Below are 210,944 nucleotides of genomic sequence, written 5' to 3'. Positions count from 1 at the left end.
CCGGCGACGTACTCCGGGCTGCTCGAACCGATCCGCAAGGCGTTCGCGAAGGCCAACGGCGTGAAGCCGGCGCTGTTCAGCGCCAACTCCGAGGGCGCCTGCCCCACCTGCAACGGCGCGGGCGTCGTCTACACCGACCTGGCGATGATGGCCGGTGTGGCCTCCCCCTGCGACGACTGCGAGGGCAAGCGGTTCCAGGCCTCGGTGCTGGAGTACCGCCTCGGCGGCCGCGACATCAGCGAGGTGCTCGCCATGTCGGTGGCGGAGGCCGAGGAGTTCTTCGGCACCGGCGAGGCCCGCACCCCGGCCGCGCATGCCGTCCTCGACCGGCTCGCGGACGTCGGGCTCGGCTACCTCACCCTCGGCCAGCCGCTCCCCACGCTGTCCGGCGGCGAGCGGCAGCGGCTCAAGCTGGCCACCCACATGGCCGACAAGGGCGGCGTGTACGTCCTGGACGAGCCGACCACCGGCCTCCACCTCGCCGACGTCGAGCAGATGCTCGGCCTCCTCGACCGGCTCGTCGACTCCGGCAAGTCGGTGATCGTCATCGAGCACCACCAGGCCGTCATGGCGCACGCCGACTGGATCATCGACCTCGGCCCCGGCGCCGGCCACGACGGCGGCCGGATCGTCTTCGAGGGCACACCCGCCGACCTCGTCGCCGCCCGCTCCACCCTCACCGGCGAGCACCTCGCGGCGTACGTCGGCGGCTGACCGCGCCGTCGCTCCCACCGGGCGGTGCGACACCCGCTGCCGCACCGCCCGGTGGCCACCCGCACGGGTCAGCCGTCGCCGAGCAGGGCGTCGAGGAACGCGTTGCGGAACTTCCCGGCCGGGTCGAGTTTCCGCGCCAGCCGTCCGAACTCGCCGGCCTGCTCGTAGCGCGCGGCCAGCTCGTCCGGGGCCAGGCCGGTGAGCTTGCCCCAGTGCGGCCGGCCGCCCAGCGGTATCAGCCGCTCCTCGACCGCCGCGATCACCGGTGCGACGGCGGCGGCGTCGCGGACCCACGTGAAGTGGAAGGTCGCCGTGGGCCGCCGGTACGCGGGGCTGAGCCACAGATCGTCGGCGGCGACCGTCCGGACCTCCGCGACGTGCAGCGCCGGCGCGACCAGGTCGCCGATGTCGCGCAGCGCCTCGAACGCGGCGGGCGCCGCCTCCCGCGGCAGGTAGTACTCCGACTGCAGCTCCTCCCCCGCGCCGGGCGTCAGCTCCGGGCGGAAGTGCGGAAGCCGCTCGAACCACGGCCCGGGCACGTCGAGTTGCTCGGTGCTGTGCTCCGGCGGCATGCCCGGCACGGGGTTGAGCGGGCGGTCCGCCGCCCGGCCGCCCTCCCAGCCGCTGCCGCTGTCACTGCTGCTATCACTGTGACTGCCGCTGCCGTCGGTACGCCGCTTGAGCCAGACCTGGGCCTCCGGGCCGCGCCAGTCCGTGAACACGCTGACGCTGTCGGCGGCGCCGAGGACTGCGTCGAAGCGGTCGGCGACCTCGGTGAGGGGTACCGCCACCCGGACGCGCTGCGCCATCGTGTACGCGGGTTCGACCTCCAGGGTGAGACGGGTGACGACGCCGAGCGCGCCGAGTGCGACGACCGACCCGGGGAAGGTGTCCGGTGCGGTGGCGCGGTCCAGCTCGACGAGGTCGCCCTCCGGGCCGACGAGTTGGAGGCCCGTCACGGCGGCGGCCAGACAGCGGCGGGCGTCGCCGGAACCGTGCGTGCCGGTCGCCACCGACCCGGCGACGGAGATGTGCGGCAGCGACGCGAGGTTGCCGAGGGCGAGGCCGGACCGGTGCAGGGCGACGGCGAGTTCGGCGTAGCGCAGGCCCGCCGGCACGCGGACCGTCGAGCGGTCGGTGTCCACGTCGACGGCGGCCGGCAGCCCGTCGAGCACGACGAGGTCGCCGGGCGCGGCGGCGACCCGGCTGAACGAGTGGCCGCTGCCGAGCGCTCTGATCCGGGCCGAGCCGGCGACGAGCCGGCGCAGCTCGTCGAGGTCGCGCGGCCGGTGGGTGCGCTCGGCGCCGAAGGCGACGTTGCCGGCCCAGTTCGTGGTCGGGAGGGACTCCATGGCGTGATCACTCCGATCGGTACGGGTACGGGCACGGGGGCAGATACGGGGGCAGATACGCGGGGCAGGTACGCGGGGCAGGCACGGGGGGCAGGTACGGGGCGGCGGACGGCCCGCGGCTGCACGTGCGGGGTTCCGGCAGCACGGGGCCGGGTGGGGGAGTGCCGCTCGTTCGGGCTCCCCCACCCGGCCCCGCCGCGTGCCGTGCGGGGCGCGGGTCAGCCGACCGGCGCCGTCACCATGTCGTCGACGAGGACGAAGCGGTAGTCGCGCTCCAGCAGGCCCTCGATGACGGCGGGCAGCGCCTCGACCGTCTGCGACCGGTCGCCGCCGCCGTCGTGCAGGAGCACCACCGACCCCGGGCGGGCCTCGGCGAGGACGGTGTCGGCGATGAAGTCCGCGCCGGGCATCGCCCAGTCGTCCGGGGCGACGTCCCAGAGCACGACGCGGGCGTCCTCCTCGGTGAGCCACCGCACCACCTCGGGGGTGCGTGCGCCGTACGGCGGCCGGAACAGCGTGGGCGCCGGGCCGTCCGACACCTCGGCGATCCGGTCGCGGGTGCGCGCGAGCTGCTCGACCAGCTCCGGGCGGGTGAGCTCCGGCAGGAACGGGTGCGACCAGGTGTGGTTCGCCAGCCCGTGGCCCTGTGCGCGGATCCGCCGGACCTCCTCCGGGTACGCGCCGGCGTTCATGCCCACGCAGAAGAAGGTCGCCGGCACGCCGTACCGCTCCAGCACGTCGAGGATCCGCCCGGTGTAGGGCGGCAGCGGGCCGTCGTCGAAGGTCAGCGCGATCTCCCGGCGCTCGCGGGGCCCGTGGTCGAGGCAGCGGCCCGCGGCGGACATCCGGGCCGTCGCGTCGGCGGCGGAGGCGATCCACCGCTCCAGCAGCGGCTCGCGCCCGGTCTGGGTGCCGCGGTTGCGGACCAGCCGGGTGAGCGCGGCCGGGGCGCGGGCCGCGGCGTGCGCGACGTCGACGGCCGGGACGGACCCGAACGACGGCCGTCGGGGCAGGGCGTCCTCGTCCGCCCGGAACACCTCCAGGCCGGCCGCCATCATGCGGCCGTCGAGGATCCCGTTGGTGCTCTCCACCACGGTGGCGTGCGGGCCCCGGATGCCGCGCAGGTACGCGATCATCTCATCGGCCCGGCCCGCGGCGAACTGCATCCGGGGCAGCACGCGTCCGCCGTCGGGGCCGACGGTGTCGACCTCGAAGCCGGTGGCGCCCCAGGAGACTCCTGAGTACAACATCCTGTACCTCCGTCGGGGCAGCGGCTCAGGCCGGCCGGGTGTACTCGGTGAAGTGGCGCTCGGCGAAGAGCTCGGGCCACCGGCCGTGGTCGAGGCCGAGGTCCTGCGCTCTGCGCAGCACGGAGCGCCAGTACGGCTTGACGGGCGGCCAGAGCCGGCCGGTCTCGCAGTAGGAGGCGTCGACGAAGTAGCGGTCCTTGCCCGCCGATCCGGGCCGGCGGCGCCGGGCGTGGAAGAGCGCCGAGTGCAGCACGACCGTCGACCCGGGCGGCAGCCGGTCGATGACCACCTCGCCCGGCAGCTCCCGGGTGCCGAGCCCGGCACGGGCGTCCTTGTCGGCCACCTCCCGGTGCGAGCCGGGCAGCACGGCCAGCGAGGACGTGCCGCGGTCGAGGCCGTCGAGGTAGTGCAGGGTGTGGATCATCGCGTACCGCCGGTCGGTCTGCGGCCGCTGCTCGTAGTCGTGGTGCCAGGCCTTGCCCGGGGTGTCCGGGGCCTGCCGGTCGCTGTGCAGGTGGTGGAAGGCGAACGACGGGCCCATCAGCCCGGCGAGCAGCTCCAGCAGGGGCGGGTGCCCGACGAGTTCGCCGTGGGCGGGCAGCTCCACCTCGACGACCGGCGGGGCGCCGTGCGCGTCGGGGTCGAGCACCGCGGCGATCGACCGGGCCCGCAGGCCGTCGTCGACCCAGTGGTCGGCCTCCCGCCGGAGCCGACCGGCCAGCTCGTCGGGGAGGAACCCGGGCAGGACGAGGTAGCCGTCCTCCGTGAACCGGTCGAGGTCGGTGGACCTGAGGGGCAGTAACGTCTGAGGGGTCATGGGCGTACTCCGCTCTGTTGCGTTCGGTGTCCCTCGGCGGGCGGCGCGGCCGCGGCGGGCCCGGTGCGCGGACGGGCCCTCGGCGGGCCCGGAGCGTCGCAGGCCGACCGCCGAGACGTCAGGGGCGGTGCCGTACGGGGGCGGGGCGGCCGGTGTCAGTGCCAGCCCCACCAGGTGAGGTCGCAGCCCTCCCAGTGGTGCACGGGGTCGGTCTCGTTCGACTCGAGGAGCCCCGTGGGCAGCACGACGGACCGCAGCCGCCGCTGCCCGTCGGGGGAGAGGACCACCAGGCGGCGGTCACCGGTGTCCGCCGCGTGGCCGACGAGGACGTACCCGAGGTCGCGGTCGTACCGCACCTCGACGGGGTCGCCCTCGGACAGCCCGGCCGCGGCGACGGCGACGGGGGAGTCCGCGGGGGCGCGCTCCTCCAGGCTCTCCACGTAGGGGAGTCCGGCGCGCTGGAGGTACGCCAGCTTGGCGATCAGACGGTGGTGCGCGTCGCCGTCCTCCAGGAAACGGCCGAGGATCTCCAGGTCGGTCGCGCCGATGTCGATGTTGCTGGACAGGTTGCCGCTGTGCATCTGGTAGACGTACGTCGGCTCGATCGGCAGCGACACGGGGATGCGGGCGGCCGCGAACCGCAGCCACAGGTCCCAGTCCTCCGCGTACCGGCACGGCCGGTAGCCGCCGACCGCCTCGTAGTCCTTGCGGCTGTAGAGGCAGCCGACGCCGAGGTAGTTGCGCACCAGCATGTAGGCGTACTGGTCGTCGGAGTCCGGCAGGCGCTCGGTGACCGGCCGCGGGATGTCCTCCGTCTCGTTCTCGACGAGCAGCAGCCGGCGGGGCGCGATCAGCCCGGGACGCTCGGCGTACGCCTTGGTCATGGCGGCGACGGCACCCGGCAGGAGCATGTCGTCCGCGTCGAGCTGGAGGACGAGTTCGGAGCCGGTCGCCGCGATGGCGGTCTGCCGGGCGTGCCAGGTGCCCCGGTGCTCGCCGCGGATGACGCGCAGCGGCAGCAGGTCGGTCCAGCGGCCGGCGCGCTCGTACGTGTCGTCGTCCGAACCGTCGTCGACGACGACGACCTCGGTCGGCGGGACGGTCTGGGTGACGAGGGAGGCCAGCGCGTGGTCGATGTGCGCGGCCCCGTTCAGGACGGGGATGATCACGGCGACGGTGGGCGTGCCCACCGGGTCGTGCGCGGTCAGGGGCATGGGTTCTCCTTCGAGGAGGGGTTGACGGCCGGCCGGGCGTGTTCTCGGCGGCTGCCGGCTCTGCGGGGTGTGCCGGTTCGGCGGCCTGACGGTCCGACCACCGGACCCCGACGGCTCGGCCACCGGTCCGACGGCTCGACCGACGCGCGGCGGTCGGCCTGACGCACGGTCGGACCAGGCGGTCCGCCGGGTCGGTACGGCCCCGCGGGGACGCCCGCGCAACGGTGTCGGAACGGGGCCGGGTCGGGGCCGGGTCGGGACTGGAACGGGGCTGGAACACGGGGCCGGGTCGGGACTGGAACGGGGCTGGAACACGGGGCCGGGTCGTGGCCGGACCGGGACGGAAGGCGGATGGGAAAGCGCTCTCTCGTTCGGGCATGGCCGGCCGCAGCGCCGCAGGTCCGAAATGGGTGCTTCCGTGGGCCTGATGGGGCCTGTGGGACGGTCGCCCGCGACGAGCCGGGCGGTCGGTTCGAGACCGCCGACGCGGTTTTTCGGTGCAGGGCAGAACACAGGCGTTGGCGGAAAGCTGGGAGAGCGTTCTCCCGATTGGCCGCGCTCACCCGGAGCCCGGAATGCCGCTATGGCAAATCGTTGACAAGTTTAGTCAAGATCCCTGCGGGAGTGCGGCGAGGAAAGGTGCCGATTCACCCGGGAGAAGTCCGCCGGCCGACCGTCACAGGTTCCGGGCGTCCGGGGTCCGAGGACCCGGGCCGACCGGGCGGCGCGGCGGACGGGAGGTGCGTGCGGGACGCGGCCCGCACGGCGCGGGGGTCGTGCGTGTCCGTCGTGTCACGGCCAGTCGATGTCGTCCAGGCCGTCGCCGGCGAGGACGACGGTCGAGGCGCCTCCCGGCGCCTGGATCGCCGCGCTCGACGGGGCGGCGACCAGGAGGGCCAGCAGGAGGGTGGCGAGGGCGGCGGCGGAGGCGGTTCCGATGTACTTGCGCATGACGGCTCCAGTCGAGGAGGGGCAGGGATCGGTGCATCCGTTGGTACGAGAAGAAAAACTAGTCGCGGGAAAAGATCGTTGGCAAGTCCTTGCCTGAAAGATGTCAAATTAGTGACAAGGTGTCACTCTGTGGTGAAGATCACTTGCCTAGCGTGTGCGGGCACAATTGCCAGAAACGGTGTCAGCCCATTACAGTTGCCTCTGGCACAGTGGTGAGGCTCCCGGCATGTCCCTGCAGGCCCCCCGCAGGGGGCTGACCGTCTGACCGAAACTGAATCCGTGTGGATTGTGGGATCAGCATGATGGAGCAGCCCTTTTTCGGCCGTCGCCTCAGGGAGTTGAGGCAGGAGCGCGGCCTCTCGCAGGCCGCCCTCGCGGGCGACGAAATCTCGACCGGATACCTGTCGCGACTGGAATCGGGAGCGCGGCAACCGACCGATCGCGTGGTGGCCTACCTCGCCGACCGGTTCGGCGTCGACCGGTCCGCCTTCGACGTGCCCGCCAGCGGCGGCTCACTGGCCCAGGCCCTCTCCATCGCGACGTCCACGGACAGCGACGAGGCGATCGAAGCCCTCATCACCGCACTGAACCGCGCCCCGGGAGCCGACCTCCTCTCGCGCTGGCAGGCCCTGTGGGTGGTCTTCCGCTACTGGCGGCGCCAGGGCCGGCACTCCGAGGAGCGCGCCTGCCTGGAGGAGCTCGCCCGGATCGCCGACGAACTCGGCCTGCCCGAGCTGCAGTGCCGCGCCTGGGCACAGCTCGCCCGGCTGCTCCGGTCGACCGGCGAGGTGGCCCGCGCCATCGGCGTGGCCTCCCGCGCCTACCAGCTCGCCTCCGAGGCGAAGCTCTCCGTCTCCGACACCGGAGCGGCGCTCCAGACCCTCGTCGCCGCCGAGGCCGAGGCCGGTCAGCTGCCCGACGCCCGGGCGCACGTCGACGAGCTCGTCCGGCTCACGGAACGCGGCGGGTCGGACGTGGCACGCACCGAGGCGCTGTGGTCCGCGGCCACCGTCCGCTCCCGGCAGGGCGACCACGACGGCGCCCGCGACTACCTGGAGCGCGCGATGCTCGGCCTGGAGAGCAGGGTCGACCTCACCCTGTGGGTGCGGCTGCGGCTCGCCGCCGCCTCCCTCTACCTCCAGACCAAGCCGCCCATGGTCGACCGCGGCCGGGACTGCCTGCAGGAGGCCGGGACGGCGCTCTCCCTCGTCGGCACGCCCGTCCTGCGGCAGGAACTGCTCACCCTGCAGGCCTACCTCGCCTTCCACGAGGGGCGGTTCGACGACGCCCGCCGGGCGCACGACGAACTCAGCCGGGACGAACTCCTCCTGGTCTACCGCGACCAGGTGCGCCTGGGCATCCTCGACAGCCGCCTGCTGCTCCTGGAGGGCAGGGAGGCCGAAGGGCTCGGCCGGCTGAAGGAGCTGGGCGAGGAGGCCCGTCAGAGCTCCAACATCGACCTCGCCGCGGACATCTGGCGCATCCTCGCGGAGGCCCTGGAGGAGCTCCACCAGGGCCGGCCCGTCCCCGCCCCCTGAGTCGGCGCCGCGCACCCGCGGCACCCACCCGCGGCATCACGGCATCACGGCATCACGGCATCACGGCATCACGGCACGACGGCAGGCCGACGGCGGTCCCCCACCCGGACGGGGGACCGCCGTCGGCCGTACGTCGTGCCGCCCGCGCGCTCAGAGCTCCAGGACCCGCCGCAGCCACGCCACCCGGGCGGCGTGCGCGCTCCGCGAGACCACCGCCGACGGCACCCATTCGTCGAAGCTGTGGAACGCCCCGGCCCAGACGTGGAGTTCAGCCTCGCAACCCGCCCGCCAGAGGCGCGAGGCGTAGGCGACGCCCTCGTCGCGCAGCGCCTCCACCGAGCCGACCTCCAGGAACGCCGGGGGCAGCCCCGCGAGATCGTGGGCCCGCGCGGGCGCGGCGTACGGCGTGACGGCGTCCGTACCCCGGCGGTCACCGAGCAGTGCCGTCCAGCCCGCGCGGTTGGAGAGGCCGTCCCAGAGACCGACCCGGGCCATCTGCCGGGCGGAGAAGCTGTCGGAACGGTCGTCGAGCATCGGGAACTGCAGCAGCTGCCCGGCCGGCCGGGGCCCGCCGCGGTCACGGCAGAGCAGGGCGAGGCCGGCGGCCAGCGCACCTCCCGCGCTGTTGCCGCTGAGCACGATCCGGTCGGCCGGCAGGCCCAGCCGTACGGCGTGGTCCGCCAGCCAGAGCAGCGCGGCGTAGCAGTCCTCCACCGGCACCGGGTCGGGGTGTTCGGGCGCGAGCCGGTAGTCGACGGACAGCACGGCCAGGCCGAGCTCCCCGGCCCGGTCGAGCTCCCCGGCGAGCTCGGTGCTGCGGTGGCTGCCGGCCACCATCCCGCCGCCGTGCGTGTGGTGGACGACGCCCCGCGGCACGTCGACGGCGGTCGGCCGGCACAGCAGCAGGGGGATCGCGGGCCTGCCGTGCGCGGCGGGTACCTCCAGGTGCTCCAGGGTGAAGGCGCCGCCGCGGAGGATCTGTGCGTCGGTGAGCCGGCCGGCCGCGCTGCGGCGGCGACGGTCCGGGATCAGCGCCGGAGTCAGCGGCATCGCGAGGTCGGCGAGGATCGCCGCGAGCGGCTGCGCCAGCTCGCGGTCGAACGGCGGCGGGGCGCCGCCGGCGGTGCGGGCCGCCGCCGTACGGGTGTCGGTGACGGTGTCGGTGGGGTCGCCGAGGGCGGGGTTGCCGCGGTCGGTCGCGGTGCCGGGGTCGGTGGAGGTGCTGTGCCCGGTGGGGGCGGCGAGGTCGGTCATGGCACTCCTGCCGTGGACGGTCGGGGACGCGGTGCGGTGGGCGGAAGCGGAAGCGGCATCGGCAGCGGCTGGGGGGTTGTGCCGCGGTTCAGGGCGCGTCGTCCGCGAGGATCGCCAACGCGTCGACCTCCAGAAGGAGTTCGGGCAGGAACAGCGCCGCCACCTGCATGACGGTGCTGGCCGGCGGGCGCTCGGTGTCGATGAACTCGTCGCGGACGGCGAGCACCTCGGTCAGGTGCGCCATGTCCGTGAGGTGGACGGTCAGTTTGACGACGTCGTCGAAGGTGCCCCCGGCCGCGGCCAGACAGGCCCGCATGTTGGTGAAGACCTGCCGGGCCTGGGCGGCGGGGTCGCCCTCGCCGACGAGGGAGCCCTTCTCGTCGAAGGGCAGCTGTCCGGCGACGGCGGCCAGCCGGCCAGGGCCGGTCACCACGTGCGTGTAGCCGTCGCTGGGCGCGACGCCCGCGGGTGCGGAGATGTGGGTGAGTCTGGTCATGCCGGTACTCCTGGGGAGAGAGGGGCCGCGTGCGGTGCGGGGGCCGTGAGACGGCCGGTGAAGCGGTCGGCGAGCTCCCGGGCGGTGGACTCCGCGACGGCGTCCGGACGGAAGGCCACCTCCAGGCGCATGCCGCCGTCGTCGTCGGGCCAGAGCTCGGTGTGGAGTTCGAGCGGCAGCTCCAGGTACGGCTGCCGGAGGAACGCCGTGTGCAGGCCGGGGAGTCCGAGCCGGGGTGCGGCGTTGTCCTGGAGGGCGAACAGCACCTGGTAGAGGGGTGGCCGACCGGTGCGTCGCGGCTCGGTGAGTCGCAGCACGTCGGCGAACGGCACGTCCTGGGCGGCGAGTGCGCGGGCCACCGTGCGGCCGGTCTCCCGTGCGCCGGTCGTGCCGCCGTCGAGCGCGGTGCCGCGCAGCCGCAGGCAGAGCATCTCGATGTGGCAGCCGACGGCACCGGCGAGGATCGGCGAGTCGCGCTGCGCCACGGGTACGCCGACCCCGAAGTCCCGCGCACCGGTGGTCTCGGCCAGGGCCGCGGCCCAGTGCGCGAGCAGGGCGCCGAACCGGGTCGTGCCCGCGTCCGTCGCCAGGGCGTCGACGCCGGCGAGCTGGGCCGCGGTGAGGCGGGCCTCCACCCGGCCCGGACCCGTGGCGTCGCGGGTCCCGTCGGCGGAGGGCCAGGGCAGGGCCGGGAGACCCTTCAACTCGTCGCGCAGGTACGACTCGTGGCGGTCGCGCGGCCCGGCGTGCCGGGCGTGGCGGAGGCGTTCGGCGTGGACCTCCGCCAGGCCGGGCGCAGGCCGGGGCGGCTCCGCATCGGCCTGCGGGCCATGGACGGTGGCGGCCGTGCGTTCGGCGTAGGCGTCGGCGAGGTGCCGGGCGAGGACGGACTCCGACCATCCGTCGAAGGCGATGTGGTGCACGACGCAGCCGAACACCGCGGTGCGCGGTCCGTCGGGCGCGCCTGCGGGCCTCACCGGCACCAGCGCCGTGCGCCACACCTCACCTTCGTCCAGGGCGAGTTCGTCGGCGAGTTCGGTGCGGAGCGCCCGGACGGCGGCGGCGGTGTCCGGTCGGTCGGGCAGGACGTCGAGCAGCGGTGGCGGGATGTCCGTCGGCCGTGCGTGCGGGGCCGGGTCGAGGAAGTACCCGCTGTGCAGCGGTTCGTGGCGGCGATGCACGTCGGCGACGGCGTCCTCCAGCGCGCCGTGGTCGAGGTCGCCGGTGATCGTCCAGGTGAGCAGGCAGTGTGCGGTCAGGTCGGCCGGTTCGAGCATCTGCCGGGTGAGGTAGACGGTCTGCAGCGGTGTCAGCGGTGTCAGCGGTGTCAGCGGTGTGTCGGTGGGGTCGGGGGAGGGACCGGAGCCGGTGGCCGCGTCCTGCGGGGGAGTGCCGGTGGCGCGCAGCCAGTCGGCGAGAGGTGACGGTCGGCAGCTCGTAGAGGCGGGAGACCGGCACGGGCCGGCCGAGGCGTGCGGCGAGGCGGGCGCAGACCCGTCCGGCGCCGAGGGAGCTGCCGCCGAGCTCGACGAAGGGGGTGTCGAGCGGTACGGCGTCCCGCCGGAGGACCTCGGCGAAGGCCTCGGCGACCACGCGGTCGGCGGGGTCGGTGAGGGTGGCGGGTGCGACGTCCGGGTCGGCACCGTCCCGTGGGCGGGCCGCGGGGGGTGCCGCGGCCAGGGCGAGGAGCGCGGCTTCGTCGAGCTTGCCCTGCGGGGTGCGGGGGAAGGCGCCGACGGCGACCACGGCGGCGGGCCGCTGGTAGGGGACGAGTGCGGTGTCCAGGATGCGTACGGCGTCCGGCAGTCGGTCGCCCGGTTCCTGCGGGGTGCAGAACGCCACGAGCTCCCGGCCGCCGTCCGCGGTCTGCCGTCCGAGCACCCGGCAGGCGGTGACGCCGGGCAGCAGGCGCTCGATCTGCCGTTCCACCTCGGCGGGTTCGACGCGGTGGCCGCGGATCTTGAGCTGGCGGTCCGCGCGGCCGCGGAAGTGCAGGAGGCCGTCGGTGTCCCACGTGCCGAGGTCGCCGGTGCGGTAGAGGCGCCGGGGGCGCCCGTCGATCACGACCGTGACGAAGGCCCGTGCGGTGAGGGCGGGTTCGCGGAGGTAGTGGAGGGCGAGGCCGTCGCCGCCGAGGCAGATCTCGCCGGTGCGGCCGGCGCCGCAGGGGCGGTCGCCGTCCAGCACGTGCACCTGGGTGCCGGGGACGGGACGCCCGAGCGGGATGCCGCCGGGGAGGTCGCAGTCGACCTCCGTGATGCGGTGGGTCGTGGCGAAGACGGTGTTCTCGACCGGGCCGTAGCCGTTGAGCAGCGCGGTGCCGGGGTGGCGGCGCAGGAACCGGCGGACGTGCGGGGCGGAGAGGCGTTCGCCGCCGGTCATCACCTGGGTGACGCCGCGGAAGGCGTCGAGGTCCTCGTCGACGACCAGGTTGAAGAGGCTGCTGGTGAGCCAGACGGTGTCCGCCCGGTGGGTGGTGACCGCGTCGCGCAGCGCGGCGGGGGAGAGGTAGGCGTCCTCCACGACGAGCGAGGTGCCGCCGTTGAGGAGGACGGACCAGAGCTCCAGGGAGAAGGCGTCCCACGGGGTGGGGGCGGCGAGCGGCACGACGGAGTGCGGGGTGAACCGGGCGAAGCCGTCGGTCGGGAAGAGTCGTGCGGTGGCGCGGTGCGGGGTGACGACGCCCTTGGGCCGGCCGGTCGTGCCGGAGGTGAAGAACACGCAGCAGGCGGCGTCGCCGCCGACGGGCACCGGACGGAAGCCGGCGGGCGGGTCGACCGGTTCGGCCGGCGGGGTCCACACGAGCGGTTCCCGGCCCGTGCCGGTCGGTGGCGTCGTGGCCTGGCCGGTGCCGGGCAGGCCAGGATGGCCGGGTGGGGCGATCAGCAGCGGCGGGTCCAGCAACTCCCGTACGCGGCCGAGGCGGTCGGCGGGCCAGGCCGGGTCGAGCAGGGCGTACGCCGCGCCGGTCTTGAGCACGGCGAGCAGGGCGGTGACGAGGTCGAGGCCCCGCGGCAGCAGGACGGGGACGAGGTCGCCCGGCACGACGCCGGCGGCGGTCAGGCGGCCCGCCCAGGCGTCGGCCGTGCGGTCGAGCTGCCGGTAGGTGAGGCGGCCGCCGGTTCCGACGAGGGCGGTCCGGTGCGGGTGGCGCCGCGCGGTGCGGGCGAACGTCTCGTGCAGTCCCTCGTCGGGCGCGGTGGAAGTGCGCCCCTCGGTCCATGCCGGGTCAGGTAGCACGCCGACCTCTCCCCTCGGGTCCGGTCGGCCTCGCAGTCCACCGCGGAGGCCACCAATGTTGCCAACTGGAAGGCAAGATATTGCCACAGGCTTGTCCGGTCTGGCAATGTTGGCCGGGCCGCGGCCGGGCACCCGCCGGCCGCGGAGGCCGTCCGACCCGCGCAGCGCCGCGGACGGCCCGGGCACCGCGCTAGCCGAAGGTGGTTCGATGGTCCGCGACCGTTCCCTGGATATCGCCGTCACCGGCATCTCCGGACGATTCCCGAACGCCCCCGACGTGGCGTCGCTCTGGGAGGCAGTGAAGGCCGGGCGGGTGCTCACCACCCGCCACGACCGGCAGGACCTCGCCGACGCAGGAGTTCCCCGCGTCCTGCTCGACGACCCCGGCTACGTGCCCGTGCGCGGCCACCTCGACGACGCCGACCGCTTCGACGCCGCGCTCTTCCGGATCAGCCCGCGCGAGGCCGAGCTGATGGACCCCCAGCACCGGCTCATCCTGGAGACCGCCTGGTCGGCCCTGGAGGACGCCGGCACCGACCCGCTCGGCGTCGCTCCCGTGACCGCCGTCTACGCCTCGGCCTCCGGCAGCGGCTACCTCCGCGCCATGGCCGCCGGCGGCCTGCTCGACCCCGTCACGCTGGAGGACGCCGTCCACGGCACGGAGCCCGACTTCCTGGCGAGCCTGGTCTCCTACCGCCTCGGGCTGACCGGCCCCGCCATGGCCGTGCAGACCGCCTGCTCCTCCTCCCTCGTCGCCGTGCACCTCGCCACCCAGGCCCTGCTCAACGGCGACTGCGACCAGGCCCTCGTCGTCGCCGCCGGCATCCCGTACCCGCAGGGCGGGCACCTCCACCTGCCCGGAGGGATCCACTCGCCGACCGGCCGCTGCCGACCGTTCGACGGCGAGGCCGACGGCGTCGTCGCCGGGTCGGGGGTCGCCTGCGTCGTGCTGCGCCGACTGCAGGACGCCCTCGACGAGGACCTCGACCCGTACGGCGTGGTGCTCGGCACCGCCATCAACAACGACGGCTCGGCGAAGGCCGGTTACTACGCGCCGTCGGTCGGCGGGCAGCAGGCGGTGATCCGCGCCGCCCTCCGCGCGGCGGACGTCGACGGCACGACCGTCGGCTACCTGGAGACCCACGGCACCGGCACCCGGGTCGGCGACCCCATCGAGTGGGCGGCGGCCTCCGCGGCGCTCGCCGCCGCGGGCGCCCGGCCCGGACAGGTGGCGGTCGGTGCGCTCAAGGCCAACACCGGCCACCTCGACAACGCCGCGGGCGTGGCCGCGCTGATCAAGGCACTGCTGGTCGTCCGGCACGGCGTCGTGCCCCCGGTGGCCGGCTTCACCACACCGAACCCGCTGCTGGAGTCCGAGGGATCGCCGCTGCACGTACCGCGCGAGGCCGCCGCCTGGACCGGCCCGGAGCCGCGGCGCGCCGGCGTCAGCGCGTTCGGCATCGGCGGCACCAACGCCCACGTCGTCGTGGAGCAGCCACCCCTGCGGCCCGTCACCCCGCCCGTCACCCCTGCCGCCACACCGACCCCCGCTGCCGTACCCGCCGCCGGGTCGTCCGCGGCCACCGCGGTCACCGCCACCGCGCCCACCGCGCCCACCGCGCCCGCCGAGGTGCCGCGGGAGCGGCTCGTGGTGCTGTCGGCCGCCGACCCGGAGGCACTGGCCCGGGCCGCCGACCGGACGGGCCGACACCTCGTCACCACCGGGGCCGACCTCGCGGACGTGGCGTCCACCCTGGCCACCGGACGGGCCGCACTGCCCTGGCGGCTCGCGGTCACCGGACGCGGCGGCGCGGAGGTCGCGGCCCGGCTGCGCAGCGGCGAAGGCGTCGTCACCGGTCGGCGCCCGGTCTCCGGCACGGTGCCCGCGGTGTTCCTCTTCCCCGGCCAGGGCACGCAGCACCCCGGCATGGCACGGCCGTTCGCGGAGGCGCTGCCCGGATTCCGGCAGGCCCTCGACGACTGCCTGGCGGCCCTCGACGACGGCCTCGGCGCCACCGGAGGCTCCGGCGCCACCGACGGCTCCGGGACGGTGCCGACGCCCGGCCTGCTGCGGACGCTGCTGCTCGACCGGGGCGCCCCCGCCGACGCGCTGGCGGACACCGTGCTCGCACAGCCGGCGCTGTTCGCGGTCGGGTACGCGGCCGCCACGGCGCTCGCGGACCTCGGGGTACGCCCCGCCGCGGTGGCCGGGCACAGCCTGGGCGAGATCACCGCGGCCTGCGTCGCCGGCGCGCTCGGCCTCGCGGACGCCGCGCGCCTCGTCATCGCCCGCGGACGGGCCATGCAGGCCTGCCCCGAAGGCGCCATGCTCGCCCTCGGCTGCACCGAGGACGAGGCCCTGGCCTGGATCGCCGCCGCAGGCGCCCTGGTAGGGGTCGCGGCGGTCAACACCCCCGACTCCTGCGTGGTCGCGGGCGCCCCCGGCGAGATCGACGCCTTCGAGGCCTGGCTGGCCGGGCGGACCTTCACCCGCCGGCTCGCCACCGCACGCGCCTTCCACTCGCCGCTCATCGAGCCGGCCCTCGCGGCGGTCGCCGAGGCAGCCGCCGGGTCGTCCCCGCAGGTCCTGCGGGTGCCGCTCGCCGCCAACGCCACCGGCCGCCTCCTGCCGGCCGGGGCCGTCCTCGCCCCCGGCCACTTCGCCGGACAGGCCCGCGGGGCGGTGCGGTTCGCCGACGGACTCGCGGCGGTCGCCGCCCAACTGCCGGGCGCCGTCGCCGTCGAGATCGGGCCCGGCCGGGTGCTGTCGGCGATGGCGGACGCCGCGGGCCTGCCGGCCGTACCGCTCTCGCCGGACCGTACGGCCGGGCCGGGCGCCGAGGTGCTCGCCGCACTGGGCGCCCTCTGGGTGGAGGGGCTGCCCCTCGCACCCGGCGGGCTGTGCGGCGGCGGGCGCACCGTCCACCTGCCGGGCTACGCCTTCGCCGGGCCGCGCTGGATCGCCCCGGAGGCACGCCCGCGCCCCGCCGCCGTTGCGCCGACCGCCGCCGTGACGACCGCCGCCGCACCGGGCGCGGTGACGGCGGCTGCGGTGACGGCGACGGCGGAGGCGGAGGCCGCAGTGGCGGTGGCGGCTGCCGTGACGGTGGCGGTGGGGCCTGCGGTGCCCGACCCATCGGCGGCCGCGGGCACCGCGACCGTCCCGGACGTCGACGTCGCCGTGCTGATGACCCGGTGCTGGCGGGAACTGCTCGGTCACGACGGGCTCACCGACGCGTCCGACTTCTTCGAGCTCGGCGGGGACTCGCTGCTGATCACCCGTCTGGCGCACCGGATCCGGCAGGAGCTCGGCATCCGGGTGCCGGTGCGCGACATGCTGCTCGGCCGCACCCTCGGCCGCCAGACGGAGCTGGCCCGCAGGCTGCTCCACGGGTCGACGGAGACGGTGCCCGCGGGAGTCTCCTGAGCCGCGCCCACCCCCGGGCCCGGCCCGGACGCGAGGCGCCGCCCGCACCCCGGTGGGCCCGGGGGGTGGGCGGCGCCTCGCGCGTCTCCGGCCGGAGTCAGCCCCGCGCGGCCCCGGCAGGTGCGGTGACCTTGCGGGCGACGCGCTCCGCCTCGCGGAGGATCGCGTCGCGGTAGCGCGCACCGAGGGCGGCGACCGGCGGCAGGACGCGGCACTCCTCGACGCTGCCGTCGGGGTGGGGCAGGCCGAACCCGGCGAGCGGGAGCACCGCGGGGAGGGCGCGCGTGTCGTCCAGGGCGTCGAGGTCGGGGGAGGGCAGGGGGATGCCGTCCGCGGTCACCACCCCGACGAGGAGGACGTCCGTGCCGTTGACGGTGCCGCGGACGGCTCCGAGCGCTCGGCCCTCGCCCCCGGCGGCCGCCGCGAGCTCGCGCTCGACCTCCTGGTAGATCCGGTCGGCTTCCAGCCAGCCGAAGGCGAGGGCGAGTTCGAGGTCGAGTCGTGGCCACTTGGCCAGGTAGTACTTGTTGTTGACCCCGGCGGTGGTGCCGTTGGCGGAGAGGTCGCGGGCGTGCGGCAGGTGCACGCCGTACACGTCCTGCGGCAGCAGCACGGGCGTGCCCGTGGCGGCGACGCGCAGCCCCCACTCCTGGTCCTCGGGGCCCCAGCCGTCGAAGCCCTCGTCGAAGTGCAGCCCGTGGCGGCGCAGGGTCGCGGCGGGAAGGGCGAGGAACCCGCCGCGCGCGTACACCCACGGGAAGCGGGCGATCGGCGAGCGGTACGCGGGCGACCAGCGCTCGTCCATGCCGCTGACGTCGGTCTGCTCCAACTGCGCCAGCACGGTGCGGTAGTGGCTGTACGGCAGGGCGGTGACGGTGTCGACGTCGCGTTCGGCCACGTCGTCGTAGCCGATCATCCCGCCGGCGATGCAGACGTTCTGCCGGTGGGCGTAGTGCCGGGTGTAGAGGTTCTCCAGGCAGCCGGGCGGCAGCATCATGTCGGCGTCGAGGAAGACCAGCACCTCGCCGGTGGCCTGGGCCACGGCCAGGTTGCGCGCGTGGCTGAGGTTCCACGGCACGTCGGCCGTCACGGTGACGATGCGGAGCCGGTCCGTGTACTCCCGGCAGAGGGCGGTGTACTCCGGCGCGTACTCCAGGGCGCCGACCACGACCTCGAAGTCCGAGCGGTCGAGGGTCTGGTCGGCGAGTGCGGCGAAGACCAGCCCGATGTTGTCCAGCCGCTGCTTGTAGGGGATCACGACGCTGAATTTCGGCGTGCCCATGTGTGTGCTCCTCACGAGGCCCGGCGGAGGGTGCGGGTCGGGGCCGACCCGGTCCAGCCCTCCGCAGGCCAGACGGTAACGGGCGGAGGCACATCGTGGCAAGGTGTTGCCAAATCTGTTGCCCGAAGGTCTGGAGCAATGCGAACGGGGGAAGAGCAACCCCTGGACGGCCGATCCGGCACCCGCCCGGCACCCGCCCGGCACCCGCCTGGCACCCGCCCGGCACTCGGTGGCCGAACACCGTCCGGGCCGTCCGTCCGCCGTCCCCACCAGGAGGAAACGATGCGCACCGCGCCGTACGGGACGTGGACGTCCCCGATCACCGCCGCCGAGGTCGCCGAGGGCGAATCCGCCCCCGACTGGCTCGACTTCGTGGGCGACGAACTCTGGTGGACGGAGGCCCGCCCCGCCGAGGCGGGCCGCAGTGCGCTCGTCGGCCGCACCCCGGACGGCGAGGTCCGCGAACTGCTCGGCCCGGCGTGGAACGTCCGCTCGCGCGTCATCGAGTACGGCGGCAGGCCGTGGCTGGCGCTCGGCGCCGACGCCACGGCCGGATTCGTCTTCGTGCACTGGGACGACCAGCGCGTCCACCGGGCGTCACCCGGCACACCTCCGGTCGCCATCAGCCCGCAGCCCGCTCGTCCGGCCGGCGCCCGCTACTGCGACTTCACCCGGGTCGGTGACGAGATCTGGTGCCTGCGCGAGGAGTTCACCGGGAACACCGGCACCGAGGTCCGGCGCGAGCTGGTCGCCCTCCCGCTCGACGGCAGTGCCGCGCACGCGCGCGGCGCCGTCCGGGTGCTCGCCGCCACCCACCACTTCATGACCGGGCCCAGGATCTCGCCGGACGGCCGGCACGCCGCCTGGATCGGCTGGGACCACCCGGCGATGCCCTGGGACGCCACCGAGCTGATGTGCGCGCCGGTCACCGCCGACGGCGGCCTCGGCACGCCCCGCAGGATCGCCGGGGGCGACGGCGTCTCGGTCGGCCAGGTCGAGTGGGACCCGGACCGTCCCGGCGTGCTCCACGTCGTGGCCGACCCCGACGGCTGGTGGAACCTCCACGAGGTGCGGCTGGACGGCACCTCGCGCGCCCTCTGCCCCCGCCCCGAGGAGTTCGGCGAGCCGCTGTGGCGGATCGGCACCCGCTGGTTCCTCCCTCTCGGCGGCGGGCGGCTGGCCGTCACCCACGGCACCGCGGACCGCAGGCTCGCCGTGCTCGGGGCGGACGGCTCGCTCAACGACGTCCCGTCCCCGTACACCGAGTGGGTCGGCATCGCCGTGCACGGCCGACGGGTGGCCGCCACCGCCGCCGGCCCGCGCGACCCGTGGGCCGTCGTCCTCGTGACGGTGGACGACCCGGATCCGTCCGATGCCGTGCCGTCCGCCGTGCCGTCCGCCGTGGCGCCGTCCGGTCGGGTGCAGGGCGTATCGGCGGCGGGTGCTTCGGCGCGGGATGCTCGGCGCCGGGACCGGCCGCGGACGGAGCGGACGGAGTGGACGGAGGTGGTCCGGGCCGAGCCGCTGCGCCACGCCGACCACCACCCGCACGGCCGCCACGAGGTCCTGCCCGGCCCGGACGGCGAGGAGGTCCACGCCTTCGTCCACCCGCCGCACCATCCCGGTGCCGCGGCGCCGGAGGGCGAGCTCCCGCCGTTCCTCGTGCAGGTGCACGGTGGTCCCACCACCCGCAGCCGGCTCGTCGCCCGTCCCGAGATCGCCTTCTTCACCAGCCGCGGCATCGGCGTCGTCGACGTGCAGTACGGCGGCTCGACCGGCTTCGGCCGGTCGTACCGCGAACGGCTGCGCGGGCACTGGGGCGTCACCGACGTCCGGGACTGCGCGGCGGTGGCCCGGGCCCTGATCGCCAGGGGCATCGCCGACCCGGCGCGCATCGGCATCCGCGGCGGCAGTGCCGGCGGCTGGACGGCCGCGGCCTCGCTGGCGGCGGAGCCCGGCCTCTACCGCGCGGCGGGCATCTACTACCCGCTGCTCGACCCCGAGCAGTGGCGGGTCAGCGGCACCCACGACTTCGAATCCCGGTACCTGGAGAGCCTGATCGGCCCGTGGCCGCAGGCGCGTTCCCGCTACGAGGAGGTCTCCCCGCTCCGGCGCGCGCACCACGTGCGCACCCCGTTCGTCATCCTGCAGGGCACCGACGACGCGGTCTGCCCGCCCGAACAGTCCGAACGCTTCCTGGACCGCCTGCGGGGCAGCGGCGTGCCGCAGGCCTACCTGACCTTCGAGGGCGAGCAGCACGGCTTCCGCACCGCCCGAACCGTCGAGCAGTGCCTCACGGCCGAACTCTCCCTCTACGCGCATGCGTTCGGCTTCACCACGGCGGACGCGCCGCCGTGGGCCCCCGGCACCCCGGCGCCGCTGCGGCGCGGGCTCCACGGTGCCGGGTGACCGTCCGGGCCGGGCACGGTTCGTCGACGCCCTGTCGGCGCCTTCGGGCCCGCGGGGTCGCTGACGGCTCACCCGGCGATGAGGGTGTCCGCGACGGAGGTGCGGGCGTAGAGCACGACCCGGCCGGCCCGGTGGGCGCTGACCAGGCGGGCGTCGCGCAGCGCGGTGAGGGCCTGGGAGACGCCGGCCGGCGAGAGCCCCGTGCGCTGGGCCAGCTCCGTGGTGGAGGCCGGCGAGTCGAGTTCGGTCAGCAGCCGCGTCCGGGTGCGGCCGAGCACGGCGGCGAGCGGAGTCGTCCCGGCGGCCGGACGGGCCGCCCACAGGTCGCCGATGCCCCGCGCCGGGTAGGCCAGCTGAGGAGGTTCGGGCGGCGTCACCCGGGTGAGCGGGCAAGGCCCGGTGAAGACGGACGGCAGGAGGACCATCCCCGCCCCGGCGGTCGGCCGGGACAGCGCCCGGGTGCGCCGGGCCAGCCGCAGGGCGTGGTCGTCCCAGCTCACCGTCGGGTGCAGCTCGTTGAACAACCGGCCGGCCCCCTGTTCGGCGACCTGCCGCGCCCGGTGGAACACGTCGGCGTCGAGGACGGCCCGGATCCTCGCCCAGTACGGGGCCAGTGCGAGATCCCAGTACGCGGCGATCTCCTCGGTGACCCGCTCCAGACGGGCCCGCGGCCGCGCGTACAGCGCGCTGGCCCGCGGTCCGAGGTGCCCCTGCTCCTCCGCCAGACGGTCGAGGTCCCGGCGCACCCGGTCGGCCGGCGTGGCGGCGATCTGCGCCAGTTCCCGGCCCAGCGTCGGCGCCGGCCCGTCGGGCGCGGGATTCAGGAAGTCCGGGACGTACCCCGCCCCCGGCACCAGATCGCCCAGCCAGCCGCGGTCCAGCCCGGCCGCCGCCCACCGCGGCCGCACCTGCGCCACCCACGTGTGGTGCACCGGATGCGCGATGCCCGACACCAGCAGCCGGAAGCTCGGCCCCACCTCCCACATCGGCGAGACGGCGAAGCGCAGTCGCGCGAGATCACGCGCGGAGAACGCCAGCTCAGCCGCCACCCGCACCCCCGACATTCGCGCATGCCCGAATCATTGGCGCGCCAGCCTACCCGGCCGCGACGATCCCCGGCATGACACCACGGACCATCACCGCAGCGGCGTCGGGCACCTGGCGGCTCGGCGACCTGACGATCAACCGGATCGGCTTCGGCGCCATGCGCCTGCCCCAGACGGGCGAGGCCCTCGTACCCGGCGCCCGCCCCCGCGACCGCGAGCAGGCCGTCGCCGTGCTGCGCCGCGCCCTCGACCTGGGCGTCGACCACATCGACACCGCGGCCTTCTACTTCTCGCCGCTGCGCTCCGCCAACGAACTCATCAACCGGGCCCTGGCCCCGTACCCCGACCACCTCGTCATCACCACCAAGGTCGGCCCCGGCCGCGACCCGTCCGGTCACTGGACGCCTCACGCCACCCCCGACCGCCTGCGTGGCCAGGTCGAGGAGAACCTGCGCCAGCTCGGCCGCGACCACCTCGACGTCGTGAACCTCCGCGTCCTCGGCACCGACTCCGTCGCCGAACGCTTCGGCGTCCTCGCCGAGCTGCGCGAGGCCGGGCTCGTCCGCCACCTGGGCCTCTCCAACGTGACCCCCGCCCAGCTCGCCGAGGCCCGCGCCATCGCTCCCGTGGTCTGCGTGCAGAACCGGTACGGCATCGGGGTGCGCCCGCAGGACGACGGCTTCGTGCGGCTCTGCGGCGAGCAGGGCATCGCGTTCGTCCCCTTCTACGCGATCGCGGGCACCGCGGGTCAGGCCGGCGCAGTCGACGCCGAGGCGGACGCCGTCCGTGCCGTCGCCCGGGCGCACGGCGCGAGCACCGCCCAGATACGCCTCGCGTGGACGCTCCACCGCGGCCCGCACGTCCTGGCGATCCCGGGCACCGGGGACCTCGACCACCTCGCGGCCAACGTCGCCGCCGGGGCGATCCGCCTCTCGGACACCGACCTCGCGGCCCTCGACGACCTCCACCACGGCGGCGGGGGAAGGGCGCTCTGACCTCGGCCGCCGCAGCAGGAGACCGCTGCGCGGGCCCGGCGCGAACCCGCAGGTCGATGTCCCGCCGTTCCGCTGTCGGGCCTGCTACAGTTCAGGGGAGTTGCAGTAGTGGTTCCCATGGACTTGGTGTGCGCCTGCTGATATATCGCAGGCGCATTTTGTTTTTTCCGGATCTTTTCTCCGGGTGGGTCATCATCGCGGCACTCGGGGCCCGCACCGTGCGGGTCTCGGACAGCCCCTTTGAAGGAGAATTTTTATGGCTAATGGCACTGTGAAGTGGTTCAACGCGGAAAAGGGCTTCGGCTTCATCGAGCAGGAGGGTGGCGGCCCGGACGTCTTCGCCCACTACTCGAACATCAACGCCAACGGCTTCCGCGAGCTGCTCGAGGGCCAGAAGGTCGAGTTCGACGTCACGCAGGGCCAGAAGGGCCCGCAGGCGGAGAACATTCGCCCGCTGTAATTTCGCCACGGCACCCGCCTGGTAGCAGGGGCCCGCACCGGATGTCACATCCGGTGCGGGCCTTTGCGTTTGTCGCCGCACGGCCGACCGGTCGGCGGCCCCCGCCGGGTGTGAGCGGATCCGGGGTCGGGGCGGGTTTCGGGGTCGGGGCAGGGTTTCGGGGTTGTCAGGGCAGGGTGAGGATGCGGGGGCCGTCCTCGGTGACGGCGATGGTGTGTTCGATGTGGGCGGCGCGGCTGCCGTCGGTCGTGCGCAGGGTCCATCCGTCGGGGTCGGTGTAGTAGGCGTTGCGTCCGCCGGCCATGAGCATGGGTTCGAGGGCGAGGGTGAGACCGTGGCGCAGGGGGAAGCCGCGACCGGGCCGTCCGTGGTTGGGGACGTGGGGGTCCTCGTGCATCCGGCGGCCGATGCCGTGGCCGCCGAAGTCGGTCGGCATGCCGCAGGCGGCCTTGCGGGCGACCGTGCTGATGGCGTGGGAGATGTCGCCGATGCGACGGCCGGTGGTGGCGGCGGCGATGCCGGCGTCCAGGGCCCGCCGGGTGGCGGCGATGAGTTCGAGGTCGGCGGGGCGAGGGGTGCCGACGGTGAAGCTGATCGCGGCGTCGCCGGTCCAGCCGTCGAGTTCGGCTCCGCAGTCGATGCTGACCAGGTCGCCGTCGCGCAGGCGGTGGTCGTCGGGGATGCCGTGTGCGACGGCGTCGTTGACGGAGGCGCAGATCACGGCGGGGAAGGGGACGGGGGCGAAGGAGGGCTGGTAGCCCAGGAACGGTGAGCGCGCTCCGGCCGCGGTGAGAACGGCGCGGGCGGCTTCGTCCAGCTCGCGCAGACGGACTCCCACGGCTGCCGCCTCACGGGCGGCCGCAAGTGCGTGGGCCACGACGCGTCCGGCTTCACGCATCGCTTCCAGTGCCGTGTCGGTCTTGATCTCCACCATGTGTCGTGGCTCCCTGCGGTGCGATGCTGCCCAATACTTATACCGGTATTAGTATCACGGGCATGGTGAGAGTTCCCTTGACCCCGGAAGAGCGGCACCGTGGAGAGCGCTTCGGGGCCCTGCTCCGCCGGGCCCGCGGTGACCGCAGCATGGTGGACGTGGCAGCGGCGGCCGGGGTGTCCGCGGAGACGCTCCGCAAGATCGAGACCGGTCGGGCCCCGACCCCGGCCTTCTTCACCGTGGCAGCCCTGGCCCACGCCCTGCACCTGTCACTCGACGACCTGGCCGCCGCCTGCGCGGACGAGTCGGACGACTCCGAAGGCGGCGAGCACGCCATGTCGGCGTGACCCGACACGCGCCGGCCGCCGGCGAGGGCAGGCGTTCCCGTCGTAGCGCGGCAGGGTCGCACCCGCACGGCATCTCGTCCCGATCGCCACGAAGCACGAAGAAGGGCAACGCCGATGGATCAGGTCGTAGCCGACGTCGGACACGCGGAGCCGGACGATGTCGACCGACGGCAGTCCGCCCTCCTCGACGCCGTCCGCCGGGGCCGGGCCGTCGGCGACCCGGACGGCGACCTGTGGCGGGTCGACTGGGCGACCGATATCGACCTGGACCTCCGGCTGATCTGGCAGGTGCGGGTCGGGCGGGTCGTGGCCAGCGCCTGGGGCGAGGTCGACGGCCGGCCCCAACTGGCCACCGCCGTCAGGGCCGACGAACGGCCACCGGCCGACCCGAAGCTCCGAAGGCACCGGCTGGAAGTCCGGGACGTCCGGTCGGGCCGGGTCCGCACCGTGGAGTGCGAGGTACCCGTTCGCGTCCTGGCCTTCGCGCCCGACGCCACCGAACCGCTGCTCATCTCCAGCCACGATGACCACACGGTGCGGATCTGGGCCCTCGCCGACCTCGCGCTCCGCCGGACGATCGACGTCGGCGAAAGCCCGCACGCCCTGGCGGTCCTCGGCAGCGGACCTGACACCCGGCTGCTGGTCAGCACCGCCTGGAGCGGCCTCGGGCTCTGGGACCTCGCGACCGGCGCGCGGCTCCGCCTTCCGCACCTGCCGCCCGTCATCGGGCTCAGTCCCGGCGCCCTCGCGGACGGGAGCGCGGTCGTGCTGCTCTCGGACGAAGGGGTCCTGCTGTGGAACCCGGACGACGACCAGGTGCGACAGCTCCCCGTCCCCGCCGGGCTACGCCCGATCAAGGGCGCCACCCTGTGGCGGTCGGACGGTCGGGAGCTGCTGACCGTCCGCGACGAGCAGGATGCCCACGCCACCATTGACCTGACGACGGGTCAGCACGAACTGCTCACGGCACACCTGTACCCCGTTCCGGACCGGCTGATGCAGTCCAGGCCGGGGCTGGGACCGCAGAGCAATCCGACCGTGACGGGGCCCGCCCTCGCCGTGTCCACCAGGTGGAACGTCCATCTCTGGGACGCCCGTACCATGCGGCCGCTCGGACCACCCCTCGCCGGATCCGTCGCACGGGCCGCCGTCGAGGCCGTCCGCTGGGAGGGGCGCGACCTCCTGCTGACCTCCTCCGAGCAGGACGGTGTGGTCGCACTCTGGGACCCGGCCGCCTCCGTGGACCGCAAGCCCGGCCACGGCCAGCGACTGGCGGACGTCACGGTCACCGAGCCGGACGGAGTGGTGGTCAGTGTCGACGAAGGCGGAACCCTGGTGGTCCGCCGCGCCGCCGACGGCACCCTGCTGGCCGCGCCCCTCGCCACCGAGGTCGTGGTGACCAGGGCCCTGGCCGCCTGGAGCGACGGCGGCCGTCCGTACGCCGCCACCGGCTCCGGATCCCCGCACGACCCCGATCCGCTCCTGTACCGCTGGGACCTGGCCGCGGGCGGCCCCTCCGGCGCACCGGCCCGCACCGACAGCAGCATCGTCCGCTGGGCCGTCCACCGGCGCCTGCGCACCGGCGACGCACTGGTCGTCTACGGGGACGGGGACATCACGCTCCGGAACCCCGCCGACGGGGCCGTTCTCGCCACGATCCCCGTGGACGCCGAAACGGGCACCACCGGATTCGCCGTCGGCGCGGTCGACGGGCGCGCGACCGTCGCTCTGACGTCCTACGAGGAACCGGCCCGGCTGTTCGACCTGGACGACCCGTCGTCCGCGCCGGAGATCGTGCCGGGAACCGAGGACCACCCCGTGCTGGCACTCCTCGACGGCCGACTCGTCACCGTCCGCTCCGAGGATGCGGCCGAGGGCGCCACCGCACTCCGCGCCTGGGACCGCACCGGTCGGCCGGCGGGCCCGGAGATCGACGGCCCGGCCGCCGTCACCGCCGTCGCGGGCCTCGGCTGGCCCGAGCTGTACGTGGCCCGCGCCGACCGCACCCTCACTCTGATCGACCTGCGCACCGGTGAACCGTCCACCCGGCCGCTGCTGCTGCCCGGTGCCGCCGTCTGCCTCGCGGCCACCGCGGACGGGGGAGTGGCGGTGGGGTTCGGCCAGGACATCGCACTCGTTCGTCCGCCGATCCGGGAAGGCGATTGAGAAAAAGGGCCGGGGTGCCCCCGAAAGGGCACCCCGGATTTTACTAGGTCTCCGGTCCGGTCCAATCGACCCAGACCGTGGGCTTGAAGAGTATGCCGTGCTCGGCGGACGCCTCCTCGGCAATCGATTTCATGCTGCAGAAACCTGGCAGAACGTCCCTGGTGTCCGGCATTCGGGGTCAGGCGCCGCCGGCGACGAGCGGCTTCATCGGGTTCAGTCGAGAAAGAGCGCCGCGAGCCGGGGGAGGTGGCGCCGCATCTCGTCGTCGTCCTCACTGTCCCAGTCGGCCCCGGTCGGCTCTTCGGGCCGCACCGTGGCGCGCAGAGCGGCGTCCACGGCCGTGTCGAACGAACCGGTCTCGCCCTGGGATTCCCGGTACGCCTGCTTGATCAGGTAGCTCAGCGACTCGAAGCCGATCCAGCCGTCCTCGTCGCGGCTCATCCGGACGACCACGGGCAGCTCGGCCAGGGAGTCGGGACGGGCGACGGCGCGGGTGAACGTCTCCCGTCCGAGCAGGATCAGCCCGTCGCGGAAGTCCATGAAGCCGTCGTCTCCGCAGCCACCCTCCACGAGGTAGGCGGCCTTCCACAGCGGACGCCGGTACGCGGAGTCGGTCACCTCGATCGCCTTCAGGTAGAAGTCGATGATTTCCGCCGGCTCCAGTGACGCGAGTATGCCCGTGAGGGCGCCGGGCAACGGGTCGTCGGGCAGGTTCCTGTCATCGGCACGGTCACCGACCACGCTGCGCGCTTGCTCGACGAGGCCCCACCAGTCGTTGATCTGCATGGCCGGGGAGCCTAGAGCAGGGCTGCGACAGCAGCCGTTGCACGAGGCCGGCCGCGACAGGGCGCGACAGGGCGGGCGGGGCGGGGCGGCCCCGGGCCGTGCCAGGGTCGGCCGGGGTGAAGGCCGTCCGCGCGGGATGCCGGTGAAGGGGGTTTGCCGGGCCGGTGGGCGGTGAGGCGGGGAGTCGGGCGGGGCACAGGCCCGGGCGGCCGTCACGCCTCTTCGGTCGCCCGGGCCGGCCCCGTCGCCGCTCAGACCCGGCCGCCGAGACGTCCCTCTCCGGCGGCCGGGGAGCGGGGGCTGCGGCGCTGCCGGAGCCCCCCGGTGCGGCCCGCCGTGCGGTCACCGTCCGGCGGTCGCCTCCGGCCGGACGAGCGGGAGGTCGGGGGTGTATCCGAGGATCCAGCCGAGGGCCTGGGCGACGCCGCGGGCGTAGCGGCGCTGCTGAGGGCTCTGCCGGGGGTCGTGCCGTACGGCGAGGGCGGTGCGTTCCTGCGCCATGAGCCGTAGGAGGGCGTCGGCGGGGGACGGCTCCATGGGGATGGGGGGCGACTTCCAGGGGTCGAGTGCCCACCCGAGGGCGGCCCGGGCGCCCTGCGGGCGCGGCTTGTCCCGGCGGGTGGGCAGGTGCTGCAGGGCGTCGTGGATCTCGTCGCCTGACCGGATCCCGACAGTGCGCTGCGGGAGTGTGCCGATGCTCATGCCTCCACCGTAGAGAGCCTGACGCGCCGCGTCATGCGTTCCGCGTCACAGGCCCCTCGCGGGTGCGGTGCGCGCGGCGGTGGTGCGGGGTTGGCGGGATCTCGCGGTCCCCGGGCGTTCCCGCCGCTGGTCGAAGGGGCTCCGGGACGGAAGGATCGAGTCGTCGACGAACGGCCCTGCCGTGGTCGCCGTCCCCGCGGACGGCCGCCCCGGACAGGCACGAGCGCCTTACGGCGGAAGAGGGACGGACATGATCACGATTCATCTGAAGTACGAGATCGACCCCGACAAGCTGGCGGACTTCGAGGAGTACGGCCGGCGCTGGGTGCGGCTCGTCCCGCGCTTCGGCGGCACGCACCTCGGTTACTTCCTGCCGAGCGAGGGCGACAGCGACATCGCGTACGCCCTCTTCACGTTCGGCAGCCTGGCCGAGTACGAGCGCTACCGCATCGCGGCCGCGGCCGACCCCGACTGTCAGGAGGCGTTCGAGCTGGCCCGCAGGACCAGGTGCATCAAGCGGTACGAGCGCCGGTTCCTGACACCGCTGGAGACCGACGCGTAGGCGTGCCCCCGGCCGTTCCCGGCCGCCCCCGCGCCTGCCCCCGCGCCTGCCCCCGCTCCCGTAACGGCGACCCGGTGGCGGACGCGTCGGCGCTCGGGCGGGTGGCAGGTGTGCGCCGCGGGGATCAGAGCGTCAGGACGATCTTGCCCCGGGTGCGGCGGGTCTCGACCAGGGCGTGCGCCGTGGCCGCGTCCTCCAGCGGGAGGACGTGCTCGACGTGCGGCCGCAGGAGGCCCGCCTCGACCAGCTCGGTCAGCGCCTCCAGCCCGACGTGGTCCGGCTCGACCACGACTCCGGCGTACCGCCTGCCGGCCGCCGCGGTACGGGCGGCGAGCTCCGGGTCGAAGTGCTCCGTGATCGTGGCCAGCACGCCGCCGTCGCGCAGGACGGGGAGCGAGCGGAGGCCGTTGCCGTTGCCGACCGTGTCGAACACGACGTCCAGCCCGCGCAGCCCGGTGGTGAAGTCGGCCGCGGTGTAGTCGATCGGGTGGTCGGCGCCGAGCTCGCGGAGGAAGTCGAGCTTGGCGGCGCTCGCCGTCGCGAAGACCTCGGCTCCGCGGGCCCTGGCGATCTGCACGGCGAGGTGTCCGACCCCGCCCGCCCCGCCGTGCACCAGCACCCGCTGTCCGGCCTGCAGCCCGGCCGCGTCGACCAGCGCCTGCCAGGCGGTCAGCCCGGCCATCGGCAGTGCGGCGGCCTGCGCGTGGTCCAGCCCCTTCGGCTTGCGGGCGAGCTGCCGGGCCGGCGCCGTGACGTACTCGGCGTAGCCCCCGGCCGGCCGCGGGAAGTGCGGCATGCCGTAGACCTCGTCGCCGACGGCGAAGCGGTTGACGCCCGGCGCGACCTGCTCGACCACGCCGGAGACGTCCCAGCCGAGCACGAACGGAGGCTCGCCCAGGAGCGGGAACGCCCCCGAACGGGTGTAGGCGTCGACGGGGTTGACCCCCGCGGCGCGGACCCGCACCAGGACCTCGGTGACCCGCGGTTCCGGCCGTTCCGCCTCGGTGATCCGGAGGACGCCGGGCTCTCCGTAGGACTGCTGGTCGATGGTGCGCACGGCGGGGTTCCTTCCGTCGGTGGCGCGGATCGTGGCGTCCGGGCCTGGCACCAAACCTAGGCGGCTGATGCGAGACGCTGAATAGCCGAAACTCTCTCTTTCCTGTCCGATCGTCTCGTCCGGCGGTCGTATCGGCGTAGGCTGTCCGCATGGACATCCTCACCGAGGCCGTCGCCTCCATGCGGTCCGAGAGCCCCCGGACGGCCCGCACCGAGTGCCGGGCGCCCTGGGGACTGCGCTTCCACGAGGCCACCGGCGCGGCCTTCCACGTCGTGCTGACCGGCTCCTGCTGGCTCGTCCGACCCGACGGCTCCGCCCTCGCCCTGGCCGCCGGTGACGTGATCTTCCTGCGCAGCGGCGCCGAGCACGCCCTGACCGACGACCCGCACTCCCCGGCCACCGACTTCCGCCCCGACCGGACCCAATGCCGCTTAGATAAGGACCAGTATCGCTAGGCTTGCTGTGTGGATGAGTTGCGGGGTGCGGATGGGCGCTTGACGGATCGTCTGGCGGTCGGGGTGCTGACGGACCTGCTGCATCAGGATCTTGTCGATGATGTGGTTGAGCAGGCTGGGCGTCGGGAGCGTCGGGTGCGCCTGCTGCCTGCCCGGGTGGTGTGTACTTCGTGCTGGCCATGTGCTTGTTCTTCGGCGACGGCTATGAGGAGGTGATGCGCAAGCTGGTGGGCGGTCTGCGGTTCCTCGGGGACTGGAGCGGGAACTGGAGGGTGCCGACCACCGGGGCGATCACACAGGCCAGGGCCCGGCTGGGCGAGGAGCCTTTGCGGTTGCTGTTCGAGCGTGTCGGGGCGCCACTGGCCGGTCCCGGTACCGAAGGTGCCTGGCTGCGGTCATGGCGGATGATGGCGGTCGACGGGGTGCAGCTCGAGCTCCCGGACACCCCGGGCAACACCGAGGCGTTCGGCAAGAACAGTCACCGTGAGCACCGTCCCGGCCCCTTCCCGCAGGCCCGGGTGGTCGGCCTCGGGGAGTGCGGGACCCGTGCGGTCATCGCGGCGCGCATCGGCCCGTTGGCTGTGGGCGAGAGGGAGCTGACCGAGCAGCTGCTGCAACGGTTCGAGCCGGGCATGCTGGTCATGGCCGATCGCGGGTTCTACAGCCTGGCGTTGTGGGTCAAAGCAGCCGAGACGGGCGCTGACCTGCTGTGGAGGGTGTCGGAGACCGTCGATCTGCCCGTGCTGGAAGTGTTCCCCGACGGTTCCTACCGTTCCGTGCTCGCCGACGTCATCGCGCGTCAGCGGTACCGACGACATGTGCGCTCCGGACGCGCGGACGCGCGGCTGGAAGGACTGGCCGTTCGTGTTGTGGATTACCGGGTGGACGGGCGTGCGGGCAACGGGGACCTGTACCGGCTGATCACCACCGTCCTGGATCCCGGCGAGGCTCCCGCACTGGAGCTGGCGGCGGCGTACCACCAGCGGTGGGAGTTCGAGGTCGCGCTTGCCGAGATCGAGACGTACCAGCGCGGACCTGCTCGCCCCCTGCGGTCCAAGTCGCCCGAGATGGTCCGCCAGGAGATCTGGGCCCTGCTGACCACGCACTACGCGATCCGGAACCTCATGCATCAAGCCGCGGGCGGTGCCGGCCTCGACCCGGACCGGATGTCCTTCATCCGCAGTCTCCGCGTCGTCCGCCGCCTGGTCACCGACCAGGCGGCGTTTTCCCCTGACGGCTTGGCCGCCGCCCTTACCGGGGCTCTCGCCGAGATAGCCGAACGGCCCAATCCCGCCCGGCGACAACGTACTTGCCCCCGCGCCGTCAAACGCCACCGCCTCAGCCCGCACCGCATCAAACGCCCCGACGACACCAACACCCGGCACTCCGGACCGCCCACCTTACAACTCAGAAACCCAGCTATCTAAGCGGCATTGCGACCGGACCGACCGCACCTCACCGATCGGCAGGTTCGCCGTCGACGGCCCCGGCGCCCGCACGGTGCTGCTCTGCGGCTCCTACCACCTCGACCGGGAACGCCCCCACCCCCTGGTCGCCGGCCTTCCCGAGCTGATCCACCTGCCCGCCCGGCGCGACCGCCACCACGCCCTGCGCGCCGCGATCGACATGCTCGGCGCCGAACTCGACGACCCCAGGCCCGGATCCGACGGCATCGTGGGCGAGCTGATCGACCTGCTGCTCCTCTACATCCTCCGCGCCTGGTTCGACGACCAGCCGGCCGATGCCACCGCCGGATGGGCCGCCGCACTGACCGACCCGGCCATCGCCCCGGCCCTGCGCGCCATCCACCGCGACCCCGGCCGCGCCTGGACGGTCGAGGCGCTCGCCGACAGCGCAGGCCTCTCGCGCGCCGCCTTCGCCCGCCGGTTCACCGGCCTGGTCGGCGAACCCCCGCTCACGTATCTCACCCGCTGGCGGATGACCACGGCCGCCCGGCTGCTGCGCCACTCCGACACCCCGATCGCCGTCGTCGGAGAACGGGTCGGCTACGGCTCCGAGTTCGCGTTCGCCAAGGCCTTCAAGCGCGCCCACAGCGTGCCGCCCGGCCAGTACCGGCGACGGGCCGGTGCGGCCTCCTGACCGGAGGCCGGTACCGGCGGAGCCCCTCGGGGAGGCAGAAGATCTTGCGGTGGGAGTGGCCCGAAGTGGCACCAGCCCACTGGCTGGTGACGCAAGATTTCCTGTGGCCAGGCGGTACAGGGTCTGCGTCGACGTACGGGGAATCCGCGTGACACGCACCGGGACGGCATGGCATCGTGCTGCCGTGACCACACGTCGAAAGGCCGATGCCGCGTAGACCGCCCCGCGCGCTGCGCGGAGACCACGTGACGCCCCGCCTCTGGGGACCCGCCCCGCCGCCCCGGATCCACGGCCTCTCCGCCGGAACAAGCCTGGCGGTGCACCGGGCCGAGAGGGTGAGCGCCGGCTGGTACCTCTACCCCGGAGCCACCGATCGGGCGCTGCGCCGGTACCGGGAGTTCCTCGCCCCACCGGGCAGACGCCCCCTGTACCCGCAGGCAGCGTTCTGCTCCTGCCCGGGCTGCTCCTTCGACGACGTCCGGCACGCACGTGACGTGCTGGACGGGATCCTGGGAGCGCTGCCGGTACGGGCCCGAGCCGAACTCCGGCGGGTCCTCCGCCCCTTGGACGCCGCTCTCCTGCACCGCACACTGCCCGACCCGTTCACCCGTCGACGGCAGTGGCGCACGGAGTTCTGGTGGTACCGCCGCCTCGCCTGCCCGTCGGAGGGAGGGTGAGGAGGCGTCGTACAGCCGTCGGCCCCCCGCTCTCCCGCTCTCCCGCTCTCCCGGTCTCCTGCTCTCCGGTCTCCTCTCCCGTGCCGCCCGCGGTGGCGGTGCCGCGGCAGGCCGCCGCAGAACGGGTCCAACGGCCCTTCGCAGGCACCGGCAGGCGGCGCACGCTGGAGGCAGCGGGGTGCTGCTCCCGTCCGGGGCGCACCGCCGAGGGCATGAGGGCAAGGAGTACTGATCATGATCGCGACACTGCCGACCCTCGCCGACCTGCGGCTGCTCGTGACAGCTGCGGGCGCGGCGCCGTCCCTGCACAACAGCCAGCCCTGGCGCTTCCGTCCGACGGTCGACCCGGACGGGGCCGGGCCGAACGGGGCCGAGCCGAACGGGGTGGACCCGGACGGGGTGGTGGAGGTGCACGGGGTCGAGGTGTACGCGGACCGCACCCGCGCCGTCCCCCTGACCGACCCGGTCGGCCGCGCCCTGCACATCTCCGTCGGCGCGGCGCTCCTCAACCTCCGCGTGGCCGCCGCCCATCTCGGCCGCACGCCGGTGGTCCGGCTGATGCCCGACCCGGCCCGGCCGGACCTGCTCGCGGTCGTCTCCCTGACCGGACCCCCGGCAACCGTCTACGCCGACCCCGAGTTGTACGCCGCCATCCCGCACCGCCACTCCGCCCGCCGGCCGTTCGCCGGCCGCGACGTGCCGGAGAGCGTGCTCGGGGAGCTGATCGGCGCCGCCCGGACCGAGGGCGTGCACCTCACGCCGCTGGAGGAGGCCGGCGTCCGACGGGTGCTGACCCTCACCGCGGAGGCCGAGGCCCGCACCGAGGCCGACGTGGCCCGCCAGGCGGAGACCCGGGGCTGGCTGCGCCCCGAGACACCGGCGACCGACGGGATCCCCGCGTCGGCGCTGGGCCCGCAGGACCACGAGGCCCGCGTGCCGATGCGGAGCTTCACCGGAGGCCCGCCGGCCCTCCCCACGGAACGCTTCGAGGCGCTCCCGCAGGTCTGCACCCTCACCACCCACGGCGACGGCCCCGCCGACTGGCTCCGGGCCGGCCAGGCGCTGGAGCGGGTCTGGCTGCTGGCCACGGCCCGAGGCGTCCGGCTGACCGTGCTGCACCAGGCCGTCGAGTGGCCGGACACCCGGGCCCTGCTGCGCGACCCGGAACAAGGGCCGGGCTTCGTCCAGCTCGTGGTCCGGATCGGCTACGGGCCACCCGGACCGGCCACACCGCGCCGCCCCGTCGCGGAGACCCTCGACCCGCCCGCGGCCGGAGCGGGCCGATGACACCCGCCCGCGGCTGGCGCGGGCCGGTGACACCCGCCCGCGGCCGGAGCGGGCCGGTGACACCCGCCCGGCCGTGCGGTGAGGCCCGGCAGGAGTGAGCCTGGAAGGACGGGGCACGCCGGACACCCGCCCGGAACGCCGCGCCCGGGCCCGACCGAGGAGCCGCAGATGCCCAGCCGCGACGACCCCCCGGCGACGGCCGAAGACCTCCTGACCGACGGCACCACCGCCGTCATCCGCCCGCTGCGCCCCGCCGACCACGACGCCGTCTACGAGCTGTACGCCGCCGGGCGGTCCGGGGACGGCCGCGGCCCACGGTTCCTCGGACCCGGCCGCCGAGCGCCGGCCCTCGCCGCCGACCGGCTCTGCGGACCACCCCGGCCCGGCCTGCTCACGCTCGGCGCCTGGGTCGCGGCGGACCTCGTCGGCGAGGTGGACTGCGAGACGACCGGCGGCCGGTCGGACACCGCCCGACTCGCCCTGGCGGTCGCGGACTCCTGGCGGCACCACGGTGTCGGCACGCTCCTCGTGAAACACCTCGTGGAGGCCGCCCGCGAGCGCGGGGTGCGGGAGTTCGAGGCCGACACCGTGGCCGGGAACCGCGCGGTGCACCGGCTCTTCTCCGACCTGGGCCTGCCCGTCCACCACCGGGGCGGGCAGGGCGGGGCCCGGCTGCGGGTGCCGCTCGACGAGCAGGACGAGCGCGACCGCGAGGCGGCGGACCGGCGCGGCCGGGCCGCCGACGTCGCCGGCCTCGCCGCGCTGCTCTGCCCCCGCTCCATCGCCGTCGTCGGTGCTTCGCGGCGGCCCGGCTCGGTGGGCCGGGCCGTCCTGCTGAAGATCCAGGAGGGGGCGTTCACCGGCGACCTCCGGGCCGTCAACCCGCACGCGGACGAGATCGCGGGCCTGCCCGCCCACCGGTCGGTCGCCGACCTCCCCGGCGCCCCCGACCTCGCCGTGCTCACCGTGCCGCCCGGCGCGGTGCCGGACGCCGCCGAGGCGTGCGGCCGCGCCGGGGCCCGCGCGCTCGTGGTCGTCACCGCGGGCCTCTCCCCGGACGAGGCCCGCGGACTCGTGCGTGCCTGCCGCCGTCACGGCATGCGGCTCGTCGGGCCGAACAGCCTCGGCGTCGCCCACACCGACCCCGCGGTGCGGCTCGACGCCGAGTTCGGCGGCGTGGTGCCCCTCCCCGGCACGGCCGGGATCGCCGTGCAGTCCGGCGGCATCGGGATCGCCCTCCTGGAACGGCTGGCCCGGCTCGGCATCGGCGTCTCCAGCTTCGTCTCGCTCGGCGACAAGTTCGACGTCAGCGGCGACGACCTGCTGCGATGGTGGGAGGAGGACGGCCGGACCGACCTCGCCGTGCTGCACCTCGACTCGTTCGGCAACCCCCGGGCGTTCGCCCGTACGGTCCGCCGGGTGACCCGGCGGCTGCCCGTCCTCACCGTCGACGCGGGCCGCTCCGCCGCAGGCCGCCGCGGCGCCGCCGCGCACACCGCGGCGTCGGCGACCCCGGCCGTGACCCGGGAGGAGCTCTTCCGGCAGGCCGGCATCACCGCCACCCACAGCATCGCCGAACTCGTCGAAGCCGCAGCGCTGTTGCACGCACAGCCGCTGCCCGGCCCGCGCGGCGCCGTCGCGGTGATCTCGAACGCCGGCGGGATCGGCATCCTCGCCGCCGACGCGTGCGCCGAGGCCGGCCTCCTCCTGCCCGAACTCCCCGCCGCGACGGCCGCCGCGCTGGCCGTCCTCCTGCCGGGCGGCGCGAGCACCGTCAACCCGGTGGACAGCACGGCCGCCGCCCACCCGGAGCAGATCCGCGCCTGCCTCGACCTGCTGGCCCGCGAGGAGACCGTCGACGCGCTGCTGGTCTGCCTCGTGCCGACCGCACTGACCACGGGCGACGGACCCGGAACCGTCCGTGCCCTGCTGGAGGGCCCGGCCCGGCGGCGCATCCCCGTCGCCGCCGTCCAGGTCGGCCAGGAACCACCCGTCCGGTACCTGGCCTGCCGAGGCGGCCTCCTGCCGTCCTACGCCGACCCGGCCGCCGCCGCCCGGGCCCTGGCCCACGCCAGGGACCGCGCCCGGCGACTGGCCGAACCGGTCGCCGAGGCGACGCCGCCGGTCGCCGACACCCCGGCGGCCCGCGCGCTCGCCGAAGCCTTCCTCCGCACCCGCCCCGAGGGCGGCCTGCTCGACCCGAACGACACCGCCGGCCTGCTCGCCTGCTACGGCATCCCCCACATCCCCTTCCGGTGGGCGCACGGCGAGCAGCAGGCCGTCCTCGCCTCCCGCGTCCTGCGCCAGTACGGCCACGGCGGCAGGACCGTCCTGAAGGCCTACTGGCCCGACCAGATCCACAAGGGCCGGGTCGGCGCCGTCCGGACCGGACTGGCCGACGACGCCGAAGTCGTCGCCGCACACCGGCAGTTCACAGCCCAGTTCGGGGACCGCATGGACGGCGTGGTCGTCCAGCCGATGGCCGCGCCCGGCCTCGAACTGCTCACCGGCATCGTCCGGGACCAGGTCTTCGGCTCCCTCGTCGTCCTCGGCCTCCGCGGCACCGCCACCGGCATCCCCGACGACCGCTCCGTCCGGCTCACCCCGCTGACCGAGCACGACCTCACCACCATGGTCGCCGACCTGCGCAACTCCTCCCTGCTCCTCGATCCCTCCGGCACACAGCAGGCCGACCTCGGCGCCGTCCAGCACGTCCTCGCCGGACTCTCCCGGATGGCGACCGACCTGCCCCAGGTCGTCGAGGTCGACCTCGACCCGCTGACCGCCCGCCCGGACTCCCTGACCGGCGTCGACGCGCGCATCCGCCTGGAGCCGCGGCACCCCTACGACCCCTACCGGCCCCGGCCCGGCCGTCCGGTGGCGCCCGGGAAGCACTGACCACAGCCGACGGGCCGCCCGCGCCGCCCCCGCCCTCGGCGGCGCACGTGTCGGAGGGTGCCGCCATGCGCTCGCTGCGGCCGGTCTGCCCGACGAGGAGCGGCCCGTGGGGGCGTGCGTGGCGGCGACGACCGGCACCGCTACGGGAAGGCACTCCTCCCCGGGCGCTCTTGACGGAACGTCAGGGATCTTCCACTCTCGAACTCCGAAACGACGTCCACGGGGGGACCGTTCACCGCGATGACCCGACACGTGCCGGTGCTGCTCGCCGTCCTGGCCTCGGCGGTCCTCCTCGCCGGATGCTCCGGCACGGGCGGGAGCCGGGCCGCACCGACGCCGACGCCGACGGCCGAACCGCCCGCGCCGAGCCCGACGGCGCACCGGCAACCGGACGTTCCGGAACTGCCTCCCACGGCGGGCGGAACGAGAACACTCGTCGCCGTACCGCTCCGTGAGGCGGGCTCCACCGTCGGGACCTTCTCCGCCCGGGCCGGCGAGATGGACGTCGCGATGTACTGCACCGGCGGCTCCCTGACCGTGCACATCGACCCCGTGTCGACCAGCACGGTGGTGTGCGGGACGGCAGACGTCACCCCGGTGCTCAACGTCCTCCACCTCCGAGCGGCGCAGGACGTGCAGGTGAGCGTCGACGCCCCGCCCGGCGTGCGATGGAACCTGCGGATCGAGCAGTAGCCGCACCCACCCGTGCGTGACGTCGGCGCGCCCGCCTTCCGGCTGTGCCCGAGGGCGTCGGACCTGGCAGGATCACCGGCACGGTACGGACGATTGCAGGGGTGCGAGACATGACGGTTCTGCTGCTGGGCGCGCTGGTGCTGGTTGTCGGCGGATGCGTGTGCGTCGTGTGGGCGGACCGGGGCGGCCCCCGTTGGGTCCGCGTCGTGGCGACCGTGACGCTCGTCGTGGGCGAGATGCTGCGCTGCGTCGACAAGGGTCGGCGCCGCGGCCTGAACCGGAGCACGAACGGCGGCGGCGACTGACCCGCACCCGCGACCACGGGGACCACGCCGAACGCCCGCTCCGTCACGACCCGTTGAGCGCCTCACCCGGTGCGGGACCGTGCGAGGCCCAGCAGACGATCGCAGTCGGGGGTTCGCGGCGGCTGTTTAGAACCGGAGACGGACGCGGGGTGCACCTCCGTCTCCCCCGGGAGGTCCGTCGAGGACGGTGCCGTCAGACGGGCTTGCGCGGGGTCCGGCGGCGGGCCCACTCCTGGAGGACGAGCCCGGCACCGACGAGGAGGGGCCCGACGGGCCAGACCGAGAGGCTCGAAGAGCCCGTGACGACGCCGAACGTGATGCCTGCCATGATGACGAGCTGGCCGGCGCCCCAGATGCGGGGCGCGCCGACCGGGCGCAACCAGCGCGGTACCCAGCCCCGGATCACGGCGGGGGCGCCGCCCGCGATCCCTAGCGCCCAGGCCACAGCCAGGCACGTCCATCGAAAAGTGGTCACGAGGGGGCTCCTTCGCCAGGGCGGTCCGTCCGACGGGCCGTGGGAGGTGTGATCATTCCACCGCCCTTCGCACGGTCGGTGACCGGGGGCGGCTGTACGGACGCGTGCAGGCTGCGCGAGCGCGGGTCGACGCCCACCCGGCGGTGACGATGCACGGAAGGGCCCGTCAGGGGTCACCGATCGGCCTCTCCGCGCCGGCCGGTGCCGGTGGCGCCCGATATCGTGCCGGGATGGAAAGGACTGTCACGTACCTGGAGATGACGGACCGCCGTGAGCTGAAGCCCGGTCGGGTCGTGCCTTCGCTGGAACTACGGCGCGAGGAGGGCCTGTCGGCCCTGGTGCGTTCGGTGCAGGCCCGGGTCGGAGCGGCGTACGGCTGGCGGAGTTCAACGCGATCCGACGAGGAGTGGCAGGAGTTGGCGCGAACGCAGCCGCACCGCCGGTACTGGCTGATCACGCTGGCCGGTGCGACCGCCGGGGTCGTGGCGCTGGCGCCGCAGCCCCCCGGGGAGGTGGAGATCGTCACCTTCGGACTCCTTCCCGAGTACGTCGGCCGGGGGCTGGGCGGGCACGCCCTCACGCTGGCGTTGCAAAAGGCATGGGCGACAGAGCCGTTGGAGGCGGACTCCGTTCGCAGGGTGTGGCTGCACACCAACTCGGACGACCACCCGAGCGCACTCGCCAACTACCGGCGCCGCGGTCTGCGCGTCTACCGCACCGAGGTCGAGGGGTAGCGCGAACATCCGGGCTGCGCCCGCTCGTCCAGGGCCGTGGCCCGTGGCCCGCGGGCCCTGCCCCGAAGCGGCGGCCGTCCGGCGGCCGTTCGGCGGCCGGACCCGGACGTCAGTAGGGGAGCCCCTCCGCCGCGGCGCGCAGCGCGGTGTGGAGGCTGGCGGCGAGTTCGTCGTCCGAGGCGGTGCCGTCCTCGGCGGAGCGCTGGGCGAAGTCCTCCGCCGCGGCGCGCAGGGCTCCGTTGACGGTGGCCGCGTGCACCTTCACGCGCAGGTCGCCCGGGTGCCGGCCCGACCTGCGGGCGAGGAGTTCGGCGAAGAGGGGCAGCGCGTCGTCGTGGGTCTGCAGCCAGACGGCGCGCAGAGCGGGTTCGGTGTGGGTCATCCGGATCAGGTCGAGGACGTCGGGATCGGCGCGCGGCAGAGTGCCCCGGCGGCACGACTCGGTGAGGAAGTCCAGCAGTCCGGTGCCCGGGGGCCAGTGGCGCAGTGCCTCGGCGGCGGCGTCCAGACTCGCCGTGAGCACGGGGCGGATGCAGCTCTCCTTGGTGGGGAAGTGACGCCACAGGGTGCGGGTCGAGACGCCCACGGCCTGGGCGATCTGATCCCCCGTGGTGCCCGTGACGCCCTGGGAGACGAACAGGCGGACCGCTGCCTGCGCGATCTCCAGGCGGAGGGCTGCGCGGCGTCGTTCGCCGAGCGGCGGCCTGGCGGCCGGCCCGTCGGTGTCCGCGCTGCGCTCGGGTGTCGTGTCAACCACCGTGTCCCACCACCCCTGTCTCGGCGATCCCGGGCAGCATAGCGAGCCGCACGGAAATGACACATGCAGACGCCTTGTCACTGAGTGACAGGCTCCCTTACGCTCCCGATGTAACCCACCAGTAACTAGTGGGTGAGGGACGGGAGTTCGACGTCATGCGGGGCGAACCCCCTCGCGGCCGGCACTGCCACGCGCCCACACGGCGGTGCGGCCGCGCGCCCGCACCGACGCACACCCGCACCCTTTCCGACTTTCCGACGAAGCAGGGAGTGAGCCGCATGCACCGTCCCACCGACCGGCCGGACCCGGTGTCCGCCGAACGTCCCCGCACCGGCCAGGCCGGGCCGTCCCCGGCCCGCAGATCCACCGCTGCGGGGCGAAGCCGTCTGATCGCCACCACGGTCGTGGCGCTGGCCTGCCTCGGGGTCCAGGCCGTCCCCGCGTCCGCGGCCGGGGCGGGCGGCGTGGTCTCCCGGGGCGTGACCGTCCCCGCCTTCTACCAGCCGCCGGCGGCCCTCCCCGCGGCCGACGGCGCGCTGGTCCGCACCGAGCCGTTGCCGCTGGCGCTGAGCCTGCCCGGCCTCGACGGGCGTCCGCTGCCGGGCACCGCCACCCGGCTGATGTACAAGTCGACGGATTCGCAGGGCGGTCCCGTGGCGGTGACCGGCGCCTACATCGAGCCGTCGGCGGCCTGGAAGGGCGGCGGTGCGCGGCCGCTGGTGGCCCTGGCCCCGGGCACGATGGGGCAGGGCGACCAGTGCGCGGCCTCCCTGGGCCTGCAGCACCCGATCGTCATCGGGGACGACACCGTGTCCGTCGGCTACGAGGACCTGGCGATCTACCGGCTGCTGTCCGCCGGGGCCGCGGTGGTCGTCACCGACTACGTCGGCCTGGGCGCGACCGACCGCCTGCACACCTACGTCAGCCGCCTCGACGGCGGGCACGCCCTGCTGGACGCCGTCCGGGCGGCGCGGGCGCTGCCGGGGTCATCGATCACCGCCGACTCGCGGATCGGACTGTTCGGCTACAGCCAGGGCGGCGGCGCCAGCGCGTCGGCCGCCGAACTCCAGCCCTCCTACGCGCCGGACGTCAAGCTGGCCGGCACCTACTCCGGCGCGCCCCCGGCCGACCTGACCGAGGTCGTCAAGGGCATCGACGGCAGCGCGCTCGCCGGTGCGCTGGGCTGGTCGCTCAACGGATTCCTCCAGGCGGATCCGGACCTGAGGGCCATCGCCGACGCCCGCCTGAACGCCGCCGGGAAGGCGGCGCTGAACGACCTGTCCACGATGTGCGTCGGCGACGCGATCTTCGGCTACGCGTTCACGAGGAGCAGCTCGTGGACGGTCGGCGGGGAGTCCGTCAGCGACATCGTCGCCGCGGAGCCGAGACTCCGGGCGGTGCTCGACTCCCAGCGCATCGGCACCCTGAAGCCGACCAGCCCGGTGCGCCTGGCCACCGGCGTCCAGGACGACATCGTGCCGCACGGCCAGGCCCGCCGGCTCGCCGTCGACTGGTGCCGCAAGGGCGCCAACGTCACCTACGACGCCGTGATCCTGCCGAACCTGGGCGACGGGCTGCTCACCAACCACCTGGTGCCGCTGCTCACCGACCAGGGCGACGCCGTCGCCTGGCTGACGGACCGTCTCTCCGGCAAGGCCGCCGCCTCCAACTGCTGGACGATGCCGCTGCAGCCCTGACGGCCTGCCCTGATCGCCTGCCCCGGGGCCCTGCCCGCGGCACCGCCCCTCGCGGGAGACGGCCCGGCACTCGATCACGCCGAGTGCCGGGCCGCCGTCCGGCCCCGGCCCCGGTCGCGTGGCCCGGGATCCGGGGTCCGGGGTCCGGCGCCGCCTGCTCGTCAGGCCGCCGGTCGGTCAGGCCCCGGCTGCGGACAGCAGTACGTCGACCAGCCGCTCCGCCGCGTCCGGCCGGCCCTGCTGCCGGGCCCGGTGCGCGGTGTCGGCGCGGCGCGCCGGGTCGGCGAGAAGCGGCGCGAGCGCCTCCCGCAGGGTGTCCGCCGTGACGTCGCCGAGCAGGGCGACGGCCGCCCCGGCCTGCTGGAGGTGCGAGGCGTTGTGCGCCTGCTCGTCGCCCGCCGAGGACGCGAGCGGGATCAGGACGGACGCCTTGCCCAGTGCGGTGAGTTCGGCGATCGTGCCGGCGCCGCTGCGCGAGACCACCACGTCGGCCAGCGCCAGCACGTCGGGCAGTTCGGGTCCCACGAACGGGGTGACGAGGTAGCGGGCGGCCAGGTGGGCCGGAAGCGCGGCGGCCCGGGCCCGCAGGCCGTCCGCGTGGGCCGCGCCGCACTGGTGCACCACGTTGGCCCCGGCGAGCAGCCACGGGAGGGCGGCCTCGACGACCGTGTTGATCTGCAGCGACCCCTGCGCGCCCCCGGTGACGTACACGGTGGGCAGCGTCCGGTCGAAGCCGTGCAGCGCCAGTGCCTCGACCGCCTTCTCCGCCTGCCCGGCGAACACCTCCGGGCGTACCGGATTGCCCGTCACCACCGCGCGGGACCGCGCCGACTCCGGCAGCAGCGGCACCGTCGACTCCGAGGAGACCGCGACCCGTGCCGCGGTCGGCGCCAGGAACCGGTTGGCCAGGCCGAGCCGGACGGTCTGCTCGTGGACGACCAGCGGGGCCCCGCAGCTGCGCGCGGCCCGGCCGACCGGGACCGCCACGTAGCCGCCGGTCGCCAGGACGACGTCCGGGGCGTACCGGGCGACGATCCGCCGGGCCTTCACGATGCCCTGCACCACCCGCACCATGTCCCGGATGTTGGCCGGGGAGGCCAGCTTCAACGGGTTGCCGGAGCGTCGGATCTTCCCGGTCGGGACGGCGGCGAACGCGATGCCCTCACCGGCGGCGACCCTGGACTCCAGGCTGTCCGCGGAGCCCACCCACAGCACGTCGAGCCCGCGGCCGCCGGCCGCGAGGCGCGCGCGGAGCGTCCGTACGGCCGTCAGCGCCGGGTAGGTGTGTCCGCCGGTGCCGCCGCCGGTGACGACCAGGCGCAGCGGCCTGCCGGGGGCGGACGGGGGGAGGGTTTCGCGGGTCACGGAAGCTCCTGATCTGAGCGGCACTCGGCCGCGGACCCGGCCGTGGACTCGGCCGCGCCGGAGGACAGTTGGACAATCCGGACGATAGCAGGGCAGGTGGCGCGCCGGCCGCGGACCGTCCGCCGGTCAGCGGGGTCGCCGGCAGGTGTCTCAGTGGTACACGCGCGCCTGCAGGTCGTACAGCTCCGCGTACAGCCCGTCGGCGGCGACCAGGTCGGCGTGGTTGCCGCTCTCGCGGATCCGGCCGTGTTCGAGGACGACGATCCGGTCGGCCATCCGGACGGTCGAGAACCGGTGCGAGACCAGCAGGGTGACGGCGCCGGACCCGGCGCGGGCCTCGGCGGCGAGGTCGGCGAAGCGTTCGAAGAGGGCGTGCTCGGCGGTGGCGTCCAGGGCGGAGGCCGGTTCGTCCAGGGCGACCAGCAGCGGGCGGCGGCGCAGCAGGGCGCGGGCCAGCCCGAGCTTCTGCCACTGGCCGCCGGAGAGTTCGGCGCCGTCGCCGTAGCTGCGGCCGAGGAGCCCGTCCAGGCCGCCGGGTACGAGTCCGGTGATGGGCCCGGCCTCCGCGGAGGCCAGTGCGGCGTGGATCGCCTCGTCGTCGCCGAGCCGGTCGAGGTCGCCGATGCCCACGTTGTCGCGCAGTCGCAGCTCCAGCCGGGCGAAGTCCTGGAACAGCGTGGCGGCCCGGCGCTGCCATGCGGGCCCGTACGCGGCGAGGTCGACGCCGTCGACGAGGATCCGGCCGGAGGTGGGCCGGTAGAGGCCGCAGAGGAGTTTGACCAGGGTGCTCTTGCCGGCGCCGTTCTCGCCGACCAGGGCGAGCGCGCTGCCCGCGGGGATGTCCAGGGTGATGTCGTCGAGGATCGGCCGGTCGCTGCCCGGGTAGCGGAAGGAGACGTTCTCCAGCCGGATGCCGTGGGTGAGCCCGGCCGGCGGCCCGGCCGCCCCGGTGTCGGCTTCGGCCCCGGTGTCTGCTTCGGCCCCAGTGGGCGCGGGCGGTGCGGCGTGCGCGGACGGCCCGGTGAGGTCGGCCAGCCGCTGGAGGGTGCGGCCCGCGCCCTGAAGGACGGTCAGCAGGCCGAGGGCGGTCGACACCTGGAGGCTGATCTGCGCCGCCAGGGCGATGACCAGGATGACGTCGCCCAGCCCCGCGCCGCCGTCGACGGCCTGCCGGGCCACCACGAAGATCGCCGCGCCGTAGCCTGCCGCGAAGACGAGCTGTCCGGCGGCCCGCAGCAGGGCCGCCGTGAGGTGGGCGCGGCGCAGGGCCGTGTCGGCCCGCCGCCAGGTCCGCCGGTGGCGCCCGATCAGGACGGCCTCGGCGCCGGCCAGCCGGATCTCCCGGGCGGACGCCTGGGTGGTGGCGGCCTCCAGCAGGTGGCGGCCGAGCCGGATGCCGGGAGCCGTCGCCTCCTTGGCGCGCTCGACGAGCCGCTGGGCCCGGTTGCCGGCGGCGACCGGTACGACGGCTGCTGCGGGCAGCAGCACCAGCCACGGGCTGAGCATCCCCAGCAGCACGGCGGTGACGCCGAGTTGGAGGGCCACGCCGCCGAGCTGCAGGACGGCCTCCAGCGAGCCGCGGGTGCGCGGCAGTTCCTCGCGGACGAGGGCCAGGGTGTCGGCCCACCCGGGCCGGTCGAGGTCCTCCAGCCCGGCGGTGCCGTGCGCGAGCCCGATGACCTCGTTCTGCAGGGCGAGCTCCTCCAGCTCGCCGAGCTCGAAGTAGGAGAGGTGCGCGAAGTGCGTCATCATCAGTTCGAGGACGAGCAGCAGCGCGGTGGTGAGCGCGAGCCAGGTGGCGGTGCTCGCGGAGCGGGCGACGGCCGCGGTGGTCAGCGACTTGAGGCAGACGGCGATGAGCGGGGTGGCGAGGTAGCCGATCGTCATCAGCGCGACGGCGCGGGTCAGCCGCCGGGCGTCGCAGAGCACGGCGAGGCGCAGCAGGCGGCGGACCGCCAGGAGCAGGGTGGTCATCGGGGGCCGCCCGCGGTCATGGTGAGGTCCTCCTGCTCGGTGAAGCGTTCCGCCTGGATCCGGAACAGCTCGGCGTAGCGGCCGTCGAGGGCCATCAGCTCGTCGTGGGTGCCCGACTCGGCGACCCGGCCGTCGGCGAGGACGACGATGCGGTCGGCCCGGCGGACGCTGGAGAAGCGGTGCGCGATGATCACGCTGGTCACGCCGCGCGTCGTGTCGAGGAAGCGGTCGAAGAACGCGGCCTCCGCCCGGACGTCGAGCTGGGCGGTGGGCTCGTCGAGGATCAGCAGGGAGGCGCCGGCGCCGACCGAGAGGAGGGCCCGGGCGAGGGCGATCCGCTGCCACTGGCCGCCGGAGAGGTCGGTGCCGTCCTCGTACTGGGCGCTGAGCACGGTCTCCAGTCCGCGGGGAGGCCCTCGACGAGTTCCCGGGCGCCCGCGCGCCCGGCGGCCGCGAGCAGTGCCTCCGGGTCGGCGAGGAGTTCGGGCCGGCCGATGCCGATGTTCTCCGCCGCGGTGAGCTGGTAGCGGGTGAAGTCCTGGAAGATCACCGCGATGCGGCGGTGCCAGGCGGCGGCCGGCAGGGCGGCGAGGTCGGTGCCGCCGGCGGTCAGCCGTCCCGAGGTGGGTTCGTGCAGTCGGGCGAGCAGTTTCACGAGGGTGGTCTTGCCGGCGCCGTTGAGTCCGACGATCGCGGTGGAGCGGCCGGGGGCCAGCTCCAGGTCGAGGCCGTCGATGATCGTCCGGCCGCCTCCCGGGTAGCGGAAGGAGACGTTCTCGAAGCGGATCGCGCCGTCCGGCACGGTGGTGGCGGTGGCGGCGGCCTCGTCGGCGGCCCGGTGTTCGGCGGCGCGCTCCTCCAGCCGGCCGATCGCCTCGAACGCGGCCAGCCCGTCGCGGGTCTGCACGTCGCTCTCGGGGAAGTACACGCCGAACCGCAGCGGGATCAGCACCGCCTGGAGCGCGACCGAGACCTGGAGGAGCGAGAGCGTGCCGTCGGTGCCGCCGCGGCCGATCAGCAGCAGGGTGGTGCCGCCGCCGAGCAGCCCGACCGCGGCGAGCCCGACGAACGGGCCGAACAGCAGGCGCCGTCGGCCCGCCCACAGCGGGTCGAGGTAGCCGCGGGCTTCGGCGCTGTGGCGCTCCCGCAGCCAGGGCAGCAGCCCGAGCATCCGGATCTCCTTGGCCATGCCGAGGCCGCCGGCCGTCCGGCGCAGGTAGGCGAGGCGGCGGCGCCGTCCGGCGAGCGACCCGCGCAGGGCGCCGAACCGGTCGAGCGAGCCCCGCTGGCCGAAGCGGATCACCAGCGCGGTGCCGGCCACCAGGGCGCCGGCCGCCGGGCCGAGCACGAGGCCGACCATCACGGACGCCCCGAGCAACTGCGCGTAACGGGCGGTCAGGGCGACCGCGCCCGCCGCGGCGTCGCCTGGGGTGGGGGTGGCACGCTCGAATCCGCCGCGGGCGTCGGAGAGCACGTCGAGGACGTCCTGGTGCTCCAGGTCGGCGATCGGCAGACCGGTCAGGGCACAGTCCATCAGCCGGGCGATGCAGGCGCCGTCGACCTGGCGGATGATCAGCTCGCCGAGCGCGGACTGGAACGGGGTGAGCAACTGCTGGACGACGAACGCGGCGACGGCCAGCAGCGGGGCGAGCCCGAGGACGGCCCAGCCGCCGCCGTCCAGGGCGGCCGGCACGCGGGCGATGAGCCGGCTCGTCCAGGCGATGAAGACGATCGGCAGCAGGCCGACCGCCGTGTGCAGCAGCAGGGCGGCGGCGAGCAGGCCGGGGTGGACGTGGCGCAGCAGCCGGGCGAAGTCCGCCCAGCGCCGGAGGCGGCGGCCGAGCGGCCCGGCGGCCGGGACGGGAGGTGCGGGTGGCACGCTGAAGCCCCCTGGGCTGGAGTGACGGGTGGGTGCGCAGCCCCGTGCGGTCCGGTGCCCGGGCGTGTGCGGGCCGCGGTGCGAGGACGGTCGTGGAGGGGTGGGCGCGGGGCCGGCGGCGGACGGCGCTGTCCCGGCCGGCGGCGGGCCGCCCCGAGTCTGGCCCAGACCAATTCGTGCGTCAAGGAATTCATCCCCCCGTCATCTCCTGTTTCCTGGACACTGCCTGAGAGTTCTGATCCACCCAGTGGATTGGTCTGGACAATTCAAGGGTCGAGTCGCTAGCGTCCTGCATCGGCCGAGGCGGTCGGTACGGGAATCACCCGTTCCCGCCACGGCCCGCGCCCCGCGGACCAGCGCGGACCAGGAGAGTGCCGGCATCGAGGCCGGCGCCCGTACCTGCCCGTCCGCGAACCCGGGGCGCCGTCCGATCCGTCGAGCGGCACCCCCGCCCGCGGTCCGGCACAGCCCCGGCTGCGGCGCCTGCGGGGAGGCCCGCCGCCCGCAGGCCCGCGTGTCCGCGGCCGCGCAGACTCCCTCCTTCTCCTTCCCCCGCGCCGACAGCGGCGACCCCGGCAGCGGCGACCCCGACTGCGGCCGCGCCGGCTCCCCGCCCACCCGACCGCCCGCCCGCACCGGCGCGGCGTCGCAGCGAGAGGAACGCATGGAAACCCGACCCGCCGGCTCGGCGGACTTCCACGGAGGCCGCGCCGGAAGTGCGCCCATGACGTGGGGCCAGCGAGCGATCTGGAAGTCCATCAAGTGGCTCGACGAGGGCGCCCACTACTTCAACATCAGCCGCACCCTCGACCTGCCCGACGGACTGACGTACGACCAGGTCACGGCGGCCGTGGGCCTGCTGGTGCTCCGCCACGAGGTGCTGCGCACCCGCTTCCACGACGACGACCGGGGACCCACCCAGGAGGTCGACGCCGAAGGCGCCCTGCCCGTGCCCGTGCTGGACACCTCGGCGGCGGACCCGGCGACCGTCGCCGCCGACCTCGCGCGGGAGCTCGCCGGCCGCGCCTTCCGGCACGACACCGAATGGCCGGTGCGCTGCAGCCTGGTCCTCGACCGGGGCCGCCCCGCCCACCTGGCACTCGTCTTCTCGCACCTCGGCGCCGACTTCTCGGGTGTCCGGGAGGCGCTCGCCGACCTCCGCGAACTGCTGGCCGGCCGCGTCGGCCCCGTGCCCGCGTGGCAGCCGCTCGACCAGGCGCGTCACGAGACCGAGGGCATCGGCGCGGCCCGCGGCGCGGCGTCGCTGGAGTACTGGCGCCGCACCCTGCGCAGTGTCCCGGCCGCGATGTTCCCGGCGGTCGTCGAAACCGAGGGCGAAACCGAAACCGGAACCGAGGCCGATCCCGGGTCAGCGGCCGGGGCCGGGGCCGGGACCACCGGCACCGCGGGTGCCGACGCCGAGCGGTTCGTCCGGCTGCGGCTCGACTCCCCGGCACTCGCCGTGGCGGCCACCCGCATCGCCGACCGCTGCCAGGTCAGCACCGGCACCGTCCTCCTCGCCGCGACCGCCGCCGTGCTCGGTGCCTGCACCGGCCACGGCATCGTCGCCCTGCAGCTGATCGCCGTCAACCGGCACGACGACCGCAGCCGCCACCTGGTCGCCGCCATGGCCGAGAACGCCCTCTTCGCCCTCGACGTCGGCAGCGGCACCTTCGACGACGCCGTGCGCCGCACCTTCCTCGCCGGCATGAACGCCTACCGCTTCGCCCAGTACGACCCGCTGGCCATGGACGACGTGCTCGCCGAGGCCCGCGAGGCCGCCGGCGGACGCCTCGAACTCGGCTCCTTCTTCAACGACAAGCGGATGCACGACCGCTGGTCCGACCTGCCCGACACCGGTGACTCCCCGGAGGCGCTGCGCGCCCTCGCCGGGAAGAGCGAGGTCACGTTCGTCGGCGCGTGGGAGCGCCAGGACGCGGTCTTCTTCGTGCACACCGCCTACGACCCCGGCAGCTGCCTGCTGCACCTGATGGCCGACACCCGGCTCGTCCCGCGGCCCGCGATCGAGCGCGTGCTGCTCGCCTTCGAACGCCTGCTCGTGGACGCCGCCCTCGGCCCGGTCGACCTCGACGGCTACGCGATCCCGACGGGCTGACCCGCCCGACGGACGCCCCGGCCCCGCCATCGCACGCGTCCCGCCGCCGCGTGCCCCGCCGCCATGCCCGACCCACCCTGCCGCCCTGCCCCGCACCGCCGCACGAGCCACGGAGGACCCATGACGACCGCCACCAACCCCCAGCCCGTGTGGGACGACGAGGTCGCCACCGCGGTGCAGCGCCTCACCGCCGCCGCCGAGAACGACTACTACAACCCGTACCAGACCTTCGACTGGCCCGACGCGATCCCCGAGGGCGCGCTCTGGATGAGCGAGGACCTGATGACGGTGCACGGCACCGCCGCCGCGGCCGACCTCACGCGCGAGCAGTACCTGGCGCTGGCCAAGTGGGAGAGCGTCAACTTCTACAGCCTCAACGTGCACGGCATCCGCGAGCTCCTCCAGGAGGTCGTGCAGCGCATCCACGCCCCCGGCTACGAGATCCCCACCCCGTTCTTCCACCACTTCCTCGGCGAGGAGAACGAACACATGTGGTTCTTCGCCGAGTTCTGCCTGCGCTACGGCGGCAAGCTCTACCCGAACCGGGCCATGGCCTTCTCCACCGAGAAGCACTCCGCGCTGCTCGACAACTTCATCGTCTTCAGCCGCATCCTGATCTTCGAGCAGATCGTCGACCACTTCAACAGCAGGATGGCCGCCGACACCGCGCTGCCCGAGACCATCCGCGCCATCAACCGCGTGCACCACCAGGACGAGTCCCGCCACATCGCGTTCGGCGCGCAGCTCGTCCGCGCGCTCTGGGCGCGCCTTCAGGAGGCCGGCGACGAGCGGGAGAACGGCCTCGCCCGGCAGTACGTCGAGAAGTACATCGCCACCTCGATCCAGCAGCTGTACAGCGTCGACGTGTACCGCGACGCCGGCATCGCCGACCCGTTCGCGTTCCGCACCCGGCTGCTCGCCGACCCCGCACGGACGGCCGTGCACGAGGCCATCGCCCAGCGCACCACCGCCTTCTACCGCCGCATCGGCCTCCTCGCCCCGACCGCCGGCTGACCCGCCGCACCGCACCGCACCGCACCGCACCCCGCGTTCCCGCCGACGCGCCCCTGCTCGCCCCACCGGACGAAGGTCACCCCATGGCACCGCGCACCGCCGCCCCCGCACTCCTCGACGGCTCCGTCACCCTCCGGAACCCCGGACCCGGCCTGGTCGTGCTCGAACCCGCCCGCGCCGCGCTGCTGCACGAGCTCGACGGCCTCTTCACCGGCCTCGCCGACCTGCTCGGCGCCCCCGGCGTCGTCGGCCCGCCGCTGCTCCCCGCCGACGGCCTCGCCTCGCTCGACTACTTCCGCAACTTCCCGCACCTGGGCGTCGCCGCCGCCCGCTTCCCCGAGGACGCCGTCGACGCGCTCGCGGCCGGCCGCGCCGTCGCCGACCAGCCCGTGCAGCCGACCGGCTACCTGCTGCCCTCCGCCACCTGCTACGGCCTGCTGCTCTCCCTCGCCGGGCAGGAGGTCGGCGACGACCTGCGGCTCACCGCGATCGGCCGGTGCTTCCGCAACGAGGACCACTACGACGGCCTGCGCCGCCTGTGGGGCTTCCACATGCGCGAGGTGCTGTACCTCGGCACCGCCGACGGCGCCCGCGACCACCTCGCCGCCTCCCGGACGTTCATCGACGACCTCGCCGAGCGGCTCGGCGTCCCGCTGACCTACCAGCCCGCCAACGACCCCTTCTACGACCGGACGGGCTCGCGCGCCAAGCTGATGGCGCTCGACCCGGTCAAGTACGAGTTCGTCGCCACCGACGGCACCGCCATCGCCTCCGTCAACCGGCACCGCAACTTCTTCGGCGAGCGGCTCGGCATCACCTCCGACGGGTCGGTCGCGCACAGCAGTTGCACCGCCTTCGGCGTGGAGCGCTGGGTGCACGCCATGGTGCTCGCGCACGGCACGCCGGAGCGCGCCCTGGAGCGGGTCCTCGATGTCCGCGGCTGACCCGGCTGACCCGACCCAGACCCAGATCCAGACCCCGGCTCCGGTTCTTGCCGCCGTTCCCGCTCCGGCCGAGGCCGCCGCCCGGGGCTGCCGGGCCCTCGGCACCGACCTGCCGCTCGTCCAGGCCGGCATGGGCGGGATCGCCTCCCCGGCCCTCGCCGCGGCCGTCAGCGACGCCGGCGCCCTCGGCACCGTCGCGCTGTACCGCAGCGACGGCCCGCAGAGCGCCGCCCTGATCGCCGACACCGCCCGCCGCACCGGCCGTGGCTTCGGGGTCAACGTCATCCCCGAGGTCGCCGGCCGGGTGCTCGCCGAGCAGGTGCGGGCCCTGATGGAGACCGCCGACCGGCCGCTGCTGCTCAACAGCTACGGCCTGCCGCCCGAGCAGCACGTCCGCGAGGTCCTGGCGGCCGGCCACCGGCTGCTCGTGCAGGTCGGCACCGCCGCCGACGCCGCGGCCGCCGCCGACCTCGGCGCCCACGCGATCGTGCTGCAGGGCGTCGAGGCGGGCGGCCACCACCTGGGCGGCGGCTCCACCGCCGACCTGCTCGCCGCCTACGACCTGGCACCCCCGGTGTTCGTCGCCGGCGCCGTCGCCACCGGCGCCGACCTGGTCGAGGCGCTGCGCGCCGGGGCGAACGGCGCGCTGTGCGGCACGGCGTTCGTCGCCACCGCCGAGTCCGCGGCGCACGACGCCTACAAGCGGGCACTGGTCGGGGCCGGCCCCGGCGACACCGTGGTCACCGAACGCTTCTCCATCGGCTGGCCCGGACGGTCGCACCGGGTGCTGCGCAGCCCCGTCACGGAGGCGGCCGAGCCGCCGCCCGCCACGTTCGTCGCCTGGACGACCGTGATGGGCGCCCGCCGTCCGGTGCCCCGGGGGTCGGCCGCCGCGCCGACCGTCGAGGCCGACGGCCGGGTCGACGAGATGGCCCGGTACGCGGGCCTGGGCTGCGGGCGGGTGACCGCGATCGAGCCCGCCGCCGTGGTGGTCGCCCGCTTCCGCGCCGAGTACCGGCAGGCGCTGGCCGCGTGCGCGTCCCCCGCCCGGTGACGGCGTCCTGGGACACCGTGCCCGCCGACCGGACGCTGCACGCGATGCTGGACCGCCTGGTCGGCCCGGGCGCGGTCACCCCGGGCGCGGTCGGCCGGGGTGCGAGGGCCGTCGCGCCCAGGGTCGGCGTCGACCTGGTGCACATCCCGCGGGTCCGCGCGCTCGCCGAGCGCCACGGCGCGCGCTGGCTGGCCGACCACTTCACCGAGCGCGAGCAGGCCGAGCTCGCCGTGGTCCGCGGAGGCCGGGCCGCCACCCTGGCCGGACGGATCGCCGCGAAGGAGGCGTTCATCAAGCTGCTGGCGCCGCGCAGTCGCCTCGTGCTCACCAGGGACATCGAGGTGCTGCGTGCCCCGGGCGGCGCACCGCTGGCCCGCCCCGCGGCCGGAGCGCTGGCCGAGCTCCGCAGCAGCGGCATCGACCACTGGTCGCTGAGCATCACCCACGAGGGGGAGTGGGCGCTGGCCGTCGCCGTCGGCAGCCGCCCGGTCCCGGCCCCCGATCCCCTCGCACCCCTGCCCGACCCCGACACCGACCCCCTGCCCGACCCCGACCCACGACCCGCACCGGAGGAGCCGTCATGCAGCAGATCGCCGAGTGGATCCTGAGCAAGAACCCCGAACTCGACCGCGAGATCACCCGCGACGAGGACCTCATCGAGGGCCGGCTGATCGACTCGCTGGACTTCCTGGAGTTCATCTACCTCCTGGAGAGCCTGTCCGGCGAGGTCATCGACCTGCAGGAGGTCAGCATCGACGACTTCCGCACCCTCACCCGCATCCAGGAGCGGTTCCTGGCCGGCACCGCAGCGGCAGCCGCATCCGCATCCGGCGTCACAGCCGGTGCCGGTGCCGGTGCCGCCGACGTGCCGCAGCCGGCGGGCCGGTGAGCGCCGCCGCCGTCCGGTTCGGCAGCTGCGACGCCGAGCGCCTCTGGCGGCCGACCGGGCAGGCGGCGCTGCCCGCCCTGCGCGACCCCCACGCCGAGCTGCTGCTCGGCGGCATGGACGAACTCCTCGCCGTGCTGTGCGGACCCGACGACGTGCTGGTGACCCGCCACCGCGCGCCCGCCGCCTTCGCCGAGGTCATGCGGGAGGCCGGGTTCGGCGCGCGCCACGTCACCGCCCCCGGCCCGGCGGACCTGCCCGTCGAACAGCGGCTCGCCGAGCACGGCCTGCCTGGCCTGGAGGGCGCTGCCGCGCAGCCGTACGCCGTGGTGCCCGGCACGCACGAGGCCGCCCGGCGGCTCGGCCTCGCCGGCACCCTGCCGGACCCGGACGCCGTGCGGCGGGTCAACTCCAAGACCTGGTCGACCCTGCTCGGCCTGCCCGGCTCCGGACGCGTCGTCACCACCCTGGCCGAACTCGACGAGGCGGCCACCGTGCCCTGCGTCCTCAAGGACCCGTACGGCGTCGCCGGGCAGGGCAACAGGGTGGTCGACTCGCCGGCCCGGCTCGCCCTCGTGCGGCGCGGCCTCGAACGCCTCCCGCAGGACGGCCTGGAACTCGTCGTGCAGCCGCTGTACGAGCGCGGCGACGACTTCGCCGCGCACCTGGTCGTCGCCCCGGACGGCGGCACACGGTGGCTGGGGGTGCGCCGGCTCGTCAACGAGGGGCACTCCTTCCGCGGCTCCGGGCCGGTCACCGCCGAGCTGATGCACCGCCTGGACCGCGCGGGCTACCGCGAGACCGTGGAGAAGGTCGCCGCGGCGGCCGCCGCCGAGGGCTACCACGGCCCGCTGACCGTCGACTCGATGACCACGGCCGACGGCACCCTGGTGCCCGTGCTGGAGGTCAACGCGCGGCTCTCCCCGGGCCTGATCGCCCTGCACCTCGGCGCGCCGCTGCGCATGGCCTTCGTCAAGGTCGGCGACGAGCGGTTCTTCGAACGGTTCGTCCAGGCGCTGGCGGAACGCGGCCGACTCGCCGTCGGCGGCCGCCCGGGCATCCTGCCGCTCGCCGCGTCGACGCTCGTCCCGCCGCGCGGCTGGCTGTTCTACGCCGTGCTCGGCGAGGACACCGCCGACGGCCGGGAGACTGCCGACGGCCGGGACACCGCCGGTGGCGCGACCGGCGCCGACCGGTGCGTCGCCGAGGTCCTGGCGGCGCTCACGTGACGGACCGGACCCGAACGGCCCTCGACACCACGGAGGATGACACATGGCAGCAGTTCCGCACGACACCCGCGCCGCCGAGGAGTACCGCCTCGCACGCGAGATCCCGCGCGACGGCCTGACGGCCTGGCGCACCGCGATCGGCGAGGCCGCCCGGCTCAAGCCCGGCATGACGGTGCTCGACGTCGGGGCCGGCACCGGCGCCTTCGCCACCGCGTTCCGCGACTGGTACGGCGTGCGGGTGCTGGCCGTCGAACCCGCCGAGGCGATGCGCGCCCTCATCCCGGTCGGCGGGGGCGTCGAGGTGTTCGACGGGCGCGGCGAGGCCCTGCCGGTGCCGGACGGCTGCGCCGACGCGGCCTGGCTCGGTTCGGTGGTGCACCACCTGTCGGACCTGGGGGCGACCGCCCGCGAACTCCGGCGCGCCCTGCGGCCCGGCGCGCCGGTGCTCGTCCGCAACGCCTTCCCGGGCCGGTACGGCCGCGACCTGCGGGTGCGCTTCTTCCCGGAGACCGCCGACGGGATCGACGACTACCCGACCGTCGACCGGCTCTGCGCGGCGTTCGCCGAGGCCGGCTTCGCCCGCGTGTCGCTGGACGCACTGCCGCAGCAGAACGCCCCCACGCTCGCCGAGTTCGCCCGGCGGATCCGCCGCGGCGCCGACTCCAAGCTCAAGGCGCTCGACGATGCGCAGTTCGAGGCGGGCATGGAGCGGTTGCGCGCCGCCGCCGCGGCGGACCCCGCCGAGCCGGCGACCAGCTGGATGGACCTGCTGGTCCTGGCCTGAGGCGGCCGCGGGCGGAGGCCGCCGGTGCGCCGTCCCGGCGTTGCAGCGGAGGGTGGTCGAGGATCTCGACGTACATGATCCGCCCGTGCACGACGTCGAGGTTCAGCATGCCGTGTTCGGGCAGCAGCGCGACGCACCGGTGGCCCTCCCCGTAGGGGTGGCCCGGCCGGTGCTCGGCGGTGCGGATGCTCTGGCAGAAGTCGTCGCCGCAGCCGCACGCATCGACCAGGCGGAGGTCCCACGCACAGACGGCCAGTTCGCGTTCGCCCTCCCGCTCCAGGAGGGTGGTCAGCTCCGCGACAAGGCCGGGGTACGTCTCACGGAGGAGGGGGTGGTCCGGCGGCATGAGGAGAGGTTAGCCGGACCAGGGCTCCGGAGCTACGGAGTTGTCGGCCCGTGAGGTCCGCGACCCTTCTCCGGACCGGCGGCAACCTTCCCGTCCCCGGCGGCGACCGAGGGGTGAACAGTACACCTCACCCCAAGGAGCACCCGGCATGCCCGCTTCCCCGCACCGCCGCCCCACCGGTCGCCGACGTCTCGCCCTGATCGGCGCCGCCGCCGTGGCCGCGGCCGGCCTCGGCGCCGTGCCGCTGGTCATGAACGCAGACGCCGCCGCCACCGACCTCGCCCACGCCGTGCTGCCGGCGAAGGACGGCTGGGCCGCGAGCGGCTCCGGCACCACCGGCGGCCGCGACGCCGACGCCGCGCACGTCTTCACCGTCTCCACCCGCGCGGAACTCGTGAAGGCGTTGAAGGCCGGCCCGGCCGACGCGCCGCGGATCATCCGGGTGAAGGGCGTCGTCGACGCCAACACCGACGACGCGGGCAAGCCGCTGACCTGCGCCGACTACGCGGCGGGCACCGGCTACTCGCTGACCGCTTACCTCAAGGCGTACGACCCCGCCGTGTGGGGCCGGTCCACGGTGCCCTCGGGCGGCCAGGAGAGCGCGCGCAGTGCCGCCCAGGCGAAGCAGGCGGCCCGGGTGGTGCTGAACGTGCCGTCGCGGACCACGATCGTCGGCGTGCCGGGCACGGGCGCGGGGATCACCGGCGGCAACCTGACCGTGAAGAACGCGGACAACGTGATCATCCGCAACCTGGCGTTCACCGACGTCCGCGACTGCTTCCCGCAGTGGGACCCGACCGACGGCTCCACCGGCAACTGGAACTCCGCCTACGACGCCGTCAGCCTCCGCGGCTCCACCCACGTCTGGGCCGACCACAACACGTTCTCCGACGCCCCGCACCACGATGCCGCCAACCCGTCGTACTTCGGCCGCGAGTACCAGGTGCACGACGGCGCGCTCGACATCACCAACGCCTCCGACCTCGTCACCGTCGAGTACAACACGTTCACCGACCACGACAAGACGATGCTGATCGGCAGTAGCGACAAGGACACCAAGCTGCGGGTCACCCTGCACCACAACGTGTTCCGGGGCATCGTCCAGCGCGCGCCGCTGGCCCGGGTCGGCCAGATCCACCTGTACGACAACTACTACGACACCACGCCGCTCGACGGCTACCAGCACTCCTACAGCATCAACTCCCGGGCCGGCGCCCAGATCGTGGCCGAGCACAACTACTGGAAGCTCGCCTCCGGCCGGAAGGCCTCGCAGCTGCTGAGCGGCGACGGCACGGGCGCGGTCGCAGGCAGCGGCAACCTCGTGAACGGCACCGCCACCGACCTGGTCGCCGCCTACAACGCCGTCAACTCCAAGAAGATCAAGACCTCCGTCGGCTGGACGCCGACGCTGACCGCCGGCCTGGAGCGCTCCGCCGCCGGACTGCCCGCCGCCCTCAGGGCCAAGGCCGGTGCCGGGGTGCTCACCGACACCGGCGCGATCGGCACCGCCACCCCGTCGGCGAGCGCCAGGGCCACCGTCGCCGCGTCCCCCTCGGTTGCCGTGGCCGCGGGCCGTACGCTCGCCGTCGCCGCGGACGGCTCGGCCGCGTACCGCACGGTGCAGTCGGCGGTGGACGCGGCCGTGTCCGGTGACACCGTGCTCATCGCCAAGGGCACCTACCGCGAGGTGGTGAACGTGCCGACGGCGAAGAAGGGTTTGACCCTGAAGGGCGCCACCGGCAACGCCGAGGACGTCGTCGTCACGTACGACAACGCGGCCGGCACGAAGAAGGCCGACGGGTCGACGTTCGGCACCGAGGGCAGCGCCACCGTCACCGTCACCGCGAACGACACCCTGCTGACCGGGGTCACCGTCCAGAACACCTTCGAGCGTTCCGCCCACCCCGAGATCACCGCCACCCAGGCGGTGGCCCTCGCCGCCCGCGGCGACCGCCAGCAGTACGTCAACTCCCGCTTCATCGGCCACCAGGACACCGTCCTGAACTGGGCGCCGTCCGCCACCGGCCAGTACCGGCAGTACTTCCGCAACTCCTTCGTCGCCGGCGACGTGGACTTCGTCTTCGGCAACGCCACCGCCGTCTACGACCGCGTGAACATCACCCTCCGCGACCGCGGTGCCGCCGCAGGCGGCAACAACGGATACCTGTCCGCGCCCAACACCGACGCCTCGAAGCCGTACGGGATCCTCGTCACGGACAGCACGATCAACAGCCCGGCCAAGGCGAACACCTTCTACCTCGGCCGCCCGTGGCACCCGTCCGCGAACGCCGTCGGCCAGCTCGTCATCCGCAACACCGCGCTGCCCGCCGCCGTGAAGACGGCGGGCCCCTGGACGGACATGAGCGGCTTCTCCTGGAAGTCCGCCCGCTTCGCCGAGTACGCCAACACCGGCGCCGGCGCTACCGTGAACGCCGACCGGCCGCAGCTCACCGCCGACCAGGCCGCCGTGTACACCGCCCGCCGCTACCTCGCCGGCACCGACGGCTGGAACCCGGTGGGCTGACGACCCCGACCCCGACCCCGACCCCGACCCCGACCCCGACCACGGGGCGCAGGGTCCGGCGCCGGTCCCCGCGCGCCCCTCCGCCGTCCGGCCTGGTCTGCCGCTGACGCTGAAGCGCTCCCGCCGCGTGGCGTCCGTCGGAAGAACCGGTACCAGGGACGTTTGACGGGCGGCAGCCGGGTCGCGAAGAACGGCTTCCAGCCGGGCGCCCCGACCTGTGTCAACCGCCTCTCCCCGGCCGCTCCGGCCGCACGGACCGTCCCTCGACGTCGCTCGCCTTCTGCGTCCATGGAGGCGGGCGACGTCGAGGGGCGGCTCAGGAACGGAAGCCGATGATGCCGAGGCCGGGGTGCTCCTGTGCGGCCCGCATCCAGTCGAGGCACTGCATGACCGCGTCGGCGACGGCGGGCTCCAGCGGCGGGGCGTGGTCCGCCCGCTTGGTGGCCTCGAACTGCTCCAGGGCCTTTTCGATCATGGTGGGGGTCCACTCGCCGCAGCCCGGTGTGAACGTGTAGGGCAGGGGGGACGGCGCGCAGCCGAGGCTGAAGTCCTCGACGGAGACGGCGGTGATGTGCAGGGCCTTCAGCCCCTGGTCGACCACCGACAGCCAGTCGCCCCGGTGCGGGGTGAACGAGGAGTTGTCCAGGAACGCGCCGGTGAGCGCGCACAGCCGCTTGTAGGCGTAGCCGTACTGGAAGGCGTGGTCCTCGCGGTCGGAGAAGGGGCCGCCGTGGACGACGGCGCGGAGTGCCTCGTAGGCGGTGGGGGCGCCCTCACCGATCTCGTGGCCGAAGTAGCTGTCGTCGCGGGCCAGGTCGCGGCCGAAGCCCGTGCGGACCGCTTCGAGCAGCTGCTCGTCGCCGGATCCGACCAGGGCGCGGGTGGCGGCCGTGTCCAGCAGATAGACACTCAGGGAGGAACTCATGCAACGACCCTAGAGGCGGCCACCGACAGCGCGAGGCGCGGCCCGAGGTACGGCTCGACACGGCCCGGTGTCCGACCCGACGTCCGGCCCGGCAGGGCGCGCCGCGGCGGGTACCCGACCGAAGCGGGCACGGTTGGTCGGGTCGGGCAGGGTGGACCCTCCCTACGGTGGACGAACAGAAGGAAGGAGACCGGGCTTGCTGGACCGACTCAACCAGGCGATGGCGTCGATCGAGGAGCACCTCGACGGGACGATCGACGTCGCCGACCTGGCCCGCACCGCGCTGACCTCGGAGTACCACCTGCGGCGGATGTTCTCCGCCCTGGCCGGGCTGCCGCTGTCGGAGTACGTCCGACGGCGCCGCATGACCGTCGCCGGGGCCGAGGTACTCGCCGGGGAACGGACGCTGCTGGAGATCGCGCTGCGCTACGGCTACACGTCGGCGGAGGCGTTCGGCCGTGCGTTCCGCGGAGTGCACGGCATCGGCCCGGGCGAGGCGCGCCGCACCGGCGCCGCCCTGCGGTCCCAGCCCCGGATGTCCTTCCGCCTCGTCGTCGAAGGGAGCACCACCATGCAGTACCGGATCGTGGAGAAGGCGGAGTTCAGGGTCGTCGGCCGGACGGCCCGGGTGCCGCTCGTGCACGAGGGGGCGAACCCGCACATCGCCGTCCTCATCAGAAGCATCGAGCCGGAGACCCTCGGGCGGATCGCCGCGCTCTCCGACCAGGACCCGGACGGGATCGTCTCGGCGGTCGTCCATCTCACCGGCAGCCGCGAGGAGGGAGCCGAACTCGACTACTACCACGCGGCGGTGACGTCCGGCGCCGCGACGGACGACGACCTGGAGGGCCTCGACGTGCTCAGCGTCCCGGCCGGCACCTGGGCCGTCTTCGAGAACCACGGCCCCTTCCCGGCCGCGCTGCAGTACCTGTGGCGCGACGTCTTCACCGAGTGGTTCCCGTCCAACCCGTACGTCACCCGGCCCGGGCCCGAGATCCTGCGGACCCGGCCCACCGAGGACTGGTCGGAGGCGGACGCGCAGCTGTGGATCCCCGTGGACCGGGCACCGGTCTGACGGACGCCCGCGGCGGAGGAGCGGAGGAGCGGAGGAGCGGAGGAGCGGAGGAGCGGGGTGCGGGCGGCGCGGGGGTGCGGGGGCGCTGGCGGCACGGGCGGAGTGGCGGAGGGCGGGGTGCGAGCCGCCGTGCGGAACGTGCAGGTGAGTTGCTGATCGTGCCGGGATTCCGTTCCGGACCTTAAGAGAACCCCAAGCCTTCGCCGGGCCCTTGACCCCCGTAGGTGGTCCAGTCCATTTTATGGAGCAGGCCGGTCCGCGTCCGGGCCGAAGTCCCGCACCGCGCTCCTGCGTTCGTCGTCATCCGTCCCCGGCTCCCGCTTTCGGGCGGCCCCGTACACCCATGCCCGGAGAGGTTCCCCCATGGAACGCACCCCGCTCCGCACCTCCGCACCCGGTCGGCACCGCCGGCGCCGCGGTGCCGTGGCCGTCGGCGTCACCGCCGCCCTCGGCCTGCTGGCCGGCGGCGTCGCCGCCCTGACCGCCGGCAACGACGCGCTCGCCGCAGTCGCCGCCACCGACGCCCTGGGCAGCAACTGGTACGCCTCGGCCCCGTACCTGATGCCCGAGGACAACAGTCCGCCGGACGCGGCCGCGGTGATGGACGCGACCGGCCAGAAGGCCTTCCAGCTGGCGTTCATCCTGGACTCGGGCGGCTGTAAGCCGGCCTGGGGCGGCACCTCCTCGATCGACACCGACACGGTCATGCCCGCCGTGATCCAGAAGATCCGCAGCAAGGGCGGCGACGTCTCGGTCTCCATCGGCGGCTACGGCGGCAACAAGCTCGGCCAGAGCTGCGGCAGCCCGGAGGCGACCGCGGCCGGCTACCAGAAGGTGATCACCAAGTACGCGCTCAAGGCGATCGACTTCGACCTGGAGGAGCCCGAGTACGAGAACACGGCGGCCATCCACAACGAGATCGGCGCCGCGAAGATCCTTCAGCGCGACAACCCCGGTCTGTACATCTCGATCACCACGGCCGGCACCAACGCGGGCACCGGCTGGTTCGGCACCCAGATGCTGAACGAGGCCAAGTCCCAGGGTTTCACCCCGAACAACTACTCGATCATGCCGTTCGACGGCGGGTTCAACGGCGCCGCCGCGCAGACCGACGCGCTGGTGAAGTTCAACCAGATCCTGCAGACCACCTTCGGCTGGAACGAGGCCACCGCGTACGCCCACGAGGGCGTCTCCCTGATGAACGGACGGACGGACGCCGCCGAGTACTTCCGGCAGGCCGACTTCCAGACCGTCCTCGACTTCGCCACCGCGCACAAGCTGGCGCGCTACACCTACTGGTCCGTCAACCGCGACCGCCAGTGCGCCGGCACGGTCGACCCCGGGCTCTCCGGCTCGTGCTCCAGCGTGGCCCAGAACGACTGGGACTTCACGAAGTTCACCGTCCGCTTCGCCGGGGCGACGCCGCCCACCACGCCGCCCACGACGCCGCCGACCAGCCCCCCGCCGGGCAGCCCGAGCCCCAGCCCGACCTCCGGCACCTGCACCCAGCCCGCGTGGAGCGCCACCACGACCTACACCAACGGCAACAAGGTCTCGTACCAGGGCCACAACTACCACGCCAAGTGGTGGACCCTGAACGAGGTTCCGACGGCCAGCGGCCAGTGGGGCGTCTGGGCCGACGACGGCCCCTGCTGACCCCGACACCCTGAGCGTGGACCGGCCCCCGGCAACCCCGGGGGCCGGTCCACGTCGTCATGACGGCGCCTCCCCGCGCCGGGGCGAGGGGGCGCACGACGGCGTCGAGGACGACCGCGGTGCGGGAGCGGTCCCCGAACGGCCGGGATCGCCGGCGGCCCGCGGCCGAGGTCATGGGCGGACACCGGTGTGCCCCTGCCCGTCCCACCGGGGGATGCGCACCGCCCACCGGACCTCGACGGGACCTGCCGCGGGCGGGCAGGTCACCGCGGGCGGGCTGGGGCCCGGACGACCCGGAGCGCGGGCGGCGGTGCACCGGAGGGCCGGCCGGGGCCGCCGTCACGGGCCCGGCGTTCCGGGGCGGAGGGCCGGCAGCCGGACGTGTCCGGAATCGGCCCGGGATGTGCAGGTATCGTGCATCCGGAAGGAGGTACTCATGATTGCTGGCCCGGGCTTCTGGGATCTTGAGATCGAGCGAGCCGGCTGGTCGCGTGTGCTGTCCCCCGGGACGGCCGGCTTCCCGGAGCTCGCGGGGCGCGGCAGTGTGTGGGGCCGCAACTGCTACGTACGCGGCAACGACCGCCTGGTCATCGAGTGGTCGGACCAGGTGTCGATATTCGCCGCCCTCCGCAACGGCAGGCTCTGCCCGGTGGGGTCCGCCGAAGACCTGTCGTCCGCCATAGGAGCAGGCGGCAGGGGTTAGGGCGGCGCGCCGCCGCTGCCCCGGATCGACCGCGGGAGCACCGTGAGGGCGGTGACGTGGCAGGGGTCGTCGATTGTCCTGACGGATGCGGTCACCGATGGGCGGCCCGGGCCCCGGCCCCCGACTCGGTGGTCCACGGCGGTCCCGCATCGTCTCGGGTGGGTGCCGCTGGGGGCGCCGGCGTGTGTGCCGCGGCACGGATGCCGGGGGCGCGGCCGCCGAAAGTATTGACATGCCCAGCGCTGATCGGGATGCTGCGAGAGCGCTCTTCCATCGATGTAAAAGCCGGCCGGAAGCGGCAGGCCGACGTCGGGCCGGGGCGCCTCCCCGCCCTCTGCGATGCGGTCCTGAGCAGACGTCGTCCCCGTGCCCGGGTTCCCCGGCGGCGCGGTCGGCCGGCGGCACGGCGGCGCGGAGCCGATGCCGAGGACCGACGAAGGATCGGGGACCATGAAGCTCTCCCGCCGTCTCTCCGGTGTCGCCGCCGCCGTGCTCTCGGGCGTGCTCGCCGCCGTGCTGTCCGTGTCGTTCGCCGAGCCCGCCGGGGCGGGCCAGACCGGCCTGCGGGCCGCGGACCCGAGCGTGCTCCGGGTCGGCGGCACGTACGTGTCGGTGCAGTCGGCCAACGGCGGGATCGCCGTGCGGCAGGCCTCGTCGACCGCCGGACTGGCCTCGGCGCCCGCCCGGCAGGTGTGGTCGGACACCGCCGGCCGCGGTGAGGTCTGGGCCCCGGAGATCGTGACGGACGGCGGTCGCTACTACATCTACTTCACGGCCGGACGCGGCGCGGCCCACCGGATGTACGTCATCAGCTCCGCCGCCCCCGACAGTGGCTACACCGCCGAGACGAAGCTGGCGCTGCCGGACGACCGGTGGGCCATCGACGGGAGCATGTTCACCTTCAACGGGCAGCGCTGGTTCGTGTGGTCGGGCTGGGCCGGCACCACCGACGTCGAGCAGAACCTCTACATCGCGCGGATGAACGGCCCGACCGCGCCGACCGGCGCGCGGTACGTCATCTCGCAGCCACGGGAGGGCTGGGAGCGCGTGGTCGGCAACCCGTTCATCAACGAAGGGCCCGAGCCCATCAGGGACCCGAACGGGCAACTGCACATCACCTACTCCGCGAACGGAAGTTGGAGCGACCAGTACTGCCTGGCCGACCTGAGGCTCCGGGCGGGCGGCGACCCGACGTACGTGTGGGACTGGTACAAGTCCAACGGCTGCCTCTTCGGCTCCAACCGCTCGACGATGATGGCCGGTTGGGATCCGACGCTGCACGTCGACGGTCCCGGCCACCACAGCTTCGTGCTGCTGAACGGCGACATCGGCACGAGCCCGCCCGCCGGCCCGGCGTTCCCGCTGATGTTCCACGCCGTCCCGAAGGGCACGCCCTACGCGTGGGCGAACCGGTACTGGTACACCGGCACCTTCGCCTGGTGGGGCAACACCACCTACAGCCGCGCCAACGTCCCCGGTCCGACCACGGACACCGGCTGGAGCCTGAAGTTCTTCGAGTAGGCGGCAGTGGTCCGTCCGGGCCCGACCGCGGCTGTGCGCGGCCGTCCCCGGGTGGGTGCGGTGCCGGGGCCGGCCCGGCCGGACACCCCGGCGCGGGCCGCGGACTGCCGCGGTTGCCGTTCCTGCGGCCCGCGGTCACCGTGGGGAGGTGGAAGTCCCACGCGGCCGGCGGATCGCCCCCGGCCCCCGGGATGCCGGATCGACGCGATGCCGCGGGGAGCGCCCGCCGATCGACGGCCGCCCGCGCGGCCCGGCGGCGGGCCTCCCGGCCGCGCCGCGCACGCGCATCCCGGACACCCGGCGACCGGTGCGGCTGCGTCCTCCCGGCCCGAGCGCAAGGGAGCAGGAGATGACCGACGCCCGACCCGGAACGGACCGGCACCCCGTCGGCGGAACGCCGGGGCTCCCGCCGCGGCGGGTGAACGACCGCGGCGACGCCGTCACCGACCTGCGACGCATCGGGATCGACCCGGACTTCTGGTATCCCGTGGCCGTCGCCCGGAAGGTCGCCAAGGGGCGCACCTTCGCCGCCGTCTTCGCCGGTGAGCGGATCGCGCTCTACCGCGGCCGGAGCGGCCGGGTCTACGCCCTGGAGGACCGCTGCGCCCACCGCCAGGTGCCGCTGAGCATGGGCGTCGTGGAGGGCGACGTGCTGCGCTGCTGCTACCACGCCTGGGCCTACCGCGGGAACGGCCACATCTCGCAGATCCCGTACCTGCCCAAGGGGTGCGAGCGGCCGCCGCGCGGCGTGCGGTCGTACCCGGTCCGTGAGGCATACGGCCTGGTGTTCGTCTTCCCCGGCGACCCGGCGAAGGCCGAGACGGCGCCGTTCCCCGTGCTGCCGCAGTACGACGCGGCCTCGCACCGGACGATGACCTTCTCCCGCACCGTGCGGTGCCACTACTCGTTCATGCACGAGAACCTGCTCGACATGAACCACCAGTTCCTGCACCGGGGCGTGCTGGGCAGGATCCAGCCCGAACTCCTCGGCTACGAGAGCGGTCCGCGGTCCGTCGAGGCCCGTTACCTCTTCGTCCCCGCCGGCGGCAGGAAGGACCGCGGAGCCGGCCTCCTGTCCGCCGAGGGGATCGGCGGACGGGAGAGGCCCGACGTCGTCACCATCCGCACCGAGTACCCGTACCAGACCCTCCAGGACGTTCCCGAGGGTGCCGACCTCCCGGCGTTCTCCCTCTGGGCGGCTTACGTGCCGGAGGACGCGGAGCAGCGCACCTGCCACGCCTACGGCCTGCTGATGATCGCGAAGCCGCCGGTGCCCGGCGTGATCCACCTGGCGTGGCCGCTGATCCGGCGCTTCACCGAGCGGGTCTTCGCCCAGGACCGGACGGCGGTCGAGGCCGAGCAGCGGGCCTGGGACGAGCAGGGCGAGGACCGCAACCACGAGGTGTTCCCGCTGATCCTCGACGTTCGCGACGTCCTGCGCTCCAACGGGGTGCCTCTCGGCCCCGAAGCCGTCCGCGCCGAGGCGTAGCCCCGCGGGCCGGGGCCGCCCGCGCGATCCGGCGCCTCCGCGCCCGGGGCCCGTCGGACGCACCGTGCGTCCGACGGGCCCCGGCCGAGACGGTGCGGGCTACGCGGGCACGGCGGCGGTCCGCATGCGGCGGTACAGGAGGACGCCGGATGCGCCCGCCGACACCAGCGCGATGCCCACCACGCCCAGCATGGCGGTGGAGGAGGCCGAGGCGGTGGTGAAGGAGGCCGACGCGGGGGCGGCGGCCTGCGCTCCGGCGGCGGTCACGCCGTGGTCGTGGCGGGCCGTGGACCGGCCGGCGTCGGCGGCGAGCTGCTGCTCGGTCGGGTTGCCCGGGGCGGCCGCCGCGAGGGCGGCGGCACCGGCGGTGCCGCCGAAGTCGACGTCGGCGCAGCCGTAGAACGCCTCCGGGCTGTCGGTCCGCTGCCACACCTGGTACACCAGTTGGCGCCCGGTGCGGCTGGGCAGGGTGCCGCTGAAGGTGTAGTAGCCGTTGGTGGCGGTCCGGCCGGTGGCGTACTCCGCCACGGGGTGGGCGAGGTCGAGGTCGGACCACTTGAGCGGCTGGGTGGGGTTGTAACCGCTGTTGGTGACGTAGAGCGTCATGACGCCCTGGTGGGGGGCGGTGACGCGGAAGTTGAAGGTGGTGACGCCCGCCTTGACGGTGGTGGCCGGCCAGTCCGTGCGGGCCATGTCGAGCGCCTTGTACTTGTCGCGGTTGGCCGAGCACAGCTTGCCGTCCGGGATGATCTGCCGGCTGCGGCCGTTGGCGTCCGCGATGTTGACCTCGTTCCAGTCGTAGAGCGGCTGGGTGCCGCTCATCGCGACGAGGTCCTTGCACACCTGGGACTGGGGGTGCTCCGGTCCCTCGGCGTAGCAGGCGGCGATCCGGCTGGTGGGGCCGTAGAGCGAACCGTGGGCGCCGGCGCTGCCGGCGGCCGTGACCACGACGCCGGCCGTCAGCGCGCCGACGGCCAGGAGTCTGCGGGTCCAGGACATGGTTCTCCTCGGGAGAGATCGGGTCGGTTGTGGGGGACGGCGCAAGCCCGGGGAGCGGCGGGCGGCACGGCGTGGACCCGACACGCCGTGACCGGAAGGGAGCTTAGATTGGCCTATACCAATTGACAAGGGGTCTGGTGTCCAACGGTTCTGACGGCTTGTCCGGCCGGAGGCCACCGGCCCGCGGTCGAGGGCGCGGTTCCTGTGCGGTTCCTGCGCGGGCGTGCACAGGTCGGCAGCCGGCAGCCGTGGGCAGCGGCCGGCGGCCGGTGGCCGGAGCTCAGGGGGTGTGGATTTCGCACGCCGGACCCGGATCGTGGTCGCAGCGGCTGACCGGCACGAGGGAGGCCAGGCCCCACAGGCCCAGGGCCAGGCCGCACAGGACGGGCACGACGACCGCGGCCCGCAGGGCGACGACCGCCTTGGTCCTGCCGTCCAGGCAGCGCACGGTCAGGTGCATCGCGGCCGGGATCCAGATCAGCATCACGGACATCGCCAGGAAGAACCACCCGTTGGTGCTCACCGCAGGATGATGCCCGCGGCGGGGCACCCCCATGCGCGAGCCGTGGCGCACCGTGTCGGCCGTGGGCCGGTGGCAGGAATTGGACGACAGCCTGCGCTTTCGGTGCTGTCGCGGCACGGGTGGGACGGCGGAGGATCGTCGGGGACACCTGTGCGGTGCCCGAGACCGCTCCGGAGGATCCACCGATGTCCCTGGCCGAACCAGCCCCGCCCGTCGACCGTGCGACCCCCGCCGCGGACCGGCACCGGACCGTGGCCGTCCGCCCTCCCGCCCCGCCCGCGGTCCCGGCTCCGGCCGTGGGGCGGGGCGCGGGCCGTCCGGCCGTGCCGCCCGTGCACCGGGCGGCGACCTTCACGTTCGAGTCGTCCGCGGAGTTCGCCGCCGTCATGGCGGACCACACCCTCGGCTACGTCTACAGCCGGATCGACAACCCGACCAGCGACACCTTCGCCGCGGCCGTCGCCGCGCTGGAGGGCGCGGAGGCCGGGCAGCCGTTCTCCTCGGGGATGGCCGCGATCACGACCACGCTGCTCGCCTTCCTCTCCGCGGGCGACCATGTCGTCGCGCAGCGCAGCCTGTACGGCGGCACGCACCACGTGCTCACCCGGCTGCTGCCGCGCTGGGGCATCGGGGTGTCCCTGGTCGACTCGCCGGGAGAGGCGGCCGCCGCGATGTCCGCCACCACCCGCCTGGTGTGGTGCGAGACGATCTCGAACCCGACCCTGCGTGTGGCGGACATCCCCGGCTTCGCCGAGGCCGCGCACCGGGGCGGCGCGCTGCTCGTCGTCGACTCGACCTTCGCCACGCCGTCCGTCTGCCGACCGCTCGCCCTGGGTGCCGACCTCGTGCTCCACTCCGCCACCAAGTACATCGGCGGGCACAGCGACGCCACGGGGGGAGTGGTCGTCGGCGACCGCCGCCACCTGGAGCCCGTCCGGGCCCTGCGGACCGAACTCGGCGGCACCCTGGCCCCGGACGAGGCGTTCCTGCTCCTGCGAGGACTGCAGACGCTGCCGCTGCGCGTCGAGCGGCAGAACCGCACCGCCGCGCTGCTGGCCGCCGCCCTGCACGGGCATCCGGCCGTCGCGGCGGTCGACTTCCCCGGACTCCCGGGCCACCCCGACCACGACCGCGCCGTCGCCCTGTTCGAACCCGGCCGGTTCGGCGGCATCGTCACCGTCACCCCGTACGGCGGCGCGGAGACCGCGCAACGGCTCTGCGACAGCCTGCGGCTGTGCGACATCGTCACCTCCCTCGGCGGCACGACCACCGGCGTGTCCCACGTGGCGTCGACCAGCCACCGCCAGCTGGGGGAGGAGGAACTCGCTGCGGCGGGCATCGCACCCGGCGCGATCCGGATCGCGGTGGGCCTGGAGAACCCGGACGACCTCATCGCCGACTTCGCCGGCGCGCTCGGCGCGCTCGCCGCGCCGCCGCAGGCCGGCCGCGCCTGACGGACCCGGCGCGGGCGGACGCGCCGCCGCACGGTTGTCAGGGTGGCCCTGACGGCGCCAGCCTCCTGTCAGGGAACGCCTGACAGGAGGGGTGCGGCATGTCTGCTGCCACGGCCGAGCACGACGGCCTGCGATGCTCGTTCTGCGGCGCGTCCGAGGCCGAGGTCGACAAGCTGGTCACCGGGCCCGGGGTGTACATCTGCAACAAGTGCGTCGATCTGGCCGGCTCGATCGTGGCGGAGTACCTCGGGAAGCCGGTCGACCTCCGGCTCCCGCTGCGCAGCGAGATGACCGACGAGCAGGTGCTCGACCGGCTCCCGCGCGTCGCTGCGGTCGCGGACCAGGTGGAGGCGGACCTGCGGGGGTGGGTCCAGGAGCTCCGTCGGCGCGGTGTGACCTGGGCGAGGATCGGCGAGGCGCTCGGCATCACCCGCCAGTCGGCCTGGGGGCGGTTCTCCGGCGAGGAGTGACCCCCGGCGCGGGCGTGCGGCAGGGCGGGTTCGTGGCGGTCGCCCCGGGGCGGCGGCGTGGGGGGCGCCCGGTGTCGCGCGGAGGCTGCGTCGCCGCTCAGGCGATGCCGCCGTTGGCGAAGATGACCTGTCCGTTGACCCATCGGCCCGGGCCGGCGAGGAACGCGACGGTCTCGGCGATGTCCTCCGGCGTGGCGATGCGCTCCAGCGGGGGCTGCGCGGCCAGGCGGTCGAGGGTCTCCCGGTCCTTGCCGTCGAGGAAGAGCGGAGTGGCGGTGGGGCCGGGCGCGACCGCGTTGACGGTGATGTCGCGGCCGCGCATCTCGCGGGCCAGCACCAGGGTCATGGCCTCGACGGCGCCCTTGCTGGCGGCGTAGGCGGCGTAGCCGGGGGGTGCCAGCCGGGTGACCGAGGTGGAGAACGTGACGATGGCGCCGCCGCCCCGGACACGGCGGGCCGCCTGCTGGGTGACCACGAACGTGCCGCGGATGTTGGTGCGGTGCAGTCGGTCGAGCGCGTCCAGGTCGAAGTCGGCGACCGGTCCGAGGACCATGGCGCCGGCGGTGTGGACCACGACGTCGATCCCGCCGAAGGCGGCGCCGACCGCGTCGAAGGCCTCGGCCATCGCGGCCTCGTCGGCGACGTCGCCGGTCACGGCGATCGCCCGGCCGTCCGTCGCCCCGATGGCGGCGACGGTCTCCTCGGCGGCGGTCCTGTTGCCGGCGTAGTGGACGCCGACCGCCATGCCGTCGGCGGCGAGGCGTCGGGCGACGGCGCGGCCGATGCCGCCGGAGGCGCCGGTGACCAGGGCAACGCGTGCGGTGTCGGACATGGTGATGCCTTCTCTCTCTTATGAACGCCACGTCCATATAATCACGTTGTGAACGCTGCGTCCATATGTCATCGTGGACCCGGCGGGTCGACACGGGAGGTCAACGCATGCCGGAGCGCCCGGAGCAGGACGAGGCACCGAAGGTCCGGCGCGGCCGCGGCCGGCGCCCCGCGGCGGAGGTACGGGCCGACGCCCTCGACGCGGCCGGAGCCCTGCTGCTCGACAGGGGCATGGCCCAGTTCACCATCGAGGCCGTGGCCGACACGGCAGGCGTCAGCAGGACCACGATCTACAAGTGGTGGCCGTCGAAGGGCGCGCTCGCGCTCGACGGCTACTTCCACGCCGTCGAGTCCGCGCTGACCTTCCCCGACAGCGGCGACATCGAGGCGGACCTGCGGGCACAGCTCCGGGCGTTCGTCCACGTCGTCACCGAGACCCCTGCCGGGCGGGTGATCGCCGAACTCATCGGCCAGGCGCAGACCGACCCCGACCTGTCCGCCGCCCTGCTGGAACGCTACTCCGGCCCGCGCCGCGCGCTCGCGGTGGAGGCGATCGGGCAGGCCCGGTCACGCGGCGAACTGCGCGCCGGCATCGACCCCGAGGTCCTCGTCGACCAGCTCTGGGGCGCCTGCTACCACCGCCTGCTGATGCCCAACCTGCCGCTCACCCGGGCGTTCGCCGACAGCCTGGTCGACAACCTCGTACGCGGCATCAGGGCCTGACCCGCTTGCGGCGGCGGGCGGTTCCCTCCGCGGCCCCGGATTCCGGTACCGGAGGAGGGCCCGCCCGCGCGGCCCCGGTTGCGGTCGCGGCCCCGGCCCCGGCCCCGGTCGCTGTCGCTGTCGCTGTCGCGCGGAGGGTACCGGCGCCGCGGGTCGGACGCCAACGGTGGTTCCCGTGTTGCCCGGTGAGCCGTCCGGGTCGACCCTGAAGCGGGGGTTCGGAGCCCGCACGCGCGGCGCGCGTACGGCAGGACAGCAGGAGCGGCCATGACTCTCGTCCGCAGGAACCAGGCCATGCTGAGTCGCAAGGAGAAAGCCCAATACGTCCAGGCCGTGCTGAAGCTCAAGGAAACGGGCGTCTACGACAACTACATCACCGAGCACGCGGCGATCACCTACTACGGCCACGGCGGTCCGAGCTTCCTCCCCTGGCACAGGGAGTTCCTGCGGAGGTTCGAACTGGACCTGCAGAGCGTCAACCCCGGTGTCACCCTGCCCTACTGGGACTGGACGGTCGACAGGACCGAGAAGGCGTCGATCTGGGACGACGTCTTCATGGGCGGCAACGGGCGTCCGAGCGACGGAATGGTGACGACCGGGCGGTTCTCCGGGACGGAGGGCAACTGGAAGTGTCTCAGGATCGGCGTCGAACCCGATTACCTCACAAGGGAGTTCGGCGTTCAGAGCGATCACCTGCCGACCGGGGACGACGTCGACGAGTGCCTCCAGGTCCTCCCGTACGACGAACCGCCGTGGGACGCGAGGAGCAGGGCGAGCTTCCGCAACTTCCTCGAGGGCGGGATCGGGCCGAACATCCACAACCGGGTGCACCTGTGGGTCGGCGGACAGATGATCCCGCTGAGCTCGCCGAACGACCCGGTGTTCTTCCTGCACCACGCCAACACCGACCGCCTGTGGGCCCAGTGGCAGACCGATCAGCGGGCGCCGTACGAGCCGCAGGAAGGTGCCGAGCAGGGGCAGAACGCGGGCGACCCCATGATTCCCTGGGGCGGCGACACCACCATCGACAGCGTCCTGAACCACCGCGACCTCGACTACATGTACGACAGTGAAGATCCTCTCGCCGAAGGCGACCGCATGCTCCCGGGCGATGTCCTCTATCCCGGCGGCTCGCTGGAGTACCGGGACGGCAAACTCCTCCTGTACACCTTCGAGTACACGCCCGAGGGGGCCCTGGTACTGACCGACATCCGCAACAACCGGGAGATGTGGACCACCGGCCCGCTCCCCGGCATCCCCGGCCTGCTCAGGATGCAGCCGGAGGGCGACCTCGTCGTGTTCGACGGTGACGGCGTCACCAGGAGGTGGAGTTCGCAGACCGCGGGCAACCCCGGCAGCCGCTTCTACGTCACCTACCGCGGTACGGCGGCCATCTACGCCCCGGACCCCGATCGGGAGACCTGGTGGGAGCCGAAGGGCTGACCCGGCACAGGGCGGACGAGGGGGAGGCCCGGCCCCTGCCGCGTTCGGGGATCGTGGGGCGCGCGCTCTGTGGTGCGAATTCTGCCGTCGTTGTCCCCGATCGGGCCGGGCCGTGCGGCGGCAGGTGTGTGATCGCGCTCTGTAACCTGGTCGAGAGTGCGGGCCCCGGGGTGCAAGACTGGGATCATGACCCTCGACCGTCGCAGCCTCGGGCTGCCTGTTTTCTCCGAGCCCGCTGCCGAGCCGCCCCTCCCCGCGCAGAGCGGCGGCCGTCGGCCGTTGCCGGTGGAACAGGGCGCCGCCTTCCGTGAGCCGCCCGGTGAGGACGTGGTCGCGCCTGCCGCGGTCCGCCGCCCTCTCGCCGTCGACGACCTGACCTTCTCGGACCCGGACCGGCCGATCTGACCGGCGGTGGGTGGCCGGCCGTCCGGCAGGTCACCCATGTGTCATCCGGTGCGTACCCCGGCAGGGTCCGGGCCGGCGGGGCACCGTCCCGGGACGGACGCTGCGCCGGTGGCCGGTGGCCGGTGGCCGGTACCGATGACCGGTACCTGGCCGGTACTGATGAGCAGCAGGACCCGGCCGGGCCCGGCGGCCGGAGGGACGGCACCCCGCCGGGCCGCGGCGGCCTCGGCAGCAGCCCCGATCCGGGCCTCCGCGGCGCCGCGAACAGCCGGAGTCTGAGCCGCCGCCGACGGGCCGAGTACCTGCGCGGGGACCGCGGACTGTGTGCACCCGCGAGTGGCCTTACGCTTGGCGTCCCCATGCACATCCGAGGCGTGGACATCGTGGCCTAGGAGAGCGAACGTGGCACAGGGACGTAGCGGTATCAGGGGTGCCCGAATCGGGTCGGGGCCGATGGGCGAGCCCGAGCGTGGTGACCTCGCTCCTCGCACACTGGCGTCGTTCTGGTGCGGCAACGGCCACCACACGCAGCTGAGCTTCGCGGTCGAGGCCGTGGTCCCGGAGACGTGGGACTGCCCCCGGTGCGGGTTGCCTGCCGGCCCCGACCCGGACAACGTGCCCGTCGCCTCGGGCAACGCCCCCTACATGACGCACCTGGGCTACGTCCGGCAGCGCCGGACCCAGGAGGACGGCGAGATCCTGCTCAACGAGGCACTGGCCAAGCTGCGCGGGACGATCTGACCGTCCGGGACGGTGCCGGCCGGCTGTCCGGTCGCGCGGGAGCAGGCCCGGACCCGTCCGGAGCGTGCACGCTCCGACCGGGCCGGCCCCGGCCCGGTCGCTCCGCTGCCGGGGTTCACCGCAGGGTGAGCGGCGGCTCTGATGCGAGCCGGGTCGGCTTCTCGGGGTCGCGGACGCAGGAGAGGCCGGCGATGCGGGCATCTCGTACGCGACGGTGAAGAGCAGGTTGCGGCGGGCGACGAAGGTGCCGGTCGCCGGGTCGGTGCCGAGGTCGGTCATGCCCTCCCGGCTCTTCTCCTTCGCGGTCGGCGCGGGCAGCCGTCGGTGAACGCGCCTGCGGGAAAAGGTCTCTGACGGTGCGGCAGGCTGCGGCCCGCCGGTGCGGTCGGGGACGTCCGACAGCCGTCCGGACCGGAACGGACGTCTCGTCAGGCCGTCGGCCGGACGTTCGCCGGTGCCCCGTCGGCACCGCGCGTCACCGACGTCACCTTCGTGTCGGGCCGTCGAGCACGGCCACGCCGAGCGCGGCCGGCCGCCGGGCGACCGGGCGCCGGCCCCGCGGGTGCGGGGACGGGCCGGGCGCCCCGCCGCACGCCAGGACCGGCCGGTCGTGCCGGGTGGGGGAGGGTGCGGCGCGGAAGAGGCCTCTTGTCGACACGCGGCTGTCATGGTTTGATCACGACGGTTCTTGTGGGAGGCCGCCGGCGGTGGGCGCCGCACCGACGTGTGCGGGCACCGTGCGGACGGCGGGGTCGTGTCGGGGGTGATGGGCCTGTTCGCGGATGCTGATCCGGTCGGGGGAGTCGACGAGCCGACTCCGGCGGAGCTTCGGGACCTTCAGGCGCGTACGGACGCGTTGGCGCAGGACGTCGCCGTGATGCGGGAGCGGTTGAGGCAGCAGTCGGGCCTGCCCCGCGCCGTGCGGGGATCCCTGCCGGGCGTGGACGACGCCCTCGTGCAGGCGTCCCGGCGGATCGGGGCCGCGGCCGAGAGGCTGGCGCGGGTCCGCGCGGCCCAGTGGCCGGGTTCGTGCACGGCGTGGTGGGGGCTCTGTCCGAGCTGCGGATCGACGCTGAGCGCGGAGGACGGCTGCTCCTGGTGCGAGGAGTGCGGCGCCGGATGGGGCTACGACCGGTCGCAGGGGCCGTGCGGGGAACCGGGCGTCTTCCTGGCGATGGACGCGCAGGGCGGGACGGTCGTCGTGTGCGGCGGTCACGGCCGGTACATGCAGGAGCGCCTCGACGGCGGGCTGCTGCTGGAGATCCCCACGGTGTAGAGCTGCTGTCCCGACGGCACCCGATCGAGGACTCGTGCCGTCCCGGCTTCGGTCGGAGCGGGCTGGATCCGGCGCGGCCTCCACCCTGCTGGTGCCGAGGGTGGAGCAGGCGGTGCCGCGCCCGCACGTGCTGATGATCCGACCGGGACCGCGGCGGGAGCCGACGCTTTCGGCGCTGTGACCCCGCAGGGTGATGGTTGATGTGCGATCTGTGCCCGGGTGCGTACGGGGCGCTACCGTCTCCTTGCAGGAGGTGGCGTTCGATGGCGGAACCGCAGGTCTGTCCAGGGTGCAGTGGGCGGCGTGGCACGGAGAGGACCCGGCGCACGGTGGAGACCGACGGCCAGGGCGACCGGGTGGCGCGTGAGCACCGGTTCCGGTCGCCGTGCGGCCGGTGCGGCGGGGCGGGGGTGGTGTACGGATGAGGGCCGTGTTCCTGTGCCAGGAGTGCGCCACGCACTACCTGCCGCCGGAGGGTCTGGAGTACGGCGACGGTCCGGCGAGCCCGGTGTGGTGCTCGGTCTGCCAGGCGCGTGCGGCCGCGCTCGGCATTCCGGAACCGGCGCTCGCGCGGATGCTGGCGCTCCGCGCCGCCGAACAGCAGGCACGCCCCGCGGCCGACGAGCCGCGGCGCCCGGACGTGCGGCCGTCGCGTCCGGCCCGCACCCGTCGAGCGGGGACCGGTCCGGGCACCCGGAGCCGACTCGGCTGATCCGCCGGGCATGAGGACGCCCCGCACTCCTCCGGGAGGGCGGGGCGGTCTCGCATCCCGACCTCGGGCCCCGCTCGCGGTGGCCGCCGCACCTGTGCCCGTCGTGCGTGGAGTGCCTCGCGGCTGCCCCGGCGGTCGGGCCGCCGGTTGCTGTCCGCAGGCTGCTGTCGGCGGGGCGGGTGAAGGCGGTGATGAGGCCGCTCACGGCCGCGTCCGTCGATGCGGACTGCACGGATCCTCCGTTGTTTCCGGTGATAGCGGCGAACGGCTAGCGATTTGCGGAATCGACGGAAACGTTCAATGATTATCACTGGAAACGGGGTTGCGGTGAGGCCTGTCCGGCGCGGCGCGCCCCCGTCCGGCACTGCACCACAGGAGGCTTCCGTGATTGTCGTTACCGCTCCCACCGGCCGGATCGGCCACCAGGTCATCGATGCGCTGCTCGCCGACGGTCAGCCGCTCCGGGTGATCGCCCGTGACGCCGCCCGACTGGCTCCGCAGACGCGTGAGCGGGTGGAGGTGGTGCAGGGCTCGCACAGCGACCCCGAGGTGCTCGCCGAGGCGTTCAAGGGCGCCGACAGCGTCCTGTGGCTGGTGCCGCCCAACCCCCGCGCCGACGAGATCCATGACCACTACCTCGGCTTCACCCGCGCCGCCTGCGACGCCTTCAAGGCCCAGGGCGTCGAGCGCGTCGTCGGCATCACGAGCCTGGGCCGCGCCTACGGCAAGCACGCCGGTCTGCTGTCGCCCGCGTTCGCGATGGACGACATGATCGAGAGCGCCGGGGTGAACTACCGGGCTCTGGCCATGCCGTTCTTCATGGAGAACCTCTTCGGTCAGGTCGGGGCGATCGAGGCGCAGGGGATGTTCTTCCTGGCGAACTCCGCGGACCGTCCGCTGGCGATCGTCGCCACCCGGGACATCGCCGCAGTCGCCGCCGACCTGCTCTCCGACGGCTCCTGGACCGGGCAGGCCACCGTCCCGGTCGTCGGGGACGTGTTGTCCCCCGAGGCCATGGCGCAGGTCCTGTCCGAGGTGCTGGAGCGGCCGGTCCGCTTCCGGCAGGTCGGCGCGCAGGCGTACAAGGCCACGATGGCGCAGTACGGCCTGAGCGACGCCTGGGCGCAGGGCCTGGTCGACATGGCCGCCGCGCAGAACGACGGCATCTACGACGCGGAGCAGAGTGCGCTGGAATCGCCCGCCCCCACCGACTTCCGCCGGTGGTGTCAGGACGTGCTCAAGCCCGCCTTCCCGGCCTGAGCCGTCCCCCGCACCGGTCTGCGAGCATCGATGGGGGCAAGGGTTCGGGCGTGCGTGCCCGGCGGTGAGCCGCTCCGCCGGGCGGGCTGCGATCCGCGGTGGACGGGGTCGGCGTCCCGGCCCGGGCGGTGGCTCCCGGTGCTGCTCCGGTGGGCCGGTCCGAGGCGGGTGTTCAGTCGGAATCGAGAATCTGTTACCATCGGAAACGTGGAGACCGAGAAGCCTGCCGGCATCGACAAGCACCGAGAGCGGGTCATCGCCGCCGCGGCGAAGCTCCTCGCCGAGGGCGGCCGAGAGGCCGTCTCCACACGCGCCGTCAGCGCGGCGGCCGGCACTCAGGCCCCCACCATCTACCGCCTCTTCGGGGACAAGCAGGGACTGCTCGACGCCGTGGCCGCTCACGGGTGGGCCCGGCACCTGGAGGAGGAGGCCGCCATCCGGCCGACGGGTGACCCCGTCGAGGATCTGCGGACCGGCTGGGAACTGAACATCGCCTTCGCGCTCGCCAACCCCGCCCTGTACTGCCTCATGTACGGCGAACCCCGTCCGGGCGGGGCCGCCTCGCCCGCCGCAGCTGCCGCCTTCGCCCACCTCTCCTCGTACATCCGCAGCGTCGCCCAGGCGGGCCGCCTGAGCGTCGGCGAAGAGCGCGCAGCCCGACTCGTCCAGGCCGCCGGCAGCGGAACCGCGCTCGCACTGATCGCCACGGCCGGTGACCGGCGTGACCTCACCCTCTCCGACCTCGCCCGCGAGGCGGTCATCGCGGCCATCACCACCGGCCCGTCCACTGGGAGTTCGCCCGGCCCGGCCGGCGCCGCGGTCACCCTTCGGTCCGTCCTCCCGCAGACCTCCGCCCTGACCACCAACGAGCGCGGGCTCCTGGAGGACTGGCTCGACCGCATCGCCGGCGAGCGGCCGTAGCGGCTCTCACCCGGCTGCCGCCCGACCTCGTGACCCCGCGACCCCGGCATCCCCGGCCCCCGGAATCCCCGGGGACCGCGCGGGTGCCGGAGGCAGGATGCGGACGACGCGCTGACCGGCCGTGGGAACCGGCGCCGACTGCCCTGACCCGCGCGGCAGTCACGTGGAGCGATCAGGGGCGGCGAGGCTCGCGGGGACGAGGCCGGCGGCCGTCCTCGAGGACGGCCGCCGGCCTCGTCCCCGCGAGCCTCGCCGCCCTGATCGCTCCACGTGACTGCCGCGCGGGTCAGGGCAGTCGGCGCCGGTTCCCACGGCCGGTCAGCGCGTCGTCCGCATCCTGCCTCCGGCACCCGCGCGGTCCCCGGGGATTCCGGGGGCCGGGGATGCCGGGGTCGCGGGGTCACGAGGTCGGGCGGCAGCCGGGTGAGAGCCGCTACGGCCGCTCGCCGGCGATGCGGTCGAGCCAGTCCTCCAGGAGCCCGCGCTCGTTGGTGGTCAGGGCGGAGGTCTGCGGGAGGACGGACCGAAGGGTGACCGCGGCGCCGGCCGGGCCGGGCGAACTCCCAGTGGACGGGCCGGTGGTGATGGCCGCGATGACCGCCTCGCGGGCGAGGTCGGAGAGGGTGAGGTCACGCCGGTCACCGGCCGTGGCGATCAGTGCGAGCGCGGTTCCGCTGCCGGCGGCCTGGACGAGTCGGGCTGCGCGCTCTTCGCCGACGCTCAGGCGGCCCGCCTGGGCGACGCTGCGGATGTACGAGGAGAGGTGGGCGAAGGCGGCAGCTGCGGCGGGCGAGGCGGCCCCGCCCGGACGGGGTTCGCCGTACATGAGGCAGTACAGGGCGGGGTTGGCGAGCGCGAAGGCGATGTTCAGTTCCCAGCCGGTCCGCAGATCCTCGACGGGGTCACCCGTCGGCCGGATGGCGGCCTCCTCCTCCAGGTGCCGGGCCCACCCGTGAGCGGCCACGGCGTCGAGCAGTCCCTGCTTGTCCCCGAAGAGGCGGTAGATGGTGGGGGCCTGAGTGCCGGCCGCCGCGCTGACGGCGCGTGTGGAGACGGCCTCTCGGCCGCCCTCGGCGAGGAGCTTCGCCGCGGCGGCGATGACCCGCTCTCGGTGCTTGTCGATGCCGGCAGGCTTCTCGGTCTCCACGTTTCCGATGGTAACAGATTCTCGATTCCGACTGAACACCCGCCTCGGACCGGCCCACCGGAGCAGCACCGGGAGCCACCGCCCGGGCCGGGACGCCGACCCCGTCCACCGCGGATCGCAGCCCGCCCGGCGGAGCGGCTCACCGCCGGGCACGCACGCCCGAACCCTTGCCCCCATCGATGCTCGCAGACCGGTGCGGGGGACGGCTCAGGCCGGGAAGGCGGGCTTGAGCACGTCCTGACACCACCGGCGGAAGTCGGTGGGGGCGGGCGATTCCAGCGCACTCTGCTCCGCGTCGTAGATGCCGTCGTTCTGCGCGGCGGCCATGTCGACCAGGCCCTGCGCCCAGGCGTCGCTCAGGCCGTACTGCGCCATCGTGGCCTTGTACGCCTGCGCGCCGACCTGCCGGAAGCGGACCGGCCGCTCCAGCACCTCGGACAGGACCTGCGCCATGGCCTCGGGGGACAACACGTCCCCGACGACCGGGACGGTGGCCTGCCCGGTCCAGGAGCCGTCGGAGAGCAGGTCGGCGGCGACTGCGGCGATGTCCCGGGTGGCGACGATCGCCAGCGGACGGTCCGCGGAGTTCGCCAGGAAGAACATCCCCTGCGCCTCGATCGCCCCGACCTGACCGAAGAGGTTCTCCATGAAGAACGGCATGGCCAGAGCCCGGTAGTTCACCCCGGCGCTCTCGATCATGTCGTCCATCGCGAACGCGGGCGACAGCAGACCGGCGTGCTTGCCGTAGGCGCGGCCCAGGCTCGTGATGCCGACGACGCGCTCGACGCCCTGGGCCTTGAAGGCGTCGCAGGCGGCGCGGGTGAAGCCGAGGTAGTGGTCATGGATCTCGTCGGCGCGGGGGTTGGGCGGCACCAGCCACAGGACGCTGTCGGCGCCCTTGAACGCCTCGGCGAGCACCTCGGGGTCGCTGTGCGAGCCCTGCACCACCTCCACCCGCTCACGCGTCTGCGGAGCCAGTCGGGCGGCGTCACGGGCGATCACCCGGAGCGGCTGACCGTCGGCGAGCAGCGCATCGATGACCTGGTGGCCGATCCGGCCGGTGGGAGCGGTAACGACAATCACGGAAGCCTCCTGTGGTGCAGTGCCGGACGGGGGCGCGCCGCGCCGGACAGGCCTCACCGCAACCCCGTTTCCAGTGATAATCATTGAACGTTTCCGTCGATTCCGCAAATCGCTAGCCGTTCGCCGCTATCACCGGAAACAACGGAGGATCCGTGCAGTCCGCATCGACGGACGCGGCCGTGAGCGGCCTCATCACCGCCTTCACCCGCCCCGCCGACAGCAGCCTGCGGACAGCAACCGGCGGCCCGACCGCCGGGGCAGCCGCGAGGCACTCCACGCACGACGGGCACAGGTGCGGCGGCCACCGCGAGCGGGGCCCGAGGTCGGGATGCGAGACCGCCCCGCCCTCCCGGAGGAGTGCGGGGCGTCCTCATGCCCGGCGGATCAGCCGAGTCGGCTCCGGGTGCCCGGACCGGTCCCCGCTCGACGGGTGCGGGCCGGACGCGACGGCCGCACGTCCGGGCGCCGCGGCTCGTCGGCCGCGGGGCGTGCCTGCTGTTCGGCGGCGCGGAGCGCCAGCATCCGCGCGAGCGCCGGTTCCGGAATGCCGAGCGCGGCCGCACGCGCCTGGCAGACCGAGCACCACACCGGGCTCGCCGGACCGTCGCCGTACTCCAGACCCTCCGGCGGCAGGTAGTGCGTGGCGCACTCCTGGCACAGGAACACGGCCCTCATCCGTACACCACCCCCGCCCCGCCGCACCGGCCGCACGGCGACCGGAACCGGTGCTCACGCGCCACCCGGTCGCCCTGGCCGTCGGTCTCCACCGTGCGCCGGGTCCTCTCCGTGCCACGCCGCCCACTGCACCCTGGACAGACCTGCGGTTCCGCCATCGAACGCCACCTCCTGCAAGGAGACGGTAGCGCCCCGTACGCACCCGGGCACAGATCGCACATCAACCATCACCCTGCGGGGTCACAGCGCCGAAAGCGTCGGCTCCCGCCGCGGTCCCGGTCGGATCATCAGCACGTGCGGGCGCGGCACCGCCTGCTCCACCCTCGGCACCAGCAGGGTGGAGGCCGCGCCGGATCCAGCCCGCTCCGACCGAAGCCGGGACGGCACGAGTCCTCGATCGGGTGCCGTCGGGACAGCAGCTCTACACCGTGGGGATCTCCAGCAGCAGCCCGCCGTCGAGGCGCTCCTGCATGTACCGGCCGTGACCGCCGCACACGACGACCGTCCCGCCCTGCGCGTCCATCGCCAGGAAGACGCCCGGTTCCCCGCACGGCCCCTGCGACCGGTCGTAGCCCCATCCGGCGCCGCACTCCTCGCACCAGGAGCAGCCGTCCTCCGCGCTCAGCGTCGATCCGCAGCTCGGACAGAGCCCCCACCACGCCGTGCACGAACCCGGCCACTGGGCCGCGCGGACCCGCGCCAGCCTCTCGGCCGCGGCCCCGATCCGCCGGGACGCCTGCACGAGGGCGTCGTCCACGCCCGGCAGGGATCCCCGCACGGCGCGGGGCAGGCCCGACTGCTGCCTCAACCGCTCCCGCATCACGGCGACGTCCTGCGCCAACGCGTCCGTACGCGCCTGAAGGTCCCGAAGCTCCGCCGGAGTCGGCTCGTCGACTCCCCCGACCGGATCAGCATCCGCGAACAGGCCCATCACCCCCGACACGACCCCGCCGTCCGCACGGTGCCCGCACACGTCGGTGCGGCGCCCACCGCCGGCGGCCTCCCACAAGAACCGTCGTGATCAAACCATGACAGCCGCGTGTCGACAAGAGGCCTCTTCCGCGCCGCACCCTCCCCACCCGGCACGACCGGCCGGTCCTGGCGTGCGGCGGGGCGCCCGGCCCGTCCCCGCACCCGCGGGGCCGGCGCCCGGTCGCCCGGCGGCCGGCCGCGCTCGGCGTGGCCGTGCTCGACGGCCCGACACGAAGGTGACGTCGGTGACGCGCGGTGCCGACGGGGCACCGGCGAACGTCCGGCCGACGGCCTGACGAGACGTCCGTTCCGGTCCGGACGGCTGTCGGACGTCCCCGACCGCACCGGCGGGCCGCAGCCTGCCGCACCGTCAGAGACCTTTTCCCGCAGGCGCGTTCACCGACGGCTGCCCGCGCCGACCGCGAAGGAGAAGAGCCGGGAGGGCATGACCGACCTCGGCACCGACCCGGCGACCGGCACCTTCGTCGCCCGCCGCAACCTGCTCTTCACCGTCGCGTACGAGATGCCCGCATCGCCGGCCTCTCCTGCGTCCGCGACCCCGAGAAGCCGACCCGGCTCGCATCAGAGCCGCCGCTCACCCTGCGGTGAACCCCGGCAGCGGAGCGACCGGGCCGGGGCCGGCCCGGTCGGAGCGTGCACGCTCCGGACGGGTCCGGGCCTGCTCCCGCGCGACCGGACAGCCGGCCGGCACCGTCCCGGACGGTCAGATCGTCCCGCGCAGCTTGGCCAGTGCCTCGTTGAGCAGGATCTCGCCGTCCTCCTGGGTCCGGCGCTGCCGGACGTAGCCCAGGTGCGTCATGTAGGGGGCGTTGCCCGAGGCGACGGGCACGTTGTCCGGGTCGGGGCCGGCAGGCAACCCGCACCGGGGGCAGTCCCACGTCTCCGGGACCACGGCCTCGACCGCGAAGCTCAGCTGCGTGTGGTGGCCGTTGCCGCACCAGAACGACGCCAGTGTGCGAGGAGCGAGGTCACCACGCTCGGGCTCGCCCATCGGCCCCGACCCGATTCGGGCACCCCTGATACCGCTACGTCCCTGTGCCACGTTCGCTCTCCTAGGCCACGATGTCCACGCCTCGGATGTGCATGGGGACGCCAAGCGTAAGGCCACTCGCGGGTGCACACACAGTCCGCGGTCCCCGCGCAGGTACTCGGCCCGTCGGCGGCGGCTCAGACTCCGGCTGTTCGCGGCGCCGCGGAGGCCCGGATCGGGGCTGCTGCCGAGGCCGCCGCGGCCCGGCGGGGTGCCGTCCCTCCGGCCGCCGGGCCCGGCCGGGTCCTGCTGCTCATCAGTACCGGCCAGGTACCGGTCATCGGTACCGGCCACCGGCCACCGGCCACCGGCGCAGCGTCCGTCCCGGGACGGTGCCCCGCCGGCCCGGACCCTGCCGGGGTACGCACCGGATGACACATGGGTGACCTGCCGGACGGCCGGCCACCCACCGCCGGTCAGATCGGCCGGTCCGGGTCCGAGAAGGTCAGGTCGTCGACGGCGAGAGGGCGGCGGACCGCGGCAGGCGCGACCACGTCCTCACCGGGCGGCTCACGGAAGGCGGCGCCCTGTTCCACCGGCAACGGCCGACGGCCGCCGCTCTGCGCGGGGAGGGGCGGCTCGGCAGCGGGCTCGGAGAAAACAGGCAGCCCGAGGCTGCGACGGTCGAGGGTCATGATCCCAGTCTTGCACCCCGGGGCCCGCACTCTCGACCAGGTTACAGAGCGCGATCACACACCTGCCGCCGCACGGCCCGGCCCGATCGGGGACAACGACGGCAGAATTCGCACCACAGAGCGCGCGCCCCACGATCCCCGAACGCGGCAGGGGCCGGGCCTCCCCCCTTCGTCCGCCCTGTGCCGGGTCAGCCCTTCGGCTCCCACCAGGTCTCCCGATCGGGGTCCGGGGCGTAGATGGCCGCCGTACCGCGGTAGGTGACGTAGAAGCGGCTGCCGGGGTTGCCCGCGGTCTGCGAACTCCACCTCCTGGTGACGCCGTCACCGTCGAACACGACGAGGTCGCCCTCCGGCTGCATCCTGAGCAGGCCGGGGATGCCGGGGAGCGGGCCGGTGGTCCACATCTCCCGGTTGTTGCGGATGTCGGTCAGTACCAGGGCCCCCTCGGGCGTGTACTCGAAGGTGTACAGGAGGAGTTTGCCGTCCCGGTACTCCAGCGAGCCGCCGGGATAGAGGACATCGCCCGGGAGCATGCGGTCGCCTTCGGCGAGAGGATCTTCACTGTCGTACATGTAGTCGAGGTCGCGGTGGTTCAGGACGCTGTCGATGGTGGTGTCGCCGCCCCAGGGAATCATGGGGTCGCCCGCGTTCTGCCCCTGCTCGGCACCTTCCTGCGGCTCGTACGGCGCCCGCTGATCGGTCTGCCACTGGGCCCACAGGCGGTCGGTGTTGGCGTGGTGCAGGAAGAACACCGGGTCGTTCGGCGAGCTCAGCGGGATCATCTGTCCGCCGACCCACAGGTGCACCCGGTTGTGGATGTTCGGCCCGATCCCGCCCTCGAGGAAGTTGCGGAAGCTCGCCCTGCTCCTCGCGTCCCACGGCGGTTCGTCGTACGGGAGGACCTGGAGGCACTCGTCGACGTCGTCCCCGGTCGGCAGGTGATCGCTCTGAACGCCGAACTCCCTTGTGAGGTAATCGGGTTCGACGCCGATCCTGAGACACTTCCAGTTGCCCTCCGTCCCGGAGAACCGCCCGGTCGTCACCATTCCGTCGCTCGGACGCCCGTTGCCGCCCATGAAGACGTCGTCCCAGATCGACGCCTTCTCGGTCCTGTCGACCGTCCAGTCCCAGTAGGGCAGGGTGACACCGGGGTTGACGCTCTGCAGGTCCAGTTCGAACCTCCGCAGGAACTCCCTGTGCCAGGGGAGGAAGCTCGGACCGCCGTGGCCGTAGTAGGTGATCGCCGCGTGCTCGGTGATGTAGTTGTCGTAGACGCCCGTTTCCTTGAGCTTCAGCACGGCCTGGACGTATTGGGCTTTCTCCTTGCGACTCAGCATGGCCTGGTTCCTGCGGACGAGAGTCATGGCCGCTCCTGCTGTCCTGCCGTACGCGCGCCGCGCGTGCGGGCTCCGAACCCCCGCTTCAGGGTCGACCCGGACGGCTCACCGGGCAACACGGGAACCACCGTTGGCGTCCGACCCGCGGCGCCGGTACCCTCCGCGCGACAGCGACAGCGACAGCGACCGGGGCCGGGGCCGGGGCCGCGACCGCAACCGGGGCCGCGCGGGCGGGCCCTCCTCCGGTACCGGAATCCGGGGCCGCGGAGGAACCGCCCGCCGCCGCAAGCGGGTCAGGCCCTGATGCCGCGTACGAGGTTGTCGACCAGGCTGTCGGCGAACGCCCGGGTGAGCGGCAGGTTGGGCATCAGCAGGCGGTGGTAGCAGGCGCCCCAGAGCTGGTCGACGAGGACCTCGGGGTCGATGCCGGCGCGCAGTTCGCCGCGTGACCGGGCCTGCCCGATCGCCTCCACCGCGAGCGCGCGGCGCGGGCCGGAGTAGCGTTCCAGCAGGGCGGCGGACAGGTCGGGGTCGGTCTGCGCCTGGCCGATGAGTTCGGCGATCACCCGCCCGGCAGGGGTCTCGGTGACGACGTGGACGAACGCCCGGAGCTGTGCCCGCAGGTCCGCCTCGATGTCGCCGCTGTCGGGAAGGTCAGCGCGGACTCGACGGCGTGGAAGTAGCCGTCGAGCGCGAGCGCGCCCTTCGACGGCCACCACTTGTAGATCGTGGTCCTGCTGACGCCTGCCGTGTCGGCCACGGCCTCGATGGTGAACTGGGCCATGCCCCTGTCGAGCAGCAGGGCTCCGGCCGCGTCGAGGGCGTCGGCCCGTACCTCCGCCGCGGGGCGCCGGCCGCGGCCGCGCCGGACCTTCGGTGCCTCGTCCTGCTCCGGGCGCTCCGGCATGCGTTGACCTCCCGTGTCGACCCGCCGGGTCCACGATGACATATGGACGCAGCGTTCACAACGTGATTATATGGACGTGGCGTTCATAAGAGAGAGAAGGCATCACCATGTCCGACACCGCACGCGTTGCCCTGGTCACCGGCGCCTCCGGCGGCATCGGCCGCGCCGTCGCCCGACGCCTCGCCGCCGACGGCATGGCGGTCGGCGTCCACTACGCCGGCAACAGGACCGCCGCCGAGGAGACCGTCGCCGCCATCGGGGCGACGGACGGCCGGGCGATCGCCGTGACCGGCGACGTCGCCGACGAGGCCGCGATGGCCGAGGCCTTCGACGCGGTCGGCGCCGCCTTCGGCGGGATCGACGTCGTGGTCCACACCGCCGGCGCCATGGTCCTCGGACCGGTCGCCGACTTCGACCTGGACGCGCTCGACCGACTGCACCGCACCAACATCCGCGGCACGTTCGTGGTCACCCAGCAGGCGGCCCGCCGTGTCCGGGGCGGCGGCGCCATCGTCACGTTCTCCACCTCGGTCACCCGGCTGGCACCCCCCGGCTACGCCGCCTACGCCGCCAGCAAGGGCGCCGTCGAGGCCATGACCCTGGTGCTGGCCCGCGAGATGCGCGGCCGCGACATCACCGTCAACGCGGTCGCGCCCGGCCCCACCGCCACTCCGCTCTTCCTCGACGGCAAGGACCGGGAGACCCTCGACCGCCTGGCCGCGCAGCCCCCGCTGGAGCGCATCGCCACGCCGGAGGACATCGCCGAGACCGTCGCGTTCCTCGCCGGCCCGGGCCGATGGGTCAACGGACAGGTCATCTTCGCCAACGGCGGCATCGCCTGAGCGGCGACGCAGCCTCCGCGCGACACCGGGCGCCCCCCACGCCGCCGCCCCGGGGCGACCGCCACGAACCCGCCCTGCCGCACGCCCGCGCCGGGGGTCACTCCTCGCCGGAGAACCGCCCCCAGGCCGACTGGCGGGTGATGCCGAGCGCCTCGCCGATCCTCGCCCAGGTCACACCGCGCCGACGGAGCTCCTGGACCCACCCCCGCAGGTCCGCCTCCACCTGGTCCGCGACCGCAGCGACGCGCGGGAGCCGGTCGAGCACCTGCTCGTCGGTCATCTCGCTGCGCAGCGGGAGCCGGAGGTCGACCGGCTTCCCGAGGTACTCCGCCACGATCGAGCCGGCCAGATCGACGCACTTGTTGCAGATGTACACCCCGGGCCCGGTGACCAGCTTGTCGACCTCGGCCTCGGACGCGCCGCAGAACGAGCATCGCAGGCCGTCGTGCTCGGCCGTGGCAGCAGACATGCCGCACCCCTCCTGTCAGGCGTTCCCTGACAGGAGGCTAGCGCCGTCAGGGCCACCCTGACAACCGTGCGGCGGCGCGTCCGCCCGCGCCGGGTCCGTCAGGCGCGGCCGGCCTGCGGCGGCGCGGCGAGCGCGCCGAGCGCGCCGGCGAAGTCGGCGATGAGGTCGTCCGGGTTCTCCAGGCCCACCGCGATCCGGATCGCGCCGGGTGCGATGCCCGCCGCAGCGAGTTCCTCCTCCCCCAGCTGGCGGTGGCTGGTCGACGCCACGTGGGACACGCCGGTGGTCGTGCCGCCGAGGGAGGTGACGATGTCGCACAGCCGCAGGCTGTCGCAGAGCCGTTGCGCGGTCTCCGCGCCGCCGTACGGGGTGACGGTGACGATGCCGCCGAACCGGCCGGGTTCGAACAGGGCGACGGCGCGGTCGTGGTCGGGGTGGCCCGGGAGTCCGGGGAAGTCGACCGCCGCGACGGCCGGATGCCCGTGCAGGGCGGCGGCCAGCAGCGCGGCGGTGCGGTTCTGCCGCTCGACGCGCAGCGGCAGCGTCTGCAGTCCTCGCAGGAGCAGGAACGCCTCGTCCGGGGCCAGGGTGCCGCCGAGTTCGGTCCGCAGGGCCCGGACGGGCTCCAGGTGGCGGCGGTCGCCGACGACCACTCCCCCCGTGGCGTCGCTGTGCCCGCCGATGTACTTGGTGGCGGAGTGGAGCACGAGGTCGGCACCCAGGGCGAGCGGTCGGCAGACGGACGGCGTGGCGAAGGTCGAGTCGACGACGAGCAGCGCGCCGCCCCGGTGCGCGGCCTCGGCGAAGCCGGGGATGTCCGCCACACGCAGGGTCGGGTTCGAGATCGTCTCGCACCACACCAGGCGGGTGGTGGCGGACATCGCGGCGGCCGCCTCTCCCGGCGAGTCGACCAGGGACACCCCGATGCCCCAGCGCGGCAGCAGCCGGGTGAGCACGTGGTGCGTGCCGCCGTACAGGCTGCGCTGCGCGACGACATGGTCGCCCGCGGAGAGGAAGGCGAGCAGCGTGGTCGTGATCGCGGCCATCCCCGAGGAGAACGGCTGCCCGGCCTCCGCGCCCTCCAGCGCGGCGACGGCCGCGGCGAAGGTGTCGCTGGTCGGGTTGTCGATCCGGCTGTAGACGTAGCCGAGGGTGTGGTCCGCCATGACGGCGGCGAACTCCGCGGACGACTCGAACGTGAAGGTCGCCGCCCGGTGCACGGGCGGCACGGCCGGACGGCCCGCGCCCCGCCCCACGGCCGGAGCCGGGACCGCGGGCGGGGCGGGAGGGCGGACGGCCACGGTCCGGTGCCGGTCCGCGGCGGGGGTCGCACGGTCGACGGGCGGGGCTGGTTCGGCCAGGGACATCGGTGGATCCTCCGGAGCGGTCTCGGGCACCGCACAGGTGTCCCCGACGATCCTCCGCCGTCCCACCCGTGCCGCGACAGCACCGAAAGCGCAGGCTGTCGTCCAATTCCTGCCACCGGCCCACGGCCGACACGGTGCGCCACGGCTCGCGCATGGGGGTGCCCCGCCGCGGGCATCATCCTGCGGTGAGCACCAACGGGTGGTTCTTCCTGGCGATGTCCGTGATGCTGATCTGGATCCCGGCCGCGATGCACCTGACCGTGCGCTGCCTGGACGGCAGGACCAAGGCGGTCGTCGCCCTGCGGGCCGCGGTCGTCGTGCCCGTCCTGTGCGGCCTGGCCCTGGGCCTGTGGGGCCTGGCCTCCCTCGTGCCGGTCAGCCGCTGCGACCACGATCCGGGTCCGGCGTGCGAAATCCACACCCCCTGAGCTCCGGCCACCGGCCGCCGGCCGCTGCCCACGGCTGCCGGCTGCCGACCTGTGCACGCCCGCGCAGGAACCGCACAGGAACCGCGCCCTCGACCGCGGGCCGGTGGCCTCCGGCCGGACAAGCCGTCAGAACCGTTGGACACCAGACCCCTTGTCAATTGGTATAGGCCAATCTAAGCTCCCTTCCGGTCACGGCGTGTCGGGTCCACGCCGTGCCGCCCGCCGCTCCCCGGGCTTGCGCCGTCCCCCACAACCGACCCGATCTCTCCCGAGGAGAACCATGTCCTGGACCCGCAGACTCCTGGCCGTCGGCGCGCTGACGGCCGGCGTCGTGGTCACGGCCGCCGGCAGCGCCGGCGCCCACGGTTCGCTCTACGGCCCCACCAGCCGGATCGCCGCCTGCTACGCCGAGGGACCGGAGCACCCCCAGTCCCAGGTGTGCAAGGACCTCGTCGCGATGAGCGGCACCCAGCCGCTCTACGACTGGAACGAGGTCAACATCGCGGACGCCAACGGCCGCAGCCGGCAGATCATCCCGGACGGCAAGCTGTGCTCGGCCAACCGCGACAAGTACAAGGCGCTCGACATGGCCCGCACGGACTGGCCGGCCACCACCGTCAAGGCGGGCGTCACCACCTTCAACTTCCGCGTCACCGCCCCCCACCAGGGCGTCATGACGCTCTACGTCACCAACAGCGGTTACAACCCCACCCAGCCGCTCAAGTGGTCCGACCTCGACCTCGCCCACCCCGTGGCGGAGTACGCCACCGGCCGGACCGCCACCAACGGCTACTACACCTTCAGCGGCACCCTGCCCAGCCGCACCGGGCGCCAACTGGTGTACCAGGTGTGGCAGCGGACCGACAGCCCGGAGGCGTTCTACGGCTGCGCCGACGTCGACTTCGGCGGCACCGCCGGTGCCGCCGCCCTCGCGGCGGCCGCCCCGGGCAACCCGACCGAGCAGCAGCTCGCCGCCGACGCCGGCCGGTCCACGGCCCGCCACGACCACGGCGTGACCGCCGCCGGAGCGCAGGCCGCCGCCCCCGCGTCGGCCTCCTTCACCACCGCCTCGGCCTCCTCCACCGCCATGCTGGGCGTGGTGGGCATCGCGCTGGTGTCGGCGGGCGCATCCGGCGTCCTCCTGTACCGCCGCATGCGGACCGCCGCCGTGCCCGCGTAGCCCGCACCGTCTCGGCCGGGGCCCGTCGGACGCACGGTGCGTCCGACGGGCCCCGGGCGCGGAGGCGCCGGATCGCGCGGGCGGCCCCGGCCCGCGGGGCTACGCCTCGGCGCGGACGGCTTCGGGGCCGAGAGGCACCCCGTTGGAGCGCAGGACGTCGCGAACGTCGAGGATCAGCGGGAACACCTCGTGGTTGCGGTCCTCGCCCTGCTCGTCCCAGGCCCGCTGCTCGGCCTCGACCGCCGTCCGGTCCTGGGCGAAGACCCGCTCGGTGAAGCGCCGGATCAGCGGCCACGCCAGGTGGATCACGCCGGGCACCGGCGGCTTCGCGATCATCAGCAGGCCGTAGGCGTGGCAGGTGCGCTGCTCCGCGTCCTCCGGCACGTAAGCCGCCCAGAGGGAGAACGCCGGGAGGTCGGCACCCTCGGGAACGTCCTGGAGGGTCTGGTACGGGTACTCGGTGCGGATGGTGACGACGTCGGGCCTCTCCCGTCCGCCGATCCCCTCGGCGGACAGGAGGCCGGCTCCGCGGTCCTTCCTGCCGCCGGCGGGGACGAAGAGGTAACGGGCCTCGACGGACCGCGGACCGCTCTCGTAGCCGAGGAGTTCGGGCTGGATCCTGCCCAGCACGCCCCGGTGCAGGAACTGGTGGTTCATGTCGAGCAGGTTCTCGTGCATGAACGAGTAGTGGCACCGCACGGTGCGGGAGAAGGTCATCGTCCGGTGCGAGGCCGCGTCGTACTGCGGCAGCACGGGGAACGGCGCCGTCTCGGCCTTCGCCGGGTCGCCGGGGAAGACGAACACCAGGCCGTATGCCTCACGGACCGGGTACGACCGCACGCCGCGCGGCGGCCGCTCGCACCCCTTGGGCAGGTACGGGATCTGCGAGATGTGGCCGTTCCCGCGGTAGGCCCAGGCGTGGTAGCAGCAGCGCAGCACGTCGCCCTCCACGACGCCCATGCTCAGCGGCACCTGGCGGTGGGCGCAGCGGTCCTCCAGGGCGTAGACCCGGCCGCTCCGGCCGCGGTAGAGCGCGATCCGCTCACCGGCGAAGACGGCGGCGAAGGTGCGCCCCTTGGCGACCTTCCGGGCGACGGCCACGGGATACCAGAAGTCCGGGTCGATCCCGATGCGTCGCAGGTCGGTGACGGCGTCGCCGCGGTCGTTCACCCGCCGCGGCGGGAGCCCCGGCGTTCCGCCGACGGGGTGCCGGTCCGTTCCGGGTCGGGCGTCGGTCATCTCCTGCTCCCTTGCGCTCGGGCCGGGAGGACGCAGCCGCACCGGTCGCCGGGTGTCCGGGATGCGCGTGCGCGGCGCGGCCGGGAGGCCCGCCGCCGGGCCGCGCGGGCGGCCGTCGATCGGCGGGCGCTCCCCGCGGCATCGCGTCGATCCGGCATCCCGGGGGCCGGGGGCGATCCGCCGGCCGCGTGGGACTTCCACCTCCCCACGGTGACCGCGGGCCGCAGGAACGGCAACCGCGGCAGTCCGCGGCCCGCGCCGGGGTGTCCGGCCGGGCCGGCCCCGGCACCGCACCCACCCGGGGACGGCCGCGCACAGCCGCGGTCGGGCCCGGACGGACCACTGCCGCCTACTCGAAGAACTTCAGGCTCCAGCCGGTGTCCGTGGTCGGACCGGGGACGTTGGCGCGGCTGTAGGTGGTGTTGCCCCACCAGGCGAAGGTGCCGGTGTACCAGTACCGGTTCGCCCACGCGTAGGGCGTGCCCTTCGGGACGGCGTGGAACATCAGCGGGAACGCCGGGCCGGCGGGCGGGCTCGTGCCGATGTCGCCGTTCAGCAGCACGAAGCTGTGGTGGCCGGGACCGTCGACGTGCAGCGTCGGATCCCAACCGGCCATCATCGTCGAGCGGTTGGAGCCGAAGAGGCAGCCGTTGGACTTGTACCAGTCCCACACGTACGTCGGGTCGCCGCCCGCCCGGAGCCTCAGGTCGGCCAGGCAGTACTGGTCGCTCCAACTTCCGTTCGCGGAGTAGGTGATGTGCAGTTGCCCGTTCGGGTCCCTGATGGGCTCGGGCCCTTCGTTGATGAACGGGTTGCCGACCACGCGCTCCCAGCCCTCCCGTGGCTGCGAGATGACGTACCGCGCGCCGGTCGGCGCGGTCGGGCCGTTCATCCGCGCGATGTAGAGGTTCTGCTCGACGTCGGTGGTGCCGGCCCAGCCCGACCACACGAACCAGCGCTGCCCGTTGAAGGTGAACATGCTCCCGTCGATGGCCCACCGGTCGTCCGGCAGCGCCAGCTTCGTCTCGGCGGTGTAGCCACTGTCGGGGGCGGCGGAGCTGATGACGTACATCCGGTGGGCCGCGCCGCGTCCGGCCGTGAAGTAGATGTAGTAGCGACCGCCGTCCGTCACGATCTCCGGGGCCCAGACCTCACCGCGGCCGGCGGTGTCCGACCACACCTGCCGGGCGGGCGCCGAGGCCAGTCCGGCGGTCGACGAGGCCTGCCGCACGGCGATCCCGCCGTTGGCCGACTGCACCGACACGTACGTGCCGCCGACCCGGAGCACGCTCGGGTCCGCGGCCCGCAGGCCGGTCTGGCCCGCCCCGGCGGGCTCGGCGAACGACACGGACAGCACGGCGGCGAGCACGCCCGAGAGCACGGCGGCGGCGACACCGGAGAGACGGCGGGAGAGCTTCATGGTCCCCGATCCTTCGTCGGTCCTCGGCATCGGCTCCGCGCCGCCGTGCCGCCGGCCGACCGCGCCGCCGGGGAACCCGGGCACGGGGACGACGTCTGCTCAGGACCGCATCGCAGAGGGCGGGGAGGCGCCCCGGCCCGACGTCGGCCTGCCGCTTCCGGCCGGCTTTTACATCGATGGAAGAGCGCTCTCGCAGCATCCCGATCAGCGCTGGGCATGTCAATACTTTCGGCGGCCGCGCCCCCGGCATCCGTGCCGCGGCACACACGCCGGCGCCCCCAGCGGCACCCACCCGAGACGATGCGGGACCGCCGTGGACCACCGAGTCGGGGGCCGGGGCCCGGGCCGCCCATCGGTGACCGCATCCGTCAGGACAATCGACGACCCCTGCCACGTCACCGCCCTCACGGTGCTCCCGCGGTCGATCCGGGGCAGCGGCGGCGCGCCGCCCTAACCCCTGCCGCCTGCTCCTATGGCGGACGACAGGTCTTCGGCGGACCCCACCGGGCAGAGCCTGCCGTTGCGGAGGGCGGCGAATATCGACACCTGGTCCGACCACTCGATGACCAGGCGGTCGTTGCCGCGTACGTAGCAGTTGCGGCCCCACACACTGCCGCGCCCCGCGAGCTCCGGGAAGCCGGCCGTCCCGGGGGACAGCACACGCGACCAGCCGGCTCGCTCGATCTCAAGATCCCAGAAGCCCGGGCCAGCAATCATGAGTACCTCCTTCCGGATGCACGATACCTGCACATCCCGGGCCGATTCCGGACACGTCCGGCTGCCGGCCCTCCGCCCCGGAACGCCGGGCCCGTGACGGCGGCCCCGGCCGGCCCTCCGGTGCACCGCCGCCCGCGCTCCGGGTCGTCCGGGCCCCAGCCCGCCCGCGGTGACCTGCCCGCCCGCGGCAGGTCCCGTCGAGGTCCGGTGGGCGGTGCGCATCCCCCGGTGGGACGGGCAGGGGCACACCGGTGTCCGCCCATGACCTCGGCCGCGGGCCGCCGGCGATCCCGGCCGTTCGGGGACCGCTCCCGCACCGCGGTCGTCCTCGACGCCGTCGTGCGCCCCCTCGCCCCGGCGCGGGGAGGCGCCGTCATGACGACGTGGACCGGCCCCCGGGGTTGCCGGGGCCGGTCCACGCTCAGGGTGTCGGGGTCAGCAGGGGCCGTCGTCGGCCCAGACGCCCCACTGGCCGCTGGCCGTCGGAACCTCGTTCAGGGTCCACCACTTGGCGTGGTAGTTGTGGCCCTGGTACGAGACCTTGTTGCCGTTGGTGTAGGTCGTGGTGGCGCTCCACGCGGGCTGGGTGCAGGTGCCGGAGGTCGGGCTGGGGCTCGGGCTGCCCGGCGGGGGGCTGGTCGGCGGCGTCGTGGGCGGCGTGGTGGGCGGCGTCGCCCCGGCGAAGCGGACGGTGAACTTCGTGAAGTCCCAGTCGTTCTGGGCCACGCTGGAGCACGAGCCGGAGAGCCCGGGGTCGACCGTGCCGGCGCACTGGCGGTCGCGGTTGACGGACCAGTAGGTGTAGCGCGCCAGCTTGTGCGCGGTGGCGAAGTCGAGGACGGTCTGGAAGTCGGCCTGCCGGAAGTACTCGGCGGCGTCCGTCCGTCCGTTCATCAGGGAGACGCCCTCGTGGGCGTACGCGGTGGCCTCGTTCCAGCCGAAGGTGGTCTGCAGGATCTGGTTGAACTTCACCAGCGCGTCGGTCTGCGCGGCGGCGCCGTTGAACCCGCCGTCGAACGGCATGATCGAGTAGTTGTTCGGGGTGAAACCCTGGGACTTGGCCTCGTTCAGCATCTGGGTGCCGAACCAGCCGGTGCCCGCGTTGGTGCCGGCCGTGGTGATCGAGATGTACAGACCGGGGTTGTCGCGCTGAAGGATCTTCGCGGCGCCGATCTCGTTGTGGATGGCCGCCGTGTTCTCGTACTCGGGCTCCTCCAGGTCGAAGTCGATCGCCTTGAGCGCGTACTTGGTGATCACCTTCTGGTAGCCGGCCGCGGTCGCCTCCGGGCTGCCGCAGCTCTGGCCGAGCTTGTTGCCGCCGTAGCCGCCGATGGAGACCGAGACGTCGCCGCCCTTGCTGCGGATCTTCTGGATCACGGCGGGCATGACCGTGTCGGTGTCGATCGAGGAGGTGCCGCCCCAGGCCGGCTTACAGCCGCCCGAGTCCAGGATGAACGCCAGCTGGAAGGCCTTCTGGCCGGTCGCGTCCATCACCGCGGCCGCGTCCGGCGGACTGTTGTCCTCGGGCATCAGGTACGGGGCCGAGGCGTACCAGTTGCTGCCCAGGGCGTCGGTGGCGGCGACTGCGGCGAGCGCGTCGTTGCCGGCGGTCAGGGCGGCGACGCCGCCGGCCAGCAGGCCGAGGGCGGCGGTGACGCCGACGGCCACGGCACCGCGGCGCCGGCGGTGCCGACCGGGTGCGGAGGTGCGGAGCGGGGTGCGTTCCATGGGGGAACCTCTCCGGGCATGGGTGTACGGGGCCGCCCGAAAGCGGGAGCCGGGGACGGATGACGACGAACGCAGGAGCGCGGTGCGGGACTTCGGCCCGGACGCGGACCGGCCTGCTCCATAAAATGGACTGGACCACCTACGGGGGTCAAGGGCCCGGCGAAGGCTTGGGGTTCTCTTAAGGTCCGGAACGGAATCCCGGCACGATCAGCAACTCACCTGCACGTTCCGCACGGCGGCTCGCACCCCGCCCTCCGCCACTCCGCCCGTGCCGCCAGCGCCCCCGCACCCCCGCGCCGCCCGCACCCCGCTCCTCCGCTCCTCCGCTCCTCCGCTCCTCCGCTCCTCCGCCGCGGGCGTCCGTCAGACCGGTGCCCGGTCCACGGGGATCCACAGCTGCGCGTCCGCCTCCGACCAGTCCTCGGTGGGCCGGGTCCGCAGGATCTCGGGCCCGGGCCGGGTGACGTACGGGTTGGACGGGAACCACTCGGTGAAGACGTCGCGCCACAGGTACTGCAGCGCGGCCGGGAAGGGGCCGTGGTTCTCGAAGACGGCCCAGGTGCCGGCCGGGACGCTGAGCACGTCGAGGCCCTCCAGGTCGTCGTCCGTCGCGGCGCCGGACGTCACCGCCGCGTGGTAGTAGTCGAGTTCGGCTCCCTCCTCGCGGCTGCCGGTGAGATGGACGACCGCCGAGACGATCCCGTCCGGGTCCTGGTCGGAGAGCGCGGCGATCCGCCCGAGGGTCTCCGGCTCGATGCTTCTGATGAGGACGGCGATGTGCGGGTTCGCCCCCTCGTGCACGAGCGGCACCCGGGCCGTCCGGCCGACGACCCTGAACTCCGCCTTCTCCACGATCCGGTACTGCATGGTGGTGCTCCCTTCGACGACGAGGCGGAAGGACATCCGGGGCTGGGACCGCAGGGCGGCGCCGGTGCGGCGCGCCTCGCCCGGGCCGATGCCGTGCACTCCGCGGAACGCACGGCCGAACGCCTCCGCCGACGTGTAGCCGTAGCGCAGCGCGATCTCCAGCAGCGTCCGTTCCCCGGCGAGTACCTCGGCCCCGGCGACGGTCATGCGGCGCCGTCGGACGTACTCCGACAGCGGCAGCCCGGCCAGGGCGGAGAACATCCGCCGCAGGTGGTACTCCGAGGTCAGCGCGGTGCGGGCCAGGTCGGCGACGTCGATCGTCCCGTCGAGGTGCTCCTCGATCGACGCCATCGCCTGGTTGAGTCGGTCCAGCAAGCCCGGTCTCCTTCCTTCTGTTCGTCCACCGTAGGGAGGGTCCACCCTGCCCGACCCGACCAACCGTGCCCGCTTCGGTCGGGTACCCGCCGCGGCGCGCCCTGCCGGGCCGGACGTCGGGTCGGACACCGGGCCGTGTCGAGCCGTACCTCGGGCCGCGCCTCGCGCTGTCGGTGGCCGCCTCTAGGGTCGTTGCATGAGTTCCTCCCTGAGTGTCTATCTGCTGGACACGGCCGCCACCCGCGCCCTGGTCGGATCCGGCGACGAGCAGCTGCTCGAAGCGGTCCGCACGGGCTTCGGCCGCGACCTGGCCCGCGACGACAGCTACTTCGGCCACGAGATCGGTGAGGGCGCCCCCACCGCCTACGAGGCACTCCGCGCCGTCGTCCACGGCGGCCCCTTCTCCGACCGCGAGGACCACGCCTTCCAGTACGGCTACGCCTACAAGCGGCTGTGCGCGCTCACCGGCGCGTTCCTGGACAACTCCTCGTTCACCCCGCACCGGGGCGACTGGCTGTCGGTGGTCGACCAGGGGCTGAAGGCCCTGCACATCACCGCCGTCTCCGTCGAGGACTTCAGCCTCGGCTGCGCGCCGTCCCCCCTGCCCTACACGTTCACACCGGGCTGCGGCGAGTGGACCCCCACCATGATCGAAAAGGCCCTGGAGCAGTTCGAGGCCACCAAGCGGGCGGACCACGCCCCGCCGCTGGAGCCCGCCGTCGCCGACGCGGTCATGCAGTGCCTCGACTGGATGCGGGCCGCACAGGAGCACCCCGGCCTCGGCATCATCGGCTTCCGTTCCTGAGCCGCCCCTCGACGTCGCCCGCCTCCATGGACGCAGAAGGCGAGCGACGTCGAGGGACGGTCCGTGCGGCCGGAGCGGCCGGGGAGAGGCGGTTGACACAGGTCGGGGCGCCCGGCTGGAAGCCGTTCTTCGCGACCCGGCTGCCGCCCGTCAAACGTCCCTGGTACCGGTTCTTCCGACGGACGCCACGCGGCGGGAGCGCTTCAGCGTCAGCGGCAGACCAGGCCGGACGGCGGAGGGGCGCGCGGGGACCGGCGCCGGACCCTGCGCCCCGTGGTCGGGGTCGGGGTCGGGGTCGGGGTCGGGGTCGGGGTCGTCAGCCCACCGGGTTCCAGCCGTCGGTGCCGGCGAGGTAGCGGCGGGCGGTGTACACGGCGGCCTGGTCGGCGGTGAGCTGCGGCCGGTCGGCGTTCACGGTAGCGCCGGCGCCGGTGTTGGCGTACTCGGCGAAGCGGGCGGACTTCCAGGAGAAGCCGCTCATGTCCGTCCAGGGGCCCGCCGTCTTCACGGCGGCGGGCAGCGCGGTGTTGCGGATGACGAGCTGGCCGACGGCGTTCGCGGACGGGTGCCACGGGCGGCCGAGGTAGAAGGTGTTCGCCTTGGCCGGGCTGTTGATCGTGCTGTCCGTGACGAGGATCCCGTACGGCTTCGAGGCGTCGGTGTTGGGCGCGGACAGGTATCCGTTGTTGCCGCCTGCGGCGGCACCGCGGTCGCGGAGGGTGATGTTCACGCGGTCGTAGACGGCGGTGGCGTTGCCGAAGACGAAGTCCACGTCGCCGGCGACGAAGGAGTTGCGGAAGTACTGCCGGTACTGGCCGGTGGCGGACGGCGCCCAGTTCAGGACGGTGTCCTGGTGGCCGATGAAGCGGGAGTTGACGTACTGCTGGCGGTCGCCGCGGGCGGCGAGGGCCACCGCCTGGGTGGCGGTGATCTCGGGGTGGGCGGAACGCTCGAAGGTGTTCTGGACGGTGACCCCGGTCAGCAGGGTGTCGTTCGCGGTGACGGTGACGGTGGCGCTGCCCTCGGTGCCGAACGTCGACCCGTCGGCCTTCTTCGTGCCGGCCGCGTTGTCGTACGTGACGACGACGTCCTCGGCGTTGCCGGTGGCGCCCTTCAGGGTCAAACCCTTCTTCGCCGTCGGCACGTTCACCACCTCGCGGTAGGTGCCCTTGGCGATGAGCACGGTGTCACCGGACACGGCCGCGTCCACCGCCGACTGCACCGTGCGGTACGCGGCCGAGCCGTCCGCGGCGACGGCGAGCGTACGGCCCGCGGCCACGGCAACCGAGGGGGACGCGGCGACGGTGGCCCTGGCGCTCGCCGACGGGGTGGCGGTGCCGATCGCGCCGGTGTCGGTGAGCACCCCGGCACCGGCCTTGGCCCTGAGGGCGGCGGGCAGTCCGGCGGCGGAGCGCTCCAGGCCGGCGGTCAGCGTCGGCGTCCAGCCGACGGAGGTCTTGATCTTCTTGGAGTTGACGGCGTTGTAGGCGGCGACCAGGTCGGTGGCGGTGCCGTTCACGAGGTTGCCGCTGCCTGCGACCGCGCCCGTGCCGTCGCCGCTCAGCAGCTGCGAGGCCTTCCGGCCGGAGGCGAGCTTCCAGTAGTTGTGCTCGGCCACGATCTGGGCGCCGGCCCGGGAGTTGATGCTGTAGGAGTGCTGGTAGCCGTCGAGCGGCGTGGTGTCGTAGTAGTTGTCGTACAGGTGGATCTGGCCGACCCGGGCCAGCGGCGCGCGCTGGACGATGCCCCGGAACACGTTGTGGTGCAGGGTGACCCGCAGCTTGGTGTCCTTGTCGCTACTGCCGATCAGCATCGTCTTGTCGTGGTCGGTGAACGTGTTGTACTCGACGGTGACGAGGTCGGAGGCGTTGGTGATGTCGAGCGCGCCGTCGTGCACCTGGTACTCGCGGCCGAAGTACGACGGGTTGGCGGCATCGTGGTGCGGGGCGTCGGAGAACGTGTTGTGGTCGGCCCAGACGTGGGTGGAGCCGCGGAGGCTGACGGCGTCGTAGGCGGAGTTCCAGTTGCCGGTGGAGCCGTCGGTCGGGTCCCACTGCGGGAAGCAGTCGCGGACGTCGGTGAACGCCAGGTTGCGGATGATCACGTTGTCCGCGTTCTTCACGGTCAGGTTGCCGCCGGTGATCCCCGCGCCCGTGCCCGGCACGCCGACGATCGTGGTCCGCGACGGCACGTTCAGCACCACCCGGGCCGCCTGCTTCGCCTGGGCGGCACTGCGCGCGCTCTCCTGGCCGCCCGAGGGCACCGTGGACCGGCCCCACACGGCGGGGTCGTACGCCTTGAGGTAAGCGGTCAGCGAGTAGCCGGTGCCCGCCGCGTAGTCGGCGCAGGTCAGCGGCTTGCCCGCGTCGTCGGTGTTGGCGTCGACGACGCCCTTCACCCGGATGATCCGCGGCGCGTCGGCCGGGCCGGCCTTCAACGCCTTCACGAGTTCCGCGCGGGTGGAGACGGTGAAGACGTGCGCGGCGTCGGCGTCGCGGCCGCCGGTGGTGCCGGAGCCGCTCGCGGCCCAGCCGTCCTTCGCCGGCAGCACGGCGTGGGCGAGGTCGGTGGCGGCGGCGTCTGCGTTCATGACCAGCGGCACGGCGCCGAGGCCGGCCGCGGCCACGGCGGCGGCGCCGATCAGGGCGAGACGTCGGCGACCGGTGGGGCGGCGGTGCGGGGAAGCGGGCATGCCGGGTGCTCCTTGGGGTGAGGTGTACTGTTCACCCCTCGGTCGCCGCCGGGGACGGGAAGGTTGCCGCCGGTCCGGAGAAGGGTCGCGGACCTCACGGGCCGACAACTCCGTAGCTCCGGAGCCCTGGTCCGGCTAACCTCTCCTCATGCCGCCGGACCACCCCCTCCTCCGTGAGACGTACCCCGGCCTTGTCGCGGAGCTGACCACCCTCCTGGAGCGGGAGGGCGAACGCGAACTGGCCGTCTGTGCGTGGGACCTCCGCCTGGTCGATGCGTGCGGCTGCGGCGACGACTTCTGCCAGAGCATCCGCACCGCCGAGCACCGGCCGGGCCACCCCTACGGGGAGGGCCACCGGTGCGTCGCGCTGCTGCCCGAACACGGCATGCTGAACCTCGACGTCGTGCACGGGCGGATCATGTACGTCGAGATCCTCGACCACCCTCCGCTGCAACGCCGGGACGGCGCACCGGCGGCCTCCGCCCGCGGCCGCCTCAGGCCAGGACCAGCAGGTCCATCCAGCTGGTCGCCGGCTCGGCGGGGTCCGCCGCGGCGGCGGCGCGCAACCGCTCCATGCCCGCCTCGAACTGCGCATCGTCGAGCGCCTTGAGCTTGGAGTCGGCGCCGCGGCGGATCCGCCGGGCGAACTCGGCGAGCGTGGGGGCGTTCTGCTGCGGCAGTGCGTCCAGCGACACGCGGGCGAAGCCGGCCTCGGCGAACGCCGCGCAGAGCCGGTCGACGGTCGGGTAGTCGTCGATCCCGTCGGCGGTCTCCGGGAAGAAGCGCACCCGCAGGTCGCGGCCGTACCGGCCCGGGAAGGCGTTGCGGACGAGCACCGGCGCGCCGGGCCGCAGGGCGCGCCGGAGTTCGCGGGCGGTCGCCCCCAGGTCCGACAGGTGGTGCACCACCGAACCGAGCCAGGCCGCGTCGGCGCAGCCGTCCGGCACCGGCAGGGCCTCGCCGCGCCCGTCGAACACCTCGACGCCCCCGCCGACCGGGATGAGGGCGCGCATCGCCTCGGCGGGTTCGACGGCCAGCACCCGCACGCCGTACCAGTCGCGGAACGCGGTGGCGAAGGCGCCGGTGCCGGCCCCGACGTCGAGCACCGTCATGCCGGGCTTGAGCCGGGCGGCCTCGCCGATCGCGGTGCGCCAGGCCGTCAGGCCGTCGCGCGGGATCTCGCGTGCGAGGCGGTACTCCTCGGCGGCGCGGGTGTCGTGCGGAACTGCTGCCATGTGTCATCCTCCGTGGTGTCGAGGGCCGTTCGGGTCCGGTCCGTCACGTGAGCGCCGCCAGGACCTCGGCGACGCACCGGTCGGCGCCGGTCGCGCCACCGGCGGTGTCCCGGCCGTCGGCAGTCTCCCGGCCGTCGGCGGTGTCCTCGCCGAGCACGGCGTAGAACAGCCAGCCGCGCGGCGGGACGAGCGTCGACGCGGCGAGCGGCAGGATGCCCGGGCGGCCGCCGACGGCGAGTCGGCCGCGTTCCGCCAGCGCCTGGACGAACCGTTCGAAGAACCGCTCGTCGCCGACCTTGACGAAGGCCATGCGCAGCGGCGCGCCGAGGTGCAGGGCGATCAGGCCCGGGGAGAGCCGCGCGTTGACCTCCAGCACGGGCACCAGGGTGCCGTCGGCCGTGGTCATCGAGTCGACGGTCAGCGGGCCGTGGTAGCCCTCGGCGGCGGCCGCCGCGGCGACCTTCTCCACGGTCTCGCGGTAGCCCGCGCGGTCCAGGCGGTGCATCAGCTCGGCGGTGACCGGCCCGGAGCCGCGGAAGGAGTGCCCCTCGTTGACGAGCCGGCGCACCCCCAGCCACCGTGTGCCGCCGTCCGGGGCGACGACCAGGTGCGCGGCGAAGTCGTCGCCGCGCTCGTACAGCGGCTGCACGACGAGTTCCAGGCCGTCCTGCGGGAGGCGTTCGAGGCCGCGCCGCACGAGGGCGAGCCGGGCCGGCGAGTCGACCACCCTGTTGCCCTGCCCGGCGACGCCGTACGGGTCCTTGAGGACGCAGGGCACGGTGGCCGCCTCGTCGAGTTCGGCCAGGGTGGTGACGACGCGTCCGGAGCCGGGCAGGCCGAGCAGGGTCGACCAGGTCTTGGAGTTGACCCGCCGCACGGCGTCCGGGTCCGGCAGGGTGCCGGCGAGGCCGAGCCGCCGGGCGGCCTCGTGCGTGCCGGGCACCACGGCGTACGGCTGCGCGGCAGCGCCCTCCAGGCCAGGCAGGCCGTGCTCGGCGAGCCGCTGTTCGACGGGCAGGTCCGCCGGGCCGGGGGCGGTGACGTGGCGCGCGCCGAACCCGGCCTCCCGCATGACCTCGGCGAAGGCGGCGGGCGCGCGGTGGCGGGTCACCAGCACGTCGTCGGGTCCGCACAGCACGGCGAGGAGTTCGTCCATGCCGCCGAGCAGCAGCTCGGCGTGGGGGTCGCGCAGGGCGGGCAGCGCCGCCTGCCCGGTCGGCCGCCAGAGGCGCTCGGCGTCGCAGCTGCCGAACCGGACGGCGGCGGCGCTCACCGGCCCGCCGGCTGCGGCACGTCGGCGGCACCGGCACCGGCACCGGCTGTGACGCCGGATGCGGATGCGGCTGCCGCTGCGGTGCCGGCCAGGAACCGCTCCTGGATGCGGGTGAGGGTGCGGAAGTCGTCGATGCTGACCTCCTGCAGGTCGATGACCTCGCCGGACAGGCTCTCCAGGAGGTAGATGAACTCCAGGAAGTCCAGCGAGTCGATCAGCCGGCCCTCGATGAGGTCCTCGTCGCGGGTGATCTCGCGGTCGAGTTCGGGGTTCTTGCTCAGGATCCACTCGGCGATCTGCTGCATGACGGCTCCTCCGGTGCGGGTCGTGGGTCGGGGTCGGGCAGGGGGTCGGTGTCGGGGTCGGGCAGGGGTGCGAGGGGATCGGGGGCCGGGACCGGGCGGCTGCCGACGGCGACGGCCAGCGCCCACTCCCCCTCGTGGGTGATGCTCAGCGACCAGTGGTCGATGCCGCTGCTGCGGAGCTCGGCCAGCGCTCCGGCCGCGGGGCGGGCCAGCGGTGCGCCGCCCGGGGCACGCAGCACCTCGATGTCCCTGGTGAGCACGAGGCGACTGCGCGGCGCCAGCAGCTTGATGAACGCCTCCTTCGCGGCGATCCGTCCGGCCAGGGTGGCGGCCCGGCCTCCGCGGACCACGGCGAGCTCGGCCTGCTCGCGCTCGGTGAAGTGGTCGGCCAGCCAGCGCGCGCCGTGGCGCTCGGCGAGCGCGCGGACCCGCGGGATGTGCACCAGGTCGACGCCGACCCTGGGCGCGACGGCCCTCGCACCCCGGCCGACCGCGCCCGGGGTGACCGCGCCCGGGCCGACCAGGCGGTCCAGCATCGCGTGCAGCGTCCGGTCGGCGGGCACGGTGTCCCAGGACGCCGTCACCGGGCGGGGGACGCGCACGCGGCCAGCGCCTGCCGGTACTCGGCGCGGAAGCGGGCGACCACCACGGCGGCGGGCTCGATCGCGGTCACCCGCCCGCAGCCCAGGCCCGCGTACCGGGCCATCTCGTCGACCCGGCCGTCGGCCTCGACGGTCGGCGCGGCGGCCGACCCCCGGGGCACCGGACGGCGGGCGCCCATCACGGTCGTCCAGGCGACGAACGTGGCGGGCGGCGGCTCGGCCGCCTCCGTGACGGGGCTGCGCAGCACCCGGTGCGACCGTCCGGGCCAGCCGATGGAGAAGCGTTCGGTGACCACGGTGTCGCCGGGGCCGGCCCCGACCAGTGCCCGCTTGTAGGCGTCGTGCGCCGCGGACTCGGCGGTGGCGACGAACGCCGTGCCGCACAGCGCGCCGTTCGCCCCGGCGCGCAGCGCCTCGACCAGGTCGGCGCCGGTGGCGACGGCGCCGGCGACGAACACCGGGGGTGCCAGGTCGTAGGCGGCGAGCAGGTCGGCGGTGGAGCCGCCGCCCAGGTGGTGGCCGCCCGCCTCGACGCCCTGCAGCACGATCGCGTGGGCGCCGAGGTCGGCGGCGGCCGCGGCGTCGGCGGCGGTGCCGACCTGCACGAGCAGCCGGTGGCCGGCCGCCAGGACCTCGCGGACGTGCTGCTCGGGCGGCAGGCCGTAGCTGTTGAGCAGCAGCGGCCGGTCGGCGGTCTCCATCAGGGCCCGCACCTGCTCGGCGAGCACCCGGCCGGCGACCTCGGGGATGACGTTGACCCCGAAGCCACGGCCGGTGCGGCGGGCGGTGTCGGCGATCAGGGCGGCGCTCTGCGGGCCGTCGCTGCGGTACAGCGCGACGGTGCCGAGGGCGCCGGCGTCGCTGACGGCCGCGGCGAGGGCCGGGGAGGCGATCCCGCCCATGCCGGCCTGGACGAGCGGCAGGTCGGTGCCGAGGGCCCGGCAGCCCCGGGCGGCGGCCTCGGCCGGAGCGGGAACGGCGGCAAGAACCGGAGCCGGGGTCTGGATCTGGGTCTGGGTCGGGTCAGCCGGGTCAGCCGCGGACATCGAGGACCCGCTCCAGGGCGCGCTCCGGCGTGCCGTGCGCGAGCACCATGGCGTGCACCCAGCGCTCCACGCCGAAGGCGGTGCAACTGCTGTGCGCGACCGACCCGTCGGAGGTGATGCCGAGCCGCTCGCCGAAGAAGTTGCGGTGCCGGTTGACGGAGGCGATGGCGGTGCCGTCGGTGGCGACGAACTCGTACTTGACCGGGTCGAGCGCCATCAGCTTGGCGCGCGAGCCCGTCCGGTCGTAGAAGGGGTCGTTGGCGGGCTGGTAGGTCAGCGGGACGCCGAGCCGCTCGGCGAGGTCGTCGATGAACGTCCGGGAGGCGGCGAGGTGGTCGCGGGCGCCGTCGGCGGTGCCGAGGTACAGCACCTCGCGCATGTGGAAGCCCCACAGGCGGCGCAGGCCGTCGTAGTGGTCCTCGTTGCGGAAGCACCGGCCGATCGCGGTGAGCCGCAGGTCGTCGCCGACCTCCTGCCCGGCGAGGGAGAGCAGCAGGCCGTAGCAGGTGGCGGAGGGCAGCAGGTAGCCGGTCGGCTGCACGGGCTGGTCGGCGACGGCGCGGCCGGCCGCGAGCGCGTCGACGGCGTCCTCGGGGAAGCGGGCGGCGGCGACGCCCAGGTGCGGGAAGTTGCGGAAGTAGTCGAGCGAGGCGAGGCCGTCGGCGGGGAGCAGCGGCGGGCCGACGACGCCGGGGGCGCCGAGCAGGTCGGCGAGGCCGGTGAAGAGGCCGTCGAGCTCGTGCAGCAGCGCGGCGCGGGCGGGTTCGAGCACGACCAGGCCGGGTCCGGGGTTCCGGAGGGTGACGGAGCCGTCGAGGAGTGCGGGGGCGGCGGTGCGCGGTGCCATGGGGTGACCTTCGTCCGGTGGGGCGAGCAGGGGCGCGTCGGCGGGAACGCGGGGTGCGGTGCGGTGCGGTGCGGTGCGGCGGGTCAGCCGGCGGTCGGGGCGAGGAGGCCGATGCGGCGGTAGAAGGCGGTGGTGCGCTGGGCGATGGCCTCGTGCACGGCCGTCCGTGCGGGGTCGGCGAGCAGCCGGGTGCGGAACGCGAACGGGTCGGCGATGCCGGCGTCGCGGTACACGTCGACGCTGTACAGCTGCTGGATCGAGGTGGCGATGTACTTCTCGACGTACTGCCGGGCGAGGCCGTTCTCCCGCTCGTCGCCGGCCTCCTGAAGGCGCGCCCAGAGCGCGCGGACGAGCTGCGCGCCGAACGCGATGTGGCGGGACTCGTCCTGGTGGTGCACGCGGTTGATGGCGCGGATGGTCTCGGGCAGCGCGGTGTCGGCGGCCATCCTGCTGTTGAAGTGGTCGACGATCTGCTCGAAGATCAGGATGCGGCTGAAGACGATGAAGTTGTCGAGCAGCGCGGAGTGCTTCTCGGTGGAGAAGGCCATGGCCCGGTTCGGGTAGAGCTTGCCGCCGTAGCGCAGGCAGAACTCGGCGAAGAACCACATGTGTTCGTTCTCCTCGCCGAGGAAGTGGTGGAAGAACGGGGTGGGGATCTCGTAGCCGGGGGCGTGGATGCGCTGCACGACCTCCTGGAGGAGCTCGCGGATGCCGTGCACGTTGAGGCTGTAGAAGTTGACGCTCTCCCACTTGGCCAGCGCCAGGTACTGCTCGCGCGTGAGGTCGGCCGCGGCGGCGGTGCCGTGCACCGTCATCAGGTCCTCGCTCATCCAGAGCGCGCCCTCGGGGATCGCGTCGGGCCAGTCGAAGGTCTGGTACGGGTTGTAGTAGTCGTTCTCGGCGGCGGCGGTGAGGCGCTGCACCGCGGTGGCGACCTCGTCGTCCCACACGGGCTGGGGGTTGGTGGCGGTCGTCATGGGTCCTCCGTGGCTCGTGCGGCGGTGCGGGGCAGGGCGGCAGGGTGGGTCGGGCATGGCGGCGGGGCACGCGGCGGCGGGACGCGTGCGATGGCGGGGCCGGGGCGTCCGTCGGGCGGGTCAGCCCGTCGGGATCGCGTAGCCGTCGAGGTCGACCGGGCCGAGGGCGGCGTCCACGAGCAGGCGTTCGAAGGCGAGCAGCACGCGCTCGATCGCGGGCCGCGGGACGAGCCGGGTGTCGGCCATCAGGTGCAGCAGGCAGCTGCCGGGGTCGTAGGCGGTGTGCACGAAGAAGACCGCGTCCTGGCGCTCCCACGCGCCGACGAACGTGACCTCGCTCTTCCCGGCGAGGGCGCGCAGCGCCTCCGGGGAGTCACCGGTGTCGGGCAGGTCGGACCAGCGGTCGTGCATCCGCTTGTCGTTGAAGAAGGAGCCGAGTTCGAGGCGTCCGCCGGCGGCCTCGCGGGCCTCGGCGAGCACGTCGTCCATGGCCAGCGGGTCGTACTGGGCGAAGCGGTAGGCGTTCATGCCGGCGAGGAAGGTGCGGCGCACGGCGTCGTCGAAGGTGCCGCTGCCGACGTCGAGGGCGAAGAGGGCGTTCTCGGCCATGGCGGCGACCAGGTGGCGGCTGCGGTCGTCGTGCCGGTTGACGGCGATCAGCTGCAGGGCGACGATGCCGTGGCCGGTGCAGGCACCGAGCACGGCGGCGGTCGCGGCGAGGAGGACGGTGCCGGTGCTGACCTGGCAGCGGTCGGCGATGCGGGTGGCCGCCACGGCGAGTGCCGGGGAGTCGAGCCGCAGCCGGACGAACCGCTCGGCGTCGGCACCCGCGGTGCCGGTGGTCCCGGCCCCGGCCCCGGCCGCTGACCCGGGATCGGCCTCGGTTCCGGTTTCGGTTTCGCCCTCGGTTTCGACGACCGCCGGGAACATCGCGGCCGGGACACTGCGCAGGGTGCGGCGCCAGTACTCCAGCGACGCCGCGCCGCGGGCCGCGCCGATGCCCTCGGTCTCGTGACGCGCCTGGTCGAGCGGCTGCCACGCGGGCACGGGGCCGACGCGGCCGGCCAGCAGTTCGCGGAGGTCGGCGAGCGCCTCCCGGACACCCGAGAAGTCGGCGCCGAGGTGCGAGAAGACGAGTGCCAGGTGGGCGGGGCGGCCCCGGTCGAGGACCAGGCTGCAGCGCACCGGCCATTCGGTGTCGTGCCGGAAGGCGCGGCCGGCGAGCTCCCGCGCGAGGTCGGCGGCGACGGTCGCCGGGTCCGCCGCCGAGGTGTCCAGCACGGGCACGGGCAGGGCGCCTTCGGCGTCGACCTCCTGGGTGGGTCCCCGGTCGTCGTCGTGGAAGCGGGTGCGCAGCACCTCGTGGCGGAGCACCAGCAGGCCCACGGCCGCCGTGACCTGGTCGTACGTCAGTCCGTCGGGCAGGTCGAGGGTGCGGCTGATGTTGAAGTAGTGGGCGCCCTCGTCGAGCCACTTGATGGACTTCCAGATCGCTCGCTGGCCCCACGTCATGGGCGCACTTCCGGCGCGGCCTCCGTGGAAGTCCGCCGAGCCGGCGGGTCGGGTTTCCATGCGTTCCTCTCGCTGCGACGCCGCGCCGGTGCGGGCGGGCGGTCGGGTGGGCGGGGAGCCGGCGCGGCCGCAGTCGGGGTCGCCGCTGCCGGGGTCGCCGCTGTCGGCGCGGGGGAAGGAGAAGGAGGGAGTCTGCGCGGCCGCGGACACGCGGGCCTGCGGGCGGCGGGCCTCCCCGCAGGCGCCGCAGCCGGGGCTGTGCCGGACCGCGGGCGGGGGTGCCGCTCGACGGATCGGACGGCGCCCCGGGTTCGCGGACGGGCAGGTACGGGCGCCGGCCTCGATGCCGGCACTCTCCTGGTCCGCGCTGGTCCGCGGGGCGCGGGCCGTGGCGGGAACGGGTGATTCCCGTACCGACCGCCTCGGCCGATGCAGGACGCTAGCGACTCGACCCTTGAATTGTCCAGACCAATCCACTGGGTGGATCAGAACTCTCAGGCAGTGTCCAGGAAACAGGAGATGACGGGGGGATGAATTCCTTGACGCACGAATTGGTCTGGGCCAGACTCGGGGCGGCCCGCCGCCGGCCGGGACAGCGCCGTCCGCCGCCGGCCCCGCGCCCACCCCTCCACGACCGTCCTCGCACCGCGGCCCGCACACGCCCGGGCACCGGACCGCACGGGGCTGCGCACCCACCCGTCACTCCAGCCCAGGGGGCTTCAGCGTGCCACCCGCACCTCCCGTCCCGGCCGCCGGGCCGCTCGGCCGCCGCCTCCGGCGCTGGGCGGACTTCGCCCGGCTGCTGCGCCACGTCCACCCCGGCCTGCTCGCCGCCGCCCTGCTGCTGCACACGGCGGTCGGCCTGCTGCCGATCGTCTTCATCGCCTGGACGAGCCGGCTCATCGCCCGCGTGCCGGCCGCCCTGGACGGCGGCGGCTGGGCCGTCCTCGGGCTCGCCCCGCTGCTGGCCGTCGCCGCGTTCGTCGTCCAGCAGTTGCTCACCCCGTTCCAGTCCGCGCTCGGCGAGCTGATCATCCGCCAGGTCGACGGCGCCTGCATCGCCCGGCTGATGGACTGTGCCCTGACCGGTCTGCCGATCGCCGACCTGGAGCACCAGGACGTCCTCGACGTGCTCTCCGACGCCCGCGGCGGATTCGAGCGTGCCACCCCCACCCCAGGCGACGCCGCGGCGGGCGCGGTCGCCCTGACCGCCCGTTACGCGCAGTTGCTCGGGGCGTCCGTGATGGTCGGCCTCGTGCTCGGCCCGGCGGCCGGCGCCCTGGTGGCCGGCACCGCGCTGGTGATCCGCTTCGGCCAGCGGGGCTCGCTCGACCGGTTCGGCGCCCTGCGCGGGTCGCTCGCCGGACGGCGCCGCCGCCTCGCCTACCTGCGCCGGACGGCCGGCGGCCTCGGCATGGCCAAGGAGATCCGGATGCTCGGGCTGCTGCCCTGGCTGCGGGAGCGCCACAGCGCCGAAGCCCGCGGCTACCTCGACCCGCTGTGGGCGGGCCGACGGCGCCTGCTGTTCGGCCCGTTCGTCGGGCTCGCCGCGGTCGGGCTGCTCGGCGGCGGCACCACCCTGCTGCTGATCGGCCGCGGCGGCACCGACGGCACGCTCTCGCTCCTCCAGGTCTCGGTCGCGCTCCAGGCGGTGCTGATCCCGCTGCGGTTCGGCGTGTACTTCCCCGAGAGCGACGTGCAGACCCGCGACGGGCTGGCCGCGTTCGAGGCGATCGGCCGGCTGGAGGAGCGCGCCGCCGAACACCGGGCCGCCGACGAGGCCGCCGCCACCGCCACCACCGTGCCGGACGGCGCGATCCGCTTCGAGAACGTCTCCTTCCGCTACCCGGGAGGCGGCCGGACGATCATCGACGGCCTCGACCTGGAGCTGGCCCCCGGCCGCTCCACCGCGATCGTCGGACTCAACGGCGCCGGCAAGACCACCCTCGTGAAACTGCTCGCCCGACTGCACGAACCCACCTCGGGACGGCTGACCGCCGGCGGCACCGACCTCGCCGCCCTGCCGGCCGCCGCCTGGCACCGCCGCATCGCGGTGATCTTCCAGGACTTCACCCGCTACCAGCTCACCGCGGCGGAGAACATCGGCATCGGCCGGCCCGAACTCCTCGCCGACCCGGAGGCACTGCTCGCGGCCGCCGGGCGCGCGGGCGCCCGGGAACTCGTCGAGGGCCTCCCCCGCGGACTGGAGACCGTGCTCAGCGCCCAGTACGAGGACGGCACCGACCTCTCCGGCGGCCAGTGGCAGCGGATCGCCCTCGCCCGGGCCCTCCTCTCGGTCGGCGCCGGCGCCTCCCTGCTGATCCTCGACGAGCCCACCGCCCAGCTCGACGTCCGGGCGGAGGCCGCGTTCTTCGACCGCTTCCTCGACACGACGCGCGGCGTGACCAGCGTGATCATCGCGCACCGCTTCTCCAGCGTCCGCCGGGCCGACCGCATCGTCGTCCTCGCCGACGGCCGGGTCGCCGAGTCGGGCACCCACGACGAGCTGATGGCCCTCGACGGCCGCTACGCCGAGCTGTTCCGGATCCAGGCGGAACGCTTCACCGAGCAGGAGGACCTCACCATGACCGCGGGCGGCCCCCGATGACCACCCTGCTCCTGGCGGTCCGCCGCCTGCTGCGCCTCGCCGTGCTCTGCGACGCCCGGCGGCTGACCCGCGCCGTCGCGCTGATGACGATCGGCTACCTCGCCACCCCGCTCATCGCCGTCTGCCTCAAGTCGCTGACCACCGCGGCCGTCGCCCGCTCCGCGAGCACCGCCACCTGGCTCGCGCTCACCACCGCGCTGCTGCTCGTCCTCGAACTGATGATGACGCACTTCGCGCACCTCTCCTACTTCGAGCTCGGCGAGCTGGAGGAGCTCGCCCTGCAGAACGAGGTCATCGGGCTCGCGCACGGCACCGCCGGGCTGGAGGACCTCGACCGGCCCGGGTGGGCCGACACCCTGGCCCTCGTCCGCGAGGAACTGCCGCGCACCCGCGGCTCGCTGGAGGCCGTCCTGCAGCTCGGCGGCGTGGCCCTCCAACTCGGCGTCACCGCCGTGCTGCTGGGGATGCTCAGCCCGTGGCTGGTGCTGCTGCCCGCAGCAGCCGTCGTACCGGTCGCCGCCGGCAACCGGGCCCAGCGGCTCGTCGAGCGCGCCAAGGAGGCGACGGCTCCCGGCATCCGGCTCGGCCGCCACCTGCTGGAGGCCGCCACCACCCAGGCGTCCGCCCGGGAGATCCGGCTGGCCGGCGCCGAGGCCGTCCTGATCGGGCGCCACCGGCGGACCTGGCGGCGGGCCGACACGGCCCTGCGCCGCGCCCACCTCACGGCGGCCCTGCTGCGGGCCGCCGGACAGCTCGTCTTCGCGGCAGGCTACGGCGCGGCGATCTTCGTGGTGGCCCGGCAGGCCGTCGACGGCGGCGCGGGGCTGGGCGACGTCATCCTGGTCATCGCCCTGGCGGCGCAGATCAGCCTCCAGGTGTCGACCGCCCTCGGCCTGCTGACCGTCCTTCAGGGCGCGGGCCGCACCCTCCAGCGGCTGGCCGACCTCACCGGGCCGTCCGCGCACGCCGCACCGCCCGCGCCCACTGGGGCCGAAGCAGACACCGGGGCCGAAGCCGACACCGGGGCGGCCGGGCCGCCGGCCGGGCTCACCCACGGCATCCGGCTGGAGAACGTCTCCTTCCGCTACCCGGGCAGCGACCGGCCGATCCTCGACGACATCACCCTGGACATCCCCGCGGGCAGCGCGCTCGCCCTGGTCGGCGAGAACGGCGCCGGCAAGAGCACCCTGGTCAAACTCCTCTGCGGCCTCTACCGGCCCACCTCCGGCCGGATCCTCGTCGACGGCGTCGACCTCGCCGCGTACGGGCCCGCATGGCAGCGCCGGGCCGCCACGCTGTTCCAGGACTTCGCCCGGCTGGAGCTGCGACTGCGCGACAACGTGGGCATCGGCGACCTCGACCGGCTCGGCGACGACGAGGCGATCCACGCCGCACTGGCCTCCGCGGAGGCCGGGCCCATCACCGGACTCGTACCCGGCGGCCTGGACGGGCTCCTCGGCCGCAGCTACGGCGACGGCGCCGAACTCTCCGGCGGCCAGTGGCAGAAGCTCGGGCTGGCCCGCGCCCTGCTGCGCCGCCGCCCGCTGCTGGTCGCCCTGGACGAACCGGCCTCCGCCCTGGACGCCACCGCCGAGCACGCCCTCTTCGAACGCTTCGCCGACCTCGCCGCCGAGGCCCGCGCCGGGTCCGGCGCCGTCACCCTGCTGGTCTCGCACCGGTTCTCGACCGTCCGGATGGCCGACCGGATCGTCGTCCTCGAACACGGCCGGATCCGCGAGAGCGGCAACCACGCCGACCTGGTCGCCGCCGACGGGCTGTACGCGGAGCTGTACGACCTGCAGGCGCGCGTGTACCACTGAGACACCTGCCGGCGACCCCGCTGACCGGCGGACGGTCCGCGGCCGGCGCGCCACCTGCCCTGCTATCGTCCGGATTGTCCAACTGTCCTCCGGCGCGGCCGAGTCCACGGCCGGGTCCGCGGCCGAGTGCCGCTCAGATCAGGAGCTTCCGTGACCCGCGAAACCCTCCCCCCGTCCGCCCCCGGCAGGCCGCTGCGCCTGGTCGTCACCGGCGGCGGCACCGGCGGACACACCTACCCGGCGCTGACGGCCGTACGGACGCTCCGCGCGCGCCTCGCGGCCGGCGGCCGCGGGCTCGACGTGCTGTGGGTGGGCTCCGCGGACAGCCTGGAGTCCAGGGTCGCCGCCGGTGAGGGCATCGCGTTCGCCGCCGTCCCGACCGGGAAGATCCGACGCTCCGGCAACCCGTTGAAGCTGGCCTCCCCGGCCAACATCCGGGACATGGTGCGGGTGGTGCAGGGCATCGTGAAGGCCCGGCGGATCGTCGCCCGGTACGCCCCGGACGTCGTCCTGGCGACCGGCGGCTACGTGGCGGTCCCGGTCGGCCGGGCCGCGCGCAGCTGCGGGGCCCCGCTGGTCGTCCACGAGCAGACCGTCCGGCTCGGCCTGGCCAACCGGTTCCTGGCGCCGACCGCGGCACGGGTCGCGGTCTCCTCGGAGTCGACGGTGCCGCTGCTGCCGGAGTCGGCGCGGTCCCGCGCGGTGGTGACGGGCAATCCGGTACGCCCGGAGGTGTTCGCCGGGCAGGCGGAGAAGGCGGTCGAGGCACTGGCGCTGCACGGCTTCGACCGGACGCTGCCCACCGTGTACGTCACCGGGGGCGCGCAGGGGTCGCTGCAGATCAACACGGTCGTCGAGGCCGCCCTCCCGTGGCTGCTCGCCGGGGCCAACGTGGTGCACCAGTGCGGCGCGGCCCACGCGGACGGCCTGCGGGCCCGGGCCGCCGCGCTTCCGGCCCACCTGGCCGCCCGCTACCTCGTCACCCCGTTCGTGGGACCCGAACTGCCCGACGTGCTGGCGCTGGCCGACGTGGTGGTCTCGCGCAGCGGCGCCGGCACGATCGCCGAACTCACCGCACTGGGCAAGGCGTCCGTCCTGATCCCGCTCGCGTCCTCGGCGGGCGACGAGCAGGCGCACAACGCCTCGCACCTCCAGCAGGCCGGGGCGGCCGTCGCCCTGCTCGGCGACGTCACGGCGGACACCCTGCGGGAGGCGCTCGCGCCGCTTCTCGCCGACCCGGCGCGCCGCGCCGACACCGCGCACCGGGCCCGGCAGCAGGGCCGGCCGGACGCGGCGGAGCGGCTGGTCGACGTACTGCTGTCCGCAGCCGGGGCCTGACCGACCGGCGGCCTGACGAGCAGGCGGCGCCGGACCCCGGACCCCGGATCCCGGGCCACGCGACCGGGGCCGGGGCCGGACGGCGGCCCGGCACTCGGCGTGATCGAGTGCCGGGCCGTCTCCCCCGCGAGGGGCGGTGCCGCGGGCAGGGCCCCGGGGCAGGCGATCAGGGCAGGCCGTCAGGGCTGCAGCGGCATCGTCCAGCAGTTGGAGGCGGCGGCCTTGCCGGAGAGACGGTCCGTCAGCCAGGCGACGGCGTCGCCCTGGTCGGTGAGCAGCGGCACCAGGTGGTTGGTGAGCAGCCCGTCGCCCAGGTTCGGCAGGATCACGGCGTCGTAGGTGACGTTGGCGCCCTTGCGGCACCAGTCGACGGCGAGCCGGCGGGCCTGGCCGTGCGGCACGATGTCGTCCTGGACGCCGGTGGCCAGGCGCACCGGGCTGGTCGGCTTCAGGGTGCCGATGCGCTGGGAGTCGAGCACCGCCCGGAGTCTCGGCTCCGCGGCGACGATGTCGCTGACGGACTCCCCGCCGACCGTCCACGAGCTGCTCCTCGTGAACGCGTAGCCGAAGATCGCGTCGCCGACGCACATCGTGGACAGGTCGTTCAGCGCCGCCTTCCCGGCGGCGTTCAGGCGGGCGTCGGCGATGGCCCTCAGGTCCGGATCCGCCTGGAGGAATCCGTTGAGCGACCAGCCCAGCGCACCGGCGAGCGCGCTGCCGTCGATGCCCTTGACGACCTCGGTCAGGTCGGCCGGGGGCGCGCCGGAGTAGGTGCCGGCCAGCTTGACGTCCGGCGCGTAGGAGGGCTGGAGTTCGGCGGCCGACGCGCTGGCGCCGCCGCCCTGGCTGTAGCCGAACAGTCCGATCCGCGAGTCGGCGGTGATCGATGACCCCGGCAGCGCCCGCGCCGCCCGGACGGCGTCCAGCAGGGCGTGCCCGCCGTCGAGGCGGCTGACGTAGGTGTGCAGGCGGTCGGTCGCGCCCAGGCCGACGTAGTCGGTGACGACCACCGCGGCCCCGGCGGACAGCAGCCGGTAGATCGCCAGGTCCTCGTAGCCGACGGACACGGTGTCGTCCCCGATGACGATCGGGTGCTGCAGGCCCAGGGAGGCCGCGCACTGGTCGCCCTGCCCCATCGTGCCCGGGGCCAGGGCCACCAGCGGCCGCGCACCGCCGCCCTTCCAGGCCGCCGACGGCTCGATGTAGGCGCCGGTCACCGCCACGGGACCGCCCTGCGAATCCGTCGACTTGTACATCAGCCGGGTGGCGGTGCCCGGCAGCGGACGCCCGTCGAGGCCGGGCAGGCTCAGCGCCAGCGGCAACGGCTCGGTGCGGACCAGCGCGCCGTCGGCCGCGGGGAGGGCCGCCGGCGGCTGGTAGAAGGCGGGGACGGTCACGCCCCGGGAGACCACGCCGCCCGCCCCGGCCGCGGACGCGGGGACGGCCTGGACCCCGAGGCAGGCCAGCGCCACGACCGTGGTGGCGATCAGACGGCTTCGCCCCGCAGCGGTGGATCTGCGGGCCGGGGACGGCCCGGCCTGGCCGGTGCGGGGACGTTCGGCGGACACCGGGTCCGGCCGGTCGGTGGGACGGTGCATGCGGCTCACTCCCTGCTTCGTCGGAAAGTCGGAAAGGGTGCGGGTGTGCGTCGGTGCGGGCGCGCGGCCGCACCGCCGTGTGGGCGCGTGGCAGTGCCGGCCGCGAGGGGGGTTCGCCCCGCATGACGTCGAACTCCCGTCCCTCACCCACTAGTTACTGGTGGGTTACATCGGGAGCGTAAGGGAGCCTGTCACTCAGTGACAAGGCGTCTGCATGTGTCATTTCCGTGCGGCTCGCTATGCTGCCCGGGATCGCCGAGACAGGGGTGGTGGGACACGGTGGTTGACACGACACCCGAGCGCAGCGCGGACACCGACGGGCCGGCCGCCAGGCCGCCGCTCGGCGAACGACGCCGCGCAGCCCTCCGCCTGGAGATCGCGCAGGCAGCGGTCCGCCTGTTCGTCTCCCAGGGCGTCACGGGCACCACGGGGGATCAGATCGCCCAGGCCGTGGGCGTCTCGACCCGCACCCTGTGGCGTCACTTCCCCACCAAGGAGAGCTGCATCCGCCCCGTGCTCACGGCGAGTCTGGACGCCGCCGCCGAGGCACTGCGCCACTGGCCCCCGGGCACCGGACTGCTGGACTTCCTCACCGAGTCGTGCCGCCGGGGCACTCTGCCGCGCGCCGATCCCGACGTCCTCGACCTGATCCGGATGACCCACACCGAACCCGCTCTGCGCGCCGTCTGGCTGCAGACCCACGACGACGCGCTGCCCCTCTTCGCCGAACTCCTCGCCCGCAGGTCGGGCCGGCACCCGGGCGACCTGCGCGTGAAGGTGCACGCGGCCACCGTCAACGGAGCCCTGCGCGCCGCGGCGGAGGACTTCGCCCAGCGCTCCGCCGAGGACGGCACCGCCTCGGACGACGAACTCGCCGCCAGCCTCCACACCGCGCTGCGCGCCGCGGCGGAGGGGCTCCCCTACTGACGTCCGGGTCCGGCCGCCGAACGGCCGCCGGACGGCCGCCGCTTCGGGGCAGGGCCCGCGGGCCACGGGCCACGGCCCTGGACGAGCGGGCGCAGCCCGGATGTTCGCGCTACCCCTCGACCTCGGTGCGGTAGACGCGCAGACCGCGGCGCCGGTAGTTGGCGAGTGCGCTCGGGTGGTCGTCCGAGTTGGTGTGCAGCCACACCCTGCGAACGGAGTCCGCCTCCAACGGCTCTGTCGCCCATGCCTTTTGCAACGCCAGCGTGAGGGCGTGCCCGCCCAGCCCCCGGCCGACGTACTCGGGAAGGAGTCCGAAGGTGACGATCTCCACCTCCCCGGGGGGCTGCGGCGCCAGCGCCACGACCCCGGCGGTCGCACCGGCCAGCGTGATCAGCCAGTACCGGCGGTGCGGCTGCGTTCGCGCCAACTCCTGCCACTCCTCGTCGGATCGCGTTGAACTCCGCCAGCCGTACGCCGCTCCGACCCGGGCCTGCACCGAACGCACCAGGGCCGACAGGCCCTCCTCGCGCCGTAGTTCCAGCGAAGGCACGACCCGACCGGGCTTCAGCTCACGGCGGTCCGTCATCTCCAGGTACGTGACAGTCCTTTCCATCCCGGCACGATATCGGGCGCCACCGGCACCGGCCGGCGCGGAGAGGCCGATCGGTGACCCCTGACGGGCCCTTCCGTGCATCGTCACCGCCGGGTGGGCGTCGACCCGCGCTCGCGCAGCCTGCACGCGTCCGTACAGCCGCCCCCGGTCACCGACCGTGCGAAGGGCGGTGGAATGATCACACCTCCCACGGCCCGTCGGACGGACCGCCCTGGCGAAGGAGCCCCCTCGTGACCACTTTTCGATGGACGTGCCTGGCTGTGGCCTGGGCGCTAGGGATCGCGGGCGGCGCCCCCGCCGTGATCCGGGGCTGGGTACCGCGCTGGTTGCGCCCGGTCGGCGCGCCCCGCATCTGGGGCGCCGGCCAGCTCGTCATCATGGCAGGCATCACGTTCGGCGTCGTCACGGGCTCTTCGAGCCTCTCGGTCTGGCCCGTCGGGCCCCTCCTCGTCGGTGCCGGGCTCGTCCTCCAGGAGTGGGCCCGCCGCCGGACCCCGCGCAAGCCCGTCTGACGGCACCGTCCTCGACGGACCTCCCGGGGGAGACGGAGGTGCACCCCGCGTCCGTCTCCGGTTCTAAACAGCCGCCGCGAACCCCCGACTGCGATCGTCTGCTGGGCCTCGCACGGTCCCGCACCGGGTGAGGCGCTCAACGGGTCGTGACGGAGCGGGCGTTCGGCGTGGTCCCCGTGGTCGCGGGTGCGGGTCAGTCGCCGCCGCCGTTCGTGCTCCGGTTCAGGCCGCGGCGCCGACCCTTGTCGACGCAGCGCAGCATCTCGCCCACGACGAGCGTCACGGTCGCCACGACGCGGACCCAACGGGGGCCGCCCCGGTCCGCCCACACGACGCACACGCATCCGCCGACAACCAGCACCAGCGCGCCCAGCAGCAGAACCGTCATGTCTCGCACCCCTGCAATCGTCCGTACCGTGCCGGTGATCCTGCCAGGTCCGACGCCCTCGGGCACAGCCGGAAGGCGGGCGCGCCGACGTCACGCACGGGTGGGTGCGGCTACTGCTCGATCCGCAGGTTCCATCGCACGCCGGGCGGGGCGTCGACGCTCACCTGCACGTCCTGCGCCGCTCGGAGGTGGAGGACGTTGAGCACCGGGGTGACGTCTGCCGTCCCGCACACCACCGTGCTGGTCGACACGGGGTCGATGTGCACGGTCAGGGAGCCGCCGGTGCAGTACATCGCGACGTCCATCTCGCCGGCCCGGGCGGAGAAGGTCCCGACGGTGGAGCCCGCCTCACGGAGCGGTACGGCGACGAGTGTTCTCGTTCCGCCCGCCGTGGGAGGCAGTTCCGGAACGTCCGGTTGCCGGTGCGCCGTCGGGCTCGGCGCGGGCGGTTCGGCCGTCGGCGTCGGCGTCGGTGCGGCCCGGCTCCCGCCCGTGCCGGAGCATCCGGCGAGGAGGACCGCCGAGGCCAGGACGGCGAGCAGCACCGGCACGTGTCGGGTCATCGCGGTGAACGGTCCCCCCGTGGACGTCGTTTCGGAGTTCGAGAGTGGAAGATCCCTGACGTTCCGTCAAGAGCGCCCGGGGAGGAGTGCCTTCCCGTAGCGGTGCCGGTCGTCGCCGCCACGCACGCCCCCACGGGCCGCTCCTCGTCGGGCAGACCGGCCGCAGCGAGCGCATGGCGGCACCCTCCGACACGTGCGCCGCCGAGGGCGGGGGCGGCGCGGGCGGCCCGTCGGCTGTGGTCAGTGCTTCCCGGGCGCCACCGGACGGCCGGGCCGGGGCCGGTAGGGGTCGTAGGGGTGCCGCGGCTCCAGGCGGATGCGCGCGTCGACGCCGGTCAGGGAGTCCGGGCGGGCGGTCAGCGGGTCGAGGTCGACCTCGACGACCTGGGGCAGGTCGGTCGCCATCCGGGAGAGTCCGGCGAGGACGTGCTGGACGGCGCCGAGGTCGGCCTGCTGTGTGCCGGAGGGATCGAGGAGCAGGGAGGAGTTGCGCAGGTCGGCGACCATGGTGGTGAGGTCGTGCTCGGTCAGCGGGGTGAGCCGGACGGAGCGGTCGTCGGGGATGCCGGTGGCGGTGCCGCGGAGGCCGAGGACGACGAGGGAGCCGAAGACCTGGTCCCGGACGATGCCGGTGAGCAGTTCGAGGCCGGGCGCGGCCATCGGCTGGACGACCACGCCGTCCATGCGGTCCCCGAACTGGGCTGTGAACTGCCGGTGTGCGGCGACGACTTCGGCGTCGTCGGCCAGTCCGGTCCGGACGGCGCCGACCCGGCCCTTGTGGATCTGGTCGGGCCAGTAGGCCTTCAGGACGGTCCTGCCGCCGTGGCCGTACTGGCGCAGGACGCGGGAGGCGAGGACGGCCTGCTGCTCGCCGTGCGCCCACCGGAAGGGGATGTGGGGGATGCCGTAGCAGGCGAGCAGGCCGGCGGTGTCGTTCGGGTCGAGCAGGCCGCCCTCGGGGCGGGTGCGGAGGAAGGCTTCGGCGAGCGCGCGGGCCGCCGGGGTGTCGGCGACCGGCGGCGTCGCCTCGGCGACCGGTTCGGCCAGTCGCCGGGCGCGGTCCCTGGCGTGGGCCAGGGCCCGGGCGGCGGCGGCCGGGTCGGCGTAGGACGGCAGGAGGCCGCCTCGGCAGGCCAGGTACCGGACGGGTGGTTCCTGGCCGACCTGGACGGCGGCGACGGGGATGCGCCGCCGGGCCGGGCCCTCCAGCAGGGCACGGACGGTTCCGGGTCCGTCGCCCGTGGTCAGTGCGGTCGGCACGAGGCAGACCAGCAGCGCGTCGACGGTCTCCTCGCGGGCCAGCAGGTCGAGGCAGGCGCGGATCTGCTCCGGGTGGGCGGCGGCCGTGCTGTCCACCGGGTTGACGGTGCTCGCGCCGCCCGGCAGGAGGACGGCCAGCGCGGCGGCCGTCGCGGCGGGGAGTTCGGGCAGGAGGAGGCCGGCCTCGGCGCACGCGTCGGCGGCGAGGATGCCGATCCCGCCGGCGTTCGAGATCACCGCGACGGCGCCGCGCGGGCCGGGCAGCGGCTGTGCGTGCAACAGCGCTGCGGCTTCGACGAGTTCGGCGATGCTGTGGGTGGCGGTGATGCCGGCCTGCCGGAAGAGCTCCTCCCGGGTCACGGCCGGGGTCGCCGACGCCGCGGTGTGCGCGGCGGCGCCGCGGCGGCCTGCGGCGGAGCGGCCCGCGTCGACGGTGAGGACGGGCAGCCGCCGGGTCACCCGGCGGACCGTACGGGCGAACGCCCGGGGGTTGCCGAACGAGTCGAGGTGCAGCACGGCGAGGTCGGTCCGGCCGTCCTCCTCCCACCATCGCAGCAGGTCGTCGCCGCTGACGTCGAACTTGTCGCCGAGCGAGACGAAGCTGGAGACGCCGATGCCGAGCCGGGCCAGCCGTTCCAGGAGGGCGATCCCGATGCCGCCGGACTGCACGGCGATCCCGGCCGTGCCGGGGAGGGGCACCACGCCGCCGAACTCGGCGTCGAGCCGCACCGCGGGGTCGGTGTGGGCGACGCCGAGGCTGTTCGGCCCGACGAGCCGCATGCCGTGACGGCGGCAGGCACGCACGAGTCCGCGGGCCTCGTCCGGGGAGAGGCCCGCGGTGACGACCACGAGCGCGCGGGCCCCGGCGCGGCCGCACGCCTCGGCGGCGTCCGGCACCGCGCCGGGCGGCACGGTGAGCACGGCGAGGTCGGGGGCGCCGGGGAGGTCGGCGACCGACCGGTGGGCGGGCAGGCCCGCGATCTCGTCCGCGTGCGGGTTGACGGCCCGGAGGTCGCCGGTGAACGCCCCCTCCTGGATCTTCAGCAGGACGGCCCGGCCCACCGAGCCGGGCCGCCGCGAAGCACCGACGACGGCGATGGAGCGGGGGCAGAGCAGCGCGGCGAGGCCGGCGACGTCGGCGGCCCGGCCGCGCCGGTCCGCCGCCTCGCGGTCGCGCTCGTCCTGCTCGTCGAGCGGCACCCGCAGCCGGGCCCCGCCCTGCCCGCCCCGGTGGTGGACGGGCAGGCCCAGGTCGGAGAAGAGCCGGTGCACCGCGCGGTTCCCGGCCACGGTGTCGGCCTCGAACTCCCGCACCCCGCGCTCGCGGGCGGCCTCCACGAGGTGTTTCACGAGGAGCGTGCCGACACCGTGGTGCCGCCAGGAGTCCGCGACCGCCAGGGCGAGTCGGGCGGTGTCCGACCGGCCGCCGGTCGTCTCGCAGTCCACCTCGCCGACGAGGTCCGCCGCGACCCAGGCGCCGAGCGTGAGCAGGCCGGGCCGGGGTGGTCCGCAGAGCCGGTCGGCGGCGAGGGCCGGCGCTCGGCGGCCGGGTCCGAGGAACCGTGGGCCGCGGCCGTCCCCGGACCGCCCGGCGGCGTACAGCTCGTAGACGGCGTCGTGGTCGGCGGGGCGCAGCGGGCGGATGACGGCGGTGGTGCCGTCGGTCAGGAGGTCTTCGGCCGTCGCCGGGGGGTCGTCGCGGCTGGGCATCTGCGGCTCCTCGGTCGGGCCCGGGCGCGGCGTTCCGGGCGGGTGTCCGGCGTGCCCCGTCCTTCCAGGCTCACTCCTGCCGGGCCTCACCGCACGGCCGGGCGGGTGTCACCGGCCCGCTCCGGCCGCGGGCGGGTGTCACCGGCCCGCGCCAGCCGCGGGCGGGTGTCATCGGCCCGCTCCGGCCGCGGGCGGGTCGAGGGTCTCCGCGACGGGGCGGCGCGGTGTGGCCGGTCCGGGTGGCCCGTAGCCGATCCGGACCACGAGCTGGACGAAGCCCGGCCCTTGTTCCGGGTCGCGCAGCAGGGCCCGGGTGTCCGGCCACTCGACGGCCTGGTGCAGCACGGTCAGCCGGACGCCTCGGGCCGTGGCCAGCAGCCAGACCCGCTCCAGCGCCTGGCCGGCCCGGAGCCAGTCGGCGGGGCCGTCGCCGTGGGTGGTGAGGGTGCAGACCTGCGGGAGCGCCTCGAAGCGTTCCGTGGGGAGGGCCGGCGGGCCTCCGGTGAAGCTCCGCATCGGCACGCGGGCCTCGTGGTCCTGCGGGCCCAGCGCCGACGCGGGGATCCCGTCGGTCGCCGGTGTCTCGGGGCGCAGCCAGCCCCGGGTCTCCGCCTGGCGGGCCACGTCGGCCTCGGTGCGGGCCTCGGCCTCCGCGGTGAGGGTCAGCACCCGTCGGACGCCGGCCTCCTCCAGCGGCGTGAGGTGCACGCCCTCGGTCCGGGCGGCGCCGATCAGCTCCCCGAGCACGCTCTCCGGCACGTCGCGGCCGGCGAACGGCCGGCGGGCGGAGTGGCGGTGCGGGATGGCGGCGTACAACTCGGGGTCGGCGTAGACGGTTGCCGGGGGTCCGGTCAGGGAGACGACCGCGAGCAGGTCCGGCCGGGCCGGGTCGGGCATCAGCCGGACCACCGGCGTGCGGCCGAGATGGGCGGCGGCCACGCGGAGGTTGAGGAGCGCCGCGCCGACGGAGATGTGCAGGGCGCGGCCGACCGGGTCGGTCAGGGGGACGGCGCGGGTGCGGTCCGCGTACACCTCGACCCCGTGCACCTCCACCACCCCGTCCGGGTCCACCCCGTTCGGCTCGGCCCCGTTCGGCCCGGCCCCGTCCGGGTCGACCGTCGGACGGAAGCGCCAGGGCTGGCTGTTGTGCAGGGACGGCGCCGCGCCCGCAGCTGTCACGAGCAGCCGCAGGTCGGCGAGGGTCGGCAGTGTCGCGATCATGATCAGTACTCCTTGCCCTCATGCCCTCGGCGGTGCGCCCCGGACGGGAGCAGCACCCCGCTGCCTCCAGCGTGCGCCGCCTGCCGGTGCCTGCGAAGGGCCGTTGGACCCGTTCTGCGGCGGCCTGCCGCGGCACCGCCACCGCGGGCGGCACGGGAGAGGAGACCGGAGAGCAGGAGACCGGGAGAGCGGGAGAGCGGGAGAGCGGGGGGCCGACGGCTGTACGACGCCTCCTCACCCTCCCTCCGACGGGCAGGCGAGGCGGCGGTACCACCAGAACTCCGTGCGCCACTGCCGTCGACGGGTGAACGGGTCGGGCAGTGTGCGGTGCAGGAGAGCGGCGTCCAAGGGGCGGAGGACCCGCCGGAGTTCGGCTCGGGCCCGTACCGGCAGCGCTCCCAGGATCCCGTCCAGCACGTCACGTGCGTGCCGGACGTCGTCGAAGGAGCAGCCCGGGCAGGAGCAGAACGCTGCCTGCGGGTACAGGGGGCGTCTGCCCGGTGGGGCGAGGAACTCCCGGTACCGGCGCAGCGCCCGATCGGTGGCTCCGGGGTAGAGGTACCAGCCGGCGCTCACCCTCTCGGCCCGGTGCACCGCCAGGCTTGTTCCGGCGGAGAGGCCGTGGATCCGGGGCGGCGGGGCGGGTCCCCAGAGGCGGGGCGTCACGTGGTCTCCGCGCAGCGCGCGGGGCGGTCTACGCGGCATCGGCCTTTCGACGTGTGGTCACGGCAGCACGATGCCATGCCGTCCCGGTGCGTGTCACGCGGATTCCCCGTACGTCGACGCAGACCCTGTACCGCCTGGCCACAGGAAATCTTGCGTCACCAGCCAGTGGGCTGGTGCCACTTCGGGCCACTCCCACCGCAAGATCTTCTGCCTCCCCGAGGGGCTCCGCCGGTACCGGCCTCCGGTCAGGAGGCCGCACCGGCCCGTCGCCGGTACTGGCCGGGCGGCACGCTGTGGGCGCGCTTGAAGGCCTTGGCGAACGCGAACTCGGAGCCGTAGCCGACCCGTTCTCCGACGACGGCGATCGGGGTGTCGGAGTGGCGCAGCAGCCGGGCGGCCGTGGTCATCCGCCAGCGGGTGAGATACGTGAGCGGGGGTTCGCCGACCAGGCCGGTGAACCGGCGGGCGAAGGCGGCGCGCGAGAGGCCTGCGCTGTCGGCGAGCGCCTCGACCGTCCAGGCGCGGCCGGGGTCGCGGTGGATGGCGCGCAGGGCCGGGGCGATGGCCGGGTCGGTCAGTGCGGCGGCCCATCCGGCGGTGGCATCGGCCGGCTGGTCGTCGAACCAGGCGCGGAGGATGTAGAGGAGCAGCAGGTCGATCAGCTCGCCCACGATGCCGTCGGATCCGGGCCTGGGGTCGTCGAGTTCGGCGCCGAGCATGTCGATCGCGGCGCGCAGGGCGTGGTGGCGGTCGCGCCGGGCGGGCAGGTGGATCAGCTCGGGAAGGCCGGCGACCAGGGGGTGGGGGCGTTCCCGGTCGAGGTGGTAGGAGCCGCAGAGCAGCACCGTGCGGGCGCCGGGGCCGTCGACGGCGAACCTGCCGATCGGTGAGGTGCGGTCGGTCCGGTCGCAATGCCGCTTAGATAGCTGGGTTTCTGAGTTGTAAGGTGGGCGGTCCGGAGTGCCGGGTGTTGGTGTCGTCGGGGCGTTTGATGCGGTGCGGGCTGAGGCGGTGGCGTTTGACGGCGCGGGGGCAAGTACGTTGTCGCCGGGCGGGATTGGGCCGTTCGGCTATCTCGGCGAGAGCCCCGGTAAGGGCGGCGGCCAAGCCGTCAGGGGAAAACGCCGCCTGGTCGGTGACCAGGCGGCGGACGACGCGGAGACTGCGGATGAAGGACATCCGGTCCGGGTCGAGGCCGGCACCGCCCGCGGCTTGATGCATGAGGTTCCGGATCGCGTAGTGCGTGGTCAGCAGGGCCCAGATCTCCTGGCGGACCATCTCGGGCGACTTGGACCGCAGGGGGCGAGCAGGTCCGCGCTGGTACGTCTCGATCTCGGCAAGCGCGACCTCGAACTCCCACCGCTGGTGGTACGCCGCCGCCAGCTCCAGTGCGGGAGCCTCGCCGGGATCCAGGACGGTGGTGATCAGCCGGTACAGGTCCCCGTTGCCCGCACGCCCGTCCACCCGGTAATCCACAACACGAACGGCCAGTCCTTCCAGCCGCGCGTCCGCGCGTCCGGAGCGCACATGTCGTCGGTACCGCTGACGCGCGATGACGTCGGCGAGCACGGAACGGTAGGAACCGTCGGGGAACACTTCCAGCACGGGCAGATCGACGGTCTCCGACACCCTCCACAGCAGGTCAGCGCCCGTCTCGGCTGCTTTGACCCACAACGCCAGGCTGTAGAACCCGCGATCGGCCATGACCAGCATGCCCGGCTCGAACCGTTGCAGCAGCTGCTCGGTCAGCTCCCTCTCGCCCACAGCCAACGGGCCGATGCGCGCCGCGATGACCGCACGGGTCCCGCACTCCCCGAGGCCGACCACCCGGGCCTGCGGGAAGGGGCCGGGACGGTGCTCACGGTGACTGTTCTTGCCGAACGCCTCGGTGTTGCCCGGGGTGTCCGGGAGCTCGAGCTGCACCCCGTCGACCGCCATCATCCGCCATGACCGCAGCCAGGCACCTTCGGTACCGGGACCGGCCAGTGGCGCCCCGACACGCTCGAACAGCAACCGCAAAGGCTCCTCGCCCAGCCGGGCCCTGGCCTGTGTGATCGCCCCGGTGGTCGGCACCCTCCAGTTCCCGCTCCAGTCCCCGAGGAACCGCAGACCGCCCACCAGCTTGCGCATCACCTCCTCATAGCCGTCGCCGAAGAACAAGCACATGGCCAGCACGAAGTACACACCACCCGGGCAGGCAGCAGGCGCACCCGACGCTCCCGACGCCCAGCCTGCTCAACCACATCATCGACAAGATCCTGATGCAGCAGGTCCGTCAGCACCCCGACCGCCAGACGATCCGTCAAGCGCCCATCCGCACCCCGCAACTCATCCACACAGCAAGCCTAGCGATACTGGTCCTTATCTAAGCGGCATTGGGTCCGGTCGGGGCGGAAGTCGGTGGCCGGGGAGTGCGGGTCGTCGGTCAGGGCGTGCTCGGCGCCGCTGCGCAGGAAGATCACGTCACCGGCGGCCAGGGCGAGGGCGGAGCCGTCGGGTCGGACGAGCCAGCAGGAGCCGGTCAGCACGACGTGGAAGGCCGCGCCGGTGGCCTCGTGGAAGCGCAGTCCCCAGGGCGCCCGGCACTCGGTGCGGGCCGTCCGGGGGCTCTCGGACCGCATGGAGGCGACGGCCTCGGTGAGGATGTCCATGCGGACAGCCTACGCCGATACGACCGCCGGACGAGACGATCGGACAGGAAAGAGAGAGTTTCGGCTATTCAGCGTCTCGCATCAGCCGCCTAGGTTTGGTGCCAGGCCCGGACGCCACGATCCGCGCCACCGACGGAAGGAACCCCGCCGTGCGCACCATCGACCAGCAGTCCTACGGAGAGCCCGGCGTCCTCCGGATCACCGAGGCGGAACGGCCGGAACCGCGGGTCACCGAGGTCCTGGTGCGGGTCCGCGCCGCGGGGGTCAACCCCGTCGACGCCTACACCCGTTCGGGGGCGTTCCCGCTCCTGGGCGAGCCTCCGTTCGTGCTCGGCTGGGACGTCTCCGGCGTGGTCGAGCAGGTCGCGCCGGGCGTCAACCGCTTCGCCGTCGGCGACGAGGTCTACGGCATGCCGCACTTCCCGCGGCCGGCCGGGGGCTACGCCGAGTACGTCACGGCGCCGGCCCGGCAGCTCGCCCGCAAGCCGAAGGGGCTGGACCACGCGCAGGCCGCCGCACTGCCGATGGCCGGGCTGACCGCCTGGCAGGCGCTGGTCGACGCGGCCGGGCTGCAGGCCGGACAGCGGGTGCTGGTGCACGGCGGGGCGGGCGGGGTCGGACACCTCGCCGTGCAGATCGCCAGGGCCCGCGGAGCCGAGGTCTTCGCGACGGCGAGCGCCGCCAAGCTCGACTTCCTCCGCGAGCTCGGCGCCGACCACCCGATCGACTACACCGCGGCCGACTTCACCACCGGGCTGCGCGGGCTGGACGTCGTGTTCGACACGGTCGGCAACGGCAACGGCCTCCGCTCGCTCCCCGTCCTGCGCGACGGCGGCGTGCTGGCCACGATCACGGAGCACTTCGACCCGGAGCTCGCCGCCCGTACCGCGGCGGCCGGCAGGCGGTACGCCGGAGTCGTGGTCGAGCCGGACCACGTCGGGCTGGAGGCGCTGACCGAGCTGGTCGAGGCGGGCCTCCTGCGGCCGCACGTCGAGCACGTCCTCCCGCTGGAGGACGCGGCCACGGCGCACGCCCTGGTCGAGACCCGCCGCACCCGGGGCAAGATCGTCCTGACGCTCTGATCCCCGCGGCGCACACCTGCCACCCGCCCGAGCGCCGACGCGTCCGCCACCGGGTCGCCGTTACGGGAGCGGGGGCAGGCGCGGGGGCAGGCGCGGGGGCGGCCGGGAACGGCCGGGGGCACGCCTACGCGTCGGTCTCCAGCGGTGTCAGGAACCGGCGCTCGTACCGCTTGATGCACCTGGTCCTGCGGGCCAGCTCGAACGCCTCCTGACAGTCGGGGTCGGCCGCGGCCGCGATGCGGTAGCGCTCGTACTCGGCCAGGCTGCCGAACGTGAAGAGGGCGTACGCGATGTCGCTGTCGCCCTCGCTCGGCAGGAAGTAACCGAGGTGCGTGCCGCCGAAGCGCGGGACGAGCCGCACCCAGCGCCGGCCGTACTCCTCGAAGTCCGCCAGCTTGTCGGGGTCGATCTCGTACTTCAGATGAATCGTGATCATGTCCGTCCCTCTTCCGCCGTAAGGCGCTCGTGCCTGTCCGGGGCGGCCGTCCGCGGGGACGGCGACCACGGCAGGGCCGTTCGTCGACGACTCGATCCTTCCGTCCCGGAGCCCCTTCGACCAGCGGCGGGAACGCCCGGGGACCGCGAGATCCCGCCAACCCCGCACCACCGCCGCGCGCACCGCACCCGCGAGGGGCCTGTGACGCGGAACGCATGACGCGGCGCGTCAGGCTCTCTACGGTGGAGGCATGAGCATCGGCACACTCCCGCAGCGCACTGTCGGGATCCGGTCAGGCGACGAGATCCACGACGCCCTGCAGCACCTGCCCACCCGCCGGGACAAGCCGCGCCCGCAGGGCGCCCGGGCCGCCCTCGGGTGGGCACTCGACCCCTGGAAGTCGCCCCCCATCCCCATGGAGCCGTCCCCCGCCGACGCCCTCCTACGGCTCATGGCGCAGGAACGCACCGCCCTCGCCGTACGGCACGACCCCCGGCAGAGCCCTCAGCAGCGCCGCTACGCCCGCGGCGTCGCCCAGGCCCTCGGCTGGATCCTCGGATACACCCCCGACCTCCCGCTCGTCCGGCCGGAGGCGACCGCCGGACGGTGACCGCACGGCGGGCCGCACCGGGGGGCTCCGGCAGCGCCGCAGCCCCCGCTCCCCGGCCGCCGGAGAGGGACGTCTCGGCGGCCGGGTCTGAGCGGCGACGGGGCCGGCCCGGGCGACCGAAGAGGCGTGACGGCCGCCCGGGCCTGTGCCCCGCCCGACTCCCCGCCTCACCGCCCACCGGCCCGGCAAACCCCCTTCACCGGCATCCCGCGCGGACGGCCTTCACCCCGGCCGACCCTGGCACGGCCCGGGGCCGCCCCGCCCCGCCCGCCCTGTCGCGCCCTGTCGCGGCCGGCCTCGTGCAACGGCTGCTGTCGCAGCCCTGCTCTAGGCTCCCCGGCCATGCAGATCAACGACTGGTGGGGCCTCGTCGAGCAAGCGCGCAGCGTGGTCGGTGACCGTGCCGATGACAGGAACCTGCCCGACGACCCGTTGCCCGGCGCCCTCACGGGCATACTCGCGTCACTGGAGCCGGCGGAAATCATCGACTTCTACCTGAAGGCGATCGAGGTGACCGACTCCGCGTACCGGCGTCCGCTGTGGAAGGCCGCCTACCTCGTGGAGGGTGGCTGCGGAGACGACGGCTTCATGGACTTCCGCGACGGGCTGATCCTGCTCGGACGGGAGACGTTCACCCGCGCCGTCGCCCGTCCCGACTCCCTGGCCGAGCTGCCCGTGGTCGTCCGGATGAGCCGCGACGAGGACGGCTGGATCGGCTTCGAGTCGCTGAGCTACCTGATCAAGCAGGCGTACCGGGAATCCCAGGGCGAGACCGGTTCGTTCGACACGGCCGTGGACGCCGCTCTGCGCGCCACGGTGCGGCCCGAAGAGCCGACCGGGGCCGACTGGGACAGTGAGGACGACGACGAGATGCGGCGCCACCTCCCCCGGCTCGCGGCGCTCTTTCTCGACTGAACCCGATGAAGCCGCTCGTCGCCGGCGGCGCCTGACCCCGAATGCCGGACACCAGGGACGTTCTGCCAGGTTTCTGCAGCATGAAATCGATTGCCGAGGAGGCGTCCGCCGAGCACGGCATACTCTTCAAGCCCACGGTCTGGGTCGATTGGACCGGACCGGAGACCTAGTAAAATCCGGGGTGCCCTTTCGGGGGCACCCCGGCCCTTTTTCTCAATCGCCTTCCCGGATCGGCGGACGAACGAGTGCGATGTCCTGGCCGAACCCCACCGCCACTCCCCCGTCCGCGGTGGCCGCGAGGCAGACGGCGGCACCGGGCAGCAGCAGCGGCCGGGTGGACGGTTCACCGGTGCGCAGGTCGATCAGAGTGAGGGTGCGGTCGGCGCGGGCCACGTACAGCTCGGGCCAGCCGAGGCCCGCGACGGCGGTGACGGCGGCCGGGCCGTCGATCTCCGGGCCCGCCGGCCGACCGGTGCGGTCCCAGGCGCGGAGTGCGGTGGCGCCCTCGGCCGCATCCTCGGAGCGGACGGTGACGAGTCGGCCGTCGAGGAGTGCCAGCACGGGGTGGTCCTCGGTTCCCGGCACGATCTCCGGCGCGGACGACGGGTCGTCCAGGTCGAACAGCCGGGCCGGTTCCTCGTAGGACGTCAGAGCGACGGTCGCGCGCCCGTCGACCGCGCCGACGGCGAATCCGGTGGTGCCCGTTTCGGCGTCCACGGGGATCGTGGCGAGAACGGCCCCGTCGGCGGGGTTCCGGAGCGTGATGTCCCCGTCCCCGTAGACGACCAGTGCGTCGCCGGTGCGCAGGCGCCGGTGGACGGCCCAGCGGACGATGCTGCTGTCGGTGCGGGCCGGTGCGCCGGAGGGGCCGCCCGCGGCCAGGTCCCAGCGGTACAGGAGCGGATCGGGGTCGTGCGGGGATCCGGAGCCGGTGGCGGCGTACGGACGGCCGCCGTCGCTCCAGGCGGCCAGGGCCCTGGTCACCACGACCTCGGTGGCGAGGGGCGCGGCCAGCAGGGTGCCGTCGGCGGCGCGGCGGACCACCAGGGTTCCGCCTTCGTCGACACTGACCACCACTCCGTCCGGCTCGGTGACCGTGACGTCCGCCAGTCGCTGGCCGTGGCCGGGCTTGCGGTCCACGGAGGCGGCCGGGTCCCAGAGTGCGACCACACCGTCCTGCTCGGAGGAGGTCAGCAGGAGGTCGCGCCCCTCCCAGCGGACGGCCTCGACGGCGGCCCGTGCGACGGATCCGGCGAGGGGTGGTCCGAGCGGCCGCATGGTACGGGCGTCCCAGAGATGGACGTTCCACCTGGTGGACACGGCGAGGGCGGGCCCCGTCACGGTCGGATTGCTCTGCGGTCCCAGCCCCGGCCTGGACTGCATCAGCCGGTCCGGAACGGGGTACAGGTGTGCCGTGAGCAGTTCGTGCTGACCCGTCGTCAGGTCAATGGTGGCGTGGGCATCCTGCTCGTCGCGGACGGTCAGCAGCTCCCGACCGTCCGACCGCCACAGGGTGGCGCCCTTGATCGGGCGTAGCCCGGCGGGGACGGGGAGCTGTCGCACCTGGTCGTCGTCCGGGTTCCACAGCAGGACCCCTTCGTCCGAGAGCAGCACGACCGCGCTCCCGTCCGCGAGGGCGCCGGGACTGAGCCCGATGACGGGCGGCAGGTGCGGAAGGCGGAGCCGCGCGCCGGTCGCGAGGTCCCAGAGCCCGAGGCCGCTCCAGGCGGTGCTGACCAGCAGCCGGGTGTCAGGTCCGCTGCCGAGGACCGCCAGGGCGTGCGGGCTTTCGCCGACGTCGATCGTCCGGCGGAGCGCGAGGTCGGCGAGGGCCCAGATCCGCACCGTGTGGTCATCGTGGCTGGAGATGAGCAGCGGTTCGGTGGCGTCGGGCGCGAAGGCCAGGACGCGAACGGGTACCTCGCACTCCACGGTGCGGACCCGGCCCGACCGGACGTCCCGGACTTCCAGCCGGTGCCTTCGGAGCTTCGGGTCGGCCGGTGGCCGTTCGTCGGCCCTGACGGCGGTGGCCAGTTGGGGCCGGCCGTCGACCTCGCCCCAGGCGCTGGCCACGACCCGCCCGACCCGCACCTGCCAGATCAGCCGGAGGTCCAGGTCGATATCGGTCGCCCAGTCGACCCGCCACAGGTCGCCGTCCGGGTCGCCGACGGCCCGGCCCCGGCGGACGGCGTCGAGGAGGGCGGACTGCCGTCGGTCGACATCGTCCGGCTCCGCGTGTCCGACGTCGGCTACGACCTGATCCATCGGCGTTGCCCTTCTTCGTGCTTCGTGGCGATCGGGACGAGATGCCGTGCGGGTGCGACCCTGCCGCGCTACGACGGGAACGCCTGCCCTCGCCGGCGGCCGGCGCGTGTCGGGTCACGCCGACATGGCGTGCTCGCCGCCTTCGGAGTCGTCCGACTCGTCCGCGCAGGCGGCGGCCAGGTCGTCGAGTGACAGGTGCAGGGCGTGGGCCAGGGCTGCCACGGTGAAGAAGGCCGGGGTCGGGGCCCGACCGGTCTCGATCTTGCGGAGCGTCTCCGCGGACACCCCGGCCGCCGCTGCCACGTCCACCATGCTGCGGTCACCGCGGGCCCGGCGGAGCAGGGCCCCGAAGCGCTCTCCACGGTGCCGCTCTTCCGGGGTCAAGGGAACTCTCACCATGCCCGTGATACTAATACCGGTATAAGTATTGGGCAGCATCGCACCGCAGGGAGCCACGACACATGGTGGAGATCAAGACCGACACGGCACTGGAAGCGATGCGTGAAGCCGGACGCGTCGTGGCCCACGCACTTGCGGCCGCCCGTGAGGCGGCAGCCGTGGGAGTCCGTCTGCGCGAGCTGGACGAAGCCGCCCGCGCCGTTCTCACCGCGGCCGGAGCGCGCTCACCGTTCCTGGGCTACCAGCCCTCCTTCGCCCCCGTCCCCTTCCCCGCCGTGATCTGCGCCTCCGTCAACGACGCCGTCGCACACGGCATCCCCGACGACCACCGCCTGCGCGACGGCGACCTGGTCAGCATCGACTGCGGAGCCGAACTCGACGGCTGGACCGGCGACGCCGCGATCAGCTTCACCGTCGGCACCCCTCGCCCCGCCGACCTCGAACTCATCGCCGCCACCCGGCGGGCCCTGGACGCCGGCATCGCCGCCGCCACCACCGGCCGTCGCATCGGCGACATCTCCCACGCCATCAGCACGGTCGCCCGCAAGGCCGCCTGCGGCATGCCGACCGACTTCGGCGGCCACGGCATCGGCCGCCGGATGCACGAGGACCCCCACGTCCCCAACCACGGACGGCCCGGTCGCGGCTTCCCCCTGCGCCACGGTCTCACCCTCGCCCTCGAACCCATGCTCATGGCCGGCGGACGCAACGCCTACTACACCGACCCCGACGGATGGACCCTGCGCACGACCGACGGCAGCCGCGCCGCCCACATCGAACACACCATCGCCGTCACCGAGGACGGCCCCCGCATCCTCACCCTGCCCTGACAACCCCGAAACCCTGCCCCGACCCCGAAACCCGCCCCGACCCCGGATCCGCTCACACCCGGCGGGGCCGCCGACCGGTCGGCCGTGCGGCGACAAACGCAAAGGCCCGCACCGGATGTGACATCCGGTGCGGGCCCCTGCTACCAGGCGGGTGCCGTGGCGAAATTACAGCGGGCGAATGTTCTCCGCCTGCGGGCCCTTCTGGCCCTGCGTGACGTCGAACTCGACCTTCTGGCCCTCGAGCAGCTCGCGGAAGCCGTTGGCGTTGATGTTCGAGTAGTGGGCGAAGACGTCCGGGCCGCCACCCTCCTGCTCGATGAAGCCGAAGCCCTTTTCCGCGTTGAACCACTTCACAGTGCCATTAGCCATAAAAATTCTCCTTCAAAGGGGCTGTCCGAGACCCGCACGGTGCGGGCCCCGAGTGCCGCGATGATGACCCACCCGGAGAAAAGATCCGGAAAAACAAAATGCGCCTGCGATATATCAGCAGGCGCACACCAAGTCCATGGGAACCACTACTGCAACTCCCCTGAACTGTAGCAGGCCCGACAGCGGAACGGCGGGACATCGACCTGCGGGTTCGCGCCGGGCCCGCGCAGCGGTCTCCTGCTGCGGCGGCCGAGGTCAGAGCGCCCTTCCCCCGCCGCCGTGGTGGAGGTCGTCGAGGGCCGCGAGGTCGGTGTCCGAGAGGCGGATCGCCCCGGCGGCGACGTTGGCCGCGAGGTGGTCGAGGTCCCCGGTGCCCGGGATCGCCAGGACGTGCGGGCCGCGGTGGAGCGTCCACGCGAGGCGTATCTGGGCGGTGCTCGCGCCGTGCGCCCGGGCGACGGCACGGACGGCGTCCGCCTCGGCGTCGACTGCGCCGGCCTGACCCGCGGTGCCCGCGATCGCGTAGAAGGGGACGAACGCGATGCCCTGCTCGCCGCAGAGCCGCACGAAGCCGTCGTCCTGCGGGCGCACCCCGATGCCGTACCGGTTCTGCACGCAGACCACGGGAGCGATGGCGCGGGCCTCGGCGAGCTGGGCGGGGGTCACGTTGGAGAGGCCCAGGTGGCGGACGAGCCCGGCCTCGCGCAGCTCGGCGAGGACGCCGAAGCGTTCGGCGACGGAGTCGGTGCCGAGGACGCGGAGGTTCACGACGTCGAGGTGGTCGCGGCCGAGCTGGCGCAGGTTCTCCTCGACCTGGCCACGCAGGCGGTCGGGGGTGGCGTGAGGCGTCCAGTGACCGGACGGGTCGCGGCCGGGGCCGACCTTGGTGGTGATGACGAGGTGGTCGGGGTACGGGGCCAGGGCCCGGTTGATGAGTTCGTTGGCGGAGCGCAGCGGCGAGAAGTAGAAGGCCGCGGTGTCGATGTGGTCGACGCCCAGGTCGAGGGCGCGGCGCAGCACGGCGACGGCCTGCTCGCGGTCGCGGGGGCGGGCGCCGGGTACGAGGGCCTCGCCCGTCTGGGGCAGGCGCATGGCGCCGAAGCCGATCCGGTTGATCGTCAGGTCGCCGAGCCGCCAGGTGCCCGACGCCGCTGCGGTGATGGTCCGTGGTGTCATGCCGGGGATCGTCGCGGCCGGGTAGGCTGGCGCGCCAATGATTCGGGCATGCGCGAATGTCGGGGGTGCGGGTGGCGGCTGAGCTGGCGTTCTCCGCGCGTGATCTCGCGCGACTGCGCTTCGCCGTCTCGCCGATGTGGGAGGTGGGGCCGAGCTTCCGGCTGCTGGTGTCGGGCATCGCGCATCCGGTGCACCACACGTGGGTGGCGCAGGTGCGGCCGCGGTGGGCGGCGGCCGGGCTGGACCGCGGCTGGCTGGGCGATCTGGTGCCGGGGGCGGGGTACGTCCCGGACTTCCTGAATCCCGCGCCCGACGGGCCGGCGCCGACGCTGGGCCGGGAACTGGCGCAGATCGCCGCCACGCCGGCCGACCGGGTGCGCCGGGACCTCGACCGTCTGGCGGAGGAGCAGGGGCACCTCGGACCGCGGGCCAGCGCGCTGTACGCGCGGCCGCGGGCCCGTCTGGAGCGGGTCACCGAGGAGATCGCCGCGTACTGGGATCTCGCACTGGCCCCGTACTGGGCGAGGATCCGGGCCGTCCTCGACGCCGACGTGTTCCACCGGGCGCGGCAGGTCGCCGAACAGGGGGCCGGCCGGTTGTTCAACGAGCTGCACCCGACGGTGAGCTGGGACGACCACGCCCTGCGGCTGGCCCGGCGCACCCGGGCGCTGTCCCGGCCGACCGCCGGGGCGGGGATGGTCCTCCTGCCGTCCGTCTTCACCGGGCCTTGCCCGCTCACCCGGGTGACGCCGCCCGAACCTCCTCAGCTGGCCTACCCGGCGCGGGGCATCGGCGACCTGTGGGCGGCCCGTCCGGCCGCCGGGACGACTCCGCTCGCCGCCGTGCTCGGCCGCACCCGGACGCGGCTGCTGACCGAACTCGACTCGCCGGCCTCCACCACGGAGCTGGCCCAGCGCACGGGGCTCTCGCCGGCCGGCGTCTCCCAGGCCCTCACCGCGCTGCGCGACGCCCGCCTGGTCAGCGCCCACCGGGCCGGCCGGGTCGTGCTCTACGCCCGCACCTCCGTCGCGGACACCCTCATCGCCGGGTGAGCCGTCAGCGACCCCGCGGGCCCGAAGGCGCCGACAGGGCGTCGACGAACCGTGCCCGGCCCGGACGGTCACCCGGCACCGTGGAGCCCGCGCCGCAGCGGCGCCGGGGTGCCGGGGGCCCACGGCGGCGCGTCCGCCGTGGTGAAGCCGAACGCATGCGCGTAGAGGGAGAGTTCGGCCGTGAGGCACTGCTCGACGGTTCGGGCGGTGCGGAAGCCGTGCTGCTCGCCCTCGAAGGTCAGGTAGGCCTGCGGCACGCCGCTGCCCCGCAGGCGGTCCAGGAAGCGTTCGGACTGTTCGGGCGGGCAGACCGCGTCGTCGGTGCCCTGCAGGATGACGAACGGGGTGCGCACGTGGTGCGCGCGCCGGAGCGGGGAGACCTCCTCGTAGCGGGAACGCGCCTGCGGCCACGGGCCGATCAGGCTCTCCAGGTACCGGGATTCGAAGTCGTGGGTGCCGCTGACCCGCCACTGCTCGGGGTCGAGCAGCGGGTAGTAGATGCCCGCCGCGCGGTAGAGGCCGGGCTCCGCCGCCAGCGAGGCCGCGGCCGTCCAGCCGCCGGCACTGCCGCCGCGGATGCCGATGCGCGCCGGGTCGGCGATGCCCCTGGCGATCAGGGCCCGGGCCACCGCCGCGCAGTCCCGGACGTCGGTGACGCCCCAGTGCCCGCGCAGCCGTTCGCGGTACGACCGGCCGAAGCCGGTCGAGCCGCCGTACTGCACGTCGACGACGCCGATGCCGCGGCTGGTGAAGAAGGCGATCTCGGGACGGGCGACGAGCCGGCTGCGGGTGGTGGGACCACCGTGCACCTGCACGAGGAACGGCGGGAGCTCGCCCTCCGGCGCCGCGGCACCGGGATGGTGCGGCGGGTGGACGAAGGCGTGGACCTCCTCGCCGTCCGGGCCGGGCAGGACCTCGTGGCGGCCGTGCGGGTGGTGGTCGGCGTGGCGCAGCGGCTCGGCCCGGACCACCTCCGTCCACTCCGTCCGCTCCGTCCGCGGCCGGTCCCGGCGCCGAGCATCCCGCGCCGAAGCACCCGCCGCCGATACGCCCTGCACCCGACCGGACGGCGCCACGGCGGACGGCACGGCGGACGGCACGGCATCGGACGGATCCGGGTCGTCCACCGTCACGAGGACGACGGCCCACGGGTCGCGCGGGCCGGCGGCGGTGGCGGCCACCCGTCGGCCGTGCACGGCGATGCCGACCCACTCGGTGTACGGGGACGGGACGTCGTTGAGCGAGCCGTCCGCCCCGAGCACGGCGAGCCTGCGGTCCGCGGTGCCGTGGGTGACGGCCAGCCGCCCGCCGCCGAGAGGGAGGAACCAGCGGGTGCCGATCCGCCACAGCGGCTCGCCGAACTCCTCGGGGCGGGGGCAGAGGGCGCGCGAGGTGCCGTCCAGCCGCACCTCGTGGAGGTTCCACCAGCCGTCGGGGTCGGCCACGACGTGGAGCACGCCGGGACGGTCCGGGTCCCACTCGACCTGGCCGACCGAGACGCCGTCGCCCCCGGCGATCCTGCGGGGCGTGCCGAGGCCGCCGTCGGCGGTGACCGGCGCGCACATCAGCTCGGTGGCGTCCCAGGGCATCGCCGGGTGGTCCCAGCCGATCCAGGCGGCGTGCCGGCCGTCCGGCGAGATCCTGGGCCCGGTCATGAAGTGGTGGGTGGCGGCGAGCACCCGGACGGCGCCGCGCGCGTGCGCGGCACTGCCGTCGAGCGGGAGGGCGACCAGCTCGCGCCGGACCTCGGTGCCGGTGTTCCCGGTGAACTCCTCGCGCAGGCACCAGATCTCGTCACCGACCCGGGTGAAGTCGCAGTAGCGGGCGCCGGCCGGACGAGCGGGCTGCGGGCTGATGGCGACCGGAGGTGTGCCGGGTGACGCCCGGTGGACGCGCTGGTCGTCCCAGTGCACGAAGACGAATCCGGCCGTGGCGTCGGCGCCGAGCGCCAGCCACGGCCTGCCGCCGTACTCGATGACGCGCGAGCGGACGTTCCACGCCGGGCCGAGCAGTTCGCGGACCTCGCCGTCCGGGGTGCGGCCGACGAGCGCACTGCGGCCCGCCTCGGCGGGGCGGGCCTCCGTCCACCAGAGTTCGTCGCCCACGAAGTCGAGCCAGTCGGGGGCGGATTCGCCCTCGGCGACCTCGGCGGCGGTGATCGGGGACGTCCACGTCCCGTACGGCGCGGTGCGCATCGTTTCCTCCTGGTGGGGACGGCGGACGGACGGCCCGGACGGTGTTCGGCCACCGAGTGCCGGGCGGGTGCCAGGCGGGTGCCGGGCGGGTGCCGGGCGGGTGCCGGATCGGCCGTCCAGGGGTTGCTCTTCCCCCGTTCGCATTGCTCCAGACCTTCGGGCAACAGATTTGGCAACACCTTGCCACGATGTGCCTCCGCCCGTTACCGTCTGGCCTGCGGAGGGCTGGACCGGGTCGGCCCCGACCCGCACCCTCCGCCGGGCCTCGTGAGGAGCACACACATGGGCACGCCGAAATTCAGCGTCGTGATCCCCTACAAGCAGCGGCTGGACAACATCGGGCTGGTCTTCGCCGCACTCGCCGACCAGACCCTCGACCGCTCGGACTTCGAGGTCGTGGTCGGCGCCCTGGAGTACGCGCCGGAGTACACCGCCCTCTGCCGGGAGTACACGGACCGGCTCCGCATCGTCACCGTGACGGCCGACGTGCCGTGGAACCTCAGCCACGCGCGCAACCTGGCCGTGGCCCAGGCCACCGGCGAGGTGCTGGTCTTCCTCGACGCCGACATGATGCTGCCGCCCGGCTGCCTGGAGAACCTCTACACCCGGCACTACGCCCACCGGCAGAACGTCTGCATCGCCGGCGGGATGATCGGCTACGACGACGTGGCCGAACGCGACGTCGACACCGTCACCGCCCTGCCGTACAGCCACTACCGCACCGTGCTGGCGCAGTTGGAGCAGACCGACGTCAGCGGCATGGACGAGCGCTGGTCGCCCGCGTACCGCTCGCCGATCGCCCGCTTCCCGTGGGTGTACGCGCGCGGCGGGTTCCTCGCCCTTCCCGCCGCGACCCTGCGCCGCCACGGGCTGCACTTCGACGAGGGCTTCGACGGCTGGGGCCCCGAGGACCAGGAGTGGGGGCTGCGCGTCGCCGCCACGGGCACGCCCGTGCTGCTGCCGCAGGACGTGTACGGCGTGCACCTGCCGCACGCCCGCGACCTCTCCGCCAACGGCACCACCGCCGGGGTCAACAACAAGTACTACCTGGCCAAGTGGCCACGACTCGACCTCGAACTCGCCCTCGCCTTCGGCTGGCTGGAAGCCGACCGGATCTACCAGGAGGTCGAGCGCGAGCTCGCGGCGGCCGCCGGGGGCGAGGGCCGAGCGCTCGGAGCCGTCCGCGGCACCGTCAACGGCACGGACGTCCTCCTCGTCGGGGTGGTGACCGCGGACGGCATCCCCTGCCCTCCCCCGACCTCGACGCCCTGGACGACACGCGCGCCCTCCCCGCGGTGCTCCCGCTCGCCGGGTTCGGCCTGCCCCACCCCGACGGCAGCGTCGAGGAGTGCCGCGTCCTGCCGCCGGTCGCCGCCCTCGGTGCGCGCTACCGCGACGCGATCCTCCGCGAGGCGGAGCGCGTCGCCCGCAAGGTCACCGCACCTGCCGGGGCCGCGCGGGGCTGACTCCGGCCGGAGACGCGCGAGGCGCCGCCCACCCCCCGGGCCCACCGGGGTGCGGGCGGCGCCTCGCGTCCGGGCCGGGCCCGGGGGTGGGCGCGGCTCAGGAGACTCCCGCGGGCACCGTCTCCGTCGACCCGTGGAGCAGCCTGCGGGCCAGCTCCGTCTGGCGGCCGAGGGTGCGGCCGAGCAGCATGTCGCGCACCGGCACCCGGATGCCGAGCTCCTGCCGGATCCGGTGCGCCAGACGGGTGATCAGCAGCGAGTCCCCGCCGAGCTCGAAGAAGTCGGACGCGTCGGTGAGCCCGTCGTGACCGAGCAGTTCCCGCCAGCACCGGGTCATCAGCACGGCGACGTCGACGTCCGGGACGGTCGCGGTGCCCGCGGCCGCCGATGGGTCGGGCACCGCAGGCCCCACCGCCACCGTCACGGCAGCCGCCACCGCCACTGCGGCCTCCGCCTCCGCCGTCGCCGTCACCGCAGCCGCCGTCACCGCGCCCGGTGCGGCGGCGGTCGTCACGGCGGCGGTCGGCGCAACGGCGGCGGGGCGCGGGCGTGCCTCCGGGGCGATCCAGCGCGGCCCGGCGAAGGCGTAGCCCGGCAGGTGGACGGTGCGCCCGCCGCCGCACAGCCCGCCGGGTGCGAGGGGCAGCCCCTCCACCCAGAGGGCGCCCAGTGCGGCGAGCACCTCGGCGCCCGGCCCGGCCGTACGGTCCGGCGAGAGCGGTACGGCCGGCAGGCCCGCGGCGTCCGCCATCGCCGACAGCACCCGGCCGGGCCCGATCTCGACGGCGACGGCGCCCGGCAGTTGGGCGGCGACCGCCGCGAGTCCGTCGGCGAACCGCACCGCCCCGCGGGCCTGTCCGGCGAAGTGGCCGGGGGCGAGGACGGCCCCGGCCGGCAGGAGGCGGCCGGTGGCGTTGGCGGCGAGCGGCACCCGCAGGACCTGCGGGGACGACCCGGCGGCTGCCTCGGCGACCGCCGCGAGGGCCGGCTCGATGAGCGGCGAGTGGAAGGCGCGTGCGGTGGCGAGCCGGCGGGTGAAGGTCCGCCCGGCCAGCCAGGCCTCGAAGGCGTCGATCTCGCCGGGGGCGCCCGCGACCACGCAGGAGTCGGGGGTGTTGACCGCCGCGACCCCTACCAGGGCGCCTGCGGCGGCGATCCAGGCCAGGGCCTCGTCCTCGGTGCAGCCGAGGGCGAGCATGGCGCCTTCGGGGCAGGCCTGCATGGCCCGTCCGCGGGCGATGACGAGGCGCGCGGCGTCCGCGAGGCCGAGCGCGCCGGCGACGCAGGCCGCGGTGATCTCGCCCAGGCTGTGCCCGGCCACCGCGGCGGGGCGTACCCCGAGGTCCGCGAGCGCCGTGGCGGCCGCGTACCCGACCGCGAACAGCGCCGGCTGTGCGAGCACGGTGTCCGCCAGCGCGTCGGCGGGGGCGCCCCGGTCGAGCAGCAGCGTCCGCAGCAGGCCGGGCGTCGGCACCGTCCCGGAGCCGTCGGTGGCGCCGGAGCCTCCGGTGGCGCCGAGGCCGTCGTCGAGGGCCGCCAGGCAGTCGTCGAGGGCCTGCCGGAATCCGGGCAGCGCCTCCGCGAACGGCCGTGCCATGCCGGGGTGCTGCGTGCCCTGGCCGGGGAAGAGGAACACCGCGGGCACCGTGCCGGAGACCGGGCGCCGACCGGTGACGACGCCTTCGCCGCTGCGCAGCCGGGCCGCGACCTCCGCGCCGCCGCGTCCGGTGACCGCGAGCCGCCAGGGCAGTGCGGCCCGTCCGGTGGCCAGGGTGGACGCCACGTCCGCGAGGTCGGCCCCGGTGGTGACGAGGTGTCGGCCCGTCCGGTCGGCGGCCCGGGCCAGTGCCTCCGGGTCGGCGGCCGACAGCACCACGAGCCGCTCCCGCGGCACCTCGGCGGGCGCGGTGGGCGCGGTGGGCGCGGTGGCGGTGACCGCGGTGGCCGCGGACGACCCGGCGGCGGGTACGGCAGCGGGGGTCGGTGTGGCGGCAGGGGTGACGGGCGGGGTGACGGGCCGCAGGGGTGGCTGCTCCACGACGACGTGGGCGTTGGTGCCGCCGATGCCGAACGCGCTGACGCCGGCGCGCCGCGGCTCCGGGCCGGTCCAGGCGGCGGCCTCGCGCGGTACGTGCAGCGGCGATCCCTCGGACTCCAGCAGCGGGTTCGGTGTGGTGAAGCCGGCCACCGGGGGCACGACGCCGTGCCGGACGACCAGCAGTGCCTTGATCAGCGCGGCCACGCCCGCGGCGTTGTCGAGGTGGCCGGTGTTGGCCTTGAGCGCACCGACCGCCACCTGTCCGGGCCGGGCGCCCGCGGCGGCGAGCGCCGCGGAGGCCGCCGCCCACTCGATGGGGTCGCCGACCCGGGTGCCGGTGCCGTGGGTCTCCAGGTAGCCGACGGTCGTGCCGTCGACGTCCGCCGCGCGGAGGGCGGCGCGGATCACCGCCTGCTGCCCGCCGACCGACGGCGCGTAGTAACCGGCCTTCGCCGAGCCGTCGTTGTTGATGGCGGTGCCGAGCACCACGCCGTACGGGTCGAGGTCCTCGTCGAGGGCGTCCTGCAGTCGGCGCAGCACGACGCAGGCGACCCCCGACCCGGCGACGACGCCGTCGGCCTCGCCGTCGAACGGTCGGCAGCGGCCGGTCGGCGAGTGGATCCCTCCGGGCAGGTGGAGGTGCCCGCCCTGCGGGTACGGGATGCCGGCGGCGACGACGAGGGCCTGGTCGCAGTCGCCGTTGAGCAGGGCCTGGGTGGCGAGGTGCACGGCGACGAGGGAGGAGGAGCAGGCGGTCTGCACGGCCATGGCGGGGCCGGTCAGCCCGAGGCGGTAGGAGACCAGGCTCGCCAGGAAGTCGGGCTCCGTGCCGTGGACGGCGTCCTCCAGCGTGACGGGGTCGAGCAGGCCGCCGGCGGCCATGGCGCGGAGGTAGCCGCTGCCGGAGGCCGAGGCGTAGACGGCGGTCACGGGAGCGACGCCGAGCGGGTCGGTGCCGGCGTCCTCCAGGGCCGACCAGGCGGTCTCCAGGATGAGCCGGTGCTGGGGGTCCATCAGCTCGGCCTCGCGCGGGCTGATCCGGAAGAGCGCGGCGTCGAAGCGGTCGGCGTCGTCGAGGTGGCCGCGCACGGGCACGTAGCCGGGGTCGTCGAGCAGGACGCGGGGAACTCCTGCGTCGGCGAGGTCCTGCCGGTCGTGGCGGGTGGTGAGCACCCGCCCGGCCTTCACTGCCTCCCAGAGCGACGCCACGTCGGGGGCGTTCGGGAATCGTCCGGAGATGCCGGTGACGGCGATATCCAGGGAACGGTCGCGGACCATCGAACCACCTTCGGCTAGCGCGGTGCCCGGGCCGTCCGCGGCGCTGCGCGGGTCGGACGGCCTCCGCGGCCGGCGGGTGCCCGGCCGCGGCCCGGCCAACATTGCCAGACCGGACAAGCCTGTGGCAATATCTTGCCTTCCAGTTGGCAACATTGGTGGCCTCCGCGGTGGACTGCGAGGCCGACCGGACCCGAGGGGAGAGGTCGGCGTGCTACCTGACCCGGCATGGACCGAGGGGCGCACTTCCACCGCGCCCGACGAGGGACTGCACGAGACGTTCGCCCGCACCGCGCGGCGCCACCCGCACCGGACCGCCCTCGTCGGAACCGGCGGCCGCCTCACCTACCGGCAGCTCGACCGCACGGCCGACGCCTGGGCGGGCCGCCTGACCGCCGCCGGCGTCGTGCCGGGCGACCTCGTCCCCGTCCTGCTGCCGCGGGGCCTCGACCTCGTCACCGCCCTGCTCGCCGTGCTCAAGACCGGCGCGGCGTACGCCCTGCTCGACCCGGCCTGGCCCGCCGACCGCCTCGGCCGCGTACGGGAGTTGCTGGACCCGCCGCTGCTGATCGCCCCACCCGGCCATCCTGGCCTGCCCGGCACCGGCCAGGCCACGACGCCACCGACCGGCACGGGCCGGGAACCGCTCGTGTGGACCCCGCCGGCCGAACCGGTCGACCCGCCCGCCGGCTTCCGTCCGGTGCCCGTCGGCGGCGACGCCGCCTGCTGCGTGTTCTTCACCTCCGGCACGACCGGCCGGCCCAAGGGCGTCGTCACCCCGCACCGCGCCACCGCACGACTCTTCCCGACCGACGGCTTCGCCCGGTTCACCCCGCACTCCGTCGTGCCGCTCGCCGCCCCCACCCCGTGGGACGCCTTCTCCCTGGAGCTCTGGTCCGTCCTCCTCAACGGCGGCACCTCGCTCGTCGTGGAGGACGCCTACCTCTCCCCCGCCGCGCTGCGCGACGCGGTCACCACCCACCGGGCGGACACCGTCTGGCTCACCAGCAGCCTCTTCAACCTGGTCGTCGACGAGGACCTCGACGCCTTCCGCGGCGTCACCCAGGTGATGACCGGCGGCGAACGCCTCTCCGCCCCGCACGTCCGCCGGTTCCTGCGCCGCCACCCCGGCACCGCGCTGCTCAACGGCTACGGCCCGGTCGAGAACACCGTCTTCGCCACGACCCACCGCATCACGGAGGTCGACTGCGACCTCCCCGGCGGCATCCCGCTCGGGCGTCCCGTCCCCGGCACCCAGGTGCACGTGCTGGACGGCGACCGCCCCTGCGGCGCCGGCCGCACCGGCGAGATCTGCCTCGGCGGCGACGGCCTCGCCCTCCACTACCTCCGCGAACCCGCCCTCACCGCACGGGCCTTCGTCACGGTCGTGATCGACGGGCGCCCCCGGCGCCTCTACCGCACCGGCGACCTCGGCACGTGGGACACCGACGGCCTCCTGCACTTCCGCGGCCGCGCGGACCGCCAGCTCAAGATCCGCGGCCACCGCGTCGAACCCGCCGAGGTGGAACGGCAGATCGAGCGCCTGCTGCCCGGCGTCACCGCCTGCCGGGTGCTCGGACGGCAGACCGCGGACGGCGGCCGGGAGCTCGTGGCGTTCTGCACCCCGCAGGAACCGGGCGACCGACTGCCGGACGCCGTACGCATCCTGGACACCGCACTCGTCCCCTACCAGCGGCCCGCCGCCGTGGTCGCCGTCGGCGCCTTCCCCCGCACCCCGCAGGGCAAGCTCGACGAAGCCGCGCTCCTCGCCCTGGCCGCGGCACCCCCCGCGGCCCGCCCACGGGACGGTGCCGACCCGGACGTCGCACCCGCCACCCTCACCGACCCCGCCGACCGCGTGGTCGCCGAGGCCTTCGCCGAGGTCCTCCGGCGGGACGCCGTACCGCTCGACACCCCCTTCGTCGAGCTCGGCGGCAGCTCCCTCGGCGCCGGACGGGTCTGCGCCCGCCTCGCCGCACGCCTCGGCCGGCCCGTGCCGGTCTCCCGCCTCTACGAGCTGCCGACCGTCACCTCTCTCGCCGACTGGCTGCGCGCCACCGGCACTCCCCCGCAGGACGCGGCCACCGGCTCCGGTCCCTCCCCCGACCCCACCGACACACCGCTGACACCGCTGACACCGCTGACACCGCTGCAGACCGTCTACCTCACCCGGCAGATGCTCGAACCGGCCGACCTGACCGCACACTGCCTGCTCACCTGGACGATCACCGGCGACCTCGACCACGGCGCGCTGGAGGACGCCGTCGCCGACGTGCATCGCCGCCACGAACCGCTGCACAGCGGGTACTTCCTCGACCCGGCCCCGCACGCACGGCCGACGGACATCCCGCCACCGCTGCTCGACGTCCTGCCCGACCGACCGGACACCGCCGCCGCCGTCCGGGCGCTCCGCACCGAACTCGCCGACGAACTCGCCCTGGACGAAGGTGAGGTGTGGCGCACGGCGCTGGTGCCGGTGAGGCCCGCAGGCGCGCCCGACGGACCGCGCACCGCGGTGTTCGGCTGCGTCGTGCACCACATCGCCTTCGACGGATGGTCGGAGTCCGTCCTCGCCCGGCACCTCGCCGACGCCTACGCCGAACGCACGGCCGCCACCGTCCATGGCCCGCAGGCCGATGCGGAGCCGCCCCGGCCTGCGCCCGGCCTGGCGGAGGTCCACGCCGAACGCCTCCGCCACGCCCGGCACGCCGGGCCGCGCGACCGCCACGAGTCGTACCTGCGCGACGAGTTGAAGGGTCTCCCGGCCCTGCCCTGGCCCTCCGCCGACGGGACCCGCGACGCCACGGGTCCGGGCCGGGTGGAGGCCCGCCTCACCGCGGCCCAGCTCGCCGGCGTCGACGCCCTGGCGACGGACGCGGGCACGACCCGGTTCGGCGCCCTGCTCGCGCACTGGGCCGCGGCCCTGGCCGAGACCACCGGTGCGCGGGACTTCGGGGTCGGCGTACCCGTGGCGCAGCGCGACTCGCCGATCCTCGCCGGTGCCGTCGGCTGCCACATCGAGATGCTCTGCCTGCGGCTGCGCGGCACCGCGCTCGACGGCGGCACGACCGGCGCACGGGAGACCGGCCGCACGGTGGCCCGCGCACTCGCCGCCCAGGACGTGCCGTTCGCCGACGTGCTGCGACTCACCGAGCCGCGACGCACCGGTCGGCCACCCCTCTACCAGGTGCTGTTCGCCCTCCAGGACAACGCCGCACCCCGGCTCGGACTCCCCGGCCTGCACACGGCGTTCCTCCGGCAGCCGTACCTGGAGCTGCCGCTCGAACTCCACACCGAGCTCTGGCCCGACGACGACGGCGGCATGCGCCTGGAGGTGGCCTTCCGTCCGGACGCCGTCGCGGAGTCCACCGCCCGGGAGCTCGCCGACCGCTTCACCGGCCGTCTCACGGCCCCCGCACCGCACGCGGCCCCTCTCTCCCCAGGAGTACCGGCATGACCAGACTCACCCACATCTCCGCACCCGCGGGCGTCGCGCCCAGCGACGGCTACACGCACGTGGTGACCGGCCCTGGCCGGCTGGCCGCCGTCGCCGGACAGCTGCCCTTCGACGAGAAGGGCTCCCTCGTCGGCGAGGGCGACCCCGCCGCCCAGGCCCGGCAGGTCTTCACCAACATGCGGGCCTGTCTGGCCGCGGCCGGGGGCACCTTCGACGACGTCGTCAAACTGACCGTCCACCTCACGGACATGGCGCACCTGACCGAGGTGCTCGCCGTCCGCGACGAGTTCATCGACACCGAGCGCCCGCCGGCCAGCACCGTCATGCAGGTGGCGGCGCTGTTCCTGCCCGAACTCCTTCTGGAGGTCGACGCGTTGGCGATCCTCGCGGACGACGCGCCCTGAACCGCGGCACAACCCCCCAGCCGCTGCCGATGCCGCTTCCGCTTCCGCCCACCGCACCGCGTCCCCGACCGTCCACGGCAGGAGTGCCATGACCGACCTCGCCGCCCCCACCGGGCACAGCACCTCCACCGACCCCGGCACCGCGACCGACCGCGGCAACCCCGCCCTCGGCGACCCCACCGACACCGTCACCGACACCCGTACGGCGGCGGCCCGCACCGCCGGCGGCGCCCCGCCGCCGTTCGACCGCGAGCTGGCGCAGCCGCTCGCGGCGATCCTCGCCGACCTCGCGATGCCGCTGACTCCGGCGCTGATCCCGGACCGTCGCCGCCGCAGCGCGGCCGGCCGGCTCACCGACGCACAGATCCTCCGCGGCGGCGCCTTCACCCTGGAGCACCTGGAGGTACCCGCCGCGCACGGCAGGCCCGCGATCCCCCTGCTGCTGTGCCGGCCGACCGCCGTCGACGTGCCGCGGGGCGTCGTCCACCACACGCACGGCGGCGGGATGGTGGCCGGCAGCCACCGCAGCACCGAGCTCGCCGGGGAGCTCGACCGGGCCGGGGAGCTCGGCCTGGCCGTGCTGTCCGTCGACTACCGGCTCGCGCCCGAACACCCCGACCCGGTGCCGGTGGAGGACTGCTACGCCGCGCTGCTCTGGCTGGCGGACCACGCCGTACGGCTGGGCCTGCCGGCCGACCGGATCGTGCTCAGCGGCAACAGCGCGGGAGGTGCGCTGGCCGCCGGCCTCGCCCTGCTCTGCCGTGACCGCGGCGGGCCCCGGCCGGCCGGGCAGCTGCTGCAGTTCCCGATGCTCGACGACCGTTCCGACAGCTTCTCCGCCCGGCAGATGGCCCGGGTCGGTCTCTGGGACGGCCTCTCCAACCGCGCGGGCTGGACGGCACTGCTCGGTGACCGCCGGGGTACGGACGCCGTCACGCCGTACGCCGCGCCCGCGCGGGCCCACGATCTCGCGGGGCTGCCCCCGGCGTTCCTGGAGGTCGGCTCGGTGGAGGCGCTGCGCGACGAGGGCGTCGCCTACGCCTCGCGCCTCTGGCGGGCGGGTTGCGAGGCTGAACTCCACGTCTGGGCCGGGGCGTTCCACAGCTTCGACGAATGGGTGCCGTCGGCGGTGGTCTCGCGGAGCGCGCACGCCGCCCGGGTGGCGTGGCTGCGGCGGGTCCTGGAGCTCTGAGCGCGCGGGCGGCACGACGTACGGCCGACGGCGGTCCCCCGTCCGGGTGGGGGACCGCCGTCGGCCTGCCGTCGTGCCGTGATGCCGTGATGCCGTGATGCCGTGATGCCGTGATGCCGCGGGTGGGTGCCGCGGGTGCGCGGCGCCGACTCAGGGGGCGGGGACGGGCCGGCCCTGGTGGAGCTCCTCCAGGGCCTCCGCGAGGATGCGCCAGATGTCCGCGGCGAGGTCGATGTTGGAGCTCTGACGGGCCTCCTCGCCCAGCTCCTTCAGCCGGCCGAGCCCTTCGGCCTCCCTGCCCTCCAGGAGCAGCAGGCGGCTGTCGAGGATGCCCAGGCGCACCTGGTCGCGGTAGACCAGGAGGAGTTCGTCCCGGCTGAGTTCGTCGTGCGCCCGGCGGGCGTCGTCGAACCGCCCCTCGTGGAAGGCGAGGTAGGCCTGCAGGGTGAGCAGTTCCTGCCGCAGGACGGGCGTGCCGACGAGGGAGAGCGCCGTCCCGGCCTCCTGCAGGCAGTCCCGGCCGCGGTCGACCATGGGCGGCTTGGTCTGGAGGTAGAGGGAGGCGGCGGCGAGCCGCAGCCGCACCCACAGGGTGAGGTCGACCCTGCTCTCCAGGCCGAGCATCGCGCGCTCCAGGTAGTCGCGGGCGCCGTCGTGGTCGCCCTGCCGGGAGCGGACGGTGGCCGCGGACCACAGCGCCTCGGTGCGTGCCACGTCCGACCCGCCGCGTTCCGTGAGCCGGACGAGCTCGTCGACGTGCGCCCGGGCGTCGGGCAGCTGACCGGCCTCGGCCTCGGCGGCGACGAGGGTCTGGAGCGCCGCTCCGGTGTCGGAGACGGAGAGCTTCGCCTCGGAGGCGAGCTGGTAGGCGCGGGAGGCCACGCCGATGGCGCGGGCCACCTCGCCGGTCGACCGGAGCAGCCGGGCGAGCTGTGCCCAGGCGCGGCACTGCAGCTCGGGCAGGCCGAGTTCGTCGGCGATCCGGGCGAGCTCCTCCAGGCAGGCGCGCTCCTCGGAGTGCCGGCCCTGGCGCCGCCAGTAGCGGAAGACCACCCACAGGGCCTGCCAGCGCGAGAGGAGGTCGGCTCCCGGGGCGCGGTTCAGTGCGGTGATGAGGGCTTCGATCGCCTCGTCGCTGTCCGTGGACGTCGCGATGGAGAGGGCCTGGGCCAGTGAGCCGCCGCTGGCGGGCACGTCGAAGGCGGACCGGTCGACGCCGAACCGGTCGGCGAGGTAGGCCACCACGCGATCGGTCGGTTGCCGCGCTCCCGATTCCAGTCGCGACAGGTATCCGGTCGAGATTTCGTCGCCCGCGAGGGCGGCCTGCGAGAGGCCGCGCTCCTGCCTCAACTCCCTGAGGCGACGGCCGAAAAAGGGCTGCTCCATCATGCTGATCCCACAATCCACACGGATTCAGTTTCGGTCAGACGGTCAGCCCCCTGCGGGGGGCCTGCAGGGACATGCCGGGAGCCTCACCACTGTGCCAGAGGCAACTGTAATGGGCTGACACCGTTTCTGGCAATTGTGCCCGCACACGCTAGGCAAGTGATCTTCACCACAGAGTGACACCTTGTCACTAATTTGACATCTTTCAGGCAAGGACTTGCCAACGATCTTTTCCCGCGACTAGTTTTTCTTCTCGTACCAACGGATGCACCGATCCCTGCCCCTCCTCGACTGGAGCCGTCATGCGCAAGTACATCGGAACCGCCTCCGCCGCCGCCCTCGCCACCCTCCTGCTGGCCCTCCTGGTCGCCGCCCCGTCGAGCGCGGCGATCCAGGCGCCGGGAGGCGCCTCGACCGTCGTCCTCGCCGGCGACGGCCTGGACGACATCGACTGGCCGTGACACGACGGACACGCACGACCCCCGCGCCGTGCGGGCCGCGTCCCGCACGCACCTCCCGTCCGCCGCGCCGCCCGGTCGGCCCGGGTCCTCGGACCCCGGACGCCCGGAACCTGTGACGGTCGGCCGGCGGACTTCTCCCGGGTGAATCGGCACCTTTCCTCGCCGCACTCCCGCAGGGATCTTGACTAAACTTGTCAACGATTTGCCATAGCGGCATTCCGGGCTCCGGGTGAGCGCGGCCAATCGGGAGAACGCTCTCCCAGCTTTCCGCCAACGCCTGTGTTCTGCCCTGCACCGAAAAACCGCGTCGGCGGTCTCGAACCGACCGCCCGGCTCGTCGCGGGCGACCGTCCCACAGGCCCCATCAGGCCCACGGAAGCACCCATTTCGGACCTGCGGCGCTGCGGCCGGCCATGCCCGAACGAGAGAGCGCTTTCCCATCCGCCTTCCGTCCCGGTCCGGCCACGACCCGGCCCCGTGTTCCAGCCCCGTTCCAGTCCCGACCCGGCCCCGTGTTCCAGCCCCGTTCCAGTCCCGACCCGGCCCCGACCCGGCCCCGTTCCGACACCGTTGCGCGGGCGTCCCCGCGGGGCCGTACCGACCCGGCGGACCGCCTGGTCCGACCGTGCGTCAGGCCGACCGCCGCGCGTCGGTCGAGCCGTCGGACCGGTGGCCGAGCCGTCGGGGTCCGGTGGTCGGACCGTCAGGCCGCCGAACCGGCACACCCCGCAGAGCCGGCAGCCGCCGAGAACACGCCCGGCCGGCCGTCAACCCCTCCTCGAAGGAGAACCCATGCCCCTGACCGCGCACGACCCGGTGGGCACGCCCACCGTCGCCGTGATCATCCCCGTCCTGAACGGGGCCGCGCACATCGACCACGCGCTGGCCTCCCTCGTCACCCAGACCGTCCCGCCGACCGAGGTCGTCGTCGTCGACGACGGTTCGGACGACGACACGTACGAGCGCGCCGGCCGCTGGACCGACCTGCTGCCGCTGCGCGTCATCCGCGGCGAGCACCGGGGCACCTGGCACGCCCGGCAGACCGCCATCGCGGCGACCGGCTCCGAACTCGTCCTCCAGCTCGACGCGGACGACATGCTCCTGCCGGGTGCCGTCGCCGCCATGACCAAGGCGTACGCCGAGCGTCCCGGGCTGATCGCGCCCCGCCGGCTGCTGCTCGTCGAGAACGAGACGGAGGACATCCCGCGGCCGGTCACCGAGCGCCTGCCGGACTCCGACGACCAGTACGCCTACATGCTGGTGCGCAACTACCTCGGCGTCGGCTGCCTCTACAGCCGCAAGGACTACGAGGCGGTCGGCGGCTACCGGCCGTGCCGGTACGCGGAGGACTGGGACCTGTGGCTGCGGTTCGCGGCCGCCCGCATCCCCGTGTCGCTGCCGATCGAGCCGACGTACGTCTACCAGATGCACAGCGGCAACCTGTCCAGCAACATCGACATCGGCGCGACCGACCTGGAGATCCTCGGCCGTTTCCTGGAGGACGGCGACGCGCACCACCGTCTGATCGCCAAGCTGGCGTACCTCCAGCGCGCCGGACTCCCCTACGTGGAGAGCCTGGAGGAGCGCGCCCCCGCGGACTCCCCCGTCGCCGTCGCCGCGGCCGGGCTGTCCGAGGGCGACCCCGTCGAGGTGCGGTACGACCGCGACCTCGGGTACGTCCTCGTCGGCCACGCGGCGGACACCGGTGACCGCCGCCTGGTGGTCCTCTCCCCCGACGGGCAGCGGCGGCTGCGGTCCGTCGTGCTGCCCACGGGGCTCCTCGAGTCGAACGAGACCGACCCCGTGCACCACTGGGAGGGCTGCGACCTCACCTGGTGGGGCTGGCACTGACACCGGCCGCCCCGCCCCCGTACGGCACCGCCCCTGACGTCTCGGCGGTCGGCCTGCGACGCTCCGGGCCCGCCGAGGGCCCGTCCGCGCACCGGGCCCGCCGCGGCCGCGCCGCCCGCCGAGGGACACCGAACGCAACAGAGCGGAGTACGCCCATGACCCCTCAGACGTTACTGCCCCTCAGGTCCACCGACCTCGACCGGTTCACGGAGGACGGCTACCTCGTCCTGCCCGGGTTCCTCCCCGACGAGCTGGCCGGTCGGCTCCGGCGGGAGGCCGACCACTGGGTCGACGACGGCCTGCGGGCCCGGTCGATCGCCGCGGTGCTCGACCCCGACGCGCACGGCGCCCCGCCGGTCGTCGAGGTGGAGCTGCCCGCCCACGGCGAACTCGTCGGGCACCCGCCCCTGCTGGAGCTGCTCGCCGGGCTGATGGGCCCGTCGTTCGCCTTCCACCACCTGCACAGCGACCGGCAGGCCCCGGACACCCCGGGCAAGGCCTGGCACCACGACTACGAGCAGCGGCCGCAGACCGACCGGCGGTACGCGATGATCCACACCCTGCACTACCTCGACGGCCTCGACCGCGGCACGTCCTCGCTGGCCGTGCTGCCCGGCTCGCACCGGGAGGTGGCCGACAAGGACGCCCGTGCCGGGCTCGGCACCCGGGAGCTGCCGGGCGAGGTGGTCATCGACCGGCTGCCGCCCGGGTCGACGGTCGTGCTGCACTCGGCGCTCTTCCACGCCCGGCGCCGCCGGCCCGGATCGGCGGGCAAGGACCGCTACTTCGTCGACGCCTCCTACTGCGAGACCGGCCGGCTCTGGCCGCCCGTCAAGCCGTACTGGCGCTCCGTGCTGCGCAGAGCGCAGGACCTCGGCCTCGACCACGGCCGGTGGCCCGAGCTCTTCGCCGAGCGCCACTTCACCGAGTACACCCGGCCGGCCTGAGCCGCTGCCCCGACGGAGGTACAGGATGTTGTACTCAGGAGTCTCCTGGGGCGCCACCGGCTTCGAGGTCGACACCGTCGGCCCCGACGGCGGACGCGTGCTGCCCCGGATGCAGTTCGCCGCGGGCCGGGCCGATGAGATGATCGCGTACCTGCGCGGCATCCGGGGCCCGCACGCCACCGTGGTGGAGAGCACCAACGGGATCCTCGACGGCCGCATGATGGCGGCCGGCCTGGAGGTGTTCCGGGCGGACGAGGACGCCCTGCCCCGACGGCCGTCGTTCGGGTCCGTCCCGGCCGTCGACGTCGCGCACGCCGCGGCCCGCGCCCCGGCCGCGCTCACCCGGCTGGTCCGCAACCGCGGCACCCAGACCGGGCGCGAGCCGCTGCTGGAGCGGTGGATCGCCTCCGCCGCCGACGCGACGGCCCGGATGTCCGCCGCGGGCCGCTGCCTCGACCACGGGCCCCGCGAGCGCCGGGAGATCGCGCTGACCTTCGACGACGGCCCGCTGCCGCCCTACACCGGGCGGATCCTCGACGTGCTGGAGCGGTACGGCGTGCCGGCGACCTTCTTCTGCGTGGGCATGAACGCCGGCGCGTACCCGGAGGAGGTCCGGCGGATCCGCGCACAGGGCCACGGGCTGGCGAACCACACCTGGTCGCACCCGTTCCTGCCGGAGCTCACCCGCCCGGAGCTGGTCGAGCAGCTCGCGCGCACCCGCGACCGGATCGCCGAGGTGTCGGACGGCCCGGCGCCCACGCTGTTCCGGCCGCCGTACGGCGCACGCACCCCCGAGGTGGTGCGGTGGCTCACCGAGGAGGACGCCCGCGTCGTGCTCTGGGACGTCGCCCCGGACGACTGGGCGATGCCCGGCGCGGACTTCATCGCCGACACCGTCCTCGCCGAGGCCCGCCCGGGGTCGGTGGTGCTCCTGCACGACGGCGGCGGCGACCGGTCGCAGACGGTCGAGGCGCTGCCCGCCGTCATCGAGGGCCTGCTGGAGCGCGACTACCGCTTCGTCCTCGTCGACGACATGGTGACGGCGCCGGTCGGCTGACCCGCGCCCCGCACGGCACGCGGCGGGGCCGGGTGGGGGAGCCCGAACGAGCGGCACTCCCCCACCCGGCCCCGTGCTGCCGGAACCCCGCACGTGCAGCCGCGGGCCGTCCGCCGCCCCGTACCTGCCCCCCGTGCCTGCCCCGCGTACCTGCCCCGCGTATCTGCCCCCGTATCTGCCCCCGTGCCCGTACCCGTACCGATCGGAGTGATCACGCCATGGAGTCCCTCCCGACCACGAACTGGGCCGGCAACGTCGCCTTCGGCGCCGAGCGCACCCACCGGCCGCGCGACCTCGACGAGCTGCGCCGGCTCGTCGCCGGCTCGGCCCGGATCAGAGCGCTCGGCAGCGGCCACTCGTTCAGCCGGGTCGCCGCCGCGCCCGGCGACCTCGTCGTGCTCGACGGGCTGCCGGCCGCCGTCGACGTGGACACCGACCGCTCGACGGTCCGCGTGCCGGCGGGCCTGCGCTACGCCGAACTCGCCGTCGCCCTGCACCGGTCCGGCCTCGCCCTCGGCAACCTCGCGTCGCTGCCGCACATCTCCGTCGCCGGGTCGGTGGCGACCGGCACGCACGGTTCCGGCGACGCCCGCCGCTGTCTGGCCGCCGCCGTGACGGGCCTCCAACTCGTCGGCCCGGAGGGCGACCTCGTCGAGCTGGACCGCGCCACCGCACCGGACACCTTCCCCGGGTCGGTCGTCGCACTCGGCGCGCTCGGCGTCGTCACCCGTCTCACCCTGGAGGTCGAACCCGCGTACACGATGGCGCAGCGCGTCCGGGTGGCGGTACCCCTCACCGAGGTCGCCGACCGCTTCGACGCAGTCCTCGGCGCCGCCGACAGCGTCAGCGTGTTCACGGACTGGCGCGGCCCGGAGGCCCAGGTCTGGCTCAAGCGGCGTACCGACGGCAGCGGCAGTCACAGTGATAGCAGCAGTGACAGCGGCAGCGGCTGGGAGGGCGGCCGGGCGGCGGACCGCCCGCTCAACCCCGTGCCGGGCATGCCGCCGGAGCACAGCACCGAGCAACTCGACGTGCCCGGGCCGTGGTTCGAGCGGCTTCCGCACTTCCGCCCGGAGCTGACGCCCGGCGCGGGGGAGGAGCTGCAGTCGGAGTACTACCTGCCGCGGGAGGCGGCGCCCGCCGCGTTCGAGGCGCTGCGCGACATCGGCGACCTGGTCGCGCCGGCGCTGCACGTCGCGGAGGTCCGGACGGTCGCCGCCGACGATCTGTGGCTCAGCCCCGCGTACCGGCGGCCCACGGCGACCTTCCACTTCACGTGGGTCCGCGACGCCGCCGCCGTCGCACCGGTGATCGCGGCGGTCGAGGAGCGGCTGATACCGCTGGGCGGCCGGCCGCACTGGGGCAAGCTCACCGGCCTGGCCCCGGACGAGCTGGCCGCGCGCTACGAGCAGGCCGGCGAGTTCGGACGGCTGGCGCGGAAACTCGACCCGGCCGGGAAGTTCCGCAACGCGTTCCTCGACGCCCTGCTCGGCGACGGCTGACCCGTGCGGGTGGCCACCGGGCGGTGCGGCAGCGGGTGTCGCACCGCCCGGTGGGAGCGACGGCGCGGTCAGCCGCCGACGTACGCCGCGAGGTGCTCGCCGGTGAGGGTGGAGCGGGCGGCGACGAGGTCGGCGGGTGTGCCCTCGAAGACGATCCGGCCGCCGTCGTGGCCGGCGCCGGGGCCGAGGTCGATGATCCAGTCGGCGTGCGCCATGACGGCCTGGTGGTGCTCGATGACGATCACCGACTTGCCGGAGTCGACGAGCCGGTCGAGGAGGCCGAGCATCTGCTCGACGTCGGCGAGGTGGAGGCCGGTGGTCGGCTCGTCCAGGACGTACACGCCGCCCTTGTCGGCCATGTGGGTGGCCAGCTTGAGCCGCTGCCGCTCGCCGCCGGACAGCGTGGGGAGCGGCTGGCCGAGGGTGAGGTAGCCGAGCCCGACGTCCGCGAGCCGGTCGAGGACGGCATGCGCGGCCGGGGTGCGGGCCTCGCCGGTGCCGAAGAACTCCTCGGCCTCCGCCACCGACATGGCGAGCACCTCGCTGATGTCGCGGCCGCCGAGGCGGTACTCCAGCACCGAGGCCTGGAACCGCTTGCCCTCGCAGTCGTCGCAGGGGGAGGCCACACCGGCCATCATCGCCAGGTCGGTGTAGACGACGCCCGCGCCGTTGCAGGTGGGGCAGGCGCCCTCGGAGTTGGCGCTGAACAGCGCCGGCTTCACGCCGTTGGCCTTCGCGAACGCCTTGCGGATCGGTTCGAGCAGCCCGGAGTACGTCGCCGGGTTGCTCCGCCGCGAGCCGCGGATCGGGCTCTGGTCGACCGACACGACACCCTCGCCCGGCGGGATCGACCCGTGCACGAGCGAGCTCTTGCCGGAGCCGGCGACCCCGGTGACGACGGTGAGCACCCCGAGCGGGATGTCGACGTCGACCTCGTGCAGGTTGTTCGCCGTGGCGCCGCGGATCTCCAGGGTGCCGGTGGGCTTGCGCACCGACTCCTTGATCTTGGCCCGGTCGTCGAGGTGGCGGCCGGTGACGGTGCCGCCGGCCCGCAGATCCTCGAAGGTGCCCTCGAAGCAGATCGTGCCGCCGGCCGTACCGGCGCCGGGGCCGAGGTCGACGACGTGGTCGGCGATCGAGATCGTCTCCGGCTTGTGCTCCACGACGAGCACCGTGTTGCCCTTGTCGCGCAGCCGCAGCAGCAGGCCGTTCATCCGCTCGATGTCGTGCGGGTGCAGCCCGATGGTGGGCTCGTCGAAGACGTACGTGACGTCGGTGAGGGAGGAGCCGAGGTGGCGGATCATCTTGACGCGCTGCGCCTCGCCGCCCGACAGCGTGCCGGCCGGCCGGTCGAGCGCGAGGTAGCCGAGGCCGATCTCCACGAACGAGTCGAGGGTCTGCTGCAGCACGGTGAGCAGCGGCGCCACCGACGGCTCGTCGAGGCCGCGCACCCACTCGGCCAGGTCGCTGATCTGCATCGCGCACGCGTCGGCGATGTTGGTCTTCCCGATCTTCGACGACCGGGCGCCCTCGGTGAGCCGGGTGCCCTCGCACCCGGGACACGTCGTGAAGGTGACCGCCCTGTCCACGAACTCCCGGATGTGCGGCTGCATGCCCTCCCTGTCCTTGGCGAGCATCGACTTCTGGATCCGCGGCACCAGCCCCTCGTACGTCATGTTGATGCCCGCGATCTTCATCCTGGTCGGCTCGCGGTACAGGAAGTCGTGCAGTTCCTTCTCGGTGAACCCGTGGATCGGCTTGTCCGCGTCGAAGAAGCCGGACTCGCTGTAGAGCCGGGAGTTCCAGCCGCCCCCCGTGTAGCCGGGGACGGTGATCGCGCCCTCGGAGAGCGACCTGGAGCCGTCGTAGAGCTGGGTGAGGTCGATGTCGGAGACCGTCCCGCGGCCCTCGCAGCGCGGACACATCCCGCCGGTGATGCTGAAGCTGCGCCGCTCCTTGACGGTCTGTCCGCCGCGTTCCACGGTGACCGCGCCCGCACCGCTGATCGAGGCGACGTTGAAGGAGAACGCCTTGGGCGGGCCGATGTGCGGCTTCCCGAGCCGGCTGAAGAGGATGCGCAGCATCGCGTTGGCGTCGGTGGCGGTGCCGACGGTGGAGCGCGGGTCGGCCCCCATCCGCTGCTGGTCGACGAGGATGGCGGTGGTCAGCCCTTCGAGCACGTCGACCTCGGGGCGGGCCAGCGTCGGCATGAAGCCCTGCACGAAGGCGCTGTAGGTCTCGTTGATCAGCCGCTGCGACTCCGCGGCGATGGTGCCGAACACCAGCGAGCTCTTGCCCGAGCCGGAGACGCCGGTGAACACCGTCAGCCGCCGCTTGGGGATCGCGATGCTGACGTCCTTGAGGTTGTTCACGCGCGCGCCGTGCACGCGGATCAGATCGTGGCTGTCGGCACCGTGCGGAGCGGGCGACGGCGTGTCCGTCCTCGTGGTCATGCCCATCGTGTCTCCATCTGTTACGTGGGGCCGCGTGCGCGGTCCCCCCTCGGCGTCGCTGGCTCGATCTAACCAGTTCCGGGCCGGGCGTCCGGTGCTTCCCGGCCGGTCCGATCGCCGACCTGTCGCAGACCTGTCGCAGACCGGCCGCGCACCGGCCCGGGTGCCTCCACGCTAGGGCGTGCCTGACCGGTCCGGCGGCGGTGGGCGCGCGTCCCGGCCCGGACCTGCGGCGGCGTCCGGGCGGAGGTCAGCGCGAGGCCCGCTGGGCGTCGACGATCCGGCGGGCCGCCTCGGCCGCGGCCCCGCTGCCCGCACCGCGGCGCGGCCGCCCGGACCAGCCGGGGAACTGCCCGGCGACGGTGCACCGCCACCGCAGCTTCAGCGGCGCCACGTTGGTCTCGCCGCGGTTCTGCTCCACCGCGCGGACGACGGCGGCCGCCACGTGGCCGGGGGCGACGGTCCGCACGCCGCTGGGCACGGCCGCGCCGGTCGCGGCGAACATGCCCGCGTCGCGGACGAACCCCGGCTGCACGAGCGAGACGCCGACGCCGGTGCCGTGCAGGTCCTGCCGGAGGCTGTGCGCGAAGCCGCGCAGGCCGAACTTCGTGGCGGTGTAGAGCGACGAGGCGGGGGTGGCGGCCTTGCCGGACATCGAACCGACGAAGACGAGGTGGCCGCGGCCGACGGCGACCATGCGGGGGGCGAGGAGCCGGGCGAGGAGCACCGGTGCGTGGAGGTTGACCGTCAGGGCCCGGTGGATCTGCTCGGGCGTGTAGTCGAGGAGTTCGCCGCTGGCCGGGAGCGCCGCGTTGGCGACGAGCAGGTCGGTGTCCGGGCAGGCGTCGGCGAGGGCGGCGACCTGGGCCGGGTCGGCGAGGTCGGCGGGTACGGCGCGGGCGCCGAGGTCGGCGGCGAGCCGGTCGAGCGCCTCCGACCGGCGGCCGGTCAGCACCAGCCGGGCGCCGGCCAGGGCCAGGCCGGTGGCGAGGGCGCGGCCGATGCCGCCCGTGGCGCCGGTGAGCAGGACGGTGGCTCCGGTGATGCGCATGGCGGCCTCCTGGGCGCGGCCCTGGGCGGGCCGATGAGGGGATGGCGGGCGGGCAGTGCGGCGGCGGTCCGGGGGACGCGGCGGCGATCCGGGGACGCACGGGCGGGCCGGTACGCGGGCGGGCCGACGCGTACGCCCTGGGCCGGTACGCGCGGCGCCCCCGCCGCGGGGACGGCCTGCGGCGGGGGCGCGTACGGGGGCCGGCCGGTCAGCCGCGGGCGGCGACGGGCGCGAGCGTGGCCAGGATCAGTGCGTACGGGGGGCGGTCGACGAGGTAGAAGTGGTCCCCGGGGGTGGTGTGCGCGCGCACCGGGCCCGCGGTGAGCTCGCTCCAGGGCCGCCGGTCGGCGTCGTTGTCGGCGTCGCCGGTGATCGTCGTGACGGGGCAGCGCAGCGGCGTCTCCGGGCGGGGCCGGTAGGTGTGGAACATCCGGCTGTCGGCGCGGACGTACGGCAGGACGAGCTCCTGGAAGGCCGGGTCGCGGGCGAGTTCGGGGTCGGTGCCGCCGAGGGTGAGCAGCCGCTCGACGACGGCCGCGTCGTCCTCGGCGCTCTCCCCGCCGTTCGCGGTGCTCTCCTCGGCGTCCGGGTCGGGGTGGGCGGCGTCGCACGAGCCGGAGGCGAAGAGGTGCGCCGGTCGGATGCCGCGGGCCTCCAGCGCCCGGGCGGTCTCCAGGGCGATCGGCGCGCCCATGCTGTGCCCGAAGAGGGCGAGCGGGCGGTCGGCGAGCGGTTCCAGCGCCTCCGCGATCACGGCGGCGAGGGCGCGCAGGTCGGTGGCGGGAGGCTCGGCGAGGCGTTCGGCCCGGCCGGGGTAGCGCACGGCGTGCACCTCCGTGCCGGGCAGGTGCGCGCCCCAGTCGCGGTAGAAGGATGCCGAACCTCCGGCGTGCGGGAAGCAGATCAGGCGCTGCTGCGGGTCGTCGACGGGGGTGGCGCACTGCAGCCAGGTCGTGGCGGGCCGGGTCACTTCGCGGCCTCCCGGCCGGCGCGCTGCCGTTCGGCGCGGAGGGCACGGGCCCGGCGGGCGGCGGCGTGCCGGTCGCCGCCCCGCGTGGCGTCCGCGTCGGCGCCGCCGGTGCGGATCAGCTCCGCCTGGGCCGTGACGGTGGTGTGGCGGAACAGCGCGACCACGGACGGCCGGGTGCCGGTGCGGGCCTCCAGGGCGTCCTGCAGCCGGAACATCGCGAGCGAATGGCCGCCGAGGTCGAAGAAGTTGACGTCGCGGGGCACGGTGTCGACGGCGAGCACGTCGCGCCAGGCGTCGCCGACGCGGGCCGTCAGGTCGCCGTCGGCCTTCGGCGGCGCGGGCTGTGCCGTGGCCTCGGCCGTGGCGGGCGGCCCGTCCGCGGTCGCCGTCGTCGGCACGGCCGCGAGCGCGGCGAGGGCGGCCCGGTCGGCCTTGCCGTTGACCGTCCTCGGGAAGGCGTCGAGCACGGTGATCCGGGTGGGCACCATGACGGCGGGCAGCAGCTCGGCGAGCCGGGCGCGCAGCGGCGCCGCGTCCGGGCGGGACGGCGCGAGGACGTACCCGGCCAGTGCGGTGTGTTCCGCGTCGGGTACCACGACGGCCTCGCGGACACCGGGGAGTTCGCACAACCGGGCTTCGACGTGGCCGAGTTCGATGCGATGGCCGCGGATCTTCACCTGGTGGTCGCGGCGCCCGAGGAAGTCGAGCATGCCGTCGGCGTTCCAGCGGACGAGGTCGCCGGTGCGGTACATCCGGCCGCCCGGCGCGGGCGCGAACGGGTCGTCGTGGAAGGCCCGCGCGGTGGCCTCGGGCCGGCCGAGGTAGCCCCGGGCGACACCGGCGCCGCCGATGTACAGCTCGCCCTCGCAGCCGGACGGCACCGGGCGCTGCTGATCGTCGAGGACGTAGAGCCGGGCGCCGGGCACCGGCCGGCCGACGGAGACGGCGCCCGGCTCGTCGTAGCGGCGGCAACTCGCCCAGACGGTCGCCTCGGTGGGGCCGTACTCGTTGACGAGCGCGACCGGGCCACCGTGCACGGCGAAGTGACGGGTCATCAGTTCCGGCGGCAGCGGTTCACCGGCCACGACCACGGTGTCGAGGGAGCGCAGGCGCGTCGGGCCGAGCCGGTCGGCCGCGTCGAGGACGACCCGGTAGAGCGACGGCACGCACAGCAGCATGGTGACCGCGTGCCGCTCCACGGTGCGGACGAGCGCCTCCGGGTCGCGCACCTCCTCGGGCGTGGCGACGACGAGGGTGCCACCGGCCGTCAGGGTGCCCCACAGGCCGGCCATCGACGAGTCGAAGGCGAGCGGCGAGACGAGCAGGAAGACCGGCGCCCCGGGGTAGACGAGGCGGCGGGCCAGGGTGGAGGCGGCCAGCTGGCCGTGTTCGACGAGCACGCCCTTGGGCCGGCCGGTGCTGCCGGAGGTGTGGATGACGTACGCCGGGTCGTCGGGGGCCGCGACCACCGGCGGGCCGGCCGGGGTGTCGGTGCGCTCCTCCGCGTCGGCCGGGACCACCGGGACGCCGGGGAGCGTGCCGGGGTCGACGTCCCCCGCGGTCACGACGGCCACGACCCCGGCGCCGGCCAGGAGTTCCGTGGTGCGCAGCGGCGGGTTCGCCGGGTCGACGGGGACGAAGGCGGCGCCCGCGCGCAGCACGCCGAGCACCGCGGCGACCATTCCGGTGGAGGGTGCCGCCAGCACCCCGACGAGGCTGCCGCGCCCGATCCCCGCGGCGGTGAGCCGTGCGGCGATCCGTCCGGCCCAGCCGTCGAGGGTGCGGTAGTCGACGCTCCGGCCCGCTGCCACGACGGCCGTCCGGTGCGGGTCGGTGCGGGCGAACCCGGCGACGAGGTCGTGGACGAGGCCGGGCCGGCCGCCGGGCAGCGGGGTGCCGCAGCCGGGGTCCGCGGGGCTGCCGTCGCGGCCTGCCGGGTCGAGGGGACGGCGGCCCGCCGGGGCCGTCGGTGTCGATATGGTCATCAGCACTCCTCTGTGTCGTCGATGGGCTGCGGGGCCGGGCCCGCCTGCGGAGGCGCGGCACGGGGCGAGGCACGGGGGCGCAGCACGGGCCCGGGGTGCGCGCCCGTGCGGCGCAGGTCGGACGAGGGCCCGGTGCGGGCGGGACGTTGCGGGCGGGGACGGCAGGGACGTTGCGGGCGGGATGGTGCGGGCGTGGAGAGACGACGCGGGCCGCGCGTCCGTGCCGCGCCGCACGGACGGCGCCCGGCGGATCACACCTGACGGATCACACCCGGCGGAGTCCGGTGGCGACCGTCAGGGCCTGCAGCACGAGCAGGCCGGCGAGGGTGGCGGTGAGTCCGAAGCCGTCGGCGAACCAGCCGATCAGCACCGGTCCGGCGAGGAATCCGCCGTAGGTGAGGGTGTTGACCTTGGCCAGGGCGGCGGTCGCGGCGGCGGAGTCCGGTGCGGCGCCGTCCTCGGCGGCGCCGTGGCCGACGGCGCTGAAGATGAGCGGCACGATCACGGAGAGGCCGGCCCCGTGCAGACCGAAGCCGATCACCGCCACGACCGGGGACGGGCTGACCACGACCACGGCGAGGCCGAGCACGGCGAGCGCACCCGCCCAGCGGACGAGGGTGGACGCGCCGAACCGCGTGTTGAGCCGGTCGCCGACCAGCCGTCCGCCCGCCTGGCAGAAGCTGAAGCAGATGTAGCCGACGGAGGCCATGGCCAGGGTGGCGCCGAGCTCCTCGTGGAGGAAGATGCCGCCCCAGTCGCCCACAACGGCCTCCGAGACGAGGACGACGGTGCCGGTCAGGCCCAGCACGAGCACCCGGCCGGTCCATCCGTCGCGCCATCCGGCGCGCGGCTTCGCGGTGTCGCCCTCCGGCGCGGCGCGGTCGGCGGAGGCGGGCAGCATGGACCGGCCGGCCGCCAGGGCGAGCACCACGAGGACGCCGCTCACCGCGAGGTAGTGCGCCGGGTAGGCGACGCCGGCCTTGACGACGACGCCTCCGACGGTGGCGCCGGTCAGCGTGCCGATGCTCCAGGCCGCGTGGCAGCTGTTCATGATGGGCCGGCCGAGAGCGCGTTCCACCGCGATGGCGTGGGCATTCATCGACACGTCGACAAGGCCGTTGACGGCGCCGAACACCAGCAGGGCCGCCATGAAGAGGAAGCGGTTGTCGGCGAGGGCGATGCAGGCCAGCGAGGCGGGCAGCGCCACGATCATCACCCGGGCGAGGGCGCCGCTGCCGAAGCGGGCGACCAGGGAGCCGGCCCACTGGAGCGTCACCAGTCCGGTCACGACCGGGAGGAGCAGGTAGAGGCCCAGCAGGCCGTTGGACAGCCCGAACTCCGCCTTCAGCGAGGGCATCCGCAGGTAATAGTTGGCGAAGAGCAGGCCCGCCACCAGGAACGGCGCGGGCGCCGCCCAGCGCGCCCCCGGCGGCAGCGGCGGCAGCGGCGCCTCCGGCCGGTCCGTGCGGATCAGGTCCTTCTCCGGTGTCGCCATTGGCCGGTCCACCCCTCCGTCAGCCGGTGCGCGGCGGCTCCGGTCATCGAACGTGCCGTGCGACCGGCGGCCTGCGGCCCTCGGCGGGCCCGCGCCGGACCCCGCACCATGCATTGGCAATACCTTGCCACATAGTTGCCAATCGTGGCAATGGTCGACCCCGGACGATCGGCGGCCGACCCCGAGACCTGCGCGCGGGCGACCGTCACCGGCGCCCGCGACGCAGCCTCGGCACCACCGGCCGCGGCACCACCGACATCGGCGCCACCGGCATCGCCGCCACCCGCCACGGCTGTCACCAGCGGTGGTGGACGGCCGCGCGGATCCGCCGGTCGTACAGCGCCTCGACGGCCGCCAGCGTGGCGGCGTCCAGCGGCGGGAGCGCGGCGGCGGCCGCGTTGGCCCGCACCTGCGCGGCGCTGCGGGCACCGGGGATGACGGTGGTCACGCCCGGCTGCTGGAGGATCCAGCGCAGGGCTGTCTGCGCGGGTGTCGCACCGGCGGGTGCGAGCGCGGCGAACTCCGCGGCGGCGTCCACGCCGTCGGCGTAGTCCACCCCGGAGAACGTCTCGCCGACGTCGAACGACGCACCCCCGCGGTTGTAGGCGCGGTGGTCGTCGGGGGCGAACGCCGAGTCGTGCCGGTAGGCCCCCGAGAGCAGTCCGGACGCGAGCGGCACCCGGGCGACGATGCCGACGCCCGCCTCCCGGGCGGCGGGGAGCACCCGTTCCAACGGCTTGCGGCGGAAGGCGTTCAGGATGATCTGCACACTCGCGACACCCGGCCGGGCGATGGCGGCGAGCGCCTCCTCGCAGGTCTCCACGCTCACGCCGTAGGCCGCGACGCGCTTCTCGTCGACCAGGGTGTCGAGCGCGTCGTACACCGCGCCGGAGGAGACGACCACGCCGGGCGGGCAGTGCAGTTGCACGAGGTCGAGCCGGTCGACCCCGAGGAGTCGCCTCGAACGGTCCGTCCAGGCACGGAGGTTGTCGAGGGTGTACGCGGCCGGGTCCTGCCGGGCGGCCCGCCGTCCGGCCTTGGTGGCGACCGTCACCGGCGGGCCGTCGCCGCCCCGTTCGCGCAGGAACGCGCCGATCAGCCGCTCGCTGCGCCCGTCGCCGTACACGTCCGCGGTGTCGAGGAACGTCACGCCGGCGTCGGCCGCCGCGTGCAGCACTGCGAGCGCTTCGCGGTCGTCCACGGCGCCCCAGTCGGCGCCGAGCTGCCAGGTGCCGAGGCCGACGGCCGACACCTCCCTGCCGATCCGTTCGAAGGTCCTGCGCTCCACGGTGCCGCCCTCCTGTCGGTGTCGAAGGGCCCGGCCACGACCGGGCCTCCTCTTGTCAACAACTTGCCATACTCTTGCCTCATCTGGCAATGTGGTACGCCCACCGGCGGCCCGGCAGTCCCCACGACCCGGCACCGGCACCGCCACCCGACCCGGCCACCCGACCCGGCCACCCGACCCGGCCACCCGACGGCCGGTCGACACCGGGCGCGTGGCACCGGGCCACCGGGCCACCGGACGGGGCCCGTACGGGACCGCCCGCCACCGACCGAAAGGGCTCGCATGACCGCCAGGAAGAAGTTCGGGGATCCGGCACTCTTCGGCGAGGAATGGGCCGACGACTACGACGAGAAGACCACCCTCGACCCGGCCCCCGCCGTCGAGTTCCTCGCCGACCTCGCCGGCCGCGGCCGGGCGCTCGAACTCGCCGTCGGCACCGGCCGGGTGGCCCTGCCGCTGGCCGCACGCGGGGTCCGCGTCGAAGGCGTCGAGGGCTCCGACCGGATGGTGCGGCGCTTGCGCGAGAAGCCCGGGGGCACGGCGATCCCGGTGGTCGTCGGCGACATGGCCGACGTGCCGGCGGAGGGCCCCTTCGCCCTCGTCTACCTGGTCTTCAACACCCTCTTCAACCTCATCGACGCGGACCGCCAGGCCGACTGCTTCCGCAACGTCGCCCGGGTGCTCGACGAGGACGGCGCCTTCGTCGTCGAGACCTACGTGCCCGACCCGTCGTTCTTCGACCGCGGCCAGCGCGTCGAGACGCTCGCCGTCACCGAGGACTCCGCCACCATCGAGGTCTACCGGTTCGACCTCGCCGCACAGCGCTTCCACAGCCAGAAGATCACCTTCGACGCCGACGGCGTGCACCTGCGCCCCCACGCCGAGCGCTACTGCTGGCCGTCCGAGCTCGACCTCATGGCCGCCCGGGCCGGGCTGCGCCTCGACCGGCGCTTCGCCGACTGGTCCGGCCGGCCCTTCGGAGCCGACAGCACCGGCCACGTCTCCGTGTACCGGCCGGCCCGGTGAGCGCCGCCACCGTCGCCCTGGTCACCGGGGCCAACAAGGGCATCGGCCGGGAGACGGCCCGGCGGCTGGCGTTGCGCGGGGCCACCGTCCTGCTGGCCAGCCGCGACCCGGACCGCGGCGCCGAGGCGGCCCGCACGCTGGCCGCGGAGGGCGTCCGCGTCCGCCCGGTACGGCTCGACGTGACCGAGCCGGGGAGCGTCACGGCGGTCGCCGCGCGGATCACGCAGGAGTACGGACGGCTCGACGTCCTGGTCAACAACGCCGGCACGTTCCTCGGGGCGCGCGCCACCGACACCACCGGGGCCGTCATGCGGGACACGCTCGCCGTGAACGTCGTCGGCGTGGTCACCGTGATCCACGCCCTGCTGCCGCTGCTGCGCAGCGCCCCCGCACCGCGCATCGTCAACGTCTCCAGCACCACCGCCTCGATCGGGCTGACCGCCGACGGCGCGGACCTGCCCGGCGACGCCTCGCTCCGCCTCGCGTACGCGAGCTCGAAGGCCGCGCTCAACATGCTGACGGTGCAGTACGCCCGCGCCTTCGCCGAGGACCCGGAGCTGGCGCACCTGAAGATCAACGCGGCGTCGCCCGGCTACACCGCCACCGACATGAACGCCTTCCGCGGCACCCGAAGCGTCGAGGAGGGCGCCCGCGCCGTCGTCGAGCTCGCCACCCTGCCGGCCGACGGCCCGACCGGCGGCTTCTTCGACGACCGCGGCCGGGTGGCCTGGTAGGTCGGCCCGGCCGCATCCCCCGCATCCATCCCGTCAGGAGGCCCGCCGTGACGGCACCCACGACCATCCCGGAACCCCTCGCACCCGCCGCCCCACCGACCGCACCCGCCGCCGCACCCCCCGGGACACCGCCCGCGCCCGGCACACCGCCCGCGCCCGACGCCCCGGCCTCACCCGACGCCCTCGTCGACCCCGCCCTGCACGCCGACGGCGACCCGTTCGCCGTGTGGCGGTGGATGCGCGCCCACGCGCCGGTCCACCGGCACGAAGCGGGCGAGCTTCCGGCCTTCTGGTCGCTCACCCGGCACGAGGACATCCGGGCCGTCTACCGCGACCCGGCCGTGTTCAGCTCCGCCCGGGGCGTCCTGCTGCGGTCCGCCGCACTCGGCGACGACCCGGGCGGCGGGACCACCCTGGCCCTGACCGACCCCCCGCGCCACAAGCAGCTGCGCGGCATCGTCGCCGACTGGTTCACCGCGCGCTCCGTCCGCTCGCTGGAGGAGCCCATGCGGGCCGCGACCCGGGCGATCCTCGCCCGGGCGGTCGAGCAGGGCGAGTGCGACCTCGTCCACGACGTCGCCGGACGGCTGTCGATCTACGTCATCGGCCACATCATGGGGGTGCCCGAGGAGGACCACGAGTCCCTCTTCGCGTGGACGGACGAAGCCTTCGCGGCCGGCCTCTCCCTCGCCTCCTCCCCCCGCCTCATGGGCTACTTCATCGACCTGATGAACCGCCGGACGGCCGATCCGACCGACGACCTGACCAGCATGCTGGTGTGCGGGCTCATCGACGACGAACCGCTCACCGAGTACGAGATCGTGCTCAACTGCGAGAACCTGGTGGGCGCCACCGAGAACGGCCGGCTCGCCCTGGCGGGCGGGGTGCAGGCCCTCCTCGACCGCCCCGACCAGCTCCGGCAACTGCGCGAGGACCGTTCCCTGCTGCCCTCCGCGATCGAGGAGGTGCTGCGGTGGACGTCCAGCGCCGCCCACAGCATGCGCACCGCCACCCGTCCGGTCGACATCCACGGCCGGCACGTCGAGGCGGGCGACCGGGTGGTGCTGTGGGTGCCGTCCGCCAACCGCGACGAGGCCGTCTTCGACGACCCCGACCGCTTCGACATCACCCGCACCCCCAACCGGCACCTCGCGTTCGGCGGCGGCGAGCACTTCTGCATCGGCAGCACGCTGGCCCGCGCGCAGATGCGCATCCTCTACACCGAACTCCTCGACCTCGCCGCCCGGATCGACCGCACCGGGCCCGCACACCCCGTGCACTCGATCGCCGTCCGCGGCCCCGAGACGCTCCCGGTGCGCATCACCCCGCGGTGACACCGGGCGCCGCCTCCGCGAAGCCCCGGACAGCCGCGCACCGCGCATCCCCAGTACCTCCGACACGCGCAGGAGACAACCACGCCATGGACGGATCCCGTACAGCCACGGCCGAAGCCACAGCCACCACCCCCACGCCCGCTCCCACCCCGACCCCCCGGGCCGGCGCATCCACGACCGGCGCGGACCGGGCCGAGGCCGCGCGGGCCCGCGACCGGCGGCACGTCTGGCACACCTGGTCGCCGCTGAGCGCCGACCGCTCGGCCCTCACCCTCACGCACGGCTCGGGCCACCGCGTCTGGGACATCGACGGCCGCGGGTACGTCGACGCGTCCGCCCTCAACTCCACCTGCGGGTACGGGCATCCCGAGGTGCTGCGGGCGATCGCCGGCCAGGCCGCACGGCTGCACCACGCCGACCTCTCGGTGGCCGGCCACGAGCCCGCCGGGCTGCTCGCCGAACGCCTCTCCGCCCTCCTGCCCCCCGGCCTGTCGAAGACCCTCTTCGTCAACAGCGGCTCCGAGGGCTTCGACGCCGCCGTCATGATCGCCACGTCGTACTGGACGCACGTGGGCCGGCCGCGCTCGCGGGTCGTCACCTTCGCCCGCGGCTACCAGGGCGCGACGCTGCTCAGCCGCAGCATGTCCGCCCTCCCCCGCAGCCGTCACCTGCTCAGCCCGCCGCTGCCGGTCACCCTCGTCGACCTGCCCGCCGAGCCACGCCTGCTGCGCCGCGAGGAGTCGCTCCCCGCGCTGCTGGAGGCCTTCCGCCGGGCCATCGGCGACGACCCGGACGACCTGCCCGCGGCCGTGGTGGTGGAACCGTTCCTCAACGTCGGCGGCGCCGTGGTGCTGCCGACGGGCTTCCTGCGGGGGCTGCGGGAGCTCTGCGACGCCACCGGCACCCTGCTGGTCGTCGACGAGGTGTTCACCGCCTACGGGCGGTCCGGGCGGATGTTCGCCTGCCTGCGGGAGAACGTCGCCCCCGACATCGTCGTCTCCAGCAAGGGCCTCACCGGCGGGTACGTGCCGCTCGCGGCGGTCACCGTGCAGCAGCACGTCCACGACACCTTCGACCGCGATCCGGTCGTCGGAGGCCTCCGCTACGGCCACACCACCTCCGGTCACGCCGTGGCGTGCGCCGCCGCCCTCGCCACCCTCGACATCCTGGAGAAGGACGACCTGTGCGCGCGGGCCGAGCGCCTCGGCACCGAACTCCTCGGCCGGCTCGCGCCCCTGACGCGGACCGAGGGGGTCGTCGACCTTCGCGGGCTGGGGCTCATCGTGGCGGTGGAGACCGTCTCGGAGGAGACCGCCGCCCGTGCCGTGGCCCGTGCCCGGGCGCAGGGCCTCCTGCTGCGCCAGATCGGGCCGTCCGTCGTGGCGGTGCCCCCGCTGGTGATCGACGACGAGGGTGCGGCCACCGTCGCCGACGGGCTCGCCGCCGCGGTGGCGTACGCCACCGCCTGACGCAGGGCGACGGCACCGCGGCCCCCGGGGGTTCCGCGGCCCGGTGTGGGCCGCGGAACCCCCGGGGGCCGCCGTCGTGAAGGAACCTCCCGTGCAGGCTCCGGGTCTTCTCCGTGCGCCGCGGAACGCACGCTCGTGGGGACGCGCCCGGTACGGCGGTGGGGGCGCGCCCGGTGCGGCGCGCCCCCACGGCGTCAGGCGATGCCCGCGTTGTAGCCCGAGGTGTCGCCGCTGACCACGACGCCGGGCCGGCCGTCGACACCGACGGGTACGGTGCCGGCCACCGTGCACCGCTCGGCACGCCGGTCCTCGGCGCCGTAGTCGTGGACGGCGTAGTGCTGGGTGGCCCGGTTGTCCCAGACCGCGAGGTCGCCCACCTGCCAGCGCCAGCGGACGGTCTGCTCGGGCCGTGTCACGTACTCCTGCAGGATGCGCAGCAGGTCGCGCGAGGCCTGCGGGGTGAAGCCGACCGCCCTGCGGGCGAACCCGCCGACCAGCAGCGCGCGTTCGCCGGTCTCGGGGTGGACGTGGACGGCCGGGTGCTCGGTCTCGAACAGGGTCGCGATGTACTCGCGGCGGGCCGCCACGGTCTCGTCCGTGTAGTCGGAGTCGTTGCTGTGCACGATGCGCAGCCGGTCGGCGAGGGCCCGCAGCGGCTCCGGGAGCGCCTGGTACGCGGTGACGGTGTTGGCCCACATCGTGTCGCCGCCGACCGGCGGGGTCACCTTGTTGTGCAGGAAGGCGATGGCCGGGGGCCGGTCCACGAAGGTGAGGTCGGTGTGCCAGTGGTTGGCCCGGGTGCCCTGTCGGGAGTCGATCTCCCGCACCTCGGGACGGTCCTCGGGGGCGCTGTAGATGGGGTGGCCGAGGGTCAGGTCGCCGAACCTCCGGGCGAAGGCGGCCTGGCTGTCGTAGTCGAGCAGCTGGCCCCGGAGGAAGATCACCTTGTGTTCGAGGAGGGCGCGGCGGAGTCGTTCGACGGTCCGGTCGTCGAGGGGCTCGGCGGCGTCCACGCCGCCGATCTCGGCCCCCAGGTTGCCGGACAGCGGGGTGACGGCGACCTCGGCCGGCGCCGTTCGGGTGATGGTCACGGTGCGTGCCTTTCTGTCGGGCGGCTGGCTCTGGCCTCCACCATGCCGCACTGTTGCCAGGTCTGGCAACACTCCATCCACCCTTGCTAACAGGCCATGACTGCCACACCTCGCCACTCCAAAGCCTCGAACCTTGCCAGATGATCACTCAGATATTGCCAAACGTTGCCACGGCTCGTAGGGTGGTCCCGCCGCGCCACCGCCCCGACCGGGGTGGCGACGGCATCCGGCCCGGCACGAGAAGCGAGGAGCAGGGATGGAACGGCACGACATCCATGTGGTGTTCGCGGTGGACGACAACTACGCCACGGCGGCGACGGTCGTCGCCCGCTCGATCCGCGCAGGCCTGCGGGACGCGGACCGCGGGATCGTCTTCCACGTGATCGACTCCGGACTCACCCCGGAGAGCACCGACCGGCTGCAGGAGTCCCTGTGCGCGCTCGGCACCGCCCTGGTGCACACCGTGCCGGACCGGCTGGAGATGGCGGTGCCCCGCAAGCACTGGACGGCGGCCACCCTCCACCGGCTGCACATCGCCGAGGTGATCCCCGCCGACGTCGACCGCGTGATCTACCTCGACGTCGACACCATCGTGCTGGACGACCTGGCGGAGCTCTACGACATCGACCTGGCGGGCCGGCCCATCGGGGCCGTCATCAACGAGGTCGCCCCGGCGCGGCTGCTGACGCTCGACGGAACGACCGCCAGCCTCAGCCAGACCGGGGCGAAGCCGCCGGGATACTTCAACGCCGGGGTCCTCGTCATCGACATGCTGCAATGGCGGGCGGAGGACATCACCGCACGGTCCCTGCACATCTACCGGACGTACGGCAAGGACATTCCCACGCTCGACCAGGACATTCTGAACCACCTCTTCGCGGAACGCTGGCTGCCCGTTCCGTCGAAATGGAACAAGCTCATCGAACACCCGGTGCACGGCCGGTTCGGCCAGGGCCGGATGGAATACCTGACGCGCCGTGAAGGAATCATCCACTACATCGGTGGGGACAAGCCGTGGAGTGACGATTTCCCGGACAACGCGCTCCGGCAGGTCTACCGCTCCTTCTCCGCCGTTCCCGTCTGACCGCCTGACCGACCGGCAGCCGGACCGATCGGCCCGATCAGCCCGACCGACCGGCCACACCGACCGCCCCGACCATCCCGACAGCCCCGACAGCCCCGACAGCAAGGAGACCGTCCGTGACCGTCGACCATCTGCGTCCCGGCGAGGTCTACCCGGACGCCGCGGAGGTCCACCGCCTGGTGGCCGCGCAGTTCCCGCAGTGGGCCGACCTCCCCGTCCGGCCGGTCTCCGCCTCCGGCGTGGACAACGCGACCTACCGGCTGGGCGACACCATGTCCGTCCGGCTGCCCCGCCTGCCCCGGTGGATCGGGCAGGTGGAACGGGAACAGCGCTGGCTGCCGAGGCTCGCCCCGCTGCTCCCGCTGACCGTCCCCGAGCCGCTGGCCCAGGGAGCGCCCGGCGAGGACTATCCGTTCCCGTGGTCGGTCTACCGGTGGCTGGAGGGGGAGAACGCCGATCCCGCCCGCATCGACGACCTGCACGACGCCACGCAGCAGTTGGTCGGCTTCTTCTCCGCACTGTGGAAGATCGACGCCTCCTACGGCCCGCCGCCCGAGGCCAGCAACGGCTTCCGCGGGGCGGCCCTCGACGACCCGCGGGACTCCCCCGTGGTGGCGGAGCGGATGCGCGCCCGGATCTCGGCGCTGGAGGGCCTGGTCGACACGGACGCCGTGACGGCCGTGTGGGAGACCGCGCTGGCGGCTCCGGCGTGGGAGGGGCCGCCGGTCTGGGTGCACGGCGACCCGGGTCCGGCGAACATGCTGGCCCGGGACGGCCGGCTCACGGCGGTGATCGACTTCGGGACGCTCGCCGTCGGCGACCCGGCGACCGACATGATCGCCGCATGGACGTTCCTGCCGTCGGAGACCCGGGACGCGTTCCGCGCCGGCCTCGGCGTCGACGACGCGACCTGGGCGCGCGGCCGTGCCTGGGGCCTGAGCAGTGTGCTGCCGTCGGCCGAGGACCTGGCCGACCCGGAGCGCGCCCCTGCCGCCCGGCGCCGCCTCGACGGGATCGTCGAGGACCACCGGCGGGCCCCGTAGCCGGGGCGCGGAGGGCGGAACGAAGGGCGGAACGGCGGGCGGGGCCGGGCACCACGGGTGTCCGGCCCCGCCCGCCGTGCTGCCCTCCCCGGCACCCGGCACCACCGCCCCCTCGTCGGGCAGGGGGCGGCGGTACCGGGTGGTCGGGCGGGTCAGAGGCCGGGCGTACCGGCCGCGCGCAGCCGCGCCCGGCCTGCGTCGAACTCCCGGTAGGCGCTGCCGAGCTCCACCGCCAGCGCCGGCCAGTCCCGGTAGTCCCCGTACGCGAGGGTGCAGGGCCGGAGGCCGAGGTCGGGGTCTCCGACGTCGAGTCGGCCGCCGTGCTCGGCGACGTGGGCCAGGAACGCCTTCGACTCGTCGATGATCACCGGGTTGTTGATCTGCCAGGTGCCGGTGGAGTACGCGTCCACCCGCCGTACGAGGCGCTCGTGGGCGGAGGCCGTCCACTTGAAGTGGTGCACCTGGGTGTAGAGGCTGTCGGTCGGCACGCCGCGGCCGGTCCAGCTGTTGTGCTGTCCGTAGCCGAGTTCGACCCGGCCGCGAGCCAGCGTCACCTTGGTCGGGCGGGCCCGCATCAGCCGCAGGGTCAGCAACCCCGCCAGGCCGTACTGCTGCCAGAGCGGGGTGTCGCCGGTCACGTCGGGTTCGGGGAACGAGCCGTCGGCCGCGACCCGGTCGAGGAAGGCGCCTTCGACGTAGTCGTAGTCGTGCCGCTCGCAGTGCCGGACGGCCTCGGCGAGGGTGTCCGGGTAGACCTGGAACTCGTCGAGGTCGGCGACGACCCACCAGTCGTCCGGGTGCTCGGCCATCGTCTCGCGGATCAGCCGGGGATTCAGGTGCTCGTGCCACGGCCCCTCGGATATCCGGGAGAATTCCAGCCCGGCCCGGTGCATCACCTCGATCGATTCCGGAAGGCCCGGATCGGACATGCTCTCCACATGGCGCACCACGTGGAATTCCTCCACCCCGAGTCGCCGGTAGTGGTCGAGGAACCTTCCCAGCAACGACGTGTCCCCACCGACGACCGACACCATTCTGATGGTCATGCCCAGCGCCCTCCCCTAACCCGTTGAAATCGACGGGGAACGAATACCCCGTCGGCGAACGGGTATTCTCCGGCCCCCGGTTCCCCGCCCCGGCCGTACGCCCGAACCCGTCCCGGCCGTACGCCCGAACCCGCCCCGACACGACGGACGGCTCCTCCCGCCGTGCACCGGGGCACGACCGGGCATCGATCCGCACCGGACCCTGGACAGCGGCACCCGGCTGGGTCAGCATTCACCACCATGATCCCTCCCTCCTCCACCCGGGCCGCCGGGCACGCCGAGCTCCTGGCAGCCGTCGTCGCCACGGCCGAGGACATCGCGGCGCTGCTGCGGTCGTGCGGCGACACCTCCGCGCCGATTCCCGGCGCCGAGTGGACGGTCGGCGAGGCAGCGGCGCACCTGGCCATCGCGAACGAGCTGATGGCCGGCCTCGCCGCCGGCGAACGACGGACGTACGGCGACGGCACCCCGCAGAGCCTCGCCGCGGCCAACGCCGAGGCCCTGGCGGTGTTCCCGGAGCGCGACGGCCCGGCCCTGGCCGCGGAGATCACCCGGCATGCGCAGTCCTTCGGCGAGGCGTTCGCCCGCCGGTCGCCGTCCGACCCGGTGCTCACCCCGCTGGGCGCGATGGACCTGGCCACGCTGGCCTCGTACCTGCTCACCCACATGCTCGGCCACGGCTACGACATCGCCGTCGCGCTCCGCCGGCCGCACATGATCGACCGCCACCGGGCCGAGCTGTGCCTGCCGTTCCTGATGACCGCGATGCCGCGGGTCGTCGACGACCGCGCGTCGGCGGGCCACACCGCCCGCTACGACCTGCGGATGGGCCGCGGCCCCCGCCTCACCGTCACCTTCTCCGACGGCGCCGTCGAGGTGGCCCCGGGAACGGCCCCACGCCCCGACTGCACGATCCTGACCGGACCGGTCGCGTTCGTCCTGCTCGCGCTGGGCCGGTACACACCGGTCGCGGCCCTGGCCCGCGGCCGGGTGCTCGCCTGGGGCCGACGCCCCTGGCTCGCCCTCCGTTTCCCGCTGCGCTTCGCGGCCCCCTGACCCCTGGCTCCTGGCCCCTGGCCCCTACCGGCACGTCACCACCGGGGTGGCGGAACGTTCTCCTCCCGTGCGGCAGAGCGCCGACCGACCCCACCGCGTGCGGCACCCGCACCCGCACCCGGGCGGAAAACCCCGCGACCTGCGGGCTCGCGGCCTGTACGGTCGGTCGTGTCCGGGTGCGCAGGCCGGGGTTACTTCCTCTTCCCAAGGGGTGACCCGGGTTCGAATCCCGGCCGCCGGTCCGCCCGGCGGTAGCTCAGCGGCCCAGAGCGCCAATCGTCACCTCGGCCGACCTCGATCTCCGGACACACAACTTCACAGGTGCACCTCCCGGTCCGGGAGGGTGCGGCACCGGGACGCCCGGTGCGCAGGCAGCGGATACTTCCTTGGTGAACGTCCCCCACGGGGGCGCCGGGTTCGAACCCCGACAGTGCCGCAGCCGATCCAGATCTCGGGCGTCCCACCACCGCCTGCCCGTGTCCGCCCGGCCGTCCTCCGCGAGGACGGGCGGGCGGGCCGCCGGCCGAAAACCCCGTGCGCGGAGCGGGGTTCCTGCCCCAGACTGCCGGCATGGAGAGGTCCGGGGACGCACGGGCGAACGGCCTCCTGGGGTTTCCGCCCGACGCCCGCCTGCTGATCGTCAACTGTGACGACTTCGGCCTGTACCCGGCGGTCAACCGGGCCGTGGTCGAGTCGGTCGAGGACGGCATCGCCGGCTCGTGCAGCCTGATGCCGGGCTGTCCCGGCGGGCCGGACGCGATGCGCCTGCTGCACGGGCACCCGGCCCTGCCGTTCGGCATCCACCTCACGCTCGTCTGCGAGACGCCCCGGAACCCGTGGGGTCCGGTCGCCGCGCGGGGCACCGTCCCGTCCCTCCTGGACGACCGCGGAGCGCTCTTCGCCCCCACTCCCGCGGGCCGCTCGGCCCTCCTGGCCCGGGCCAGGATCGAGGAGGTCGAGACCGAGTTCCGCGCGCAGATCGACACCGTCGACGCCGCAGGGCTGTCACCGACCCACCTCGACTTCCACTGCCTCGCCGACGGCGGACGCGACGACATCCTCGACCTCACCCGCCACCTGGCCGCGGAGTACGGCCTGGCCGTACGGGTCTGGCTCGACCCGGCGCGGCGGGAGCTGCGCAGGCAGGGCCTGCCGGTCGTCGACCACGACTTCCTCGACAGCTTCTCCCTCGGCCTCGACGGCAAGGCGGAGCAGTACACCCGGCTGCTGCACGAGCTCCCGCCCGGCCTGAGCGAGTGGGCCGTGCACCCGGGCTCGGGGAGCGCGGAGGCCCGCGCGGCCGACCCCGACTGGCGTGTCCGGCAGACGGACCACGCGTTCCTGACCTCGCCGCTGAGCCACGACCTCATCCGTGCGGAGGGCGTCACCGTCATCGACTACACGGCCCTCCGGGAGCTCTGGCCCGGCCGCCCCTCACCGGCCGACCCCTCCCTGGCCGACCCCTCCCCGGCCGACCCCTCCCCGGCCGTCCCTCCCCGGTGAGCGCGCCGCCCCGCACGGCGTGACCCGTCGCGCGGCCCCCGCGGACACCCCCGGGACCGCAGCACCCGGCACCCCGGCACCCCGGCGACCGACACCGCAGCACCCGGGCCGGGAAACAGCCCGGGACGCGGGCCGGCCGGCCCCTCCGCCTGACGCCCTGTCACCCGTTCTGCCGCCTGCCGTCCGACTTTCGCGAGTACGTCCTGCGGGCCGCCGCCGCCCCGTGCACGAAGGGTTCGGGGGCGGCCCGACCGGCGCTCAGGACGGGAGATGACGATCTGCCAGGTTGCCGAGGTGACGGGGTGTCGGTTGCCTCTGGGGTGGAACCCCTCATGCCCCGGGCAGTCGGCCCAGGGCGTGCTCGAACAAAGGACACCCATGCACATCGCACGTATGGTCGCCGGCGCGTTCCTGGCGGTCGGCACGGTCGGCATCGCCGTCCCCGCGGCTGCCGCGGAGGCAGATTCCGGCATCGAGATCAGTCCGGCGATCGCCCAGCCCGGATCGACCGTCCGGGTCACCACGACCGCCTGCGCCCCCGACATCACCTACGGCAAGGGGAACTCGGAGGCGGGCGGCGACTTCCACCTCACGGAGAGCGACGGCCAGGGCAGGCTGAGCGGCGAGTTCACCGTTCCGGAGGACACCGCTCCCGGCACGTACCAGGTCATCGCCAAGTGCCCGCCGCGGATCCAGACCAGCGGCACGGTCGAGGTCCGCGTCGAGGCCCGTGCGGAGGACGGCGGCAAGGGCGGCGGCGAGGCCCGTGCGGAGGACGGCGGCAAGGGCAGCGGCGAGGCCCGTGCGGAGGACGGCGGCAAGGGCAGCGGCGAGGCCCGGGACGAAAGCCGTGGCGAGGGCCGCAGCGAGGGCCGTGAGGAGGGCGGCCGGCCCCACGGGGCGGTCGATGCGGGCGCCGGCGGCACCGCGGGCGGCGGCACCGGCCAGGTCGCCCTGGGCGCCGGGCTCCTCGCGGCCGCCGGCGTGGGCGGTGCGGTCCGTCTCCGCAACCGTCGCCCGCAGCAGGCTCCCTCCGGGCGCTGACGCACCGTCCACCGCCGGGCCGTGATCCCGGCCCGGCGGGCCCACCCCACCGCGACACCAGGGACCGATCACCATGCCAGGCAAGACCACAGGTGCGCGTCGGCGTGCACCCGCCCCTTCCGCCCTGCTCCTGGGCGCGGCCCTGGTGGCCGGTCCCTGGCTGGTGGTCGACGGAGCCCGTACGACGGCACCGCCGCAGCCGTCCGCGGCCCAGGCGTTCTCCCCCGCCCCCACCCTCGCGGGGACGCCGTCCGACCCTGCCCCGGACCCGCCTCCGCCGGGGGCGGCCGCGCTGCCCCCGGCGGACCCCGTCCGGCTCCGCATCCCGGCGATCGGGGTGGACAGCCCCGTGACACGGCTGGGTCTCTCCCCGGACGGCACGCTCACGCCCCCGCCCGCCGACGGTCCCGCGGTCGCCGGCTGGAACGGCGACGGCACACCGCCCGGCTCCGCGGGGACCGCGGTGGTGGTCGGCCACGTCGACACCAGCCGCGGGCCCGGCGTCTTCTTCGGCCTCGGTGCGCTCGGCAAGGGCAGCACGGTCGAGATCACCCGGACGGACGGGCGCACGGCGGTCTTCACCGTCGACGCCGTCGAGGTCTACGAGAAGAAGGACTTCCCCGACGACAGGGTGTACGGCGGCTCCGGCACGCCCGAGCTGCGGCTGATCACCTGCGGCGGCAGCTACAGCCCGGCGGCCGGGTACTCGGCCAACACCGTGGTCTACGCGTCGCTGACCGACGTGACGGGCTGATCTGACCGCGCGGCGGCCTGCCCGCGGTCAGGGGCCGGGCACGACGGCGACCGGGCACGGCGCGTGGTGGAGCACCGCGTGGGCGACGGAGCCGAGCTGCAGGCCGCCGTGGCGGTGCCGGGGGTGCGCGCCGAGCACGACCAGGTCGGCCTCCGCGGCCGCGTCCAGCAGCACCGCGGCAGCCCGTCCCCGCACCGCCCGCCGCCGGACGGTCAGCCCGGTGGTGTCCGGGAGCCCGACCTCCGCCAGCACCTGGGCGGCGATGTCGGCCGGACCGGCGGAGGTCATCAGGACGGACGTGCCCGACAGCAGGGAGTCGCGCTGCCAGGCGTGCACCAGGTCCAGGTCGGCGCCCCGCAGCCGTGCCTCCTCGACGGCGAACTCCGTGACGGCCCCGCCCGGGGTCTCGTCGCCGACCGCGAGGACGACCCTGCCGACCTCGCCGACCCGGCTCCCGGGTGCCGGTGCCTCCCCGCGGACCACCATCACCGGGTAGTCGGCCCGCGCGGCGACCTTGAGGCCGATCGACCCGAGGAGCAGTCCCTCGAATCCGCCGCGGCCGCGGTGGCCGAGCACCAGCAGCGGCGCGAGGCCGCCCAGCCCGAGCAGCGCGGGCACCGGGTCCTCCGGGACGACCTCCGTCGCGGTCACGACCTCCGGACGCCTCGCGGCCGCCCGGGCCTGCGCGGTGGCGAGCAACTGCCGCACCTCCGCGCGGACGGACAGCGGCTCGTCCTCGTCGGGGGTGTCCCGCTCGTACCGTTCCCACAGGCAGGCGTGGACGAGCCGGAGCGGCACGCGCCGCAGCGCCGCCTCGTCGGCCGCCCGGTCGACCGCCCGCAGGCTCTCCGGCGAGCCGTCGACCGCCGCCACCACACACCGGACCGCCATGTCCGCCGTCCTCTCGTCACCGGGCACTCGCACTCCCCCATCCTGGGCCGCGTCGGCGGAAGTCGGCGGCGGGACGCGCGGGTCCCGCTCCGGCGGCCGGGTGGCGGCGGGCCGGTCGGGCCCTCCGGCGGTGCGCCGTGCCCGGTGCGCCGTGCGCCCGGATGCTCCCGCGGGCCGCGGAAGATCGTCCGGGTGTCCTGTCACATCTCCTGCGCGCGATCCGTCAGAGCAGTGACGGCAACCGCCCACCACCGCAGAGGACGACGACCATGACCACCGACACCACCACCGACGCCGGCACCACCGGCGACGCCGACACCGACGCCCCGCAGCAGTCCGCCTCGCGGATGTCCGACCCGACCGCGCTGGTGCCGGAGCTGAAGGAGCTCGGCGGGTGGCTGTTCCGCGCCACCGGCAACCACAGCGTGCCCCGCTCGACGATCGGACTGGTCCACCTGCGGGCCGGACGGATCGTCGACAGCGCCTACCTGACCGTGCTGCACTCCACCGGCCTGCGCAAGGCCGGCGAGAGCGAGGAGCGCATCGGCGCCGTCGCGGCCTGGCGCGACGCCACCTGCTTCACCGACGCCGAACGGGCCGCGCTCGCCCTCGTCGACGCCGTCCTCCTGCCCTCCCCGGACGGCGAGCGGGTGCCGGACGACCTCTACGCCGAGGCCGCCCGGCACTACGACCCGACCGCGCTCACGACCCTCACCATCGCCATCGGCCAGGTCTGCTTCTTCATTCCGCTCGCCCTGATCGGCAAGCCGCTGCCGGGCAGGTCCCCCGCCGAGCAGTGGACCTGACGGCCGGCCACCGACCCGGCGCGGAGTCCCCGCCACCGGCTGCGGGCCGCTCACGGGGAGGGCGGGCGCCCGGACGGTGCCGTGGGCCCGCGGCGCCGGCCGGATCCGCCCGGCCTGCGCCGCCCGGGACGAGGCTTCGCCGCGGGTCCGGTGGAGGGGAGCAGCACCGCGCAGACCGGGCACACCCGGTGCCGCCACCGGGCGGGCCACCAGGACTCCTCGGACGCGCCCCCGTGGGCCGGTTCGCGGGTCATGCTGCGGGTGGCCCGCCCGCACAGCGTCTGGACGACGTCGGGGGCGGCGGCGTGGACGCGCAGCACGGGCGCCGCCGCCCCTGCGGCGTCGGTGTCGCAGAGGCGGACGTTCGACGGGGTGTCCAGTTCGAGCACGTGTATGAGGTCCATCGCTCCACGGTGGCCCGGGCACGCCCGCACCGCACCTGCCGTCGGGCCATCCGGCCCCACCGCTCGCCCGGGCCGCGCCCGGCTCACGTCCGGGTGAGCCGGGTGAGGCGCGGACGGCGGGCGCGCCGGAGCAGGGCGGGCACCCGGCGCTCGGCCTCGGCGGCGTCCCACTGCTGCAGGCCGTACAGCACGCCGAGGGCGAACCCGTCGTCGCCGCCGCTGCCGAGGTCCACCAGGGCCGCGCGCGCGACGGCGGTGTCCTGGCGGGCGCCGAGCGCCTGCTGCAGGTCCTTCATCCGCCCGGCGAGCTTCTTCGCCCGCTTCGGGGCGACCGGGCGGGCGCTCTCCGCGGCGTAGCGGGCTCGCTTGGCCGCCTTGCGTGCCCGGTGCAGGGCGGCGTCGCGGTCCGGCCCGGGGCCGAGCCGGAGGGCCGAGTCGAGCCGCCGCACGACCCTGCGCTGTTCGCGGCGCAGGGTGCGGGAGAAGTACGCCGGGGCCTTCGTCCGCCGTGCTGCGGCGGTGAAGGGCGGGTCGGCGGCGAAGCGTTCGGCCTCGTCGAGCAGCCGGTGGTGGCGGGGGTCGTCGAGGTCGTCGAGCACCTGTCGCCAGGCGCGGCGGTACTGCCGGGCGTAGTGCGCGGTGAGCCGGCCGCGCAGGGTGGCGCCGCGCAGCGGGCCGGGGAGGCGGTCGAGGGCGGTGACGAGCCGTTCGCCGAGCACCTCCTGGTCGCGCGCCCTGCCGAGCGTCCGTCCGAGCAGGCGCAGTTCCTCGGCGAGCGGGTCGGAGCGGCGGCGGTCGAGGAGCCGCCGGTGGGCCGTGAGGACGCTGCGCAGCCGGCGTGCGGTGACGCGCATCCGGTGGACGGCGTCGGGTTCGTCGAGGCGCACCCGCGGGTCGAGGTCGACGAGCGAGTCGACCAGGTCGCGGATGCGCGCGGCCACGACGGCGGCGGGGGTGCCCTCGGGCAGCCGTGCCGGGGGCGGTCCGGGCGGTCCGCCGGGCGCGTCCGTCCGCCCGAGTTCGCCCAGGGCCCGGGCGAGCTTGGACGGGTGCGGGGACCGTGCCAGGCCTCCGCCGGTGAACACCTCGTCGACGTGGTCGAGCAGGGCCGTGTCGCCGTCGGCGAGCTCGACCTCGATCTCGTTCCAGACGGCGGTAGCGGGTGTGCCGTGGCCGGAGCCGTTCGGGGCGACGTTCGGGTGGTCCGTCGGGCCGAGGTCCGCCGGGCCGGGGACGCGGGCCTCGACCGCGTCCTCCGTGATCTCCGCGAGGACGTGTCCGCCGCCGTCGAGGAGGTGGTGGCGGCGCCGGTGCGTGTGCATGCGGACGACGGGCCGCAGCGCGTGCCCTCGGGCGAACACGGCCACCCGGAGTGCCAGGTCCGTCGGCACCTCCGGCCGCTCCGTGCCCGGGTCCGCGCCGTCCCGGTCCGCGGCGTCCGGGTCCGCGGCGTGGATCTCCTCTCGGGTGTCCGGGCCCCGCGGGACCTTGAGGTGCCAGCCCGCGTCCTGGTCGCCGGTGCGGCGGCGCAGCGTGATGCCCCGGCGCAGCAGGGCGTGGTCGGCCGTGTCGTAGTAGACGGCGTCCAGCTCCTGCGGGTCGGCCGGCAGCACGCGTGCCACGCCCGGCACCCGGTCGAGGTGCTGCGGCAGCGGTCCGCCCTGGTACTTCCGCTCCTGCTCGATCTGGTCTGCACGCATGCTCCGCGCCTGCCCGTCCGGCGCCCGGTTACGCCCCTCGGCCGCCACCGTCCGGGCCGCGGGGAGGCAGCACCCGAAAACCAGGTGTGCCGACGGCCTCGGCCTGCGAGGCTGCGCCGATGGATCACGAACAGTTCTCGGCCCTCGCGCACACGTCCCATCCGATCAAGGCCCCGCTGGACGACCTGTCGGTGCGGCGGCTGCTCGGGCGCGCCGTCGCCCGCCCGGACGCGCGCGTCCTCGACCTCGGCTGCGGGACGGCGGAGTGGCTGCTGCGCGCACTGACCGCCCACCCGGACGTGCTCGCCGAGGGCGTGGACGTCTCCGAAACCGCGCTGGCCACCGCCCGGGAGCGGGCGGCAGACCTGGGGGTGGGCGACCGCCTCGCCCTGCACCGCACGCCGGCCGCCGACTTCGCCCCGCCGCACCGGTTCGACACCGTGCTGAGCGTGGGCTCCTCGCATGCGTTCGGCGGTCTGCTCCCCACGCTGGCGGCCGCGCGGGCCCACCTCGCGCCGGGCGGCAGCGTCCTGGTCGGCGACGGCTTCTGGCAGCGTCCGCCGACGCCGGAGGGCGTCGCGATACTCGGCGACTTCGACGACCTCGCCACGACGGTGGACCGTGTCGTGGCCGACGGCTGGACTCCCGTCGACGGCCATGTCAGCTCCCGGCAGGAGCTGGACGCCTACGAGTGGGCCTGCTGGGGCACCCTCGCCGCGTGGGGCCTGGACCGGCCCGGCACGCCCGGTGCCGCCGACGCGCTCGCGCGGTCGACCGCACGGCTCGGCGAGTGGCTGCACGGCTACCGGGACACCTGGGGCTTCGTCACCCTCGTCCTGCGTCGCACGTCGGAGTGAGTCGGAGTGACACGGGCCGGGTGACACGGGCGGGGTGACACGGGCGGGGTGACACGGGCGGAGTGGTTGGCTGCCGCGGCGGGCGGTCCGCCGCGCGGGGAGGAGGGTCAGTCCGCCTGCGGCAGCCGGGCGTACAGGGTGCCGTCCGGGTCCGTCCGGGTGTCGAACCTCGGCTGCGGCGCGGTGGCGGGCCCGCGGACGTTCCAGCCGTCGGACAGCCGGAAGGTGCTGCCGTGCCACGGACAGCGCAGGCAGCCGTCGGCCACGGTGCCGTCCGAGAGGGGGCCGGAGCGGTGGCTGCACCGGTCGGCCAGCACGTGCACCGCGCCGTCGGCCTCCCGGACGACCACCACGGGCACCTCGCCGACCGTGCGTCGGCAGGGCTCGCCGACGGGGATGCCGGTCAGTGGTCCGAGCGGGTGCCAGCCCGGCCCGACGGTGAACGGCACCGGCTCGGCCTTGTTCGCCACGGCGGCCTGCCGGTGGGCGACGTGGCCGCCGACCGCGGCGCCCGCGCCCGCCACGGCCAGGCCCGCGAAGCCCAGCGCCCTGCCGAGGGAGTGCCGGCCCAGGGAGCGCGCCGCCCAGGAGGTGCCGTAGAGGCCGGCCGCGGTCGCCATCGAGGCGGCGTGGACCAGGCCGGTCCGCAGTTGCGGGTCGTGCTGCTCGGCCCAGTCGACCCAGCCGGACCAGGCGGTGGGCGCGGCGGCGACCGTGCCGAAACCGACGAGCAGCCGGGCCTGGCGTTCGGACCCGCCGGCGAGGTCGAGGACCGAGGCGGACACCCAGGCGCCGAGGGACACGTGGACGAGGGCGGGGTGCAGGGGGTGTCCGAACGGGCGGCCGTGCAGCACGTCCCGCACCGGGCCGAGCGGCAGCGCCTTCACGGCTCGCCGGACCGGCCCGGTGAAGACGTCGAGTTCGTCCGCCTCCCCGACCGCGTCCAAGGCCCTGACCAGCCGGTCGGCCGGGCCGTGCGAGCCGTCCGACCGGACGGCGGCCCTGATGCGCGCAACGAAGGTGCCCATGGGACAACGCTGCACCCTCGCCGCCCTCGCGGCATCCGGCGGGCCGTGGCGACCGCCCGGGCGTAGCCGCAGCGGCGGCGGCAGCGGCGGCGCTCAGACGGCGTCCGGCGGGGTCTCGCCGGATCCGCGGACGATCAGGCGGGTCGGCAGGACCACCTGTCGCGGCAGCGAGGTGTCGCCCTCCAGTCGCTCGAACAGCAGCCCGGCCGCCGTCCGCCCCAGTGTGTCCGGGTCCTGGGCGACCACGGTCAGCCCGGGCGAGAGGAGTGCGGCGAGCTCCAGGTCGTCGAACCCCACCAGCGCGGGCCGCCCGGACCGGCCCGCCAGGTACCCCAGCGCGCCCACGGTGACCCGGTTGTTCGCCGTCAGCAGCGCGGTGACCGGCTCCGGCCCCGAGGTCAGCCGGGCGACGGCGCGGGCCACGCTCCGCGGGTCGGTGGGGCCGGTGGCGATCCGGCTGTCGGTGACGGGCAGTCCGGCGTCCTCCAGCGCGGCGCGGTAGCCGCTCAGGCGTTCGGCGCACGTGTAGAGGTGCGGCAGGTCGCCGACGAAGCCGATGCGGCGGTGTCCGTGCCCGATCAGGTGCTCCACCGCCCGGCGGGCGCCGCCGACGTTGTCGCTGAGCACGACGTCCGCCTGAATGCCGGTCGCGGGACGGTCCAGGAAGACCACGGGCACCCCGGCCGCCATCTCGGGCAGCAGGTAGCGGTGGTCGTCGCCGGCCGGCACCACCAGCAGTCCGTCCACCCGGCCGGCGCACAGCGCCAGGGCGAGCTCACGCTCGCGCGGCGCGCTCTCCTCGCTCGAACCGGTGAACAGCAGCTTGCCGTGCGCCCGTGCGACCTGCTCCACCCCCCTCGACAGCGCGGAGGAGAACGGGTCGCCGATGTCCTCCAGCAGCAGGCCGATGCTGGCGGTGCTCCCGGTGCGCAGGAGCCTGGCGCTGTCGTTGCGGCGGAAGCCCAACGCGTCGATCGCCGTGCGGACCCGGATGACCATCTCCGAGCTGACGCCCGACTCGTCGTTGACGACACGGGACACGGTCTTGAGCCCGACGCCGGCCGCGGCCGCGACGTCCTTCATCGTGGGCCGGGCGGGCGGGCGGCTGCTCATGACCACCGAGCGTACGGCCCCGCGCCCTCCGCCCGGCCCCCGGGGCCGCCGCTGGGCCGACTCCGGGCCCGCGGCGGGCCGGTGGTGCGCGGGCCCGACCGCGTACGGGGGCGACACCCCCGCGAGGTGACCGCAGGCCTCTGGACAACGTTATCCGTGCACGTGAGAATCGACCGACCCACGCCGGGCCCGCGGCCGGCCGGCGTCCGCTCACCCCGCACAGCACCCGCAGCCGCCGCACCACGACGGCCGGCCGCCGACCGGAAAGCAGACCCCACCATGAGCACTCCTGCCCGCCCCGGTCCGACCGCGGGTCTCCGCTTCCCCGACGGCTTCCGCTGGGGGGCGGCCACGTCGGCGTACCAGATCGAGGGCGCCGTCGACGAGGACGGCCGGGCGCCGTCCATCTGGGACACCTTCGCCCACACGCCCGGCAGGATCGCCGACGGCGCCACCGGCGACCTGGCCGTCGACCACTACCACCGCTACCGCGAGGACGCGGCGCTCATGGGCGGGCTGGGGCTGACGGACTACCGGTTCTCCCTCTCGTGGGCCCGCCTGCAGCCGAACGGCACCGGACCGGTGAACCCCCGGGCCGTCGACTTCTACCGCAGGCTGCTCGACGCGCTCGACGAGCAGGGCGTCGAACCGATGGCCACGCTCTACCACTGGGACCTCCCGCAGGCGCTGGAGGACGCGGGCGGCTGGCGCAACCGGGACACCGCCCTGCGCTTCGCCGACTACGCGGAGCTCGTCCGCGACCACCTGGGCGACCGGCTGCCGACCGTCATCACCCTGAACGAGCCCTGGTGCTCGGCCTTCCTCGGCTACAGCAGCGGCATCCACGCCCCCGGGGTGCAGGACCCGGCCGCCTCCCTGCGCGCCGCCCACCACCTGCTGCTGGGACACGGCCTGGCGACGGAGCGGCTCCGGGCCGGCGCCAACCCGCCGCTCGTCGGTCCGGCCCCGAACTTCTACCCCGTACGCCCGCTGACGGACGACCCGCGCGACCTGGACGCCGCCCACCGGATCGACCTGCTCATGAACCGGCTGTTCCTCGAACCGATCACCCACGGAGCGTACGCGCAGGACATCCTCGACCACATCGACAGGACCGCCGGCACGGCCCACGTCCGGCCGGGGGACGAGAAGGCGATCGCCGCCCCGATCGACTTCGTCGGCGTCAACTACTACAGCACCCACACCGTCAGCGGCGGCCACCCCGCCCAGGGGCCGGGCGCCTGGCCGGGGGCCCAGGACGTCGCCTTCCACCCCGACGGCGAACGCGTCACCGCCATGGGCTGGGACGTCCACCCCGACGGGCTGCACGCCGTGCTGCGGCGCATCACCACCGACCACCCCGGTCTCCCCGTGTTCGTCACCGAGAACGGCGCCGCCTACGAGGACCTGCCCGGGCCCGACGGACACGTCGACGACCACGAGCGCATCGCCTTCCTCCGCGACCACCTCGCCGCGCTCCACCGGGCCGTCACCGAGGGCGCCGACGTCCGGGGGTACTTCCTGTGGTCCCTGCTCGACAACTTCGAGTGGGCCGAGGGCAACGGCAAGCGCTTCGGGATCGTCCGGGTCGACTACGGGACCCAGCGCCGCATCCCCAAGGCGAGCGCCGCCTGGTACGCCTCGGTGATCGCCGCCAACGGCCTGCCGTAGCCTGCGCGGCGGCCGGGCCGGGCCGTCCCCGCCGCTACGCCCGGAGGAACTCCAGCACGGCCAGCACCCGGCGGTGGGTGTCCTCGGCGGGCGGCAGGTCGAGCTTCATCAGGATGTTGCCGATGTGCTTGCCCACCGCTGCCTCCGACACCGCCAGCGCGCGGCAGATCGCCGCGTTGGAGCGGCCCTCCGCGATCAGCGCGAGCACCTCGCGCTCGCGCGGGGTCAGCCGCTCCAGCGGGTCGCGGCGCCGGCTCAGCAGGCGGCGCACCACCTCCGGGTCGACGACCGTGCCCCCGGCCGCCACCGCGGCGACCGCCTCCACGAACTCCTCGACCTGGCCGATCCGGTCCTTCAGGAGGTAGCCGACCCCGGCGCCGGTGCCGGAGTCCAGCAGCTGCGCGGCGTAGGACCGCTGGACGTACTGGCTGAGGACGAGCACCGGCAGGCCGGGGCGCTCTCCACGCAGGGCGACGGCGGCGCGCAGCCCCTCGTCGGTCTGTCCCGGCGGCATCCGGACGTCGGTGATGACGATGTCCGGCGCGTGCTCGGCGACGGCCGCGTGCAGGGCCCCGGCGTCGCCGACGGCGGCGACCACCCGGTGGCCGAACCGGGCGAGCAGGCCGACGAGGCCCTCGCGCAGCAGGACGCCGTCCTCGGCGAGGACGACGCGCAGGGAGTCCGGGCCGCTCGTGCCGCCGCGCAGGGAGTCCGGGCCGCTCGTGCCGCCGCGCAGGGAGTCCGGGCCGCTCATGCCGCCGCGCCGATCGGCGTGCACGGGATCTCCATCCGCAGCAGGGTCGGGCCTCCGGGCGGGCTGCTCAGCAGCAGGGTGCCGTCCAGCACCGAGACCCGGTCGGCCAGGCCGGTGAGGCCGGATCCGAGCGCGGGGTCGGCGCCGCCGCGGCCGTCGTCGGACACCTCGATGACGAGCAGCCCTCCGGTGTGGCGGCCGTCGACCCGGGCGGACCCGGCACCGCTGTGCTTGGCGATGTTGGCGAGCGCCTCCGACACCGCGAAGTAGCCGGCCGACTCGACGGCCGGGGGCAGCCGTCCGGGCAGCTCGAAGCCGACCTCCACGGGGACGGGCGAGCGGTCGGCGGCGTCCGTGCAGGCGTCCGGCAGGCCGTGGTCGGTGAGCACCTGCGGGTGGATCCCGTTGATCAACTCCCTGAGTTCCGCCAGGACATGGCCGGCCTCCCGGTGGGCGTCGGCGAGCCGCTCCGCGAGGGCGCTGCCCGGTTCGGCGTCCAGCCGGGCCAGACCGAGCGCCATCGCGAGCGCCACCAGCCGCTGCTGGGCGCCGTCGTGGAGGTCGCGCTCGATGCGCCGCCGCTCGGCCTCGAAGGCGTCCACCAACCGTGCGCGGGAGCTGACGAGTTCACCGATCCGCAGCTCCTGCCCGGCCGGGGCCAGCACGTTGCGGGCGAGAGCCGCCCGGCCGACCGCCGCCAGGGTCAGCGGATACCCGGCCAGCGCCAGCGCCGCGAACCCGGCGACCGTCAACGCCCCTGCCGCCCAAGGGGAGTGGACCTGCCAGAGCTTCAGCACGTTCACCTGGTCGCCGTCCGCGAGGAGCAGCGGCAGCGCGGCGATCAGGTAGCCCGGCACGGCGAGCGTGCAGCCGACGACGACCAGGTCGACCGGCCAGAGGACGAAGGCGGCCAGCACCGCGAAGCCCAGCTCCCGCCAGGTCGCCTGCTCGCGGTAACGCAGCCGGAGCCAGGCCGTCAGGCCCGGACGGCCGGGGACGAGGTGCTGCCCGCCCGGCACCGGGTCGGCCAGCCGCGCCGTGCGCAGCAGCCACCGCTCCCAGGCGGCGAACGGCAGGCCGACCAGGGCCAGCGCCGCCAGCAGCGGCAGGCCGACCAGCAGCACGGCCAGCACGCCGGCCGCCGTCGCCGCCACCAGCAGGCCCGCGCAGAGCAGCAGGCCCGCGGTACCGCTCGCCAGCAGGTAGCCCGCCGCCCGCCACGGCAGCGTGGTCCGGAGGAACGCCGGGTGTGCCAACTCCCGCCACACGCCTGCTGTTCCGTCGCGCATCCGACCCGTCCCGCTCTGCTCCGCCGTCCCGGCCCCGGCGGCCGTCGCGGCCTCCACCCTAGGCGGGAGCCGCCCCGGCCGCGGTAGGCCTGGCCCTACCTCCCGCCGTAGGGCCAGGCCTGCTGACCGGGACGTCCGCGGGCGGTTGGCTTCCGGCATGCGAATGGGAATGCTGCGCATCGCGCTGAAGTCGTTGAGGGTCCGCTGGGTGTCACTGGTCGGCGCCTTCGTCGCGCTGGCCCTGGGGGTCGCGATGACGGCGGTGATGCTGCTCGGCCTGGCCGCGGCGGTGTCGCTGCCCGGCGGCGAGGCCGTGGTGTCGCTGGTGGCGGCCCTGGGCACGGCGGGCGGGGTGAGCGCGTTCGTGTCGGCGTTCGTCGTCGCGTCGACCTTCTCGTACGTCGTCGCGCAGCGGCGGCGTGAACTCGGCCTGCTGCGGCTGGCGGGCGCCACCCGGGCCCAGGTGCGGCGGACCGTCCTCGTGGAGGCCGTCGTGCTCGGTGCGGCCGCCTCCGCGGCGGGCTGCGTGCTCGGCCGGCTCGCGGCCCCGGCGATGGTCGGGTGGCTGGCGGACGTCGGCATGGCGCCGCCCGGCTTCACGACCGGCCACCAGCAGTGGCCGCTGCACGCGGCGTTCTGGACGGGCCTGCTGGTGGCCCTGGGCGGGGTGGCCGTGGCCGCCCGGCGCGCCGGACGGTTCGGGCCGCTGGACGCGCTGCACTCGGCCGACCTGGACACCGGCGTGATGACCGGCGGCCGCCTGCTGTGGGGCCTCGGACTGCTGCTGACGGCCGCGGTCATGATCGCCTCCGGCCTGGTCACGGATCCGGCCGACCTGCTCCACCGCAAGACGTACACCGTGCAGCCGATGGTGCTGATCTCCGCCTGCGGCCTGCTCGCGCCGGTGATCGCCCGGCCGGTGCTGCGGCTGCTCGCCCACCTCCCCGCCCGCTGGACCCGCTGCGGCGGACGGCTGATCCGGGAGAACGCCTCGGCGGCGCTGCGCCGCACCGGCGCGATCGCCGCACCCGTGCTGGTGTCGGTGGCGCTGACCGGTTCGCTGGCCGGCGCGCTGGGCACCGTCGGCGAGGCCCGTGCGGCCGAGGCCCTGGCGCGCACCGCGGCCGACTTCGTCGTCACCCCGCAGGCCCGTACCACCGGCGGTCTCCCCGGCGCGCCCGGCTCACCCGCCGCGACCGCCGTGACCGCGGCGACCGCGGCGACCACCGACACGCCCACCGACGCGCTCACCGACGCGCTGCGCGCGGTGCCCGGCACGGTCGTCTCTCCCACCGGGCCCACCCGGCTCGCGATCGTCGAGGCCGACGGCACCGTCGTCCGGAGCGAGGCGCGGACGGCCGATCCCGCCGCCCTGGCCGTGGTCGCCCGGCTGCCCGTGGTCACCGGCTCGGTGGCCCGTCTCGACGACGACGGCATCGTGCTGCCCCTGGAGTGGGAGCACCGCACCGTCGGCGCGCCGGTCGAGGTCGTCCTCGCGGACGGCACCCGGAGGACCCTGCGCGTCGCCGCCGTCCTGCGCGACGGACTCGGCGACAACGGCCTGTACGTGACCGCCCGCAACGCGCCCGGCGCCCGCGTCGACCGGATCGACGTGCGGCTCGCGCCCGGCGCCGACCGTGCCACCGCCACCCGGCTCCTCGTCGGCGCCGCCGCCGCGCACGGTGCCGCCGTCGCCGACCGCGGCGACCTCCTCGCCGCGAGCGGCACGGAGAACGCCCGGATCGTCCGGCTGCGTGCCGTCCTCGTGCTCGGCCTGGCCCTGGTCTACACCGCCATCGCCCTCGTCAACACCCTGGTCATGGCGACCGCCGACCGCCGCCGCGAGCTCGCGCTGCTCCGCCTCGCCGGTGCCACCCGCAGCCAGGTGGTGCGGCTGGTCACCGCCGAGTCGGTGCTGGTCGTCGCCGTCGGCGCCGTGATCGGCTGCGGCGTGGCGGCCGTCCAGATCGGCAGCATGCACGCGGCACTGGCCCTGCTCGGGGTGCCCGCACCGGTGGCGCTGCCGTGGCAGCCGATCAGCCTGGTGACGGCGGCGTTCGCGCTGCTGGCCGTCCCGTGCGCGGCGCTGTCCACCGTGTGGGCGCTGCGCGGGCGGCCGGTCGTCGCGGCGGCGCGCTGACCCGGGGCGGGCGCACCCGGCCCGGGTCCGGCGGTGGCACCATGAAGGCATGGCCAGGTGTCCGACGAGGTCGCCCGCCGGGAGCGGTTAACGGTGCGTACGCCGCCCGCGCAGGTGGCGACCGCCGCCCCCTCCGGCCCTGCGGGCCGGACCGGCCGCGCGGGCCGGACGGACGGTGCGGGCGGTACGAGCGGCCCGGGCGGTACGAGCGGCCCGGGCGGTACGAGCGGCCCGGGCGGTACGGCCCGCGCGGGCCTGCGGGTGGCCGTGGTCGGCTCCGGCCCGGCCGGCCTGTACACCGCCGAGGCGCTGCTGAAGCAGGCTCCGGCGCAGGACGGCGGCGCCGACGGCGTCGAGGTGGACGTCCTCGAACGCCTGCCCACGCCGTACGGCCTGGTGCGCTACGGCGTGGCGCCCGACCATCCGTCGATCAGGTCGATCGCCGACCACCTGCGACAGGTCCTCGAAGACCCGCACGTCCGGTTCCTCGGCGGCCTGTGCTTCGGCACGGACCTGGATCGCGCCATGCTCCTCGACTGCTACGACGCGGTGGTGTACGCCACCGGCGCGAGCCTGGACCGGCGCCTCGGAGTGCCCGGCGAGGACCTGCCGGGGAGTGCGGCCGCGGCCGACTTCGTCCGCTGGTACTGCGGGCACCCCGACGCCGACGGGGACGGCTTCACCCTCGACGCGCGGTCCGTCGCGGTGATCGGGACGGGCAACGTCGCACTCGACGTGGCCCGGATCCTCGCCGAGCCCGCGGCCGCCCTCCGCGACACCGACGTGCCCGAGCGGGTGCTCGCCGCACTGGTGGCCAGCCGGGTCCGGGAGGTCCACGTCATCGGCCGCCGCGGCCCGGCGCAGGCCCGGTTCACCACCAGGGAGCTGCGCGCGATCGGCGAACTGCCTGGCGCCGACGTCGTCGTGGACGCGTCCGCGACCGACCTCGACGCCTTCGACCCGACCGGCGCGAGCAGCCGGCTGGCCGCGTCCGACCGCCGGATCCGCGACATCACGGCGGTGCTCGCCGGGTGGGCGGCTCGCACACCACCGGACGGCGCACTCCCGGACCACACAACCCCGGACGAACGGCACCCGGGCCTGCCTCGGCGGGTGGTGTTCCGGTTCTGGACGCGGCCGGTGGAGATCCTCGGCACCGGCCGGGTGGAGGCCCTCCTCGTCGAGCGCACCAGGACGACGGAGGCGGGCCTTCTGGTCGGCACCGGCCTGCGGACGGTGCTCCCGGTGCAGCTCGTGCTGCGGTCGGTGGGCTACCGCAGCACCCCGCTGCCCGGGGTGCCGTTCGACGAGCGCCACTCGGTCGTGCCCAACGCCGAGGGGCGGGTCCTGGGACCCGACGGCTCGCCGCGGCCGGGCGAGTACGTCGCCGGGTGGCTGAAGCGGGGGCCGACCGGGGTGATCGGCAGCAACCGGTCCGACGCGGCGCAGACCGTCCGCTCGCTCCTCGCGGACCGGGCGGCGGGTCCCGTCGGGCTGCCGTCGCCCTCCGCCGGCGCGGCGCCGCGGCTGACCGACCTGCTGGCGGAGCGCGGCGTGCGGCCCGTGAGCTACACGGAGTGGCTGGGCATCGACGAGCGAGAGCAGCAGCTCGCCGCCGAGCTGGGACGGGGCAGCCGCGTCAAGCTCTGCGACCGGGACGACCTCGACCGCGCCTGCGGACACCCGCCGCCGGGCACCGGTCGCTGAAGCGTGGGGCGCCGACCGCTGACGTGCGTCCCGCTGCCGGGGCGGCCCGTCGGCCGACCGCGCGGCCGTTCGGCAGAGCCGTACGGCGGGGCCGTTCGGCGGAGCCGGGGTGGGCGGCGCGGGTGTCGCGGCCCGGGCGGAGCCGCCCGCCCGGATAGTTGGGTGGTCCGCCCCCGGCCACCGGCCGGCCGAAGAACGGGAGCCCCGCCCCCATGGCCCACTCGACCACCGCGTCGCTCGACGGTTACTCGGAGAAACGCGGGACGGCCCTCGCCGGCATGTGCGTGGCCGCCGGCATGGTGTGGCTGTCGTTCGCGGACTTCGGCGTGGCCGTGCCGACCATCGCGGACGAGCTGGCGGTGTCGCTGCCCGATCTGCAGTGGGCCAACAACGCGTTCAGCCTCTCCACCGGCGCCCTCGTCCTCGCCGGGGGCCGGCTGGGCGACGTGTTCGGCCGCAAGCGGATGCTGGAGATCGGCCTGGTGGTGATGGGTGCCGTCTCGCTGGTGGCGGCGTTCGCTCCGGGGGTCACCGGCCTGATCGTCGGCCGTGCCGCGATGGGCGTCGGCGCCGCCATGATCCTGCCCGCCACGCTGGCGCTGATCCCGCCGATGTTCCCGCCGGAGGAGCAGCCGAAGGCGTTCGGGGCCTGGATGGCCGTCGCGTGGGTCGGGCAGGCCGCGGGCCCGGCCGTCGGCGGCGTCCTCACCGGCGTGCTCGGCTGGCGGTCGACGATCTGGATCAACGCTCCGCTGGCCCTCGTGGGCCTGTGGCTGGTGCACCGCGCGGCGGTCGAGTCGACCGACCCGCGCGCCTCGCGGCACATCGACCTGCTGGGCCTGGTCACCAGCGCCCTGGCGGCGTTCTGCCTGCTCTACGGGTGCACCGCCGGGCAGGAGGAGGGTTTCGACGACCCCGTGATCATCGGCCTGCTGGTGGGCTCGGTGGTGCTGGCCGTGGTCTTCGTGCTCCTGCAGAAGCACCTCGCCGATCCCCTCGTCGACCTCCGGCTCTTCTCGTCCCGGCCGTTCTGCGGCGCCCTCGTCGCCAACTCCGTGATGAACATCGTCTTCGCGGGCGTCAGCTTCCTGCTCACGCTGTACCTCCAGGAGGTCCGCGGGTACGGCCCGGTCACGGCGGGCCTCCTGCTGCTGCCCTCCACCGTGACGATCCTGCTGTTCAACCCGTACGGCGGCCGGGTCGCCGCCCGGCGCGGCGCCCGGCTGCCCGTGGTGGCCGGTCTGCTGCTGCTGGGCGCGGGCACGCTGATCGCGGCGATCATCGGCCGGCACTACGCGTACGCGATCCTGGCCGCCGGTCTGCTCGTGCTCGGCGCGGGCCTCGGCCTGATGTCGATCCCGCTGTCCGACACCGCGGTGGCCGGCCCGCCGGAGGAGCTCGCCGGGACGGCCTCCGGCATGTTCAAGGTGACCAGCATGCTCGGCGGCGCCTTCGGCGTGGCCGTGACGGTCGCCGTCCAGCAGGCCGTGGAGTCGCACCAGGCGGTCGACCGCGCCAAGGCAGCCGGCCTGTCGGACGCCGACGCCGACCAGCTGGGCAACGCGGTGACGGATTCGGCGCTGGCCTCCCAGATCATGTCCTCGGTGGACCAGGCCACCCGTGACGCCATCACCGCGGCCTTCCACGAGGTGCAGGCCGTCGGCACCGGCCGGGCCATCGCGCTGTCCGGCCTCCTCGCGCTGGTGGCCGCGCTGGTCATGCCGCTCGTCTGGCGCCTGGCCCCGCCCGCCCGGCGGAAGGACGCGCACGCGGCCCGCCGGGAAGAGCCCTCCACGGAGCGCTGACCGGACGGGCCGCGCACGGCGCTACCCGGCGGGCGTGACGCCCGCCCTGCCCGTCAGCGCCCGCTGGACGAGCGGCGCGTCGTGGGCGGTGGTCTCGATCCAGACCGGACGTCCCGGCACGCTCTCGTAGCGGGTCACCGTGCGCCGGACCCTCTCGGCGAACCGGTCCGGCTCGGCCGCGGTGACCACCACGACGCGGCCTCCGGCCGGCACGCCGACCTCGCGCCCCGCGCGGCGGCCGGTGAACCGCACGGACGCCGCACCCGGTTCCACCCGGAGGGTGCCGGACGAGCGGGCGTCCAGCAGGTCCAGCCGGGAATCCGTCGCCAGGCGGCACGGCACCCGCACGCCGCTGCCCCGGGTGAACGCCGCGGACCGCCGACCGGCCCGGGCCAGCGCCAACCTCGGCACGACCTGGTCACGCATCAGGCCGACCAGGAACCGCACCGGCACGTCCACCCACCGCTCCGTCCTCGCGACCGCATCCGGCGGTCCACCGTAGGGCATGCCCTTCCTCCGCCCGGCCGCGGGACCTGCTGCTTGCCTTCCGGATGGCCCGCCCGGAGAGCCGGACGGTCCGGACGCCGGATGCGGTTGCGAGGACGCAACGGTGCGTGCCCGCGTCAACCGATGCACAATCAGTGCGCGTTGCCCGCACGGGGTTCCGACCGGGACCGTCGTGTCCGGCACATCGCGCGCGTACGGGCGAGGCGGGCCGTCGGGGGCCTCCCCCGGACCGCACGCCGACGCCCGTGAAGGGGGATCAGGACGGGACGTGGACACCATCGCCTTACCACCCGCGGGTCCGTGGCCGGAGCTCGTGCACCAGCGGGCGGCCCTGGTCATGCCGCTGGGCGCCGCCCCCGCCGAGGACGGCTTCGACGCCGGGGACGGCTGGGCCCGGCAGCAGGACGGCCCGGAGTCCCTGGCCACTCCGGCTGCGGGATGGAGCGTCCTGCTGGACACGCCGCTCGTCACCGTGCAGCGGCCGGGCGGGCAGGTGTGGTGGAAGGGCGACGTGCTGGTCGGCCGCGACTGGCGGCGCGCGGCGCGCACGCACGAGGCCGTGCTCCTCGTCGCGGGGCCGTTCGCGCACCCGGCGCAGTTCCCCGCCGCGGCCGCCGCAGGGGTGCTGCGCCTGCTGGTCGCCGCGGTCACCGTCGGAGGCCCCACCTGGTAGCACCGGTCCGGTCGGCGGGACACCGGGCCGCCGCACCGCCCGCACCGCCCGTGCCGCCACCGCCGCCGCATCCGCCGGGCCGCTGCTGCGCGGGTCCTGCCGCGACCCCGCCCGGCCGACCTGCCCGTCGTGGACGGACGGTCCGCCGGAACGGGCCCACACCGTCCCCCGGACCACCGCGTGCCTTCCTTCCTTCGGGGCACACGCACGAGCAGGACCGGACACCACGGGTCGGCACGGACAGCGCGGACGGTAGGGACAGAAGGGAAGCGGCCATGCAGGAGGAAGTGATCACTGCGGATTCCGTCTCCCACACCCTGGCGCAGGCCAGACGAGTGGCCGCCGCCCACCTGCGCGCCCACTGCCCGTGGGCCGACGAGGAGGCCGTGCTGATGGTGCTCTCCGAGCTCCTGACCAACGCGGTGCGCCATGCCACCGGCGGCTGGCGGCTGGCACTGGCCGCGTTCCCGGACCGCCTCGTCGCCGACGTCGTCGACCACAGCCCGCGGATCCCGCAGCCACGCCCCCCTGACCTCACGGGAGGCGGAGGCATGGGCTGGCACCTCGCCGAACGCCTCACCACCCGGCTCGACGTCCTCCCGCACGCGGAGGGCGGCAAGACCGTCCGCGCGCTGTGGACCGCCCGGCAGCAGGTGCCGCAGGTCCCGCAGATCCCGCAGATCCCGCAGGTCCCGCAGGTCCCGCAGCAGCAGTCCGCGGCGACCAGGGGCCCGGCCGTATGACCGAACACGGGGACACCGGTCCGACGGGCGCCGCACGCCATCGTCCCCGTACGGTGCGTCGCGCCGCGTCGCACCGCGATAGGCTTCCTGACCGGTCCGGGAGTGTCCGACCGGACGGTCCGGCCGAGCGTCCGGGAGGCACGTGCAGTGAAAGAGCCGGGGTGGATCGCCGATCCCGCGGACGCCGCTCCCGCGGAGGGCTGGGCAGCCGGCCTTCACCGGTTGTGGCTCGCCGCGGACGCCGCGCCCGACGTCACCGCACTGTCCGTGGAGATCTACGACCTGCTGCTCGCCGTACCGGGTGTGCTGGTGGTGACCGGGTGCCGCTACGACGCCTCCGGACGCGCCCGCTACGTGCGCGGCAGCACCGTGGCCGGTACCACGCCCGTACAGACGCGGCGGCCGCCGGGGCGGGTCCGCACCGGCACCGGGGAGCCACGGGGGCGGCGCGAGGTGCGTGAGTTCGGGATCGCGGAGGCGGAGCGGGACGACCGGCCCGAACTCGGGGTGTGGCGGTCCGCGGGCGCGGCCCTGCTGGTCGAGTGCGTGGTGGTGCTGGAGGACGGCGACCGGGCGGCCGTCGTCGTCGGCGTGGGTCCCGGTGCGCCGCCGCCCGCCGGGCTGCACACGATGCTGGCGCAGGCCTGTGACACCGTGGACGCCTGCAACGCCAGGGTGCTGCGGGAGCGGGAGAACGACCGGCGCCAGGCCCGGGACGCCCTCCTCGCGGAGGCGTCGCTGCAGATGGACGCGTCGCTCGACATCCACGAGACGCTCCAGCGGGTGGCACGGATGGCCGTGCCCGCCGTCGCCGAGGGCTGTCTGGTCCACCTCTGGCCGCAGGGGCGGCCCGAGCTGGTCGCCGTCGCCCATCTCGCCGCCGCCGCGCAGGAGAGGCTCGCCGCCGTCGGCCGCGACGAGGCGTGGACGGGCCGCGTGCTGCGCGAGGCGACCGCCGGCCCGGGCGGACTGCTGCTGGCCGGGGCGGACCTCGCGGACGGCCCGTTCGCGCCAGGCGGCCCGGTGCCCTGCCAGGTGGTGACGGTCAACGCGCTGCGGGCCCGCGGCCGCACGCTCGGGGCCATCACCTTCGCCTACGACCGCGACCCCCGGCTGGTCCCCTCCCCCGCGTTCCTGGCCGACCTCGCCCTGCGGGCGGCGCTCGCCATCGACAACGCCACCCTCTACGAGCAGCGCCGGCTCCATGTGATGTCGCTGCAGCGCCATCTGCTGCCCGCCGCCCTGCCCCGGATGCCCGGACTCGAACTCGCCAGCGCCTACGAGGTCGGCGACGCCGGGCTCGACGTCGGCGGCGACTTCTACGACGCCGTCCCGGGCCCCGACGGCGAACTCTCGCTCGTCGTGGGGGACGTGTGCGGCCGCGGCGCGCAGGCCGCCGCCCTCACCGGTCTGGCCCGCCACACCCTGCGGACCCTGCTGGAGGACGGCTGCGCACCGGCGCCCGCCCTCGGCCGGCTGAACCGGGCCCTGCGCGCGAACGCCGCCTCACGGTTCGTCACCGCCGTGGTGGCCCGCCTCGCCCCGGTCGGCGACGGTTCGTTCCGGATGCGGACGGCGAGCGCGGGACACCCGCCCGGCTACGCCGTACGGGCCGACGGCACGGTCGAGGTGTTCAACACGGCGGGCGGCCTGCTGCTCGGCGTCCTCGACGACCACGAGGTCGCCGAGACCCGGTGCCACCTGCGGCCCGGCGACACCGCCGTCCTGCTGACCGACGGGGTGACGGAGTCCCGCTCGGCCGACGGCACCTTCTTCGAGGAACGGCTGCCCGGGGTGCTCGCGGGTCTCGCCGGGCTGGCGCCGGAGAAACTGGTGACGGAACTGGCCCGCGCCGCACTCGCCTTCCGCACCACCGGGGCGGACGACATGGCCGTCCTGGCCGTACGGGTGACCCCCACCGGCCCCACGGACCGCACGGACCGCACGGACCCCACGGACCCCACCGACGACGGGCAGGGAGCGCGATGACGCCGCAGGAGGGTCTGGTCCTCGTGGTGGAGGACTCGGAGGAGGACGCGGAGGCCGTCGAACGCGCGCTCGGCCGCTCGCACCCGCTGGTGCGCCTGGAGTTCGCGACCTACCCGGACACGGTCGTGCCGAGGCTGCTGGACACCGCGGCGGAGCGCCCCGCCCTGGTGCTGCTCGACCTGAACCTCCCGGGCCGCGGTGGCCACGCGCTGCTCCGCGACATCCGGGCTCGGGCCGAGCTGGCCGGGCTGCCGGTGGTCGTCTTCACCTCGTCGACGGCCCCCGCCGAGGTGGACGCCTGCTACGCGGCCGGGGCGGACAGCTACGTCTTCAAGCCCCTCAACTTCGAGCTCTTCCGGACGGTTCTCGGCAGCGCCGTCGACTTCTGGCTCACCGGCCCCCCGGAGGACTGACCGGGGGGCCATGGCCCGGGCCGTGACCCGGCCCACTGGCCGTTCAGGCTCCCGGGCCCACGGGCGCGTCCGGGTCACCAGGCGCGTCCGGGTTTCCGGGCACGTCCGGAACGTCCGCGGGTGCCGGGTCGGACGGCGCCCCGTCGCCCTCCTGCAGCGTGAAACAGACGGACGTGCCACCGGAGGGCGGGCTCTCCAGCCAGATCCGGCCGCCGTGCCGCTCCACGATGCGCCGCACGATGGCCAGCCCGGCACCGGATCCGCCGCCCCGCTCGTCGCGTCGGTGGAGCCGGCGGAAGAGCCCGAAGACCTCGTCCTGCTGGTCCTCCGGCACCCCGATGCCGTTGTCGCGCACCACCACCGTCTCCAACGGTCCGCCGCCCTCCGGCGGGATCCGCTCCTCCACACCGACGAAGACCGTCCGCGGCACCTGCTCGCCCGCGTACTTCGCGGCGTTCACCAGCAGGTTGACCAGCACCTCCTGCAGGCGGTCCGGGTCGGCGGACAGCACCGGCAGCCGGCCCCGCAGCACGGACACGCCCTGCTCGGCCAGCCGCTCGCCGGCGATCTCCAGCGCCTCCCGCAGCGAGTCCTCCAGCGGCACCGGCCCGCGGCTGAGCCCGCCCGTCCCGACCTGCGAGTAGTGGAGCAGCGAGTCGAGCAGGCCGTTCATCCGGGCGGCGAGCCGCTGCACGGTGTGCAGCCGGCGGCGGCTGACCGCGTCCAGTGCGCCGGCGGCGTCCTCCATGATGAAACTCGCTGCGTTCGAGATGCCGCGCAGCGGTTCCTTGAGGTCGTGGGCGGCGGCGTGCGCGAACGCGTCGAGGTCGGCGTTGCTGCGGGCGAGGCGCCGGTTGAGCTCGGCCGTCCAGGCGGCGTGGCGCAGCATCAGGCCGGAGACGGTCCGGCTCACCGCCCGGGCGGTCGCCGTGTCGACGTCCGTCCAGGGCCTGCTCCGGCCGCGGACGGTCGCGCGGAAGACCGCGGAGGAGCCGCGCGGGGTGAGGCGTTCGCCGTGCTGCCCCAGGCGCACCGGCAGGGCCGGGTCCGCGGCCCAGCGGCGGGTCACCGGCCACTCGCCGCGGTGCCAGGCGATCAGGCTGCCCTCGCCCGCGAAGGGCAGCAGCAGCACACCGGCCGGCGTGCCGGGGGCGGGTTCGGCATCGGGCCCGTCGGCCTCCGCCAGCCGGTCGGTCGCCCACAGCTCGCCCGGGCGCAGGCTCCCGGCGAGGGCGTGCAGCCGTTCGGTGAACCCGGCCGGGACGTCCTGCCCCGCGGTGGTCGTCCCGCCCTCGTGGGAGACGACCACGCCGTCCGCCTCGACGAGGGCGAGGAGGCCGTCGATGCGTCCGCGCAGCGTGCCGGGGTGCGGGTCGGACGGTTCGCCGAGCAGCTCGGTGATCGCCGTGCGGCTGCGGTCGAGCGCCGCCACGCGCTCGCGGTCGGCGAGGGCGGCCAGCTGGACGGAGAGCGCGGCGCCGAACAGCTCGCAGGCCGTACGGACGTCGGGCGACAGCCAGCGCGGCTCGCTGCCGTGGCACGCGATCAGCCCCCACAGCTCGTCGTCGCACAGGACCGACACCGACATCGAGGAACGGACCCGGATGTTGCGCAGGTACTCGAGGTGGAACTCCGACACCGTCCGCAGGGCCGCGGAGGAGAGGTCCAGCGGTGCGCCCGTCGACGGGCGGGTGGGCGGGTGCAGGCCGACCGTGCGGTCGTCGACGTCGCCGATCACGCGGATCCAGTTCCGTCGGTACAGCCGCCGGGCCTGCGGGGGGATGTCGCTGGCCGGGAACCACAGGCCGAGCCAGGGTTCGAACCCGTCCGCGATGTCCTCGGCGACGACCTCGCCCGGCCCGTCCGCGTCCTCGAAGCGGTAGGCGACGACGCGCTCGTACCCCGTGAGCGCCCGCACCTCGCGTACGGCGGCCGCGCAGCACTCGCCGACGGTCGCGGCCCGACGGATGCGCACCAGCGACTGCTGGATGCGGCGGTGGAAGGCGGGGTCGGGCGGGGCCGCGTCCGCGGCGGGCTCCAGCTCCAGGACGAGCAGGCCGTCGCGGAGGTGCACCGTGGCCTCGAAGGACCCGGCCGGTGCACCTCCCGAGGAGCCGGAACCGGGAGCGGGAGCGGGACCGGGACCGGAAGCGGGATCGGGGCGCGGGCCCGGGCGGACCCGGCCCGGCAGGAGTACGGCAGCGTCGCCGGCCTCGGCGGCGAGGTCCGCGGCCTCGGCCAGCACGTCCGCGCCGAGCAGGTCGGCGGCGGCGCGGCCGAGCAGGTCGTCCGGCGCGACACCGAGCAGGTCGGCGGTGTTGCCGGACACGGTGTCGATCAGGCCGGTCACCCGGTCGACGGCCAGCAGCACACCGAACGACTGCACCCCGCCGAGCAGGTGGATCGGCTCACGGACGCACTCCGTGAGGTCGAAGCCGCCGCCGGCGGCGCCCTCGGCGTCCCGCGCCCGGTCGGACAGCCAGTCACCGTTTCCCACGGATCAGCTCACTCCTCGTACCTCGTACCTCGGCCGCATCGCCCCGTCAGGGGCAGCAGGGCAGGTCTCGCACCGTAACAGCAGCCGCACGCGCTGCCACGGCCCGTGCGCCGCGCCGCGCTGTGCCGGGCCGGTGCCGGGCCGTGCCGTGCCGTGCCGGTGCACGTGGGCGGGGTGTCTGCCCCGGATCCCGTCGAAGATTCCCCCGCATGTCACGACCGGGGACGGGCAGCAGGACTCCCGTCACACGATCACCACCGGCAAGGAGTTCCCCGTGCTTCCTCTCGTCCTCGTCCTGCTGCTCGCCGTCCTGCTGTTCGGCCTCGGTTTCGCCGTCAAGGCGCTGTGGTGGATAGCCGTCATCGTCCTGGTCCTCTGGCTGCTCGGCTTCGTCGCCCGCGGCACCAACGCCGGCGGCTCGCGCGGCCGCTGGTACCGCTGGTAACACCTCACCACGACGGCCGCCGGGCCGGGGCGCCACCGCTGTCGGCGGTGCCCCGGCCCGGCGGCGTGCTGCTGCTGCTGCTGCAGAATCGGCGATCTGCCGACCCGGGCCGGGGACCGGCCCCGGGCGATCTACCCTGTCGGTATGCAGATCCCCCCGCTGCCCGACGGACCCGCCCACGACGACCCCGCACCGCGGACCGCCGGCCTGGAGGAGATCCGCCGGCTGCTGGCCGGGCGCGGCGTCGCCGTCCTCAGCGGAGCCGGGCTGTCCACCGAGTCCGGCATCCCCGACTACCGCGGTGCCACCGGAAGCCGGCGCCGCCAGCCGCCCATGACGTACCAGGACTTCGTCAGCAGCGAGGAGGGCCGTCGCCGCTACTGGGCACGCAGTCACGCCGGGTGGCGGACGATCGCGCGCGCCGAGCCGAACGCCGGGCACCGGGCCGTCGAGGAGCTGCGCCGCTCCGGCCACGTGACGGCCGTGATCACCCAGAACGTCGACGGCCTGCACCGGGCGGCCGGCACCCCCGACGCCGTGGAGCTGCACGGCGGACTCGACCGCGTCATCTGCCTGGGATGCGGGCGCACCAGCCCGCGCGAGGACCTCGACGTGCGCCTGAGCGCGCTGAACGGCGCCGCGCGGGACACCGGCGCCCGCGTCAACCCGGACGGCGACGTCGAACTGCCGGACGCGCTCGTGGAGAACTTCCGCATCGCCCCGTGCGCGGCGTGCGGCGGGATCCTCAAGCCGGACGTGGTCTTCTTCGGCGAGAGCGTCCCGAAGCCCCGCGTCGAGCGCTGCTTCGACCTGGTCGACGCCGCCCGCGCGCTCCTCGTGCTCGGGTCGTCCCTCACCGTCATGTCGGGCCTGCGGTTCGTCCGCCGCGCGGCACGCAACGGCACACCCGTGGCGATCGTCAACCAGGGCGCGACCCGTGGCGACACCTTCGCCGCCGCCACGGTCTCGCTGCCCCTCGGCGCGGCCCTGACCACCCTCGCGGAGCACCTGGGCACGGCCCCGACCGTCCGGTGACCGACCCGGGCCGTCCCCCTGCGCGGCCGGCCCTGGTCGCGCAGGGGGACGGCCCGGGGCCGTGCCGGTGAGCCGTACGGGGCGTCGGGACCGCTGGCGGGGTGGAGGTCCGGGCCGTGACGGTACGGCTCGTGCCAGGATGCTCGGCATGTCTGGTCGCGCACTGAGCTTCGGAACGATGGCGGATGCGTACGAGCGGTTCCGGCCGGGGTATCCCGTGGAGCTTTTCGACAGGGTGGCGGCGTACGCGGGTCGGCCGGTACGGACCGCCCTCGAAATCGGCGCGGGGACGGGCAAGGCGACCCGCCTGTTCGCCGGGCAGGGGGTCGCGGTCACCGCGACCGAGCCCGACGGGGCGATGCTCGCCGTGCTGCGCACGCACGTTCCGGCAGGCGTCAGGACGGTGCAGGCCGCGTTCGAGGACCTGCGGCCCGGCGAGAGGTACGGGCTGGTCTTCGCCGCGGCGGCGCTGCACTGGACGAGTCCGGAGGGCCGGTGGTCGCGCATCGCCGGGCTGCTGGAGCCGGGGGGCGTGTTCGCCTCGTTCGGCGGGCCGATCCAGCTGACCGACCCCGCCGTCGAGGAGGCCGTCCGCGCGGCGCGCGCACCCTTTCTGGAGAGCGACGAGGTGCCGTCCCCGGACGGCACGCCTCCGGGGCACGACATGCAGTGGCCGGGTACGGAGCTCCAACGGTCCGAGTGGTTCACCGACGTTCAGCAGTCCGTGGTCGAAAGGCATTCGACCATGAGTGCGCACGACTACGTCGGCCAGCTCTCGACCATCTCGGCCTATCTCGTGCTGCCGGCCCCGCAGCGGGAGCGGGCCTTCGGGGAGATCCTGCGGGTGCTGCCCGGGACGGTTCGGGTCGCCGCCGACCTGACGGTCCATCTCGCCCGCCGACGCCACGAGCCGTAGGAAGCCGGTGTGTGCGCGGGGGCGGGTCCGGGCTTGCTTCGGCACCTCGCCGTGGCTGAGGACGAGCAGCGAACGGCGAGCAGCGAGCAGCGAACGGCGAGCCCCGCGGGGCCGACGGGCTCGTCCCCGACCCCGTGGGGCGGGGGACGAGCGGGTCCGGTCGCCGGGCGGGCCGGTCGGTCACCCCGGCAGGTCGGCCTCCAGGTAGCGTTCGAGCCCTTCGACCACCAGCTTGTGGTCGTCCAGTTGCGGCAGGCCGGAGATCGCGACGGTGCCGACCGGTCCCACGTGTGCGACGACGATCGGGAAGGCGCCGCCGTGGGCCGCGTAGCGGTCCGGGTCCAGGCGGGACTTCTCCTCGAAGGTGCCGCCCGCGTCGCGGAAGCGCTGGCCGACGAGGTAGGAGCTGGACCCGTACCGCCGCACCACGCGGGTCTTCCGTTCGATCCACGCGTCGTTGTCCGCGCTGGTGCCGGGCAGGGCGAAGTGGAAGAGCTGCTGCTCGCCGCGGCGGATGTCGACGGTGACGGGCAGTTCGCGCTCCCGGGCGAGTTCCACCAGCAGGCAGCCGAGCAGCCAGGCGTCCTCGTTGGTGAAGCGGGTGAACTGCAGACGGCGTTCCTGCTCGACGAGTTCGGCGGTGGTCGTCACAGCCGCACCGTCCGGCCCTCGGCGGCGGAGCGGCTCGCCGCCTCCAGCACGGTGAGGGCGGAGACGGCCTCGCGCGCCTCGACCGGCGCCGGGGCGCGGCCGTGCAGGGCTTCCACGACGCCCGCGTAGTAGTTCTGGTAGGCGCCCGGCAGGGTGGGGTGGGCGACCGCGCCGTCCACCGTGCCCAGCTGCCCGTACTCGGACTCCGGGGTGACGCCCCATCCCTCGTCGGCGGGCGTGCGTCCGGCCCGGAGGGCGTCCTCCTGGCCGTCGAGGCCGCGGCTCGTGTAGGCGGCCTCGCTGCCCAGCACCCGGAAGCGCGGGCCGAGGTCGGCGGCGGTCGCACTCATCCACAGGTGGGAGCGGGTGCCGTCGGCGTGGGTGAGCGCGACGAAGGAGTCGTCGTCGACGGCCGCACCGTCGCGGCGGACGTCCAGTTCGGCGTAGACGGACGCGGCCGGGCCGAAGAGCGTGAGGGCCTGGTCGACCAGGTGGCTGCCCAGGTCGTAGAGGAGTCCTCCGACCTCGGCGGGATCGCCGAGTTCGCGCCAGCCGCCCTTGAGCCGGGGCCGCCAGCGCTCGAACCGCGATTCGAAGCGGTGCACGCGGCCCAGCTTGCCCGACCGGACGAGCTCGCCGACGGTCAGGAAGTCGCCGTCCCAGCGCCGGTTCTGGAAGACGCTCAGCAGCAGGCCGCGTGACTCGGCGAGGTCGGCCAGTGCCGCGCCCTCGGTCGCCGTCGCCGCCAGCGGCTTGTCGACGACGACGGGGACGCCGGCCCGGAGCGCGGCGGTGGCGAGGGGGATGTGGGTGCGGTTGGGCGAGGCGACGACCACCAGGTCGAGGCCGAGCGGCCAGAGTTCGTCGGTGGTCGAGAGCAACTGCACCCCGGGGTACCGGGCCGCGGCCTGCTCGCGCCGTTCCGGGTCCGTGGTGACGACGGCGGCCAGGTGCAGCCCGGGGGTGGTGGCGATGAGGGGTGCGTGGAAGACGGAGCCCGCGATCCCGTAGCCGATCAGGCCGACGCGGAACGGCGCGGCAGAGGGGGTGTTCGGAGTGCTGTTTGCCATGGGGTCCAGTTAAACAACAGTGTGGATTAAGTCGCAAGCGTGTCGCATAATCGATCCGTGACCTCCCGCTCCCCCGACCCCGCAGCAGGCTCCCCGCCGGGCACCCCGCCGGACCCCGCACCGCGCACCTCCCCCGTGCCGGGCCGGCCGGCCGGTCCCGGCGCGGCGCCCATCGCGCCTTCCGGCGCGAACCTCTCCACGCTCAGGGACCACAACGCGGCCGCGGTGCTGGCGCTGGTCCGGGCGGCCGGCCCGGCGGGGACCAGCAGGGTCGAGCTCGCCCGCGAGTCCGGTCTGACCGCGCAGGCGATCAGCAAGATCGTGCACCGGCTGACCGGGGACGGCCTGCTCGTGGAGGCGCACCGCGGCGCGTCGACCGGCGGGAAGCCGCCCACGCTGCTGTCCCTCGTGCCCGAGGCCCGCTGGGCCGTCGGTGTCCAGCTCGGCCGTGACACGCTCACGGTGCTCCGCGCGGACCTGACCGGGCGGGCGGCCGCGGTGCGCCGGCTGCCGATCGACCTCGCCGCCTGGGGCCCGGCCCGCGTGCTCGACCTGCTGGCCGAGCAGGTCGACCTGCTGCTCTCCGGCCTGCCGCGGGCCGACGTGCTCGGTGTCGGTGTGGCGCTGCCCGGCCCGCTCGACCAGCACGCGGGGGTCCTGCACCAGGTCACCGGCATGCGGGCCTGGGACGGGCTTCCGCTCCGCGACGAGATCGCCCGGCGCCTCGGCCTGCCCGGGCTCATCGAGAAGGACAGCACGGCGGGCGTGCTCAGCGGCCTCGGCTCGCCGAACCGGGCGTTCGTCCACCTCGACCAGGGACTCGGCGCGGGCCTCGTCCTGGGCGGTGCGGTGCAGCGCGGCGCCCGCACCAACGCCGGCGAGTTCGGCCACCAGGTCCTCGACCCCGCGGGCCCCCGCTGCCGCTGCGGCAGCACCGGCTGCGTCGAGGCGCTCTGGGCCGCCGCGGCCACACCCGAGGCGGCGGCCGGCGTCCTCGGCGAGGCCCTCGCCAACCTCGTCCGGCTCCTCGACCTGGACGAGATCGTCCTCGGCGGCCGCGAGGTCCTGGACGCCCCGGAGGTCTACCTCGCCGGGATCCGCCGCGTCCTCACCGCCCGCCTGCCGGATCCCGCCTGGCAGTCCGTCACCGTCTCCGTCGCCCCGTCCGGTCCGGACGCCGTCGCCCTCGGCGCCGCCGGGCTGATCCTGGCGCGGGTCTTCGGCTGACGCCGTCCCGGGCCCGGCGGGGGCCGAGGGCCCGCACGGGCCCCGGCGGAGCGCCGGGCCACCGTCTGGGAGACCGGCGGGCGACACCTCCGGGGCGCTCCACCAGGGCCGTCCGTGGGGTTTTCGGCCGCAGCCGGGCCACGGCACGGCGTGCGGGCGGTCCGGCGGGGTACGCGTCACGCGGACAACGCCAGGAGGCCCAGATGACCAGCGAGCCCCGACCCGGACACCGGCTGCTACGCAGCCTCGTCCGGACCAAGCCCGTCGAGCAGTCGATCGCCGACACCGAGGAGCCGGAGCACGCGCTCCGCCGCTCGCTCTCCGCGCTCGACCTGACCGTGTTCGGCGTCGGTGTCATCATCGGCACCGGCATCTTCGTGCTGACCGGCACCGCCGCGAAGAACCACGCGGGGCCGGCCGTCGCGGTGTCGTTCGCCGTCGCCGGCGTGGTGTGCGCGCTCGCGGCGCTCTGCTACGCCGAGCTGGCCTCCACCGTGCCGGTGGCGGGGTCGGCCTACACGTTCGCGTTCGCCACGATCGGCGAGCTGCCGGCCTGGATCATCGGCTGGGACCTGGTGCTGGAGCTGGCGCTCGGCGCGGCGGTGGTGGCGGTCGGATGGTCGGGCTACGTGCAGTCGCTGCTGGAGAGCGCCGGGGTGACCCTGCCGCACGCGATCTCCGGCGCGTCGACCGGCGGGTGGAGCTTCAACCTGCCGGCGACCCTGCTGGTCGTGGTGCTGACCGCGGTGATCCTGGCCGGCATGCACCTGTCGGCCGAGGTCACCCGGGTCATCGTCGGCATCAAGGTGCTCGTGGTGCTGATCGTCATCGTGGCCGGGCTGTTCTTCGTCAAGGCCGCCAACTACACGCCGTTCGTCCCGCCGGCCCGTGCCGCGGAGAGGACGTCGGGCGGTGCGGCGCCGCTCGTCGAGGCGGTCTTCGGCTACACCCCGACGGACTTCGGGGTGATGGGCATCTTCACGGCCGCCGCGGTGGTCTTCTTCGCCTTCATCGGCTTCGACGTCGTGGCGACGGCCGCCGAGGAGACCCGCAACCCGCAGCGCGACGTACCGCGCGGCATCATCGGGTCGCTGCTGATCTGCACCGTGCTCTACATGGCCGTCTCGGTGGTCGTGACGGGCATGCAGAAGTACACCGAGCTGTCGGACGACGCGCCGCTGTCGGACGCGTTCAAGGCGGTCCGCCAGGAAGCGTTCGCCGACATCATCAACGTCGGGGCGGTAGCGGGCCTCACCTCGGTCACGATGATCCTGCTGCTCGGTCAGAGCCGGGTGTTCTTCGCGATGAGCCGCGACGGGCTGCTGCCGCGCACCTTCTCCACCGTCAACCCGAGGTTCGGCACGCCGTCGAGGGCGATCGTGCTGCTGGGTGCGGTGGTGGCGGTGCTGGCCGGGCTGATCCCGCTGGAGGAGCTGTCCGAGCTGGTCAACATCGGCACGCTGTTCGCCTTCGTGGTGGTCTCGATCGGGGTGGTGGTGCTCCGCAGGACCCGGCCGGACCTGCCCCGCTCGTTCCGCTGCCCGTGGGTGCCCGTGCTTCCGGTGCTCTCGGTGCTGGCGTGCCTCTGGCTGATGGTCAACCTGCCGGTCGCGACCTGGTGGCGGTTCCTGATCTGGATGGCGGTCGGCGTGGCCGTCTACGCCTTCTACGGGCGCACCCACAGCCGGATCGGCGATCCGGACCGGGCCCGGACCGGGACGCCCGGCCGGGGCTGACACGGCGTCGGAAGGCGCCCGGCCGGGGCTGACGCAGCGTCGGGAGCCGCACGGCCCCGCGCGGGCCCGGCCGAGGTGCACACCCCGGGAGCCCGCCCGGCCACCGGCACGTCACCGACCGCGTGACGGCGTGGTCAGCTGGGCTGCCACAGCTCGACCCGGTTGCCCTCGGGATCGGTGACCCAGCCGAAGCGGCCGACGCCCTCCATGTCCTGGGTCTCCCCGGCCACGTCCGCGCCCCTGGCGCGCAGTTGCGCGAGCATCGCGTCCAGGTCGCGGACCCGGAAGTTGACCATCGTCTGCTGCGCGCGGGAGCCGAAGTAGTCGGTCCCGGAGTCGAACGCCGCGAACACCGTGGCCCCGGCCTCCTGCCGCCAGAGGCCGTTGTCGTCGGCGTCGAGGCCCAGGCACTCGCGGTACCAGGCGCCCAGGGCCTCCGGGTCCGCGGCCCGCATGAAGTATCCGCCGATTCCGAGCACACGTTCCATGGCGCCATCCTGCCAGGACCGCGGGCGCCCGTCCCGCGCGTCGTCCGGATCACGGCGGAACCGGTCGGCCGTGGGACGGAGTCGCGGGCGCCGGGCGGCGGTGTCAGGAGCAGAACCAGCCGCCGACCGTGGCGTCGGCGCCCGCCGCGGTGTTCACGGCCTTGACGAAGAGGTAGTTGTTGCAGCCGTACATCACCGGCGGGGTGAAGACGGCCTGGTAGCCGTGGAGGTCGCCGTAGCCCGGGTAGGCCGCGCCGACGTCCGGGCGGGACCGGTCGGCCTGGAAGGGGCCGTACGTGCCGCCCGCGTACTCGATGTAGACCTGGGTGGGACCGGCGGAGTCCGGGTCGGCGGCCCAGCCGTTGACGACGATCGACCGTCCCTGGACCGACCAGGAGTCCATCGAGCCGATCGGGTCGTGCCCGACGGTGAGCGGGGAGCAGCCGATGGAGGTGTTGGCGCCGAAGCCGACGTTGAGCGCGGTGGCGCACACCGCGCCGGTGGCGGTGGGCACGACGATCACGCCGGAGAACGCCTCGCCGCCGGAGCCGTCGGCGGTCAGGGTGGCGACGGTCGCGCCGCCGACGGTGATGCGGACCCTCACCGGGCCGCCGTCCTCGTCGTGGGCCCACCCGGCGACCTTGATGCCGCCGGGCACGCGGGTCGCGGAGGCGAGCTCCCCGTACGGGTCGTTCGCGGGCTCGCCGGGGTCGGTGCACCACGCCGGCGGGGCGGGGCTGTCGCAGACCGACTGCGCCGACGCGGGCGCGGCGAGCGGCAGGACCGCGGCGGCGGTGAGGGTGGCGGCGGCGGCCAGGCGGCCGGCGAGCGTGCGGGGTCTCATGGGTGTGCTCCTCGGGAGGTGGTGTGCTCCCACTGTCGCGGCGACCGATAAACGTCCCCTCAACAACCTGTTGCCGCGCCGGCACCCGGGCCCGCGCCGTCGCCCGCGCCAGCGCCCGAGGTGGCCGGGGTCAGAGCCGCGTGGTCATGGTGGCGCCCTGGCCGGTGCGGGTGACGAGGAAGGTCGTCCTCGGCAGGCCGCCGCCGGAGGGCCGGGAGGCCTCGGCCGTGGCCGGGTCGGTGGTGGCGAAGATGCCGGTGCCCGCCGTGCCGGTGTCCCAGGTGTTCCCGTCGGAGTGCACGCCCGTGCCGAGGGTGGTGTCGCGGCCGTTGCCGACGGCGGCGTTTCCGGTGGCGGTCGCGGCGGCGTCGGGCAGGAAGAAGCCCCGCACGCCGTTGCGGTAGGCGGTGTTGCGGGTGAGCCGGATCCCGCCCGGGTTGCCCTCGTCGTTGAACCCGAGCCCGGTGTTGTCCCAGGCCGCGTTGTTGACGACGCGGTGGGCCACGGCGGCGCGGCCGTTGCCGCCGCCCAGCGTGAAGCCGTTGCCTGCGCCGCGCCAGTCGGCGACCTGCCAGCGGTTCACGCCGTTGCCGTACGACCAGTTGCTCTCGACCGTCACGGGGCTGGTGAACCCGCCCAGGTCCAGGCCGTCGGTGGCGTTGCCGTGAAAACGGCAGCCCCGGACGACGTTGCCCTGGCCGGCGCCGAAGGTGATGCCCAGTCCGATGCCCGCCCCGCCGTGCGCGGCGTCGTCGTGGTTGTGGAAGAAGTCGCTGTCGAGGACGGCGTTGGCCTCGGTGCCCGCGTCGCGCAGGACGAGCCCCGACCTGGCGTTGTCGTGGAACGACAGCCGCCGGAAGACCGTGTGGTGGCAGGAGCGGCAGACGTAGGCGTGGCTGGCGGAGCCGAGGAGTTCGAGGCCCTGCACCGTCCACCAGCCCGTCTGCTGGGTGATCGCCCAGGAGGCGGCCGGTATCCCGGAGGCGTCGAGGACGGGCTGTTCGTCACGGTAGTTGCTGAGCATGATGGGCCGCTCGGCGGTGCCGTCGGTGGTGATGGAGACCGGCCCGGTCAGCCGGTAGGTGCCGCCGCGAAGGGCGATCGTGCCGCCCGGCCGGACGGCCGACACGGCCTTGCCGAGCGTCGCGTACGGGTGCGCGAGGCTGCCGTCGCCGGAGTCGGATCCGTCCGGTGCCACGTAGAGGTCGGCCACCGTCACACCGCTGCCGCGCTGGGGTGCCGACGCCGACGGCGAGGGTCCGGCGGCCGACGGCGGGGACGGGTCGGCGGACGGTCCGGCCGCCGGTGGGGACGGGACGGCGCCCGGGGCGGTGCTCGCCGCTGCGGCCGGTGGCCCGCCGTACGGCGCGGGGCCCGTCCACGGGGCGAGCACGCAGGTCAGCGCGACGGCCGCGGCGACGGCTGCGGCGGCTCCGGCGGCGACCGGCCGGGTGGTGACGTGGCGGGCGGCCGTGCCGAGCCGTTCGAACAGCACGGAGTGGTGGCCGGCCGTCGCGGCGGCCTGGGCGCTCCACGGCACGCCGTCCAGCAGGGAGTTCGGCACCACCAGCACGCCGATGCCGGGCAGCAGCTTCTCCGGTGCGACGAGTCCGCCGCGGTGCGCACCGCACGACGCGCAGTCCCGGGTGTGGCGGGTCAGCCGCTTGCGCCACACCGGGGTGGTGCTGCCGTCCCACGCCTGGGTGACGGCGGCGAGCCCGGGGCAGCGGGGTACGGCGCCCAGGGCGCGCACCACGGTGCGGGCGGCCTCCAGCTGGGCTTTCATCCGGCGCAGGCGGACGGCGGCGTGCCCGGGGTCGAGTGCCAGGGCGGCGGCGGTCTCGGCGCGGGTGAGGCTGCCGGACACCTCCTGCCACCAGAGGGAGAGCAGCCGTCGGTCCGCCGGGTCCAGCCAGTCCGCGGCCCGGGCGAGTTCGCGCCGCTGCCCGGTGAGGACGAGTTCGGCGACGGTGCGTTCGGCGAAGTCGGTGGTGGGGTCGGGCACGTCCGCGACGTCGTAGCGGTGGGGTGTCTCCGCGACCCGGCGGCGCGCGTGCTGCTGGAGCTGCCGGTAGGCGATGGCGACGACCCAGGAGCGGAACCGGTCCGGTTCGCGCAGCGACGGCAGGCCGCGGACGGCCCGCAGCATGGTCTCCTGCACGAGGTCGTCGACGTCGGCGGTGGCCCGCAGGGCGCGGCCGACGATGTTGTAGACCAGGGGCAGGTGGAGTGCCACCAGGTGGTTCAGCGCCCGGTCGTCGCCGCTCTGCGCGGCACGGACCAGCACGGCGACGTCCTGCGCGGTGTCGTGCGGGTTGCCCGTGAGCACCGGAGATCTCCTGCCCTGCGCCTCGGCCGGGGGCGCGAGGCGACGACGCGGGGGAACCCGGGGGATGCGACACGCTGGCACCCGGGCATGGCCATGACTGCGGAGCCGCATCCTGACACGACGCCACACGACAGTAAAGCGGCGCTCCCCGATTCCGCGTCCGGACGGGCCGGGGGTGCGGCCCGGAGAGCAGCCCGCGGCAGCCGCGGCAGCCCGGTGTGCCGGCCGGGCAGAAATTCTTCGGAATTTTCTGTCATCTGCCCGGCGCCCCTCCGTCTACAAGGGGTGCCGCTGCCCGTCCGGGCGGCGGACGACCACGGTGTGCGTCCGGCCTCCGCCCCCACGGCGGCCGGGTGCGCCCGTTCCCCCACCCGAGAGGAGCACCTGTGTCCGGAACCACCACCGACCGGGTCCCCACCCAGGCGCGTCCGCGCCACGGCCTCGTCCGCCGCCGGCCGCTGACCCTGCTCGCAGCCCTGCTGCCGGCGGTCGGCGGCGTCGTGCTCGGCGTCGGCGCCCAGCACGCCGGGGCCGCCACGCTGCCCGCCGCCGGCACCTACCAGCTCGCCGTCACCAAGAGCGGCAAGTGCATCGACGTCCCCGCCGCCTCCACCGCCAACGGCGCCCTCCTCCAGCAGTGGAACTGCACCGCCAACTCCGACTGGCAGCAGTTCACCCTCACCCCCGTCAGCTCCGGCCGCTACCAACTCGTCAACGTCCACAGCAAGAAGTGCATCGACGTCCCCAACGCCTCCACCACCAGCGGCACCCAGCTCCAGCAGTGGGGCTGCGTCAGCAGCCAGACCAACCAGCTCTGGACCCTCACCCCCAGCGGCACCAACACCTTCCAGATCATCAACGCCGGCAACGGCCTCTGCATCAGCGACCAGAACGCCTCCACCACCAACGGCACCGCGATCATCCAGGAAACCTGCACCGCCAACACCAACAAGCAGTGGGCCTTCAAGCCGGTCGGCACGACCGGCCCGGCCACGGTCGCCCAGGACGGCACCGGCACGTACACGACCGTGCAGGCGGCGGTCGACGCGGTCGGCACCGGCAACGCGAGCCGGGTCGTCATCACCATCAAGCCGGGCACGTACCGGGAGAAGGTGACCGTCCCGTCGAACAAGCCGTACGTCACGCTGCAGGGCCTCGGCGGGGCGCCCGGCGACGTGGTGATCGTCAACAACCGCAACGCCGGCACGTACGGCACCTCGGGCAGTGCCACCGTCGTCGCCCAGGGGCACGACTTCACCGCGACCAACCTGACGCTGAGCAACGACTTCGACGAGAACAGCTCCGACACCGGCGACCAGGCGCTGGCGCTGTACCTCGACTCGGACCGCGCGCTCCTGAACAACGTGCGGCTGCTCGGCGACCAGGACACCTTCCTGGTCAACGAGAGCGCGCGGGTGTACGCCGTGAACTCCTACATCGAGGGCACGGTGGACTTCATCTACGGCGGCGGCGTCGCCGTCTTCGACAACTGCCGGATCTACGAGAAGCGGACCACCGGCGGCCCGATCACGGCGGCGAGCACCCCGGCGGCCCGCGCGTACGGCTTCCTGTTCTACAAGTCGGCCGTCACCGGGGCGACCGCCAACACCACCCAGCTCGGCCGGCCGTGGCGGCAGGACGCCCAGGTCGTGTACCGGGAGTCGTCGCTCTCCAACACCATCGCCACCGCGCAGCCGTGGACCAACATGTCGACCAGCACGTGGCAGAACGCCCGGTACTTCGAGTACAAGAACACCGGCGCCGGTGCCGGGACGAACAGCAACCGCCCGCAGCTCACGGACGCTCAGGCGGCGACGTACACGCCGCAGAAGTACCTGGCCGGCAGCGACGGGTGGAACCCGGTCGGCTGACGCCGCACCACCGCAGCCACACGTGCCCGACCGTCCCCCACCCACCGGAAGGATCATCATGACCAGAAGGAAGCACCGCGCACACCGGCCGCTGAGTCTGCTGGCAGCACTGCTGCTCGCCGTCTGCGGCGCCGTGTTCGGCCTCAACACCACACCCGCCGGGGCCGCCACGCTGCCCGCCGCCGGCACCTACCAACTCGCCGTCACCAAGAGCGGCAAGTGCATCGACGTCCCCGCCGCCTCCACCGCCAACGGCGCCCTCCTCCAGCAGTGGAACTGCACCGCCAACTCCGACTGGCAGCAGTTCACCCTCACCCCCGTCAGCTCCGGCCGCTACCAACTCGTCAACGTCCACAGCAAGAAGTGCATCGACGTCCCCAACGCCTCCACCACCAGCGGCACCCAGCTCCAGCAGTGGGGCTGCGTCAGCAGCCAGACCAACCAGCTCTGGACCCTCACCCCCAGCGGCACCAACACCTTCCAGATCATCAACGCCGGCAACGGCCTCTGCATCAGCGACCAGAACGCCTCCACCACCAACGGCACCGCGATCATCCAGGAAACCTGCACCGCCAACACCAACAAGCAGTGGGCCTTCAACCCCGTTGCGGGCCGCACCTGGTCCGA

At 74.7% G+C, this 210,944-nt stretch carries 181 protein-coding genes and 7 pseudogenes (1 of these 188 only partly in view); 96 read left to right on the top strand and 92 right to left on the bottom strand.

Features of this window, described 5'->3' with window-relative positions; all coding sequences use genetic code 11:
* The coding region (locus OG335_RS40555) for an ATP-binding cassette domain-containing protein (protein ID WP_405008891.1) at nucleotides 1-714 on the top strand (714 nt) is incomplete at its 5' end.
* 68 nt (nucleotides 715-782) lie between these two features.
* Here OG335_RS40555 and OG335_RS40550 read toward each other — a convergent pair.
* From OG335_RS40550 to OG335_RS40530, 5 genes are all read right to left on the bottom strand, one after another.
* Nucleotides 783-2,066: a D-arabinono-1,4-lactone oxidase gene (locus OG335_RS40550; protein ID WP_405008892.1), complete on the bottom strand. Its 1,284-nt coding sequence runs from the start codon at nucleotides 2,064-2,066 to the stop codon at nucleotides 783-785.
* A 218-nt stretch (nucleotides 2,067-2,284) separates the two neighbouring features.
* Nucleotides 2,285-3,316: a polysaccharide deacetylase family protein gene (locus OG335_RS40545; RefSeq protein ID WP_405008893.1), complete on the bottom strand. Its 1,032-nt coding sequence runs from the start codon at nucleotides 3,314-3,316 to the stop codon at nucleotides 2,285-2,287.
* A gap of 25 nt (nucleotides 3,317-3,341) precedes the next feature.
* Nucleotides 3,342-4,133 (bottom strand): phytanoyl-CoA dioxygenase family protein, encoded by a 792-nt coding sequence (locus OG335_RS40540; protein WP_405008894.1) that lies wholly within the window; start codon nucleotides 4,131-4,133, stop codon nucleotides 3,342-3,344.
* 155 nt (nucleotides 4,134-4,288) lie between these two features.
* The gene (locus OG335_RS40535) at nucleotides 4,289-5,347 is read right to left on the bottom strand and encodes a glycosyltransferase (protein ID WP_405008895.1); all 1,059 of its coding nucleotides are present in this window, start codon (nucleotides 5,345-5,347) and stop codon (nucleotides 4,289-4,291) included.
* Between the two features lie 792 nt (nucleotides 5,348-6,139).
* The gene (locus OG335_RS40530; protein WP_405008896.1) at nucleotides 6,140-6,298 is read right to left on the bottom strand and encodes a hypothetical protein; all 159 of its coding nucleotides are present in this window, start codon (nucleotides 6,296-6,298) and stop codon (nucleotides 6,140-6,142) included.
* Between the two features lie 302 nt (nucleotides 6,299-6,600).
* Here OG335_RS40530 and OG335_RS40525 point away from each other — a divergent pair, with 302 nt between their 5' ends.
* On the top strand, nucleotides 6,601-7,836 hold the full coding sequence (locus OG335_RS40525) for a helix-turn-helix domain-containing protein (RefSeq protein ID WP_405008897.1): 1,236 nt from the start codon (nucleotides 6,601-6,603) through the stop codon (nucleotides 7,834-7,836).
* 150 nt (nucleotides 7,837-7,986) lie between these two features.
* Here OG335_RS40525 and OG335_RS40520 read toward each other — a convergent pair whose 3' ends face one another.
* The 4 genes and pseudogenes from OG335_RS40520 to OG335_RS40505 form a co-directional block, all read right to left on the bottom strand.
* Nucleotides 7,987-9,090 carry an alpha/beta hydrolase gene (locus OG335_RS40520; protein WP_405008898.1) on the bottom strand — a complete coding sequence of 368 codons (1,104 nt, stop codon included), beginning with the start codon at nucleotides 9,088-9,090 and terminating at the stop codon, nucleotides 7,987-7,989.
* Between the two features lie 88 nt (nucleotides 9,091-9,178).
* Nucleotides 9,179-9,586, bottom strand: coding sequence for a RidA family protein (locus OG335_RS40515; RefSeq protein ID WP_405008899.1), 408 nt, complete (start codon nucleotides 9,584-9,586; stop codon nucleotides 9,179-9,181).
* Nucleotides 9,583-10,863 (bottom strand): condensation domain-containing protein, encoded by a 1,281-nt coding sequence (locus OG335_RS40510; protein WP_405015272.1) that lies wholly within the window; start codon nucleotides 10,861-10,863, stop codon nucleotides 9,583-9,585. Before OG335_RS40510 ends, OG335_RS40515 begins: the two co-directional genes overlap by 4 nt.
* 205 nt (nucleotides 10,864-11,068) lie before the next feature.
* Nucleotides 11,069-13,075 (bottom strand): annotated as a pseudogene (locus OG335_RS40505) (non-ribosomal peptide synthetase); the annotation flags it as partial.
* Between OG335_RS40505 and OG335_RS40500 the strand changes: the two are divergent.
* Nucleotides 13,035-16,253 (top strand): type I polyketide synthase, encoded by a 3,219-nt coding sequence (locus OG335_RS40500; RefSeq protein ID WP_405008901.1) that lies wholly within the window; start codon nucleotides 13,035-13,037, stop codon nucleotides 16,251-16,253. The pseudogene OG335_RS40505 and the gene OG335_RS40500 overlap by 41 nt on opposite strands.
* A gap of 97 nt (nucleotides 16,254-16,350) precedes the next feature.
* Here the strand turns inward: OG335_RS40500 and OG335_RS40495 are convergent, their stop codons facing one another.
* Nucleotides 16,351-17,535: a glycosyltransferase family 2 protein gene (locus OG335_RS40495; RefSeq protein ID WP_405008902.1), complete on the bottom strand. Its 1,185-nt coding sequence runs from the start codon at nucleotides 17,533-17,535 to the stop codon at nucleotides 16,351-16,353.
* A 282-nt stretch (nucleotides 17,536-17,817) separates the two neighbouring features.
* Between OG335_RS40495 and OG335_RS40490 the strand changes: the two genes are divergently transcribed.
* Complete coding sequence (locus tag OG335_RS40490) at nucleotides 17,818-19,944, top strand: alpha/beta hydrolase family protein (RefSeq protein WP_405008903.1); 2,127 nt, start codon at nucleotides 17,818-17,820, stop codon at nucleotides 19,942-19,944.
* A gap of 68 nt (nucleotides 19,945-20,012) precedes the next feature.
* Here OG335_RS40490 and OG335_RS40485 read toward each other — a convergent pair whose 3' ends face one another.
* A complete protein-coding gene (locus tag OG335_RS40485; protein ID WP_405008904.1) occupies nucleotides 20,013-21,008 on the bottom strand; it encodes an ArsR family transcriptional regulator in 996 nt (331 codons plus the stop codon).
* Nucleotides 21,009-21,064: 56 nt separating this feature from the next.
* Between OG335_RS40485 and OG335_RS40480 the strand changes: the two genes are divergently transcribed.
* Both OG335_RS40480 and OG335_RS40475 read left to right on the top strand, forming a co-directional pair.
* Nucleotides 21,065-21,985, top strand: coding sequence for an oxidoreductase (locus OG335_RS40480; RefSeq protein WP_405008905.1), 921 nt, complete (start codon nucleotides 21,065-21,067; stop codon nucleotides 21,983-21,985).
* 256 nt (nucleotides 21,986-22,241) lie between these two features.
* Entirely contained in the window at nucleotides 22,242-22,445 is a 204-nt protein-coding gene (locus OG335_RS40475; protein WP_030918248.1) for a cold-shock protein, read from the top strand.
* A 166-nt stretch (nucleotides 22,446-22,611) separates the two neighbouring features.
* On the opposite strand, the gene map (OG335_RS40470) is transcribed toward OG335_RS40475, so the two are convergent.
* Nucleotides 22,612-23,379, bottom strand: coding sequence for a type I methionyl aminopeptidase (gene map, locus OG335_RS40470; RefSeq protein WP_405008906.1), 768 nt, complete (start codon nucleotides 23,377-23,379; stop codon nucleotides 22,612-22,614).
* Between the two features lie 62 nt (nucleotides 23,380-23,441).
* On the opposite strand from map (OG335_RS40470), the gene OG335_RS40465 reads away from it, so the two are divergent.
* Both OG335_RS40465 and OG335_RS40460 read left to right on the top strand, forming a co-directional pair.
* Nucleotides 23,442-23,726 (top strand): helix-turn-helix domain-containing protein, encoded by a 285-nt coding sequence (locus OG335_RS40465; protein WP_405015273.1) that lies wholly within the window; start codon nucleotides 23,442-23,444, stop codon nucleotides 23,724-23,726.
* Nucleotides 23,727-23,840: 114 nt separating this feature from the next.
* The gene (locus tag OG335_RS40460) at nucleotides 23,841-25,892 is read left to right on the top strand and encodes a WD40 repeat domain-containing protein (RefSeq protein WP_405008907.1); all 2,052 of its coding nucleotides are present in this window, start codon (nucleotides 23,841-23,843) and stop codon (nucleotides 25,890-25,892) included.
* A gap of 213 nt (nucleotides 25,893-26,105) precedes the next feature.
* Here OG335_RS40460 and OG335_RS40455 read toward each other — a convergent pair whose 3' ends face one another.
* Nucleotides 26,106-26,678 (bottom strand): DUF4240 domain-containing protein, encoded by a 573-nt coding sequence (locus OG335_RS40455; protein WP_405008908.1) that lies wholly within the window; start codon nucleotides 26,676-26,678, stop codon nucleotides 26,106-26,108.
* A gap of 342 nt (nucleotides 26,679-27,020) precedes the next feature.
* Nucleotides 27,021-27,380, bottom strand: coding sequence for a hypothetical protein (locus OG335_RS40450; RefSeq protein ID WP_405008909.1), 360 nt, complete (start codon nucleotides 27,378-27,380; stop codon nucleotides 27,021-27,023).
* A gap of 250 nt (nucleotides 27,381-27,630) precedes the next feature.
* On the opposite strand from OG335_RS40450, the gene OG335_RS40445 reads away from it, so the two are divergent.
* Nucleotides 27,631-27,942 carry an NIPSNAP family protein gene (locus OG335_RS40445; protein WP_405008910.1) on the top strand — a complete coding sequence of 104 codons (312 nt, stop codon included), beginning with the start codon at nucleotides 27,631-27,633 and terminating at the stop codon, nucleotides 27,940-27,942.
* Between the two features lie 124 nt (nucleotides 27,943-28,066).
* Here OG335_RS40445 and OG335_RS40440 read toward each other — a convergent pair whose 3' ends face one another.
* Nucleotides 28,067-28,999 carry an NADP-dependent oxidoreductase gene (locus OG335_RS40440; protein WP_405008911.1) on the bottom strand — a complete coding sequence of 311 codons (933 nt, stop codon included), beginning with the start codon at nucleotides 28,997-28,999 and terminating at the stop codon, nucleotides 28,067-28,069.
* A 149-nt stretch (nucleotides 29,000-29,148) separates the two neighbouring features.
* On the opposite strand from OG335_RS40440, the gene OG335_RS40435 reads away from it, so the two are divergent.
* The 8 genes and pseudogenes from OG335_RS40435 to OG335_RS40400 all read left to right on the top strand — a co-directional run bounded on the left by OG335_RS40435 (nucleotide 29,149) and on the right by OG335_RS40400 (nucleotide 37,414).
* Nucleotides 29,149-29,454: a cupin domain-containing protein gene (locus OG335_RS40435; protein ID WP_405008912.1), complete on the top strand. Its 306-nt coding sequence runs from the start codon at nucleotides 29,149-29,151 to the stop codon at nucleotides 29,452-29,454.
* 9 nt (nucleotides 29,455-29,463) lie between these two features.
* Nucleotides 29,464-30,686: pseudogene (locus OG335_RS40430) on the top strand (IS4 family transposase); the annotation flags it as partial.
* A gap of 55 nt (nucleotides 30,687-30,741) precedes the next feature.
* Nucleotides 30,742-31,554 (top strand): AraC family transcriptional regulator, encoded by an 813-nt coding sequence (locus OG335_RS40425; RefSeq protein ID WP_405015274.1) that lies wholly within the window; start codon nucleotides 30,742-30,744, stop codon nucleotides 31,552-31,554.
* Nucleotides 31,555-31,799: 245 nt separating this feature from the next.
* Nucleotides 31,800-32,231, top strand: coding sequence for a hypothetical protein (locus OG335_RS40420; protein ID WP_405008913.1), 432 nt, complete (start codon nucleotides 31,800-31,802; stop codon nucleotides 32,229-32,231).
* A 234-nt stretch (nucleotides 32,232-32,465) separates the two neighbouring features.
* Nucleotides 32,466-33,518: an Acg family FMN-binding oxidoreductase gene (locus OG335_RS40415; protein ID WP_405008914.1), complete on the top strand. Its 1,053-nt coding sequence runs from the start codon at nucleotides 32,466-32,468 to the stop codon at nucleotides 33,516-33,518.
* 168 nt (nucleotides 33,519-33,686) lie between these two features.
* Complete coding sequence (locus OG335_RS40410; protein WP_405008915.1) at nucleotides 33,687-36,416, top strand: GNAT family N-acetyltransferase; 2,730 nt, start codon at nucleotides 33,687-33,689, stop codon at nucleotides 36,414-36,416.
* A gap of 240 nt (nucleotides 36,417-36,656) precedes the next feature.
* A complete protein-coding gene (locus OG335_RS40405) occupies nucleotides 36,657-37,109 on the top strand; it encodes a hypothetical protein (protein ID WP_405008916.1) in 453 nt (150 codons plus the stop codon).
* A 110-nt stretch (nucleotides 37,110-37,219) separates the two neighbouring features.
* Nucleotides 37,220-37,414: a hypothetical protein gene (locus OG335_RS40400; protein ID WP_405008917.1), complete on the top strand. Its 195-nt coding sequence runs from the start codon at nucleotides 37,220-37,222 to the stop codon at nucleotides 37,412-37,414.
* Between the two features lie 193 nt (nucleotides 37,415-37,607).
* Here OG335_RS40400 and OG335_RS40395 read toward each other — a convergent pair whose 3' ends face one another.
* A complete protein-coding gene (locus tag OG335_RS40395) occupies nucleotides 37,608-37,889 on the bottom strand; it encodes a hypothetical protein (protein ID WP_405008918.1) in 282 nt (93 codons plus the stop codon).
* Between the two features lie 230 nt (nucleotides 37,890-38,119).
* Between OG335_RS40395 and OG335_RS40390 the strand changes: the two genes are divergently transcribed.
* Nucleotides 38,120-38,623 carry a GNAT family N-acetyltransferase gene (locus OG335_RS40390; protein ID WP_405008919.1) on the top strand — a complete coding sequence of 168 codons (504 nt, stop codon included), beginning with the start codon at nucleotides 38,120-38,122 and terminating at the stop codon, nucleotides 38,621-38,623.
* Nucleotides 38,624-38,732: 109 nt separating this feature from the next.
* On the opposite strand, the gene OG335_RS40385 is transcribed toward OG335_RS40390, so the two are convergent.
* Entirely contained in the window at nucleotides 38,733-39,380 is a 648-nt protein-coding gene (locus OG335_RS40385) for a TetR family transcriptional regulator (RefSeq protein WP_405008920.1), read from the bottom strand.
* A 278-nt stretch (nucleotides 39,381-39,658) separates the two neighbouring features.
* Between OG335_RS40385 and OG335_RS40380 the strand changes: the two genes are divergently transcribed.
* Nucleotides 39,659-41,077 carry a lipase family protein gene (locus OG335_RS40380; RefSeq protein WP_405008921.1) on the top strand — a complete coding sequence of 473 codons (1,419 nt, stop codon included), beginning with the start codon at nucleotides 39,659-39,661 and terminating at the stop codon, nucleotides 41,075-41,077.
* A 177-nt stretch (nucleotides 41,078-41,254) separates the two neighbouring features.
* Here the strand turns inward: OG335_RS40380 and OG335_RS40375 are convergent, their stop codons facing one another.
* The 4 genes from OG335_RS40375 to OG335_RS40360 all read right to left on the bottom strand — a co-directional run bounded on the left by OG335_RS40375 (nucleotide 41,255) and on the right by OG335_RS40360 (nucleotide 46,295).
* The gene (locus tag OG335_RS40375; RefSeq protein WP_405008922.1) at nucleotides 41,255-42,442 is read right to left on the bottom strand and encodes a UDP-N-acetylglucosamine--N-acetylmuramyl-(pentapeptide) pyrophosphoryl-undecaprenol N-acetylglucosamine transferase; all 1,188 of its coding nucleotides are present in this window, start codon (nucleotides 42,440-42,442) and stop codon (nucleotides 41,255-41,257) included.
* Between the two features lie 150 nt (nucleotides 42,443-42,592).
* On the bottom strand, nucleotides 42,593-44,416 hold the full coding sequence (locus OG335_RS40370; protein ID WP_405008923.1) for an ATP-binding cassette domain-containing protein: 1,824 nt from the start codon (nucleotides 44,414-44,416) through the stop codon (nucleotides 42,593-42,595).
* Entirely contained in the window at nucleotides 44,413-44,808 is a 396-nt protein-coding gene (locus OG335_RS40365) for an ATP-binding cassette domain-containing protein (protein WP_405008954.1), read from the bottom strand. Before OG335_RS40365 ends, OG335_RS40370 begins: the two co-directional genes overlap by 4 nt.
* Nucleotides 44,700-46,295, bottom strand: a complete 1,596-nt coding sequence (locus tag OG335_RS40360) for an ATP-binding cassette domain-containing protein (protein WP_405008953.1) — start codon at nucleotides 46,293-46,295, stop codon at nucleotides 44,700-44,702. Before OG335_RS40360 ends, OG335_RS40365 begins: the two co-directional genes overlap by 109 nt.
* Nucleotides 46,296-46,959: 664 nt before the next feature.
* Between OG335_RS40360 and OG335_RS40355 the strand changes: the two genes are divergently transcribed.
* From OG335_RS40355 to OG335_RS40305, 11 genes and pseudogenes are all read left to right on the top strand, one after another.
* Nucleotides 46,960-48,411: a condensation domain-containing protein gene (locus tag OG335_RS40355; RefSeq protein ID WP_405008925.1), complete on the top strand. Its 1,452-nt coding sequence runs from the start codon at nucleotides 46,960-46,962 to the stop codon at nucleotides 48,409-48,411.
* A 120-nt stretch (nucleotides 48,412-48,531) separates the two neighbouring features.
* The gene (locus tag OG335_RS40350) at nucleotides 48,532-49,425 is read left to right on the top strand and encodes a diiron oxygenase (RefSeq protein ID WP_405008926.1); all 894 of its coding nucleotides are present in this window, start codon (nucleotides 48,532-48,534) and stop codon (nucleotides 49,423-49,425) included.
* A gap of 83 nt (nucleotides 49,426-49,508) precedes the next feature.
* Entirely contained in the window at nucleotides 49,509-50,369 is an 861-nt protein-coding gene (locus OG335_RS40345; protein WP_405008927.1) for an aminoacyl--tRNA ligase-related protein, read from the top strand.
* Nucleotides 50,356-51,423 carry an NAD(P)H-dependent flavin oxidoreductase gene (locus OG335_RS40340; protein ID WP_405008928.1) on the top strand — a complete coding sequence of 356 codons (1,068 nt, stop codon included), beginning with the start codon at nucleotides 50,356-50,358 and terminating at the stop codon, nucleotides 51,421-51,423. The genes OG335_RS40345 and OG335_RS40340 overlap by 14 nt, the downstream gene beginning before the upstream one ends.
* A complete protein-coding gene (locus OG335_RS40335; protein ID WP_405008929.1) occupies nucleotides 51,402-52,031 on the top strand; it encodes a holo-ACP synthase in 630 nt (209 codons plus the stop codon). Before OG335_RS40340 ends, OG335_RS40335 begins: the two co-directional genes overlap by 22 nt.
* Nucleotides 52,004-52,312, top strand: a complete 309-nt coding sequence (locus tag OG335_RS40330; protein WP_405008930.1) for an acyl carrier protein — start codon at nucleotides 52,004-52,006, stop codon at nucleotides 52,310-52,312. The genes OG335_RS40335 and OG335_RS40330 overlap by 28 nt, the downstream gene beginning before the upstream one ends.
* Nucleotides 52,309-53,538, top strand: a complete 1,230-nt coding sequence (locus tag OG335_RS40325; RefSeq protein ID WP_405008931.1) for a hypothetical protein — start codon at nucleotides 52,309-52,311, stop codon at nucleotides 53,536-53,538. The genes OG335_RS40330 and OG335_RS40325 overlap by 4 nt, the downstream gene beginning before the upstream one ends.
* Before the next feature lie 43 nt (nucleotides 53,539-53,581).
* Nucleotides 53,582-54,322, top strand: a complete 741-nt coding sequence (locus OG335_RS40320) for a class I SAM-dependent methyltransferase (RefSeq protein WP_405008932.1) — start codon at nucleotides 53,582-53,584, stop codon at nucleotides 54,320-54,322.
* A gap of 85 nt (nucleotides 54,323-54,407) precedes the next feature.
* Nucleotides 54,408-54,722, top strand: coding sequence for a hypothetical protein (locus tag OG335_RS40315; RefSeq protein ID WP_405008933.1), 315 nt, complete (start codon nucleotides 54,408-54,410; stop codon nucleotides 54,720-54,722).
* Nucleotides 54,723-54,816: 94 nt separating this feature from the next.
* A pseudogene (locus OG335_RS40310) lies at nucleotides 54,817-56,154 on the top strand (polysaccharide lyase family 1 protein); the annotation flags it as partial.
* Nucleotides 56,146-57,192, top strand: coding sequence for a pectinesterase family protein (locus OG335_RS40305; RefSeq protein ID WP_405015275.1), 1,047 nt, complete (start codon nucleotides 56,146-56,148; stop codon nucleotides 57,190-57,192). The pseudogene OG335_RS40310 and the gene OG335_RS40305, both read left to right, overlap by 9 nt.
* Before the next feature lie 316 nt (nucleotides 57,193-57,508).
* On the opposite strand, the gene OG335_RS40300 is transcribed toward OG335_RS40305, so the two are convergent.
* The gene (locus OG335_RS40300; RefSeq protein WP_405008934.1) at nucleotides 57,509-58,117 is read right to left on the bottom strand and encodes a hypothetical protein; all 609 of its coding nucleotides are present in this window, start codon (nucleotides 58,115-58,117) and stop codon (nucleotides 57,509-57,511) included.
* Between the two features lie 196 nt (nucleotides 58,118-58,313).
* Between OG335_RS40300 and OG335_RS40295 the strand changes: the two genes are divergently transcribed.
* The 5 genes from OG335_RS40295 (at nucleotide 58,314) to OG335_RS40275 (ending at nucleotide 64,561) form a co-directional block, all read left to right on the top strand.
* Nucleotides 58,314-59,192, top strand: a complete 879-nt coding sequence (locus OG335_RS40295) for a GyrI-like domain-containing protein (protein ID WP_405008935.1) — start codon at nucleotides 58,314-58,316, stop codon at nucleotides 59,190-59,192.
* A 363-nt stretch (nucleotides 59,193-59,555) separates the two neighbouring features.
* Nucleotides 59,556-60,848, top strand: coding sequence for a chitinase (locus tag OG335_RS40290; RefSeq protein ID WP_405008936.1), 1,293 nt, complete (start codon nucleotides 59,556-59,558; stop codon nucleotides 60,846-60,848).
* A 436-nt stretch (nucleotides 60,849-61,284) separates the two neighbouring features.
* Complete coding sequence (locus OG335_RS40285; protein WP_405008937.1) at nucleotides 61,285-61,551, top strand: hypothetical protein; 267 nt, start codon at nucleotides 61,285-61,287, stop codon at nucleotides 61,549-61,551.
* Nucleotides 61,552-62,001: 450 nt separating this feature from the next.
* Nucleotides 62,002-63,072: a glycoside hydrolase family 43 protein gene (locus tag OG335_RS40280; protein WP_405008938.1), complete on the top strand. Its 1,071-nt coding sequence runs from the start codon at nucleotides 62,002-62,004 to the stop codon at nucleotides 63,070-63,072.
* A 349-nt stretch (nucleotides 63,073-63,421) separates the two neighbouring features.
* Complete coding sequence (locus tag OG335_RS40275) at nucleotides 63,422-64,561, top strand: Rieske 2Fe-2S domain-containing protein (RefSeq protein WP_405008939.1); 1,140 nt, start codon at nucleotides 63,422-63,424, stop codon at nucleotides 64,559-64,561.
* A gap of 99 nt (nucleotides 64,562-64,660) precedes the next feature.
* Here OG335_RS40275 and OG335_RS40270 read toward each other — a convergent pair whose 3' ends face one another.
* Nucleotides 64,661-65,560 (bottom strand): lytic polysaccharide monooxygenase, encoded by a 900-nt coding sequence (locus OG335_RS40270; protein ID WP_405008940.1) that lies wholly within the window; start codon nucleotides 65,558-65,560, stop codon nucleotides 64,661-64,663.
* 280 nt (nucleotides 65,561-65,840) lie between these two features.
* Nucleotides 65,841-66,083, bottom strand: a complete 243-nt coding sequence (locus OG335_RS40265) for a hypothetical protein (protein WP_405008941.1) — start codon at nucleotides 66,081-66,083, stop codon at nucleotides 65,841-65,843.
* A 185-nt stretch (nucleotides 66,084-66,268) separates the two neighbouring features.
* Here OG335_RS40265 and OG335_RS40260 point away from each other — a divergent pair, with 185 nt between their 5' ends.
* Nucleotides 66,269-67,537, top strand: a complete 1,269-nt coding sequence (locus OG335_RS40260; RefSeq protein WP_405008942.1) for a trans-sulfuration enzyme family protein — start codon at nucleotides 66,269-66,271, stop codon at nucleotides 67,535-67,537.
* A 98-nt stretch (nucleotides 67,538-67,635) separates the two neighbouring features.
* On the top strand, nucleotides 67,636-68,007 hold the full coding sequence (locus OG335_RS40255) for a ClpX C4-type zinc finger protein (protein ID WP_405008943.1): 372 nt from the start codon (nucleotides 67,636-67,638) through the stop codon (nucleotides 68,005-68,007).
* A 97-nt stretch (nucleotides 68,008-68,104) separates the two neighbouring features.
* Here OG335_RS40255 and OG335_RS40250 read toward each other — a convergent pair whose 3' ends face one another.
* Entirely contained in the window at nucleotides 68,105-68,839 is a 735-nt protein-coding gene (locus OG335_RS40250) for an SDR family oxidoreductase (protein ID WP_405008952.1), read from the bottom strand.
* Nucleotides 68,840-68,946: 107 nt separating this feature from the next.
* Here OG335_RS40250 and OG335_RS40245 point away from each other — a divergent pair, with 107 nt between their 5' ends.
* From OG335_RS40245 to OG335_RS40210, 8 genes are all read left to right on the top strand, one after another.
* Nucleotides 68,947-69,561 carry a TetR/AcrR family transcriptional regulator gene (locus OG335_RS40245; protein WP_405008944.1) on the top strand — a complete coding sequence of 205 codons (615 nt, stop codon included), beginning with the start codon at nucleotides 68,947-68,949 and terminating at the stop codon, nucleotides 69,559-69,561.
* Nucleotides 69,562-69,828: 267 nt separating this feature from the next.
* A complete protein-coding gene (locus tag OG335_RS40240) occupies nucleotides 69,829-71,004 on the top strand; it encodes a tyrosinase family protein (protein ID WP_405008945.1) in 1,176 nt (391 codons plus the stop codon).
* A 186-nt stretch (nucleotides 71,005-71,190) separates the two neighbouring features.
* A complete protein-coding gene (locus OG335_RS40235; RefSeq protein ID WP_405008946.1) occupies nucleotides 71,191-71,409 on the top strand; it encodes a hypothetical protein in 219 nt (72 codons plus the stop codon).
* A 402-nt stretch (nucleotides 71,410-71,811) separates the two neighbouring features.
* Nucleotides 71,812-72,150 (top strand): RNA polymerase-binding protein RbpA, encoded by a 339-nt coding sequence (locus OG335_RS40230; protein ID WP_405008947.1) that lies wholly within the window; start codon nucleotides 71,812-71,814, stop codon nucleotides 72,148-72,150.
* 856 nt (nucleotides 72,151-73,006) lie between these two features.
* Nucleotides 73,007-73,426, top strand: a complete 420-nt coding sequence (locus OG335_RS40225) for a hypothetical protein (protein ID WP_405008948.1) — start codon at nucleotides 73,007-73,009, stop codon at nucleotides 73,424-73,426.
* A 421-nt stretch (nucleotides 73,427-73,847) separates the two neighbouring features.
* On the top strand, nucleotides 73,848-74,138 hold the full coding sequence (locus tag OG335_RS40220; protein WP_405008951.1) for a hypothetical protein: 291 nt from the start codon (nucleotides 73,848-73,850) through the stop codon (nucleotides 74,136-74,138).
* 384 nt (nucleotides 74,139-74,522) lie between these two features.
* Nucleotides 74,523-75,398 carry an NAD(P)H-binding protein gene (locus tag OG335_RS40215; RefSeq protein WP_405008949.1) on the top strand — a complete coding sequence of 292 codons (876 nt, stop codon included), beginning with the start codon at nucleotides 74,523-74,525 and terminating at the stop codon, nucleotides 75,396-75,398.
* A 207-nt stretch (nucleotides 75,399-75,605) separates the two neighbouring features.
* Nucleotides 75,606-76,319, top strand: coding sequence for a TetR/AcrR family transcriptional regulator (locus tag OG335_RS40210; RefSeq protein ID WP_405008950.1), 714 nt, complete (start codon nucleotides 75,606-75,608; stop codon nucleotides 76,317-76,319).
* A gap of 433 nt (nucleotides 76,320-76,752) precedes the next feature.
* Here OG335_RS40210 and OG335_RS40205 read toward each other — a convergent pair whose 3' ends face one another.
* The 9 genes from OG335_RS40205 to OG335_RS40165 form a co-directional block, all read right to left on the bottom strand.
* Complete coding sequence (locus OG335_RS40205) at nucleotides 76,753-77,466, bottom strand: TetR/AcrR family transcriptional regulator (RefSeq protein WP_405008950.1); 714 nt, start codon at nucleotides 77,464-77,466, stop codon at nucleotides 76,753-76,755.
* A gap of 207 nt (nucleotides 77,467-77,673) precedes the next feature.
* Nucleotides 77,674-78,549 carry an NAD(P)H-binding protein gene (locus tag OG335_RS40200; RefSeq protein WP_405008949.1) on the bottom strand — a complete coding sequence of 292 codons (876 nt, stop codon included), beginning with the start codon at nucleotides 78,547-78,549 and terminating at the stop codon, nucleotides 77,674-77,676.
* A 384-nt stretch (nucleotides 78,550-78,933) separates the two neighbouring features.
* Nucleotides 78,934-79,224, bottom strand: a complete 291-nt coding sequence (locus OG335_RS40195; RefSeq protein ID WP_405008951.1) for a hypothetical protein — start codon at nucleotides 79,222-79,224, stop codon at nucleotides 78,934-78,936.
* 421 nt (nucleotides 79,225-79,645) lie between these two features.
* Nucleotides 79,646-80,065: a hypothetical protein gene (locus tag OG335_RS40190; protein ID WP_405008948.1), complete on the bottom strand. Its 420-nt coding sequence runs from the start codon at nucleotides 80,063-80,065 to the stop codon at nucleotides 79,646-79,648.
* 855 nt (nucleotides 80,066-80,920) lie between these two features.
* Complete coding sequence (locus tag OG335_RS40185) at nucleotides 80,921-81,259, bottom strand: RNA polymerase-binding protein RbpA (RefSeq protein ID WP_405008947.1); 339 nt, start codon at nucleotides 81,257-81,259, stop codon at nucleotides 80,921-80,923.
* Between the two features lie 404 nt (nucleotides 81,260-81,663).
* Nucleotides 81,664-81,882 carry a hypothetical protein gene (locus tag OG335_RS40180; RefSeq protein WP_405008946.1) on the bottom strand — a complete coding sequence of 73 codons (219 nt, stop codon included), beginning with the start codon at nucleotides 81,880-81,882 and terminating at the stop codon, nucleotides 81,664-81,666.
* A 188-nt stretch (nucleotides 81,883-82,070) separates the two neighbouring features.
* Complete coding sequence (locus tag OG335_RS40175) at nucleotides 82,071-83,246, bottom strand: tyrosinase family protein (RefSeq protein WP_405008945.1); 1,176 nt, start codon at nucleotides 83,244-83,246, stop codon at nucleotides 82,071-82,073.
* Between the two features lie 266 nt (nucleotides 83,247-83,512).
* Nucleotides 83,513-83,842 (bottom strand): TetR-like C-terminal domain-containing protein, encoded by a 330-nt coding sequence (locus OG335_RS40170; RefSeq protein WP_405015635.1) that lies wholly within the window; start codon nucleotides 83,840-83,842, stop codon nucleotides 83,513-83,515.
* A complete protein-coding gene (locus OG335_RS40165) occupies nucleotides 83,782-84,126 on the bottom strand; it encodes a helix-turn-helix domain-containing protein (RefSeq protein ID WP_405015271.1) in 345 nt (114 codons plus the stop codon). Before OG335_RS40165 ends, OG335_RS40170 begins: the two co-directional genes overlap by 61 nt.
* A 107-nt stretch (nucleotides 84,127-84,233) precedes the next feature.
* On the opposite strand from OG335_RS40165, the gene OG335_RS40160 reads away from it, so the two are divergent.
* Nucleotides 84,234-84,968 (top strand): SDR family oxidoreductase, encoded by a 735-nt coding sequence (locus tag OG335_RS40160; RefSeq protein ID WP_405008952.1) that lies wholly within the window; start codon nucleotides 84,234-84,236, stop codon nucleotides 84,966-84,968.
* 97 nt (nucleotides 84,969-85,065) lie between these two features.
* Here the strand turns inward: OG335_RS40160 and OG335_RS40155 are convergent, their stop codons facing one another.
* Together OG335_RS40155 and OG335_RS40150 are read right to left on the bottom strand one after the other, a co-directional pair.
* Nucleotides 85,066-85,437 carry a ClpX C4-type zinc finger protein gene (locus tag OG335_RS40155; protein WP_405008943.1) on the bottom strand — a complete coding sequence of 124 codons (372 nt, stop codon included), beginning with the start codon at nucleotides 85,435-85,437 and terminating at the stop codon, nucleotides 85,066-85,068.
* Nucleotides 85,438-85,535: 98 nt separating this feature from the next.
* The gene (locus OG335_RS40150) at nucleotides 85,536-86,804 is read right to left on the bottom strand and encodes a trans-sulfuration enzyme family protein (protein ID WP_405008942.1); all 1,269 of its coding nucleotides are present in this window, start codon (nucleotides 86,802-86,804) and stop codon (nucleotides 85,536-85,538) included.
* A gap of 185 nt (nucleotides 86,805-86,989) precedes the next feature.
* Between OG335_RS40150 and OG335_RS40145 the strand changes: the two genes are divergently transcribed.
* The gene (locus tag OG335_RS40145) at nucleotides 86,990-87,232 is read left to right on the top strand and encodes a hypothetical protein (RefSeq protein ID WP_405008941.1); all 243 of its coding nucleotides are present in this window, start codon (nucleotides 86,990-86,992) and stop codon (nucleotides 87,230-87,232) included.
* 280 nt (nucleotides 87,233-87,512) lie between these two features.
* On the top strand, nucleotides 87,513-88,412 hold the full coding sequence (locus tag OG335_RS40140; RefSeq protein WP_405008940.1) for a lytic polysaccharide monooxygenase: 900 nt from the start codon (nucleotides 87,513-87,515) through the stop codon (nucleotides 88,410-88,412).
* A 99-nt stretch (nucleotides 88,413-88,511) separates the two neighbouring features.
* On the opposite strand, the gene OG335_RS40135 is transcribed toward OG335_RS40140, so the two are convergent.
* From OG335_RS40135 to OG335_RS40115, 5 genes are all read right to left on the bottom strand, one after another.
* Nucleotides 88,512-89,651: a Rieske 2Fe-2S domain-containing protein gene (locus OG335_RS40135; RefSeq protein ID WP_405008939.1), complete on the bottom strand. Its 1,140-nt coding sequence runs from the start codon at nucleotides 89,649-89,651 to the stop codon at nucleotides 88,512-88,514.
* Between the two features lie 349 nt (nucleotides 89,652-90,000).
* Nucleotides 90,001-91,071: a glycoside hydrolase family 43 protein gene (locus OG335_RS40130; protein ID WP_405008938.1), complete on the bottom strand. Its 1,071-nt coding sequence runs from the start codon at nucleotides 91,069-91,071 to the stop codon at nucleotides 90,001-90,003.
* A gap of 450 nt (nucleotides 91,072-91,521) precedes the next feature.
* Entirely contained in the window at nucleotides 91,522-91,788 is a 267-nt protein-coding gene (locus tag OG335_RS40125; RefSeq protein ID WP_405008937.1) for a hypothetical protein, read from the bottom strand.
* Nucleotides 91,789-92,223: 435 nt separating this feature from the next.
* Entirely contained in the window at nucleotides 92,224-93,516 is a 1,293-nt protein-coding gene (locus OG335_RS40120) for a chitinase (protein WP_405008936.1), read from the bottom strand.
* A gap of 363 nt (nucleotides 93,517-93,879) precedes the next feature.
* A complete protein-coding gene (locus OG335_RS40115) occupies nucleotides 93,880-94,758 on the bottom strand; it encodes a GyrI-like domain-containing protein (RefSeq protein WP_405008935.1) in 879 nt (292 codons plus the stop codon).
* 196 nt (nucleotides 94,759-94,954) lie between these two features.
* On the opposite strand from OG335_RS40115, the gene OG335_RS40110 reads away from it, so the two are divergent.
* Entirely contained in the window at nucleotides 94,955-95,563 is a 609-nt protein-coding gene (locus tag OG335_RS40110) for a hypothetical protein (protein ID WP_405008934.1), read from the top strand.
* Between the two features lie 316 nt (nucleotides 95,564-95,879).
* Here OG335_RS40110 and OG335_RS40105 read toward each other — a convergent pair.
* From OG335_RS40105 to OG335_RS40055, 11 genes and pseudogenes are all read right to left on the bottom strand, one after another.
* Nucleotides 95,880-96,809 (bottom strand): annotated as a pseudogene (locus OG335_RS40105) (pectinesterase family protein); the annotation flags it as partial.
* Between the two features lie 108 nt (nucleotides 96,810-96,917).
* Nucleotides 96,918-98,255 (bottom strand): annotated as a pseudogene (locus OG335_RS40100) (polysaccharide lyase family 1 protein); the annotation flags it as partial.
* Between the two features lie 94 nt (nucleotides 98,256-98,349).
* On the bottom strand, nucleotides 98,350-98,664 hold the full coding sequence (locus tag OG335_RS40095) for a hypothetical protein (RefSeq protein WP_405008933.1): 315 nt from the start codon (nucleotides 98,662-98,664) through the stop codon (nucleotides 98,350-98,352).
* An 85-nt stretch (nucleotides 98,665-98,749) separates the two neighbouring features.
* A complete protein-coding gene (locus tag OG335_RS40090) occupies nucleotides 98,750-99,490 on the bottom strand; it encodes a class I SAM-dependent methyltransferase (protein WP_405008932.1) in 741 nt (246 codons plus the stop codon).
* A 43-nt stretch (nucleotides 99,491-99,533) separates the two neighbouring features.
* On the bottom strand, nucleotides 99,534-100,763 hold the full coding sequence (locus OG335_RS40085; RefSeq protein ID WP_405008931.1) for a hypothetical protein: 1,230 nt from the start codon (nucleotides 100,761-100,763) through the stop codon (nucleotides 99,534-99,536).
* A complete protein-coding gene (locus OG335_RS40080; protein ID WP_405008930.1) occupies nucleotides 100,760-101,068 on the bottom strand; it encodes an acyl carrier protein in 309 nt (102 codons plus the stop codon). The genes OG335_RS40085 and OG335_RS40080 overlap by 4 nt, the downstream gene beginning before the upstream one ends.
* Nucleotides 101,041-101,670, bottom strand: coding sequence for a holo-ACP synthase (locus tag OG335_RS40075; protein WP_405008929.1), 630 nt, complete (start codon nucleotides 101,668-101,670; stop codon nucleotides 101,041-101,043). Before OG335_RS40075 ends, OG335_RS40080 begins: the two co-directional genes overlap by 28 nt.
* A complete protein-coding gene (locus OG335_RS40070; RefSeq protein WP_405008928.1) occupies nucleotides 101,649-102,716 on the bottom strand; it encodes an NAD(P)H-dependent flavin oxidoreductase in 1,068 nt (355 codons plus the stop codon). The genes OG335_RS40075 and OG335_RS40070 overlap by 22 nt, the downstream gene beginning before the upstream one ends.
* On the bottom strand, nucleotides 102,703-103,563 hold the full coding sequence (locus OG335_RS40065) for an aminoacyl--tRNA ligase-related protein (protein ID WP_405008927.1): 861 nt from the start codon (nucleotides 103,561-103,563) through the stop codon (nucleotides 102,703-102,705). Before OG335_RS40065 ends, OG335_RS40070 begins: the two co-directional genes overlap by 14 nt.
* A gap of 83 nt (nucleotides 103,564-103,646) precedes the next feature.
* Entirely contained in the window at nucleotides 103,647-104,540 is an 894-nt protein-coding gene (locus OG335_RS40060) for a diiron oxygenase (RefSeq protein WP_405008926.1), read from the bottom strand.
* Between the two features lie 120 nt (nucleotides 104,541-104,660).
* Nucleotides 104,661-106,112 (bottom strand): condensation domain-containing protein, encoded by a 1,452-nt coding sequence (locus OG335_RS40055; protein ID WP_405008925.1) that lies wholly within the window; start codon nucleotides 106,110-106,112, stop codon nucleotides 104,661-104,663.
* Nucleotides 106,113-106,776: 664 nt separating this feature from the next.
* On the opposite strand from OG335_RS40055, the gene OG335_RS40050 reads away from it, so the two are divergent.
* From OG335_RS40050 to OG335_RS40040, 3 genes are all read left to right on the top strand, one after another.
* A complete protein-coding gene (locus tag OG335_RS40050) occupies nucleotides 106,777-108,660 on the top strand; it encodes an ABC transporter ATP-binding protein (protein ID WP_405008924.1) in 1,884 nt (627 codons plus the stop codon).
* Nucleotides 108,657-110,480: an ATP-binding cassette domain-containing protein gene (locus tag OG335_RS40045; RefSeq protein WP_405008923.1), complete on the top strand. Its 1,824-nt coding sequence runs from the start codon at nucleotides 108,657-108,659 to the stop codon at nucleotides 110,478-110,480. Before OG335_RS40050 ends, OG335_RS40045 begins: the two co-directional genes overlap by 4 nt.
* Nucleotides 110,481-110,630: 150 nt before the next feature.
* Nucleotides 110,631-111,818, top strand: a complete 1,188-nt coding sequence (locus tag OG335_RS40040; protein ID WP_405008922.1) for a UDP-N-acetylglucosamine--N-acetylmuramyl-(pentapeptide) pyrophosphoryl-undecaprenol N-acetylglucosamine transferase — start codon at nucleotides 110,631-110,633, stop codon at nucleotides 111,816-111,818.
* Nucleotides 111,819-111,997: 179 nt separating this feature from the next.
* Here OG335_RS40040 and OG335_RS40035 read toward each other — a convergent pair whose 3' ends face one another.
* The gene (locus tag OG335_RS40035; protein ID WP_405008921.1) at nucleotides 111,998-113,416 is read right to left on the bottom strand and encodes a lipase family protein; all 1,419 of its coding nucleotides are present in this window, start codon (nucleotides 113,414-113,416) and stop codon (nucleotides 111,998-112,000) included.
* A 279-nt stretch (nucleotides 113,417-113,695) separates the two neighbouring features.
* Between OG335_RS40035 and OG335_RS40030 the strand changes: the two genes are divergently transcribed.
* Complete coding sequence (locus tag OG335_RS40030) at nucleotides 113,696-114,343, top strand: TetR family transcriptional regulator (protein WP_405008920.1); 648 nt, start codon at nucleotides 113,696-113,698, stop codon at nucleotides 114,341-114,343.
* Between the two features lie 109 nt (nucleotides 114,344-114,452).
* On the opposite strand, the gene OG335_RS40025 is transcribed toward OG335_RS40030, so the two are convergent.
* On the bottom strand, nucleotides 114,453-114,956 hold the full coding sequence (locus OG335_RS40025) for a GNAT family N-acetyltransferase (protein WP_405008919.1): 504 nt from the start codon (nucleotides 114,954-114,956) through the stop codon (nucleotides 114,453-114,455).
* A gap of 230 nt (nucleotides 114,957-115,186) precedes the next feature.
* Here OG335_RS40025 and OG335_RS40020 point away from each other — a divergent pair, with 230 nt between their 5' ends.
* A complete protein-coding gene (locus OG335_RS40020) occupies nucleotides 115,187-115,468 on the top strand; it encodes a hypothetical protein (RefSeq protein WP_405008918.1) in 282 nt (93 codons plus the stop codon).
* 193 nt (nucleotides 115,469-115,661) lie between these two features.
* Here OG335_RS40020 and OG335_RS40015 read toward each other — a convergent pair whose 3' ends face one another.
* The 8 genes and pseudogenes from OG335_RS40015 to OG335_RS39980 form a co-directional block, all read right to left on the bottom strand.
* Nucleotides 115,662-115,856, bottom strand: a complete 195-nt coding sequence (locus tag OG335_RS40015; RefSeq protein WP_405008917.1) for a hypothetical protein — start codon at nucleotides 115,854-115,856, stop codon at nucleotides 115,662-115,664.
* A 110-nt stretch (nucleotides 115,857-115,966) separates the two neighbouring features.
* Nucleotides 115,967-116,419 (bottom strand): hypothetical protein, encoded by a 453-nt coding sequence (locus OG335_RS40010; protein ID WP_405008916.1) that lies wholly within the window; start codon nucleotides 116,417-116,419, stop codon nucleotides 115,967-115,969.
* A 240-nt stretch (nucleotides 116,420-116,659) separates the two neighbouring features.
* Nucleotides 116,660-119,389, bottom strand: coding sequence for a GNAT family N-acetyltransferase (locus OG335_RS40005; protein ID WP_405008915.1), 2,730 nt, complete (start codon nucleotides 119,387-119,389; stop codon nucleotides 116,660-116,662).
* Between the two features lie 168 nt (nucleotides 119,390-119,557).
* Nucleotides 119,558-120,610, bottom strand: a complete 1,053-nt coding sequence (locus OG335_RS40000; protein ID WP_405008914.1) for an Acg family FMN-binding oxidoreductase — start codon at nucleotides 120,608-120,610, stop codon at nucleotides 119,558-119,560.
* 234 nt (nucleotides 120,611-120,844) lie between these two features.
* The gene (locus tag OG335_RS39995; RefSeq protein ID WP_405008913.1) at nucleotides 120,845-121,276 is read right to left on the bottom strand and encodes a hypothetical protein; all 432 of its coding nucleotides are present in this window, start codon (nucleotides 121,274-121,276) and stop codon (nucleotides 120,845-120,847) included.
* 245 nt (nucleotides 121,277-121,521) lie between these two features.
* Nucleotides 121,522-122,334 (bottom strand): AraC family transcriptional regulator, encoded by an 813-nt coding sequence (locus OG335_RS39990; protein WP_405015274.1) that lies wholly within the window; start codon nucleotides 122,332-122,334, stop codon nucleotides 121,522-121,524.
* A gap of 55 nt (nucleotides 122,335-122,389) precedes the next feature.
* Nucleotides 122,390-123,612: pseudogene (locus OG335_RS39985) on the bottom strand (IS4 family transposase); the annotation flags it as partial.
* 9 nt (nucleotides 123,613-123,621) lie between these two features.
* Nucleotides 123,622-123,927, bottom strand: coding sequence for a cupin domain-containing protein (locus tag OG335_RS39980; protein ID WP_405008912.1), 306 nt, complete (start codon nucleotides 123,925-123,927; stop codon nucleotides 123,622-123,624).
* Between the two features lie 149 nt (nucleotides 123,928-124,076).
* Here OG335_RS39980 and OG335_RS39975 point away from each other — a divergent pair, with 149 nt between their 5' ends.
* Nucleotides 124,077-125,009 carry an NADP-dependent oxidoreductase gene (locus OG335_RS39975; protein ID WP_405008911.1) on the top strand — a complete coding sequence of 311 codons (933 nt, stop codon included), beginning with the start codon at nucleotides 124,077-124,079 and terminating at the stop codon, nucleotides 125,007-125,009.
* 124 nt (nucleotides 125,010-125,133) lie between these two features.
* Here the strand turns inward: OG335_RS39975 and OG335_RS39970 are convergent, their stop codons facing one another.
* Nucleotides 125,134-125,445 (bottom strand): NIPSNAP family protein, encoded by a 312-nt coding sequence (locus tag OG335_RS39970; protein ID WP_405008910.1) that lies wholly within the window; start codon nucleotides 125,443-125,445, stop codon nucleotides 125,134-125,136.
* A gap of 250 nt (nucleotides 125,446-125,695) precedes the next feature.
* Between OG335_RS39970 and OG335_RS39965 the strand changes: the two genes are divergently transcribed.
* Nucleotides 125,696-126,055: a hypothetical protein gene (locus OG335_RS39965; protein ID WP_405008909.1), complete on the top strand. Its 360-nt coding sequence runs from the start codon at nucleotides 125,696-125,698 to the stop codon at nucleotides 126,053-126,055.
* 342 nt (nucleotides 126,056-126,397) lie between these two features.
* Nucleotides 126,398-126,970 (top strand): DUF4240 domain-containing protein, encoded by a 573-nt coding sequence (locus tag OG335_RS39960; protein WP_405008908.1) that lies wholly within the window; start codon nucleotides 126,398-126,400, stop codon nucleotides 126,968-126,970.
* Between the two features lie 213 nt (nucleotides 126,971-127,183).
* Here OG335_RS39960 and OG335_RS39955 read toward each other — a convergent pair whose 3' ends face one another.
* Both OG335_RS39955 and OG335_RS39950 read right to left on the bottom strand, forming a co-directional pair.
* Nucleotides 127,184-129,235: a WD40 repeat domain-containing protein gene (locus OG335_RS39955; RefSeq protein ID WP_405008907.1), complete on the bottom strand. Its 2,052-nt coding sequence runs from the start codon at nucleotides 129,233-129,235 to the stop codon at nucleotides 127,184-127,186.
* Nucleotides 129,236-129,349: 114 nt separating this feature from the next.
* On the bottom strand, nucleotides 129,350-129,634 hold the full coding sequence (locus OG335_RS39950; RefSeq protein ID WP_405015273.1) for a helix-turn-helix domain-containing protein: 285 nt from the start codon (nucleotides 129,632-129,634) through the stop codon (nucleotides 129,350-129,352).
* Between the two features lie 62 nt (nucleotides 129,635-129,696).
* Here OG335_RS39950 and map (OG335_RS39945) point away from each other — a divergent pair, with 62 nt between their 5' ends.
* Nucleotides 129,697-130,464 carry a type I methionyl aminopeptidase gene (gene map / locus OG335_RS39945; RefSeq protein ID WP_405008906.1) on the top strand — a complete coding sequence of 256 codons (768 nt, stop codon included), beginning with the start codon at nucleotides 129,697-129,699 and terminating at the stop codon, nucleotides 130,462-130,464.
* Nucleotides 130,465-130,629: 165 nt separating this feature from the next.
* On the opposite strand, the gene OG335_RS39940 is transcribed toward map (OG335_RS39945), so the two are convergent.
* Both OG335_RS39940 and OG335_RS39935 read right to left on the bottom strand, forming a co-directional pair.
* The gene (locus tag OG335_RS39940; protein WP_030918248.1) at nucleotides 130,630-130,833 is read right to left on the bottom strand and encodes a cold-shock protein; all 204 of its coding nucleotides are present in this window, start codon (nucleotides 130,831-130,833) and stop codon (nucleotides 130,630-130,632) included.
* Between the two features lie 255 nt (nucleotides 130,834-131,088).
* Nucleotides 131,089-132,009 (bottom strand): oxidoreductase, encoded by a 921-nt coding sequence (locus OG335_RS39935; RefSeq protein WP_405008905.1) that lies wholly within the window; start codon nucleotides 132,007-132,009, stop codon nucleotides 131,089-131,091.
* 56 nt (nucleotides 132,010-132,065) lie between these two features.
* On the opposite strand from OG335_RS39935, the gene OG335_RS39930 reads away from it, so the two are divergent.
* Nucleotides 132,066-133,061 carry an ArsR family transcriptional regulator gene (locus tag OG335_RS39930; protein WP_405008904.1) on the top strand — a complete coding sequence of 332 codons (996 nt, stop codon included), beginning with the start codon at nucleotides 132,066-132,068 and terminating at the stop codon, nucleotides 133,059-133,061.
* Nucleotides 133,062-133,129: 68 nt separating this feature from the next.
* Here OG335_RS39930 and OG335_RS39925 read toward each other — a convergent pair whose 3' ends face one another.
* The gene (locus OG335_RS39925; RefSeq protein WP_405008903.1) at nucleotides 133,130-135,256 is read right to left on the bottom strand and encodes an alpha/beta hydrolase family protein; all 2,127 of its coding nucleotides are present in this window, start codon (nucleotides 135,254-135,256) and stop codon (nucleotides 133,130-133,132) included.
* Nucleotides 135,257-135,538: 282 nt separating this feature from the next.
* Here OG335_RS39925 and OG335_RS39920 point away from each other — a divergent pair.
* Both OG335_RS39920 and OG335_RS39915 read left to right on the top strand, forming a co-directional pair.
* A pseudogene (locus OG335_RS39920) lies at nucleotides 135,539-135,877 on the top strand (glycosyltransferase family 2 protein); the annotation flags it as partial.
* A 674-nt stretch (nucleotides 135,878-136,551) separates the two neighbouring features.
* Nucleotides 136,552-136,722, top strand: coding sequence for a hypothetical protein (locus OG335_RS39915; RefSeq protein WP_405015270.1), 171 nt, complete (start codon nucleotides 136,552-136,554; stop codon nucleotides 136,720-136,722).
* A gap of 97 nt (nucleotides 136,723-136,819) precedes the next feature.
* Here OG335_RS39915 and OG335_RS39910 read toward each other — a convergent pair whose 3' ends face one another.
* Complete coding sequence (locus OG335_RS39910) at nucleotides 136,820-140,038, bottom strand: type I polyketide synthase (protein ID WP_405008901.1); 3,219 nt, start codon at nucleotides 140,036-140,038, stop codon at nucleotides 136,820-136,822.
* Between the two features lie 208 nt (nucleotides 140,039-140,246).
* Between OG335_RS39910 and OG335_RS39905 the strand changes: the two genes are divergently transcribed.
* The 3 genes from OG335_RS39905 (at nucleotide 140,247) to OG335_RS39895 (ending at nucleotide 145,088) form a co-directional block, all read left to right on the top strand.
* Nucleotides 140,247-143,492 (top strand): amino acid adenylation domain-containing protein, encoded by a 3,246-nt coding sequence (locus tag OG335_RS39905; RefSeq protein WP_405008900.1) that lies wholly within the window; start codon nucleotides 140,247-140,249, stop codon nucleotides 143,490-143,492.
* Nucleotides 143,489-143,896, top strand: coding sequence for a RidA family protein (locus OG335_RS39900; protein ID WP_405008899.1), 408 nt, complete (start codon nucleotides 143,489-143,491; stop codon nucleotides 143,894-143,896). The genes OG335_RS39905 and OG335_RS39900 overlap by 4 nt, the downstream gene beginning before the upstream one ends.
* A gap of 88 nt (nucleotides 143,897-143,984) precedes the next feature.
* Complete coding sequence (locus tag OG335_RS39895; RefSeq protein ID WP_405008898.1) at nucleotides 143,985-145,088, top strand: alpha/beta hydrolase; 1,104 nt, start codon at nucleotides 143,985-143,987, stop codon at nucleotides 145,086-145,088.
* Nucleotides 145,089-145,238: 150 nt separating this feature from the next.
* Here the strand turns inward: OG335_RS39895 and OG335_RS39890 are convergent, their stop codons facing one another.
* Nucleotides 145,239-146,474 carry a helix-turn-helix domain-containing protein gene (locus OG335_RS39890; protein ID WP_405008897.1) on the bottom strand — a complete coding sequence of 412 codons (1,236 nt, stop codon included), beginning with the start codon at nucleotides 146,472-146,474 and terminating at the stop codon, nucleotides 145,239-145,241.
* 302 nt (nucleotides 146,475-146,776) lie between these two features.
* On the opposite strand from OG335_RS39890, the gene OG335_RS39885 reads away from it, so the two are divergent.
* The 5 genes from OG335_RS39885 (at nucleotide 146,777) to OG335_RS39865 (ending at nucleotide 152,292) form a co-directional block, all read left to right on the top strand.
* On the top strand, nucleotides 146,777-146,935 hold the full coding sequence (locus OG335_RS39885) for a hypothetical protein (RefSeq protein ID WP_405008896.1): 159 nt from the start codon (nucleotides 146,777-146,779) through the stop codon (nucleotides 146,933-146,935).
* A 792-nt stretch (nucleotides 146,936-147,727) separates the two neighbouring features.
* Nucleotides 147,728-148,786: a glycosyltransferase gene (locus OG335_RS39880; protein ID WP_405008895.1), complete on the top strand. Its 1,059-nt coding sequence runs from the start codon at nucleotides 147,728-147,730 to the stop codon at nucleotides 148,784-148,786.
* A gap of 155 nt (nucleotides 148,787-148,941) precedes the next feature.
* Nucleotides 148,942-149,733, top strand: a complete 792-nt coding sequence (locus OG335_RS39875) for a phytanoyl-CoA dioxygenase family protein (protein ID WP_405008894.1) — start codon at nucleotides 148,942-148,944, stop codon at nucleotides 149,731-149,733.
* A gap of 25 nt (nucleotides 149,734-149,758) precedes the next feature.
* The gene (locus OG335_RS39870) at nucleotides 149,759-150,790 is read left to right on the top strand and encodes a polysaccharide deacetylase family protein (RefSeq protein WP_405008893.1); all 1,032 of its coding nucleotides are present in this window, start codon (nucleotides 149,759-149,761) and stop codon (nucleotides 150,788-150,790) included.
* Nucleotides 150,791-151,008: 218 nt separating this feature from the next.
* Nucleotides 151,009-152,292, top strand: coding sequence for a D-arabinono-1,4-lactone oxidase (locus OG335_RS39865; RefSeq protein ID WP_405008892.1), 1,284 nt, complete (start codon nucleotides 151,009-151,011; stop codon nucleotides 152,290-152,292).
* A gap of 68 nt (nucleotides 152,293-152,360) precedes the next feature.
* Here the strand turns inward: OG335_RS39865 and OG335_RS39860 are convergent, their stop codons facing one another.
* From OG335_RS39860 to OG335_RS39835, 6 genes are all read right to left on the bottom strand, one after another.
* Nucleotides 152,361-154,751, bottom strand: coding sequence for an ATP-binding cassette domain-containing protein (locus tag OG335_RS39860; RefSeq protein WP_405008957.1), 2,391 nt, complete (start codon nucleotides 154,749-154,751; stop codon nucleotides 152,361-152,363).
* Between the two features lie 244 nt (nucleotides 154,752-154,995).
* Nucleotides 154,996-155,796, bottom strand: coding sequence for an SDR family NAD(P)-dependent oxidoreductase (locus OG335_RS39855; RefSeq protein WP_405008958.1), 801 nt, complete (start codon nucleotides 155,794-155,796; stop codon nucleotides 154,996-154,998).
* 208 nt (nucleotides 155,797-156,004) lie between these two features.
* Nucleotides 156,005-156,766 (bottom strand): thioesterase II family protein, encoded by a 762-nt coding sequence (locus tag OG335_RS39850; protein WP_405008959.1) that lies wholly within the window; start codon nucleotides 156,764-156,766, stop codon nucleotides 156,005-156,007.
* Nucleotides 156,763-158,751 (bottom strand): non-ribosomal peptide synthetase, encoded by a 1,989-nt coding sequence (locus OG335_RS39845; RefSeq protein WP_405008960.1) that lies wholly within the window; start codon nucleotides 158,749-158,751, stop codon nucleotides 156,763-156,765. The genes OG335_RS39850 and OG335_RS39845 overlap by 4 nt, the downstream gene beginning before the upstream one ends.
* A gap of 265 nt (nucleotides 158,752-159,016) precedes the next feature.
* Nucleotides 159,017-160,246, bottom strand: a complete 1,230-nt coding sequence (locus OG335_RS39840) for an MFS transporter (RefSeq protein WP_405008961.1) — start codon at nucleotides 160,244-160,246, stop codon at nucleotides 159,017-159,019.
* A 295-nt stretch (nucleotides 160,247-160,541) separates the two neighbouring features.
* Nucleotides 160,542-161,534, bottom strand: coding sequence for an aldo/keto reductase (locus OG335_RS39835; RefSeq protein ID WP_405008962.1), 993 nt, complete (start codon nucleotides 161,532-161,534; stop codon nucleotides 160,542-160,544).
* A gap of 282 nt (nucleotides 161,535-161,816) precedes the next feature.
* Here OG335_RS39835 and OG335_RS39830 point away from each other — a divergent pair, with 282 nt between their 5' ends.
* The 4 genes from OG335_RS39830 to OG335_RS39815 all read left to right on the top strand — a co-directional run bounded on the left by OG335_RS39830 (nucleotide 161,817) and on the right by OG335_RS39815 (nucleotide 166,097).
* Complete coding sequence (locus OG335_RS39830) at nucleotides 161,817-162,560, top strand: class I SAM-dependent methyltransferase (protein ID WP_405008963.1); 744 nt, start codon at nucleotides 161,817-161,819, stop codon at nucleotides 162,558-162,560.
* On the top strand, nucleotides 162,557-163,294 hold the full coding sequence (locus OG335_RS39825) for an SDR family oxidoreductase (RefSeq protein WP_405008964.1): 738 nt from the start codon (nucleotides 162,557-162,559) through the stop codon (nucleotides 163,292-163,294). Before OG335_RS39830 ends, OG335_RS39825 begins: the two co-directional genes overlap by 4 nt.
* Nucleotides 163,295-163,341: 47 nt before the next feature.
* Complete coding sequence (locus tag OG335_RS39820) at nucleotides 163,342-164,628, top strand: cytochrome P450 (RefSeq protein WP_405008965.1); 1,287 nt, start codon at nucleotides 163,342-163,344, stop codon at nucleotides 164,626-164,628.
* A gap of 86 nt (nucleotides 164,629-164,714) precedes the next feature.
* Nucleotides 164,715-166,097, top strand: a complete 1,383-nt coding sequence (locus OG335_RS39815) for an aspartate aminotransferase family protein (protein ID WP_405008966.1) — start codon at nucleotides 164,715-164,717, stop codon at nucleotides 166,095-166,097.
* Nucleotides 166,098-166,291: 194 nt separating this feature from the next.
* On the opposite strand, the gene OG335_RS39810 is transcribed toward OG335_RS39815, so the two are convergent.
* Nucleotides 166,292-167,188: a TauD/TfdA dioxygenase family protein gene (locus OG335_RS39810; protein WP_405008967.1), complete on the bottom strand. Its 897-nt coding sequence runs from the start codon at nucleotides 167,186-167,188 to the stop codon at nucleotides 166,292-166,294.
* A gap of 256 nt (nucleotides 167,189-167,444) precedes the next feature.
* On the opposite strand from OG335_RS39810, the gene OG335_RS39805 reads away from it, so the two are divergent.
* Both OG335_RS39805 and OG335_RS39800 read left to right on the top strand, forming a co-directional pair.
* Nucleotides 167,445-168,272 carry a glycosyltransferase family 8 protein gene (locus OG335_RS39805; RefSeq protein ID WP_405008968.1) on the top strand — a complete coding sequence of 276 codons (828 nt, stop codon included), beginning with the start codon at nucleotides 167,445-167,447 and terminating at the stop codon, nucleotides 168,270-168,272.
* Nucleotides 168,273-168,388: 116 nt separating this feature from the next.
* Nucleotides 168,389-169,315, top strand: coding sequence for an aminoglycoside phosphotransferase family protein (locus OG335_RS39800; protein ID WP_405008969.1), 927 nt, complete (start codon nucleotides 168,389-168,391; stop codon nucleotides 169,313-169,315).
* Between the two features lie 152 nt (nucleotides 169,316-169,467).
* On the opposite strand, the gene OG335_RS39795 is transcribed toward OG335_RS39800, so the two are convergent.
* The gene (locus tag OG335_RS39795) at nucleotides 169,468-170,361 is read right to left on the bottom strand and encodes a glycosyltransferase family 2 protein (protein WP_405008970.1); all 894 of its coding nucleotides are present in this window, start codon (nucleotides 170,359-170,361) and stop codon (nucleotides 169,468-169,470) included.
* A 240-nt stretch (nucleotides 170,362-170,601) separates the two neighbouring features.
* On the opposite strand from OG335_RS39795, the gene OG335_RS39790 reads away from it, so the two are divergent.
* From OG335_RS39790 to OG335_RS39775, 4 genes are all read left to right on the top strand, one after another.
* Entirely contained in the window at nucleotides 170,602-171,417 is an 816-nt protein-coding gene (locus OG335_RS39790) for a maleylpyruvate isomerase family mycothiol-dependent enzyme (RefSeq protein ID WP_405008971.1), read from the top strand.
* Nucleotides 171,418-171,987: 570 nt separating this feature from the next.
* Entirely contained in the window at nucleotides 171,988-172,920 is a 933-nt protein-coding gene (locus tag OG335_RS39785; RefSeq protein WP_405008972.1) for a polysaccharide deacetylase family protein, read from the top strand.
* A 378-nt stretch (nucleotides 172,921-173,298) separates the two neighbouring features.
* Nucleotides 173,299-173,964, top strand: coding sequence for a hypothetical protein (locus OG335_RS39780; RefSeq protein ID WP_405008973.1), 666 nt, complete (start codon nucleotides 173,299-173,301; stop codon nucleotides 173,962-173,964).
* Between the two features lie 73 nt (nucleotides 173,965-174,037).
* Nucleotides 174,038-174,718: a class F sortase gene (locus OG335_RS39775; RefSeq protein WP_405008974.1), complete on the top strand. Its 681-nt coding sequence runs from the start codon at nucleotides 174,038-174,040 to the stop codon at nucleotides 174,716-174,718.
* Nucleotides 174,719-174,745: 27 nt separating this feature from the next.
* On the opposite strand, the gene OG335_RS39770 is transcribed toward OG335_RS39775, so the two are convergent.
* Nucleotides 174,746-175,609, bottom strand: a complete 864-nt coding sequence (locus tag OG335_RS39770; RefSeq protein ID WP_405008975.1) for a universal stress protein — start codon at nucleotides 175,607-175,609, stop codon at nucleotides 174,746-174,748.
* Nucleotides 175,610-175,956: 347 nt separating this feature from the next.
* Here OG335_RS39770 and OG335_RS39765 point away from each other — a divergent pair, with 347 nt between their 5' ends.
* On the top strand, nucleotides 175,957-176,415 hold the full coding sequence (locus OG335_RS39765; RefSeq protein ID WP_405015277.1) for a carboxymuconolactone decarboxylase family protein: 459 nt from the start codon (nucleotides 175,957-175,959) through the stop codon (nucleotides 176,413-176,415).
* A gap of 50 nt (nucleotides 176,416-176,465) precedes the next feature.
* Here the strand turns inward: OG335_RS39765 and OG335_RS39760 are convergent, their stop codons facing one another.
* Together OG335_RS39760 and OG335_RS39755 are read right to left on the bottom strand one after the other, a co-directional pair.
* Complete coding sequence (locus OG335_RS39760) at nucleotides 176,466-176,819, bottom strand: hypothetical protein (protein ID WP_405008976.1); 354 nt, start codon at nucleotides 176,817-176,819, stop codon at nucleotides 176,466-176,468.
* Between the two features lie 83 nt (nucleotides 176,820-176,902).
* The gene (locus tag OG335_RS39755) at nucleotides 176,903-178,519 is read right to left on the bottom strand and encodes a CHAD domain-containing protein (protein ID WP_405008977.1); all 1,617 of its coding nucleotides are present in this window, start codon (nucleotides 178,517-178,519) and stop codon (nucleotides 176,903-176,905) included.
* A gap of 119 nt (nucleotides 178,520-178,638) precedes the next feature.
* Here OG335_RS39755 and OG335_RS39750 point away from each other — a divergent pair, with 119 nt between their 5' ends.
* Nucleotides 178,639-179,376 carry an SAM-dependent methyltransferase gene (locus tag OG335_RS39750; protein WP_405008978.1) on the top strand — a complete coding sequence of 246 codons (738 nt, stop codon included), beginning with the start codon at nucleotides 178,639-178,641 and terminating at the stop codon, nucleotides 179,374-179,376.
* A 107-nt stretch (nucleotides 179,377-179,483) separates the two neighbouring features.
* Here the strand turns inward: OG335_RS39750 and OG335_RS39745 are convergent, their stop codons facing one another.
* Together OG335_RS39745 and OG335_RS39740 are read right to left on the bottom strand one after the other, a co-directional pair.
* Nucleotides 179,484-180,404, bottom strand: coding sequence for a Rieske 2Fe-2S domain-containing protein (locus OG335_RS39745; RefSeq protein WP_405008979.1), 921 nt, complete (start codon nucleotides 180,402-180,404; stop codon nucleotides 179,484-179,486).
* Nucleotides 180,405-180,497: 93 nt separating this feature from the next.
* Complete coding sequence (locus tag OG335_RS39740) at nucleotides 180,498-181,523, bottom strand: LacI family DNA-binding transcriptional regulator (protein WP_405008980.1); 1,026 nt, start codon at nucleotides 181,521-181,523, stop codon at nucleotides 180,498-180,500.
* A 273-nt stretch (nucleotides 181,524-181,796) separates the two neighbouring features.
* On the opposite strand from OG335_RS39740, the gene OG335_RS39735 reads away from it, so the two are divergent.
* The gene (locus OG335_RS39735) at nucleotides 181,797-183,188 is read left to right on the top strand and encodes a GH1 family beta-glucosidase (protein WP_405008981.1); all 1,392 of its coding nucleotides are present in this window, start codon (nucleotides 181,797-181,799) and stop codon (nucleotides 183,186-183,188) included.
* Between the two features lie 34 nt (nucleotides 183,189-183,222).
* Here the strand turns inward: OG335_RS39735 and OG335_RS39730 are convergent, their stop codons facing one another.
* Complete coding sequence (locus OG335_RS39730) at nucleotides 183,223-183,966, bottom strand: response regulator transcription factor (protein WP_405008982.1); 744 nt, start codon at nucleotides 183,964-183,966, stop codon at nucleotides 183,223-183,225.
* Nucleotides 183,939-185,231, bottom strand: coding sequence for a sensor domain-containing protein (locus OG335_RS39725; RefSeq protein ID WP_405008983.1), 1,293 nt, complete (start codon nucleotides 185,229-185,231; stop codon nucleotides 183,939-183,941). Before OG335_RS39725 ends, OG335_RS39730 begins: the two co-directional genes overlap by 28 nt.
* A 157-nt stretch (nucleotides 185,232-185,388) precedes the next feature.
* On the opposite strand from OG335_RS39725, the gene OG335_RS39720 reads away from it, so the two are divergent.
* The 3 genes from OG335_RS39720 (at nucleotide 185,389) to OG335_RS39710 (ending at nucleotide 190,883) form a co-directional block, all read left to right on the top strand.
* A complete protein-coding gene (locus tag OG335_RS39720; RefSeq protein ID WP_405008984.1) occupies nucleotides 185,389-187,371 on the top strand; it encodes an FtsX-like permease family protein in 1,983 nt (660 codons plus the stop codon).
* Nucleotides 187,372-187,464: 93 nt separating this feature from the next.
* A complete protein-coding gene (locus OG335_RS39715; protein WP_405008985.1) occupies nucleotides 187,465-189,078 on the top strand; it encodes an FAD-dependent oxidoreductase in 1,614 nt (537 codons plus the stop codon).
* Between the two features lie 212 nt (nucleotides 189,079-189,290).
* Nucleotides 189,291-190,883, top strand: coding sequence for an MFS transporter (locus OG335_RS39710; protein WP_405008986.1), 1,593 nt, complete (start codon nucleotides 189,291-189,293; stop codon nucleotides 190,881-190,883).
* Nucleotides 190,884-190,904: 21 nt separating this feature from the next.
* Here the strand turns inward: OG335_RS39710 and OG335_RS39705 are convergent, their stop codons facing one another.
* Entirely contained in the window at nucleotides 190,905-191,390 is a 486-nt protein-coding gene (locus tag OG335_RS39705) for a hypothetical protein (protein ID WP_405008987.1), read from the bottom strand.
* 313 nt (nucleotides 191,391-191,703) lie between these two features.
* Between OG335_RS39705 and OG335_RS39700 the strand changes: the two genes are divergently transcribed.
* From OG335_RS39700 to OG335_RS39685, 4 genes are all read left to right on the top strand, one after another.
* Nucleotides 191,704-192,063 (top strand): hypothetical protein, encoded by a 360-nt coding sequence (locus tag OG335_RS39700; RefSeq protein ID WP_405008988.1) that lies wholly within the window; start codon nucleotides 191,704-191,706, stop codon nucleotides 192,061-192,063.
* Between the two features lie 275 nt (nucleotides 192,064-192,338).
* Nucleotides 192,339-192,806: an ATP-binding protein gene (locus OG335_RS39695; protein ID WP_405008989.1), complete on the top strand. Its 468-nt coding sequence runs from the start codon at nucleotides 192,339-192,341 to the stop codon at nucleotides 192,804-192,806.
* Between the two features lie 147 nt (nucleotides 192,807-192,953).
* Entirely contained in the window at nucleotides 192,954-194,795 is a 1,842-nt protein-coding gene (locus OG335_RS39690; RefSeq protein ID WP_405008990.1) for a PP2C family protein-serine/threonine phosphatase, read from the top strand.
* Nucleotides 194,792-195,208 carry a response regulator gene (locus OG335_RS39685; RefSeq protein ID WP_405008991.1) on the top strand — a complete coding sequence of 139 codons (417 nt, stop codon included), beginning with the start codon at nucleotides 194,792-194,794 and terminating at the stop codon, nucleotides 195,206-195,208. The genes OG335_RS39690 and OG335_RS39685 overlap by 4 nt, the downstream gene beginning before the upstream one ends.
* Nucleotides 195,209-195,251: 43 nt before the next feature.
* On the opposite strand, the gene OG335_RS39680 is transcribed toward OG335_RS39685, so the two are convergent.
* Nucleotides 195,252-197,705 carry an ATP-binding protein gene (locus OG335_RS39680; protein ID WP_405008992.1) on the bottom strand — a complete coding sequence of 818 codons (2,454 nt, stop codon included), beginning with the start codon at nucleotides 197,703-197,705 and terminating at the stop codon, nucleotides 195,252-195,254.
* Between the two features lie 274 nt (nucleotides 197,706-197,979).
* On the opposite strand from OG335_RS39680, the gene OG335_RS39675 reads away from it, so the two are divergent.
* From OG335_RS39675 to OG335_RS39665, 3 genes are all read left to right on the top strand, one after another.
* Nucleotides 197,980-198,150, top strand: a complete 171-nt coding sequence (locus OG335_RS39675; RefSeq protein WP_405008993.1) for a hydrophobic protein — start codon at nucleotides 197,980-197,982, stop codon at nucleotides 198,148-198,150.
* 144 nt (nucleotides 198,151-198,294) lie between these two features.
* The gene (locus OG335_RS39670) at nucleotides 198,295-199,185 is read left to right on the top strand and encodes an NAD-dependent protein deacetylase (RefSeq protein ID WP_405008994.1); all 891 of its coding nucleotides are present in this window, start codon (nucleotides 198,295-198,297) and stop codon (nucleotides 199,183-199,185) included.
* A 148-nt stretch (nucleotides 199,186-199,333) separates the two neighbouring features.
* Complete coding sequence (locus OG335_RS39665; RefSeq protein WP_405008995.1) at nucleotides 199,334-200,101, top strand: class I SAM-dependent methyltransferase; 768 nt, start codon at nucleotides 199,334-199,336, stop codon at nucleotides 200,099-200,101.
* 180 nt (nucleotides 200,102-200,281) lie between these two features.
* Here the strand turns inward: OG335_RS39665 and OG335_RS39660 are convergent, their stop codons facing one another.
* Both OG335_RS39660 and OG335_RS39655 read right to left on the bottom strand, forming a co-directional pair.
* A complete protein-coding gene (locus OG335_RS39660) occupies nucleotides 200,282-200,752 on the bottom strand; it encodes a heme-degrading domain-containing protein (RefSeq protein ID WP_405008996.1) in 471 nt (156 codons plus the stop codon).
* Entirely contained in the window at nucleotides 200,749-201,822 is a 1,074-nt protein-coding gene (locus OG335_RS39655; RefSeq protein WP_405008997.1) for a Gfo/Idh/MocA family oxidoreductase, read from the bottom strand. The genes OG335_RS39660 and OG335_RS39655 overlap by 4 nt, the downstream gene beginning before the upstream one ends.
* Nucleotides 201,823-201,879: 57 nt before the next feature.
* Between OG335_RS39655 and OG335_RS39650 the strand changes: the two genes are divergently transcribed.
* Nucleotides 201,880-203,049, top strand: a complete 1,170-nt coding sequence (locus OG335_RS39650; RefSeq protein WP_405008998.1) for an ROK family protein — start codon at nucleotides 201,880-201,882, stop codon at nucleotides 203,047-203,049.
* Nucleotides 203,050-203,252: 203 nt separating this feature from the next.
* The gene (locus tag OG335_RS39645; protein WP_405008999.1) at nucleotides 203,253-204,785 is read left to right on the top strand and encodes an amino acid permease; all 1,533 of its coding nucleotides are present in this window, start codon (nucleotides 203,253-203,255) and stop codon (nucleotides 204,783-204,785) included.
* Nucleotides 204,786-204,919: 134 nt separating this feature from the next.
* Here OG335_RS39645 and OG335_RS39640 read toward each other — a convergent pair whose 3' ends face one another.
* The 3 genes from OG335_RS39640 to OG335_RS39630 all read right to left on the bottom strand — a co-directional run bounded on the left by OG335_RS39640 (nucleotide 204,920) and on the right by OG335_RS39630 (nucleotide 208,446).
* Entirely contained in the window at nucleotides 204,920-205,273 is a 354-nt protein-coding gene (locus tag OG335_RS39640) for a VOC family protein (RefSeq protein WP_405009000.1), read from the bottom strand.
* A gap of 103 nt (nucleotides 205,274-205,376) precedes the next feature.
* Entirely contained in the window at nucleotides 205,377-206,117 is a 741-nt protein-coding gene (locus tag OG335_RS39635) for a hypothetical protein (RefSeq protein WP_405009001.1), read from the bottom strand.
* A gap of 130 nt (nucleotides 206,118-206,247) precedes the next feature.
* Entirely contained in the window at nucleotides 206,248-208,446 is a 2,199-nt protein-coding gene (locus OG335_RS39630; RefSeq protein WP_405009002.1) for a sigma-70 family RNA polymerase sigma factor, read from the bottom strand.
* Between the two features lie 386 nt (nucleotides 208,447-208,832).
* Here OG335_RS39630 and OG335_RS39625 point away from each other — a divergent pair, with 386 nt between their 5' ends.
* Both OG335_RS39625 and OG335_RS39620 read left to right on the top strand, forming a co-directional pair.
* Nucleotides 208,833-210,317 carry a pectinesterase family protein gene (locus OG335_RS39625; protein WP_405009003.1) on the top strand — a complete coding sequence of 495 codons (1,485 nt, stop codon included), beginning with the start codon at nucleotides 208,833-208,835 and terminating at the stop codon, nucleotides 210,315-210,317.
* A gap of 58 nt (nucleotides 210,318-210,375) precedes the next feature.
* Nucleotides 210,376-210,944, top strand: partial view of an RICIN domain-containing protein gene (locus OG335_RS39620; protein ID WP_405009004.1) — the 5' portion only. The gene runs 886 nt beyond the window's last position; the window shows 569 of its 1,455 coding nt (coding positions 1-569); it begins with the start codon at nucleotides 210,376-210,378; its stop codon lies beyond the right edge, outside the window.

This window comes from Kitasatospora sp. NBC_01539 (assembly GCF_045040525.1).
Taxonomy (GTDB): domain Bacteria; phylum Actinomycetota; class Actinomycetes; order Streptomycetales; family Streptomycetaceae; genus Kitasatospora.
The sequence above is the reverse complement of the archived record's forward strand: the minus strand, read 5'-3'. Positions and strand labels throughout refer to the sequence as shown.

Bases quoted from the DNA above. Each gene is read 5' to 3' on its own strand.
- OG335_RS39980 (WP_405008912.1), bottom strand. From the start codon at position 123,927: ATGGACATCCTCACCGAGGCCGTCGCCTCCATGCGGTCCGAGAGCCCC.
- OG335_RS40165 (WP_405015271.1), bottom strand. From the start codon at position 84,126: ATGCCGGAGCGCCCGGAGCAGGACGAGGCACCGAAGGTCCGGCGCGGC.
- OG335_RS40275 (WP_405008939.1), top strand. From the start codon at position 63,422: ATGACCGACGCCCGACCCGGAACGGACCGGCACCCCGTCGGCGGAACG.
- OG335_RS40005 (WP_405008915.1), bottom strand. From the start codon at position 119,389: ATGCCCAGCCGCGACGACCCCCCGGCGACGGCCGAAGACCTCCTGACC.
- OG335_RS40475 (WP_030918248.1), top strand. From the start codon at position 22,242: ATGGCTAATGGCACTGTGAAGTGGTTCAACGCGGAAAAGGGCTTCGGC.
- OG335_RS39775 (WP_405008974.1), top strand. From the start codon at position 174,038: ATGCCAGGCAAGACCACAGGTGCGCGTCGGCGTGCACCCGCCCCTTCC.
- OG335_RS39705 (WP_405008987.1), bottom strand. From the start codon at position 191,390: ATGCCCTACGGTGGACCGCCGGATGCGGTCGCGAGGACGGAGCGGTGG.
- OG335_RS39770 (WP_405008975.1), bottom strand. From the start codon at position 175,609: ATGGCGGTCCGGTGTGTGGTGGCGGCGGTCGACGGCTCGCCGGAGAGC.
- OG335_RS40045 (WP_405008923.1), top strand. From the start codon at position 108,657: ATGACCACCCTGCTCCTGGCGGTCCGCCGCCTGCTGCGCCTCGCCGTG.
- OG335_RS39805 (WP_405008968.1), top strand. From the start codon at position 167,445: ATGGAACGGCACGACATCCATGTGGTGTTCGCGGTGGACGACAACTAC.
- OG335_RS39755 (WP_405008977.1), bottom strand. From the start codon at position 178,519: ATGCGTGCAGACCAGATCGAGCAGGAGCGGAAGTACCAGGGCGGACCG.
- OG335_RS40540 (WP_405008894.1), bottom strand. From the start codon at position 4,133: ATGACCCCTCAGACGTTACTGCCCCTCAGGTCCACCGACCTCGACCGG.
- OG335_RS40460 (WP_405008907.1), top strand. From the start codon at position 23,841: ATGGATCAGGTCGTAGCCGACGTCGGACACGCGGAGCCGGACGATGTC.
- OG335_RS40130 (WP_405008938.1), bottom strand. From the start codon at position 91,071: ATGAAGCTCTCCCGCCGTCTCTCCGGTGTCGCCGCCGCCGTGCTCTCG.
- OG335_RS40060 (WP_405008926.1), bottom strand. From the start codon at position 104,540: ATGACGACCGCCACCAACCCCCAGCCCGTGTGGGACGACGAGGTCGCC.
- OG335_RS40445 (WP_405008910.1), top strand. From the start codon at position 27,631: ATGATCACGATTCATCTGAAGTACGAGATCGACCCCGACAAGCTGGCG.
- OG335_RS40400 (WP_405008917.1), top strand. From the start codon at position 37,220: ATGACGGTTCTGCTGCTGGGCGCGCTGGTGCTGGTTGTCGGCGGATGC.
- OG335_RS39665 (WP_405008995.1), top strand. From the start codon at position 199,334: ATGTCTGGTCGCGCACTGAGCTTCGGAACGATGGCGGATGCGTACGAG.
- OG335_RS40055 (WP_405008925.1), bottom strand. From the start codon at position 106,112: ATGGAAACCCGACCCGCCGGCTCGGCGGACTTCCACGGAGGCCGCGCC.
- OG335_RS39795 (WP_405008970.1), bottom strand. From the start codon at position 170,361: ATGACCATCAGAATGGTGTCGGTCGTCGGTGGGGACACGTCGTTGCTG.
- OG335_RS40320 (WP_405008932.1), top strand. From the start codon at position 53,582: ATGGCAGCAGTTCCGCACGACACCCGCGCCGCCGAGGAGTACCGCCTC.
- OG335_RS40370 (WP_405008923.1), bottom strand. From the start codon at position 44,416: ATGACCACCCTGCTCCTGGCGGTCCGCCGCCTGCTGCGCCTCGCCGTG.
- OG335_RS40010 (WP_405008916.1), bottom strand. From the start codon at position 116,419: ATGACCCGACACGTGCCGGTGCTGCTCGCCGTCCTGGCCTCGGCGGTC.
- OG335_RS40150 (WP_405008942.1), bottom strand. From the start codon at position 86,804: ATGTCCCTGGCCGAACCAGCCCCGCCCGTCGACCGTGCGACCCCCGCC.
- OG335_RS39785 (WP_405008972.1), top strand. From the start codon at position 171,988: ATGGAGAGGTCCGGGGACGCACGGGCGAACGGCCTCCTGGGGTTTCCG.
- OG335_RS39765 (WP_405015277.1), top strand. From the start codon at position 175,957: ATGTCCGACCCGACCGCGCTGGTGCCGGAGCTGAAGGAGCTCGGCGGG.
- OG335_RS39760 (WP_405008976.1), bottom strand. From the start codon at position 176,819: ATGGACCTCATACACGTGCTCGAACTGGACACCCCGTCGAACGTCCGC.
- map (WP_405008906.1), bottom strand. From the start codon at position 23,379: ATGGTGGAGATCAAGACCGACACGGCACTGGAAGCGATGCGTGAAGCC.
- OG335_RS40120 (WP_405008936.1), bottom strand. From the start codon at position 93,516: ATGGAACGCACCCCGCTCCGCACCTCCGCACCCGGTCGGCACCGCCGG.
- OG335_RS40330 (WP_405008930.1), top strand. From the start codon at position 52,004: ATGCAGCAGATCGCCGAGTGGATCCTGAGCAAGAACCCCGAACTCGAC.
- OG335_RS39745 (WP_405008979.1), bottom strand. From the start codon at position 180,404: ATGGGCACCTTCGTTGCGCGCATCAGGGCCGCCGTCCGGTCGGACGGC.
- OG335_RS40125 (WP_405008937.1), bottom strand. From the start codon at position 91,788: ATGATTGCTGGCCCGGGCTTCTGGGATCTTGAGATCGAGCGAGCCGGC.
- OG335_RS39710 (WP_405008986.1), top strand. From the start codon at position 189,291: ATGGCCCACTCGACCACCGCGTCGCTCGACGGTTACTCGGAGAAACGC.
- OG335_RS40350 (WP_405008926.1), top strand. From the start codon at position 48,532: ATGACGACCGCCACCAACCCCCAGCCCGTGTGGGACGACGAGGTCGCC.
- OG335_RS39870 (WP_405008893.1), top strand. From the start codon at position 149,759: ATGTTGTACTCAGGAGTCTCCTGGGGCGCCACCGGCTTCGAGGTCGAC.
- OG335_RS40255 (WP_405008943.1), top strand. From the start codon at position 67,636: ATGTCTGCTGCCACGGCCGAGCACGACGGCCTGCGATGCTCGTTCTGC.
- OG335_RS40140 (WP_405008940.1), top strand. From the start codon at position 87,513: ATGTCCTGGACCCGCAGACTCCTGGCCGTCGGCGCGCTGACGGCCGGC.
- OG335_RS39635 (WP_405009001.1), bottom strand. From the start codon at position 206,117: ATGAGACCCCGCACGCTCGCCGGCCGCCTGGCCGCCGCCGCCACCCTC.
- OG335_RS39965 (WP_405008909.1), top strand. From the start codon at position 125,696: ATGAGCATCGGCACACTCCCGCAGCGCACTGTCGGGATCCGGTCAGGC.
- OG335_RS40035 (WP_405008921.1), bottom strand. From the start codon at position 113,416: ATGCACCGTCCCACCGACCGGCCGGACCCGGTGTCCGCCGAACGTCCC.
- OG335_RS39685 (WP_405008991.1), top strand. From the start codon at position 194,792: ATGACGCCGCAGGAGGGTCTGGTCCTCGTGGTGGAGGACTCGGAGGAG.
- OG335_RS39900 (WP_405008899.1), top strand. From the start codon at position 143,489: ATGACCAGACTCACCCACATCTCCGCACCCGCGGGCGTCGCGCCCAGC.
- OG335_RS39780 (WP_405008973.1), top strand. From the start codon at position 173,299: ATGCACATCGCACGTATGGTCGCCGGCGCGTTCCTGGCGGTCGGCACG.
- OG335_RS40535 (WP_405008895.1), bottom strand. From the start codon at position 5,347: ATGCCCCTGACCGCGCACGACCCGGTGGGCACGCCCACCGTCGCCGTG.
- OG335_RS40180 (WP_405008946.1), bottom strand. From the start codon at position 81,882: ATGACCCTCGACCGTCGCAGCCTCGGGCTGCCTGTTTTCTCCGAGCCC.
- OG335_RS39855 (WP_405008958.1), bottom strand. From the start codon at position 155,796: ATGCGCATCACCGGAGCCACCGTCCTGCTCACCGGCGCCACGGGCGGC.
- OG335_RS40195 (WP_405008951.1), bottom strand. From the start codon at position 79,224: ATGAGGGCCGTGTTCCTGTGCCAGGAGTGCGCCACGCACTACCTGCCG.
- OG335_RS40250 (WP_405008952.1), bottom strand. From the start codon at position 68,839: ATGTCCGACACCGCACGCGTTGCCCTGGTCACCGGCGCCTCCGGCGGC.
- OG335_RS40510 (WP_405015272.1), bottom strand. From the start codon at position 10,863: ATGCTCGAACCGGCCGACCTGACCGCACACTGCCTGCTCACCTGGACG.
- OG335_RS39875 (WP_405008894.1), top strand. From the start codon at position 148,942: ATGACCCCTCAGACGTTACTGCCCCTCAGGTCCACCGACCTCGACCGG.
- OG335_RS40065 (WP_405008927.1), bottom strand. From the start codon at position 103,563: ATGGCACCGCGCACCGCCGCCCCCGCACTCCTCGACGGCTCCGTCACC.
- OG335_RS40290 (WP_405008936.1), top strand. From the start codon at position 59,556: ATGGAACGCACCCCGCTCCGCACCTCCGCACCCGGTCGGCACCGCCGG.
- OG335_RS39970 (WP_405008910.1), bottom strand. From the start codon at position 125,445: ATGATCACGATTCATCTGAAGTACGAGATCGACCCCGACAAGCTGGCG.
- OG335_RS40480 (WP_405008905.1), top strand. From the start codon at position 21,065: ATGACACCACGGACCATCACCGCAGCGGCGTCGGGCACCTGGCGGCTC.
- OG335_RS39950 (WP_405015273.1), bottom strand. From the start codon at position 129,634: ATGGTGAGAGTTCCCTTGACCCCGGAAGAGCGGCACCGTGGAGAGCGC.
- OG335_RS39815 (WP_405008966.1), top strand. From the start codon at position 164,715: ATGGACGGATCCCGTACAGCCACGGCCGAAGCCACAGCCACCACCCCC.
- OG335_RS39955 (WP_405008907.1), bottom strand. From the start codon at position 129,235: ATGGATCAGGTCGTAGCCGACGTCGGACACGCGGAGCCGGACGATGTC.
- OG335_RS39865 (WP_405008892.1), top strand. From the start codon at position 151,009: ATGGAGTCCCTCCCGACCACGAACTGGGCCGGCAACGTCGCCTTCGGC.
- OG335_RS39930 (WP_405008904.1), top strand. From the start codon at position 132,066: ATGTCGGGGGTGCGGGTGGCGGCTGAGCTGGCGTTCTCCGCGCGTGAT.
- OG335_RS39830 (WP_405008963.1), top strand. From the start codon at position 161,817: ATGACCGCCAGGAAGAAGTTCGGGGATCCGGCACTCTTCGGCGAGGAA.
- OG335_RS40405 (WP_405008916.1), top strand. From the start codon at position 36,657: ATGACCCGACACGTGCCGGTGCTGCTCGCCGTCCTGGCCTCGGCGGTC.
- OG335_RS39880 (WP_405008895.1), top strand. From the start codon at position 147,728: ATGCCCCTGACCGCGCACGACCCGGTGGGCACGCCCACCGTCGCCGTG.
- OG335_RS39960 (WP_405008908.1), top strand. From the start codon at position 126,398: ATGCAGATCAACGACTGGTGGGGCCTCGTCGAGCAAGCGCGCAGCGTG.
- OG335_RS39845 (WP_405008960.1), bottom strand. From the start codon at position 158,751: ATGACCATATCGACACCGACGGCCCCGGCGGGCCGCCGTCCCCTCGAC.
- OG335_RS39925 (WP_405008903.1), bottom strand. From the start codon at position 135,256: ATGCGCACCGCGCCGTACGGGACGTGGACGTCCCCGATCACCGCCGCC.
- OG335_RS39645 (WP_405008999.1), top strand. From the start codon at position 203,253: ATGACCAGCGAGCCCCGACCCGGACACCGGCTGCTACGCAGCCTCGTC.
- OG335_RS40435 (WP_405008912.1), top strand. From the start codon at position 29,149: ATGGACATCCTCACCGAGGCCGTCGCCTCCATGCGGTCCGAGAGCCCC.
- OG335_RS40450 (WP_405008909.1), bottom strand. From the start codon at position 27,380: ATGAGCATCGGCACACTCCCGCAGCGCACTGTCGGGATCCGGTCAGGC.
- OG335_RS39840 (WP_405008961.1), bottom strand. From the start codon at position 160,246: ATGGCGACACCGGAGAAGGACCTGATCCGCACGGACCGGCCGGAGGCG.
- OG335_RS40300 (WP_405008934.1), bottom strand. From the start codon at position 58,117: ATGAGTTCCTCCCTGAGTGTCTATCTGCTGGACACGGCCGCCACCCGC.
- OG335_RS40175 (WP_405008945.1), bottom strand. From the start codon at position 83,246: ATGACTCTCGTCCGCAGGAACCAGGCCATGCTGAGTCGCAAGGAGAAA.
- OG335_RS40340 (WP_405008928.1), top strand. From the start codon at position 50,356: ATGTCCGCGGCTGACCCGGCTGACCCGACCCAGACCCAGATCCAGACC.
- OG335_RS40410 (WP_405008915.1), top strand. From the start codon at position 33,687: ATGCCCAGCCGCGACGACCCCCCGGCGACGGCCGAAGACCTCCTGACC.
- OG335_RS40260 (WP_405008942.1), top strand. From the start codon at position 66,269: ATGTCCCTGGCCGAACCAGCCCCGCCCGTCGACCGTGCGACCCCCGCC.
- OG335_RS39655 (WP_405008997.1), bottom strand. From the start codon at position 201,822: ATGGCAAACAGCACTCCGAACACCCCCTCTGCCGCGCCGTTCCGCGTC.
- OG335_RS40500 (WP_405008901.1), top strand. From the start codon at position 13,035: ATGGTCCGCGACCGTTCCCTGGATATCGCCGTCACCGGCATCTCCGGA.
- OG335_RS40495 (WP_405008902.1), bottom strand. From the start codon at position 17,535: ATGGGCACGCCGAAATTCAGCGTCGTGATCCCCTACAAGCAGCGGCTG.
- OG335_RS39735 (WP_405008981.1), top strand. From the start codon at position 181,797: ATGAGCACTCCTGCCCGCCCCGGTCCGACCGCGGGTCTCCGCTTCCCC.
- OG335_RS40490 (WP_405008903.1), top strand. From the start codon at position 17,818: ATGCGCACCGCGCCGTACGGGACGTGGACGTCCCCGATCACCGCCGCC.
- OG335_RS40015 (WP_405008917.1), bottom strand. From the start codon at position 115,856: ATGACGGTTCTGCTGCTGGGCGCGCTGGTGCTGGTTGTCGGCGGATGC.
- map (WP_405008906.1), top strand. From the start codon at position 129,697: ATGGTGGAGATCAAGACCGACACGGCACTGGAAGCGATGCGTGAAGCC.
- OG335_RS40240 (WP_405008945.1), top strand. From the start codon at position 69,829: ATGACTCTCGTCCGCAGGAACCAGGCCATGCTGAGTCGCAAGGAGAAA.
- OG335_RS40285 (WP_405008937.1), top strand. From the start codon at position 61,285: ATGATTGCTGGCCCGGGCTTCTGGGATCTTGAGATCGAGCGAGCCGGC.
- OG335_RS40155 (WP_405008943.1), bottom strand. From the start codon at position 85,437: ATGTCTGCTGCCACGGCCGAGCACGACGGCCTGCGATGCTCGTTCTGC.
- OG335_RS40110 (WP_405008934.1), top strand. From the start codon at position 94,955: ATGAGTTCCTCCCTGAGTGTCTATCTGCTGGACACGGCCGCCACCCGC.
- OG335_RS40000 (WP_405008914.1), bottom strand. From the start codon at position 120,610: ATGATCGCGACACTGCCGACCCTCGCCGACCTGCGGCTGCTCGTGACA.
- OG335_RS39695 (WP_405008989.1), top strand. From the start codon at position 192,339: ATGCAGGAGGAAGTGATCACTGCGGATTCCGTCTCCCACACCCTGGCG.
- OG335_RS39750 (WP_405008978.1), top strand. From the start codon at position 178,639: ATGGATCACGAACAGTTCTCGGCCCTCGCGCACACGTCCCATCCGATC.
- OG335_RS40515 (WP_405008899.1), bottom strand. From the start codon at position 9,586: ATGACCAGACTCACCCACATCTCCGCACCCGCGGGCGTCGCGCCCAGC.
- OG335_RS39910 (WP_405008901.1), bottom strand. From the start codon at position 140,038: ATGGTCCGCGACCGTTCCCTGGATATCGCCGTCACCGGCATCTCCGGA.
- OG335_RS40390 (WP_405008919.1), top strand. From the start codon at position 38,120: ATGGAAAGGACTGTCACGTACCTGGAGATGACGGACCGCCGTGAGCTG.
- OG335_RS40090 (WP_405008932.1), bottom strand. From the start codon at position 99,490: ATGGCAGCAGTTCCGCACGACACCCGCGCCGCCGAGGAGTACCGCCTC.
- OG335_RS40525 (WP_405008897.1), top strand. From the start codon at position 6,601: ATGGAGCAGCCCTTTTTCGGCCGTCGCCTCAGGGAGTTGAGGCAGGAG.
- OG335_RS40455 (WP_405008908.1), bottom strand. From the start codon at position 26,678: ATGCAGATCAACGACTGGTGGGGCCTCGTCGAGCAAGCGCGCAGCGTG.
- OG335_RS40135 (WP_405008939.1), bottom strand. From the start codon at position 89,651: ATGACCGACGCCCGACCCGGAACGGACCGGCACCCCGTCGGCGGAACG.
- OG335_RS40070 (WP_405008928.1), bottom strand. From the start codon at position 102,716: ATGTCCGCGGCTGACCCGGCTGACCCGACCCAGACCCAGATCCAGACC.
- OG335_RS40530 (WP_405008896.1), bottom strand. From the start codon at position 6,298: ATGCGCAAGTACATCGGAACCGCCTCCGCCGCCGCCCTCGCCACCCTC.
- OG335_RS40415 (WP_405008914.1), top strand. From the start codon at position 32,466: ATGATCGCGACACTGCCGACCCTCGCCGACCTGCGGCTGCTCGTGACA.
- OG335_RS40245 (WP_405008944.1), top strand. From the start codon at position 68,947: ATGCCGGAGCGCCCGGAGCAGGACGAGGCACCGAAGGTCCGGCGCGGC.
- OG335_RS40280 (WP_405008938.1), top strand. From the start codon at position 62,002: ATGAAGCTCTCCCGCCGTCTCTCCGGTGTCGCCGCCGCCGTGCTCTCG.
- OG335_RS40345 (WP_405008927.1), top strand. From the start codon at position 49,509: ATGGCACCGCGCACCGCCGCCCCCGCACTCCTCGACGGCTCCGTCACC.
- OG335_RS39670 (WP_405008994.1), top strand. From the start codon at position 198,295: ATGCAGATCCCCCCGCTGCCCGACGGACCCGCCCACGACGACCCCGCA.
- OG335_RS39885 (WP_405008896.1), top strand. From the start codon at position 146,777: ATGCGCAAGTACATCGGAACCGCCTCCGCCGCCGCCCTCGCCACCCTC.
- OG335_RS40545 (WP_405008893.1), bottom strand. From the start codon at position 3,316: ATGTTGTACTCAGGAGTCTCCTGGGGCGCCACCGGCTTCGAGGTCGAC.
- OG335_RS40520 (WP_405008898.1), bottom strand. From the start codon at position 9,090: ATGACCGACCTCGCCGCCCCCACCGGGCACAGCACCTCCACCGACCCC.
- OG335_RS40080 (WP_405008930.1), bottom strand. From the start codon at position 101,068: ATGCAGCAGATCGCCGAGTGGATCCTGAGCAAGAACCCCGAACTCGAC.
- OG335_RS40465 (WP_405015273.1), top strand. From the start codon at position 23,442: ATGGTGAGAGTTCCCTTGACCCCGGAAGAGCGGCACCGTGGAGAGCGC.
- OG335_RS39860 (WP_405008957.1), bottom strand. From the start codon at position 154,751: ATGGGCATGACCACGAGGACGGACACGCCGTCGCCCGCTCCGCACGGT.
- OG335_RS39640 (WP_405009000.1), bottom strand. From the start codon at position 205,273: ATGGAACGTGTGCTCGGAATCGGCGGATACTTCATGCGGGCCGCGGAC.
- OG335_RS40235 (WP_405008946.1), top strand. From the start codon at position 71,191: ATGACCCTCGACCGTCGCAGCCTCGGGCTGCCTGTTTTCTCCGAGCCC.
- OG335_RS40355 (WP_405008925.1), top strand. From the start codon at position 46,960: ATGGAAACCCGACCCGCCGGCTCGGCGGACTTCCACGGAGGCCGCGCC.
- OG335_RS40485 (WP_405008904.1), bottom strand. From the start codon at position 21,008: ATGTCGGGGGTGCGGGTGGCGGCTGAGCTGGCGTTCTCCGCGCGTGAT.
- OG335_RS40270 (WP_405008940.1), bottom strand. From the start codon at position 65,560: ATGTCCTGGACCCGCAGACTCCTGGCCGTCGGCGCGCTGACGGCCGGC.
- OG335_RS39725 (WP_405008983.1), bottom strand. From the start codon at position 185,231: ATGCGCGACGGAACAGCAGGCGTGTGGCGGGAGTTGGCACACCCGGCG.
- OG335_RS40025 (WP_405008919.1), bottom strand. From the start codon at position 114,956: ATGGAAAGGACTGTCACGTACCTGGAGATGACGGACCGCCGTGAGCTG.
- OG335_RS39895 (WP_405008898.1), top strand. From the start codon at position 143,985: ATGACCGACCTCGCCGCCCCCACCGGGCACAGCACCTCCACCGACCCC.
- OG335_RS40160 (WP_405008952.1), top strand. From the start codon at position 84,234: ATGTCCGACACCGCACGCGTTGCCCTGGTCACCGGCGCCTCCGGCGGC.
- OG335_RS39890 (WP_405008897.1), bottom strand. From the start codon at position 146,474: ATGGAGCAGCCCTTTTTCGGCCGTCGCCTCAGGGAGTTGAGGCAGGAG.
- OG335_RS39940 (WP_030918248.1), bottom strand. From the start codon at position 130,833: ATGGCTAATGGCACTGTGAAGTGGTTCAACGCGGAAAAGGGCTTCGGC.
- OG335_RS39935 (WP_405008905.1), bottom strand. From the start codon at position 132,009: ATGACACCACGGACCATCACCGCAGCGGCGTCGGGCACCTGGCGGCTC.
- OG335_RS40220 (WP_405008951.1), top strand. From the start codon at position 73,848: ATGAGGGCCGTGTTCCTGTGCCAGGAGTGCGCCACGCACTACCTGCCG.
- OG335_RS40380 (WP_405008921.1), top strand. From the start codon at position 39,659: ATGCACCGTCCCACCGACCGGCCGGACCCGGTGTCCGCCGAACGTCCC.
- OG335_RS40550 (WP_405008892.1), bottom strand. From the start codon at position 2,066: ATGGAGTCCCTCCCGACCACGAACTGGGCCGGCAACGTCGCCTTCGGC.
- OG335_RS39720 (WP_405008984.1), top strand. From the start codon at position 185,389: ATGCGAATGGGAATGCTGCGCATCGCGCTGAAGTCGTTGAGGGTCCGC.
- OG335_RS39790 (WP_405008971.1), top strand. From the start codon at position 170,602: ATGATCCCTCCCTCCTCCACCCGGGCCGCCGGGCACGCCGAGCTCCTG.